At 61.8% G+C, this 211,486-nt stretch carries 197 protein-coding genes, 5 tRNA genes and 1 pseudogene (1 of these 203 cut by a window edge); 110 read left to right on the top strand and 93 right to left on the bottom strand.

The genetic code is table 11. The annotated features are described in order from the left end of the window. Both E8Q41_RS01310 and lexA read right to left on the bottom strand, forming a co-directional pair. The coding region (locus tag E8Q41_RS01310) for a GDP-mannose 4,6-dehydratase (RefSeq protein ID WP_137153700.1) at nt 1–151 on the bottom strand (151 nt) is incomplete at its 3' end. 242 nt (nt 152–393) lie between these two features. Further along, nucleotides 394–1,116, bottom strand: a complete 723-nt coding sequence (lexA, locus tag E8Q41_RS01305; protein WP_137153685.1) for a transcriptional repressor LexA — start codon at nt 1,114–1,116, stop codon at nt 394–396. A 309-nt stretch (nt 1,117–1,425) separates the two neighbouring features. Between lexA and E8Q41_RS01300 the strand changes: the two genes are divergently transcribed. Beyond that, on the top strand, nt 1,426–2,559 hold the full coding sequence (locus E8Q41_RS01300) for a VOC family protein (protein WP_137153684.1): 1,134 nt from the start codon (nt 1,426–1,428) through the stop codon (nt 2,557–2,559). 4 nt (nt 2,560–2,563) lie between these two features. Beyond that, nucleotides 2,564–3,406: a 3-deoxy-8-phosphooctulonate synthase gene (gene kdsA, locus E8Q41_RS01295; protein ID WP_137153683.1), complete on the top strand. Its 843-nt coding sequence runs from the start codon at nt 2,564–2,566 to the stop codon at nt 3,404–3,406. Nucleotides 3,407–3,508: 102 nt separating this feature from the next. Here kdsA and E8Q41_RS01290 read toward each other — a convergent pair whose 3' ends face one another. Beyond that, nucleotides 3,509–5,485, bottom strand: a complete 1,977-nt coding sequence (locus tag E8Q41_RS01290) for a methyl-accepting chemotaxis protein (RefSeq protein ID WP_137153682.1) — start codon at nt 5,483–5,485, stop codon at nt 3,509–3,511. Nucleotides 5,486–5,833: 348 nt separating this feature from the next. Between E8Q41_RS01290 and eno the strand changes: the two genes are divergently transcribed. From eno to E8Q41_RS01130, 32 genes are all read left to right on the top strand, one after another. Then, the gene (eno, locus tag E8Q41_RS01285; protein ID WP_137153681.1) at nt 5,834–7,108 is read left to right on the top strand and encodes a phosphopyruvate hydratase; all 1,275 of its coding nucleotides are present in this window, start codon (nt 5,834–5,836) and stop codon (nt 7,106–7,108) included. A 147-nt stretch (nt 7,109–7,255) separates the two neighbouring features. Further along, nucleotides 7,256–7,564 (top strand): septum formation initiator family protein, encoded by a 309-nt coding sequence (locus E8Q41_RS01280; RefSeq protein ID WP_137153680.1) that lies wholly within the window; start codon nt 7,256–7,258, stop codon nt 7,562–7,564. A gap of 207 nt (nt 7,565–7,771) precedes the next feature. Then, nucleotides 7,772–8,824, top strand: a complete 1,053-nt coding sequence (gene pdhA / locus E8Q41_RS01275) for a pyruvate dehydrogenase (acetyl-transferring) E1 component subunit alpha (RefSeq protein ID WP_137153679.1) — start codon at nt 7,772–7,774, stop codon at nt 8,822–8,824. Nucleotides 8,825–8,923: 99 nt separating this feature from the next. Further along, nucleotides 8,924–10,303: a pyruvate dehydrogenase complex E1 component subunit beta gene (locus E8Q41_RS01270; protein WP_137153678.1), complete on the top strand. Its 1,380-nt coding sequence runs from the start codon at nt 8,924–8,926 to the stop codon at nt 10,301–10,303. Nucleotides 10,304–10,318: 15 nt separating this feature from the next. Next, nucleotides 10,319–11,644 carry a pyruvate dehydrogenase complex dihydrolipoamide acetyltransferase gene (locus E8Q41_RS01265; RefSeq protein WP_137153677.1) on the top strand — a complete coding sequence of 442 codons (1,326 nt, stop codon included), beginning with the start codon at nt 10,319–10,321 and terminating at the stop codon, nt 11,642–11,644. Nucleotides 11,645–11,860: 216 nt separating this feature from the next. Continuing rightward, nucleotides 11,861–12,115, top strand: coding sequence for a hypothetical protein (locus tag E8Q41_RS01260; protein WP_137153676.1), 255 nt, complete (start codon nt 11,861–11,863; stop codon nt 12,113–12,115). Nucleotides 12,116–12,168: 53 nt separating this feature from the next. Continuing rightward, a complete protein-coding gene (locus E8Q41_RS01255; RefSeq protein ID WP_137153675.1) occupies nt 12,169–12,807 on the top strand; it encodes an SGNH/GDSL hydrolase family protein in 639 nt (212 codons plus the stop codon). Nucleotides 12,808–12,901: 94 nt separating this feature from the next. Beyond that, nucleotides 12,902–13,171 carry a YdcH family protein gene (locus tag E8Q41_RS01250; RefSeq protein ID WP_137153674.1) on the top strand — a complete coding sequence of 90 codons (270 nt, stop codon included), beginning with the start codon at nt 12,902–12,904 and terminating at the stop codon, nt 13,169–13,171. Nucleotides 13,172–13,245: 74 nt separating this feature from the next. Further along, entirely contained in the window at nt 13,246–14,691 is a 1,446-nt protein-coding gene (gene lpdA, locus E8Q41_RS01245) for a dihydrolipoyl dehydrogenase (RefSeq protein WP_137153673.1), read from the top strand. Nucleotides 14,692–14,767: 76 nt separating this feature from the next. Continuing rightward, on the top strand, nt 14,768–15,025 hold the full coding sequence (locus tag E8Q41_RS01240) for a GlsB/YeaQ/YmgE family stress response membrane protein (RefSeq protein WP_137153672.1): 258 nt from the start codon (nt 14,768–14,770) through the stop codon (nt 15,023–15,025). Nucleotides 15,026–15,134: 109 nt separating this feature from the next. Further along, on the top strand, nt 15,135–16,103 hold the full coding sequence (gene lipA / locus E8Q41_RS01235; RefSeq protein WP_137153671.1) for a lipoyl synthase: 969 nt from the start codon (nt 15,135–15,137) through the stop codon (nt 16,101–16,103). A gap of 24 nt (nt 16,104–16,127) precedes the next feature. Next, nucleotides 16,128–16,409 carry a type II toxin-antitoxin system RelE/ParE family toxin gene (locus E8Q41_RS01230; protein WP_137153670.1) on the top strand — a complete coding sequence of 94 codons (282 nt, stop codon included), beginning with the start codon at nt 16,128–16,130 and terminating at the stop codon, nt 16,407–16,409. Between the two features lie 7 nt (nt 16,410–16,416). Then, nucleotides 16,417–16,713 carry a HigA family addiction module antitoxin gene (locus E8Q41_RS01225; protein ID WP_137153669.1) on the top strand — a complete coding sequence of 99 codons (297 nt, stop codon included), beginning with the start codon at nt 16,417–16,419 and terminating at the stop codon, nt 16,711–16,713. A gap of 397 nt (nt 16,714–17,110) precedes the next feature. Next, entirely contained in the window at nt 17,111–17,476 is a 366-nt protein-coding gene (locus E8Q41_RS01220; protein WP_137153668.1) for an NADH-quinone oxidoreductase subunit A, read from the top strand. Then, nucleotides 17,467–18,051, top strand: coding sequence for an NADH-quinone oxidoreductase subunit B (locus E8Q41_RS01215; protein WP_137153667.1), 585 nt, complete (start codon nt 17,467–17,469; stop codon nt 18,049–18,051). The genes E8Q41_RS01220 and E8Q41_RS01215 overlap by 10 nt, the downstream gene beginning before the upstream one ends. Nucleotides 18,052–18,059: 8 nt before the next feature. Next, complete coding sequence (locus E8Q41_RS01210; protein WP_170976313.1) at nt 18,060–18,665, top strand: NADH-quinone oxidoreductase subunit C; 606 nt, start codon at nt 18,060–18,062, stop codon at nt 18,663–18,665. 66 nt (nt 18,666–18,731) lie between these two features. After that, the gene (locus E8Q41_RS01205) at nt 18,732–19,922 is read left to right on the top strand and encodes an NADH-quinone oxidoreductase subunit D (RefSeq protein ID WP_137153665.1); all 1,191 of its coding nucleotides are present in this window, start codon (nt 18,732–18,734) and stop codon (nt 19,920–19,922) included. After that, nucleotides 19,922–20,170, top strand: coding sequence for a hypothetical protein (locus E8Q41_RS01200; protein ID WP_137153664.1), 249 nt, complete (start codon nt 19,922–19,924; stop codon nt 20,168–20,170). Before E8Q41_RS01205 ends, E8Q41_RS01200 begins: the two co-directional genes overlap by 1 nt. Before the next feature lie 15 nt (nt 20,171–20,185). After that, a complete protein-coding gene (locus E8Q41_RS01195) occupies nt 20,186–21,277 on the top strand; it encodes an NADH-quinone oxidoreductase subunit E (protein WP_137153663.1) in 1,092 nt (363 codons plus the stop codon). A gap of 10 nt (nt 21,278–21,287) precedes the next feature. After that, nucleotides 21,288–22,592 carry an NADH-quinone oxidoreductase subunit NuoF gene (gene nuoF / locus E8Q41_RS01190; protein ID WP_137153662.1) on the top strand — a complete coding sequence of 435 codons (1,305 nt, stop codon included), beginning with the start codon at nt 21,288–21,290 and terminating at the stop codon, nt 22,590–22,592. Nucleotides 22,593–22,597: 5 nt separating this feature from the next. Beyond that, the gene (locus tag E8Q41_RS01185; RefSeq protein WP_137153661.1) at nt 22,598–23,134 is read left to right on the top strand and encodes a 5' DNA nuclease; all 537 of its coding nucleotides are present in this window, start codon (nt 22,598–22,600) and stop codon (nt 23,132–23,134) included. Between the two features lies 1 nt (nt 23,135). Continuing rightward, nucleotides 23,136–25,217 carry an NADH-quinone oxidoreductase subunit NuoG gene (gene nuoG, locus E8Q41_RS01180; RefSeq protein WP_137153660.1) on the top strand — a complete coding sequence of 694 codons (2,082 nt, stop codon included), beginning with the start codon at nt 23,136–23,138 and terminating at the stop codon, nt 25,215–25,217. A 22-nt stretch (nt 25,218–25,239) separates the two neighbouring features. After that, a complete protein-coding gene (gene nuoH / locus E8Q41_RS01175; RefSeq protein WP_137153659.1) occupies nt 25,240–26,283 on the top strand; it encodes an NADH-quinone oxidoreductase subunit NuoH in 1,044 nt (347 codons plus the stop codon). A gap of 38 nt (nt 26,284–26,321) precedes the next feature. After that, nucleotides 26,322–26,813 (top strand): NADH-quinone oxidoreductase subunit NuoI, encoded by a 492-nt coding sequence (nuoI, locus tag E8Q41_RS01170; protein ID WP_137153658.1) that lies wholly within the window; start codon nt 26,322–26,324, stop codon nt 26,811–26,813. A gap of 117 nt (nt 26,814–26,930) precedes the next feature. Continuing rightward, on the top strand, nt 26,931–27,545 hold the full coding sequence (locus E8Q41_RS01165; protein WP_137153657.1) for an NADH-quinone oxidoreductase subunit J: 615 nt from the start codon (nt 26,931–26,933) through the stop codon (nt 27,543–27,545). Nucleotides 27,546–27,566: 21 nt separating this feature from the next. After that, complete coding sequence (gene nuoK, locus E8Q41_RS01160; RefSeq protein ID WP_137153656.1) at nt 27,567–27,875, top strand: NADH-quinone oxidoreductase subunit NuoK; 309 nt, start codon at nt 27,567–27,569, stop codon at nt 27,873–27,875. 7 nt (nt 27,876–27,882) lie between these two features. After that, complete coding sequence (gene nuoL / locus E8Q41_RS01155; protein ID WP_137153655.1) at nt 27,883–29,916, top strand: NADH-quinone oxidoreductase subunit L; 2,034 nt, start codon at nt 27,883–27,885, stop codon at nt 29,914–29,916. Continuing rightward, nucleotides 29,916–31,427 carry an NADH-quinone oxidoreductase subunit M gene (locus E8Q41_RS01150; RefSeq protein ID WP_137153654.1) on the top strand — a complete coding sequence of 504 codons (1,512 nt, stop codon included), beginning with the start codon at nt 29,916–29,918 and terminating at the stop codon, nt 31,425–31,427. The genes nuoL and E8Q41_RS01150 overlap by 1 nt, the downstream gene beginning before the upstream one ends. 18 nt (nt 31,428–31,445) lie before the next feature. Then, complete coding sequence (nuoN, locus tag E8Q41_RS01145; protein WP_137153653.1) at nt 31,446–32,888, top strand: NADH-quinone oxidoreductase subunit NuoN; 1,443 nt, start codon at nt 31,446–31,448, stop codon at nt 32,886–32,888. Beyond that, the gene (locus tag E8Q41_RS01140; protein ID WP_137153652.1) at nt 32,888–33,646 is read left to right on the top strand and encodes a biotin--[acetyl-CoA-carboxylase] ligase; all 759 of its coding nucleotides are present in this window, start codon (nt 32,888–32,890) and stop codon (nt 33,644–33,646) included. The genes nuoN and E8Q41_RS01140 overlap by 1 nt, the downstream gene beginning before the upstream one ends. Nucleotides 33,647–33,665: 19 nt before the next feature. Then, nucleotides 33,666–35,333, top strand: coding sequence for a ribonuclease J (locus E8Q41_RS01135; RefSeq protein ID WP_137153651.1), 1,668 nt, complete (start codon nt 33,666–33,668; stop codon nt 35,331–35,333). A gap of 93 nt (nt 35,334–35,426) precedes the next feature. Then, nucleotides 35,427–35,696: a DUF1467 family protein gene (locus tag E8Q41_RS01130; protein ID WP_137153650.1), complete on the top strand. Its 270-nt coding sequence runs from the start codon at nt 35,427–35,429 to the stop codon at nt 35,694–35,696. A 152-nt stretch (nt 35,697–35,848) separates the two neighbouring features. Here E8Q41_RS01130 and E8Q41_RS01125 read toward each other — a convergent pair whose 3' ends face one another. Next, the gene (locus E8Q41_RS01125) at nt 35,849–36,415 is read right to left on the bottom strand and encodes a hypothetical protein (RefSeq protein ID WP_137153649.1); all 567 of its coding nucleotides are present in this window, start codon (nt 36,413–36,415) and stop codon (nt 35,849–35,851) included. Nucleotides 36,416–36,600: 185 nt separating this feature from the next. After that, nucleotides 36,601–36,720: pseudogene (locus E8Q41_RS01120) on the bottom strand (transposase domain-containing protein); the annotation flags it as partial. Nucleotides 36,721–37,605: 885 nt separating this feature from the next. Here E8Q41_RS01120 and proS point away from each other — a divergent pair. Genes proS through E8Q41_RS01105 form a run of 3 tightly spaced genes read left to right on the top strand, consistent with a single transcriptional unit; the run spans nt 37,606 to nt 40,933 of the window. After that, nucleotides 37,606–38,934 (top strand): proline--tRNA ligase, encoded by a 1,329-nt coding sequence (gene proS, locus E8Q41_RS01115; RefSeq protein WP_137153648.1) that lies wholly within the window; start codon nt 37,606–37,608, stop codon nt 38,932–38,934. Nucleotides 38,935–38,945: 11 nt separating this feature from the next. Then, nucleotides 38,946–40,247 carry a lipoprotein-releasing ABC transporter permease subunit gene (locus E8Q41_RS01110; RefSeq protein ID WP_137153647.1) on the top strand — a complete coding sequence of 434 codons (1,302 nt, stop codon included), beginning with the start codon at nt 38,946–38,948 and terminating at the stop codon, nt 40,245–40,247. Nucleotides 40,248–40,255: 8 nt separating this feature from the next. Beyond that, a complete protein-coding gene (locus E8Q41_RS01105) occupies nt 40,256–40,933 on the top strand; it encodes an ABC transporter ATP-binding protein (protein ID WP_137153646.1) in 678 nt (225 codons plus the stop codon). Here the strand turns inward: E8Q41_RS01105 and E8Q41_RS01100 are convergent, their stop codons facing one another. Further along, nucleotides 40,934–41,506, bottom strand: a complete 573-nt coding sequence (locus tag E8Q41_RS01100) for a hypothetical protein (protein ID WP_137153645.1) — start codon at nt 41,504–41,506, stop codon at nt 40,934–40,936. A 36-nt stretch (nt 41,507–41,542) separates the two neighbouring features. Continuing rightward, complete coding sequence (locus tag E8Q41_RS01095) at nt 41,543–42,550, bottom strand: alpha/beta hydrolase (RefSeq protein WP_246660036.1); 1,008 nt, start codon at nt 42,548–42,550, stop codon at nt 41,543–41,545. 77 nt (nt 42,551–42,627) lie between these two features. On the opposite strand from E8Q41_RS01095, the gene E8Q41_RS01090 reads away from it, so the two are divergent. After that, nucleotides 42,628–42,948: an HlyU family transcriptional regulator gene (locus E8Q41_RS01090; protein WP_137153644.1), complete on the top strand. Its 321-nt coding sequence runs from the start codon at nt 42,628–42,630 to the stop codon at nt 42,946–42,948. A 48-nt stretch (nt 42,949–42,996) separates the two neighbouring features. On the opposite strand, the gene E8Q41_RS01085 is transcribed toward E8Q41_RS01090, so the two are convergent. Both E8Q41_RS01085 and E8Q41_RS01080 read right to left on the bottom strand, forming a co-directional pair. After that, nucleotides 42,997–43,653 (bottom strand): DsbA family oxidoreductase, encoded by a 657-nt coding sequence (locus E8Q41_RS01085; protein WP_137153643.1) that lies wholly within the window; start codon nt 43,651–43,653, stop codon nt 42,997–42,999. Next, nucleotides 43,650–45,455: an extracellular solute-binding protein gene (locus E8Q41_RS01080; RefSeq protein WP_246660035.1), complete on the bottom strand. Its 1,806-nt coding sequence runs from the start codon at nt 45,453–45,455 to the stop codon at nt 43,650–43,652. The genes E8Q41_RS01085 and E8Q41_RS01080 overlap by 4 nt, the downstream gene beginning before the upstream one ends. A 266-nt stretch (nt 45,456–45,721) precedes the next feature. Between E8Q41_RS01080 and E8Q41_RS01075 the strand changes: the two genes are divergently transcribed. After that, nucleotides 45,722–46,342, top strand: coding sequence for an invasion associated locus B family protein (locus tag E8Q41_RS01075; protein ID WP_137153641.1), 621 nt, complete (start codon nt 45,722–45,724; stop codon nt 46,340–46,342). Between the two features lie 118 nt (nt 46,343–46,460). On the opposite strand, the gene E8Q41_RS01070 is transcribed toward E8Q41_RS01075, so the two are convergent. The 3 genes from E8Q41_RS01070 to E8Q41_RS01060 all read right to left on the bottom strand — a co-directional run bounded on the left by E8Q41_RS01070 (nt 46,461) and on the right by E8Q41_RS01060 (nt 49,088). Next, nucleotides 46,461–47,162, bottom strand: coding sequence for a glutathione binding-like protein (locus E8Q41_RS01070; RefSeq protein WP_137153640.1), 702 nt, complete (start codon nt 47,160–47,162; stop codon nt 46,461–46,463). A 356-nt stretch (nt 47,163–47,518) separates the two neighbouring features. After that, entirely contained in the window at nt 47,519–47,848 is a 330-nt protein-coding gene (locus E8Q41_RS01065) for a hypothetical protein (protein WP_137153639.1), read from the bottom strand. 334 nt (nt 47,849–48,182) lie between these two features. Beyond that, nucleotides 48,183–49,088 (bottom strand): LysR family transcriptional regulator, encoded by a 906-nt coding sequence (locus E8Q41_RS01060; RefSeq protein WP_137153638.1) that lies wholly within the window; start codon nt 49,086–49,088, stop codon nt 48,183–48,185. Between the two features lie 97 nt (nt 49,089–49,185). On the opposite strand from E8Q41_RS01060, the gene E8Q41_RS01055 reads away from it, so the two are divergent. Further along, the gene (locus tag E8Q41_RS01055; protein ID WP_137153637.1) at nt 49,186–50,016 is read left to right on the top strand and encodes an SDR family oxidoreductase; all 831 of its coding nucleotides are present in this window, start codon (nt 49,186–49,188) and stop codon (nt 50,014–50,016) included. 136 nt (nt 50,017–50,152) lie between these two features. Here E8Q41_RS01055 and E8Q41_RS01050 read toward each other — a convergent pair. After that, nucleotides 50,153–50,242, bottom strand: a tRNA-Ser gene (locus E8Q41_RS01050). 261 nt (nt 50,243–50,503) lie between these two features. On the opposite strand from E8Q41_RS01050, the gene E8Q41_RS01045 reads away from it, so the two are divergent. The 4 genes from E8Q41_RS01045 (at nt 50,504) to E8Q41_RS01030 (ending at nt 54,544) form a co-directional block, all read left to right on the top strand. Next, nucleotides 50,504–51,529: a septal ring lytic transglycosylase RlpA family protein gene (locus E8Q41_RS01045; RefSeq protein ID WP_137153636.1), complete on the top strand. Its 1,026-nt coding sequence runs from the start codon at nt 50,504–50,506 to the stop codon at nt 51,527–51,529. 102 nt (nt 51,530–51,631) lie between these two features. Then, nucleotides 51,632–52,777 (top strand): D-alanyl-D-alanine carboxypeptidase family protein, encoded by a 1,146-nt coding sequence (locus E8Q41_RS01040; RefSeq protein WP_137153635.1) that lies wholly within the window; start codon nt 51,632–51,634, stop codon nt 52,775–52,777. Nucleotides 52,778–52,829: 52 nt separating this feature from the next. Beyond that, nucleotides 52,830–53,516, top strand: a complete 687-nt coding sequence (gene tmk, locus E8Q41_RS01035; protein ID WP_137153634.1) for a dTMP kinase — start codon at nt 52,830–52,832, stop codon at nt 53,514–53,516. Then, a complete protein-coding gene (locus E8Q41_RS01030) occupies nt 53,513–54,544 on the top strand; it encodes a DNA polymerase III subunit delta' (protein WP_137153633.1) in 1,032 nt (343 codons plus the stop codon). Before tmk ends, E8Q41_RS01030 begins: the two co-directional genes overlap by 4 nt. A 33-nt stretch (nt 54,545–54,577) precedes the next feature. On the opposite strand, the gene E8Q41_RS01025 is transcribed toward E8Q41_RS01030, so the two are convergent. Further along, nucleotides 54,578–55,408 (bottom strand): sulfite exporter TauE/SafE family protein, encoded by an 831-nt coding sequence (locus tag E8Q41_RS01025; RefSeq protein WP_137153632.1) that lies wholly within the window; start codon nt 55,406–55,408, stop codon nt 54,578–54,580. 215 nt (nt 55,409–55,623) lie between these two features. On the opposite strand from E8Q41_RS01025, the gene metG reads away from it, so the two are divergent. From metG to E8Q41_RS01010, 3 genes are read left to right on the top strand one after another with little or no spacing between them, the layout of a single operon-like run. Beyond that, a complete protein-coding gene (gene metG / locus E8Q41_RS01020) occupies nt 55,624–57,171 on the top strand; it encodes a methionine--tRNA ligase (RefSeq protein WP_137153631.1) in 1,548 nt (515 codons plus the stop codon). Between the two features lie 7 nt (nt 57,172–57,178). Further along, entirely contained in the window at nt 57,179–57,964 is a 786-nt protein-coding gene (locus E8Q41_RS01015) for a TatD family hydrolase (RefSeq protein WP_137153630.1), read from the top strand. Between the two features lie 9 nt (nt 57,965–57,973). Then, on the top strand, nt 57,974–58,783 hold the full coding sequence (locus E8Q41_RS01010) for an MBL fold metallo-hydrolase (protein ID WP_246660034.1): 810 nt from the start codon (nt 57,974–57,976) through the stop codon (nt 58,781–58,783). A 176-nt stretch (nt 58,784–58,959) separates the two neighbouring features. On the opposite strand, the gene E8Q41_RS01005 is transcribed toward E8Q41_RS01010, so the two are convergent. Then, nucleotides 58,960–59,907, bottom strand: coding sequence for a phosphoribosylaminoimidazolesuccinocarboxamide synthase (locus tag E8Q41_RS01005; RefSeq protein WP_137153628.1), 948 nt, complete (start codon nt 59,905–59,907; stop codon nt 58,960–58,962). Nucleotides 59,908–60,017: 110 nt separating this feature from the next. After that, a complete protein-coding gene (gene hspQ / locus E8Q41_RS01000; RefSeq protein WP_137153627.1) occupies nt 60,018–60,347 on the bottom strand; it encodes a heat shock protein HspQ in 330 nt (109 codons plus the stop codon). A gap of 129 nt (nt 60,348–60,476) precedes the next feature. On the opposite strand from hspQ, the gene E8Q41_RS00995 reads away from it, so the two are divergent. The 3 genes from E8Q41_RS00995 to E8Q41_RS00985 are packed head-to-tail and all read left to right on the top strand — an operon-like array spanning nt 60,477 to nt 63,116. Next, nucleotides 60,477–61,535, top strand: a complete 1,059-nt coding sequence (locus E8Q41_RS00995) for a hypothetical protein (RefSeq protein WP_137153626.1) — start codon at nt 60,477–60,479, stop codon at nt 61,533–61,535. Nucleotides 61,536–61,548: 13 nt separating this feature from the next. Continuing rightward, entirely contained in the window at nt 61,549–62,583 is a 1,035-nt protein-coding gene (locus tag E8Q41_RS00990; protein WP_137153625.1) for a TAXI family TRAP transporter solute-binding subunit, read from the top strand. Continuing rightward, complete coding sequence (locus tag E8Q41_RS00985) at nt 62,580–63,116, top strand: GNAT family N-acetyltransferase (protein ID WP_170976311.1); 537 nt, start codon at nt 62,580–62,582, stop codon at nt 63,114–63,116. Before E8Q41_RS00990 ends, E8Q41_RS00985 begins: the two co-directional genes overlap by 4 nt. A gap of 72 nt (nt 63,117–63,188) precedes the next feature. On the opposite strand, the gene glnA is transcribed toward E8Q41_RS00985, so the two are convergent. Both glnA and E8Q41_RS00975 read right to left on the bottom strand, forming a co-directional pair. Further along, nucleotides 63,189–64,598 (bottom strand): type I glutamate--ammonia ligase, encoded by a 1,410-nt coding sequence (gene glnA, locus E8Q41_RS00980; protein ID WP_137153623.1) that lies wholly within the window; start codon nt 64,596–64,598, stop codon nt 63,189–63,191. 70 nt (nt 64,599–64,668) lie between these two features. Continuing rightward, nucleotides 64,669–65,007, bottom strand: a complete 339-nt coding sequence (locus E8Q41_RS00975) for a P-II family nitrogen regulator (protein WP_137153622.1) — start codon at nt 65,005–65,007, stop codon at nt 64,669–64,671. Between E8Q41_RS00975 and E8Q41_RS00970 the strand changes: the two genes are divergently transcribed. From E8Q41_RS00970 to E8Q41_RS00960, 3 genes are all read left to right on the top strand, one after another. Further along, entirely contained in the window at nt 64,985–65,356 is a 372-nt protein-coding gene (locus tag E8Q41_RS00970; RefSeq protein ID WP_137153621.1) for a hypothetical protein, read from the top strand. The genes E8Q41_RS00975 and E8Q41_RS00970 overlap by 23 nt on opposite strands. A 12-nt stretch (nt 65,357–65,368) precedes the next feature. Beyond that, the gene (locus tag E8Q41_RS00965; RefSeq protein ID WP_137153620.1) at nt 65,369–66,826 is read left to right on the top strand and encodes an NAD(P)H-hydrate dehydratase; all 1,458 of its coding nucleotides are present in this window, start codon (nt 65,369–65,371) and stop codon (nt 66,824–66,826) included. Between the two features lie 64 nt (nt 66,827–66,890). Next, nucleotides 66,891–67,772: an EamA family transporter gene (locus tag E8Q41_RS00960; protein ID WP_137153619.1), complete on the top strand. Its 882-nt coding sequence runs from the start codon at nt 66,891–66,893 to the stop codon at nt 67,770–67,772. Nucleotides 67,773–67,775: 3 nt separating this feature from the next. Here E8Q41_RS00960 and E8Q41_RS00955 read toward each other — a convergent pair whose 3' ends face one another. Together E8Q41_RS00955 and uvrA are read right to left on the bottom strand one after the other, a co-directional pair. After that, complete coding sequence (locus E8Q41_RS00955) at nt 67,776–69,422, bottom strand: Na/Pi cotransporter family protein (RefSeq protein WP_137153618.1); 1,647 nt, start codon at nt 69,420–69,422, stop codon at nt 67,776–67,778. 187 nt (nt 69,423–69,609) lie between these two features. After that, nucleotides 69,610–72,531, bottom strand: a complete 2,922-nt coding sequence (gene uvrA, locus E8Q41_RS00950) for an excinuclease ABC subunit UvrA (protein ID WP_137153617.1) — start codon at nt 72,529–72,531, stop codon at nt 69,610–69,612. Nucleotides 72,532–72,798: 267 nt separating this feature from the next. Between uvrA and E8Q41_RS00945 the strand changes: the two genes are divergently transcribed. Then, nucleotides 72,799–73,329, top strand: coding sequence for a single-stranded DNA-binding protein (locus E8Q41_RS00945; RefSeq protein WP_137153616.1), 531 nt, complete (start codon nt 72,799–72,801; stop codon nt 73,327–73,329). A gap of 69 nt (nt 73,330–73,398) precedes the next feature. On the opposite strand, the gene E8Q41_RS00940 is transcribed toward E8Q41_RS00945, so the two are convergent. After that, nucleotides 73,399–74,040 carry a MarC family protein gene (locus E8Q41_RS00940; protein ID WP_137153615.1) on the bottom strand — a complete coding sequence of 214 codons (642 nt, stop codon included), beginning with the start codon at nt 74,038–74,040 and terminating at the stop codon, nt 73,399–73,401. A 185-nt stretch (nt 74,041–74,225) separates the two neighbouring features. On the opposite strand from E8Q41_RS00940, the gene gyrA reads away from it, so the two are divergent. Next, the gene (gyrA, locus tag E8Q41_RS00935) at nt 74,226–77,006 is read left to right on the top strand and encodes a DNA gyrase subunit A (RefSeq protein ID WP_137153614.1); all 2,781 of its coding nucleotides are present in this window, start codon (nt 74,226–74,228) and stop codon (nt 77,004–77,006) included. Between the two features lie 87 nt (nt 77,007–77,093). Here the strand turns inward: gyrA and E8Q41_RS00930 are convergent, their stop codons facing one another. After that, on the bottom strand, nt 77,094–77,903 hold the full coding sequence (locus E8Q41_RS00930; protein WP_170976316.1) for a helix-turn-helix transcriptional regulator: 810 nt from the start codon (nt 77,901–77,903) through the stop codon (nt 77,094–77,096). Nucleotides 77,904–78,033: 130 nt separating this feature from the next. Here E8Q41_RS00930 and E8Q41_RS00925 point away from each other — a divergent pair, with 130 nt between their 5' ends. From E8Q41_RS00925 to E8Q41_RS00915, 3 genes are all read left to right on the top strand, one after another. Continuing rightward, nucleotides 78,034–78,432 (top strand): hypothetical protein, encoded by a 399-nt coding sequence (locus tag E8Q41_RS00925; RefSeq protein WP_137153613.1) that lies wholly within the window; start codon nt 78,034–78,036, stop codon nt 78,430–78,432. 13 nt (nt 78,433–78,445) lie between these two features. Next, nucleotides 78,446–78,781, top strand: a complete 336-nt coding sequence (locus E8Q41_RS00920) for a DUF1330 domain-containing protein (RefSeq protein WP_137153612.1) — start codon at nt 78,446–78,448, stop codon at nt 78,779–78,781. Between the two features lie 196 nt (nt 78,782–78,977). Continuing rightward, nucleotides 78,978–80,351, top strand: coding sequence for an ISNCY family transposase (locus E8Q41_RS00915; RefSeq protein WP_137153611.1), 1,374 nt, complete (start codon nt 78,978–78,980; stop codon nt 80,349–80,351). A 13-nt stretch (nt 80,352–80,364) separates the two neighbouring features. Here the strand turns inward: E8Q41_RS00915 and E8Q41_RS00910 are convergent, their stop codons facing one another. Both E8Q41_RS00910 and E8Q41_RS00905 read right to left on the bottom strand, forming a co-directional pair. After that, nucleotides 80,365–80,577, bottom strand: a complete 213-nt coding sequence (locus tag E8Q41_RS00910) for a hypothetical protein (RefSeq protein ID WP_137153610.1) — start codon at nt 80,575–80,577, stop codon at nt 80,365–80,367. Nucleotides 80,578–81,341: 764 nt separating this feature from the next. Beyond that, nucleotides 81,342–81,827 carry a cupin domain-containing protein gene (locus E8Q41_RS00905; protein WP_246660033.1) on the bottom strand — a complete coding sequence of 162 codons (486 nt, stop codon included), beginning with the start codon at nt 81,825–81,827 and terminating at the stop codon, nt 81,342–81,344. Between the two features lie 483 nt (nt 81,828–82,310). Here E8Q41_RS00905 and E8Q41_RS00900 point away from each other — a divergent pair, with 483 nt between their 5' ends. Together E8Q41_RS00900 and E8Q41_RS00895 are read left to right on the top strand one after the other, a co-directional pair. After that, entirely contained in the window at nt 82,311–84,122 is a 1,812-nt protein-coding gene (locus E8Q41_RS00900; protein WP_137153609.1) for an ABC transporter ATP-binding protein, read from the top strand. A 36-nt stretch (nt 84,123–84,158) separates the two neighbouring features. Beyond that, complete coding sequence (locus E8Q41_RS00895) at nt 84,159–84,548, top strand: acetylxylan esterase (RefSeq protein ID WP_137153608.1); 390 nt, start codon at nt 84,159–84,161, stop codon at nt 84,546–84,548. Nucleotides 84,549–84,562: 14 nt separating this feature from the next. Here the strand turns inward: E8Q41_RS00895 and ilvA are convergent, their stop codons facing one another. The 6 genes from ilvA to coaD all read right to left on the bottom strand — a co-directional run bounded on the left by ilvA (nt 84,563) and on the right by coaD (nt 89,840). Further along, complete coding sequence (gene ilvA, locus E8Q41_RS00890; protein ID WP_137153607.1) at nt 84,563–85,813, bottom strand: threonine ammonia-lyase; 1,251 nt, start codon at nt 85,811–85,813, stop codon at nt 84,563–84,565. A gap of 117 nt (nt 85,814–85,930) precedes the next feature. Beyond that, nucleotides 85,931–87,061, bottom strand: coding sequence for a tRNA guanosine(34) transglycosylase Tgt (gene tgt, locus E8Q41_RS00885; RefSeq protein ID WP_137153606.1), 1,131 nt, complete (start codon nt 87,059–87,061; stop codon nt 85,931–85,933). Continuing rightward, a complete protein-coding gene (gene queA, locus E8Q41_RS00880; RefSeq protein WP_137153605.1) occupies nt 87,061–88,137 on the bottom strand; it encodes a tRNA preQ1(34) S-adenosylmethionine ribosyltransferase-isomerase QueA in 1,077 nt (358 codons plus the stop codon). Before queA ends, tgt begins: the two co-directional genes overlap by 1 nt. A gap of 69 nt (nt 88,138–88,206) precedes the next feature. Then, on the bottom strand, nt 88,207–88,722 hold the full coding sequence (locus E8Q41_RS00875; RefSeq protein WP_137153604.1) for a peptidylprolyl isomerase: 516 nt from the start codon (nt 88,720–88,722) through the stop codon (nt 88,207–88,209). A gap of 22 nt (nt 88,723–88,744) precedes the next feature. Beyond that, the gene (locus E8Q41_RS00870; protein WP_137153603.1) at nt 88,745–89,311 is read right to left on the bottom strand and encodes a peptidylprolyl isomerase; all 567 of its coding nucleotides are present in this window, start codon (nt 89,309–89,311) and stop codon (nt 88,745–88,747) included. Between the two features lie 34 nt (nt 89,312–89,345). After that, nucleotides 89,346–89,840 carry a pantetheine-phosphate adenylyltransferase gene (coaD, locus tag E8Q41_RS00865; RefSeq protein WP_137153602.1) on the bottom strand — a complete coding sequence of 165 codons (495 nt, stop codon included), beginning with the start codon at nt 89,838–89,840 and terminating at the stop codon, nt 89,346–89,348. Nucleotides 89,841–90,095: 255 nt separating this feature from the next. On the opposite strand from coaD, the gene E8Q41_RS25435 reads away from it, so the two are divergent. After that, nucleotides 90,096–90,233, top strand: a complete 138-nt coding sequence (locus E8Q41_RS25435) for a hypothetical protein (RefSeq protein WP_170976310.1) — start codon at nt 90,096–90,098, stop codon at nt 90,231–90,233. A gap of 113 nt (nt 90,234–90,346) precedes the next feature. Here the strand turns inward: E8Q41_RS25435 and E8Q41_RS00860 are convergent, their stop codons facing one another. The 6 genes from E8Q41_RS00860 to E8Q41_RS00835 all read right to left on the bottom strand — a co-directional run bounded on the left by E8Q41_RS00860 (nt 90,347) and on the right by E8Q41_RS00835 (nt 94,860). After that, a complete protein-coding gene (locus E8Q41_RS00860) occupies nt 90,347–90,658 on the bottom strand; it encodes a hypothetical protein (RefSeq protein WP_137153601.1) in 312 nt (103 codons plus the stop codon). Continuing rightward, nucleotides 90,642–91,718 carry a hypothetical protein gene (locus tag E8Q41_RS00855; RefSeq protein ID WP_246660032.1) on the bottom strand — a complete coding sequence of 359 codons (1,077 nt, stop codon included), beginning with the start codon at nt 91,716–91,718 and terminating at the stop codon, nt 90,642–90,644. Before E8Q41_RS00855 ends, E8Q41_RS00860 begins: the two co-directional genes overlap by 17 nt. After that, on the bottom strand, nt 91,715–92,122 hold the full coding sequence (locus E8Q41_RS00850; RefSeq protein ID WP_137153600.1) for a hypothetical protein: 408 nt from the start codon (nt 92,120–92,122) through the stop codon (nt 91,715–91,717). Before E8Q41_RS00850 ends, E8Q41_RS00855 begins: the two co-directional genes overlap by 4 nt. 7 nt (nt 92,123–92,129) lie before the next feature. Next, nucleotides 92,130–93,629, bottom strand: a complete 1,500-nt coding sequence (locus tag E8Q41_RS00845) for an FAD-binding oxidoreductase (protein WP_137153599.1) — start codon at nt 93,627–93,629, stop codon at nt 92,130–92,132. Nucleotides 93,630–93,751: 122 nt separating this feature from the next. Next, nucleotides 93,752–94,108 carry a membrane protein insertion efficiency factor YidD gene (gene yidD, locus E8Q41_RS00840; protein ID WP_137153598.1) on the bottom strand — a complete coding sequence of 119 codons (357 nt, stop codon included), beginning with the start codon at nt 94,106–94,108 and terminating at the stop codon, nt 93,752–93,754. A 59-nt stretch (nt 94,109–94,167) separates the two neighbouring features. After that, nucleotides 94,168–94,860 carry a GntR family transcriptional regulator gene (locus E8Q41_RS00835; protein ID WP_246660031.1) on the bottom strand — a complete coding sequence of 231 codons (693 nt, stop codon included), beginning with the start codon at nt 94,858–94,860 and terminating at the stop codon, nt 94,168–94,170. Nucleotides 94,861–94,941: 81 nt separating this feature from the next. On the opposite strand from E8Q41_RS00835, the gene E8Q41_RS00830 reads away from it, so the two are divergent. The 14 genes from E8Q41_RS00830 to E8Q41_RS00765 all read left to right on the top strand — a co-directional run bounded on the left by E8Q41_RS00830 (nt 94,942) and on the right by E8Q41_RS00765 (nt 109,852). Then, on the top strand, nt 94,942–96,078 hold the full coding sequence (locus E8Q41_RS00830) for a mandelate racemase/muconate lactonizing enzyme family protein (RefSeq protein ID WP_137153596.1): 1,137 nt from the start codon (nt 94,942–94,944) through the stop codon (nt 96,076–96,078). A 57-nt stretch (nt 96,079–96,135) separates the two neighbouring features. Continuing rightward, on the top strand, nt 96,136–97,398 hold the full coding sequence (locus E8Q41_RS00825; RefSeq protein ID WP_137153595.1) for an extracellular solute-binding protein: 1,263 nt from the start codon (nt 96,136–96,138) through the stop codon (nt 97,396–97,398). A 47-nt stretch (nt 97,399–97,445) separates the two neighbouring features. Continuing rightward, nucleotides 97,446–98,321: a sugar ABC transporter permease gene (locus tag E8Q41_RS00820; protein WP_246660041.1), complete on the top strand. Its 876-nt coding sequence runs from the start codon at nt 97,446–97,448 to the stop codon at nt 98,319–98,321. An 8-nt stretch (nt 98,322–98,329) separates the two neighbouring features. Then, a complete protein-coding gene (locus tag E8Q41_RS00815; RefSeq protein WP_137153593.1) occupies nt 98,330–99,163 on the top strand; it encodes a carbohydrate ABC transporter permease in 834 nt (277 codons plus the stop codon). Nucleotides 99,164–99,166: 3 nt separating this feature from the next. Then, complete coding sequence (gene ugpC / locus E8Q41_RS00810) at nt 99,167–100,228, top strand: sn-glycerol-3-phosphate ABC transporter ATP-binding protein UgpC (RefSeq protein WP_137153592.1); 1,062 nt, start codon at nt 99,167–99,169, stop codon at nt 100,226–100,228. A 1-nt stretch (nt 100,229) separates the two neighbouring features. Further along, nucleotides 100,230–100,559 (top strand): L-rhamnose mutarotase, encoded by a 330-nt coding sequence (locus E8Q41_RS00805; protein ID WP_137153591.1) that lies wholly within the window; start codon nt 100,230–100,232, stop codon nt 100,557–100,559. An 11-nt stretch (nt 100,560–100,570) separates the two neighbouring features. Then, the gene (locus tag E8Q41_RS00800; protein WP_137153590.1) at nt 100,571–101,563 is read left to right on the top strand and encodes an aldo/keto reductase; all 993 of its coding nucleotides are present in this window, start codon (nt 100,571–100,573) and stop codon (nt 101,561–101,563) included. A gap of 260 nt (nt 101,564–101,823) precedes the next feature. Continuing rightward, nucleotides 101,824–103,254: a calcium-binding protein gene (locus E8Q41_RS26085; protein ID WP_137153589.1), complete on the top strand. Its 1,431-nt coding sequence runs from the start codon at nt 101,824–101,826 to the stop codon at nt 103,252–103,254. Nucleotides 103,255–103,438: 184 nt separating this feature from the next. Beyond that, nucleotides 103,439–104,599: an ABC transporter substrate-binding protein gene (locus tag E8Q41_RS00790; RefSeq protein WP_137153588.1), complete on the top strand. Its 1,161-nt coding sequence runs from the start codon at nt 103,439–103,441 to the stop codon at nt 104,597–104,599. Between the two features lie 119 nt (nt 104,600–104,718). Further along, the gene (locus E8Q41_RS00785) at nt 104,719–105,720 is read left to right on the top strand and encodes an ABC transporter ATP-binding protein (RefSeq protein ID WP_137153587.1); all 1,002 of its coding nucleotides are present in this window, start codon (nt 104,719–104,721) and stop codon (nt 105,718–105,720) included. Then, the gene (locus E8Q41_RS00780) at nt 105,717–106,658 is read left to right on the top strand and encodes an ABC transporter permease (RefSeq protein WP_137153586.1); all 942 of its coding nucleotides are present in this window, start codon (nt 105,717–105,719) and stop codon (nt 106,656–106,658) included. Before E8Q41_RS00785 ends, E8Q41_RS00780 begins: the two co-directional genes overlap by 4 nt. Next, complete coding sequence (locus E8Q41_RS00775) at nt 106,648–107,463, top strand: ABC transporter permease (protein ID WP_137153585.1); 816 nt, start codon at nt 106,648–106,650, stop codon at nt 107,461–107,463. The genes E8Q41_RS00780 and E8Q41_RS00775 overlap by 11 nt, the downstream gene beginning before the upstream one ends. Nucleotides 107,464–107,488: 25 nt before the next feature. Beyond that, nucleotides 107,489–108,913, top strand: coding sequence for a gamma-aminobutyraldehyde dehydrogenase (locus E8Q41_RS00770; RefSeq protein WP_137153584.1), 1,425 nt, complete (start codon nt 107,489–107,491; stop codon nt 108,911–108,913). Nucleotides 108,914–108,967: 54 nt separating this feature from the next. Next, complete coding sequence (locus E8Q41_RS00765) at nt 108,968–109,852, top strand: MBL fold metallo-hydrolase (RefSeq protein ID WP_137153583.1); 885 nt, start codon at nt 108,968–108,970, stop codon at nt 109,850–109,852. A 3-nt stretch (nt 109,853–109,855) separates the two neighbouring features. Here the strand turns inward: E8Q41_RS00765 and E8Q41_RS00760 are convergent, their stop codons facing one another. The 12 genes from E8Q41_RS00760 to E8Q41_RS00705 all read right to left on the bottom strand — a co-directional run bounded on the left by E8Q41_RS00760 (nt 109,856) and on the right by E8Q41_RS00705 (nt 122,617). After that, entirely contained in the window at nt 109,856–110,977 is a 1,122-nt protein-coding gene (locus tag E8Q41_RS00760) for a fumarylacetoacetate hydrolase family protein (protein WP_246660030.1), read from the bottom strand. Nucleotides 110,978–111,003: 26 nt separating this feature from the next. Further along, on the bottom strand, nt 111,004–111,774 hold the full coding sequence (locus E8Q41_RS00755; RefSeq protein WP_137153581.1) for an enoyl-CoA hydratase/isomerase family protein: 771 nt from the start codon (nt 111,772–111,774) through the stop codon (nt 111,004–111,006). Then, nucleotides 111,771–112,913, bottom strand: coding sequence for an extracellular solute-binding protein (locus E8Q41_RS00750; protein ID WP_137153580.1), 1,143 nt, complete (start codon nt 112,911–112,913; stop codon nt 111,771–111,773). The genes E8Q41_RS00755 and E8Q41_RS00750 overlap by 4 nt, the downstream gene beginning before the upstream one ends. Continuing rightward, entirely contained in the window at nt 112,913–113,668 is a 756-nt protein-coding gene (locus tag E8Q41_RS00745) for an SDR family oxidoreductase (RefSeq protein WP_205910347.1), read from the bottom strand. Before E8Q41_RS00745 ends, E8Q41_RS00750 begins: the two co-directional genes overlap by 1 nt. After that, nucleotides 113,665–114,846: an aldose 1-epimerase family protein gene (locus E8Q41_RS00740; protein ID WP_137153579.1), complete on the bottom strand. Its 1,182-nt coding sequence runs from the start codon at nt 114,844–114,846 to the stop codon at nt 113,665–113,667. The genes E8Q41_RS00745 and E8Q41_RS00740 overlap by 4 nt, the downstream gene beginning before the upstream one ends. 76 nt (nt 114,847–114,922) lie before the next feature. Next, the gene (locus E8Q41_RS00735; RefSeq protein WP_137153578.1) at nt 114,923–115,837 is read right to left on the bottom strand and encodes a sugar phosphate isomerase/epimerase; all 915 of its coding nucleotides are present in this window, start codon (nt 115,835–115,837) and stop codon (nt 114,923–114,925) included. A 26-nt stretch (nt 115,838–115,863) separates the two neighbouring features. After that, complete coding sequence (locus tag E8Q41_RS00730) at nt 115,864–116,955, bottom strand: Gfo/Idh/MocA family oxidoreductase (protein WP_137153577.1); 1,092 nt, start codon at nt 116,953–116,955, stop codon at nt 115,864–115,866. A gap of 12 nt (nt 116,956–116,967) precedes the next feature. Continuing rightward, a complete protein-coding gene (locus E8Q41_RS00725; RefSeq protein WP_137153576.1) occupies nt 116,968–118,023 on the bottom strand; it encodes an ABC transporter ATP-binding protein in 1,056 nt (351 codons plus the stop codon). 2 nt (nt 118,024–118,025) lie between these two features. Beyond that, nucleotides 118,026–119,114 (bottom strand): ABC transporter ATP-binding protein, encoded by a 1,089-nt coding sequence (locus E8Q41_RS00720; protein WP_137153575.1) that lies wholly within the window; start codon nt 119,112–119,114, stop codon nt 118,026–118,028. Then, nucleotides 119,111–120,037, bottom strand: a complete 927-nt coding sequence (locus E8Q41_RS00715) for a sugar ABC transporter permease (protein WP_246660040.1) — start codon at nt 120,035–120,037, stop codon at nt 119,111–119,113. The genes E8Q41_RS00720 and E8Q41_RS00715 overlap by 4 nt, the downstream gene beginning before the upstream one ends. Before the next feature lie 35 nt (nt 120,038–120,072). Next, entirely contained in the window at nt 120,073–120,933 is an 861-nt protein-coding gene (locus E8Q41_RS00710; RefSeq protein WP_137153573.1) for a carbohydrate ABC transporter permease, read from the bottom strand. Nucleotides 120,934–121,006: 73 nt separating this feature from the next. Beyond that, the gene (locus E8Q41_RS00705) at nt 121,007–122,617 is read right to left on the bottom strand and encodes an extracellular solute-binding protein (protein WP_137153572.1); all 1,611 of its coding nucleotides are present in this window, start codon (nt 122,615–122,617) and stop codon (nt 121,007–121,009) included. 285 nt (nt 122,618–122,902) lie between these two features. Here E8Q41_RS00705 and E8Q41_RS00700 point away from each other — a divergent pair, with 285 nt between their 5' ends. Then, nucleotides 122,903–123,910, top strand: coding sequence for a LacI family DNA-binding transcriptional regulator (locus tag E8Q41_RS00700; RefSeq protein WP_137153571.1), 1,008 nt, complete (start codon nt 122,903–122,905; stop codon nt 123,908–123,910). 77 nt (nt 123,911–123,987) lie between these two features. Next, nucleotides 123,988–124,233: a hypothetical protein gene (locus E8Q41_RS00695; RefSeq protein WP_137153570.1), complete on the top strand. Its 246-nt coding sequence runs from the start codon at nt 123,988–123,990 to the stop codon at nt 124,231–124,233. A gap of 53 nt (nt 124,234–124,286) precedes the next feature. Here E8Q41_RS00695 and E8Q41_RS00690 read toward each other — a convergent pair whose 3' ends face one another. The 6 genes from E8Q41_RS00690 to rpsL all read right to left on the bottom strand — a co-directional run bounded on the left by E8Q41_RS00690 (nt 124,287) and on the right by rpsL (nt 130,611). After that, a complete protein-coding gene (locus tag E8Q41_RS00690) occupies nt 124,287–125,180 on the bottom strand; it encodes an NAD(P)-dependent oxidoreductase (RefSeq protein ID WP_137153569.1) in 894 nt (297 codons plus the stop codon). A gap of 130 nt (nt 125,181–125,310) precedes the next feature. Next, the gene (pdxY, locus tag E8Q41_RS00685) at nt 125,311–126,159 is read right to left on the bottom strand and encodes a pyridoxal kinase PdxY (RefSeq protein ID WP_137153568.1); all 849 of its coding nucleotides are present in this window, start codon (nt 126,157–126,159) and stop codon (nt 125,311–125,313) included. A gap of 192 nt (nt 126,160–126,351) precedes the next feature. Further along, nucleotides 126,352–127,527, bottom strand: coding sequence for an elongation factor Tu (tuf, locus tag E8Q41_RS00680; protein WP_137153567.1), 1,176 nt, complete (start codon nt 127,525–127,527; stop codon nt 126,352–126,354). A 60-nt stretch (nt 127,528–127,587) separates the two neighbouring features. After that, the gene (gene fusA / locus E8Q41_RS00675; protein ID WP_137153566.1) at nt 127,588–129,687 is read right to left on the bottom strand and encodes an elongation factor G; all 2,100 of its coding nucleotides are present in this window, start codon (nt 129,685–129,687) and stop codon (nt 127,588–127,590) included. A gap of 24 nt (nt 129,688–129,711) precedes the next feature. Continuing rightward, nucleotides 129,712–130,182, bottom strand: a complete 471-nt coding sequence (rpsG, locus tag E8Q41_RS00670; protein ID WP_137153565.1) for a 30S ribosomal protein S7 — start codon at nt 130,180–130,182, stop codon at nt 129,712–129,714. Nucleotides 130,183–130,239: 57 nt separating this feature from the next. Next, the gene (gene rpsL / locus E8Q41_RS00665; protein WP_137153564.1) at nt 130,240–130,611 is read right to left on the bottom strand and encodes a 30S ribosomal protein S12; all 372 of its coding nucleotides are present in this window, start codon (nt 130,609–130,611) and stop codon (nt 130,240–130,242) included. Between the two features lie 574 nt (nt 130,612–131,185). On the opposite strand from rpsL, the gene E8Q41_RS00660 reads away from it, so the two are divergent. Further along, entirely contained in the window at nt 131,186–131,476 is a 291-nt protein-coding gene (locus E8Q41_RS00660; protein WP_137153563.1) for a transcriptional regulator, read from the top strand. A 60-nt stretch (nt 131,477–131,536) separates the two neighbouring features. On the opposite strand, the gene E8Q41_RS00655 is transcribed toward E8Q41_RS00660, so the two are convergent. The 13 genes from E8Q41_RS00655 to E8Q41_RS00595 form a co-directional block, all read right to left on the bottom strand. Continuing rightward, nucleotides 131,537–133,297, bottom strand: coding sequence for a calcium-binding protein (locus tag E8Q41_RS00655; RefSeq protein ID WP_137153562.1), 1,761 nt, complete (start codon nt 133,295–133,297; stop codon nt 131,537–131,539). 297 nt (nt 133,298–133,594) lie between these two features. Next, a complete protein-coding gene (gene rpoC / locus E8Q41_RS00650; RefSeq protein WP_137153561.1) occupies nt 133,595–137,803 on the bottom strand; it encodes a DNA-directed RNA polymerase subunit beta' in 4,209 nt (1,402 codons plus the stop codon). Between the two features lie 200 nt (nt 137,804–138,003). Continuing rightward, the gene (gene rpoB / locus E8Q41_RS00645; protein ID WP_137153560.1) at nt 138,004–142,140 is read right to left on the bottom strand and encodes a DNA-directed RNA polymerase subunit beta; all 4,137 of its coding nucleotides are present in this window, start codon (nt 142,138–142,140) and stop codon (nt 138,004–138,006) included. 193 nt (nt 142,141–142,333) lie between these two features. Further along, a complete protein-coding gene (gene rplL, locus E8Q41_RS00640; protein WP_137153559.1) occupies nt 142,334–142,705 on the bottom strand; it encodes a 50S ribosomal protein L7/L12 in 372 nt (123 codons plus the stop codon). A 59-nt stretch (nt 142,706–142,764) separates the two neighbouring features. Beyond that, nucleotides 142,765–143,283 carry a 50S ribosomal protein L10 gene (gene rplJ / locus E8Q41_RS00635; protein ID WP_137153694.1) on the bottom strand — a complete coding sequence of 173 codons (519 nt, stop codon included), beginning with the start codon at nt 143,281–143,283 and terminating at the stop codon, nt 142,765–142,767. Nucleotides 143,284–143,609: 326 nt separating this feature from the next. After that, nucleotides 143,610–144,305, bottom strand: coding sequence for a 50S ribosomal protein L1 (gene rplA / locus E8Q41_RS00630; RefSeq protein WP_137153558.1), 696 nt, complete (start codon nt 144,303–144,305; stop codon nt 143,610–143,612). A gap of 2 nt (nt 144,306–144,307) precedes the next feature. Continuing rightward, nucleotides 144,308–144,736, bottom strand: a complete 429-nt coding sequence (gene rplK, locus E8Q41_RS00625) for a 50S ribosomal protein L11 (RefSeq protein WP_137153557.1) — start codon at nt 144,734–144,736, stop codon at nt 144,308–144,310. A gap of 186 nt (nt 144,737–144,922) precedes the next feature. Then, nucleotides 144,923–145,453 carry a transcription termination/antitermination protein NusG gene (gene nusG / locus E8Q41_RS00620; RefSeq protein ID WP_137153556.1) on the bottom strand — a complete coding sequence of 177 codons (531 nt, stop codon included), beginning with the start codon at nt 145,451–145,453 and terminating at the stop codon, nt 144,923–144,925. An 18-nt stretch (nt 145,454–145,471) separates the two neighbouring features. Further along, nucleotides 145,472–145,663 carry a preprotein translocase subunit SecE gene (secE, locus tag E8Q41_RS00615; RefSeq protein WP_137153555.1) on the bottom strand — a complete coding sequence of 64 codons (192 nt, stop codon included), beginning with the start codon at nt 145,661–145,663 and terminating at the stop codon, nt 145,472–145,474. Between the two features lie 166 nt (nt 145,664–145,829). Then, nucleotides 145,830–145,905 (bottom strand) — tRNA-Trp (locus E8Q41_RS00610). Between the two features lie 218 nt (nt 145,906–146,123). Beyond that, a protein-coding gene (prfB, locus tag E8Q41_RS00605) for a peptide chain release factor 2 (RefSeq protein ID WP_137153554.1) occupies nt 146,124–147,255 on the bottom strand; the annotation gives its coding sequence in 2 pieces (ribosomal slippage) (nt 146,124–147,185 and nt 147,187–147,255; 1,131 coding nt in all). 99 nt (nt 147,256–147,354) lie between these two features. Continuing rightward, nucleotides 147,355–149,808: a penicillin-binding protein 1A gene (locus E8Q41_RS00600; protein ID WP_137153553.1), complete on the bottom strand. Its 2,454-nt coding sequence runs from the start codon at nt 149,806–149,808 to the stop codon at nt 147,355–147,357. 183 nt (nt 149,809–149,991) lie between these two features. Then, complete coding sequence (locus E8Q41_RS00595; RefSeq protein WP_137153552.1) at nt 149,992–151,221, bottom strand: N-acetylmuramoyl-L-alanine amidase; 1,230 nt, start codon at nt 151,219–151,221, stop codon at nt 149,992–149,994. A 665-nt stretch (nt 151,222–151,886) separates the two neighbouring features. On the opposite strand from E8Q41_RS00595, the gene E8Q41_RS00590 reads away from it, so the two are divergent. The 7 genes from E8Q41_RS00590 to E8Q41_RS00560 all read left to right on the top strand — a co-directional run bounded on the left by E8Q41_RS00590 (nt 151,887) and on the right by E8Q41_RS00560 (nt 159,944). Further along, on the top strand, nt 151,887–154,823 hold the full coding sequence (locus tag E8Q41_RS00590) for an Rne/Rng family ribonuclease (protein WP_137153551.1): 2,937 nt from the start codon (nt 151,887–151,889) through the stop codon (nt 154,821–154,823). A 198-nt stretch (nt 154,824–155,021) separates the two neighbouring features. Next, entirely contained in the window at nt 155,022–155,777 is a 756-nt protein-coding gene (locus E8Q41_RS00585) for a DsbA family protein (RefSeq protein WP_137153550.1), read from the top strand. Between the two features lie 141 nt (nt 155,778–155,918). Beyond that, entirely contained in the window at nt 155,919–156,356 is a 438-nt protein-coding gene (gene aroQ, locus E8Q41_RS00580; protein WP_137153549.1) for a type II 3-dehydroquinate dehydratase, read from the top strand. A 20-nt stretch (nt 156,357–156,376) separates the two neighbouring features. After that, a complete protein-coding gene (accB, locus tag E8Q41_RS00575; RefSeq protein ID WP_137153548.1) occupies nt 156,377–156,859 on the top strand; it encodes an acetyl-CoA carboxylase biotin carboxyl carrier protein in 483 nt (160 codons plus the stop codon). A gap of 10 nt (nt 156,860–156,869) precedes the next feature. Next, nucleotides 156,870–158,210: an acetyl-CoA carboxylase biotin carboxylase subunit gene (gene accC / locus E8Q41_RS00570; RefSeq protein ID WP_137153547.1), complete on the top strand. Its 1,341-nt coding sequence runs from the start codon at nt 156,870–156,872 to the stop codon at nt 158,208–158,210. 12 nt (nt 158,211–158,222) lie between these two features. Then, nucleotides 158,223–158,834, top strand: a complete 612-nt coding sequence (gene aat, locus E8Q41_RS00565; RefSeq protein WP_137153546.1) for a leucyl/phenylalanyl-tRNA--protein transferase — start codon at nt 158,223–158,225, stop codon at nt 158,832–158,834. A gap of 168 nt (nt 158,835–159,002) precedes the next feature. Next, nucleotides 159,003–159,944: a DUF2167 domain-containing protein gene (locus E8Q41_RS00560; RefSeq protein WP_246660029.1), complete on the top strand. Its 942-nt coding sequence runs from the start codon at nt 159,003–159,005 to the stop codon at nt 159,942–159,944. A gap of 75 nt (nt 159,945–160,019) precedes the next feature. On the opposite strand, the gene E8Q41_RS00555 is transcribed toward E8Q41_RS00560, so the two are convergent. After that, complete coding sequence (locus E8Q41_RS00555; RefSeq protein WP_137153545.1) at nt 160,020–160,646, bottom strand: DUF2155 domain-containing protein; 627 nt, start codon at nt 160,644–160,646, stop codon at nt 160,020–160,022. 73 nt (nt 160,647–160,719) lie between these two features. After that, complete coding sequence (locus E8Q41_RS00550; protein WP_137153544.1) at nt 160,720–161,115, bottom strand: NADH:ubiquinone oxidoreductase subunit NDUFA12; 396 nt, start codon at nt 161,113–161,115, stop codon at nt 160,720–160,722. Between the two features lie 191 nt (nt 161,116–161,306). Between E8Q41_RS00550 and E8Q41_RS00545 the strand changes: the two genes are divergently transcribed. Both E8Q41_RS00545 and hxlB read left to right on the top strand, forming a co-directional pair. Then, nucleotides 161,307–161,723: a hypothetical protein gene (locus E8Q41_RS00545; protein ID WP_137153543.1), complete on the top strand. Its 417-nt coding sequence runs from the start codon at nt 161,307–161,309 to the stop codon at nt 161,721–161,723. A 2-nt stretch (nt 161,724–161,725) separates the two neighbouring features. Continuing rightward, a complete protein-coding gene (hxlB, locus tag E8Q41_RS00540) occupies nt 161,726–162,286 on the top strand; it encodes a 6-phospho-3-hexuloisomerase (RefSeq protein WP_137153542.1) in 561 nt (186 codons plus the stop codon). Here the strand turns inward: hxlB and E8Q41_RS00535 are convergent, their stop codons facing one another. Continuing rightward, entirely contained in the window at nt 162,287–162,787 is a 501-nt protein-coding gene (locus tag E8Q41_RS00535) for a GNAT family N-acetyltransferase (protein WP_137153541.1), read from the bottom strand. A 6-nt stretch (nt 162,788–162,793) separates the two neighbouring features. Continuing rightward, nucleotides 162,794–164,296, bottom strand: coding sequence for an Asp-tRNA(Asn)/Glu-tRNA(Gln) amidotransferase subunit GatB (gene gatB / locus E8Q41_RS00530; protein ID WP_137153540.1), 1,503 nt, complete (start codon nt 164,294–164,296; stop codon nt 162,794–162,796). A 299-nt stretch (nt 164,297–164,595) separates the two neighbouring features. On the opposite strand from gatB, the gene E8Q41_RS00525 reads away from it, so the two are divergent. Then, on the top strand, nt 164,596–166,404 hold the full coding sequence (locus tag E8Q41_RS00525; RefSeq protein WP_246660039.1) for an autotransporter assembly complex family protein: 1,809 nt from the start codon (nt 164,596–164,598) through the stop codon (nt 166,402–166,404). 19 nt (nt 166,405–166,423) lie between these two features. Next, a complete protein-coding gene (locus E8Q41_RS00520; protein WP_246660038.1) occupies nt 166,424–172,123 on the top strand; it encodes a translocation/assembly module TamB domain-containing protein in 5,700 nt (1,899 codons plus the stop codon). Nucleotides 172,124–172,126: 3 nt separating this feature from the next. Here the strand turns inward: E8Q41_RS00520 and E8Q41_RS00515 are convergent, their stop codons facing one another. Continuing rightward, on the bottom strand, nt 172,127–172,636 hold the full coding sequence (locus E8Q41_RS00515) for a GNAT family N-acetyltransferase (protein ID WP_137153537.1): 510 nt from the start codon (nt 172,634–172,636) through the stop codon (nt 172,127–172,129). A 269-nt stretch (nt 172,637–172,905) separates the two neighbouring features. On the opposite strand from E8Q41_RS00515, the gene E8Q41_RS00510 reads away from it, so the two are divergent. Continuing rightward, nucleotides 172,906–173,160 carry a YjhX family toxin gene (locus E8Q41_RS00510; RefSeq protein ID WP_137153536.1) on the top strand — a complete coding sequence of 85 codons (255 nt, stop codon included), beginning with the start codon at nt 172,906–172,908 and terminating at the stop codon, nt 173,158–173,160. Between the two features lie 176 nt (nt 173,161–173,336). On the opposite strand, the gene E8Q41_RS00505 is transcribed toward E8Q41_RS00510, so the two are convergent. The 5 genes from E8Q41_RS00505 to E8Q41_RS00485 all read right to left on the bottom strand — a co-directional run bounded on the left by E8Q41_RS00505 (nt 173,337) and on the right by E8Q41_RS00485 (nt 177,080). Beyond that, nucleotides 173,337–173,915, bottom strand: coding sequence for a Fic family protein (locus E8Q41_RS00505; RefSeq protein WP_348640001.1), 579 nt, complete (start codon nt 173,913–173,915; stop codon nt 173,337–173,339). Then, on the bottom strand, nt 173,912–174,133 hold the full coding sequence (locus E8Q41_RS00500; protein ID WP_137153535.1) for a hypothetical protein: 222 nt from the start codon (nt 174,131–174,133) through the stop codon (nt 173,912–173,914). The genes E8Q41_RS00505 and E8Q41_RS00500 overlap by 4 nt, the downstream gene beginning before the upstream one ends. Nucleotides 174,134–174,429: 296 nt before the next feature. Next, nucleotides 174,430–175,911 (bottom strand): Asp-tRNA(Asn)/Glu-tRNA(Gln) amidotransferase subunit GatA, encoded by a 1,482-nt coding sequence (gatA, locus tag E8Q41_RS00495; protein WP_137153534.1) that lies wholly within the window; start codon nt 175,909–175,911, stop codon nt 174,430–174,432. Between the two features lie 82 nt (nt 175,912–175,993). Further along, a complete protein-coding gene (gene gatC / locus E8Q41_RS00490) occupies nt 175,994–176,281 on the bottom strand; it encodes an Asp-tRNA(Asn)/Glu-tRNA(Gln) amidotransferase subunit GatC (protein ID WP_137153533.1) in 288 nt (95 codons plus the stop codon). Between the two features lie 94 nt (nt 176,282–176,375). Next, nucleotides 176,376–177,080 (bottom strand): metal-dependent hydrolase, encoded by a 705-nt coding sequence (locus E8Q41_RS00485; RefSeq protein WP_137153532.1) that lies wholly within the window; start codon nt 177,078–177,080, stop codon nt 176,376–176,378. Between the two features lie 112 nt (nt 177,081–177,192). Between E8Q41_RS00485 and ruvX the strand changes: the two genes are divergently transcribed. Then, entirely contained in the window at nt 177,193–177,678 is a 486-nt protein-coding gene (gene ruvX / locus E8Q41_RS00480; RefSeq protein ID WP_137153531.1) for a Holliday junction resolvase RuvX, read from the top strand. On the opposite strand, the gene E8Q41_RS00475 is transcribed toward ruvX, so the two are convergent. From E8Q41_RS00475 to E8Q41_RS00460, 5 genes are all read right to left on the bottom strand, one after another. After that, nucleotides 177,624–177,959 (bottom strand): DUF6105 family protein, encoded by a 336-nt coding sequence (locus tag E8Q41_RS00475; RefSeq protein ID WP_137153530.1) that lies wholly within the window; start codon nt 177,957–177,959, stop codon nt 177,624–177,626. The genes ruvX and E8Q41_RS00475 overlap by 55 nt on opposite strands. Then, complete coding sequence (locus E8Q41_RS25430; RefSeq protein WP_170976308.1) at nt 177,956–178,129, bottom strand: hypothetical protein; 174 nt, start codon at nt 178,127–178,129, stop codon at nt 177,956–177,958. Before E8Q41_RS25430 ends, E8Q41_RS00475 begins: the two co-directional genes overlap by 4 nt. A 119-nt stretch (nt 178,130–178,248) precedes the next feature. Beyond that, nucleotides 178,249–178,887, bottom strand: a complete 639-nt coding sequence (locus tag E8Q41_RS00470) for a TetR/AcrR family transcriptional regulator (protein ID WP_137153529.1) — start codon at nt 178,885–178,887, stop codon at nt 178,249–178,251. Nucleotides 178,888–179,149: 262 nt separating this feature from the next. Continuing rightward, a complete protein-coding gene (locus tag E8Q41_RS00465; RefSeq protein ID WP_137153691.1) occupies nt 179,150–180,802 on the bottom strand; it encodes an acyl-CoA dehydrogenase family protein in 1,653 nt (550 codons plus the stop codon). Between the two features lie 137 nt (nt 180,803–180,939). Beyond that, nucleotides 180,940–181,383 (bottom strand): iron-sulfur cluster assembly scaffold protein, encoded by a 444-nt coding sequence (locus E8Q41_RS00460; protein ID WP_137153528.1) that lies wholly within the window; start codon nt 181,381–181,383, stop codon nt 180,940–180,942. A gap of 313 nt (nt 181,384–181,696) precedes the next feature. Between E8Q41_RS00460 and folE the strand changes: the two genes are divergently transcribed. The 3 genes from folE to E8Q41_RS00445 all read left to right on the top strand — a co-directional run bounded on the left by folE (nt 181,697) and on the right by E8Q41_RS00445 (nt 183,857). Further along, nucleotides 181,697–182,314 carry a GTP cyclohydrolase I FolE gene (folE, locus tag E8Q41_RS00455; protein WP_137153527.1) on the top strand — a complete coding sequence of 206 codons (618 nt, stop codon included), beginning with the start codon at nt 181,697–181,699 and terminating at the stop codon, nt 182,312–182,314. Between the two features lie 11 nt (nt 182,315–182,325). Continuing rightward, a complete protein-coding gene (gene hisI, locus E8Q41_RS00450; RefSeq protein ID WP_137153526.1) occupies nt 182,326–182,775 on the top strand; it encodes a phosphoribosyl-AMP cyclohydrolase in 450 nt (149 codons plus the stop codon). A 125-nt stretch (nt 182,776–182,900) separates the two neighbouring features. Further along, nucleotides 182,901–183,857 (top strand): patatin-like phospholipase family protein, encoded by a 957-nt coding sequence (locus tag E8Q41_RS00445; protein ID WP_137153525.1) that lies wholly within the window; start codon nt 182,901–182,903, stop codon nt 183,855–183,857. 45 nt (nt 183,858–183,902) lie between these two features. Here the strand turns inward: E8Q41_RS00445 and E8Q41_RS00440 are convergent, their stop codons facing one another. Further along, nucleotides 183,903–184,331 (bottom strand): CBS domain-containing protein, encoded by a 429-nt coding sequence (locus tag E8Q41_RS00440; protein ID WP_137153524.1) that lies wholly within the window; start codon nt 184,329–184,331, stop codon nt 183,903–183,905. Between the two features lie 118 nt (nt 184,332–184,449). Continuing rightward, the gene (locus tag E8Q41_RS00435; protein WP_137153523.1) at nt 184,450–185,169 is read right to left on the bottom strand and encodes a rhomboid family intramembrane serine protease; all 720 of its coding nucleotides are present in this window, start codon (nt 185,167–185,169) and stop codon (nt 184,450–184,452) included. A gap of 292 nt (nt 185,170–185,461) precedes the next feature. Here E8Q41_RS00435 and E8Q41_RS00430 point away from each other — a divergent pair, with 292 nt between their 5' ends. The 7 genes from E8Q41_RS00430 to E8Q41_RS00400 all read left to right on the top strand — a co-directional run bounded on the left by E8Q41_RS00430 (nt 185,462) and on the right by E8Q41_RS00400 (nt 195,052). After that, a complete protein-coding gene (locus tag E8Q41_RS00430; protein WP_137153522.1) occupies nt 185,462–186,040 on the top strand; it encodes a PAS domain-containing protein in 579 nt (192 codons plus the stop codon). Nucleotides 186,041–186,538: 498 nt separating this feature from the next. After that, complete coding sequence (locus tag E8Q41_RS00425) at nt 186,539–187,147, top strand: hypothetical protein (RefSeq protein ID WP_137153521.1); 609 nt, start codon at nt 186,539–186,541, stop codon at nt 187,145–187,147. A 102-nt stretch (nt 187,148–187,249) separates the two neighbouring features. Further along, a complete protein-coding gene (locus tag E8Q41_RS00420; RefSeq protein ID WP_137153520.1) occupies nt 187,250–190,927 on the top strand; it encodes a hypothetical protein in 3,678 nt (1,225 codons plus the stop codon). Nucleotides 190,928–191,037: 110 nt separating this feature from the next. Then, nucleotides 191,038–191,715 (top strand): hypothetical protein, encoded by a 678-nt coding sequence (locus E8Q41_RS00415; RefSeq protein ID WP_137153519.1) that lies wholly within the window; start codon nt 191,038–191,040, stop codon nt 191,713–191,715. 184 nt (nt 191,716–191,899) lie between these two features. Continuing rightward, nucleotides 191,900–192,499 (top strand): hypothetical protein, encoded by a 600-nt coding sequence (locus E8Q41_RS00410; RefSeq protein ID WP_137153518.1) that lies wholly within the window; start codon nt 191,900–191,902, stop codon nt 192,497–192,499. Continuing rightward, nucleotides 192,496–193,782 carry a hypothetical protein gene (locus E8Q41_RS00405; RefSeq protein WP_137153517.1) on the top strand — a complete coding sequence of 429 codons (1,287 nt, stop codon included), beginning with the start codon at nt 192,496–192,498 and terminating at the stop codon, nt 193,780–193,782. The genes E8Q41_RS00410 and E8Q41_RS00405 overlap by 4 nt, the downstream gene beginning before the upstream one ends. Nucleotides 193,783–194,656: 874 nt before the next feature. Further along, nucleotides 194,657–195,052, top strand: coding sequence for a hypothetical protein (locus E8Q41_RS00400; protein WP_137153516.1), 396 nt, complete (start codon nt 194,657–194,659; stop codon nt 195,050–195,052). 193 nt (nt 195,053–195,245) lie between these two features. Here the strand turns inward: E8Q41_RS00400 and E8Q41_RS26080 are convergent, their stop codons facing one another. After that, the gene (locus E8Q41_RS26080) at nt 195,246–195,380 is read right to left on the bottom strand and encodes a hypothetical protein (protein WP_281405288.1); all 135 of its coding nucleotides are present in this window, start codon (nt 195,378–195,380) and stop codon (nt 195,246–195,248) included. Between the two features lie 499 nt (nt 195,381–195,879). On the opposite strand from E8Q41_RS26080, the gene E8Q41_RS00395 reads away from it, so the two are divergent. Further along, entirely contained in the window at nt 195,880–196,527 is a 648-nt protein-coding gene (locus tag E8Q41_RS00395; RefSeq protein ID WP_137153515.1) for a recombinase family protein, read from the top strand. A 331-nt stretch (nt 196,528–196,858) separates the two neighbouring features. Next, complete coding sequence (locus tag E8Q41_RS00390; RefSeq protein WP_137153514.1) at nt 196,859–197,725, top strand: hypothetical protein; 867 nt, start codon at nt 196,859–196,861, stop codon at nt 197,723–197,725. Between the two features lie 83 nt (nt 197,726–197,808). Here E8Q41_RS00390 and E8Q41_RS00385 read toward each other — a convergent pair whose 3' ends face one another. The 5 genes from E8Q41_RS00385 to E8Q41_RS00365 form a co-directional block, all read right to left on the bottom strand. Next, entirely contained in the window at nt 197,809–199,044 is a 1,236-nt protein-coding gene (locus tag E8Q41_RS00385; protein WP_137153513.1) for a hypothetical protein, read from the bottom strand. A gap of 188 nt (nt 199,045–199,232) precedes the next feature. After that, nucleotides 199,233–199,946, bottom strand: a complete 714-nt coding sequence (locus E8Q41_RS00380; protein ID WP_137153512.1) for a hypothetical protein — start codon at nt 199,944–199,946, stop codon at nt 199,233–199,235. A gap of 75 nt (nt 199,947–200,021) precedes the next feature. Then, nucleotides 200,022–201,761: a DUF6538 domain-containing protein gene (locus tag E8Q41_RS00375; RefSeq protein WP_170976307.1), complete on the bottom strand. Its 1,740-nt coding sequence runs from the start codon at nt 201,759–201,761 to the stop codon at nt 200,022–200,024. A 105-nt stretch (nt 201,762–201,866) separates the two neighbouring features. Then, nucleotides 201,867–201,942 (bottom strand) — tRNA-Val (locus E8Q41_RS00370). A 20-nt stretch (nt 201,943–201,962) separates the two neighbouring features. Next, a tRNA-Lys gene (locus tag E8Q41_RS00365) sits at nt 201,963–202,038 on the bottom strand. A gap of 187 nt (nt 202,039–202,225) precedes the next feature. Between E8Q41_RS00365 and E8Q41_RS00360 the strand changes: the two genes are divergently transcribed. Both E8Q41_RS00360 and E8Q41_RS00355 read left to right on the top strand, forming a co-directional pair. After that, nucleotides 202,226–202,975: a cytochrome c biogenesis CcdA family protein gene (locus tag E8Q41_RS00360; RefSeq protein WP_137153510.1), complete on the top strand. Its 750-nt coding sequence runs from the start codon at nt 202,226–202,228 to the stop codon at nt 202,973–202,975. Between the two features lie 12 nt (nt 202,976–202,987). Continuing rightward, a complete protein-coding gene (locus E8Q41_RS00355; protein ID WP_137153509.1) occupies nt 202,988–203,950 on the top strand; it encodes an AEC family transporter in 963 nt (320 codons plus the stop codon). Here the strand turns inward: E8Q41_RS00355 and E8Q41_RS00350 are convergent. The 3 genes from E8Q41_RS00350 to gloA all read right to left on the bottom strand — a co-directional run bounded on the left by E8Q41_RS00350 (nt 203,918) and on the right by gloA (nt 207,196). Then, nucleotides 203,918–205,126, bottom strand: coding sequence for a UbiH/UbiF family hydroxylase (locus E8Q41_RS00350; RefSeq protein ID WP_137153508.1), 1,209 nt, complete (start codon nt 205,124–205,126; stop codon nt 203,918–203,920). The genes E8Q41_RS00355 and E8Q41_RS00350 overlap by 33 nt on opposite strands. Nucleotides 205,127–205,254: 128 nt before the next feature. Next, nucleotides 205,255–206,511 carry a D-Ala-D-Ala carboxypeptidase family metallohydrolase gene (locus E8Q41_RS00345; RefSeq protein WP_137153507.1) on the bottom strand — a complete coding sequence of 419 codons (1,257 nt, stop codon included), beginning with the start codon at nt 206,509–206,511 and terminating at the stop codon, nt 205,255–205,257. A 244-nt stretch (nt 206,512–206,755) separates the two neighbouring features. Further along, nucleotides 206,756–207,196 carry a lactoylglutathione lyase gene (gene gloA / locus E8Q41_RS00340; RefSeq protein WP_137153506.1) on the bottom strand — a complete coding sequence of 147 codons (441 nt, stop codon included), beginning with the start codon at nt 207,194–207,196 and terminating at the stop codon, nt 206,756–206,758. Between the two features lie 190 nt (nt 207,197–207,386). On the opposite strand from gloA, the gene E8Q41_RS00335 reads away from it, so the two are divergent. The 5 genes from E8Q41_RS00335 to E8Q41_RS00315 all read left to right on the top strand — a co-directional run. Further along, nucleotides 207,387–207,965 carry a cold-shock protein gene (locus tag E8Q41_RS00335; protein WP_137153505.1) on the top strand — a complete coding sequence of 193 codons (579 nt, stop codon included), beginning with the start codon at nt 207,387–207,389 and terminating at the stop codon, nt 207,963–207,965. A 1-nt stretch (nt 207,966) separates the two neighbouring features. Next, on the top strand, nt 207,967–208,443 hold the full coding sequence (locus tag E8Q41_RS00330; RefSeq protein ID WP_246660028.1) for a DUF192 domain-containing protein: 477 nt from the start codon (nt 207,967–207,969) through the stop codon (nt 208,441–208,443). 110 nt (nt 208,444–208,553) lie between these two features. Further along, a tRNA-Pro gene (locus E8Q41_RS00325) sits at nt 208,554–208,630 on the top strand. 96 nt (nt 208,631–208,726) lie between these two features. After that, nucleotides 208,727–210,307 carry a tyrosine-type recombinase/integrase gene (locus E8Q41_RS00320; RefSeq protein WP_137153503.1) on the top strand — a complete coding sequence of 527 codons (1,581 nt, stop codon included), beginning with the start codon at nt 208,727–208,729 and terminating at the stop codon, nt 210,305–210,307. A 97-nt stretch (nt 210,308–210,404) separates the two neighbouring features. Next, nucleotides 210,405–211,486 carry the 5' portion of a phage portal protein gene (locus E8Q41_RS00315; RefSeq protein WP_137153690.1) on the top strand. It continues 139 nt past the right edge of the window, so only the first 1,082 of its 1,221 coding nucleotides appear in the window; its start codon is at nt 210,405–210,407; the stop codon falls past the right edge of the window.

Genomic DNA, 211,486 nt, shown 5'->3' with positions numbered 1-211,486 from the left:
TGAAGGAGGAGGAGCGGCGCTTGATGCCATGGACGATATAGCCCTTGCTCAGCAAGAGTTCGGCGAGATAGGCTCCGTCCTGCCCGGTGATGCCGGTGATCAGCGCTACCTTCTTCTTGTTGTCGCTCAATGAAGTCTCCCCTGGAAACAGTGTGATGGCGCGATTGCGCCGCCAGAGCCGCTAAGCAGGGATTCTGGCGGTAAAATGTCCAAACCCGCGTCCTCAAAAATATGCGAGCCTGAAACGACGGTCACGCGGCTTCGCTGTCCTGGCGAAGGCCGCGCGACAGTTTGCATATTTAAATGCGCGACAAACTGCAACGGTTCCGAAAAACGCCGGCCCGATATGGCTAACGGCCGGAAAAATGAAAGCCGGGACCAAGCCCGGCTCCATCAATGATAACGGCGGATGAGACCCACCAGCTTGCCCTGGATCTTGACCCTGTCTGGTCCGAAGATGCGGGTCTCATAAGCGGGGTTGGCAGCCTCGAGCGCGATTGATGCGCCCTTGCGGCGGAAGCGCTTCAGCGTGGCTTCCTCATCGTCGACCAGCGCCACGACGATATCGCCCGGGCTGGCCGTCGAACCGTTGCGGATGATGACGGTGTCGCCGTCGAGAATGCCGGCCTCGATCATCGAGTCGCCCTTCACCTCCAGCGCGTAATGTTCCCCGGAGCCGAGCATGGTCATCGGCACGGCGATCTCGTGGGTGTTGTTCTGGATCGCCGAAATCGGCACGCCGGCCGCGATGCGGCCCATCACCGGAACATTGACGCTCGATCCCGCGTCGTCATTGGCGGCTGCCTTGGGCGCGGGCTGCGGCTGGGGCTTGCCGAGCGATCCCTCGATGACGCTGGGGGAAAAACCGCGGGTGACCGGCGGCTTGAGACTGGGAGAATAGGCCTCCGGCAGCTTGATCACTTCGAGCGCGCGCGCCCGGTTCGGCAGACGACGGATGAAGCCTCTCTCCTCGAGCGCGGTGATCAGGCGATGGATGCCGGATTTCGAGGCGAGGTCCAGCGCATCCTTCATTTCGTCGAAAGACGGCGGCACGCCTGACTCCTTCATTCGCTCGTGAATGAACAGCAGTAATTCCTGTTGTTTTCTGGTCAGCATCGGCGCCCCCCGGAGAATCGCGAATGAAACAAATCTGGAACAGACGGTATCTGTTCTTTTTATGTTCCGCAAGCGTTTTCAACGTTCGCTCGGGGGTGGGCGGGATGGCTTTTGACTTCCGGCTGCTATTGGAGTCGCGAACATTATGTTGGAATGGCTGCGATGCTCGCTGTGTCACCGCGGTGCCTGCCGCGAGCTTTCGATGCGTATCAGCCAATCGTTCGCGCGACATGCGAGAACTGCAAAACGTCCCCTCTGAGCGAAACCGTGGCTCGACGCCATGCATAGCCATGCATAACAGTGTCTGGAATGGTCTGGCTGCCGCGCAATCGCGATACAAGGGACATCTTGCTGGGCATCACATTGGCGCGGCCGGTCTCCAACTTGATATGGCGCGCCGGTCTAAAATGGAGATATTCCAACTGTCGGCTGCGCCCGCGGCGACCGGTTCCAGTCTCGCCGTTTCTTCACCGGCGGCTCGGCAGGTTTGATTCCAACATTGGAGCTGAGGAGCAAATCGGCTTGCCGGAAAAGGCGGAAACATGCGAAAGGCTCGTTAACGGAAAGGCCTTGCGCATGAGCCCTCTCGATCATCTCGTCTTGCCGGTCGCCGATCTATCAGTCGCGCGAGCTCGGTTGTCTACGCTCGGCTTCTCGGTCGCCGCCAATGGCCTGCATCCATTCGGTACGGAAAATTGCTGCGTCTATTTCGCCGATAACACATTCATAGAGCCTTTGATGATCGGAGACAGATGCGCCTATGACGCGGCTTCTCTAGCTGGCAATCGGTTCGTGCTCGGCGACCAGGGTTTCCGGGCAAATCATGGGGGTGAAGGGCTCTCGGCTGTTGTGTTCGGTTCTGACGACGCACAGGGCGACCACGCCCGGTTCGTTGCCGCCGGTTGCTCCGCCGGCGAGATGCTGGATTTCTCCCGGCTGTTGGTTTTTCCCGACGGTCAGCGCCTGAATGCGAGCTTTCGGCTGGCGTTCGGCGAAACGGGCAGCGCAAGCGATATCTTTGTCTTCACCTGTCAGCGGATCAACATTCTCCCCGCCGATCGCACTGCGCTGGTGGAGCATCCTAATGGCGTCGTCGGCATTCAGGCGGTCGTGCTCGTTGCTGATGAGCCGGGCCGCATCCACAGTCTTTTGACGGTTGCGGCAGATGGCGAAACGATGGCTATGGGGTCTGATGCCGGCGCCCGATCTGAACGAGATCGCATTCATGTCTTGACGCCAGCGGCGCTTGCCGACACCTATGGGCTCGAATTGCGGGAAGAGACCGGCGTAACCGGCCGTCTCATCGTTTTCGCAGTGACATCGATGGTCGGTCTCCGCGCCAAACTTGCTATGGCGGGGATCGATCATTTCATGAACGGAGCCATGCTGCTTGTTCCGCCGGTCGCGGGTCAGGGCGTGGCCTTCGCATTTTCGGAGGTATGAACCTGTGACCACAAACAACAGCACCGTGACGGTGGGCGAGGGCTCCCGCAAGGTTTCGTTTTCAAATTCCGGTCGCCTGTCGATCATTGCCGGCCCCTGCCAAATGGAGAGCCGCGACCACGCCTTCATGATCGCCGGAACCTTGGTCGAGCTCGCCGATCAACTGGGTTTCGACCTTGTCTACAAGTCGTCCTTCGATAAGGCCAACCGCACCTCACTCACCGGCAAGCGCGGCATCGGGCTGGAAAAGGCCATGGAGGTCTTCGCCGATCTCAAGGCCGAGTATGGCTTTCCCGTGCTGACCGACATCCATACCGAAGAGCAGTGCGCTCTGGTTGCGCCGACGGTCGATATTCTGCAGATCCCGGCCTTCCTGTGCCGTCAGACCGATCTGCTGGTCGCCGCCGCCAAGACCGGCCGCGCCATCAATGTCAAGAAAGGCCAGTTCCTGGCTCCCTGGGACATGAAGAATGTGCTGGCGAAGATCAATGGCAGCGGCAATCCGAATGCGCTGCTCTGCGAGCGCGGCGCATCCTTCGGATACAACACGCTGGTTTCGGACATGCGATCGCTGCCGATCATGGCGGCCATGGGCGCGCCGGTGATCTTCGACGCCACCCATTCGGTGCAGCAGCCGGGCGGTCAGGGCGCGTCAACGGGTGGTGACAGGGCGATGGTGCCGGTGCTCGCGCGCGCGGCCGTCGCGGTCGGCGTGGCCGGCGTATTCATGGAAACCCATCAGGATCCCGACAATGCGCCGTCGGACGGCCCGAACATGGTTTATCTGAAGGATATGCCGGCGCTGCTGGAAAAGCTGCTTGCGCTGGATGCGCTCGCCAAGAGCTGAGTTGCGCGGCACTTATGCCTAATGGTCAAAGCAGGAGGCCCGCGCAGCGATGCGCGGGCCTCCTGGCCAAGATACACTTCGCTCGGTAAGCCGGCGCAGCGGTCAGAACTCTTCCCAGGCGCCGCCGGCCGGTTGGGCGGCTGGCTTGGCGGTGAATGCGCTGGCGATCCTGGCGCCGAGAGCGCGAGCCGGCGAGGGGCGCGCAGCGCGCGTTGCGCTGGGGGCCGCTGTCGGCCGCATGGGCGTCTGGACCCCGATTGGTCGTACAGGCGCGCTCTGGGCGTTGTTCGCTGCGCTATTGCCCAGCCTGAACGCACCCACCACGCCGCCAAGGCTTTCGGTCTCCTTGTAGAGGGCGTGACAGGCGGCGCTTGTTTCTTCCACCATCGCCGCATTCTGCTGCGTCGTCTGGTCGAGCAGGCTCATCGATTGCTCGATTTCATTCACCGCATTGGCCTGTTCGCCAGAGGATACGCTGAGACCGTTGATGAGGGTCGACACGTTGCGCACGCGGCTGTCGATGTCGACGAGCACCTCTCCGGTCTTGTTGACCAGCGCCACCCCGTTGGAAACCTGTGCGGCGGATGTCGAGATCAGCGCCTTGATTTCCTTGGCCGCATTCGCCGAGCGCGAAGCGAGTTCGCGAACCTCCTGCGCGACCACGGCAAATCCCTTGCCCGCTTCGCCGGCGCGGGCGGCCTCGACGCCGGCGTTCAACGCCAGAAGATTTGTCTGGAAGGCAATTTCATCGATGACATTGATGATCTGGCCGATCTGGCGCGATGATCCCGCAATGCCCTCCATCGCCGTGATCGCTTCCTGTACGATTGCCGAGGAGCGTTCCGTCGACTGTGCTGTCTCGGTCATCAATACGCCCGCCTGTCGCGTTTGTTCCGACGCCGTGCGGACTGTGGTGGTGATCTGCGACAGGGCGGCGGCGGTCTCCTCGATCGTCGAAGCCTGCTGTTCGGTGCGCTTGGCCAATTGTTCGGTGGCCGAGGAAATTTCCCCGGTGCTGTCGCGGACGACGGACGTGATCGTCGAAATCCGCGTCATCGATTCCGACAAAGCGGCGCCGCTGGCGTTGAAGGCCTGGCGGAGATTTTCATAAGCCTCGGCAAAGGGTTCATCGATGCGGTAACCGAGATCGCCGCCTGAAAGCTTCTCCAGGCCCTCGGTCAATTTCGAGATGACATGCCGACGCTTGGCGTCTTCGATCTCCTTGGCGGCCACGTCCTGGCGATCACGCTCGAGCTCGGCGATTTTCGCCGCCTCATTGTATTTGCGCTGCTGCTGGCGCTCGATGGCATTCTGGCGGAAGATTGCGACCGATTGCGCCATGGCGCCGATCTCGTCGGCGCGGGATGCAAAGGGAACCTCCCTGCTGTAGTCGCCTGTGGCGAGCACGCCCATATAGCTTTTCATCGCATCGAGCGGCTTGATCGCCCGCGATCTCAGCACCCAGAGCCCGGCAAGAAACAACAGGATCGACCCGCCGGCGGAAGACAAGGCCAGGGTGGTCAGCTGGACGGAGCTCTTGTCGGCGTTGGCTTCTGACTTGGCGAGGAAGGCGTTTGAGGCGTCCACCACTTCCGCCACGGCAGCACGGTGAATGTAGAAAGCGTCCATCAGCGCATCGAGCGCCGCCATGCGAACATCCGGATCCGAAGATTTGAACGCGCTCTTGATGTTGTCATCGATGATGCGCCAGAACTTGTCGCCGGTCGCCATGACTTTGTTTTCCAGCTTCGTCTTGATCTCGGCCGGCAGGCCGGACTGCCGCCAGTAATCCCGCCGCGCGACGTAATCCTTCTGCAAAGCCATGATTTTTTCGAGATTTTGCGGCCCCCGCTCCGGATGGTACATGCCTTCGGTGGCGAGCATGTAGGACTCGACCACGAACAAGGGAGGCGGAAGAATATCCGCGATCAAATCCTTGCCGTAGACGATTTGCTCATATTCGGGCCCCCGAACCTTGAGATGTTCGAGCGCAAAATGCTGAATGCCTGTCGAAAAAATCAGTCCGGCCGTAACAAGCGCTCCGAAGAGCACCAAAAGCCTGGAAATTGTCATGCGCATGAAATCCCCCGGAAACCATGCGTCGGCTTTACTGCCGCGCATAAAACTTAAACTCAAGGCAAAATATTGATATGTGCGACTTACGGAATGGTTAATAAATCCCTCGCCTTGCGGTATTATTTTTGACAATATGCATATTACGCCCTCAATGGTTTTGTGAGAATTTTATAATGTGCTCTGGGGTCGAGATCGCGATACCGCACCCGCAGGAATCCATGCCTGCGCCGCTTTGATACGGCCTCGAATTAAATCGTTTCAGGTTGCGCCCGCCATTGTTTTTTTGCAGAAACGGGATAATGCAGGGAACCGGAAACACTCTCTCAACCTCATAAACGCAAGGAAGAGCATATGACCGCTATCGTTGACATTCTGGCTCGGGAAATTCTCGACAGCCGCGGCAATCCCACCGTGGAAGTCGATGTGCTCCTGGAGGACGGCAGCCTCGGTCGCGCCGCGGTTCCGTCGGGCGCCTCCACCGGCGCGCATGAAGCGGTCGAACTCCGCGACGGCGGCAAGCGCTATCTCGGCAAGGGCGTCGAAAAGGCCGTCGAAGCCGTCAACACCGAGATCTTCGACGCGATCAGCGGCATGGACGCCGAAGACCAGGTCGAAATCGACATGGCGATGATCGAACTCGACGGCACGCCCAACAAGGGCCGCCTCGGCGCCAACGCCATCCTCGGCGTCTCGCTCGCCGTCGCCAAGGCCGCGGCGCTCGCCTCCGGCCTGCCGCTCTATCGTTATGTCGGCGGCGTCAACGCCCGCGCGCTGCCCGTGCCGATGATGAACATCATCAATGGCGGCGCTCATGCCGACAATCCGATCGACTTCCAGGAATTCATGATCATGCCCGTCGGCGCCGAATCGCTGAAGGACGCCGTGCGCATGGGTTCGGAAGTGTTCCATACGCTCAAGAAGGAACTGTCGTCGCAGGGCCACAACACCAATGTCGGCGATGAAGGCGGCTTTGCCCCGAACCTCGCATCTGCTCCCGCCGCGCTCGACTTCGTGATGAAGTCGATTGAAAAGGCCGGCTACCGCCCGGGCGAAGACATGTTCCTGGCGCTCGACTGCGCCTCGACCGAATTCTTCAAGGACGGCAAATACGACATGCATGGCGAAGGCAAGGTGCGCGAGCCGGCTGAAATGGCCGCCTATCTGGCCGAACTCGTCAACAACTACCCGATCATCTCGGTGGAAGACGGCATGGCCGAAGACGATTGGGAAGGCTGGAAGATCCTGACCGACTTGGTCGGCTCCAAGTGCCAGCTGGTCGGCGACGACCTGTTCGTGACCAACTCGACCCGCCTGCGCACCGGCATCGAGAAGAAGGTGGCGAACTCCATCCTCGTCAAGGTCAATCAGATCGGCTCGCTCACCGAGACGCTCGACGCCGTCGAAACGGCCCACAAGGCCGGCTACACCGCCGTGATGTCGCACCGTTCGGGTGAAACCGAAGATTCGACCATCGCCGATCTCGCCGTCGCCACCAATTGCGGTCAGATCAAGACCGGTTCGCTGGCCCGTTCGGACCGCACCGCCAAGTACAACCAGCTGATCCGCATCGAGCAGGAACTCGGCTCGGCCGCGATCTTCGCCGGTCGTTCGATCCTCAAGCGCTGATCAGGCTGACGCCTTCGACGAAAAGGGCCGGCGCGGAGATTTCCGCGCCGGCCTTTGCATTTTCAGGCTTGCGGCGATTTATGCTAAACGCTCGGTTAAAGAATTTGCGTCACACTGCGCTTTGTCGTTTTGCGTCAAAGGCATGTCATGTGGACCAAACATCATAAGCGGCGGCATTGGGGCCGTCTCATCACGCCCATACTCACAATCGCTTTCTGCAGTTATTTCGGCTACCATTCCATTCATGGCGAACTCGGCCTCAACGCGACCAAGGAATTCGAGCGTCGCCGTATCGAGCGCGAGGCGGAGCTTGCCCAACTCGTGAAGACCCGCGAGGACCTTGAGAGACAGGTGTCACTGATGAGTGACGGCTCCCTCGAGAAGGACATGCTCGACGAAAAGGCGCGCTATTCGTTCAATGTCAGTCGCGCAGACGAGATCGTGATTTTCAAATGAGATTTTCCCGTTTTGGGAGAAATGCTGCATCGCAATAACCATGTTGCGATGCATGGTTGAATTAACCGAAATCTAGTTAATAATTACTTTTTTGTTGATTTTCATAGGCTTGCGCCGAATGTCCGCCATGCATTTATGGCATTGCTAGGGCGGTCAATATTTCTTATGCTCGCCCCAAAATCGAACGCCCATAGGGAGGCTTTCTGGATGGCAGCGCGTAAGGTCGCGTCTACTCCTGCTCGCAAACTCGCAAGCGGCAAATCTCAAAAATCAGAAGGAAAAGCGATGATCGCAGAATTCGATCGTGATCAGGAGCTCAAGGCGTATCGCGAGATGCTTCTCATCCGCCGCTTCGAAGAAAAGGCGGGCCAGCTCTACGGCATGGGCTTCATCGGCGGCTTCTGTCACCTTTACATCGGCCAGGAAGCTGTCGTCGTCGGCATGCAGATGTCGCTGGTCGAAGGCGACCAGATGATCACCGGTTACCGCGATCACGGCCATATGCTCGCCATGGGCCTGAGCGCCCGCGGCGTCATGGCCGAACTGACCGGCCGTCGCGGCGGTCTGTCCAAGGGCAAGGGCGGCTCGATGCACATGTTCTCGAAAGAGAAGCATTTCTACGGCGGCCACGGCATCGTCGGCGGTCAGGTGTCGCTGGGCACCGGTTTGGCCTTCGCCAACGCCTATCGCAACAACGGCAACATCTCCTGCGCCTTCTTCGGCGACGGCGCCGCCAACCAGGGCCAGGTTTATGAGAGCTTCAACATGGCTGCTCTCTGGAAGCTGCCGGTGGTTTATGTCGTTGAAAACAACCGCTACGCCATGGGGACCTCGGTCAATCGCGCCTCGGCCCAGACCGATTTTTCCCAGCGCGGCGCGTCCTTCGGCATTCCCGGCATACAGGTCGACGGCATGGATGTGCGCGCTGTGAAGGCCGCGACCGATGAAGCGGCCGAGCACGCCCGTTCCGGCAAGGGTCCGATGATCCTGGAAATGCTGACCTATCGATATCGCGGTCACTCCATGTCCGACCCGGCGAAGTACCGCTCCAAGGACGAAGTGCAGAAGATGCGCTCCGAGCACGATCCGATCGAACAGGTGCGCCTGCGCCTTCTGGAAAAGAACTGGGCGACGGAAGACGATCTCAAGGCGATCGACAAGGATGTCCGCGACATCGTTGCCGACTCGGCCGATTTCGCCCAGGCGGACAAGGAGCCGGATGCGTCCGAGCTCTACACCGACATCCTGCTCGACGCGTGAGGCGACTCTGGCCGGCGTCCGCCGGCCGCTTCGCTCCGCCAGCATCAATTTCGCGGCCGGCCGAGGTCGCCGCACACGATACACCAGGTGAGGAACACCATGCCGATTGAGATTCTCATGCCCGCGCTGTCGCCGACCATGGAGGAAGGCACGCTCTCCAAATGGGTGAAGAACGAAGGCGATGCCGTGAAGTCTGGCGATGTCATCGCCGAGATCGAAACGGACAAGGCCACGATGGAAGTGGAAGCTGTCGATGAAGGCGTGATCGGCAAGCTGCTGATCGCCGCCGGCACCGAAAACGTCAAGGTCAACACGCCGATCGCGGTTCTGCTTCAGGATGGCGAAAGCGCCGACGCTATCGGCCCCGCAGCGCCTGCCGCAGCCCCGGCTGCCGCAGTTGAAGCGCCTGCCGCCGCTGCACCGGCCGCCGCCGCCCCCGTTCCGGCTGCGCCGGCTGGCCAGACGCTGTCTGATCCGGCCATCCCGGCTGGCACTGAAATGGTGCCGACCACCGTGCGCGAAGCGCTGCGCGACGCCATGGCCGAGGAAATGCGCGCCAATCCCGACGTCTTCGTCATGGGCGAGGAAGTGGCGGAATATCAGGGCGCCTATAAGGTGACGCAGGGCCTCCTGCAGGAATTCGGCGCCAAGCGCGTCGTCGACACCCCGATCACCGAACACGGCTTTGCCGGCATGGCGGTGGGCGCGGCGATGACGGGCTTGCGTCCGATCGTCGAATTCATGACCTTCAACTTCGCCATGCAGGCGATCGACCAGATCATCAATTCCGCCGCCAAGACGCTCTATATGTCGGGCGGCCAGATGGGCGCTCCGATGGTGTTCCGCGGCCCGAACGGCGCAGCCGCCCGCGTCGGCGCGCAGCACTCGCAGTGCTACGCCGCCTGGTACAGCCATATTCCGGGCCTCAAGGTCGTCATGCCCTATACGGCCGCTGACGCCAAGGGACTGCTCAAGGCTGCGATCCGCGATCCCAACCCGGTGATCTTCCTCGAAAACGAAATCCTCTACGGCCAGACCTTCGACGTGCCGAAGCTCGACGATTTCGTGCTGCCGATCGGCAAGGCGCGCATCCACAAGGCCGGCAAGGACGTCACCATGGTGTCCTTCGGCATCGGCATGACCTACGCCATTAAGGCGGTCGCAGAACTCGAAAAGATCGGCATCGACGTCGAACTGATCGACCTGCGCACCATCCGTCCGATGGACCTGCCGACCGTTATCGAATCGGTGAAGAAGACCGGTCGCCTCGTCGTCGTCGAAGAAGGCTTCCCGCAGAATTCGGTCGGCGATTTCATCGCCAACCGCGTCAACCGCGAAGCCTTCGACTATCTCGATGCGCCCGTGATCACCATCGCCGGCAAGGACGTGCCGATGCCGTATGCGGCGAATCTCGAAAAGCTGGCTCTGCCGAATGTCGGCGAAGTCGTCGATGCGGTCAAAGCCGTCTGCTACAAGTAAGAGGGAGGCAAGGTCATGCCGATCAATATCACCATGCCGGCGCTCTCTCCGACGATGGAAGAGGGCAATCTGGCCAAGTGGCTGGTCAAGGAAGGCGATACGGTGAAGTCCGGCGACGTGATCGCCGAGATCGAAACCGACAAGGCGACCATGGAAGTGGAAGCCGTCGATGAAGGCGTCGTCGCCAAGCTCGTCGTTCCCGCCGGAACCGAAGCCGTCAAGGTCAACGCCGTGATCGCCATCCTCGCGGTCGATGGCGAGGACGTCGCCGCAGCCGCTTCGGGTGGCGGCGCCGTTGCCCCCAAGGCTGACGCTGCGCCTGCGCCCAAGGCTGAGGCAGCTCCGGCTGCCGCCCAGGCTCCGACCGCTGCTGCGCCTGCCGCCGCGCCCGTCGCCCACGGCGATCGCGTGTTCTCCTCGCCGCTGGCGCGTCGTCTGGCCAAGGAAGCTGGCCTCGACATCAAGCTGATTTCCGGCTCCGGCCCGCGCGGCCGCGTCGTGAAGTCCGACGTCGAAAAGGCTGTCTCCACCGGCGGCGCCAAGCCTGTAGCAGCTGCTCCGGCGGCAGCGCCGCAGGCCGCCGCCGCTCCGCTCGCCAAGGGCATGAGCGAGGACGCCGTGCTGAAGCTGTTCGATCCCGGCTCCTACGAACTCGTGCCGCATGACGGCATGCGCAAGACGATCGCCAAGCGCCTGCAGGAAAGCAAGCAGACCATCCCGCATTTCTACGTGTCGGTGGATTGCGAACTCGACGCGCTGCTCGCGCTCCGCGCCCAGCTCAACGACGCAGCTCCCGTCAAGGACGGCAAACCGGCCTACAAGCTGTCGGTCAACGATATGGTGATCAAGGCCATGGCGCTCGCGCTGCGCGACGTGCCGGACGCAAACGTCTCCTGGACCGACCAGAACATGGTCAAGCACAAGCACGCCGATGTCGGCGTCGCCGTGTCGATCCCGGGCGGACTGATCACGCCGATCATCCGCTCCGCCGAGCTCAAGAGCCTGTCGGCCATCTCCAACGAGATGAAGGATCTCGGCGCCCGCGCCAAGAGCCGCAAGCTGAAGCCGGAGGAATATCAGGGCGGCACTACCGCCGTGTCCAATATGGGCATGATGGGCGTCAAGAACTTCGCCGCCGTCGTCAACCCGCCGCACGCCACGATCCTTGCGGTCGGCGCGGGCGAGGAGCGGGTCGTCGTCAAGAACAAGCAGATGGTCATCGCCCAGGTGATGACGGTCACGCTCTCGACCGACCATCGCTGCGTCGACGGCGCGCTCGGCGCCGAACTCCTGGGCGCCTTCAAGCGCTACATCGAAAACCCGATGGGGATGTTGGTTTAAGACCCTTCGGCGGCGTCATCCTCGGGCTTGTCCCGAGGATCTGCCTTCGGAGTATTGCGGCGCTGACGCGTCGGTGGAGACGTGGTTAGATCCTCGGGACAAGCCCGAAGATGACGAATGGAGATTTTTCTGCCGGCATCGACCTGGAACGGTGAATTGTGGAATTGCAGACGCCATCTATAATGTTGGTTGAACCAAGCTCTAAGGAGACGCGCAATGGCCAAGGAACCCGATGACATGGTGATGCCGATGCTTCGCGAGATGCGGGCTGAAATGCGGGAGCAGTTCTCCGATATGAGAGAGCAGTTTTCCGTTGTGAATGCTCGCCTCGACAAACTGGAAGCAGGCCAGAAGAGCATTCGCCACGCGCTGACTGCCGACACCATGATGTCGAAATACATGATCGGCGATTTCGAGGAGCGGATCAGCGATCTCGAACGCAAGGTCGAAGACCTGATAAAAGCAAAATAGCAATAGCGCTTCGGGCGAAAGCACGAAGGCTCGAAGCGGATGGTTTGAGCAGCATGAAAACAGTTCTCGCCTATGGCGACAGTCTGACCTGGGGTGTGGATGCGGAAAACCGCACCCGTCACGCCTATGAGAATCGCTGGCCGTCCGTTCTGCAGAAGGCGCTGGGGCATGGAGTGAGGGTGATCGCCGAAGGGCTGAACGGCCGCACCACCGTCTATAGCGACTACACTGCCGATTGCGACCGCAATGGCGCCCGCGTGCTGCCGACTATTCTACACACGCATGCGCCGCTCGATCTCGTGATCATCATGCTCGGCACCAATGACCTGAAGCCGGTTTACGCCAACAACGCCGTCGTGGTCGGGCATGGAATCAAGCGACTGGTCAGCCTCGTGCGCAGTCACGTCTGGCCGGTGGAGATGGAGACGCCCGATATCCTGATCGTCTCGCCGCCGCCGCTGTGTGAGACCGACGATCCGCTTCTGGGGCCGATGTTCTCCGGTCGAATCGAGGAGAGCCATATGCTGGCCTCCGTCTATGCCGATCTCGCCGACGAACTCGAATGCGGCTTCTTCGACGCCGGATCGGTGGCCAAAACCACGCCCGTCGACGGCGTGCATCTGGACGCCGAGAATACCCGCGCGGTGGGCAAGGGCCTGGAGCCCGTTGTCCGCATGATGTTGGGGCTCTGACGCCTGATTGTGATCAACGAGGCTTGATCGTGATCAAGGAGGACTGACGCGGAGTGATTAACCTGATCCCGAACTCGCAAGAAGGAGAGGGACCATGTCGAACACACCGCATGAACTGGCCGCCGAATTTCCCGCCTATGTCGCGCAGATGCGGCATCTCAAGGAGACGGATGGTCATTTCGCCCGGCTGTATGACCGCTATCACGAGGTCAACAGGAAGGTTCACCGGGCGGAGACAAATATCGAGCCGCTCGATGACATGACCGTCATCGAACTCCGCAAGCAGCGGATGCAGCTCAAGGATGAAATTTACGGGATGCTGGCTCGTCACGAGCCGGAAGCCGAAGCGCTCGAAGCCAATTGAGCGACACACGGGCTTCCACATCCCCAAGGGCTTCCGGGTGACGGAGGCCCGTCACACGAGGAGTGGAAACGCCCATGTCGAATGCATATGACGTCATCATCATCGGTTCCGGCCCTGGAGGCTATGTGACCGCGATCCGTTCGGCCCAGCTGGGCCTGAAGACGGCCATCGTGGAGCGCGAGCATCTCGGCGGCATCTGCCTCAACTGGGGCTGCATCCCAACCAAGGCGCTCTTGCGTTCGGCCGAAATCCTGGATCACGCCAATCACGCAAAGAGCTTCGGCCTGACGCTGAACGGCACGATGACGGCTGACGTCAAGGACGTGGTCGCGCGCTCCCGCGGCGTCTCCGCCCGCCTGAATGGCGGCGTGGCTTTTCTCATGAAGAAGAACAAGGTCGACGTGATCTGGGGCGAGGCCAAGCTGACCAAGCCCAACGAAATCGTCGTGGGCAAGATGACCAAGCCGGTGGTCGAGCCGCAGAACCCGGTGCCGAAGGGCGTGCTGGGCGAGGGGACCTACACCGCCAAGCACATCATCGTCGCCACCGGCGCCCGTCCGCGCGCGCTGCCGGGCATCGAGCCGGATGGCAAGCTGATCTGGACCTATTTCGAAGCGATGAAGCCGGACTTCATGCCGAAGTCGCTGGTGGTGATGGGCTCGGGCGCAATCGGCATCGAATTCGCCTCCTTCTACCGCTCCATGGGTGTGGATGTGACCGTTGTCGAGCTGATGCCGAACATCATGCCGGTGGAAGACGTGGAAATCTCCACCTTCGCCCGCAAGCAACTGGAAAAGCGCGGGCTGAAGATCATCACCGAGGCCAAGGTGTCCAAGGTCGACAAGGGCGCCAGTTCCATCACCGCCCATGTCGAGACCAAGGACGGCAAGGTGCAGCAGATCACCGCTGACCGCCTGATCTCCGCCGTCGGCGTGCAGGGCAATATCGAAAATCTCGGTCTTGAAGCGCTCGGCGTGAAGACCGACCGCGGCTGCATCGTCATCGACGGCTATGGCAAGACCAATGTGCCGGGCCTCTACGCCATCGGCGACGTCGCGGGCCCTCCGATGCTGGCCCACAAGGCCGAGCATGAAGGCGTCATCTGCATTGAGAAGATCGCCGGCGTGCCGGGCGTGCATCCGATGGACAAGGCGAAGATCCCGGGCTGCACCTACTGCAATCCGCAGGTCGCCTCGGTCGGTCTCACCGAAGCCAAGGCGAAAGCCGAGGGCCGCGAGATCCGCGTCGGCCGCTACAATTTCAACGCCAACGGCAAGGCCATCGCGCTCGGCGAAGACCAGGGCATGATCAAGACCATCTTCGACAAAAAGACCGGCGAACTGATCGGCGCGCATATGGTCGGGGCCGAAGTGACCGAACTCATCCAGGGCTTCGTGGTGGCGATGAATCTCGAAACCACCGAGGAAGAACTGATGCACACGATCTTCCCGCATCCGACGCTCTCGGAAATGATGAAGGAAAGCGTGCTCGACGCCTATGGGCGTGTGCTGAACGCCTGATCGGGGCCGGATATGGAACTCTTGCGCCATTCACCCGTTTCGTCCGCGTCGAGTATTCGAAACGGGGACGTAAAACATGGATTTGAATGGCGTAGGATTTCTGGGCGCGGTCATTGTCGGCGGCGTTGCCGGCTGGCTTGCGGAAATGTTCATGAAGTCCAATATGGGACTGATCATGAACATCATTCTCGGGATCGTCGGCGCAGCGCTTCTGAACTTCGTGCTGGCCTTGCTCGGAATTTACACGGGCTCGGGTTGGCTGGTCTATCTTCTCGTGGGCTTCGTGGGAGCCTGCATTCTCATTGCGATCGGACGCGCGCTCAGGCGCGGTTGATTTCCCGATCCCTTGGACCTAAGTGTGCCGAGGCCGCCGCATTTTGCGGCGGCCTCTTTTTGTTTTCTGAAGCCATCCGGCCTCGGCCGGTAGCGAAACGGGGGCCCGAATGGTCACGATCCTCGACACGGTGAACACGGAAAAGCGCGTCCGGCATCCGGAGAAGGCGCATCGACCAGATACCGAGGTCATGCGCAAGCCGGAGTGGATCCGCGTCAAGGCCCCGGTGTCCAAGGGCTATCAGGAAACCCGCGAACTGGTGCGCGAGCACAAGCTGGTGACGGTCTGTGAAGAGGCGGGCTGCCCGAATATCGGCGAGTGCTGGGACAAGAAACACGCCACCTTCATGATCATGGGGGAGATCTGCACGCGCGCCTGCGCCTTCTGCAACGTCTCGACCGGCCGGCCGCTGCCGCTCGATCTCGAAGAGCCCGCCAATGTCGCCAAGGCGGTCAAGAAGATGGGGCTCAGCCATGTCGTCATCACCTCGGTCGATCGCGACGATCTGGCCGACGGCGGCGCCGAGCATTTCGAAAAAGTGATCTTCGCCATCCGTGAGGCTTCGCCGGACACCACGATCGAAATTCTCACACCCGACTTCTTGAAGAAGCCCGGCGCGCTGGAGCGCGTCGTCGCCGCCAAGCCCGATGTCTTCAACCACAATCTCGAGACCGTGCCCGGCAACTACCTGACAGTTCGTCCCGGCGCGCGCTATTTCCACTCCATCCGCCTCTTGCAGCGGGTGAAGGAGCTGGATCCGACCATGTTCACCAAGTCCGGCATCATGGTGGGCCTCGGCGAAGAGCGCAACGAAGTCCTGCAGCTGATGGACGACCTGCGCACCGCCGACGTGGACTTCCTGACCATCGGCCAGTATCTGCAGCCGACCCGCAAGCACCATCAGGTGATGGCTTTCGTGACGCCTGATGAGTTCAAATCCTATGAGACGGTCGCCTATGCCAAGGGCTTCCTGATGGTGTCGTCGAGCCCGCTCACCCGTTCCTCCCACCATGCCGGCGATGATTTCGCCCGGCTGAAGGCGGCGCGCGAGAAGCTGGTGCTGGCCAAGGCTGGTTAAGATTGTTTCGGGAGCCTTGCCGATATGATACAAGGCTTTCGAGACAAGCGGACAGAAGAACTCTTTCGAGGTAGAGTAGCAAAGGGCATCCCTTCCGACGTCGTGGCCAGAGCGCGCCGAAAGCTCATGAGCATAAACGCAGCACATGTGGTCGAGGACCTTCTGGCGCCGCCGGGAAACCGATTGGAAAAGCTTGCTGGAAACAGGTCTGGCCAGTTTTCTATCCGCGTAAACGACCAGTGGCGGATCTGCTTCCGGTGGAGCAATGGCGACGCATACGACGTCGAGTTCTGTGATTATCATTGAGGCGGCCATGAAGTTCATTCCCGACGAGCCGATTCATCCGGGTGAAATCCTCGAACAGGATTTCATGGCCGACTTCGATCTCTCTCCTGATCTCCTGGCTGCCGCACTCGGCGTCTCCCCGGATGCTTTGCGGCCGGTGCTGGTCGGCGCATCGCCGCTGACCGCCGAGCTTGCGCTTCGACTGGCGCGATATTTTGGAAATACCCCCGAGTTTTGGCTAAATCTGCAGCGGACATTCGATCTCGCGCTAGCATTGAAAAATGTCCGTGATCTCGACTCCATAAAGCCGGTTTCCGTCGCTTGACGGCTTCAAACTCTTGCAACGCAGCATGACGTTGCGGCAGCTCCATGACCTCACGCAACGTAAGTCTCGCCTGAACAATTTGCGCCGGATCCGGTGAGTCTCCGGAGACGTCCAACACCTTTTTGTAATCACCCAATTTTCGCCGAATTTCATCGGGATGGTAGGGTTCAGGAGTGAGCAAATTAAATCGTTTTTAACCTCTTGAAGCCCCTGAAACGGGGGCAATAAACGTGACCCTGCGCAAAATTTTCGCAGGGGGTGATTATTGTTAATCTGCGCTTGCTTCTCCCCCCTAGCTGCGCTAACCACGTCGCGTTGCAACAATTTTCGGCTATGCCGGAGCGGTGATGCGCACTCGCGCGCCTCCCATCGCGCGGCGCGGCGGGGTTGGATTGAAATGACTGCACTTCTTGGCTCTTACCTGCCAATCGCCATCTTCATCGGAATAGCTTTGGTCATCGGTTTGGCGCTCCTCGTGACGCCGTTCCTGGTCGCCTATCGCGCCCCCGATTCGGAAAAGCTTTCCGCTTATGAATGCGGCTTCAACGCGTTCGACGATGCGCGCATGAAATTCGACATCAGGTTCTATCTCGTGTCGATCCTCTTCATCATTTTCGACCTGGAAGTGGCCTTTCTCTTCCCTTGGGCCGTATCATTCGGCGCGATCGGCTGGTTCGGCTTCTGGTCCATGATGGTGTTCCTGGGCGTGCTGACCATCGGCTTTATCTATGAATGGAAGAAGGGAGCGCTCGAATGGGAGTGACATCCGCTAATTCGACCCTCGTCGCCCCGCAGCCTAAGGGCCTCGTCGATCCGTCGACGGGCCGGGCCCTGGGCGCCGACGACCAGTTTTTCGGCGAGATCAACAATGAGCTCGCCGACAAGGGCTTTCTGGTGACGTCCACCCAGGACCTGATCACCTGGGCTCGCACCGGTTCGCTGATGTGGATGCAGTTCGGCTTGGCCTGCTGCGCCGTCGAAGGCCTGATGCAGGCTTCCGGTCCCCGTTACGACATGGAGCGCTTCGGCGTAGCTCCGCGCGCCTCGCCGCGCCAGTCGGACGTGATGATCGTCGCCGGCACGCTGACCAACAAGATGGCGCCCGCGCTCCGCAAGGTTTACGACCAGATGCCCGAGCCGCGTTACGTGATCTCGATGGGCTCCTGCGCCAATGGCGGTGGCTACTATCACTATTCCTATTCGGTGGTGCGTGGTTGCGACCGCGTCGTTCCGGTAGACGTCTATGTGCCGGGCTGTCCCCCCACTGCCGAAGCGCTGCTTTATGGCGTGTTGCTTCTGCAGAAAAAGATCCGCCGCACTGGCACGATCGAGCGCTGAGGACCGGATTGATGACGACTGCTCTCGAAGATCTCTCCATCTACCTGCGCGAAACCCACGGCGACGCCATTCTCGGCGTCAGCACGGCGCTCGGTGAACTGACGATCGAAGTTGCCGCTGAAAGTTACGTGCCGGTGCTGAAGTTCCTGCGCGATGATCCGCGCTGTCGCTTCCTGAATTTCATCGACACCTGCGGTGTCGACTATCCGCAGCGCGAAAAGCGCTTCGATGTCGTGACGCATCTCCTCTCTGTCCACAAGAACCTCCGCATCCGTGTCAAGGTTCAGTTGGGTGAGGACGAGGTTCTCGAATCCGCCACGGGCCTGTTCCTGGGCGCTGACTGGTTTGAGCGCGAAGCCTACGACATGTACGGCATCCTGTTCTCCGGCCATCCGGATCTGCGCCGCATCCTCACGGACTATGGGTTCGAGGGTTTCCCGCTGCGCAAGGACTTCCCGATGACCGGTTTCGTCGAAGTCCGTTATGACGACATGGTCAAGCGGGTTGTCTATGAGCCCGTCCAGCTTCGCCAGGAAATGCGCAGCTTCGATTTCCTTTCGCCCTGGGAAGGCACGGACTACGTGCTGCCGGGCGACGAGAAGAAAAGTCAGTAAGGCAGGGGCAGGGCGGCCAGTGGGCCGCCGGCCTTTTTGCGATGATGCGATCTGGGGTGCATCCAAATGGCAGAACATAACGTCCGCAATTTCACCATCAACTTCGGGCCAGAGCATCCGTCCGCGCACGGCGTGCTTCGTCTGGTGCTCGAGCTCGATGGCGAAATCGTAGAGCGCGTCGACCCGCATATCGGACTGCTGCATCGCGGCACCGAGAAGCTGATCGAATCCAAAACCTATCTACAGGCTTTGCCCTATTTCGATCGTCTCGACTATGTCGCGCCGATGAACCAGGAACATGCCTATTCGCTGGCCGTCGAAAAGCTCCTCGGTCTCGAAATCCCGATGCGTGGTCAGCTGATCCGCGTGCTCTATTCTGAAATCGGCCGCATCCTGTCGCACATCATGAACGTGACGACGCAGGCCATGGACGTTGGCGCGATGACGCCGCCGGTCTGGGGTTTCGAAGAGCGCGAAAAGCTGATGGTGTTCTATGAGCGCGCTTCCGGCGCCCGCATGCACGCAGCCTATGTTCGCCCCGGCGGCGTCCATCAGGACATCCCGGAAAAGCTCGTCGAAGATATCGGCAACTGGTGCGATCCGTTCATCAAGACGCTCGACGACATCGAAGGCCTTCTGACCGACAACCGTATCTTCAAGCAGCGCAACGTCGACATCGGCGTGATCTCGCTCGAAGACGCGCTGTCCTGGTCGATGACCGGCGTCATGGTGCGCGGCTCCGGCGGCGCCTGGGACCTGCGTCGTTCGCAGCCCTATGAATGCTATTCCGATCTCGAATTCGATATCGCCGTCGGCAAGAACGGCGACTGCTATGACCGCTACCTGATCCGCATGTATGAAATGCGCCAGGCCGTGCGGATCATGAAACAGTGCGTCGAGCTCTTGAACGGCAAGCACAGGATCGGTCCGGTTTCGGCGATCGACGGCAAGGTCGTTCCGCCGAAGCGCGGCGAGATGAAGCGGTCGATGGAAGCGCTCATCCATCACTTCAAGCTCTACACCGAAGGCTACCACGTTCCGGCCGGTGAGGTTTATGCCGCCGTCGAAGCCCCCAAGGGCGAATTCGGCGTCTATCTCGTCTCCGACGGCACCAACAAGCCGTATCGTTGCAAGATCCGCGCGCCGGGTTTTGCGCATCTGCAGGCGATGGACTTCCTCTGCAAGGGCCATCAGCTTGCCGACGTGACCGCCGTTCTCGGCTCGCTCGACATCGTGTTCGGGGAGGTCGACCGCTGATGATCCGGCTTCTGGCCTCGCTTCTTCTCGTTTCCGCTGCAGCGTCCTCGCTTGCGGCGGAAGGCGGCATTGTCGCCGATAGTGAAGGCGCGAAGACAGAAATCGGCAAGCTGATCGCCGACGGATACGAGATCAAGGCGGCTGTGCCGAACGGCAAGCGCTTCGTCGTGTTCCTGCAGAAAGACTCAACAGCCTATGCCTGCGAAATGTCCTCCCTGGCACAATCGCAGTGCGGCCAGATAAATTGATAGGGCGTCTATAACATGTCCGTACGTCGCTTAGCCGAAGACAGCGTTCAGCCAGCCAGCTTCGCCTTCAACCCGGAAAATGCTGTCTGGGCGGAAGCCACCATCAAGAAATACCCTGAGGGTCGTGAGCAATCGGCGGTGATCCCGCTGTTGATGCGCGCCCAGGACCAGGACGGCTGGGTGACCAAGGCCGCGATCGAAAAGATCGCCGACATGCTGGGCATGGCCTATATCCGCGTCCTCGAAGTCGCGACCTTCTACACCCAGTTCCAGCTGCAGCCGGTCGGCACGCGCGCTCATATCCAGGTCTGCGGCACGACGCCCTGCATGCTGCGCGGCGCGGAAGACCTGATTTCGGTCTGCAAGTCGAAGATCCATCACGATCCGCATCATCTCAACGAAGACGGCACGCTGTCCTGGGAAGAAGTGGAATGTCTCGGGGCCTGTGTGAACGCGCCGATGATCGCGATCTTCAAGGACACCTATGAGGACCTGACCGCGACCCAGCTTGAGCACATCATCGATCGCTTCAAGGCCGGCAAGGGCTCCGACATCAAGCCGGGTCCGCAGGTCGACCGTATTTTCTCCGCGCCCGCAGGCGGCCTGTCGTCGCTGACCGAAGAAATTCCGCCGGCTCCGAAGTCGGAAGCGCTGACCGGCGTTCCGGCGGCCTCCGAGCAGCCGGCTCAGCCCGCCCAGACGCCGCCGTCGAATGCGGCCAAGCCCGACACCAGCGCGCCGGAGACCGATCCCAAGCTGAAGACGCCCGCCGACGGCAAGTCGGCAGAGCCTGACGCCGCCGTCAAGTCCGCCAAGCCGGCGCTCGACGATCCGAATCGTCCTGCCGGCGTCGACAAGCCGGAAAAGCCGGATGATCTCCAGCTGATCTCCGGCATCGGCCCCAAGATCGAGGCGACGCTGAACTCCATCGGCATTTACACCTATGCCCAGGTCGCCGCCTGGGGTCCTGCCGAGCGCGAATGGGTTGACGGTTACCTCAACTTCAAGGGCCGTATCGAGCGCGACGATTGGGCGCGCCAGGCCAAAGCGCTGGCCGATGGCGGCGAAGAAGAATATATCAGGGTCTTCGGTAAGAAGCCGCGGTAAGGAATGAGCCATGCTGACTGACAAGGATCGTATTTTTACCAATATCTACGGCCTCAAGGACAAGTCCCTGAAGGGCGCAATGGCGCGTGGCCATTGGGACGGCACCAAGCAATTGCTGGAAAAAGGCCGTGACTGGATCATCAACGAAGTGAAGGGGTCGGGTCTTCGCGGTCGCGGCGGCGCAGGCTTCCCGACCGGCCTGAAGTGGTCCTTCATGCCCAAGGAAAGCGACGGACGCCCGCATTACCTCGTGGTCAATGCCGACGAGTCCGAGCCCGGCACCTGCAAAGACCGCGAAATCATGCGTCACGATCCGCATACGCTGATCGAAGGCTGCGTTGTGGCGTCTTTCGCCATGGGCGCGCATACCGCCTATATCTATGTCCGCGGCGAGTTCATCCGCGAGCGCGAGGCCCTTCAGGCCGCGATCGACGAATGCTATGACGCCGGCCTGCTCGGCAAGAACAACAAGCTCGGCTACGATATCGACATCTTCGTGCATCACGGCGCCGGCGCTTACATCTGCGGCGAAGAAACCGCGCTGCTCGAAAGCCTCGAAGGCAAGAAGGGCCAGCCGCGCCTGAAGCCGCCGTTCCCGGCCAATATGGGTCTCTATGGCTGTCCGACGACGGTGAACAACGTCGAATCGATCGCCGTGACCCCGACCATTCTGCGGCGTGGCGCTGGTTGGTATTCGAGCTTCGGCCGCCCGAACAACGCCGGCACCAAGCTGTTCTCGGTCTCCGGCCATGTGAACAAACCCTGCACCGTCGAAGAAGCGATGTCGATCACCTTCGAAGAGCTGATCGAAAAGCATTGCGGCGGCATTCGTGGCGGCTGGGACAATCTGCTCGCCGTCATCCCCGGCGGCTCGTCGGTGCCTTGCGTGCCCGGCGCGCAGATGCGCTCGGCGATCATGGATTACGACGGCCTGCGCGAACTAGGCTCCGGCCTCGGCACCGCCGCCGTCATCGTCATGGACAAGTCCACCGACATCGTCAAAGCCATCTGGCGCCTCTCCGCTTTCTACAAGCATGAGAGCTGCGGCCAGTGCACGCCCTGCCGCGAAGGCACGGGCTGGATGATGCGCGTGATGGAGCGCATGGTGAAGGGCCAGGCGCAGAAGCGTGAAATCGACATGCTGTTCCAGGTGACCAAGCAGGTGGAAGGCCACACGATCTGCGCGCTCGGCGACGCAGCCGCATGGCCGATCCAGGGTCTGATCAAGCATTTCCGTCCGGTGATGGAAGAGCGGATCGACCAGTACACCCGCAACGCCATGGCGCATGGAGCGGTGCTCGAAGCGGCGGAGTAAGCGAGATGGACAGTGGCGGGACGGAGAAGCAAGGCAAGACCGACAACGGGTCGTCCGCCCGCTCTCCGGAGCTTGCTGCACTGTCCGCCCGCATGCTGGCCGAACAGGCTTCGATGCTGCAGGTGATGACGGCTTTCAGCATGCAGATGGCGGGGGCCTTCATGGGGGCCGTCGCCAATGCGCTGGAGAGGAAAGGGGAGGACAACGCCTCCGCCGATCCCGTCGCGCCGGAAGAGCCTGTGACGAAGGCGCCGGAGCCGCAGCAGGAGCCTGTCGCGGCGAAGCCCGAGGCCAAGGTCAAGGCGCCGGCCGCGAAGAAGGTTCGCAAGCCGGCGCCCAAGGGGCCGGATGATTTGAAGAAGATTTCGGGCCTTGGTCCGAGATTGGAAAAAGTGCTCAACGGCATGGGCGTCACGACTTACGCGCAGATTGCGACCTGGTCGGACGAGGATGTGCTGAGAATGGATGAGACGCTTGGCCTCGATAACCGGATTGTCCGGGATCAATGGGTCAAACAAGCGAAAGCGCTGTTGGAAGGCTGAAATGGCGAAGCTGAAAGTTGACGGAAAAGAGATCGAGGTCCCGGATCATTTCACGCTGTTGCAGGCGTGCGAAGAGGCTGGCGCCGAGGTTCCCCGGTTCTGTTTTCACGAGCGACTGTCGGTCGCCGGCAATTGCCGCATGTGTCTGGTCGAGGTGAAGGGCGGCCCGCCGAAACCGGCGGCCTCCTGCGCCATGGGCGTGCGCGACATTCGCGGCGGCCCGAACGGCGAATTGCCGGAAGTGTACACCAACACGCCGATGGTCAAGAAGGCGCGCGAAGGGGTGATGGAGTTCCTGCTCATCAACCATCCGCTCGATTGCCCGATCTGCGACCAGGGCGGCGAATGCGACCTGCAGGACCAGGCCATGGCCTTCGGCGTCGATTCGTCGCGCTACACCGAGAACAAGCGCGCGGTTGAAGACAAATATATCGGCCCGCTCGTAAAGACGGTGATGAACCGCTGCATTCACTGCACGCGCTGCGTCCGCTTCACCACCGAAGTCGCCGGCATCACCGAACTCGGCCTGATCGGCCGCGGCGAAGACGCCGAGATCACCACCTATCTCGAACAGGCTATGACGTCGGAGCTTCAGGGCAATGTCGTCGATCTCTGCCCGGTCGGCGCGCTGACCTCCAAGCCCTTCGCCTTTACGGCCCGCCCCTGGGAACTCGGCAAGACCGAATCGATCGACGTCATGGACGCGCTCGGTTCGGCGATACGCGTCGACACCCGGGGTCGCGAAGTGATGCGCATCATGCCGCGCGTCAACGAAGACATCAACGAAGAGTGGATCTCCGACAAGAGCCGCTTCATCTGGGACGGCCTGCGCACCCAGCGCCTCGACCGTCCTTACGTCCGCAAGGATGGCCGCCTCGTTCCGGCGTCCTGGGCGGAAGCCTTCGCGACCATCAAGGCCGCTGTCGCCAAGACCTCCGGCGACAAGATCGGCGCGATCGCCGGCGATCTGGCCACCGTCGAGGAAATGTTTGCGCTGAAGTCGCTGATGGCCTCGCTCGGGTCCGAGAATATCGATTGCCGTCAGGACGGCGCGCAGCTCGATCCGTCGCTGGGTCGCGCCAGCTACCTGTTCAACCCCACCATCGCCGGCATCGAAGACGCTGACGCGCTGCTCATCATCGGCTCCAACCCGCGCTTCGAAGCGGCCGTGCTGAACGCCCGCATCCGCAAGCGCTGGCGCCGTGGCGGCTTCCCGATCGGCGTGATCGGCGAAGGCGGCGAACTGCGCTACGACTATGACTATCTCGGCGCTGGCACGGACACGCTCAACGATCTCGTCGCCGGCAACGGCGCTTTCCTCGACAAGCTCAAGAACGCTCAGCGTCCGCTGATCATCCTCGGTCAGGGCGCGATTTCGGGCGCGGAAGGTCGCGCGGTTCTCGCCGCCGCCGCTGCGCTCGCCGAAAGCGTCGGCGCTGTGAAGGACGGCTGGAACGGTTTTGCCGTTCTGCACACCGCGGCCTCGCGCGTGGGCGGCCTCGACCTCGGCTTCGTGCCGGGCGAGAAGGGCGTCGATGCGCAAACCCAGGTCGCCACCATGGACGTGCTGTTCCTGCTCGGCGCCGATGAACTCGACTTTTCGAAGAAGAGCACGAATCTGCTCGTCTATATCGGCTCGCATGGCGACGCCGGCGCATCGCACGCCGACGTGATCCTGCCGGGCGCCGCCTACACCGAAAAGGCCGGCATCTTCGTCAACACCGAAGGCCGCGTGCAGTTCGCCAACCGCGCCAATTTCGCCCCCGGCGAGGCGCGCGAGGACTGGGCTGTGCTGCGCGCTCTGTCGGATGTTCTCGGCAAGAAGCTTCCCTTTGATTCGCTTCAGCAATTGCGGGCAAAGCTGTTTGCGGCGCATCCGCATTTCGCCGAAGAGGATACGATCGTGGCAGGCTTGGGCGACGAGGTTGTTGCGCTTGCGAAAAAACCGAGGGCAATGGCGAAATCTGCGTTTGCTTCTCCGGTCAAAGACTTCTATTTGACGAACCCGATAGCGCGTGCGTCGGCCGTCATGGCCGAATGCTCGGCCTTGGCTCGCAACAACTTCAAGGCGGCCGCCGAGTAAGGCGCGAAGGGGCTAAAGGATCATGGAACAATTTCTTTCGACCTATCTGTGGCCAGCATTGATCATGGTGGGGCAGTCGCTGCTCCTCCTGGTCTGCCTGCTCGTCTTCATCGCCTATATCCTGCTCTATGACCGCAAGATCTGGGCAGCCGTCCAGCTGCGCCGTGGTCCTAACGTGGTGGGTCCCTGGGGACTTTTCCAGTCCTTCGCCGACCTTTTGAAGTTCGTGTTCAAGGAGCCGGTCATCCCGGCCGGCGCCAACAAAGGCGTGTTCCTGCTGGCGCCGCTCGTGGCAGTGACGCTGGCGCTCGCCACCTGGGCGGTGATCCCGGTCAACAACAACTGGGTGATCGCCAACATCAATGTCGGCATCCTGTTCGTGTTCGCGATTTCCTCGCTCGAAGTCTATGGCATCATCATGGGCGGCTGGGCGTCGAACTCGAAATATCCGTTCCTCGGCGCGCTGCGCTCGGCGGCGCAGATGGTGTCCTACGAAGTCTCCATGGGCTTCATCATCGTCACCGTTCTGCTCTGCGTCGGTTCGCTGAACCTGACCGACATCGTCGTGGCGCAGCAGGACGGCCTCGGCACGCGTCTCGGCCTGCCCAGCTCCTTCCTGGACTGGCACTGGCTGGCGCTGTTCCCGATGTTCATCATCTTCTTCATTTCGGCGCTCGCTGAAACCAACCGCCCGCCCTTCGACCTTCCGGAAGCGGAATCGGAACTGGTTGCCGGCTTCATGGTCGAATACGGCTCCACGCCCTACATGATGTTCATGCTAGGCGAATACGCCGCCATCGTGCTGATGTGCGCGTTGACAACCATCCTGTTCCTCGGCGGCTGGCTGCCTCCGGTCGATTTCTGGCTGTTCAACTGGGTGCCCGGCATCGTCTGGTTCCTCCTGAAGGTCATCCTCTGCTTCACGATGTTCGGCATGGTGAAGGCGATCGTTCCGCGCTACCGCTATGACCAGCTGATGCGTCTGGGCTGGAAAGTGTTCCTGCCGCTGTCGCTCGCCATGGTGGTCATCACTGCCTTCGTTCTCAAGCTGACGGGTTGGGCATGATGTCGGGCGCAAAGTTTATTGGAAAAGGAGAATAGACGATGGCTGCTCTTTCCCAGGCTGTCCGTTCGCTGTTCCTGAAGGAATTCGTGAAGGCGCTCGGTCTCGCCTCGAGCTATTTCATCAAGCCCAAGGCGACGGTGAACTATCCGTTCGAAAAGGGGCCGGTGAGCCCGCGCTTCCGCGGCGAACATGCGCTGCGCCGTTATCCCAACGGCGAGGAACGTTGCATCGCCTGCAAGCTGTGCGAGGCGATCTGTCCCGCCCAGGCCATCACCATCGAAGCCGGCCCGCGCCGCAATGACGGCACGCGCCGCACGGTGCGCTACGACATCGACATGGTGAAGTGCATCTATTGCGGTTTCTGCCAGGAAGCCTGCCCCGTCGACGCCATCGTCGAGGGCCCGAACTTCGAATTCGCGACCGAGACGCGCGAAGAGCTTTATTACGACAAGGAAAAACTGCTCAACAACGGCGACCGGTGGGAGCGCGAAATCGCGGCGAACATCGCCATGGACGCGCCGTATCGCTGAGCGGGAACGACAAAACCCCCGGTTTCCGGGGGTTCATTCAATTGGGCCCGTGAAACGGGCGGTATTCGGGGCAGGGGCTGGCTCTAGTCAGGCCCCGGGGAAGAAAAAGGCGCCAAAATGGGTCTGCAGGCTCTGTTTTTCTATCTGTTCGCCTTCGTCGCTGTGGCGTCGGCATTCATGGTCATCTGGGCGAAGAACCCGGTGCATTCGGTTCTGTTTCTGATTTTGACATTCGTCAACGCGGCGGGCCTGTTCCTGCTGACCGGCGCCGAATATCTGGCCATGCTGCTTCTGGTCGTCTATGTCGGCGCGGTGGCGGTTCTCTTCCTCTTCGTGGTGATGATGCTCGACATCGACTTCACCAAGCTGAGGGCGAGCGCGCTCGAATATGCGCCGGTCGGCGTGTTGATCGGTCTCATCCTCGCGGCCGAACTGATCATCGTGATCGGCGGCAGCGTGTTCTCTCCGGAAGTCGCAAAGAGCGTGTCCATGCCGATCCCGGCTGTGACGGAACGCCAGAACACCGCGGCCATCGGCGATGTGCTCTACACCCATTACGTATTCTACTTCCAGCTTGCCGGTCTCGTGCTGCTGGTCGCCATGATCGGCGCGATCGTGCTGACCTTGAAGCATCGCACCGACATCAAGCGTCAGGACATTTCCCGTCAGGTCGCGCGCACGCCGGAAACCGCAATCTCCGTGGTCAGCCCGAAGCCGGGCCAGGGCATCTGAGGGTAGGGGAAGGAAAGAAAAATGGAAATCACCATCGGCCATTACCTCACCGTCAGCGCCATCCTGTTCATGCTCGGCGTGTTCGGCATCTTCCTGAACCGCAAGAACGTCATCATCATCCTGATGTCGGTCGAACTGATCCTGCTCGCGGTCAACATCAACATGGTGGCGTTCTCCACCTTCCTGAACGACATCACCGGTCAGGTATTCGCATTGTTCATTCTGACCGTCGCGGCCGCGGAAGCCGCCATCGGTCTCGCAATTCTCGTCGTCTTCTATCGTAACCGGGGCACGATCGCGGTTGAAGACGTCAACATGATGAAGGGCTGAGAAGGCTATGATCATCTACAAACTCATTGTCTTCCTTCCGCTGTTGGGATCGCTGATTGCGGGTCTGGGGGGACCTGTGATCGGCGCCAAGGCGTCGGAATATGTGACCACCGGCCTCATGATGATCGTGGCGGCCCTGTCCTGGATCGTTTTCTTCGACGTCGCGCTCGGCGAGACGCATACGATCGTTCCGGTGCTGCGCTGGATCCAGTCCGGCGGCGTCGATGTCGAATGGGCGTTCCGCATCGACACGCTGACTTCCGTCATGTTCGTGGTCGTGAACTCGGTGTCCTGCCTCGTTCATCTCTATTCGATCGGCTACATGCATCACGATCCGCATAGGCCGCGTTTCTTCGCCTATCTCTCGCTCTTCACCTTCGCCATGCTGATGCTGGTGACCTCGGACAACCTGCTGCAGATGTTCTTCGGCTGGGAAGGCGTGGGTCTGGCGTCCTATCTGCTGATCGGCTTCTGGTACAAGAAGCCTTCGGCCAGCGCTGCGGCGATGAAGGCCTTCATCGTCAACCGCGTCGGCGACTTCGGCTTCGCGCTCGGCATCTTCGGCGTCTTCGTCCTGTTCGGCTCGATCAATTTCGACTCGATCTTCGCCGCCGCCGCCACCTATCTGCCGGCTGCCGCCGAGCACGCTGCTGAAGGCGCCGCCGCCGCGACCGGCGAACACGCCGCCGTCGCCGGCGACACGGTGCTGAATTTCCTCGGCATGCATCTCGACAAGTCGAGCGCACTGACTGCTATCTGCCTGCTGCTGTTCATGGGCGCGATGGGCAAGTCGGCGCAGTTTCTGCTGCACACCTGGCTGCCGGACGCCATGGAAGGCCCGACGCCTGTGTCGGCCCTCATCCATGCCGCCACCATGGTCACCGCCGGCGTCTTCCTCGTCGCCCGCATGTCGCCGCTGTTCGAACTGTCGCACACCGCGTTGCTGGTGGTCACACTGGTCGGCTCGATCACCGCCTTCTTCGCGGCCTCGGTCGGTCTGGTGCAGAACGACATCAAGCGCGTCATAGCCTATTCGACCTGCTCGCAGCTGGGCTACATGTTCGTCGCGCTCGGCGTCGGCGCCTATGGCGCGGCCGTGTTCCACCTGTTCACGCACGCCTTCTTCAAGGCGCTCCTGTTCCTCTGCGCCGGCTCGGTCATCCACGCCGTGTCCGACGAGCAGGACATGCGCTACATGGGCGGTCTGCGCACGCATATCCCGCGCACCTTCTGGATGATGATGATCGGCACGCTCGCCATCACTGGCGTCGGCATTCCCGGCACACCGATCGGTTTTGCGGGCTTCTTCTCGAAGGACTCGATCATCGAAGCGACGTTTGCAGCGCATAGCCCGCTCTCCGGCTGGGCCTTCACGCTGCTGGTGATCGCCGCCTGCTTCACGAGCTTCTATTCGTGGCGCCTGATCTTCATGACCTTCTTCGGCAAGCCGCGCGCCTCGCACGACGTCATGCACCATGTGCATGAATCGCCGAACGTGATGCTGATCCCGCTCTATCTCCTCGCCATCGGCGCCGTTGTCGCGGGCTTCATCTTCCACGACTACTTCTTCGGCGAAGCCTATGCCGAATTCTGGAAGGGCGCGCTGTTCACGGCTCCCGGCAATGAAGTGCTCGAACACTTCCACCATGTGCCGCTGCTGGTGAAGTGGAGCTCCTTCATCGCCATGGCGCTCGGCTTCATCGTGGCCTGGATCATGTATATCCGCGCGCCCTGGATGCCGTCCTACCTCGCCAAGCAGCATGACGGCCTCTACAAGTTCCTGCTCAACAAGTGGTACTTCGACGAGCTCTACGACCTGCTGTTTGTGCGCTCGTCCAAGTGGCTCGGCCGCTTCCTGTGGAAGCAGGGCGACGGAACGGTCATCGACGGCTTCGGCCCGAACGGCATCGCCGCCCGCGTGGTGGATGTCACCGGCCGCGTCGTTCGCCTGCAGACCGGTTTCCTTTACCAATACGCCTTCGTGATGCTGATCGGCATTGCCGCTCTGATAACCTGGATGATGCTCGGGAGTTCGTTCTAATGTCCGGTTGGCCCATTCTCTCGCTGGTCACCTTCCTGCCTCTGGTCGGCGTCGGACTGTTGCTCCTGATGAAGGGCGACAGCGAGGCGGGGCGGCGCAACGTGCTGCTCATCTCGCTCGCCACCTCGGTCGTGACTTTCGTCGTCTCCCTGTTCATCTGGACGGGCTTCGACAACTCCAACCCCGGCTACCAGTTCGTCGAAAAGATGAACTGGTTGAACACCGGCATTTCCTACCATGTCGGCGTCGACGGCATCTCCATGCTGTTTGTCATCTTGTCGACCTTCCTCGTGCCCTTCTGCATCCTCGCCAGCTGGTATTCGGTCGAGAAGCGCATCAAGGAATACATGATCGCCTTCCTGCTTCTGGAAACCTTGATGATCGGCGTGTTCGTTGCGCTCGACATCGTGCTCTTCTATGTCTTCTTCGAAGGCGTGCTGATCCCGATGTTCATCATCATCGGCGTCTGGGGCGGCAAGGATCGCGTCTACGCTTCCTACAAGTTCTTCCTCTACACGCTGCTCGGCTCGGTGCTGATGCTGCTCGCGATCATGGCGATGTACTGGGAAGCCGGCACCACGGACATCACGCTGCTCGCCGGCCACAAGTTCCCGGCGCATATGCAGACCTGGCTGTGGCTCGCCTTCTTCGCCTCGTTCGCGGTCAAGATGCCGATGTGGCCTGTTCACACCTGGCTGCCCGACGCCCACGTTCAGGCGCCGACGGCAGGTTCGGTCATCCTGGCGGGCGTCATGCTGAAGCTCGGCGGTTACGGCTTCCTCCGTTTCTCGCTGCCGATGTTCCCGCTGGCGTCCGACTACTTCGCGCCTTTCGTCTTCGCGCTGTCGGTCATCGCCATCATCTACACCTCGCTGGTGGCGATGATGCAGGAAGACATCAAGAAGCTGATCGCCTATTCGTCGGTCGCCCATATGGGTTACGTGACCATGGGCATTTTCGCGGCCAATACCCAGGGCGTGCAGGGCGCGATCTTCCAGATGCTCAGCCACGGCATCGTCTCGGGCGCGCTCTTCCTCTGCGTCGGCGTGGTCTATGACCGCATGCACACCCGCGACATCGACGCCTATGGCGGCCTGGTCAACAACATGCCGAAATATGCGGTGGCCTTCATGGTGTTCACCATGGCCAATGTCGGCCTGCCCGGCACCTCCGGCTTCGTCGGCGAATTCCTGACCCTGCTCGGCGCCTTCCGCGCAAACACCTGGGTCGCGCTCTTCGCCACCACCGGCGTCATCCTGTCGGCGGCCTATGCTCTCTGGCTTTATCGCCGGGTGGTCTGGGGCGCGCTCGAGAAGGAAAGCCTCAAGAAGCTTCTCGATCTCTCGCCGCGCGAGCAGCTGATCCTCTATCCAATGATCGTGCTGACCATCTTCTTCGGCGTCTATCCCGCGCCGGTGTTCGACGCCACGGCCGCCTCGGTCGAGCTTCTCGTCAACAATTATTCTGCGGCTCTGGAGGCAGCGCATAGCGTTGCCGCCGTGGCCAACTGATCACAGGACCTTGCCACAATGACGGCTGAAACCCTTCTCGCAAGTCTGACCATCACGACGCCGGAGTTGATCCTGGCGATCGGCGCGCTGGTTCTCCTGATGGTCGGCGTTTTCGCGGGCGAAAAGTCCGCGAAGACCGTAACCTATCTGAGCGTGCTGCTGCTGCTCGGCGCAGCCGCGACCGTTGTGCTGCATCCGGTCGAGGGCGCTGCCTTCGGAGGCGTGTTCGTCGCCGACGGCTTCACCCGCTTCATGAAGACGCTGGCGCTCGTGGCGTCTGCCGTTGCCCTGTTCATGTCGACCGGTCAGGCGAAGCTCGAGAATATCGACAAGTTCGAATTCCCGATCCTGGTTGTGCTGGCGACGCTCGGCATGAGCATCATGATCTCGGCCAACGACCTGATCACGGTCTATATGGCGCTCGAACTGCAGTCGCTGGCGCTTTACGTGGTCGCTGCCCTCAACCGCGATTCCGCCCGTTCGACGGAAGCCGGCCTGAAATATTTCGTCCTCGGCGCTCTGTCGTCGGGCATGATGCTCTACGGCATGTCGCTGGTCTACGGTTTCACCGGCCATACCGGTTTCGTCGAGATCACCCAGGCGCTGACCGCCGAGACCCGGTCTACCGGCCTCGTCTTCGGTCTGGTCTTCGTGCTGGCCGGCGTCGCCTTCAAGATCTCGGCCGTGCCGTTCCACATGTGGACGCCTGACGTCTATGAAGGCGCTCCGACCCCGGTCACCGCCTTCTTTGCCGGCGCCCCGAAGGTCGCCGCCATGGCCGTGTTCATCCGCGTGGTCATGGACGCCTTCCAGCCGCTGATCGCCGACTGGCAGCAGATCATCGTCTTCATCTCGATCGCCTCGATGCTGCTCGGCTCCTTCGCCGCGATCGGCCAGAGCAACATCAAGCGCCTGATGGCCTATTCCTCGATCGGTCACATGGGTTATGCGCTCGTCGGCCTCGCGGCCGGCTCCCAGGAAGGCGTCACCGGCATCGTGCTCTATATGGCGATCTATGTCGTCATGACGCTCGGCGCCTTTGCGATCATCCTCGCCATGCGCTCCAAGGACGGCAAGGCGCTCGAAAACATCACCGATCTCTCGGGCCTGTCCAGCACCAGCCCCTTCATGGCCTTCGTGCTGACGGCGCTGATGTTCTCGCTCGCCGGCATTCCGCCGCTCGCCGGGTTCTTCGCCAAGTATTTCGTCTTCCTGGCTGCGATCAAGGCGGGCCTCTACTGGCTGTCGGTCATCGGCGTTCTGGCTTCGGTTGTTGGCGCCTATTACTATCTCCGCATCGTCAAGGTGATGTGGTTCGATGCGCCGGCCGCCGAAATGGCGCGCGCTCCGGGCGCTCTTAAGCTCGTCTACGGCCTTTCCGGCCTGATCGTGATCGGCTATCTCCTCGTGGGTGGCCCGATCGGAGCGGCCGCGGAAGCGGCGGCGGCCGCACTGTTTTGATGGCGGCCAGCAGCACATTCGCCATCGCCCAGTTTCGTCATGAAGCCCTGGGCGATGTCGGATCGACGAATACACTATGTCTGGAGCGGGCGCGGGCAGGAGATCCGGGCCCGCTTTGGCTTACGGCGCGCCGCCAGCTCAGCGGTCGCGGCCGTCGGGGCCGCGCGTGGATTTCCGAGCCGGGAAATCTCTACGCCTCGCTGTTGCTGACCGATCCCGCGCCCGTGGAGGCGCTCGGGTCTCTGCCGATCGCCGTCGCCCTGGCCCTGCATCGCGCTGTGGCCTCGGTCGGCCCCTGGCTGGGTGACCGGCTGCGGATCAAATGGCCGAACGACCTCCTGATCGACGGGGCCAAAATTTCCGGCATCCTCATCGAAGCCGAGCAACTCGCCGACGGTCGCCGCGCCGTGGTGATTGGTTGCGGCGTCAATGTGGCGCACAAGCCGGACAATCCGCTCTATCCCGCCCTGACATTGGCTGAAGCCGGCGTCTCGACATCCGCCGACGATCTCTTCGCCCACCTCTTCCAGGAAATGGCTGTGGTGCTGGCCAATTGGGACGCCGGACGCGGCGTGGGGCGCGTGGTGGAAGCCTGGAAGGAGCGGCTGGCGGGTCTGGGGGCGCCGATCACGGTGAACCTGCCCGACAGGTCGCTTTCAGGCGTTTTTTCCGCTATAGATCTCGACGGATACCTGCATCTCAAGACGGCGGATGGCGCCGTTCTTCGTATCGCCTCGGGCGATGTTTTCTTTTCATGATGAAAGACTGTGAGTGACGATGGCCGATAAGGATGAACTGGTGTTCCTGCCGCTGGGCGGCGTGGGCGAAATCGGGATGAACCTGGCGCTTTACGGTTATGGTCCGCGACACAAACGCCAATGGATCATGGTTGATTGCGGCGTGTCTTTCGCCGGTCTCGACCTGCCGGGCGCGGAGCTGATCCTGCCCGATATCCGCTTCATCGAGGAAGAGAAGCAAAATCTCAAGGCGATTTTCATAACACACGCCCATGAAGACCATTACGGCGCCGTGCGCGATCTCTGGCCGCGGCTGAAAGTTCCGCTCTACGCCTCGCCCTTCACCGAGGGGCTGCTGGAAGCCAAGGGCGATTACGACAGGGCTGATCCGATTCCCGTGCAGACGCTGCTGCCGGGCCGGCAGATCACGGTGGGGCCGTTCACCATCGAACCGGTCAACGTCGCCCACTCCATCCCTGAAGCCATGTCGCTGATCATCCGCACGCCGCTCGGCAATGTCGTGCATACCGGCGACTGGAAGATCGATCCCGAACCCTCGCTGGGCAAACCGACCGATGAGGCGCGTTTCCGGGAAATCGGCGAGGAGGGCGTGCTCGCGCTGATCTGCGATTCGACCAATGCGCAGCGCGAAGGCGTATCACCCTCCGAACTCGACGTGTCGCGCGGCCTTGAAGAAATTATCACCAAGGCCGAGGGCAGGGTGGCGATCACCACCTTCTCTTCGAATGTCGGCCGCATCAAGTCGATCGCCATGGCGGCTGAAAAGGCGGGCCGCGAGGTGCTGCTGCTCGGCTCTTCCATGCGCCGCGTCACCGATGTCGCCAAGCAGTTGCACATGCTCGACGACATCAAGCCCTTCGTGGCCGAGGACGAATTCGGCTATCTGCCGCGCCAGAACGCCGTCGTGATTCTCACCGGCAGCCAGGGCGAGGCGAGGGCGGCGCTGGCCAAGATCGCCCGCGACGAGATGCGCAATATCGGCTTCACCAAGGGCGACACCTTCGTCTTCTCCTCGCGCGCCATCCCCGGCAACGAGAAAGCCATCCTCGACATCAAGAATGCGCTCATCGACCAGGGCATGATCGTGCTCACCGACGCCGACGGTCTGGTGCATGTCTCCGGCCATCCGCGTCGGAGCGAACTCAAGCAGATGTATGATTGGGTGAAGCCGCAGATCCTGGTTCCGGTGCATGGCGAAGCGGCGCATCTGCATGCGCATGCCGATCTGGGGCGCCAGTCCGGCATCCCGGAAGTAGCCGAGGTCCGCAATGGCGGCATTCTCAGGCTGGCGCCGGGTCCCGCCGAGATCATCGACGAAGCGCCGTTCGGCCGCATCTTCAAGGATGGCAATCTGATCGGCGATTTCGACGAGATGGGCATCGGCGACCGCCGCAAGCTCTCCTATGTCGGCCATGTCGCCGTGAATGTGCTGCTCGACGCGCGCTATGACTTCATCGACGATCCCGACGTGTCCGCTTTCGGCCTCCCGGCCTTCGACGAGGCTGGCGACGAGATGGAGGATATCCTCTATGACGCCGTGCTCGGCGCGGTGGAGAGCATTCCGCGCGTCAAGCGCAAGGATCTCGACATGGTCAAGGAAGCGATCCGCCGTTCCGTCAGGGCTGCGGCAAATCAGGTCTGGGGCAAGAAACCTGTTGTGACCGTGTTCGTGACGCGGATACAATAGTGTTGCAGGGGCAGGCGTTCGCCGCCCCATTCATCAGATCTGTGACCTCGCTCGTCGCCCCGTGGGGCGGCGGTCGAACGCTGGGAGGCGGCCATGGGCATCGTTTCGGTAATCGCTGAATATTTCATCTGCTGGTGGATCACCCTGTTCATCGTGCTGCCGATCGGGCTCAGGACGCAGGCCGATGAGAAGACGGTGATCAACGGCACGATCTCCAGCGCGCCTGCAAAATTCCGGCCGATGCGGGTGTTCGTCGGCACCACGGCGCTGGCTGCCGTGCTCTATGCCTGCTGGTACATCGCCACCCGCGTCTATGGATTGAACGCGCTGTCGATTCCGCGCATCGTCCCTGACTTCCATTGAAGACTGCATTACGAGGCGTCGGTTTACCCAGAGTAAGACGATGGAGCCGGTGGCGCTCGCATATGAGCTGGCCGCCCGCTCGCCCCCATCTGCTTTGCGGGATGAACCATAAGTAGTGTTTTGAAACCACCTTCCGAAATAGCCTGGGCCGCCTAGTGCATTTGAGCGCCCTTAAATTCGCGAATTTGCATTTCCTCCCAACGGGACATTACCTTCTCGTTGAAACGATCCCTGTTGTATGTCACGCGAGAAAATGCGTCGATTTCAAAAATATCGTCCTTGGCGGCGACTGCATTGGGAAATCGAGGAGATGTGAATCTGAGCTGAGCATCATAATCCACATGCTGGTCGAGAGTGAACATCGCGCAGCAATAATTATCGAAGGTCTCAAAGGCCGAAAAATCGCTCGATTGACACGCTTCCAACGTCATGACGGGCGTGTAAAACGGGGTCTGAACGATCCCTCGTTGGGTATCAATCCCTTGTGCCGCCAAGTGAGGAGGCTCAACAGGAATTATCGCGCCGACCTTCTTCAGAATGTTGGCGCTCCATTCCCATTTACTCGTGAATCTGTGATCAAACACTCCGAGTGGTGTCGTGTCCTCGTTCGCAATCCAGCTTAAATACGATCGATCCTCCTCTATCATTACATAGACGTCGTGAAGGAACTCGTAGATCAGGGCAGCGACTGGAGCGTTTCGAATATTGGCTTTGGACATGGTTTGAATATACGGGCTCTGCCGCCCTGCGCAACTATATCGCGCACTCATGAGCTATCTGAAGTTAACGCTCTTTTTCGCGAGATTGCGATCAGGTGGCAGATGGCAAGTTAGCTTGCTTGCGACGAATGACGGCCATTGTTGCCCGCATCGGGCGAATAAAAATATCGCGCTGTGGGGTAGGTCTACGGCAGAAGACCATCAATCTGGCTCTGTTTGTGCCCGGCGACAATTGCGGTGAGCGTGGCTGTCAGATAGGACTGCGGATCGACAGCGTTGAGTTTGCAGGTCTCGATCAGCGAGGCGGTGGTCGGTCAGGAAGAGCCTCAGGCCATTCCTTCAATGTAGTGTCCATGAAGAAACTTCTTGTCGCTCGTCCTTGGAAGTCGATCACAGATAAGGCGACGGCGGATAACGTAGGGGTAGAACATCGGTTCCGATGAACCGTTGATTTTCCGGTTCCTGTGCCGATCTGGCGCAGGGCAAAATTCAGCGCTGGCTTTCATATCTGGGACTTTTGCAACGCGCGCCGTCGCCATGGCGCAAGTTGCGGGCAAGCGGCGTCGAAATGGCGGTTTCGCCGCAAAATTAATCATATTTATTTTTCCAGACTTGCGCCCGCAGCCGCAATCGCCGGAACCATGTGCATTAATGAGAATATGCCGTAGCGAAGGCAAAAAAAAACAAGGCTTAACGCCTTGTTTTTAGCTAGTTTCGCGTGATCTTCAACCCAATTAAGGGGGCAGCGGGTTAACGCGCCTCAGATCCCATCCTCCCAAGACTTAACCGCGAATTTTGGCAAGGATTTGATCCCCTTGCCTCTTTTATGACCGGAAACTAGCCCAAAGATTAATCGTTGTCATCACCTTTTTTGCAAAAATGCGACAAGCGTAGAAAAAAAATACGTTGACAGGAAAATAACGACTTCCGTAGCGTGAGGGTCATAATCTTGTCGCAATGAGTCGAATTTTTTCTGCTCCAATTTCAGACCTGTATTCGCTGCTCGGAAGACGGTCTTCTTCATTCCTGGCTCCGGGTTGCCTGGTTGCCGATTTTCATGAATGCGGCTTTCGGGGTGGAATTCTCCGGCTCCGGGTTTCCTTCTTGCTGTGAAGTGGCTAAAGAAACAGCGGAAAATTGCTGTCTTTGCCGCGATTCCGACCAGGGTCGCCGAACTTCCGGATCATCACATGCGTCTTAGCCGTTACTTCCTGCCCATCCTCAAGGAAAATCCCAAGGAAGCGGAAATCGTTTCCCACCGCCTGATGCTGCGGGCGGGGATGATCCGCCAGCAGAGCCAGGGCATTTATAGCTGGCTGCCGCTCGGCAAGCGCGTGCTGGACAAGGTCAACAACATCATTCGCGAGGAACAGAACCGGGCCGGCGCGATCGAGCTGCTGATGCCGACGCTGCAGAGCGCCGAACTCTGGCAGGAAAGCGGCCGCTACGACGCCTATGGCAAGGAGATGCTGCGCATCAAGGACCGCCAGGACCGCCAGATGCTCTATGGTCCGACCAATGAGGAAATGATCACCGAGATCTTCCGCTCCTATGTGAAGTCCTACAAGGATCTGCCGCTCAATCTCTATCACATCCAGCTGAAGTTCCGTGACGAGGTGCGTCCGCGCTTCGGCACCATGCGCTCGCGCGAATTCCTGATGAAGGACGCCTATTCCTTCGATCTCGATCGCGACGGGGCCATTCATTCCTACAACAAGATGTTCGCGGCCTATCTGCGCACCTTCGATCGCCTGGGGCTTCGCGCCATTCCGATGCGCGCCGACACCGGCCCGATCGGCGGCAATCACAGCCACGAATTCATCATTCTCGCCGATACCGGCGAGTCCGAAGTCTACTGCCACAAGGATTTCGTGAATTTCGACATCCCCGCCGAGGACACGGATTTCGACAGTGTCGACGGTCTCAAGGCCATCTTCGACAAGTGGACCTCGCGCTATGCAGCGACGTCCGAAATGCATGACGAAGGAGCCTTCGACGCCATTCCGGAAGGCGAACGCCTGTCCGCCCGCGGCATCGAAGTGGGTCACATCTTCTATTTCGGCACCAAATATTCCGACAGCATGAATGCGACGGTGCAGGGCCCCGACGGCAAGCAGCACAATGTCCATATGGGCTCCTACGGCATCGGCCCGACGCGCCTTGTTCCGGCCATCATCGAAGCCTCCCATGACGAGGCGGGAATCATCTGGCCGAAGTCGGTGGCGCCCTTCGACGTGGCGGTGATCAATATGAAAGCGGGCGACGCCGCCTGCGACGCCGCGTCCGAAGGCATCTACGCTGCTCTGACCAAGGCCGGCTTCGACATGCTCTATGACGACACCGACGATCGCGCCGGCGCGAAATTTGCGACCGCCGACCTGATCGGCGTGCCGACCCAGATCATCGCCGGACCGCGCGGCGTTGCCGCCGGCGAAGTCGAGATCAAGGATCGCAAGACCGGCGCGCGCGAAACCATGACCATCGAAGCAGCGATCAACAAGCTGACTTCGGGCAACTGAACGGGGACGACATGACCGACAGGACGGGCGCTCAGGATGGCGCGAGCTCGCGAGCGTCTTCGCGGCCTTTCTCAGCCTATGAGCGCCTGGTGGCGTGGCGCTATCTGCGCCCGCGTCGCAAGGAGGCGTTCATCTCGGTGATCGCCGGCTTTTCCTTTGTCGGAATCATGCTCGGCGTCGCCGCGCTCATCATCGTCATGGCGGTGATGAACGGTTTCCGCACCGAGCTGATCACCCGCATTCTCGGCATCAACGGCCATATGGTGATCGAAGCGGCCGACGGGCCGCTCGACAACTACGCCGAGATCACCAGCAAAGTATCCAAGATCCCCGGCGTCAAATTCGCCATCCCCTTCATCGACGGCCAGACATTGGCTTCGGGCAAGGGCGGGGCTGGTACGGGCACGATCGTGCGCGGCATCCGCGCTGACGACCTGACCAAACTGAAAATGGTGGCCGACAATATCAAGGGCGGCGATCTCGTCGGCTTCGCCGCAGGCCAAGGCGTCGTGATCGGCACACGGCTGGCGACGCAGCTCGGCCTGCAGGTGGGCGACCAGATCACGCTGATTTCGCCCGAAGGCGACGTGACGCCGCTCGGCGTCAGCCCACGCGTCAAAAGCTATCGGGTCGATGCGGTCTTCGAGATCGGCATGTCGGAATATGACGGATCGATCGTCTTCATGCCGTTCGACGAGGCGCAGCTCTATTTCAACGCCGACGGCATCGCGAAATCGATCGAAGTCTTCGTCGACCATCCCGACCAGATCGACGACCTCATTCCCAAGGTCGAGGACGCCGCCGGTCGACAGATTTTCCTCACCGACTGGCGCGACCGCAACCGCACCTTCTTCTCGGCGCTGAATGTCGAGCGGAACGTGATGTTCATGATCCTGACGCTGATCTTGCTGGTCGCTGCGCTCAACATCATTTCCGGCCTGATCATGCTGGTGAAGGACAAGGGCAGCGACATCGCCATCCTCCGCACCATGGGCGCGACGTCTGGCGCTGTCATGCGGATCTTCTTCATGACCGGGGCCGCGATCGGCGTGGCGGGTACGGTTGCGGGCTTCGTTCTGGGCAGCCTCTTCTGTCTCAACATCCAGCGGATCAAGGAATTTTTCTCCTGGATCGCCGGAACCGATGTCTTCAATCCGGAACTCTATTTCCTGAGCCAGCTGCCGGCGGAAATGAACGCCAGCGAAACGATTTCGGTCATGCTCATGGCGCTGACGCTGTCGTTCCTCGCCACCATCTTCCCGGCCTGGAGGGCGTCGAAGATCGATCCCGTTCAGGCGCTGCGTTACGAATAAGGCCAGACATGACCGAAATTCTCAAACTCGCCGCCGTTTCGCGCCATTACGGGGAAGGTGAAACGCGGCTCGACATTCTCAAGGGCGCCGATTTCGTCATGCGTCCGGGCGAGATGATCGGGCTTGTCGCTCCGTCCGGCACCGGCAAATCCACGCTTCTGCATCTTGCAGGCCTGTTGGAGCGGCCCGATGGCGGCGAGGTCATCGTCAATGGCCGTTCCTGCGGCAATCTCTCGGATGGCGAACGGACGGATATCCGGCGCTCCGACATCGGCTTCGTCTATCAGTTTCACCATCTCCTGCCGGAATTCTCCGCGCTCGAGAATGTGATGATGCCGCAGATGATCGGCGGGCTCGCGCCCAAGGAAGCGGCCGAACGGGCAGGGCAATTGCTCGACTATATGCGCATCGGCCATCGCGCGACGCATCGTCCGGCGGAACTGTCCGGCGGCGAACAACAGCGCGTGGCGATCGCCCGCGCGGTCGCCAATGCGCCGCTGGTGCTGCTCGCCGACGAACCAACCGGCAATCTCGACCCGCACACGGCGTCCTATGTCTTCGACGCGCTGGAGGCGCTGGTGCGGCAATCCGGCCTGTCGGCGCTGATCGCCACGCACAATCACGAACTGGCGTCGCGCATGGATCGCCGCGTCACCATCGAAGGCGGCAGGATCGTCGAACTATGATCACTTCAGGGTGAAGCGCTGCTCGACGTCGGTCTTGTTGCCGGATGCGAGGTCGGTGAAGGTGTATTTGAGCGCATAGGCGCCCGCCGGCGCTTGCGAGACATCCAAGGTGAGCGGCGTGAAGATCTCGAACAGCGGCTCGACCGCGATGATCGAGAAATTGCCGAACGCCTTCTGCTCGGCGAGCAACTCGCCTTCCGGGCTGCGCAGCTCGAAATCCACCGTGAAGCGCGCCTGCACCCTGCCGTCATCGGTGTTCTTCCAGGCGAGCCCGATCGGCTCGACATAGGAGATCAGGGCGGCGCCAACGGGAAACTCGTTGGCCTTGACGCGCTTGTAAGCCCCGAACATCAGCGGCTTCTCGGTGACGAAAAACGCCTTGCGGATGTCGAAGGGGATCTCGGCCTGAGCCGCAGCCATCGCCGCCCGCATCTTCTCGAAAGCGGCCGGGCCGCCCTCCGGCTTGGCGAGTTCGTCCTCCGCCTGCTTGGCGAGATCGGCCATCTGCCCCGCCGCTGCGATCGAGGGGATGGCCATCGCAAGGAGCGATGCCAGGAGAAGGGGTATCCGCATGCGGCGTCCTTTCGGCTGAAGGGCTTTAGCGTTCAATTATAAGTGATTCGCCTGTTTCGTCTGCGGGGAAGACGGAGCCAGGGTCTTTTCGATCCAGCCCGCAATCCTGTCCGTCACGGTTGCGTTGGTGGCGGGCGACAAAGCGTCTCCGGCAAGTACATGAAAATAGGGGTCCTGGACCTCCTCGACGGTGACCAGCGCGCTCGGCCCGCCCCAGTGCGCCTGCATGTCGCGGACGAGTTCAGGGCGAATGACGCGGTCCTGCGGCGAGATCAGAAAGAGCGCGGGGGTGGCGATCCCTGCCGGTTCGACCATTCGCGCCTGCTGCACGCTCTGCGCCATCGGCAGAAGCGCCCCCGTCGGATAATCATAGGTCCAGTTGGCGGCGTGTCCGGGCGTGGCGGGTTCGAAACCCCGCCGGGGACCGAGAACGAGATGAGCAAGCCGTCGCGCCCACGGCCCTTCGAGCAGGAACGCGCCCGCCGCCTGCACGCCGTAATTGGGCGAGACGAACACGACGGCGGCGATTCTCTCGCGAAATTCCGGTCGGGCGAGCAGGATGGTCACCAGCGACGCGCCGGTGGACGTCGCCATGATCACCACGTTCCGCCCGAGGCGCTCGCCGATCGCAAGAGCTTCCGCAGTGTCGTTCAGCCAATCCTGGAGGCTCGCTTCGGCCATGGCGTCCGGATCGGCGCGCCCATGGCCGGTCAGTCGCGTCAGAAACAGGTTCGCGCCGAGCCGTCCCGCAACCTGATCCGGCACGGGCCGCATCTCGCCGGGAGACGCGGAGAAGCCATGAATATACACGAGCGATAGCGGCGTCTCCGAGCCCTTCACGCCATCGAGCCAGACGATGCGTTTGTCGAGGCCCGCGCGGATATCGGTGTATCGCGCTTCTCGGTCAGACACCCAGGCGTCGAGATCCGGGCCGATTTCGTCCGCATTGAAGGTAACGGTGAGATCGACCGGTTCGCGCGGGCCCGTCGCATAGACAAGGCCAGCCAGAATGACGATGGCGGCCAGCGCCCATATCAGGAACATGACACGCCCTCCGCCCCCTCCCATTCGTCTCCGCATTTCGGCTTCCCCCTCGCCGGACGCTGTGCTACATCGCCATCATGACTGGATTTCTCGATAAAATCAAAAGCCTGTTCACCTCGTCCTCGACCGGCGAACCCGCCGGCCAGAAAGAGACCACGCAGACCATTCACGACTGCCGCGTCGTCGCCACGCCCCGCAAGGAAGGCGCGCAATATCGCCTGGCCGGCCGGATCGAAAAGGTGGTGAATGGGGAAACGCTGACCCGCACCTTCGTGCGCGCCGACCTGTTCAGCAGCGAGAGCGACGTGGTCGAGATCACCTTCCGCAAGGCGACGCAGATCATCGAGCAGAATGGCCCGTCGCTGTGGTCGGATGGCGCCAAGGATCGCCCTGCCTGAGCCTGAGATAGGAGAGGGCGCAGTCACAGGACCACGCCCTCGCCGCCCTTAGGCCTTCATGGCCGCCAATTGACGGAAAGCGTTTTCGAACACATCCATGCTTTGCGCGCCGGTCACCACATATTGGTCGTCGATGACGAAGCAGGGCACGCCCGAAACGCCCATGCGCTGGGCCGCGGCGATTTCATTCTTCACCGTATCCACGTCGACGTCCGAGGCGAGCTTTTCTGCAAGGACGGCGCGGTTCATCCCATTCTGTTCGGCGATGCCCAGCAGCACGGCGTGATCGCCGACATTGAGACCTTCGACGAAATTCGCCGAGAACAGCGCCTTCGACACCGCATTCTGCGTCTCGGCGCCCGACTCCGCCGCCCAGTGGATGAGCCGGTGCGCATCGAGCGTGTTCGGGAAGATCTTCGCCTTGTCGAGCGCGAAAGGCAGACCGATCTCGTCGCCGAGCTGCGTCAGCATCTGATGGCTGCGCTTGACGGCGTCGGCGCCGCCGATCTTGCGGGCGAGATAGTCGAACGTGTCGAGGCCCTCGGCAGGCGCATTCGGTTCGAGCTGATAGGGCTTCCAGGTGATTGATGCGGTGAGCGCATCCTTGACCCGGTCCAGCGCCAGCCCCAGCCGCGCCTGTCCGAGATAACACCAGGGGCAGACCACATCCGAGATGATGTCGATCTTAACAGTCGCTGTGTTCATTTCTTTGCTCTTTCGTCCCACCAGGTGGGAAACTGGACGCCGTAAAGGGATAGCGTCGCGGGATGGTTGATATGTTTCCAGCGCGCCACGCGCTGTTCGGGTGAATGAAACAGTGGGATCGCGTAATATTGCGACAGCAAAAGCCGGTCGAAAGCGCGGACGGCGGCCTTGAAATCCTCATCGGTGCGTGCAGCGAGGATGACGCCGATCATGCGGTCGATGTCGGGATCTGCGGCCCCCGCCGCATTGTCGGAGCCTTCGACGTCGCGTGAGGCCGACGCCCAGCGCGTTTCCTGCTCGAGGCCCGGCGACAGCGTGGCCGCATAGGTGCGGAAAATCATGTCGAAATCGAATTTCTGCGTGCGCTCCTGATACTGCGCGTCCTCGACGGTGCGGATGGAGACCGCGATGCCGAGCGCACTGAGCGTGCGCTGATAGGCGATGGCGATGCGCTCCTGGTCCAGGCTCTGCGACAGGATCTCGAAACGCAGCGGCTTACCGTCGGGACCCAGCATTCGCCCGGCCTCGATATGGTAGCCGGCTTCCTTCAACAGCGCGAAGGCCTCCTTCAGGATCTTGCGATCGCGCCCGGAGCCGTCCGAAACGGGAAGCTTGAAGGAGCCATCGAGAAGCGACGGCTCGACTTTGCCGCGTGCGTCGCCGAGCAATTCGAGTTCGCGCGGGCTTGCGGGAACGCCGAGGCTCGACAGGTCCGAATTCTGCCAAAAGCTCTCGGTGCGGCGATAGGCTTTCTCGAACAGGCTGCGATTGAGCCATTCGAAATCGAAGGCGAGGGTGAGCGCCTTGCGAACCCTGAGATCGGCGAAAACGGGTCGACGGGTGTTGAAGGTCATCGCCAGCGTATTGGCGGGCAGGCGGGGCTGAAAGACCTCCTTGATCACGTCGCCGCGCTGAACGGCGGGAAAATCATAGGCCAGATCCCAGTTCTTCGGCGACCCCTCGCTCAGGACGTCGATCAGGCCTTTCTTGAAGGCCTCGAACAGCGTGTTTTCCTGCAGATAATATTCGATGGAGATCTCGTCGAAATTGTCGAAGCCGATCTTGGACGGAATGTCCTTGCCCCAGTAATTCGGATCTCGCTGATAGACGATCTTCTCGCCGGGCCTGATGGTCTTGACGAGATAGGGCCCGGAGCCCAGGGGCGGCGTCAGCGTCGTCTGGTCGAAGCTTTCCACCTTGGTGGCGTGCTTGGGCAGCACGGGCGACAGCGCGAGCAGCAGCGGAAACTCCCGATCCGCCTCCGGCTTGAAGGTGAAGCGCACCGAGCGGTCGCCGATCTTTTCCATCTTCTGGACGAGTTTCAGGCGGTTGGAGAAAGGCGGGCGGCCCTTGTCGCGCATCAGCTCGAAAGTGAACATCACGTCTTCTGGCGTCACCGGCTTGCCGTCCGACCAATGCGCCTTCGGATTGAGATTGAACTGGATGAAGGTCCTGTTCTCGTCCATCTCCACCGTCTCGGCCAGCAGGCCATACATGGTGAAAGGCTCGTCGCGCGACCGCGCCATCAACGATTCGACCACGAGATTGCCGAGTTCCGGATCCCACATGCCGCGGGCGGTGGTGCGCTTGCCCTTGACAATGAAGGAATTGAGATTGTTGAACGTTCCGACCACGCCGAACGACAGTTTCCCGCCCTTCGGCGCATCCGGGTTGGCATAGGGAAAATGCGTGTAGTTCGCCGGCAGCGCCGGCGCGCCATGCATGGCGATGCCGTGCAGCGGCTGGGCCGCGACGGTGAGGGGCAGGATCGACAGGAGGGCGATGAGAAGCGTCTTGAACACGAATTGTCCCTTTGCATCGTCGGTCGGCGCCGGATGAATCATGCCGGACAGTACAAATTGTGGCGCGCGACTTCAACGAATGAGCCGCTTTGCGAAAATAATCGCCCGCCGCATAGCAAGAAATACTGGATATCTCCGACAGCCCGATGTAACAGGAGGCCATGCGGGGCGGGTCATGCATTCGCCTCATTTGGTCGGCAGGAGGGGCGCGGCTCAAGCGGCCCGCGTTGCCGCCGAGGAGATCTTCCAAGAGACGGGAAAACAAAATGACATCCAAGTTCAAATCCGTTGTCGGCGCGCTGGTCGCAGGCGCTACTTTCGCTACGACGCTGGTCGCCGCTCCGGTGACGGCGTCCGCGCAGCAGGCGACGCCGCAGGGCTGGTTCAAGGTGTGCGACAAGCAGGGCGACTCGGATATCTGCTCGGTGCGCAACATCATCGCCGCCAACACTGGACAGCTGATCACCGCCGTGGCGCTGGTGACCGTGTCGGGCAAGGTGAACCGCAAATTCATGCAGGTCTCGGTTCCGCCGGCGCGCCTCATTCCCCCGGGCGTTCTGATGCAGATCGACGGCGGCAAGGGCCAGAAGCTCGATTACGGCATTTGCATGCCCGATCTCTGCATCGCCGAAATGCCGCTGACCGACGCCGTGATCGCCAGCCTCAAGAAGGGCAATGAAGTGGTCTTCACCTCGGTGAACTTCCAGCGCGCTCCGAACCCGATCAAGATGACGCTGTCCGGCTTCACCGGCGTGTTCGACGGCCCGGCCATGGAACAGTCCAAGCTGCAGGAAACCCAGCGCAAGCTGCAGGAAGAAATGCAGAAGAAGGCTGAAGAGGCCCGCAAGAAGCTGGAAGACGCCCAGAAGGCCGCCACCCAGCAGTAAGCCTTCCGTCTCTCTGAATAAGAAAAACCCGGGATGCGCGGCGCGCAGCCCGGGTTTTTTCGTTTCTGCTTTATTCGATATTCGGCGGCCCAAAGCGGACCGCCGAGAATATCTTGCATCACGCCGGATTCTTGAGCCCCTTCTGGCTCGCGGGCCGCGCCATGCAGCGTTCGTACCAGGCCATCATCGCCGGGAACGTGTCCATTTCTAGCACATCCTTGCCGCCGTAATAGAAGTCGGCGCACCAGATCCAGGGGAAGGTGGTGATGTCGGCGATCGTATAGTCGTCGCCCATGATGAACTGGCGGTCCTGGAGCCGCGCGTCGAGCACGCTCATCAGCCGCTTGGCTTCGTCACGATAGCGCTCCATGGGATAGGAATTGTTGGCGACCTTGTCGGCGGCGAATTTGTAGAAATGCCCAAACTGGCCGAACATCGGTCCGACGCCGCCCATCTGGAACATCACCCAGCAGATCGTCTCATATCGCGCCGCGGCGTCTTTCGGCAGCAGCTTGCCGGTCTTCTCCGCCAGATAGATCAGGATCGCGCCGGATTCGAACAGGCCGATCGGCTTGCCGTCCGGACCGTCAGGATCGATCAGCGCGGGAATGCGGCCATTCGGATTGAGCGACACGAATTCCGCGCTCTTCTGAGCGTTGGAGGAAAACTCGACCTTGTGCGCCTCATAGGCGAGGCCCAGCTCTTCGAGCGCTATCGACACCTTCACGCCGTTCGGGGTTGGCAGGGAGTAGAGCTGGATGACGGAAGGATCGGCCGGCGGCCACTTCGCGGTGATCGGAAAAGAAGACAAGGAGGCCATGCAAAGGTCCTGACGGGTTGGCGCGCCGGAGGCGCAGGCGTTGCGGGAGCGGCGCGACTGCGCCAGCTCACCCTCCGATGTAGGCGTTCGGACCGAAATCTCAACGGCGACCAGTCAAAAGCAAGGGGATTTTGTGTGAAAACCGCAATAAGCCGGCGCAACGCCGTCTGGAGGCCGGCGGCGCCCTTCCCACAAATCCTCGTGGAAAGGACGCTGCCGGGTCGCCATGAGGGTTTGGCTGGCAAACAAAAGGGACAATGCCTGCGCCACCCCGCCTGCGAATAATGCCGACCAAATCCCGCGAATTACAATACCCGCGCGCTTGTCAAGTGAAAACATAGTAAATTTGCGCGTCGTCAACGTCCTAACAGGCCCAGCCGGGCGGCGAGCAGACGATGACGCTCGCAGCTGCCGCCATCCGGCTTTTGCTGAGCTGTGGTGACGCCGGCCAGCATCATGCGGAAGGTTCGCCGCGCCGTCACGGGCAGGGAGGCCAACCGCTCATCGATCGCCTGCCGCACCGCCTGCATGTCCAATCCATAACCGCAGTGGTAATCGCCGCCGATGGCGAGCGCGAGATCATAGGCGTAACGGATGTCATCCTGCCGTCTGTCGGCAGTCGCCTGGTTCACCGCCAGGAACACGGCGATCCCGGCGCCTGCGCCTGTGTAGAGGAGAGAGATCATCGGAAAAGCCTTGTTCGGAAGCGCAGCGGTCATGGACAAAAATGGGACGCGACCGGTGTCCGCCGCCCGGCCGCGTCCGACAGCCCCTCATTCGCCGCGGGAGGAGTACGGCGCATGCCCTGTCTGATTGCAATCTAGCTGATTTGCGGTGCGGGCTTTTGAGTTATGTTGATTTATGGGAATATAAAATAGAGGATAAACACATAGTGCTTAATTCAGAATGATCTCAAGATTTGAAAAATTGGCGGGCCACGCCCGATCAAGATGAGCACTACGTCTACGCTATAGCCCTCTAATGCCGCCCTCACGTATCCATCTGCAAACCGTTCGTAAATCAAAGTCCAATTTGGCGGTTGGCTTCCCTCAATATATCTATAAACGCGCGCAGTGCGGACGGAACGTGACGATGGCCCGGATAGTAGAGCATCAGACCGGGCAGTGGTGGACACCAGTCCTCCAATACGGTCACAAGCCGACCTGATGTCAGCAGGTCCCGTCCGAAAGTCTCGGGGACATAGGCGATGCCGAGTCCATCGGACGCGGCCTGAATCATCAGGTCGTTATCATCCAGCGTTAGTGGACCGGATACATCCACCGACAACTCCTCTCCATGTCGGCTGAATTCCCATCGGTAGCGTTTTCCGCTCGGCAACCGCTGACGTATACAGACATGCTGGCGGAGGTCGTCGGGCGTGATCAGGGCTGCCCGACCGGCCAAATAGGCTGGCGAAGCGAGCGCGAGGAAGCGGACACTGCCCCCGACTGGCACGGCTATCATGTCCTGCGGTACGGCTTCGGCAAGCCGGACCCCTGCATCGAAACCTGCTTCCACGATATCGATAAGGCGACCGTCGGAGACAAGATCGAGTTCCACCTTCGGATGCTGGGTCATAAAGCGCGGAACGACCTGGGACAGTAGAAACCGCGCGGCGCTCTTGCTGGCATTGATCCGCAATCGTCCAGCGGCCTCGCCGCGTTCATCGGCAAGGCCATCCAGCGCCATATCGAAATCCCGTAGAACCGGGATTATGCGTTCCAGCAGGCGCGTGCCGGCTTCGGTGGGCGAGACGCTTCGGGTCGTGCGGTTGAGCAGCCTGACACCCAGAGTCCGTTCCAGCCCGATCATGGCATGGCTGAGAGCCGATCGCGATACCCCGAGCGCATCAGCCGCTTTCCTGAAGCTGCGGTGATGGGCAATGGCGGCGAAGGTTTCGACGTCGCTGAGGGTCGGTTTTGACATTGGTGAACTTCCTGCACTAGATCATCCTGTATTGGCTTCCTTATATCACCAATCATCCTGCGTTACCTTACTGCTCTCGCAACGAAAGGTGATATTCATGAGCAAGACATGGTTCATTACCGGAGCATCCTCCGGACTCGGCTACCAAATGACCGAACAAGTGCTGGCGCGCGGTGACCGGGTCATCGGAGCGGTGCGTCGCCCGGATGCTTTGGTCGATCTGCAGCGCCAGTATGGCAACAGGCTCGCGGTGGCGACGCTGGACCTCATCGATACGAGCAGCATTCGGGCGGCTGTCGATTACGCCTTCCAGAGCGTGAGCAGGATCGACGTCATCGCAAGCAACGCTGGCTACGGCCTCGTCGGCGCCGCCGAGGAAGTGACCGACGACCAGGTCGTCCGGCAAATCGCGACCAATCTCACCGGCTCCATCCAACTCATTCGCGCAGTCTTACCGCATCTGCGCCGTCAGGGCGGCGGGCGGATCGTTCAGGTTTCGTCCGAGGGCGGCCAGATCGCTTACCCCAATTTCAGTCTGTACCATGCCACCAAATGGGGAATCGAGGGCTTCATAGAGGCGGTAGCTCAGGAGGTTGCGTCATTCGGGATCGATTTCATCATTGCCGAACCTGGACCGACCTCGACCAATTTCGGAGCCGGGTTGGTCCACGCCGATCCGATGACCGCGTACGACGACACGCCGGCCGGGGAAGTTCGACGCGCGATAAGCAGCGGAAGCTTCGTTCTCAAGGGGGATGCGGGACGAACAGCCACGGCGATGATCGCGGCGGTGGATGAAGCAAAACCTGCGCTGCGGCTCGCCCTGGGCAGCACGGCCTACAATTCGATTTCGCAAGCCCTGTCGCAACGCCTGGCCGCCATAGAAGGCCAGCGCGATGTAGCATTCTCCGCAGATCGGGATTTGTAGCCGAATTCTGTAAGAAACGAGTTCCGCCGCAATATGGTGCGGCGGGTCTCTGTTCATTTTCTCAAGTCGTATAATCGGCGGTGACTGGCTGCAGTTGGAGGTAAGGCGTTCGCATAGAACGCAAAATGAGCGGTAATGGCGGATGGGGTGGGATTCGAACCCACGGTACGGTTTCCCGCACGCCGGTTTTCAAGACCGGTTCCTTAAACCGCTCGGACACCCATCCGCTTCGCCTGCCCTTTTAACAGCTTCGCGGGCCGCGTCAACACGGAGGCGTTCGTCGTTTCGCGGTTGGGAGGCGGTGTTAACCATGCGTTTACCATGACGAGCAATTTTCCGGCCTGCACCGCAAATCCGTTCGCAATTCCGCCCGGATGTTGGCATGTTTTTACCAACCGTAGTTAACAGAAACGCATTCGACCGCCCGGGACGGCGGGGCGTGTTCTGAAACGAAAAGAAGCTGGCGGCGCGGGGCGCAGAAAAGCAAATGGCGGTAAAGACTGAGCGACGCGGAGCGTCATGGGCATGCGCGGGAAAATGGGTGGCTCTGGTGGCCGTTTCCCTCTGTGTGGCCTCCTGCGGCACGACGAAATACGCGGGCAAGAAGCGTCAGCACGGCAAGGAATATTTCGCCGAAAGCGAATATGGCGTCAAAGCCAGTCCCCGCGTTTACAAGGGCAAGCATCCGCCCAAGGGCGGCGGTCGCGAAATGATCGGCAAGCCTTACAAGGTCAAGGGCAAGTGGTATGCGCCCAAGGAAGACAAGGCCTATGACAAGACCGGGCTTGCCTCCTGGTACGGCTCGGCCTTCCACGGCCGTCTGACGGCGAACGGCGAAATCTACGACCAGTATTCGCTGTCGGCCGCCCATCCGACCTTTCCGCTGCCGAGCTATGCCCGGGTCACCAATCTGCAGACCGGCTCGTCGCTGATCGTGCGGGTCAACGACCGCGGTCCCTATCATCCCGGCCGAATCATCGACATTTCCGACAAGGCCGCCGACATGCTCGACATGCGCCATCACGGCACCGCCAAGGTGCGGGTGCAATATGTCGGCAAGGCCCGCATGGACGGACGCGACCAGGCCTTCCTGATGGCGTCCTATATTCCCAAGGGCGAGCGCATCCGACGCAATCCCGGCGGCCAGATCGCAACCGGCGTGATGGTGGCGTCCAACGACGCGACGTTCACGCCGCGCCAGATCGTGCGGTCCGCGCCGGTGGTTCCGAAGCCCGCAGTCACGCAGGTCGCTTCGGTGGCTTATGCCGAGCCGCAGCAGGCCCCGAGCTGGGCGGGCGACCTCTCCGATTTCGAGACGATGGTGCAGCTTCCGGAGTTCGGCCCCATCCCGGCTGAGCGGCCTCAATACAACGAACATATCCTCGGCACGCTTTCGGCCTATGCGGAAATGCGGGTGGAAGCGGCCCAAGCTGCGCCCTTCGACGCCGTGCTCGTCGAAAAGGGCGGACTGAACGCCGAGGCGATCCGCAAGTCCGTCGACCGCCAGAACTGATCGGCGGCCTCCGCAGGCCGAGGATTTCAATTACCGCTGGCGCGGCCCTTGGCGCCTGAGCCGTTTCGCGTAGGGTGAGGCGCCACACACACTCGGATCGTCATGCCTGTCTTGCTCTATCTGTTCGTCGCGATCGCACTGTCGATCATCCATCCCGGTCTCGCCGAAGCGGCGCCGCTGGACGCCAAGGCGAAGGAAATCCTGCTGGTCGAGGAAAGCACCGGCACCGTGCTGTTCGAGCGCAATGCCGACGCCGTCATCGCGCCGGCTTCCCTGGCCAAGCTGCTGACCGCCGAATATGTCTTTCGGGAACTGAAGGAAGGCCGCCTGAAGCCCGACGCCAAGTTCAAGGTCTCCGAATATGCCTGGCGCACCGGCGGCGCCCTGTCGCGCACCTCCACCATGTTCGCCGCGCTGAATTCCGAGATCAGCGTCATGGATCTCTTGCGCGGCGTGACCGTGCATTCCGCCAACGACGCCTGCATCATTCTCGGCGAGGGGCTTTACGGATCCGACGCCGCCTTTGCCGAAAAGCTCTCGGCGCGGGCCAAGGAATTGGGGCTGGTAAACACCGTGCTCGCCAATTCCAACGGTCTTCCCGATCCCGGCAACAAGACTTCCATCCGCGATCTCTCGAAGCTCGCCATCCATGCGCGGGCCGCCTATCCCGATTATGTCGGCCTGTTCGGTGAGGAAGATTTCGAATGGAACAAGATCCGGCAGCGGAATCGGGTGGTGAAGATGGGGCTTGGTCTCGACGGCATGGCGCTCGGTTTCGCCGAAGGCGCAGGCTACGGCATCGTGGCGACGACAGAGCGCAATGGCGTCAGGCTCTATCTGGCCATGAGTGGACTGGCGTCGGACAAGGAGAGGCTCGAGGAAACCCGTCGCGTGTTCGACTGGGGCTTTTCGAGCTTCACCCGCCGCACCGTGTTTCAACAGGACGAGACGGTGGCCGAAGCGCCGGTGTTCGGCGGCGACGCCGCGCGGGTGCCGCTGAAGGCGGCGAAGAATGTCGATATTTTCGTGCCGGTCGATACGGAAGACAAGGTCCGGGCGAAAATTCGCTATACATGGCCCCTCAAGGCGCCGGTGTCGGAAGGCCAGCAGATCGGCGCCATGGAACTGAGCCTCGGACAGCGCAAGCTTCTGGAGACGCCGGTCTACGCCTCGACGGCGGTGGGATCGGGATCGCTGACCTCCAAGGCCTGGGACGGTTTGAAGGAACTGATGTTCTTCTGGCTTTGACGGATGCCGCCGGCTTGGCTATGAGCATGCAAGGCAAGAATGGAGCCCGCGCGTGGCCGCAAGACAAGGTTTGTTCGTGACGTTCGAAGGCGGAGAGGGGGCCGGCAAGAGCACCCAGATCCGGCTTCTCGCCGATCGTCTGCGCCGCATGGGCCTGGATGTCCTGGTGACGCGCGAACCGGGCGGATCTCCCGGAGCCGAAGCCGTGCGCCATGTGCTGTTGTCCGGCGCCGCCGAGGCGCATGGGGCGCGCATGGAGGCGATCCTGTTCGCCGCCGCCCGGAACGACCATGTCGAGGAAGTGATCCGCCCCGCGCTCGCCACCGGCGCTGTGGTGCTGTGCGACCGCTTCATCGATTCGTCGCGGGTGTATCAGGGCGTCACCGGCAATCTCGAGGCCGAATTCATGGACAATCTCGAAAGGGTGGCGATCAACGGGGTGATGCCCGATTGCACGCTGATTCTCGATCTGCCGGCCTCGGAAGGCCTGCGCCGGGCGCGGGCGCGCGCCAGCGGCGAAAACGCGGACGCCCAGCCCGACCGTTTCGAGAAAGAGGAAGTCTCCACCCATGAGAAACGCCGCGAGGCCTTTCTCGACATTGCCGACCGCGAACCGCTGCGCTGCCGCGTCGTCGACGCCGCCTGGCCGCCGGATGCTGTGCACAACCGCATCTTCGAGATCGTCGAGGCGCTGTTGCCGATCCAGTCTCACCGGGTGCGGGAGACCGGCGAAGCGTGAGCGCGGCTCAGACCACTCTGCTCGACGGGGCGATCGCCCCCCAGGAGAACACGCGGCTGTTCGGCCATGCCGAAGCGCAGGCGTTCCTTGCGGAATCCTATGCGAGCGGCAAGGGCCATCACGCCCTGCTGCTCGAAGGACCCGAAGGCGTCGGCAAGGCGACGCTCGCCTTTCGCTTCGCCAACCATATTCTCGCCCATCCCGATCCGGCTGGCGCGCCGACCCATCTTTCAGATCCTGATCCGGAGCATCCGATGTTCCGGCAGATCGCCCAGGGCGCCTCGCACAATCTGCTGCATCTCGCCCGTCCGGTCGACGCCAAGACCGGCAAGACGAAAACCGCCATCACCGTCGACGAAGTGCGCCGTGCGGGCAAGTTTTTCTCCCAGACCTCCGGCACCGGCAACTGGCGCATCGTCGTGGTCGACCCCGCCGACGATCTCAACCGCAGCGCTGCGAACGCCATCCTGAAAATGCTGGAGGAGCCGCCGAAGCGGTCGATGTTCCTGGTGCTGTCGCATGCGCCGGGGAAGCTGCTGCCTACCATTCGCTCGCGCTGCCTCACCGTCAGCCTGAGGCCGCTCGCCGACGGCGATCTTCTCTCCGCGCTCGCCCATCTCGGCCTTTCCGCGCCGGAGGCGGTCCGGGACCGGCTGCTCGCAATGGCTGGCGGCTCGGTGTCGCAGGCGATCAAGCTCCTGAACTACGGCGGACTGGATGTGCTGGACGCGATGAGGGCGGCGCTGTCGCAGCAGGGACCGGCCCAGCGCCGCGCCATTCATAAGCTTGCCGATGTCGTGGCCCAGAAGGATGGCGACATCCTCTATGAATTCTTCATCGACCAACTCGGCATGGAAGTCTTCGGCCGGGCGCGCGCTGCGGCTCTGGAGGGAGACGTTGGGAGAGCGTTCGACCTGTCGCAACTGAAGGCGACGATGGACGAGCAGATCAATGCATCCGACGCCTATAATCTCGAACGCAAGCAGACCGTCATAACGTTGATGGGTGAAATCGCGGCGCGCTTGTGAAACGGTTTGCGGTTTTGACGACGCTCCGCAGCGTCAGGCGAGAACCAGCTTGAGCGCCACCAACGCCAGCGTCGCGGCCAGGAACGGCCGGATCAGCCGGTCCGGCATGCGCGGGGCGATATGGCTGCCGATGATGATGCCGGGGATCGAGCCAATCAGCAGCGAGATCAGCATCATCCAGTCGATCTCGCCGATCATCCAGTAGCCGATGCCGCCGACCAGCGTCAGCGGCACGGCATGCACGATGTCGGAACCGACGATGTCGCGGATCTGCAGACGGGGATAGAGCATCAGCAGCACGGTGACGCCGAGCGCGCCGGCGCCGACCGAGGTCAGGGTGACCAGAGTTCCGAGCACAATGCCGAGGGCGAATGTCAGCAGCGTCACGGTCGATGTAGAAACCGGCGGCTTATGTTGTCTCCATTCGGTGACGCGGTCGACGATGGTGTTGCGGAACAGCAGCAGGAAGGCCGTGAGGAACAGCATCCAGCCGAGCGAATAGGTGATGAGCGAGACCGCAGCGAGGCTTTTGCGGTCGATCCCGGAGAGCATATAGAGGGTCACGAGCGCGGCCGGGACGCTGCCGAGACCGAGGGTCCGAACGATCGCCCAATTGATCGTCTTGTTCGCGCCATGCACGGCCGTGCCGGCGCTCTTGGTGATGGCGGCGTAAAGAAGATCCGTACCGACGGCGGTGGCTGGGTGCACATTGAACAGCACCACCAGTAGCGGGGTCATCAGCGAGCCGCCGCCCACTCCGGTAATTCCCACTAGGATGCCGACGAAAAGTCCCGATATCGAGTAAAGCGGATCAATATTATGCAGGAAGTCCAACTCAATCCCTTTCGCGCGCGATGTTCGCATCGCACTTTCCGCCTCGCCGTCTCGCGACAGGGCGCCCCACGCCTAATCGACTAGTCGCCGGGGCCGGTCAAGTCAAGCAAGTGAGCCAGTCTATCCCACGAGCGCTGCGCGCGGATGTCTTTTGATCGCGAAACTCGATTCATGTTTGCAGCCGTTAAAAATAAGGCTTAGAAGCGCTGCAACAACCGCAAACGACAAGCAAGGCATTATCGCGAATGATCGACAATTCGCCCTTTTACATCACGACCGCGATCTCCTATCCCAACGGCAAGCCGCATATCGGCCATGCCTATGAGCTGATCGCCACGGACGCTCTCGCCCGCTTCCAGCGGCTCGACGGCCGCGAGGTCTTCTTCCTGACCGGCACCGACGAGCATGGCCAGAAGATGCAGCAGACGGCGCGGGCGCTGGGCATGACCGCGCGTGAACTGGCCGATCGCAATTCCGCCGAATTCCGCCGCATGGGCCCGATCTTCAACGCCTCCAACGACGATTTCATCCGCACCACGGAAGAGCGGCACTACAAATCCGTTCAGGCGATCTGGACCAAGATGGTCGAGGCCGGCGACATCTATAAGGACAGCTATTCCGGCTGGTATTCGGTGCGCGACGAGGCCTATTATCAGGAAGGCGAAACCGAGCTGCGCGCCGACGGCGTCCGCTATGGGCCGCAGGGCACGCCGGTGGAATGGGTGGAGGAGGAAAGCTACTTCTTCCGTCTGTCCAACTATCAGGACAAGCTGCTGGCGCTCTACGAAGCCCAGCCAGATTTCATCGGTCCCGACGAGCGCCGTAACGAGGTTGTCTCCTTCGTGAAATCCGGCTTGCGCGATCTCTCTATGTCGCGCACCACCTTCGATTGGGGCATCCCAGTTCCAGGCGATCCTAAGCATGTGATGTATGTCTGGGTCGACGCGCTGACCAACTACATCACCGCCGCCGGCTATCCCGACGCCAATGCCGAACGCTGGAAGTTCTGGCCGGCCATCCACATCATCGGCAAGGACATCATCCGTTTCCACGCCGTCTACTGGCCAGCCTTCCTGATGTCGGCGGGCGTGGCGCTGCCCAAGCGCGTCTATGCGCATGGATTTATGCTCAACAAGGGCGAGAAGATGTCGAAATCGGTCGGCAATGTCGTCGATCCCTTCGATCTCGTCGAACATTTCGGCTGCGACCAGGTGCGCCATTTCTTCCTGCGCGAAGTCTCCTTCGGCCAGGACGGCTCCTATAGCGAGGAGGCGATCGCCAACCGCATCAACGCCGATCTTGCCGACAATATCGGCAATCTCGCCCAGCGTTCGCTGTCGATGGTGTCTAAGAATCTCGAAGGCGTCATTCCGGAACCCGGTCCGCTGACGCCCGAAGACGAGGCGCTGATCGCGCTCGCCGACAAGGCGATCGAGACCTGCCGCGCCGAGATGGCGACCCAACAGATCCACAAGTCGATGTCGGCGGTCTTTGCCGTGTCGTCGGAAGCCAACAGCTACTTTGCTGCACAGGCGCCCTGGGCGCTGGCGAAATCCGGCGATGTCGCCCGCATGTCGACGGTCCTCTATGTGACGCTCGAAGTCGTCCGCCAGATCGCCGTGATGCTGCAGCCTTACGTTCCGGCCTCGGCCGAAAAACTGCTCGATCTCTTCGGGGACTCCGTCACGAGCCGCGACTTCGCCTCGCTCGGCGCGAACGGCCGCGTCAAGAGCGGCGTGACCATCGCGCCGCCGACCGGCGTGTTCCCGAAATATTTCCCGCCGAAGGCATGAGGCGGGAATGCTGATCGACACGCATTGCCATCTGGATTTTCCGGATTTCGACGCCGAGCGCGACGAGCTGATCGCGCGGGCTCGGGCGGCCGGCGTCGGCCAGATGATCACCATCTCCACGCTGGTGCATCGCTTCGAGCGTATCAAGGCGATCGCGGAGACCTATGAGCAGGTGTTCTGCTCGGTCGGCACGCATCCCAACCATGCGCATGAGGAGCCTGACATCCAGACCGATGAACTGGTCGCCCTGTCGGAGCACCCGAAATGCGTGGCGATCGGCGAGGCGGGTCTCGATTATTTCTACGACTATGCGACGCCCGAACAGCAGGCGACGGGTCTGCGCCGGCATATCGCCGCCGCCCGCATCACCGGCCTGCCGCTCGTCATCCATTCCCGCGCCGCCGATGACGACATGGCGGCGATCCTGAAGGACGAGACCGAGCGGGGCGGGGCCTTCCCCTTCCTCCTTCACTGCTTTTCCTCTGGGGCGGAACTGGCGCGGGTCGGGGTCGAGCTCGGGGGGTACGTGTCTTTCTCGGGCATCCTGACCTTCCCGAAGTCGCAGGACATCCGCGACATTGCGGCGTCCGTGCCGCGCGACCGGCTGCTGGTGGAGACGGACGCGCCCTATCTCGCGCCGAAAACCTGGCGCGGCAAGCGCAACGAGCCTTCCTATGTGGTCAACACCGCCGAGGTGCTGGCGCAGACGATCGGCGTCAGCGTCGAGGCTGTGTCCGAACTTACCACCGAAAACGCCTTCCGCTGCTTTTCCAAGATGACGCGTGTCGCCTGACGGAGAACCTTGCTCATGAAGCGACGCTTTACGATTCTCGGATGCTCTTCCTCGCCCGGCGTTCCGCGCATCACCGGCGACTGGGGGGCTTGCGATCCCAGCAATCCGAAAAATCGTCGCAGCCGCGCCGCCATGCTGGTCGAGCAATGGTCCGACGACGGCAAGCTGACATCGGTGGTGATCGACACCGGCCCCGATTTCCGCAGCCAGATGGTCGCAGTCGGCGCGGAGGATCTGCACGCCGTGGTGCTGACGCACGCCCATGCCGATCATCTGCATGGCATCGATGATATCAGGTCCTTCGTCTACAAGAACGAACACCGCATGCCGGTCTGGGCCGATCCGGCGACCATGGAACGGGTGATCGAAGGCTTCCGCTATGTGTTTGAAACGCCCGTCGGCAGTTCCTATCCGCCGATCGCCCGCAGCTATGAGATCAACATCGCCAGCAGTTTCGAGGTTCCCGGCCCTGGCGGGGCGATCCCCTTCCTGCCGTTGATCCAGCACCATGGCGACGCCCATTCGCTCGGCTTCCGCATCGGCGATGTCGCCTATTGCACCGATGTCAGCGATTTTCCGGAGGAGTCGCTGGAAAAGCTCGTCGGCCTCGACGTGCTGGTCATCGACTGCCTGCAATATCGCCGCCATCCGAGCCATCTGTCGCTCGAACAGGCGATGGAGTGGATCGAGCGCATCGCTCCCAAACGGGCCATCCTCACGCACATGCATATCCCGCTCGATTACGACACCGTGATGCGGGAAACGCCTGACCATGTCGAGCCGGCATATGATGGAATGCGGATTGAGGTGGAGGTTTAGGCCGTCAATCGGCCTGTGCGGCCCTTCCATCGTCATGCTCGCCCTTGTGGCGAGCATTTGCAGCGGCATTCGTCGAATGCAACGCGTCTGTCGGCACGCCCTCGGGACAAGCCCGAGGGTGACGAGGCGAGAGGTTGTCGGGCAAGAGCCGCAACCTTGTGGCCGCGGCGTAAACCTCAGAACAGGTGTTTCAGGCTCTCGCGAATATCCGCCAGCGTCACGCCGCCCGTTTCGCGGTCGAAGCTCTTGCCGGTGATCATCTCGAAGGCGTCGATATAGACCTTCGACGCCTGCTCGACCAGTTCGGCCGGAATGGCTGGGATCTCGTCCTTATAGGGGTCGCAGCGTTCCGCCACCCAGGCGCGGATGAAATCCTTGTCGAAGCTCGCCGGACGCTTGCCGCTTTCGAGCGCCGCCTGATAGGTCTCGGCGATCCAGTAGCGCGAGGAATCCGGCGTATGGATCTCGTCGGCGAGAATGATGGTGCCCTCGGCGTCGACGCCGAATTCGTATTTGGTGTCTGCGAGGATCAGGCCTTGCGCCGCGGCGCGCTCCTGGCCGCAGGCGAACAGCTTCAGCGCATAAGACGACACGGTGTTCCACTGCTCTTCCGTCAAAAGCTTCTGGGACAGGATCTCCGCTCCAGAGAGTGGTTCGTCATGGCCGCCGTCGAAAGCCTTGGTCGTGGGCGTGATGATGGCTTCCGGGAGCCTTTCGTTGTCGCGCATGCCGTCGGGCAGGGTGACGCCATACATGGTCCGTTCGCCGGCCTTGTATTTCGTCAGGATCGAGGTGGAGGTCGTGCCGGCGAGATAGCCGCGCACCACGATTTCCACCGGCAGGATCTCCAGCCGCTTGCCGATAACCACATTCGGATGCGGGTAGGAAATCACGTGATTGGGGCAGATGTCCGCGGTCAGTTCGAACCAATGACGCGCCGTCTGGGTCAGCACCCGGCCCTTGTAGGGAATGGCGGTCAGGATGCGGTCGAAAGCCGACAGCCGGTCGGTGGCGATGATCACCCTGCCGCCATCGGCCAGGTCATAATTGTCGCGCACTTTGCCTTTGTAATAATTCGGCAATTCAGGGATATACGCATCATCAAGCACGGGAAGCCCGGTCATCGCGCCATGAGCCTTTCAAACAGAGTTCGCTCGGCGCGGCGAGCCCGCGCCCATGGGCCGATTAATCAGCGCCAACGGCAAAGGTCAAGCCGAAACGGGGGGCCGACTCCTCAGTGAGTCTGGAGCGCCTTGGGCCGATACTGCGTGCGGCTTTCCGGCTCGAAATTCGCCAGCACCGCCGGATGCCGAAACGGATCGCCGCTTTCGTCCAGCACCAAATTCTGTTCGGAGACATAGGCCACATAGGCCGACTCCGCATTTTCAGCATAAAGATGATAGAAGGGTTGATCCTTCGACGGTCTGACCTCCGGGGGAATCGAATTCCACCATTCCTCGGTATTCGCAAATTCCGGATCGACGTCGAAAATGACGCCCCGGAACGGAAACACCCGATGCCGGACCACCTGGCCGATCTGGTATTTCGCCACTCTCTCACGCATATCCGCACCTCGATTGATAATCCGAAGATTTGGTGCGGGCGAGGCGGCTTTTCAAGTCGACGCTGGCGCGCCATAACAATCGCCAAATCATTGCCTTGCATTGGGCGATCGAAATTCAGAGGAGACATCATGGTCAATCAATGGGGTAGGGACGCTGGACCTTCCGGCGGCAATCCGGGGCGCTCGGCGGGCGCATTGATCGCGGCAGTTCTGGCTCTCGTGGTCGGAGCTGGAGGCGGGTACGGAGCCGCCCGCTTTGTTCAAGGCGATACGGGCGCCGTAGTGGCTGCGCGCGATCAGACGATCTCCGATTTGCAGGCGGATCTCGATGCGGCGAAACACGAAGCTGCAAAGGCCGGGTCCCGCGAAAAATCGCTCGAAGCCGAACTTGGCGACATGGACGCCGAGCTCAAGTCGCTGCAAAGTGAGAATGACAAATTGCGCGCAGGCTCCAGCGACGATGCGGCGCTTGCCAAGGAGATCAAGGATCTGCGGGCGCGTCTGAAGAACGCCGACAAAACCTCCCGTGATCTCGCCGCTGCGCAAACAGCCCTCGACCAGGCGGAGGCGGATCTCACCGTTGCACAGAAAGCGATTGCTGCGCGCGACGCCGCCATCAAGGATCTCCGCGCCGCACTCGCAGACGGAGGAGATATGCAGGCGGAATTGGATCGCATGACACGCGATCGTGAGGCCCTCATCGCCGAACTCAAGGAGGCGCGCGCCAATCTCGGCGACTCCGGACAATTGCAGCGCGATCTCAGAGCGTTGAGAGCCGAAGCGCAGGATCTGCAAGACCGGTTCGATAAGGAACGGGCAGCCCGGGTCAAGGCCGAAGATCAAGCATCTTCTTCAGAGGCAGATGTCGTCCGGTTGACGCGTCGGGTCTCCGAACTCGAGAAGCAGTTGGCGGAAGGAGGCCCGGTTCGGCCGCGTCCCGTCGAGCCGCAGCCTCAGCCGGTTGATCCTCAACCACAGCCGCCCAACGCGCCGCGCGACCCGGATGATGTTCAGAACGCGCTTGTCGACATGCCCGGCTATGACAATATGTCGCCGGCCAAGCAGAAGAAGCTTTTCGAGCTTCTCAGCGATGGACAATGCGTCACGGATGCGCTGAAATCTGTTTACGGGCGCGTGCCGGCTGCGGCGTTGCGCAACCTGCTGCGCGATCTCGGCGGGGCATGCTGACGAGGAGGAATGAATGGGTATCGCGACTTGGTTTTCCGCGGGGCTGGTGACGGTTTCGCTGCTGTTCGGCGCGTCTGCCGGAGCGGCGGAGCTCGAAAAGAACATCATGACCGGCGGGCCGAAGGGCACCTATATCAAGATCGGTCGCGATATCGCCGGGCTCGGCAAGGCCTGCGGACAGACGCTGAACGTGGTGGAGAGCGCCGGCTCGCTCGAAAACTTCTCGAGCGTGCGCAAGCGCAAGAACACCCAGTTCGGCATCGTCCAGAGCGACGTGCTCGATTATCTCAAGACCTTCGAGGCCAATGACCCCGAGATCCAGCAGGCGGTGAAGGGCGTCCGCATCATGTTCCCCCTCTATAACGAGGAGGTGCATGTGCTCGCCCGCAGCGACATCAAGACGATCGAGGGTCTCGCCGACAAGAAGGTCGCCGTCGGCGTGCGCGACAGCGGCACCTTCCTCACCGCGACCCTGATCCTGGATATTCTGGATGTCGACGCCCAGCAGGTGGAGATCAATCAGGACCAGGCATTGACAGATCTCAAGGCCGGCAAGATCGACGCTTTCTTCTATGTCGCCGGCGCGCCGGCGGCGCTGTTTGACAGCGACAAGATCGACGGCAAGAAATTCCACCTGCTGCCGATCACGCAGGCGCCGCTGCTCGCGACCTATATCCCGGCCAGGATCGAGGCCAATTCCTATCCGTTCCAGAAGGAGCCGGTGGATGTCGTCTCGGTCAAGGCGGTGCTGATGACCTTCGATTACGACAAGGCCCGCAACGCCTATCATCGCGAAAGCTGCAAGGCGGTGGCGGACTTCTCCAACCTGATCGTCAACAATCTCGCGCAACTCAAGGAAAGCGGCCATCCGAAATGGAAGTCGGTTGACCTGACCGCGATCCCTCCGGGCTGGAAGGTCGGCGTCTGCGTCAAGGAAGGCCTTGCGGCGGACTACAAGCCTGCTTGCGCCAAGGCGGAGCCGGCAAACGCCGAGGGCGGCGAGAACGACGATTACCTCAAGCTTCTGAAAGAGCGACTGAAACAGTGACGGTTTCCAGGTCTTCCGGCGCCAAGCGGCTCGAAGCGCCGCTCATCCGCACCGAGCGTCTGCTTCTGCGCCCCTATCGCATCGACGACTTCTCCCATCTCCTCGCCATCTACGCGGGCGATCGGTCGCAGTTCATCGGTGGACGGCTGACGCCCAGGCAGGTATGGGACGGGTTCATGAATATGACCGGCCACTGGCCCGTTCACGGCTTCGGCGGTTGGGCCGTGGAGCGTGTCGACACCGGTGAACTGGTCGGCGAAATCGCCGTGCATCATCCGGTCGACTATCCCGAAGTCGAACTTGGCTGGCTGCTGTTCGACGGTTTCGAGGGCAGGGGCTATGCGACGGAAGCGGCCTTGGCCGCGCGGGATTTCGCATTCCGCGAGGCGGGCGTGGGCAGCCTCGTCTCCTATATCGATCCGGACAACCATCCGTCGCGGCGCCTGGCCGAGCGCATCGGCGCAAAACGCGATCCTGAGGCGCCGACGCCGAACGGCGATCCCTGCCTGGTCTATCGACATCCGCAATCCTGAGATATCGAGCATCTCAAACGCAAATGGCGGGGCAAAGCCCCGCCATTCTCTTCTCCATTCTTTGCCGAGTAATCAGCAGGAATAGTACATGTCGAATTCGACCGGATGCGGCGTCATTTCGAAGCGCATCACTTCCTGCATCTTCAGCTCGATATAGCTGTCGATCTGGTCGTCGTCGAACACGCCGCCGACAGTCAGGAACTTGCGGTCCTTGTCGAGGCTTTCCAGCGCTTCGCGGAGCGAACCGCAGACGGTCGGGATCTTCTTGAGTTCCTTCGGCGGCAGGTCATAGAGATCCTTGTCCATGGCCTTGCCGGGATGGATCTTGTTCTTGATGCCGTCGAGGCCGGCCATCAGCATGGCGGCAAAGCCGAGATAGGGGTTCTGAGCCGGATCCGGGAAGCGGACTTCGACGCGCTTGGCCTTCGGCGAAGAGCCGAACGGAATGCGGCAGGAGGCCGAACGGTTGCGGGCGGAGTAGGCCAAGAGAACCGGCGCTTCATAACCCGGCACCAGACGCTTGTAGGAGTTGGTGGTCGGGTTGGTGAAGGCGTTGATCGCCTTGGCGTGCTTGATCACGCCGCCGATATAGTAGAGGCAGCTTTCCGACAGACCGGCATATTCGTCGCCGGCAAAGGTCGGCTTGCCGTCCTTCCAGATCGACTGGTGGACGTGCATGCCCGAGCCGTTGTCGCCGAAAACAGGCTTCGGCATGAAGGTGGCCGTCTTGCCGTAAGCGTTGGCGACCTGATGCACGACATATTTGTAGATCTGCATCTTGTCGGCGTTGCGCACCAGCGTGTCGAACTTGACGCCAAGCTCGTGCTGGGCGGCGGCGACTTCATGGTGCTGCTTTTCGACCACCACGCCCATTTCGGCGAGCACGGTCAGCATTTCGGAGCGCATGTCCTGCAGGCTGTCGATCGGCGGAACCGGGAAATAGCCGCCCTTGACGCGCGGGCGGTGGCCGAGATTGCCGGAGTCGTAATCGGTGTCGTCGTTGGACGGCAGTTCGGACGAGTCGAGCTTGAAGCCGGTGTTATAGGGATCGGCCTTGTACTTGACGTCGTCGAACACGAAGAATTCCGGTTCCGGACCCACGAACACGGTGTCGCCGATGCCCGAAGCCTTGAGATAGGCTTCGGCCTTCTTGGCGGTGCCGCGCGGGTCGCGGTTATACGCCTCGCCCGAGATCGGGTCGAGAATGTCGCAAAGGATGACCATGGTGGACTGGGCGAAGAACGGGTCCATATGCACGGTGGCCGGATCCGGCATCAGCACCATGTCGGACTCGTTGATGGCCTTCCAGCCGGCGATCGAGGAACCGTCGAACATGACGCCGTCGGCGAACATGTCCTCGTCCACGGCCGAGATGTCCATGGTCACATGCTGCAGCTTGCCCTTGGGATCTGTGAAGCGGAGGTCGACGAATTTCACGTCATTGTCCTTGATCTGCTTCATGATGTCTTTTGCAGTCGTCATCGAAGTTTTTCCTTTGCTATGACGATGTTTCCTCCCTGCCGTTCCCCGGCAGGCATTGTCTTGTTGGGCGTCAGATCGCGTCGACGCCTGTTTCGCCGGTGCGGATGCGCACGACTTCTTCGACATTCGAGACGAAGATCTTGCCATCGCCGATGCGGCCCGTCTGGGCGGCATTGCGGATCGCGTCGATCACACGTTCGACATTCTCATCCGCCAGCACGACTTCGACCTTCACCTTCGGAAGGAAGTCGACGACGTATTCCGCGCCCCGATAGAGCTCGGTATGGCCCTTTTGGCGGCCGAAACCCTTGGCTTCGGTCACCGTGATGCCTTGCAGTCCAACTTCCTGAAGGGCTTCCTTCACTTCATCAAGCTTGAACGGCTTGATGATCGCTTCGATCTTTTTCATGAGAAAATGTCTCTCCGCTTCTCCCGTTAAAAGCGAGTTGCTCCCGCTCGCCTCGATGAATGCACATCGCGTGCCAGATATACACAACAAGCGCGAATTCGGCTTGAAATTCTGCAAGGCAGCCGCGATCATGCGCAAAATCGGCCAAAAAAAAAGAGAAAAATACGGTCTTCGGCCATTTTCCTCCCGGAACGAGACGCTATGTCTCATAAGAGGTAAACCGGACCTTGCCACAGGGTTGAATGCGCGGTCAAAAACTATGCAAATGATTATTATTTCATCTTATTTTGCCGTTGATGAAAGAGCGGCGCTGAGAATCGCGACGCCGCTCCGCGCGCGATCTCGCTAGGTTGCTCAAACTATGAGCAATAACCAGTATTTGCTAATTGAACCACAGGCTGTAGCGGCGATTGACGCCGACTGCATCGCATCGGGCATGCCAGGCTTTGCGCTGATGCTTCGGGCGGGGCAGGCGGTTGCCGCCGCCGCGCTCGGGCGCTACCCCGGCGCGACGCGTTTCGTCGTCCTGTGTGGACCGGGAAACAATGGCGGCGATGGTTACGTGGCCGCGGCGGCGCTGCGGGAAGCGGGGGCCGATGTCGCCGTCTATTCGCTCGGCCCGCCGATAACCGATGACGCCCGGCGCGCCTTCGACGACGCGGCCTGCGCGGCTCCGCCCCTGGCGGATTACCAGCCGGCGAGGGGCGACGTGGTGATCGACGCGCTGTTCGGCGCGGGCCTGTCGCGCGACCTTGCGCCAGTCGTGATCGCGGTTGCGGAGACGGTGAAGGCGGCGCGCGCGCCGGTGATCGCCGTCGATATGCCCTCCGGCGTCTGCGGCCATTCCGGGCGTGTTCGCGGCGGCGCGTTCGAGGCCGCAGCGACGGTGACGTTCGTGGCCGCCAAGCCGGGACAGATGTTGTTGCCGGGACGGGCGCTGTGCGGCGAGATCGAGATTGTCGATATCGGCGCGCCGCGGCGTTTCGTCGAAAGACATGCGGGACCGGTGCGCATCAACGCGCCGGATCTCTGGCGCGATCTCCTCGGGGATAAGACAGCCAGCGGACATAAATTCAGCCATGGCTCACTCGCCGTGTTGTCCGGCGGGGCGTTGCAGACCGGGGCGGCCAGACTGTCCGCGTCCGCCGGCCTGCGCGGCGGCGCCGGGCTCGTGACGATGATCAGCCCTGCCGAGGCCGCATCCGTTCACGCCGCCCACCTGACAGCCGTGATGTTGAAAACCGCCGACAGCGTCGAAGATCTCGAAGCCATCCTCGAAGACGCAAGGCTCAACGCTTTCGTGCTCGGCCCGGGTTTTGGAATAGGCGAGAAGGCGAGGGGCTTTGCCCTGGCGTTGAAGAGCCGTCGCGTCGTGCTGGACGCCGATGCGATCACCAGTTTTCGCGAGGATCCGGATCTGCTGTTCACCGCATTCGCCGGCGAGCCGCGTCTGGTTCTGACGCCGCATGACGGCGAATTCGCTCGTCTTTTCCCCGATCTCGCCAAAGACGAGACGCTGTCCAAGGTCGATCGCGCTCTGGCCGCCGCCGCGCGCGCCAACGCCGCCGTGATCCTGAAAGGGGCCGACACCGTGATCGCCGCCGCCGATGGCCGCGCCGCGATCAACACGAACGCGCCGCCCTGGCTGGCGACCGCTGGCTCGGGCGATGTGCTGGCCGGTCTCTGTGGGGCGCTTCTGGCCCGGGGACTGCCGGTCTACGAGGCGGCCTGCGCCGCAGTCTGGCATCACGGCGAGGCGGGGCAGCGTGCGGGACGCGGGCTGACCGCCGAAACACTCATCAATTTCATTGATGTCTGATCCGACAAACTTGGCTTTGTCCTTGTCGCCGATCGGGAGTATGGCGGAGAAAAAGGAGCCCGCCATGAAGCCCGTTCACATTCTCCTGCTGATTCTGGTCGCCGCCGTCTGGGGCTTCAACTTCGTGGTGATCCGGCTGGGCATCGACAATTTCCCGCCGATCTTCTTTTCCGCCCTTCGCTTCCTGTTTGCAGCCATTCCGCTCGCGCTGATCCTGCCCAAGCCCGATGTCTCCTGGCGGATCATCATCGGCATCGGGCTGGTGCTGGGCGTGGTCAAATTCTCGCTGCTGTTCCTCGGCATGAGCGTCGGCATGCCAGCCGGGCTCGCCTCGCTGGTGCTGCAGAGCCAGGCTTTCTTCACGGTCATTCTCGCGGTGCTGGTCTATGGCGACCGGCCGCGCCCGACCCAGATCGCCGGCATGGTGGTTGCCTTCTCGGGCGTTGCGCTGATCGCGTCCACCGTCAATGGCGATCTCACCGCATCGGGACTGGCGCTGTCCATCGGCGCGGCTCTGGCCTGGGCCTGTTCAAACCTGTTGATGAAGAAGGCGGGCGCGGTGGATATGCTCAGGCTGATGGTCTGGGTGAGCCTCGTTGCGCCTCTCCCGCTTCTCGCGATCTCGCTCGCTTTCGAAGGCTGGGAGCGAGATTATCAGGCGCTGACGCATGTGACCTGGTCGGGGGCGGGGGCGGTGATCTATATCGCCTATCTCGCCACGATCTTCGGCTTCGCCGTCTGGGGCGCGATGATCCGCCGCTACGGCGTCGCCACGGTCGCTCCCTTCTCGCTGCTGGTGCCGGTGTTCGGCATGAGTTCTGCGGCGATCGTGCTCGGCGAGGCTTTCGGGCCGATCCGCATTATCGCCGCGCTGCTGATCGTCGCGGGACTGGCGCTGAATGTCTTCAACCCCGCCTGGCTGCGGCCGCGCGCGACGGCGGCCTGACGCTCAGAGCAGACGGCTGGTGCGCAATTGGCCGGCCTGGGCCAGAACGGGATAAGCGATCGACACCAAGAGCGAATTGATCTCCTTGAGATCGCGCATCGTGTCGATATGGATCGACGAGGAATCGATGCTGGCGCGGTTTTCGCCCAGCCGCTTGATGTGGTTTTCCTCGCTGACCCGCACCATGTCGCGCACCACTTCCTTCTCTTTCACCAACTGCCGCGCATGTTCGAGATCGCGGTTGACCAGCAGGTTGAAGGCGAGGCGGGCATTGCGCAGCACGCGCTGATGCATGGCGGTGAGTTCATGCAGGCCTTCCTCGGAAAAGCTCGCGCCGCGCGCATCCTTCTTTCGGGCCTTGGCCAGCATGTTCTGCGAAATGATGTCGCCGACCTGTTCGAGATTGATCGTCGCTTCCAGGAGATCCTGCTGCCGCCGCGCCGCGTCTTCGGCGAGTTCGTTGCCGGAAATCTTGGCGAGATAGAGTTTGATGTTGCGGTTGAAGCGGTCGACGCTGTCGTCCAGCCGCTCGATCTGCGTCATCTGCTGTTCGTCCGGCCGGAGAAAAGCGTCGAAGACGCGGGTCAGCATCACCTCGATGCGGTCGCACATGCCGACCACTTCACGCGTGGCGTTGTCGAGCGCGCGTGGCGGATTGGCGATATCGGAGGGGTCTAGCGCCGACAGCAGCGCCGCGTCGCTGTTGTCTTCGTCCTTGGCGTCCGAGGGCAGGGCGTTTTCCAGCATCTGCGCCAAGGAGCCTGCGAAAGGCAGGCCGATCAGCAGCACCACAGCATTGGCGATGACATGCATCCAGACCACGGCGTCAGCCGGCGTGTCGAAATAGATCTCGGGTTGAAGCTGAAAGCTCAGTTGCAGAATGAGTCCTGCGACCATGCCGAGCCCGCGAATGGCGACATTGCCCAAGGGCGCGATACGGGCTGCTTTCACCTCGCCGCGCGTCAGAACCGCGCCGATGACGGCGCCGCCGAAATTGACCCCGAGCACGAAGGGAATGATCAACTCGTTCGGCACCAGCCCATGGCTGGACAGCGAGGCGAACAGCAGGATCGAGGCGACGCTGGAGTGAAACAGCCAGGCCATCAGCGCCGCGAGCGCAAAGGCCGTGATCCAGTCCTGCTGCAGATAGCCCATGATGATCGGCAGGACATGGCTTTCCTTGAGCGGCGCGGACGCCTCGCCGATCAGCCGGAGCGACAGAAGCAGAAGACCGAGGCCGAACAGGATGCGGCCCATCTCCCGCCAGCGCCGCGATGTGGTGCGATAGGCGATGGTGCCGGCGATCATCAACAGCGGCACGAGCAGCGACAGGTCGCGCCGGAGGATGCGGGTGACGAAGGCGGAGCCGAGATCGGCGCCGAGCAGCGCCGAAATGCCGACAGTCGATGAGACGAAGCCGGAAGCGGAAAAGCCCGACACGATCAGCGCCACCGCCGTCGAGCTCTGTAGCGCGATGGCGAGAAAAAAGCCGGCCGCCGCCGCATTGACGCGGTTGCCGAGCGCATAGCGCATCTTTTCCTTGAGCATGTCGCCATAGGCGCGCTCGACGCCGGTGCGCACCATGCGCGTGGCCCAGAGCAGCAAAGCGACGGCGCCCGCCAGATTGATGAAGATCACCGAACCGCTCAAGGGCGAGGCCTCCGAAAAAAGAAAGGATCGATACGTGAACTTGAAAAATATCACGTCGACCTGTATCGGGCCTTTCTATCGTCCGTTCAATCCCAAACGCGGCGTCACTGTCCCGCCTGCGGCGTTTATGACAGTTTTATGACGAAGCCAGATCTTGAGCGCACAGCGGAAACCGTTGGTACGGCGGCTATTCCGCCGCCTGCCGCTTCTGCGGACGCCGCTCCAGCAATTCCTTGAGAAACTGACCGGTATAGGAGCGACCGACCTTGACGATATCCTCCGGCACGCCCTGGGCGATCACCTCGCCGCCGCCATCGCCGCCTTCGGGCCCGAAGTCGAGGATCCAGTCGGCGGTCTTGATCACTTCGAGATTGTGCTCGATGACCACGACGGAATTGCCCTGATTGACCAGTTCATGCAGCATTTCCAGGAGCTTGACGACATCGTGGAAATGCAGGCCGGTGGTCGGCTCGTCGAGGATGTAGAGCGTGCGGCCGGTCGAGCGCTTGGACAGTTCCTTGGCGAGCTTGACGCGCTGCGCCTCGCCGCCCGACAGCGTATTGGCCTGCTGGCCCACCTTGATATAGCCGAGGCCCACATCGCGCAGCGACGTCAGCTTGTCGCGCACCGCCGGCACGGCGGCGAAGAAATCACAGCCTTCCTCGACCGTCATGTCCAGCACGTCGGAGATCGACTTGCCCTTGAAGGTCACGTCCAGCGTCTCGCGATTGTAGCGCTTGCCGTGGCAGACGTCGCAGGTGACATAGACATCCGGCAGGAAATGCATCTCGATCTTGATGACGCCGTCACCCTGGCAGGCCTCGCAGCGGCCGCCCTTGACGTTGAAGGAGAAGCGGCCGGGCTGATAGCCGCGCGCCTTCGCCTCGGGAAGACCGGCGAACCAGTCGCGGATCGGCGTGAAAGCGCCGGTATAGGTGGCGGGATTGGAGCGCGGGGTGCGGCCGATCGGCGACTGGTCGATGTCGATCACCTTGTCGATATGCTCGAAACCGTCGATGCGCTCATGCTCGGCCGGGTTTTCGCGCGCGCCCATCACGCGCCGCGCCGCCGCCTTATAGAGCGTCTCGATGAGAAAAGTCGACTTGCCGCCGCCGGACACGCCGGTGACCGCGGTGAACACGCCGAGAGGGATCGCGGCCGTGACATTCTTGAGATTGTTGCCCTTGGCGCCGACGACCTTGATTTCCTTACCCTTCTTGGGCTTGCGCCGCTCGCGCGGCACATCGACCGAGAGCTCGCCGGAGAGATATTTGCCGGTCAGCGAATTGGGATTGGACATGATCTCGGCGGGCGTGCCTTGCGCCACCACGCGGCCGCCATGCACGCCGGCGGCAGGGCCGATATCGACGACATAATCGGCGGTGAGAATGGCGTCCTCGTCATGCTCGACCACGATCACCGTATTGCCGATGTCGCGCAGATGCTTGAGCGTGTCGAGCAGCCTTGCGTTGTCGCGCTGGTGAAGGCCGATTGACGGCTCGTCGAGCACATAGAGCACGCCCGTCAGGCCCGAGCCGATCTGCGACGCCAGCCGGATGCGCTGGCTTTCGCCGCCCGACAGCGTGCCGGAATTGCGCGCCAGCGTCAGGTAATCCAGGCCGACATCGTTGAGGAATTTCAGCCGGTCGCGGATTTCCTTGAGGATGCGGGTGGCGATCTCGTTCTGCTTGGCGTTGAGCTTGTCCGGCAGGCCGACGAACCAGTCATTCGCGGCCCGGATCGACATGTCGGACACGAGGCCGATATGCTTGCCGTCGAGCTTCACCGCCAGCGCTTCGGGCTTCAGGCGGAAGCCTTTGCAGGAAGGGCAGGGGGCCTGGCTCATATAGCGCTCGATTTCCTCGCGCGACCAGGCGGAATCGGTCTCCTTCCAGCGGCGTTCGAGATTGGGAATGATGCCTTCGAAGGTTTTCGTGGTCTGATAGCTGCGTGCGCCGTCGGCATAGTTGAAGGTCACTTCGCGATCGCCGGTGCCATTGAGAATGGCGGTCTGCGCCTCGGTGGACAACTCGCTCCAACGCGCCGAGAGCTTGAAGCCATAGGCCTTGCCCAAGCCTTCCAGCGTCTGATTGTAATAGGGGGAGGTCGACTTGGCCCAGGGGGCAACAGCTCCGTCGCGCAGCGTCCGCTCCGTTTCGGGCACGATCAGGTCCGGATCGATCTTCTGCTGGGTGCCGAGACCGTCGCAGGAGGGGCAGGCGCCGAAGGGATTGTTGAACGAAAACAGCCGCGGCTCGACTTCGGGAATGGTGAAGCCGGAGACCGGGCAGGCGAATTTTTCCGAGAACATCACCCGTTCATGGGTCTCGTTCAGCGATTTGTTGGCCGCGCCACCCTCGGCGGTGTCTTCCTTCGGCAAGGGCTTGTCGGCGAATTCGGCGATCGCCAATCCGTCTGCGAGCCTGAGGCAGGTTTCGAGACTGTCGGCGAGACGAGAAGCGATATCGGGCCGCACCACGATGCGATCGACCACCACGTCGATGTCATGCTTGTATTTCTTGTCGAGCGCCGGCGCCTCGGCGATCTCATAGAACTGGCCGTCGATCTTGACGCGCTGGAAGCCCTTCTTCATGAGCTCCGCCAGTTCCTTCTTGTATTCTCCCTTACGGCCGCGCACGAGCGGCGCGAGGATATAAAGCCGCGAGCCCTCGGGATAATCGAGGATCCGGTCGACCATCTGGCTGACCGTCTGGCTCTCGATCGGCAGGCCGGTGGCCGGCGAATAGGGCACGCCGACCCGGGCGAAGAGCAGGCGCATATAGTCGTAGATCTCGGTGACGGTACCGACTGTCGAGCGCGGATTGCGCGACGTCGTCTTTTGCTCGATCGAAATGGCCGGCGACAGGCCCTCGATGAGGTCGACATCGGGCTTCTGCATCATTTCCAGGAACTGCCGGGCATAGGCCGACAGGCTTTCGACATAGCGACGCTGCCCCTCGGCATAGATCGTGTCGAAGGCGAGAGAGGATTTGCCCGAGCCCGACAGGCCCGTCATGACGATCAGCGAATTGCGCGGCAGGTCGAGATCGACGCCCTTGAGATTGTGCTCGCGCGCGCCGCGGATGGAAATGGTCTTGAGTTCGCTCATGATGCCTGTGTCTCGCCTGTTCTTTCGCCCTTATACGCCCATGCTGCGCGCCGGGGTCGCCGCGGCCGGGTGAAAACCCGATTTTCCACAAGGTCGATTCCATTGACTGTCGCGATAAAAACGACTAGAACAAAATGCGAACGAATGGAAGCCCGGATTTTCTGTGGATTGGACTCATGTGGGGGCGCGCCGGCTCCCTTGAAGGGTTATTCTTCGCCCCTCAGTTGATGGACGGCGGTTTGCCGATTTTGTGGATAGGATTTAGCGATGGCGGGCAGTGTAAACAAGGTCATTCTGGTTGGCAATGTCGGCGCGGATCCCGAAATCCGCCGCACCCAGGACGGGCGTCCCATCGCCAATCTCCGGATCGCCACTTCGGAAACCTGGCGCGACCGCAATTCCGGCGAGCGCAAGGAAAAGACCGAATGGCACAATGTCGTGGTCTTCAATGAAGGCCTCTGCAAGGTGGTCGAGCAATATGTGAAAAAGGGCGCCAAGCTCTATATCGAAGGCGCGCTGCAGACCCGCAAATGGCAGGATCAGACCGGCAATGACCGCTACACGACGGAAGTCGTGCTGCAGGGCTTCAGTTCGACGCTGACCATGCTCGACGGTCGCGGCGAAGGCGGCGGGCGCGGCGCGGCGCAGGGCGGCGGCTATGACGACATGGATTCCGGCTTCGGCGGTGGCGGCGGCTATGGCGGCAACGACCGCGGCGCTCGCTCCTCGCAGCCCAGCCGCGCGCCGCAGAGCGCCCCGTCCTTCTCGCGGGACATGGACGACGATATCCCGTTCTGAGAACGAATGTCTTGACGATGACGCTATGCCTCCGGGAAACCGGGGGCATTTTTTATGCGTGGTTACTCGTCAGGGCCCGGTGTAGACCGTCAACGTGGCTCGCAGCCCGTCGATGACGAATTGCACCGCCAGCGCCGAGAGCAGCACGCCCAGGAGCCGGGTGAGGATCGCCCGGCCCGTCTGGCCCAAGTAACGATCCAGCCTGTCGGCGATGATCAGGGCTGCGAAAATGACCAGGAACACCGCCGCGATCACCAGGATCAGCTGCGCGCGCTCGAGCGGCGGTCTGAAATTGCCGGCGAGCAGGATCGTCGCCGAAATCGCGCCGGGGCCTGAGATCAGCGGGATCGCCAGCGGAAAGACGCTGAGGTTGTGAATGTGATCCCGCGTGATAGCGGTCTCCGTGGTCTTTTCCTTCCGCTCCTGCCGCTTCTCGAAAATCATCTCGAAGGCGATGAAGAACAGCAGCAGGCCGCCGGCAATACGGAAGGCTGGCAGCGAAATGCCGAGCACCGAGAGGATGCTGGCGCCGAAAATGGCGAAGACGGCGAGGATGCCGAAGGCGATCAGCGTGCCGCGCAGCGCCGTATGGCGTCGTTGCGCCTGGGTCATGCCTGCCGTCAGCCCGAGAAAGATCGGCGCCAGTCCCGGCGGATCGGTGGTCACCAGAAGCGTGGTGAAGGCGTTGATCATCGCTTCCAGATTGGCCATGTTTTTCCCCTGTTTTGCTCCATCTGTATCGAGCCGGCTGCATCAGCGCAAGCAAGGGCTAAAAAGCCGAAAATATCAGCGCTTGCCGGGAAAGAACTGTTCATAAAGCCGCCATGAAATTGGCCTTCAACCGGCTGTTCCGCTATAACGGCGGCATTGATTCCGTTTGAGAGATTGAGACCAGATTGACCGAGATTGTCCCCCCCGGCGGCCAAGGCCCCAGCGGCATCGAGCCCATCTCCATCGTCGAGGAAATGCAGCGATCCTATCTCGATTACGCCATGAGCGTGATCGTCTCGCGCGCGCTCCCTGATGTGCGCGACGGATTGAAGCCCGTGCATCGCCGCATTCTGTTCGGCATGAACGAACTGGGCATCGACTGGAACAAGAAATACGTCAAATGCGCCCGCGTGACCGGCGACGTGATGGGTAAGTTCCATCCGCACGGCAACGCCGCGATCTATGACGCGCTGGCCCGCATGGCGCAGGATTGGTCGCTCCGGCTGCCGCTGATCGATGGTCAGGGCAATTTCGGTTCCGTCGACGGCGATCCGCCGGCGGCCGAGCGCTATACCGAATGCCGCCTCGAAAAGGCCGCGCATTCGCTGCTTGACGACATCGACAAGGAAACGGTCGATTTCCGCGACAACTATGACGGAACGCTGAGCGAGCCCGTCGTCATCCCCGCGAAATTCCCGAACCTTCTGGTCAATGGCGCGGGTGGCATCGCGGTCGGCATGGCGACCAATATTCCGCCGCACAATCTCGGCGAAGTCATCAACGCCTGCATCGCGCTGATCGACAATCCCGGTTTGGACCTGTTGCAGATCATGGAGATCGTGCCCGGTCCCGATTTCCCGACCGGCGCCATGATCCTCGGCCGCGCCGGCGTGCGCCAGGCCTATGAGACGGGCAGGGGGTCGGTCATCATGCGCGGCCGCGCCCGCATCGAGCCGATGCGCAACGACCGCGAACAGATCATCATCACCGAGATCCCGTATCAGGTGAACAAGTCGACGATGATCGAGAAAATGGCCGAGCTGGTGCGCGACAAGCGCATCGAAGGCATTTCCGACCTGCGCGACGAATCCGACCGCGAAGGCTATCGCGTCGTCATCGAGCTCAAGAAGGACGCCAATGCCGAGGTGATCCTCAACCAGCTCTATCGCTACACGCCGCTGCAGACCTCTTTCGGCTGCAACATGGTGGCGCTGAACGGCGGCAAGCCGGAACAGCTGACGCTGATCGACATGCTCAAGGCCTTCATCGCCTTCCGCGAGGAAGTGGTGAGCCGGCGCACCAAGTTCCTGCTGCGCAAGGTCCGCGACCGCGCCCATGTCTTGGTCGGTCTCGCCATTGCGGTCGCCAATATCGACGAAGTCATCAACCTCATCCGCCGCGCGCCCGATCCGCAGACGGCCCGCGAGCAGTTGATGACCCGCCGTTGGCCGGCCCAGGACGTCGATTCGCTGATCCGCCTGATCGACGATCCGCGCCATCGGATCAATGACGACGGCACCTACAACCTCTCGGAAGAGCAGGCCCGCGCCATTCTCGATCTGCGCCTGCAGCGCCTGACCGCGCTGGGCCGCGACGAAATCGGCGACGAACTCAACAAGATCGGCGCCGAGATCAAGGACTACCTCGACATTCTCAGCTCGCGCCTGCGCATCATGACCATCGTCAAGGACGAGCTCGCCGCCGTGCGCGACGAATTCGGCACGCCGCGCCGCACCGAGATCGTCGAAGGCGGTCCTGACATGGACGACGAGGATCTCATCGCCCGCGAGGACATGGTGGTCACCGTCTCGCATGCCGGCTATGTGAAGCGCGTGCCGCTCGCGACCTATCGCGCCCAGCGCCGCGGCGGCAAGGGCCGCTCCGGCATGGCGACCCGCGACGAGGATTTCGTCACGCGGCTGTTTGTGGCCAACACCCATACGCCGGTGCTGTTCTTCTCTTCGCGCGGCATCGTCTACAAGGAAAAGGTCTGGCGTCTGCCGATCGGCACGCCGACCTCGCGCGGCAAGGCGCTGATCAACATGTTGCCTTTGGAGCGCGGCGAACGCATCACCACGATCATGCCGCTGCCGGAGGACGAGGACAGCTGGGCCAATCTCGACGTGATGTTCGCGACCACCCGCGGCACCGTCCGGCGCAACAAGCTCTCGGACTTCATCCAGGTCAACCGCAACGGCAAGATCGCGATGAAGCTCGAGGAAGAGGGCGACGAAATCCTCTCGGTGGAAACCTGCACCGAGCGCGACGACGTGCTGCTGACCACCGCGCTCGGCCAGGCGATCCGCTTCCAGGTCGATGAGGTCCGCGTCTTCGCCGGCCGCAATTCGATCGGGGTGCGCGGCATTTCGCTGGCCGACAGCGACCGGCTGATCTCGATGACCATCCTCGGCCATGTCGACGCCGACGCCTCCGAGCGCGCCGCCTATCTCAAGCGCTCGACGGCGGAACGCCGCGCCATGGGCGTGGAGGAAGACGATGTGGCGCTGGTGGGCGAGGAAGTCGGCGAAGTCGGCGATCTCAGCGAAGACCGCTACCAGGAGCTCAGGGCGCGCGAACAATTCGTGCTGACCGTGTCCGAGAAAGGCTATGGCAAGCGCTCGTCGTCCTACGACTTCCGCATCTCAGGCCGCGGCGGCAAGGGCATCCGCGCCACCGACACGTCGAAGACCAACGAGATCGGCGAACTCGTCGCCGCATTCCCGATCGAGGACGCCGACCAGATCATGCTGGTCTCCGATGGCGGCCAGCTGATCCGCGTGCCGGTCAACGGCATCCGCATCGCCAGCCGCGCCACCAAGGGCGTGACGATCTTCTCGACCGCCGCCGATGAAAAGGTTGTCTCGGTCGAGCGCATCAGCGAGCCGGAGGATGACGAGGCTGCGGGCGACGCCGCCGAGACATCCGCAGCCCCGGCTGAAACCGATGGGGGCTCCGACGCCGAATAAGCGGTGGACGGACATGACGTAATCGACGGCGGCCGGGCAACCGGTCGCCGTTTTTTGCGCCCAATCGAACCCGGGAATTCCCTTGGTTCAGCCGTTTTCCGCCATCATGTTCGCCATCGCCACAGCCGTCTCCGCATTGGCGGGGAAAAAGCTCTCGATGACGATATCGGCAAGCGTGACATCCACGGCTGTTCCGAACACCGTGGTCGTGCTCAGAAATTCGAGCCGTCCGATTCTGCTGTCGAGCACGAGCGGGATGGCGATGGCTTGAAGGCCGGCGCTGCTTTCGCGGTCTCCCAGCGCATGCGAGGGCGTGGGATAGGACCGCAATTCGTCGAGCAACACAGCCAAGGCCGGATCGGCTGATATCTCGATGTCATGGGCGAGCCGCGCGAGAATATGGCTGCGCCACTGTTTGAAATTCACGATGCGGGAGGCAAGGCCGTCCGGATGCAGGCTGAGGCGCAGCACATTGACCTCGCCGGTGAGAAGCTCTTCCGAAACGCCTCTGATCAGCGCGTCGACGGCTCGGTTGGCCGCAGTCAGCGTCCAGCGCCGATCGACCGCAAGGGCAGGGTGGGGCTCATGACCCAGCAACAGACGGTCGATCACGCCCCTGGCCGCCTCCAGTTCCGGCGCGGCGAGCGACCTCTCGCCATAAGCGGGCGCAAAGCCGGCGGCCAGCAGCAGGGCGTTTTGCGCGCGCAACGGCAATTTGAGGCAGTCTGAGAGGCGCAGAACCATATCGCGGCTGGGCATCGAACGGCCCGCTTCGAGGAAACTCAGATGCCGTTGCGAAATCTCGACTTCCAGAGCGAGTTCCAGCTGGCTGTAGCGCCGTCTTTGCCGCCATTCCCGCAACATCTGTCCTGCTGCACCGGTTTTCGATCGTGTCATGTCCCACCATAACGCCTCGATGTCATGCGAGCCTATTACCCCGGAGGTAATCGACGCCAGAACAAAATGCGCAAGAATGGCTGTCACCGATCGACCATCCCGGTCATCGACGACACGAAAGGCCATTGTCATGCACCTGCGACCACCTCATTGGACACTCGCCAATCTGCTCATACTGGACGCCTGCACCTGCGCCGGCATGGGCGCCGCGCTCGGCTTGTTTCACACGCCGGTCGGCGCCTGGACCGGAATTCCGGCGCCGCTGCTGTTCTGGGCCGGCGTCGCGCTGCTGCCGGTGGCGGCCTTCATGGCGATCACCGCACGGCTGCGGCCAATTCCAGCGCTGGCGGCCCATATGGTCGTTGCCGGCAATGCGGTTTGGATCCTCGCCAGCCTGGCGCTGCCTGTCACAGGCGTCATTTCGCCGAACGCGCTCGGCTGGGCGTTTCTGATCGTTCAGGCCGCCGCCGTCGCGTTTCTGACCATCGCTGAACACGCCGCGACCAAACCGGCGCTCGCCACCACCTGAGAGACTATACGCCATGACCGCTTACGCTGTCGCGCATCTGCGTAATATCACCATCAACCCTGGCATCATCGATTACCTCACAGGAATCGACGCCACGCTAGCGCCATACGATGGCCGCTTCATCATCCATGGCGGCCCCAAGGACGAGTTGGAGGGTCGTTTCGCCGACGACCTGATCGTGATTGCCTTTCCCGATCTGGCCGCCGCGCGCAGCTGGTATCGATCCGCAGCTTATCAGGCCTTGGCGTCGTTGCGGACGCAAGCCGCCGACGGCGATGTCTTCCTGATCGACGGCGTCGATCCGGACCACAAGGCGACGGATATCATCGCAGGCCTCATTGCGGTATGATCCGCATTGGCTCCGGTGGCGGCGCGCAGACTTGGCGCACGCCATCGTCGCCGATCGCCGGCAAAGGCCGGGCAATTATGTTCCATAATCTATCTTATCATGTTTAAGTATGTAGGCGCAAAGTTAGAATGTCCTAACTCAGCAAAGTAAGAATGTCATTCTCCCCCGGTTCTGAGTGCTGGCGGGAGGCTGCAGGATGGGACTGATTGTCATGAGCGAACGCGATTTGCAGCGTATCGAAGTGCTGTCGAAGATTGTTGAAGGTCGAATGACGATTGTTGCAGCGAGTTCGGTTCTGGCGATATCGACCCGACAGGTCCGACGGCTGCTTGATGTGTTTGAACGAGATGGAGCCGCGGCGATCCGGCACAAGGCTCGAGGTCGACCATCGAACAATTGGATTCGCGATGGCGTGCGTGACTATGTCATCGCGTTGGTTCGAGAGCGATACTTCGATTTCGGTCCCTCGTTGGCATCAGAGAAGCTGCAAGATCTGCACGGCGTGACAGTTTCCCGCGAGACGTTGCGCAAATGGATGAGCGAGGCCGGTATCTGGCTCTCGCGAAAGCAGCGCAAGACCTTCCATCAGCCGAGGTTGCGTCGCGAGGCCTTTGGCGAGCTGGTGCAGATCGACGGTTCCGAGCATCGCTGGTTCGAAGATCGTGGCCCGATGTGCACGCTACTGGTCTTCATCGACGATGCCACGGGCAAATTGTTGCAGTTGCGCTTTGTTCGGTCGGAGAGCGCATTCACCTATTTCGAAGCCGTTGAGGACTATCTCCAGGAGCATGGTTGCCCGGTCGCCTTCTATTCCGACAAGCATTCAGTGTTCCGTGTGGCGAAGAAGGATGCCGTCAATGGTCAGGGTATGACGCAGTTCGGTCGAGCGCTGTCGGAACTCAACATCGAGATTCTCTGCGCCAATTCCAGTCAGGCCAAAGGACGTGTCGAACGCGCGAACCGGACCTTGCAGGACCGCCTGGTCAAGGAACTGCGTCTCGCCGGCATTTCGGACATGGAGTCGGGAAACGCATTTCTTCCGAGCTTCATTACCCAGCATAATCAGAGATTTGCACGAACACCCTTCCGGCCCGACAATCTGCATCGTCCGCTGAACATGGCGCCGGACCGGCTTCGCGACATTCTCTGCAAGCGAGAGCAGTGTTATGTCGGCTCCCAACTCAGCTTCTCGTTCGAACGCAGGAAGGTCATGCTTGCCGAGACCGAGGTGTCGCGTGGCCTGGCTGGCAAATATGTCGAGACCTATGCCTATGCCGACGGACGCCTCGATGTCAGATGGAAAGGACACTCCCTGCCCTACGCGGTGTTTGACAAGGATCAGCGCGTCACTCATACGGCCGTCACTGATAATAAGCGGCTCGGGGACGTGCTGGAGTTCATCAGGGAGCGCCAGGATCAGATGCGTCCTCCGAAGGTGAAGACCAACAGCGAGAAGCTTGGCTATAAGCCACGCGGCACGAAGCCGGGTCGTCGAACGGATTTCATGAACGACCCGGAAGTGATCGCGAGACGGCAGAGGGCCTCGGCACGCATCGAAGCGGCAGAGTAATCACCGCTCTTTTCTAACTGAGAATTTGTAAGAGGAACTGGGGTGAACTGAGAAACACCCCAGCGACAAATCCGACAAAGCCCAGCGCAAAAGCACCGGCAATGCCGTGAGTATTCCATCCTATGGCGGCACCGACGATGGTCGCCAACATGATGATTGAGATGGTCCAGACGACCTTGACCACACTCCACATGCGACTGGCAATGCTGCGATCACTATGGGGCATGTGTGAACCTCGCTGTTCCACGTCTCTTTCATATAGGACAGAGCAGCCAGATATGGGAGGGGTGGTGAGCTGAGAAAGCTAAAGCCGAACGCTGCCCCTCACCCGCGCCCGATCAGGCTTGCAACCCTGACCAGCCGCATGATCGGGCGCTGATCGTCGTGCCACACCTTGCAAAGTGACATTTCTACTTTGCACAAAAGCGGACATTCGAAGTTTGTTGCAACAAAGTATGTAGCCGCAAAGTTAGAGTGTCACTCTCCCCGCGTTAGTGATCCGGAGGCTATGGCCAGACGCCAACAGGCCAAACCGAGGATACAGGCCAAACCGAGGATAGAAGCCGCAGAGTTTATGCGTTAGATAACGCGTATGCCTGAAGACAATGCGATGGAGTGTCTCGGGCCGTTGTTCCGCTACACACTGACGCTGGGGAACGAAACGAAGACCGTCGAGCTTCGGAAAAGCAACCCACAGGGTTGGTTGTTTGAAGCTGTACGGTCGTCATATCCGGACATTGAATCCAGGCGACCTGGTGACATCATGCGTCTTCGGCTAATGAAAGACCCCAGTGCCAAACAGACCTGGCACGCCATTTTTGCCGATAGCCCCCAGGATTTGCATATCCAAGTCATACAGTTGAAGCGCTAGCGAAACATATTTTGCCAGCGCGCCTCACCGGCTCCGCTCCTCTCTGTCAACCGAGAGCCGACGACATTGCGACGCCTGCACGCCGCGTCCCTGTTCCCAGGAACGCGGCGTTCATTGTCTCAGCCGAGCGGCGGGCCGATGATGTCGATATTGGCGCGGCGGCAGGCTTCCGTCAGCGCTTCGATCATCTCCGGCGTCGGCTGGCGCTGCGGCGGCAGGTCGGCGCTTTCGGCCGGGCGGCTCATTTCATCCAGCATGGCTTCGAAATCGCCGCCTTTGGTGATGGTCAGGCAGCGCGCGCCGAGCACGCTGTCGACCCGGAAGCGATGCGGTACGCCTTTCGGCGCCGTCAGCGTGTCGCCGGCCCGCGCGACGATGGTCTTGCCGCCGACTTCGAAGCGCATCACGCCTTCGAGCACGTGGAAATATTCGTCCTGGCTCTGATGGATATGCAGCGGCGGCGCTTCGCCATAGGGCATCCAATGATCGACGATCGAAAGGCCGTCCTCGGATTGATCGGCGCGGGCGCGGAAGGCGATCAGCGAGTTGCCAAACCAGTGGACATCGTTTTCGGCAGGATTTGCGGCGGCAGTCATTGCAGTCATGATGGGTCCTCTCTCCAGGATAGCCGGCCTCCTCGCGAGATCCGGCGGCTTCGTCGAGCGATCGGTCTGTTCGGTGTCGAAGCGTGAAAGAAGATGTATCGGCCCTGTGCAGTCGGCGCTGTCACGCGGGAAACAGGCATTGCAGGAGTGATCAGGGTTTCCGTGGAGATGCCCCTCTCGCGCGTCTGTTGCCGCTTTGCCGCACTCATTGGTTGATGCGATGAAAAGCCGTTTTGGGGGTTGGCCAGCCAACCTCCTTGTCCTATCCTGCCGCTCTCAAACACCACGCGGGAGGTTCGAAATGATGCATTTTACCCATTCCGCCGTCACGCCGGTCGTATCGGCCTGACGTCTCCCGGGCGCATTTTGCGCGCCCGACCAGCTTCCCGCTCGGTCTACCCCAATTTGCGATCTCTTTTCGCGCTCCGGCGCGAAGCAATCCATTCTTCTTGTTTCAGGAGCCGGCCTCGGCCGGATCATCTCATGGCATTCGGTCACACGGCCCGCACCGGCGGCGCTTTTCGCAGTGTTTTCAGCTTTTGTTTCGTTTATTGGCGCCAGCAGCCCGGCCGCGTCGGCTTCATGCTCACAACAGTGTTGCTGTCGACGCTCGCCGATGTGTTCACGCCGCTCTTCTCGGGTCGTCTGGTCGATGCGGTGGTCGCGGGCCGCGCCGATGATCCCCAGGCGTGGAACAGCGCCCTCGCCGCTCTGGGCTGGCTGATGGCGCTGTCGGTCGGCGCGCTTTTGCTTCGGCATGCGACGTTTACGGCGATCATCACGTTTACGTTGCGCTCGATGAGCGAGATCGGCCGCCAGTCCTTCCACCGCATCCAGCGTTTTTCCAGCGATTGGCATGCCGACAGTTTTGCCGGCTCCACCGTGCGCAAGGTGACGCGCGGCATGTGGGCGCTCGATCTGTTGAACGACACGGTTTTCGTGGCGCTGTTTCCCTCGGCCGTCATGCTGGTCGGCACGACGCTGCTGATGACCTGGCATTGGCCGCTGATGGGCGGTCTGGTCGGGTTGGGATCGGTGATCTTCGTCACCTTCACGTCGCTGATGGCGCTGCGCTATGTCGCGCCGATGGCGAGTCTCGCCAACCGTTGGGACACCAAGCTCGGCGGCTCGCTGGCCGACGCAGTGACCTGCAACGCCGTGGTCAAAGCCTATGGCGCGGAAGCCCGCGAAGACCGCCGCCTCGCCGGCGTGATCGACAAATGGCGCGACCGCACCGGCCGCACCTGGACGCGCGGCACGCTCAACGGCACGCTGCAGGCCGCCCTGCTCGCGGCTCTCCGCGCCGGCGTGCTCGGTTTGGCGCTGTGGCTCTGGGCCAGCGGCCAGGCCAATGCCGGCGACATCACCTTCGTCTTGACCTCGTTCTTCATCCTGCAGGGCTATCTGCGCGAAATCGGCATGCATATCCGCAATCTGCAACGCTCGGTGAACGACATGGAGGAACTGGTCGCCATTCACGCCCAGCCGCTCGGCGTCGTGGATATCGCCGGCGCCAAGCCTCTGGCGGTCAGCGCCGGCCGGATCGAGTTCGACCGCGTGAACTTTCACTATGGCAAGCATTCCGCGCCGCTCTATCGCGATTTCTCGGTGACGATCCGTCCGGGCGAACGCGTCGGTCTGGTCGGCCATTCCGGTTCCGGCAAGACCACCTTCGTCAAGCTGATCCAGCGGCTTCATGACGTGACCGGCGGCGAGATCCGCATCGACGGACAGGACATCTCCAAACTAGCCCAAGCGTCGCTCCGCCAGCAGATCGCCATCGTCCAGCAGGAGCCGATCCTGTTTCACCGCTCGCTGGCGGAGAACATCGCTTATGCACGGCCGGAAGCGACACAGGCCGAGATCGAGACCGCGGCGCGGCTCGCCAGCGCCCATGACTTCATCTCGGCGCTGTCGCACGGCTATGGCACGCTGGTCGGCGAACGCGGCGTGAAGCTGTCGGGCGGCGAGCGCCAGCGCGTGGCCATCGCCCGCGCCTTTCTCGCCAATGCGCCGATCCTGATCCTCGATGAAGCGACATCCAGCCTCGATTCCGAATCCGAAATGCTGATCCAGCAGGCCATGGAGCGGCTGATGCAGGGCCGCACGACGCTGGTCATCGCTCACCGACTGTCGACGGTGCGGGCGCTCGATCGGCTCCTGGTGTTCGATCACGGCCGGATTGTCGAGGAAGGCGATCACGCCAGCCTGGTGCATCGGAAGAACGGCATCTATCGCGGCCTGTTCGAACGCCAGGCGTTGGAACTGACCAAGGGACTGGTCGCGGAAATCTAGGCCAACAACGGACTCACAAAGAAGGGTGAAACGACCATGAAATGCTTGCGGATCTATGCCGATCAAGACGGAGAATCGCATTTCGACGAGGTGGACATGCCGGTGACGCAAGTGCGGGTGCATCCTGACGCTGCGCCTTTCGATGTGACGGCGAGCTATCCGGCGGAGCGCGTGCGCATCGCCCGCATTTCCGCAGGCATGCGCCCGGTCGAATGGCATACGGTCCCGGAGCCGGTGCTGACGGTCAGGCTGGATGGTTCGGTGGACTATGAGACGAGCGACGGCGACGTCCGCCATGTCTCCGCCGGCAGCTTCGTGCTGGTCGAGGATACGCATGGCAAAGGCCATCTGTCGCACCATTCGCAAGAGGCGCAGACGGTGATCTGGATATCCTTGCCAAACGGTCTGACCGCGCCGGGGGCGTAACGCCCCCGCCCCGCTCAAATAATCAGATTGGCCACCAGTTCATTGTCGGTGATGTCCTCGAAGCCGAGGCCGGCGGCGTCGAAACGCTGCATCAAGCCGACAAAATTGTCCTTGTGGCTGGTTTCGATGCCGATCAGGATCGAGCCGAAATTGCGGGCGGATTTCTTGAGATATTCGAACCGGGCGATGTCGTCGTCAGGGCCGAACAGATTGAGTAGATCCTTGAGCGCGCCCGGGCGCTGCGGCAGGCGCAGGATGAAGTATTTCTTCACGCCGGAATAACGCATCGCCCGTTCCTTGACGTCGGGCAGCCGTTCGAAATCGAAATTGCCGCCGGAGACGACGCAGACCACGGTCTTGCCGGCAAGCGCATCGGCGCCGATCTGTTCGAGTGCGGCGATCGACAGCGCGCCGGCGGGCTCCAGCACCACGCCTTCGACATTCAGCATCTCGATCATCGTGGCGCAGATTGCGTTTTCCGGCAGCAGCATCACCTGGCGCGGATCGAAGCGTTCGAGCGCCGCAAAATTAAGGTCGCCGATGCGGGCGACAGCGGCGCCGTCAACGAAATTGTCGACCTTGGGCAAAGTCAGGATGGCGTGCGCCTCGAGACTGCGCTTGAGGCTGGGGGCGCCCGAGGGTTCGGCAAACAGAAAGGCTTCGCGCGGCAAACGGTTACTGAGGAAACCGGTGACCCCGGCCGAGAGCCCTCCTCCGCCCACCGGCATGATCACCAGATCGGGAAGCAGACCTTCCGGCATCTGCTCAATGATTTCGGCCCCGACGGTCGCCTGCCCCTCGATGATGTCCTCATGGTCGAAGGGCGGCACCATATAGCCGTTCGTCTCTTCGGCATGGGTGCGGGCTGCCGCGTAGCACTGGTCGAAAAAGTCGCCGATCAGGCGGATCTTGATGAATTCGCCGCCGAACATCCGGGTTTTGTCGATCTTCTGCTGCGGCGTGGTCACCGGCATGAAAACGACGCCCTGCACGCCGAAATGCCGGCAGACAAAGGCGAAGCCCTGGGCGTGATTGCCAGCCGAGGCGCAGACGAATGTGGTGTTCCCCTCGCCGCGTGCGATGACCTTGCGGAAGAAATTGAACGCGCCGCGGATTTTGTAAGACCGGACCGGCGACAGATCCTCGCGCTTCAGCCAGATCTCGGCGCCGAAACGGCGCGACAGATGATCGTTGAGCTGCAAGGGCGTGGCGGGAAAGAGTTCGCGCATCGCCTCGTTGGCGTTCAATACATGCTCTGGGGTCACTGGCCTGGTCCGGTTGTCTCGCGTTCGGTGTCTATGTCACGCGAATGACGCCCTGAAAAGGCGAAAAACGGCGCATCCGTCCGGTTGCGCCGTTTTTACATGATAAGAATAGTCAACTTAAATCGGGTCGATATCGCCCTTGGCCCACATCTCCTGCGTCTCGGCCATGAAATCGGCGAAACGCCCTTCCTCGATCGATTTGCGGATGCCGCTCATCAGGTCCTGATAATAGCTGAGATTGTTCCAGGTCAGCAGCATGCCGCCCAGCGCCTCATTGGCGCGCACGAGATGATGCAGATAGGCGCGGGAATAATCGCGCGCCGCAGGACAAGAGGATTCCTCGTCCAAGGGACGCATGTCCTCGGCGTGCCGCGCATTGCGGATATTGATGCGGCCGCGGCGGGTGAAGGCGAGGCCATGGCGGCCAGACCGGGTCGGCATCACGCAGTCGAACATGTCGATGCCGCGCGCAACCGATTTCAGGATGTCGTCGGGCGTGCCGACGCCCATCAGATAACGCGGCTTTTCGGTCGGCAGATGCGGATTGACCGTGTCGATCATCTCCAGCATCACATGCTGCGGTTCGCCGACCGCCAGGCCGCCGATGGCGTAACCCTTGAGATCCAGCGCCTTCAGCGCTTCGGCGCTTTTCACGCGCAATGCAGGCTGATCGCCGCCCTGGACAATGCCGAACATCGCCTTGCCGGGCTGGTCGCCGAAGGCGACCTTGCAGCGCTCGGCCCAGCGCACCGACAATTCCATGGCGCGTTCGATTTCCTTGGGCTCGGCGGGAAGCGCGATACATTCGTCGAGCTGCATCTGGATGTCGGAATCGAGCAGGCCCTGGATTTCGATGGAGCGCTCCGGCGACATGTGATGCAGAGCGCCGTCGACATGGCTCTTGAAGGTCACGCCCTTCTCGTCGAGTTTGCGCAGGCCCGACAGCGACATCACCTGAAAACCGCCGGAGTCGGTCAGGATCGGATGCGGCCAGCGTATCAGCTCGTGCAGACCGCCGAGACGGCCGACGCGTTCCGGGCCGGGCCGCAGCATCAGGTGATAGGTGTTGCCGAGAATGACGTCGGCGCCGGTGTCGCGCACCTGGTCGAGATACATGGCCTTGACCGTGCCGACCGTGCCGACCGGCATGAAGGCGGGGGTGCGGATCGTGCCGCGCGGCATGGTGATTTCGCCGCGGCGCGCCTTGCCGTCCGTCTTGAGAAGCGTGAACTTGAATTCGCTGTGCATCAGTCTTTCCGTGTCAGAAGGCTGGTGTCGCCATAGGAATAGAAACGATAACCGCGGTCGATCGCATGCGCATAGGCCGCACGCATCGTCTCCAGGCCTGAAAAGGCGGAGACGAGCATGAACAGCGTCGAGCGCGGCAGATGGAAATTGGTCATCAGCCGGTCGACGATCTTAAAGCGATAACCGGGCGTGATGAAGATGTCGGTCGCGCCAGACCAGGCGGCGATCGAGCCGTCGTCTTTCGCCGCGCTTTCGAGCAGGCGCAGCGAGGTGGTGCCGACGGCGACGATACGGCCGCCTTTGGCGCGGGCGGCGTTCAGCCGGTCGGCGGTCGTCTGATCGATATGGCCGATCTCGTGATGCATCTTGTGCTCGGTCGTGTCGTCGGCTTTCACCGGCAGGAAGGTCCCTGCCCCAACGTGAAGCGTCACAAAGGCGCGGCCGACGCCTTTTTTATCAAGCGCATCAAACAGTTCGGGCGTGAAGTGCAGGCCCGCGGTCGGGGCCGCCACAGCGCCCTCTTCCCTTGCGTAAATCGTCTGGTAGTCCTTGCGATCCTGCGCGTCTTCGGGACGTTTGGAGGCGATATAGGGCGGCAGCGGAATATGGCCGACCGTCGCGATCGCCTCGTCCAGCGCCGGGCCCGAAAGGTCGAAGGACAGCGTCACCTCGCCCGCCTCGCCCTTTTCGGAGACGACAGCGCCGAGGCTGCCGTTTAGGCAGGTCTCGCCGCCATGGCCGAATTCGATCCGGTCGCCTTCCTTGATGCGCTTGCCCGGGCGGGCGAAGGCTTTCCAGCTCGACGGTCCCATGCGCATATGCAGCGTGGCCGACACCGGCGCGATGTTTTCCCCGCGGATCCGCCGTCCCTCGAGCTGCGCCGGGATCACCTTTGTGTCGTTGAACACCATCACATCGTTGGGTCCGAGCTGGTCGACGAGATCCTTCACGATCAGGTCCTGAAATCCCTCGCCGGAGGGATCGACGATCAGCAGGCGCGCGGCGTCGCGCGGCTCGGCCGGACGCAGGGCGATCCGCTCTTCGGGGAGCTCGAAATCAAACAGGTCTACGCGCATCTTTCTTCCAAACGAAAACCGCCCCCGCGCATAATCGCGGAGGCGGCGTATGTCCATTAAAAACGAGAATCAGGCGGCGATGTCGGCCGCGACCTTCATCGAAATGATTTCGTCGGGATCGACCACGGGCTCGCCGCGCTTGATCTTGTCGACATTGTCCATGCCTTCGATGACCTGGCCCCAGACGGAATACTGCTTGTTGAGCCAGGGGGCGTCGGTGAAGCAGATGAAGAACTGCGAATTGGCCGAGTTCGGGTTCTGCGAACGGGCCATCGAGCAGGTGCCGCGCACATGGCTGACGGCCGAGAATTCCGCCTTCAGATCAGGCTTGTCGGAGCCGCCCATGCCGGCGCGAGCCGGATTGAAGGACGCGCCGCCCTTCTTGCCGAACTTCACGTCGCCGGTCTGGGCCATGAAATCGGTGATGACGCGGTGGAAGACCACACCGTCATAGGCGCCTTCGCGGGCCAGTTCCTTGATGCGGGCGACATGGCCAGGGGCCACTTCCGGCAGAAGCTGGATGACGACCTTGCCCTTGGTGGTTTCCAGCACGATGGTGTTTTCCGGATCCTTGATCTCGGCCATGGGTTTTCTCCTTGTTGAAAGCTTACTTGCCGACCGTGACCTTGATCATCCGGTCGGGATCTGTGACCGAGCCGTTATTGGCTTCGTCGCCGCGCTTGATCTTGTCGACATTCTCCATGCCGCTGACCACCTTGCCGACCACGGTGTACTGGCCGTTCAGGAAGTCGCCGGGCGCGAACATGATGAAGAACTGCGAATTGGCGGAATTGGGGTCCTGCGAACGGGCCATGCCGACCGTGCCGCGCTCGAAGGGAACGCTCGAGAATTCGGCCGGGATATCCGGCAGCGACGAGCCACCCATGCCGGCGCGCTGCGCGTCGAAATTCTTGTTGAGATTGCCGAACTGGACATCGCCGGTCTGGGCCATGAAGCCTTCAATCACCCGGTGGAAGGCGACATTGTCATACTCGCCCTTGAGCGCCAGCGTCTTGATCTGCTCGACATGCTTCGGCGCGACATCCGGCATCAGCTGGATGACCACGGGGCCATCCTTGAGCTGGATGGTCAGTTCGTTCGGATTGGCGCTGGCCGCGCCGGCGAGGCCTAGAGCGACCACGAGGCCGGCGGCGAAAGTTTTGAAGAGGTTCATGGGGTCTCCCTATAGATGCTTGTGTTCGGATCGCTCAGGACGCGCGCAGGGCCTGTAGCGCCGCGAGGACTGGCCCGGGCACGAAGGCTGTGACGTCGCCGCCCATCGCCGCGATCTGCCGGACCAATGTGGCCGTAATCGGTCTGGTCGTCGCGCCTGCCGGAAGAAAGACGGTCTGGATATCCGGCGCCATCTGCCGGTTCATGCCCGCCATCTGCATTTCATAATCGAGATCGGTGCCGTCCCGCAAACCCCGTATCAGGATTTTGGTTCCATGCCGGCGCGCCGCGTCGACCACGAGATTGTCGAATGCGATGACCTCGATGTCGGCAAGGCGTTCCGGCAGGGTTTCGGTCAGCGACTGACGGATCAGTTCGGCCCGCTTCTCGAAAGAGAACATCGGGACCTTGCCCGGATGCACGCCGATGCCGATCACCACCCGCGGCGCAATCGCCAGCGCCTGGATCAGCACGTCCAGATGGCCGTTTGTCATCGGGTCGAAGGAACCGGGATAGAAGGCTGTTGTCATGTCGCCATCCAGGAGAATATGCGCCGCCTTTTGTCACGGAACTCCGGGTGGCGCAACCGGTTTCCGGCCAATTCACGAAAGTGAACGCTGGATGAACGGCCCATTCAGGGCGATTTCAGGGCCGGCATGGTTATCTAGCCTCAAGTTCGGAGCGACGCGAGAGATAACGACAAGCGCCCTCCCTGGAAACGGAAGCCGCGCCGACCCCGCAAGGATTGCGGATGCAGGCGGAACAGATACGAAAGGACGACGACGATGATGTACCTGACCCTGACGCTGATGGCCGCCGTGATCTCCGTCATGTTCCTGGCGACCGCCGTTTCCTCCGTCATCAACGCTGTGCGCGAGGAGCACGCCACCCGCGCCGCCCTCTCCCGCCGCGCCGTTTTCTGAGAATTTCTTTCGACCTCCTCCCCCCGGAAGCCGGTTTCCCCGCGCCGCGCTTCCATCCCCAGACGACCGGATGGCCCCCTGCCCATCCGGTCTTCTGCGTTTTGGGCTATCGGTCAGGATGACAGGGCGATGCAGCCGCCGGCGCGTTCGGGCAGGACAAGCAGCGCGCCGTTTGCGTAGAGCTGCCGCGCCGCAATTGCGTCGACGCCTTCGAGCCGCGCCTGCCCGTCGCTCCAGTCCAGCATCTCCACGCCCTCTGGCAAATCATCCGGTGTGAGCCCGCCCGTCAGCACCCGCACCGTCTGCGGCGATGCGAAGGCTGCGAGCGTCAGCGGCTGTATTGCGACGGCGGCAAGCGCGATTCCCATGATCCCCGCCGCATAGGTCAGCACAGGCGCGAATCGCCCCTTAGTAGTCGAAGACATGTTCGACCCCTCGCCCCGCCATGGCGGGATAAGCGGAATACAGCGTCCCGAGTTCGCTGGTTTTCAGCGTCGCCAGCACCCTGTCGCCCGCAAAACCGTCACGGCCGACGCGGGCGATCTCTGCGCCCGGCCCGGCATAGGTTTCGCCCGGCGCGACGAGCACGCTCGCCATGATGTCGTCATTCCCGGCGATCTCGACGAAGCGACCGCCCTTGGCGGTGACCGCCGCGATGATCTTGGTGAAGGCGTCGTAGCGCTCCGTTTCGATGATCGCGCCTGCCGGAGTTTCCTCGATCAGCGTCACGCCGGGAACCGTCGTGAGATCAGCCGACGGAATGTCTCCGACCAGTGACCGTATGGTGAGCTTGGCTTCGCCGGTTGCAGCAACGCCGGCGGCGATGGCCTGGGCATAGGCGATCTTGGCGCTCCATTCGCCGCCCAGCGCCAGCCGGCGCTCCCAGCCGCGAAGCGTATCGGTGATCGGCGCCGCGTCGAGCTTGTCGCGCCATTGGCCGAAATCGAACTTGTACCAGGGCGTCTGGCGAAGGAAGGCGGCATAGGTGATCGCCATGTCGCGGGCGACGAGATCCTGCGGCGTCTTCTCCTCGCCCCTGACAGCGGCGACGAGCCGTCCGAACGTTTCCTCATAGGCTGCCTTCATCACCATTTCGAGCGTGAAGCTCACGCCGATCGTATGCACCATCAGCCGTGTGGCGCCGTCCGCGCCGCCATGGGCGTCGGCGTAACGCATCATCTGGCAGGTGGAGGACCAGAACCCGCCGATCGATCGGAAATAGCCGAAGCCAAATTCGTCCGTCGTCTTCAGCGTCTCCGCCAGTCCGTCATAGGCATAGACGATGTGCCATTCGGGATAGGTGAGATAGGTGTTGGCCTCGGCGCGCCAGAAGGCGGGATCGCTCATCTTCGCCTCCTGCCGCGCCGCGCCGATCTTGCCCCGGCAGAAGGTCTCGACATAGGCGACCGGCGACAAAAGCCCGATCACCGCCAGCAACAGGAGGCCGAATAGAACGGCCAGTGCTTTCAGCGCCTTCCGCATCATCTGGCGTCCCTTGAAAAGGCGAGGCTTGCGGCGATCGCCGCGCCGCCCAGCGTCAGATGCGGCAGATTGGCGAGGATCTTGAAGGTGAGCGGCAGGTCCTGGATGCCGTAATGCACGATGCCGAGATCGAGATAACCGGACCCGGTGGCCAGCCCAAGCGCGCCATCGGCGAAATAGAGAATGCCGAAGCTGCGCAGGAAGAATTTCGAGGCGCGGGCGCCCGCCAGCGCCGAGCCCCCGGCCCAGAGCGCCGAGGCGAAATGCAGGGCGTCGTCATATATGTCGAGCGCGAAGATCCCGAACACCTTTCCATCCGGCGTCGGGATGAACGGCATGTAATTCAGGAGCGCCACCGCCAGCAGGATGAGGAAGTAGACAAACGACGTCAGTCTCAGGCGGTTCATGGCGTCCTCACACTTTGCTGAAATAGCGGTCCCACATCAGATTGCGGAAGATCAGCCGGGGATCGAGGCTGCGCTTGAAGGCGGCGAATTCGGCGGCGCGCGGATAGCTCCGTGTCAACTGGTCCAGAGACGCATGCGGTCGATAAGGCAGATAATAGGAGCCGCCGATCTCCAGCACGCGCTCGATCAGTTCATGCGTCATGCGTCGCATGTCTTCTTCGCCGCGGCGGCTCATTTCCTGCGAAAACAGCATGACCGAGGCAATGCGTGGCTCCGGCGCATAGGCGAGCACGCTTTCGGTGTCTGCCCCGACATAGCGGACCGTGACATTGAGAAGCTGCTGGTAGGAGGCGGGGATCACCGCTCTGCAGGCGTCGACGAAATCCGTGAAGCGATCGGGCGGCACGAAATACTCGTGCAGAATATCGGTGCGGGTGGGATCTTGATCGTCCAGCGTGACGACCGGCTCGTTCATGAGGTTGTTGCGCGTGGTCACCCCGGTGAAGCTTGGGCCGAGGGTCTTCTCCGTCCACCAGCGAAACTCCTTCGCTGTCTCCGAATCCGTCTGCATGCGGAAGATCTCGGCTGAGATCATGCTGACGATACCTGATCCCTCGGCGGCAGGCAGATCGCTTTGATCCTCTGTCGGCCGGAAAGTGATCAGCAGTCCATCATTGAAGAAATTGTCGACCGATACGTCGAGGCGTCCATAGGCCATTTCGATGGAACGGTCGGCAGAGAGCGCTTCGGCGAAGCGTTCCCCCAATTGCCGGCCGGCGACCGGTTCGAAACGCGGCTCTAGCCGCAGGTTCGGAACCATGTCCAATTCGAGTTCGAGAATGACGCCGAACAAGCCGTAGCCGCCCATGGCGTGGCGGAAAACGTCGGCATTCTCTGTCCGCGAGCAGGTGCGGATGACGCCATCTGGAAACATCATCTTCAGCGAGCGCACCGAAGAGCCGCAGCCAGGATACGCTACCGGCCAGCCATGGGCGTTGACAGAGAAGGTGCTGGCGACGCCGAAATCGTTGTTCGACTGCATGATTTTCGGTGAGAAGCCGATCTTGTCGAGTTCCCGGATCACCGTCTGCCAGCGTGTCCCGGCTCCGACGCGATAACTGCGCGTGCTGACATCAGGCTCGATCCAGCTTTGCACCAGTGACAGCGCAATGCCTTTGTCAGGAATGCTCTGGCCACCCATGGAATGCCGAGCCGTGCTGGCGATCATCGGATAGGTCTTCTCGCCGCCGCCACGGACCATGTCGCGCAGTTGGTGGATGAAGGCGCCGTCGATTCGGGAATTGAATTGCACGAACTTTTGGATTTCCGTCGGCTCGAGCAGGCTGGCGTCATTGAGGATGTTGCCTTTTGCGGAGAGGAAACTGTCGAACTGAGGATAGGCCGGCCCCCTGGCAACCGACGAACCGCTGGTCAGACGCCACAGGCCCATGCCGGCCAGCGCCGTGCCAGCGCCCAGCAGAAACGTCCTCTTTGTCGCTTTCGCCATGAATTGCCCACTCCATCCGATTCGGTCCGCGGATGATGATCATGGAACGGTTGACTTTGGGCAAATATTCGCGCGCCCGCCCGCAATAACTGCGGCGTCTATGGGAAGGGCATGCAAGAATGTCACCCTCTCCGCCAATAGGTCCAGGGCAAATACCATCGCATGGAGCGGGTTAATTCTTGCGGAACTGGATCAACACCCCAGGTTCCGCCAGGACCACAACGCGCCACACGAAACAATGTCATGAAACCGCCGGCCCAGAGGCCGTGCCTGGCGATGGCTTCATAACCGAATTCCGAGCAGGTCGGCATATGCCGGCAGGAGTTGCCGATCAGGCTCGACAGTGTGAGCTGGTAGAGACGGATAAAGCCCATTCCAAAAAGACGGCCAGGCGTCTTGCGGAACGGTCCGCGCCAGTTGCGACCGCGTCTGGGCCTCTCCTCTTCGTCGTCGTCGAGATGTTCACACTGTTGGCACATGATCCGTCCTTCTGGTCGCCATGTGGTGACGCGGCGCGCGCGAGGCAAGCCGCAGCGCGTCAGATCAGGCCGAGATTGCGGCTCATCGCCGCCTGGAAATGCGCGTCGAGCGCCAGCTCCGCCTTGTCAGCATTTCGCGCCCGGCAGGCTTCGATGATCTCCACATGCTCCTTCAGCGTCCTCAGCGCCACCGGCGCCGTCAGCTTGCGGTCGAGCCGCAGCAGCCGGAGGTAATTGTGCATGCGGCGATAGCTGCTGTCGATCAGCGGATTGCGAAACACGCCTATAACCGCATTATGCAGCATCTGCTCGAGCGCTTCCATTTCGACAAGTTCCGCAGCGCCGAGGCCTTCGGTCCCGATCGCCATCATCAGCTGCAGATGCCGCTCCAGCATGGCGATGACAAGTGTTTCGTCGCCCTGCTCAGCGAAGATGCGGATCGCCGCCTTCTCGATGATGGAGCGGAACTGGTAAGTCGAACGCGTCAGTTCCAGCCCCGGCCGCACGAATTGGATGCCCGATCGCGGGTGGATGGTGAGGATGCCTTCGGCCTCCAACACCCTCAGCGCATCGCGCAGCGGCGCCACCGGCACATCGACGAGCTCCGACAATTCCCCCTGCGACACGAAAGCGCCGGCCTGCACCTTTCGATCGAACAGCGCTTCGAGAATGCGGTCATAGGCGACGTCGCTCAGCCGCTGCGCGCTTGCATTGTCTTCCACCGGGTCTGCGGATTTTGTCTTTCGGGCCACTTGCACGCCATCCTGTTTTGCCATATCAGATACGGCAACTGATAGATCAGTTCAACGATTTAATCGATCAGAGACTAGTTCATGACGCTCGAGGCCTTTCGCATCACCCGTTTTCAATTCGCCCGCGACCGCGTCATCGGCGATAGCCAGGTGCGGGCGGATGATGTGAATGTAGCAGCCCTGGAACTGATCTCCAAAAGCGGCGCGGTCGGTCTCGGCTTTATCCAGACACTTTTTGCCGCTCTTCCGAATGAAGATGAGATCGCGAGGGTGTTCGCCGGAGAAATCTGGCCTGCAATCGAAGGGCAGCCGGCTATTGCGCTCGTTCATCGGCAGGGCCGGCCGCGCGGCGGGAATCAGCGCGCCTTCACACTGCCCTTTCATGAAGCGCTGCAGGTCGCGCTTTGGGATCTCGCCGCCAAGGAGGCGGGCCTGCCGCTCCATCGCCTGCTCGGTGGTCGCCGCGAGCGCGTGAAAGCCTATGCCAGCGGGCTGGATTTTCATCTTGCGGACGACCAGTTTCAGTCGCTCTTTGCTTATGCTTCCTCGATCGGCTACCGCGCCTTCAAGATCAAGGTCGGCCATGCCGATTTCGATCGCGACCTCCATCGCCTCAAACTTCTGAAGGAAGTCATTCCGGCCGGATCGGAGATCATGGTCGACGCCAACGAGGCCTGGAGCGCCAAGGAGGCGCTGATGAAGATCGAGCGCGTTCAGAAGGAAGGCCACGACCTGCTCTGGGTCGAAGATCCCATTCTGCGCAGCGATTTCGACGGTCTCCGGCTTTTGCGCCGGTCCGCCTCGCGCACCCAGATCAACACCGGCGAATATCTCGATCTCACCGGCAAGCGGCTGCTACTGGAAGCCGAGGCCGCCGATATGATCAATGTCCATGGTCAGGTCGGCGATGTGATGAAGATCGGCTGGTTGGCGGCGGAGAAGGCGGTGCCGGTCAGCCTCGGCAACACCTTCCTCGAGGTCGGCGTGCACATGGCCTGCGCCCTGCCCGAGGTCGAATGGCTCGAATATTCGTTCCAGAATTTCGATCATCTGGTCGACGAGCCCGTGCGGATCGAAAATGGCTGGGCCTATGCGCCCGAACGGCCGGGCCATGGGCTCGTGTTGTCGGAAACAACACGGCGCGAATGGGCGCGACCTTCGCTTCTGGCGCGGCAGGATCTCGGGCCAGCGCCCGCCAATCCCAGACTGCCGATTTGAATGAAACGACAAATGCCGGCGCGGGAGGCGCGGCATCACCTTTGGGAGGAACACGACATGCTGAAGACCATGAAGGCGCTTTTGATGGGCGCGTCGCTGGCGGTGATCGCCGGCCAGGCTCTATCCGCCGAACTGACCGTGTGGGATTGGAAATCGGGTGACCCAGCCACCGCGAGCTTTTACCAGAAAGCCAAGGAGCTGTTCGAAGCCAAGCATCCCGACGTGACGATCAATTACGTCATGCAGCCCAACGACCAGTATTATACGCTGCTCGGCACCGCGCTGTCGTCGAATTCCGGTCCCGACCTCTTCCTGATGAATGGCGGCGCCCAGGCCAAGGCGCGATTTCCGGCGCTGGTGAAGCTCGACGACAAAATCGATGACATCAGGGATGATCTCGTCGGCTGGGAAGAGTTTTCCGACAAGAGCGGAATCTACGCCATTCCGCTCTCCATTCAGGGCTTTGTCGTCTATTACAACAAGAAGCTCTATCAGGACGCCGGTCTCGATGCCGCCAAGCCGCCGAAGACCTGGGCTGAGCTGTCCCAGATGTGCGACGCCATCAAGACCAAGGGCGAGGTTCCCTGCTTCGCCATGGGCAACAAGGAAGGCTTCGGCATCGAATTCTGGTTCTCGGCGCTCGCCGCCACCCAGTGGACGTCAGATCAACAGGCGGACTTCGCCGCCGGCAAATTGAAATGGTCGAGCGAACCGGTAAAGTCCATCCTCGAGGCCTGGGTGGACGCCAACAAGGCCGGCTGGTTCCCGCAGGGTGCCAATTCCACCGCCAAATTCATGGACGAATATGAAGGTTTCATGCGCGGCGAAGCAGCCAACACCATCGGTCTGATTTCCGACGTCGCCCATTGGAAACAGTTCGACGAATTCCTCGGCGCGGAGAATGACGGCGTCTACGCCATGCCGTCGCCCAGTGTCGCCTCGGACAAGAAGGAAGGCGAACCCAAATTCCCGCTGGCCGGCGGCATCGGTTACGGCGTCAACAAGGCGTCGACCAATGTCGATCTCGCCGTGGAGTTCGCCAAGGTTCTGGCCTCGCCCGAACCCGCGCAGATCTTCTTCAACGACGCCGGCGCGATTTCCTCCAACACCAAGGTCGACACCGCCGTGATTCAGAGCCCGGCCGGCATCGCCATTCTCGGCATGATGGGGTCTTCGGGCGCGCCTATGGCGCACGCCAATGCAACCGCCAAGGAGCTCGAGGAAATCCATCGCGTCAGCCAGCTTCTGCTGAACGGCGAGACGACGGTGGATGAAGCCGTCGCCAAGATGGACGCCGTCCAGGCCGACGCGCACAAGTAATCACGACATTCGCGCCGGGGGCGACCCCGGCGCCCGCAATGCAAGGGATGACACGCGTGGGCAGCGCTACAGAAAGACGCATCGCTTACCTGTTCATCGCGCCGGCGATCCTGCTGGTCGCGCTGTTCAGGATTTTTCCGCTGATATGGGGCTTCGTCCTGTCGTTCTTCGACACGGACGGCATGTCGACCTTCACCTTTGTCGGATTCGACAATTACGTCGCCATCGCCTCCGACAGCGCCTTTCGCGACAGCGTCGAAAACACACTGATCCTGATCGCCACCCTCCCGGTCTGGGTGGCGCTGCCGATGGTGCTCGCCATCCTCATTCATCAGGGCGTGCCGGGCGGCCGCTTCTTTCGCGCCGTCTATTTCCTGCCCGCCGTGCTCTCCTCCGTCATCGTCGGCTCGATCTTCAACATGGTGCTGCGTTACGACGGCAGCCTGAACGCCATGCTGAAAGCGGTCGGCTTTATCCCGGTCGATTGGCTCGGCTCGGGCTGGACGGCGCTGTTCTGCCTGTTTGCGGTGCAGCTCTGGTCGACCTTCGGCATGAGCCTGCTAATCTTCATGGCGGGCCTCTCCACCGTGCCGAAGGAACTGGTCGAAGCTGCGCGGCTCGATGGCGCCAAGCCGCTGCAGGTCTGGATTCACGTCATCATCCCGGCGCTGAAGCCAATCATCGAATTCGTCGGCGTTGTCACCACCATCGGCGCGCTGACCTCGATGTTCGGCCTCATCTATGTTCTCACCGCCGGTGGCCCGGGCACATCGACCGCGCTGCCGGAATTCCTGATCTGGCTGGAACAGGGCAAGATGAACCGTCCGGGCTATGCGGCGGCGATCTCGATGCTGCTGTTCTCGCTGATGGCGGGGCTCGCTTACATCCAGATCAAGATCATGTCCAAGAACGCCAATCTCTGAGGATCGCCATGGCCATTTCCGGAAAACGCGAAAAGACGCTGCTCCGGCTCGCGTCGATCCCGATGTGGGCCCTGGCGCTGACCTGCCTCTACCCGATCTATTTCGCCGTCAACAATGCGCTGAAGACCGACAAGGGCTATATTCTCAACCGCTTTTCGCTGGTCAACGACCCGACCGTCATCAATTTCATCAATGCCTGGAACCGGTCGAAGCTGTCCGAATACTTCCTCAATTCCGTCGTCACCACATTCGGGGCGGTGGCGCTGCTGCTGCTCGTGTCGTCGTTGGCCGGTTTCGCCTTCGCCATGCTGCGCTTTCCCTATCGGAAACTGCTGTTCATGGTGGTGCTGGCCTCGCTGATGATCCCAGTGCAGGTGGTGCTGGTGCCGTTCTACCGCACCATCGTCACGCTCGATCTCGTCAACACGCGCATCGGCCTGATCATTTCCTACACGGCCTTCTTCCTGCCCTTCTGCGTCTATCTCATGACAGCCTTCTATTCCGGCCTGCCGCGCGAACTGGTCGAGGCGGCGCGGATGGACGGCGCGAAACTCCTGCAGATCTGGTGGCATGTGATGCTGCCGCTCGGCCGTCCCGCGCTGATCACGCTCGGCATTCTCAACACGCTCTATTGCTGGAACGACGTGCTGATCTCGCTGCTCGTGCTGCAGAAGGAGCGTACGCTGATGGTCGGCATCGCCGCGCTGAAGGGCGAATACACCACCAATGTGCCGCTGCTGATGGCCGGCATCGTCATCGCCGCGGCGCCCATCGTTCTCATCTACCTCGTTTTCCAGCGGCGCATCGTCAATGGCATCGCCACCGGCGCCGTGAAGGGTTGAACCATGCATCAGATCGAACTCGCCAACGTCACAAAGTCCTATGGCGCAGCTCACGTCATCCATGGCGTGTCCATGCAGATCGAACGGGGCGAATTCACCGTCTTCGTCGGCCCGTCCGGCTGCGGCAAATCCACTCTGCTGCGCATGATCGCAGGACTGGAAGAGATCACCGGCGGCGATTTGTTCATCGGCGGCGTCAGGATGAATGACACCGAGCCTTCCGAACGCGGCGTCGCCATGGTCTTCCAGTCCTATGCGCTCTATCCGCATATGACGGTGGCTGAAAACATGAGTTTCGGCCTGCGCATGGCGAAAGCGCCCAAGGCCGAGATCGAGGAGAAGGTGGCGCGCGCCGCCGGCATCCTGCAGCTCACGCCGCTGCTCGACCGCAAGCCCGCAGCGCTCTCCGGCGGCCAGCGCCAGCGCGTCGCCATCGGCCGGGCGATCGTGCGCAATCCTGATGTCTTCCTGTTCGACGAGCCGCTCTCCAATCTCGACGCCGAACTCAGGGTGCAGACACGGGTGGAGATCGCCAAGCTGCACCAGACGCTGAAGAACACCATCATCTACGTCACCCACGACCAGACCGAGGCGATGACGCTCGCCGACAAGATCGTCGTGCTGCGCGCCGGGCGCGTCGAGCAGATCGGCTCGCCGGTGACGCTTTATGAGGATCCCGACAATGCTTTCGTCGCCGGCTTCATCGGCTCGCCGCGGATGAATTTCCTGCAGGCCGCAGTTTCAGGAGATGGCGCGCGCATCGAATTCGCCGGGATCTCCATGCCCTGCCCGGCTCTGTCGGCGCCGCTTGCACCGTCGACGACACTGCTCATCGGCCTCAGGCCCGAACATCTCGACGAAGCCGATGGCGTCGCTTTCCCGGCACGGGCGGATGTGGTGGAGCATCTCGGGGCTACGGCCTATGTCCACGCCGCCCTGCCCGATGGCGCTGTCGTGGTGGCGGAAAAGCGCAAGACGACAGCGCGCGTCGGCGACATGATCGAGATGCGCTTCGACACCCTCAACGCCCGCTATTTCACCCTCGACGGCGACCGGATTCGCTGACATGGCCAAGATGGGCATGGCCATCAGGCTGAAGCCTGACATGGTGGATACCTATAAGCGGCTCCACGCCTCGCCCTGGCCGGAGATGGACGCGGCGCTGAAAGCGGCCCGTCTCCGCGATTATTCCATTTTTCTCAAGGAGCCGGAGAACCTTCTGTTCGGCGTCTGGGTTTATGACGGAGACGATTTCGAGGGCGATATGAAACGCCTGGGAGATCTCGATGTCGTCAGACGCTGGCTCGCTCTCACCGATGTGTGCCAGACGCCGTTCGACACGGCGGCGCCGGGGGAATGGTGGTCGTTCCTGCCCTGCGTCTATCATCTGGATTGAAAGGACACGCCATGAAGACCCGCCGCGTCGGCAAGACCTCGCTCAAGATTTCGGAAATCGGTTTCGGCTGCGCGCCGCTCGCGGGTCTTTACCGGCCCTGCTCGGAAGAACAGGCGCGCGAGGTGCTGCAGACCGCCTGGGACGCCGGCATCCGCTATTTCGACACCGCGCCGCATTATGGCGCGGGGCTATCGGAGGAGCGGTTGGGCAAATTCCTGGCCGACAAGGCGCGATCGGAGGTGGTGATCTCCACCAAGGTCGGCCGTCTCTTCACGCCCGTTCCCCGTGAAGACGCCCCCGACTACGGCTTCGTCGACGCCAACCCCGCCGTCATGCGCTATGATTACAGCCGCGACGGCATTCTCCGCAGCCTCGAGGAAAGCTGCAAACGCTTGGGCGTCGACCGGTTCGACATCGTCTTCGTCCATGACATCGGCCCCTACACCCATCAGGAGCCAGACAACTCCAGACATCTCGATGATTTCCGCCGCAGTGGCGGCGCGGCGCTCGAGGAGCTGAAGGCGCAGGGCGTCATCGGCGCCTGGGGTCTCGGCGTCAACGAGACCGCGGTCTGTTTGGACCTGATGGGCGATTTCGATATCGACGTGATTCTGCTCGCCGGTCGTTACACCCTGCTCGACCGAACGGCGGAGCGCGAGCTGCTGCCGCTGTGCCGAGCGCGCGGAACGGCGCTGGTGATCGGCGGCGTCTTCAATTCGGGCATTCTCGCCACTGGCCCCTCGCCCGAAGCAACCTTCGATTACGCGCCGGCGTCCGACGACATCCAGAATCGGGTTGGAAAAATGAAGGCGCTTGCCGAACAGAGAGGCGATGATCTGGCGACGTTGGCGCTGCAGTTCCCTCTATCGGAATCAAGCGTGGCGAGCGTGCTCATCGGCACAGCAAAAGCCTCCAGCCTGATCCGAAATTTGCAGAGTCTCGCTCATCGCTTCGGCGCCGAAATCTATGCGGACTTCGATCCTTTCAGCCTTCGGATCGGCTGAAATCGATATGATGATAAAAAATGTCATATTTTATGGCCTTGAAACCATCGTAGTTGTTGACTGAAATATTCATGTTTACTAGAAACCCCGCCGGAGCCGCCGAGGGGTTGCTCCCGCGGCCTTGCCAGAGCGCGACCACGCGCTGAGATCCGCGCCTCACCCAAAAAAAGATTCAGCGGCCCGGCTATGCCGGCGCGCCGCCCCGTCGCTCGCGCGCCGTCCGCGGCCGGGGCGCTCTGGGGACGTGCAAGGAGAGAAAAATGGCAGACATGATCACGGTAGACGCCAGCAATCTGGAGTCGTTCAACTACGCAACTTACATTACCGAATATTTCGCGAGTCTGGGCGCAACCGCAGGCGCCTCCACTTGGTATCCTGACTATACCAACGCAGAGCAAGTGGGTTTTCGCTATTCGGCTGACGAGACCAGCGCGCAGGTCGTGCTGGAAGGCGATCTTTCCTACAGCGCCGGGATCTATGGCACGCTGACTGGCTTCACGCTCGGCAATTACACGAGCGAGACGACGACGGATGAGAACGGCGCGTTGACGGGCGTCGTTGCCGGGCTTGTCGTGTCCGGCATGGATATCACCCAGGACACCGCCAGCACCGACGTGACCACGAACAAACTCTACGCGCTTTACCGCGCCCTGCAGCGCGGCAATGTCGTGGGTGACCGGGACCTCGACGGCGATGGCACGGTGAGCGAGACTGAGAATGTCGACTACATCTATTCCGTGCTCGCCTCCCAGGCGCAGAATTTCATCGGATCTGCCGGCGTCGACGTCTATACGGGCACCGCGTATGACGATGTGATCGCGGGCAATGACGGCGCCGACAGCCTGACAGGCGGCGACGGCGATGACTCGATCGACGGCGGCGCCGGCGCTGACGCCATGGCGGGCGGCCTCGGCGACGACAGCTATGTGGTGGACGACTCCAGCGATGTCGTGACCGAAGACGCTGATAGCGGCTCTGACACCACCACAACAACGATCAATCACTACCAGATCGCCGCCAATGTCGAGACGCTGGTTCTTTCCGGCGATGTCGCGGTTTATGGCTACGGCAATGACTCGGCCAATTCGATTGTGGGCAGCAGCATCGGCAACGTGATCTACGGCATGGCTGGCGCTGACACCCTGTCCGGCGGCGCAGGCGCCGATACGCTGGATGGCGGCGACGGCAAGGATACGATCGACGGCGGTGTGGGCGATGATACGCTTTCGGGCGGCGCTGCCGCCGACACGCTGACGGGCGGCAATGGCAAGGACACGCTGTCTGGCAACGCCGGCAATGATGTGCTCACCGGCGGCAACGGCGCAGACGTGCTGACCGGCGGCGCTGGCGTCGACACGCTGTCTGGCAACGCAGGCGCAGACACCTTCGTCTTCTCGCTCACCGATACCTCCGCCGGTCGGACGAACGCCGACACGATCAAGGACTTCAACGGCAAGCAGGGCGATATCATCGATCTCAGCGGCATCGACGCCAATGAGAATCAGGATGGCGATCAGGCTTTCTCCTTCATCGGCAGCGATTCCTTCTCCAAGCATGCCGGTGAACTGCGCACCTACACCTTCGGCGGCGAGCGTTATGTTGCTGGCGACAATGACGGCGATGGCAAGGCGGACTTCACCATCCACATCGACAGCGCCGTCAACTTCAAGGCCGATTTCTTCGACCTTTGAGCGGCTCAAAATCGCAAGACTATGGTGGGGATGGCTGGTTGCCATCCCCATTTTCGTTTTTGGAAGACTTGAGCTTCTGATTTCGGAAATTCCGATAGCGATATTCTTGATAATAAATTTGCGAATGCCGCAAAACTTTGGCTCAATAGCGACGGGAACATAAATCACAAACGGGAGAACGACCATGAAGACCTTCTTGAAGTCCACGACCGCTCTCATGCTGGGCCTGTCCGTCTCCGGACAGGCGATGGCCGCCGAAATGCTTAAGGAAATCGGACCCGGCGAGGGCCAGGTGTCGATCGTCGCCTGGGCCGGTTATGTCGAGCGCGGCGAAACCGACAAGAATTACGACTGGGTGACCGCTTTCGAAAAGGAAACCGGTTGCAAGGTCTCCGTCAAGACCGCCGCCACCTCCGACGAAATGGTGACGCTTATGAACCAGGGCGGTTTCGACCTCGTCACCGCCTCGGGCGACGCCTCGCTGCGTCTGATCGCCGGCGGCAAGGTGCAGCCGATCAATGTCGACCTGATCAAGAGCTGGTCGACCGTCGATGATCGCCTCAAGGATGCGCCTTGGCACACCGTGGACGGCAAGCACTACGGCACGCCCTATCAGTGGGGTCCGAACGTGCTGATGTACAACACCAAAGTGTTCGGCGATAAGGCTCCGAAGAGCTGGTCGGTGGTGTTCGAAGAGCAGAACCTGCCCGACGGAAAGACCAATAAGGGCCGCGTCCAGGCCTTTGACGGCCCGATCTATATCGCCGACGCCGCGCTCTATCTGAAGGCGCACAAGCCCGAGCTCGGCATCAAGGATCCCTATGAGCTCAACGAAGAGCAGTATGCCGCCGTCCTCGAACTGCTCAAGGGCCAGCGCAAGCTGATCGGCCGCTACTGGCACGACGCCATGGTGCAGATCGACGACTTCAAGAACGAAGGCGTCGTCGCTTCCGGCTCCTGGCCGTTCCAGGTCAACCTGCTGGCAGCGGAAAAGCAGCCCGTCGCCTCCGTTTTCCCCGAGGAAGGCGCGACCGGCTGGGCCGACACGACGATGCTGCATGCCGAAGCCGCGCACCCCAACTGCGCCTATATGTGGATGGAGCATTCGCTCTCGCCCAAGGTCCAGGGCGATCTCGCCGCCTGGTTCGGCTCCGTGCCGTCAGTTCCGGCCGCCTGCAAAGGCAATGCGCTCCTGACCGATCAGGGTTGCGCCACCAATGGCTTCGACAATTTCGAGAAGATCAGCTTCTGGAAGACGCCGACCGCCAAATGCGCGTCGCAGGACGCTTGCGTGCCGTATAGCCGTTGGACCTCGGACTACATCGAAGTGATGGGCGGCCAGTAAGCCGCCCTCTCCCGCCGCCTTGGCGGCGGATCGCCCCATTCCTCCGCCCCTTGCCGGGGCGGAGCAAGCGCAGGGCATGGCCTTGAGGCCGCAATTCTTTCTATGACGGAGACTTCATTATGGTAGCGGCTGTATCCTTCCGCGCCGTGTCGCGCCATTTCGGCAGCGTCAAGGCGGTCGACGGGGTCGATCTCGACATCGCCGAGGGCGAATTCTTCGCCATGCTCGGGCCCTCAGGGTCAGGCAAGACCACATGTCTCCGGCTGGTGGCCGGCTTCGAACAGCCGACCGGCGGCGAAATCTCCATTTTCGGCGAGAGCGCCAATGGCGTGCCGCCGTGGAAGCGCCAGGTCAACACCGTCTTCCAGGACTACGCGCTCTTCCCGCATATGACGATCCTCGACAATGTCGCCTATGGGCTGATGGTCAAGGGCGTCGACAAGACGACGCGGCTGCGCGAAGCCGAGAAGGCGCTGGAGCTCGTCAAGCTCGGCGGTTACGGCGGACGCAAGACGGGACAGCTGTCAGGCGGCCAGCGTCAGCGCGTGGCGCTCGCCCGCGCGCTGGTCAACAAGCCGAAAGTGCTGTTGCTCGACGAGCCGCTCGGCGCGCTCGACCTCAAACTGCGTGAAGCCATGCAGGAAGAATTGAAGGCGCTGCAGAAGAGCCTCGGCATCACCTTCATCTTTGTGACCCACGATCAGGGCGAAGCGCTGTCGATGGCCGACCGCGTCGCCGTGTTCAACAATGGCGGCATCGTCCAGGCCGGCACGCCCGAGGACATCTACCAGCGTCCCAAGGTGAAATTCGTCGCCGATTTCGTCGGCTCTTCCAACCTCCTTCCGCCGGCGACCACCGAGAAACTGATCGGCCAGCGCCGCTGGTCGAGCCTGAGGCCGGAGATGATCGGCCTCGGCGACGGCGGCGCGGACAATGCCGTCCTTTCCGGTCAGCTCGCCAACCGCGCTTTCCTCGGCTCGGTGACCCGCATCGCGGTGGATGCAGGCGATGTCAGGCTGCACGCCAATCTCGCCCCGGGCGCTCACGTGCCGGGCGAAGGCGAAGCGGTGACGCTCAGCTTCCCGAAATCCGCCCTTCACCTTCTGGATGACGCGGCATGACCAGCGCGGCGGTTTCTCCCTCCCAGGATGGCGTGATCAGCCGGGCTTCGGCGACGCTGTGGCGGCGGCCAAAATTACTGCTCGCGCTGATGCTCGCCCCGCCGCTGCTCTGGCTCGGCGTCATCTATATCGGTTCGCTTCTGACGCTGCTGCTGCAGAGCTTCTTCATGCTCGACGATTTCACCGGTCAGGTGAAATACGAGCTGACGCTGTCGACCTATGGCGAACTGTTGCGGCGGTCCAACATCGACATCATCCTCCGCACCGTCACCATGGCGGCGCTGGTGACCGTGGCCTCGGCCATCATTGCCTTCCCGATTGCCTATTTCGCGGCGCGTTACGCCAAGGGCAAATGGAAGGCGCTGTTCTATCTCGGCGTGATGCTGCCGCTCTGGTCGTCCTATCTCGTCAAGATCTACGCCTGGAAGATGATCCTCGCCAAGGAAGGCATCATCAGCTGGGCGTTCGAGAAGATCGGTCTGAGCTTTCTGCTCGACGCCTATCTCGCTCTGCCCATCGTCGGCGGCACGTCGCTGTCGATCAGCTTTACCGGCACGTTTCTCGTCTTTGTCTATATCTGGCTGCCCTATATGATCCTGCCGATCCAGGCGGCGCTCGAACGCGTGCCCGGCAATCTGATCGAGGCCTCCTATGATCTCGGCGCAGCGCCGGGGAAAACCTTCCGGCATGTGCTGTTGCCGCTCGCTTTGCCCGGCATTGTCGCAGGCTCGATCTTCACCTTTTCGCTCACGCTCGGCGACTACATCATCCCCGGCATTATCGGCTCGTCGAGGCTGTTCATCGGTCAGGCCGTCTATACCCAGCAGGGCACGGCCGGCAACATTCCGCTCGCCGCCGCCTTCTCCGTCGTGCCGATCGTGATCATGGGGATCTATCTCTGGGTCGCCAAGAAGAAGGGAGCCTTTGATGCGCTCTGATCGTCTCAACGCGGCCCCCACTGGCCTCAAGATCGCCGCCGGCGCCGGCCTGCTCTTCCTGCAGCTACCGATCCTGTTGATCTTCGTCTACGCCTTCACGACCGAAGAGAAGAGCTTCAAATGGCCGCCGCCGGGCTTCACCCTGCAATGGCTCGGCAAGGCCTGGGACCGGCCCGATGTCTGGGCGGCGCTGACGCTGTCGGTGCAGGTGGCCGCCATCGCCACGGCCATCGCGCTGGTGCTCGGCACGCTCTGCGCCGCAGCCGTGTCGCGGGCGAATTTCTTCGGCAAGGAGGCGATCTCGCTGCTCGTCATCCTGCCGATCGCGCTGCCCGGCATCGTCACCGGCATCGCGCTGCGCTCCGCCTTCGGCATCATGGAGATCCCCTTCTCCTTCTGGACCATCGTGCTGGGCCACGCCACCTTCTGCGTCGTGGTGGTCTACAACAATGCGGTGGCGCGCTTCCGCCGCCTGTCCGGCTCGCTGATCGAGGCGTCCTACGATCTCGGCGCCAATTCCTTCCAGACCTTCCGCTATGTCATCCTGCCGAATATCGGCACGGCGCTGATGGCGGGCGGAATGCTGGCCTTCGCTTTGTCCTTCGACGAGGTGATCGTCACCACCTTCACCGCCGGCCAGCAGGAGACGCTGCCGATCTGGATGCTCGAAGAACTCATTCGTCCGCGCGAGCGGCCGGTCACCAATGTCGTCGCCATGTTCGTCGTGCTGGTGACATTCCTGCCCATCCTGGGCGCCTATTACCTGACCCGCGACGGCGCCGAAACCGCCGGCGCCGGCAAATAACCCGGCAATCAAGAGGGAGAACATCATGGATACCGAATTGCTGATCGGCGGAAAGTTCGAAGCTGGCACGGAAACCGAGGAACAGATTCTCAACCCGCGCACCGGCGAAACCATCGCCGCCATTCCCGAGGCCTCGACCGCCCAGATCGACGCCGCCGTCGACGCCGCCGAGACCGCTTTCGTGCAGTGGTCGGAAACGACGCCCGCCCAGCGCGCCGGCTATCTCCTCAAGATCGCCGACGCCATCGAGGCCGACGCGCTCGGCTTTGCCACGCTCGAATCGCTGAATTGCGGCAAGCCGATCAATGCGGCGCTGAACGACGAAATCCCGGCCATCGCCGATTGCTTCCGCTTCTTCGCGGGCGCTGTCCGCAGCCAGCATGGCCCTGTCGCCGGCGAATATCTGCCGGGCTTCACCTCGATGATCCGCCGCGACCCGATCGGCGTCGTCGGCTCCATCGCGCCGTGGAACTATCCGCTGATGATGACCGCCTGGAAGCTCGCCCCCGCGCTCGCCGCCGGCAATACCGTGGTGTTCAAGCCGTCTGAGCAGACGCCGCTGACGGCCCTGAAGCTCGCCAAGGTTTTGGCCGATATCCTTCCGGAAGGCGTGGTCAATGTCGTGCTCGGCCGCGGCGAGACCACCGGCAATCACCTGATCAACCATCCGAAGATCAAGATGGTGTCGATCACCGGCGATGTCGCCACCGGCAAGAAGGTGCTGGTCGCCGCCTCCAAGACCGTCAAGCGCACGCATTTGGAACTGGGCGGCAAGGCCCCGGTGATCATCTATGACGACGCCGATATTCCGGCCGCCGTCGAGGCGCTGAAGATCTTCGGCTTCTACAATGCCGGACAGGACTGCACCGCCGCCTGCCGCATTTACGCGCATGAGAAGATCTATGACCGCTTCGTCGCAGATTTCGGCGCCGCCGTCTCCAGCATCCGCTTCAACCAGGCCGATGACGCCGAAAACGAAATGGGGCCGCTGATCTCCAAGCGTCAGCGCGATCGCGTCGCGAGCTTTGTCGAGCGCGCCGCAGAACTCGGCCATATGGATGTCGTCACCGGCGGCAAGCTCGGCTCGGATAAGGGCTTCTACTATCAGCCCACCGTGGTGGCCGGCGCGCTGCAGGATGACGAAATCGTCCGTCGCGAAGTGTTCGGCCCCGTTGTCTCCGTCACCCGCTTCAATGACGACACCGATGTGATCGGCTGGGCCAATGACAGCGATTACGGCCTCGCCTCCTCGGTCTGGACCAAGGATGTCTCCAAGGCGATGAAGGCGTCGGCCAAGCTGCAATATGGCTGCACCTGGGTGAACACCCATTTCATGCTGACCAACGAAATGCCGCATGGCGGCGTCAAGCAGTCCGGCTATGGCAAGGATATGTCGATGTATGCGCTTGAGGATTACACCGCCGTCCGCCATGTTATGATCGCTCACTGATCACAACAGCTCTCCCCGCGTCCACGCGGGGAGATCCCTTCCGCGGAGGCTCCCATGCCCGATCTTGCCGAGACCATGCGCGTGTTCGAGCCCTATCCGGGGCTTTTTGCATTTTATGACGGCCGCATCGCCGGCAAGCGGCTGCATTCGGAGGAGGAAAACTGGCTCGACGACGGCGCCTATGGCCTGGGTATCGCAGCCTATGCGCTGGTCGACGGGGCCGAGGCCATCGTCTATGACAGCCACACCAGTCTCGATCACGCCCGCTTCATGCGGCGGTATCTTGAAGAGGCGGGCGTGACGAGGATCCGCCTCGTGCTGAGCCACTGGCACACCGACCATGTCGCCGGCAACGAGGTCTTTTCAGATTGCGAGATCATCGCGCTCGGATTAACGGCGCAGGCCATGGAAGAGCATCGCGCGGAGTTGGAAGGCGGCTCGCCGCCGATCTCGCCGCTGGTGATGCCGACGCGCCTGTTCGATAAACGGCTCGATCTCACACTCGGCGATCGGCGCATCGAATTGCATCACTTCAACATTCACAGCGCCGATGGCTGCGTGCTGTGGCTGCCGGATGAAGGCCTGCTGCTCGCCGGCGACACGCTGGAAGATACGGTGACCTATGTGTCGGAACCCGAACATATCGACACGCATATCGCAGAACTGTCGCGCATGGCCTTGTGGCCGATCCGCCGCATTCTGCCCAATCACGGTGATCCCCGACGCATCGCCGAGGGCGGCTACAAGAAGGGCCTGATCGACGCCAACCGCGTCTATCTCGAAAGGCTGATCGATCCGCTCGACCGCCGCATCGCGGCGTCCTCTCCGCTGGTCGATTTCGTCGCCGAGGATTGCACCCGCGGCGCCATCCTCTATTTCGAGCCCTATGAGGCGGTCCACCGCCGCAATGTCGAGGCGGTTGAGAAGGTCCACGGCTGACGTTTAGAGCAGTCCGCGCTTGGCGAGATTGGCCATCAGGGCGCGGACGCCGAATGTCCAGGGCTTGCATTCCGTCGACAGCCGCACGGTGTTGGTCAGGCTGCCCAATTCGGGATTGGCGATGGTCACCACGTCGCCGAGCTTGTGGGTGAAGCCTTGGCCCTTGTGATCGCGATCCTCGACGGGCGCGAACAGCGTGCCCATGAACAGCATGAACCCATCCGGATATTGATGATGCCGGCCGATGGTCTGGCTGACGAGATCGAGCGGATCGCGACTGATTTCCTTCATCGAGCTCTTGCCGTCGAGCACATAGCCATCTTCGCCTTCCACCCGAAGCGTCAGGTCGGCGTTGCGGACATGATCGATGGAGTAAGTCGCGTCGAACAGACGGATGAACGGGCCGATCGAGCAGGAGGCGTTGTTGTCCTTGGCCTTGCCGAGCAGCAGCGCCGAGCGTCCTTCGACATCGCGCAGATTGACGTCGTTGCCGAGCGTCGCGCCCTGCACCACGCCCTTGGAATTGACCGCGAGCACCACTTCCGGCTCGGGATTGTTCCATTTGGAAATCGGATGCAGGCCGACCTCGGCGCCATAGCCGACGGATGCCATGGGCTGGGCCTTGCTGAACACTTCGGCATCAGGGCCGATGCCGACTTCGAGATATTGCGACCAGACGCCTTCCTCGATCAGCGCCGCCTTGACCTTCATCGCCGCGTCCGAGCCGGCCTTCAGGTTGCGCAGGCTGTCGCCGATGATCGACGTGACGCGTTCGCGGATCTTTTCGGCCAGCGCCGGATTGCCTGCCGCTTTCTCCTCGATCACGCGCTCGACCATGGAGCGGGCGAAGGTCACGCCGCAGGCCTTCACCGCCTGGAGATCGCAAGGCGCAAGAAGCAGGCCTTGGGCAGCAGCGTCTTCGAGCGACATGACCGGCGTTCCCGGATTGGCGGCGAGCCAGGCGACGGGATCGTCCATTTCCAGCAGATCGCGCATGGTCGGCGCCGCCTTCGAGGTCACGTCATGCAGCATGCCGTCGCGCAAGCTCACCAGCGCCGGGCCATCCGCGGCCTCCAGCCAGATCCGGCCGACAAATGTTCCGCTTGCAAACTGTTTCGCAGTCAAATTCACAATCCTCACTCCCTGCATTCTCAGCGCCGCCGGAACACCGGTGGCCGCTTTTCCTTGAAGGCCGCGCGGCCCTCGGTCGCGTCAGCCGTGGCGAAGCAGATGGTCTGCAAATCGCGCTCATATTCGATAGCCTTTTCGACCGGCATCGAAAAGGCGGCCTTGAGATTGAGCTTGGCCGTTTCCGCAGCGATCGGCGCCCGCGCGGCGATGGTTTTCGCCAGCGCCCTCGCCCGCGTCATCAGCTCCGCTTGGCTTACGACTTCGCTGACGAGGCCCCAGCCGAGCGCGCGCTCGGCGCTGATCGGATCGCCGGTCATGATCATCAGCGCGGCGTTCGACGGGCCGACGGCATGGGCGAGATGAACCGCCATGCCGCCGCCGCCGATCCAGCCGAGCTTGATCTCGGGCGCCGCGAACTGGGCGTTGTCCGAAGCCAGGCGGATATCGCAGGACATCGCCGTCTCCAGTCCGCCGCCGAAGGCGTAGCCGTTGACGGCGGCGATCGACGGCTTCAGCAGCGCCCGGATCGCATCGCAGTAATCCGGCCGGTTGCGGAACTGCCAGGGCGTCTCATACGCATCGAGCTCACGAATATCCGAGCCCGCGCAGAAAGCGCGCTCGCCGGCGCCGGTGACGATGACGCAGCGGATCGTGTCGCTGTCATTGCATTCGGTGACCGCCGCGACGATGGCGTCGGCCATCTCCGGCGTCACGGCGTTCAGCTTCTGCGGGCGGTTGAGGGTGATGATCGCGATATCGTCCTCGATCTCGAACCTGATATCTTCGGTCATGACGCGTAATCCTTCTCGGGCGCATGTTTTGCAAACAGCGCGTTCAGCGCTGCGATGGCGGCTTTTCCATTGGTTTTGTTGGCGAAACAGTCGCGCAACAGCGCCGAGGCTTCCGTCTGGAAGCGGATATAGCCGTTGAAACGCGGTCGGACATAGGCGCTTTCGAGCGTCGCGGCCGTGTTGCGATAGAACTGGCCCCAGCGCGCATTCACCGCCTCGTCGCTCCAGGCCGACCTGCGCGACGGCTGGCCTTCATGGCCAGGTATGAAGCGCGTTTGCGCCTCCTCACCCATCAGCCATCTCAGATGTTCGATCAGCTCCGGCGTCATGTCGCAACGGCGCGACACGGCGATGCCGGTGCCGCCCAGCGTCGAACCCGGCCGTCCACCAGCCCTGGTCACCGGCGCGTTATGGAAGCCGAGCGCGCGGCCAGCGCTCGGAGCGGAATAATTGACATAGCCATAGATCAGCGGACACAGCGCGACATCGTCGTGCGCCGCCATATGGCCGAGAATACCGATGGGATTGAGCGCGCGCACGGATGCGGGACTGCGGGACGCCAGAAGGTTCATGAGATCATAGACGATCAGGCCTATCTCTTCCGTCACCAGTTGGTGACCATTGTGGCCGGCCTCTTCGCCATAGGCTGCGGCAATCGACAGGAAACTGAGGACCGCATGTGGTCCCGCCAGCGACAGCGCCACCTTGCCGCCGGACCAGGAGAGGTCCACCACCTCTTTCCAGGTCCGCGGCGGCCGCTCCACGAGGTCGGGCCTGAGCGCCATCACCTGCGTTGCGGCATCGAGCGGCAGCGCCCAGGTCGCCCCCTCGTAATGGTAACTCTGAAGGCACGGACCGATGGTCGCCGCGACGATGTCCGCGAGGACGCCAGCGCTGAAAACCTCCTCCAGCGGTCTGAGGCAGGTCTCCGCCACCGCTTCGCCGACATGCGGATGATCGAGCACGACGAGGTCATAGCGCGCGCAGAGATCGGCGATCGGATGGGATTCGAAGCCTTCGAGCGGCTGCTTGTCCCAGACGATGTCGACCAGTCCCTCGGCGCGCGCCTTGTCCGCCGCTGCCGCCAGCGCATTGTAACCCCGGGGATGATCCCAGGTCAGGGCATGATAGCGCTTCATCAATGCATCACCCATCCGCCATCGACATTCAGCGTCTGGCCGGTGATGAAGCCGGCGCCGTCTGAGGCGAGGAACATCAGCGCATTGGCGATGTCGGCGGGCGAACCGCGCCGTTTCACGGCCTGGTGATCCAGCACATGGCGGGTATAGCCTTCCGGATCTGGATGGATCTTTTCCGCGTCGGTCGGAAAGGCGCCCGGCGAAATCGCGTTGACGGTGACGCCATATGAACCGAACTCCCGCGCCCAGGCGCGGGCGAGGCCCACCAGCGCGCCCTTGGACTGGACGTAAGGCGACAGCAGCGCCCAGCCGCCATACAGGGTGATCGAGGCGATATTGATGATCCGCCCCCATTGCCGCGCTTTCATATGCGGCAGCGCCGATTGCACGCAGACGATGGCCGCGTCGACATTGACGCGCTGCACCATCTGATGCTCCTCGATCGTGTAATTCTCGAAGGGCTTGGACGGATAGATCGCGGCATTGTTGATCACCACGTCGAAGCCGCCATGCTTGTCCTGCAGGAAATCGAGTTCCCGCTTCAGGCCCGCGAGATCGGCGAGATCGAAATCGCGCACCAGCAGCCGCTCGGCGTGATGCGCCTTCGCCGCCTCTTCCAGCGCCGCCATCTTTGCGGCGTCGCGATCGATCACCACCACGCGTGCGCCGGCGTCGAGGAAATGCATCGTCGTCTCAAGCCCCAGCCCGCCGGCGCCGCCGGTATAAAGAATGGTCTTTCCGGTCATATCGATCATGCGCGGCCTCCGATCGGCAGATGCTTGCCGGACGGCTGCGGATAGTCCTCATCGGGCTGCGCGGCGATGGCGCGGATGCGGCCTTCGGAACCGGCGATCTCATCAGTGCTGGTGAGGATGCGGAAGGTCGATTGATAGGCGCGCTCGTCGCCATGTTCGAGCCAGATCAGTTCACCCTTTTCCTTCGCATAGCCCTTGCCGAGCACATGGTTGGTAGAAGGCTCGATGCCCAGGGCATATTGGCCAGCCTGCAGATTCTGCCATTCATACTGGCAGGGAAACTGGTCCTTGCGCGTCGTCACTTCGAAGCCGAGGCCCAGCGCATCATTGACCAGCGCCACCGGGACTTCGCCTGCGGCGTCGGCGCCCAGTTCATGCTGCCAGACCTGCTCGTGGAAACCGAGCTGCGGCGCCGGCATCGTGCGATAGCCGACCTTCTGCTTGCGATAATCGTCGCCCGCATGCGCGGCCCAGACCACGTCCTTGATCGGCGCGATGTAACGCGATCCCTCGGACAGCACGGGATGGCCGACATTGATGTGATAGCAATACATATGCGGCGTTCGGTAAAAGCCGCGATTGATGACGCGGTCGGAAATTCGGATGTCGTTGGTCCCCGCAGTAATCTCGATGCGGCGGATGAGCTCCAGATGTTCGCCGAACACCGTGCCCTGGATGACCGAGCCTTCGCACCACAGCACCATCTCGTCGCCGTCCCAACGCTCGCCGTAACCGATGAGCTTACCGGGGATCGTGCCGATGCGGCCATGAATGGAGTGGCTGACCGTCTTGCGCGGCCCATAGACATAGTGATCCGCCGGCTCGTCATGCATGAACAGGATATGGTCGAGCCCGCAGGTCACTATCAGGCCGGAAAAGGAGCGCAGCCAGGCGAGCCCGCCCTCGCCTTCATACTCATGCAGGCCGGGATGGCGGAAACCGGCCGGCGAATGCCAGCCCACCGCCATGCCGCGATAGTCGCAATCGGCGATGTCGAAGGCGCGGTCGATGAGCACGGTGAAGCGCAGGCCCGTGCCGCTTCGAAATTCCAGCATGCGGATGCCGCGCTCAATGCCGTCACCCAACGTCATCAGCCTGACGCCGGCAAATTGTCCGAACGATCCCGCATGCGCCGCGAGGTCACGACGTGACCGCTGGCCGCCATAAAGTTCAACCATGTCTGCATTTCCTTCTTGTCTGTCGCCCTGGTCGGAGGCGACCGGCCGGATCGTCCCCGGCCGGCCTTGTCACTATTCAGAGACCTTGCGCTCTCAGCTTTCCGTCGAGGAATTTCTTGGCGCGCGGCACGTCGGACTCTTCCAGATGCTCGATGATCACCGGAATGTTCGGATGCTTGCGCGCAAGAAGCTTGAGGTAGAGATCGTAGTTCAGCGAGCCCAGGCCCGGAGCCGGCAGTTCGATTTCGCCGACGCCCCGGAAAGTGTGGCTTTCCAACGCGTCCTCATCGCCGATATCGGCATGCTTTTCCGACTTGTCGTCGCCCGAGCGCTTGACGTCCTTGGCATGGCCGATCTTGATCTTGTCCTGCAGCGTGTCGAACACCTGATTGAGGATTTCATCCATGCGATCGATATTGTGGGTCTCGAAATAGTTGGTCGGGTCCATCAACAGGCCGAGGCCGGGGTGATCGACCTGCGCAAACATCTTCACCGTCTCTTCGACCGAGCCAACGACATTGTTCACATAGGTTTCGAGCAGAAAGACCGCGCCGTGATCGTAAGCGAATTGCGACAGATCGGCGATGACCTTGCGGCACTCTTCGAAGCCCTCCTCCGTCTTGTTCTTGGGATGATGCACCCAATCGGAGTCGGTGTTGAAGGTTCCGGTCTCGGAGATCACATAGGGCGTGCCGAGATATTGCGCATGCGCGATGATCTCCTTGAGATAGCCCACCCGCCGCTCGCGCTCGGCCTTGTCGGGATGAATGATGTTGGTGTAGCCGGAAATGCAGCAGATCGGCAGATTGTGATCGCGGAACGTCTCGCGGATCGTTACGCATTTGTCCTTGGTGATCTGCCCGGCCGACAGGTCCAGATCCTTGAAATGCATGTCGAGCTGCACGGTGTTGAAGCCGATGTCGCGGATCTTCTTGGCGGTTTCCTCTAGGCTGTAGGGGAAATAGCCGGTGAAAATACCTGTTTGCATCATGATGGTGATCCTCCCTTTTATGATGGTCAGTCGATGGCGATTTCGGCGAGCTTGACGGCTCGGCCTTCGTCCATGGATCGATAGCCGGCTTCGACCAGCGCCATGGTTTTCACATTGTCGGCGACGTTCAACGCCGGCGTTTCTCCCGTTTTGACGGCATATTGCAGCTGCTCCATCACGCCGATGAAGGCGTGCGGGAACCACATCGTCTCCCAGGTCGGGGTCACCCATTGGCCGCCTGTGGTGGTTTTCGAGGCGTAAGTGAGTGTTGAGGCCGAACCGTCGGGCCAGCCGATCGTGCCCTGCGCCACGCCATCTGTGCCCTCGACCCGCCATTTGATGTAGAAATCGCTGTCGAAGCCCGCCTCGCGCGGCCCGGCCCAGACATCCTCCATCGACACCGCCAGCACATTACCGGGAAACTTGATGGTGGAGACGGTGATGCCGTCCTTATGGGCGAATTGCGTGCGCGGGTCGGATCGCGTCGCGGTGTAGATTTCCTCGGGATCGCCGAACAGGAAGCGCAGCACGTCGAGATGATGCACGCTCATATTGGCGAGCGTCAGCCGATCCAGACCTTCGAGGAATGTCTGCCAATGCGGAATGGCGCGCATGTCGATCGTCGCGATCACCACTTTGCCGAGTTCGCCCTTGTCGAGGATCTGCTTAAGCACCCGCATCGACTGGTCGTAACGCATGTTCTGGTTGACCGAGAGGATCTTGCCGGCGGCTTTCGCCTCGTCGCGCAGCTTGCGCGCCTCGTCGAGCGACAGCGCCAGGGGTTTCTGGGCTAGGATCGCCTTGATATGCGGTTCCTTCAGCGCCGCGCGGATCAGCGCCGGCTGCTGGTCGGGCGGATAGGCGATGTCGAGGATCTCGACGTCGGTATCCTTGATCAGCGCGTCCGGCGTGTCGTGCACCCTGGGAATGCCCCAACGGCTAGCCACGCTCTCGGCGCGGGATCTGGTGCGCGACGCGATGGCCGCCACCGTGAAACCCGCTTCCTTGTAGGCGGCCAGATGGCATTCGGCCATGATCATGCCGGCGCCGATCGCGCCGATCCTGTAGTCTTTGACCCGGACCTCCACATCCGGCTTGAAACCCTTGGCGTCAGCCATGTTCTCCTCCCATCATGCGCCGGCGGGAGCGAGCGCGCGCCCGTCCGGACCAAAAAAGTGAATGCGGCGCGGGTCGCAGCTGAGCGCGACGGCGCTGTCGATCTCGATGCGCGGCTGTCCGCGCAACAGCGCCCGCAAGCGGCCCTCCCCGACCGCAAACGTCACCACCGTGTAGCCGCCGAGCGGCTCGACCTCGAACACGCGGGCGGGCTGTCCCGTCCGGTCCGCGCTCCAGGGTTCCGGCCTGAGATCTTCGGGACGGATGCCGACGCTTGACGCTGCGGGCGGCGCGAGCCCCGCGAGATCGATCGCGCCGGAGGCCGCAGCGCCCGCCTCGATCGGCAGGATATTCATCGCCGGCGAGCCCAGCAGACGCGCGACATAATCGCTGGCTGGCCGGTCATAGATCTCCGAGGGCGCACCCATCTGGCGGATTGCGCCGTGTTCCATGATCGCCATGCGGTCGGCGATCGACATCGCCTCTTCCTGGTCATGGGTGACATAGACAAGCGTATGGCCGAGTTCGCGCTGGATGCGCTTGAGCTCGACGCGGGTTTCCTCGCGTAGCCGAGCATCAAGCGCCGAAATCGGGTCGTCCATCAGATAGGCGGCGGGATCGCGCACCAGAGCGCGGGCAATGGCGACGCGCTGGCGTTCACCGCCCGAAAGCTGCGCCGGCGGCTTGTGCAGGAGATGGCCGATATGCAGCTTGGCCGCCACCGCCGCCACGCGCGCCTTGATCTTGTCTTCCGGCACGCGCCGCTCGACCAGCGGAAAACGCACATTCTCTTCCGCCGACATATGCGGAAAGAGAGCCAGGTTCTGGAACACCATGGCGACATTGCGCTCGGCCGGTGACAGCGCATTGGCGAGCTTGCCGCCGATCAGGATTTCACCCGTATCCGGCGTCTCCAGTCCGAGAATGAGTTTCAGGATGGTCGACTTGCCCGACAGAGGCGGTCCGAAGAAGCAGAAGAACTCATTGTCGGCGATCTCGAAGGAGACATTGTCGACTGCGAGTGTGCTGCCGAACCGCTTGGTGACATTGCGAAATGCGATGCTGGCCATGATCACGCCTCCCTGATCGCAAGGCCGGTCTCGCCGTCGAACAGGCGAACCGAACCGGGATTGACCGTGAGCCGCGCCGTCTGGCCGACGTCGAAACCGGCGTCATTGCCGAGCACGAGCTTGATCACCGCGCCCTCGGTTCCCAGATGAACGATGGTGCGCGAGCCGATCCGCTCGACGAAAAACACCGGCAATCCCGAAGACGAGGGCTCGATCTGAGCCTGTTCCGGCCGGAAGCCGTAAGTGACGCTGCGGGTCCTGGCCGTTTTCGCCGCTCTTGCCAATGAAGGCTCCAACGCCTCCGACAGGCCGAAAACGCCGAGATCGACATGCAGCGCATCGGCGCGGTCGACGAGTTCGCCGCGGATGAGGTTCATGCCCGGCGATCCCAGAAAGCCGGCGACGAACGTGCTGCTCGGATTGTTGTAGACATCGACGGGCGAACCGCTCTGCAGCAAGACGCCGTGATCCATCACCGCGATCCGGTCGGCCATGGTCATGGCTTCCAGCTGGTCATGGGTGACATAGACCATGGTCTGGCGGAATTGCCGCTGCAGATGCTTCAGTTCGGTGCGCATCACAGCGCGGAAGGCGGCGTCGACATTCGACAGGGGTTCGTCGAGCAGGAAGATCGCCGGCTCGACGATCGCCGAACGGCCGATCGCCAGCCGCTGCAGGATGTTGACTGACAGTTTCGCCGAGAGTTGCGACAGCAGCGGGCCGAGTTGCAGGAACTCCGCCATCTGCTTCACACGACGGTCGATCTCCGCCGTCGGCAGCTTGCGCATGCGCAACCCGTAAGCCAGATTGTCGTAAACGCTCATATGGGTGAAGATCGCGTAGTTCTGGAACACGAAGCCCACGCCGCGCCGGCCCATCGCCACGCCGGTCATGTCGCGATCGTCAAACAGGATGGAGCCGCTGGTCGGGTCTTCCATGCCGGCGATCATGTTCATCGTCGTCGACTTGCCGCAGCCCGAAGGACCCAAAAGCGCCACGAACTCGCCGTCCTCGATTTTCAGGTCCATGGTCTTTAGCGCCTGGAATGCGCCGAAACTCTTGGTCAATTGCTTGAGGTGAATAGAGGTCATGCCGCGCTCCCCGCATTGCGCGCCCGGTTCATGCGCGAGATGGCGAAATTGGCCAGCACCGACAGGACGATCAGGATGGCGAGCGCGATGGCTGCGACATAGCCCCAGATCAGATCGTTCTGGGTGACCTTGTAGATGTAGACGGAGATGGTTTCGGTCGCGACGCCCGGGCCGCCGCCGGTCATGATGTAGAGCGTGTCGAAGATCTTGAAATTTTCGATCACCCGGATCGCCAGCGCGATGATGATGATCGTCTTCATCTTCGGCAGGATGATGGTGCGGAATTTCTGTGGCCAGGAGGCGCCGAGCAGCGTCGCGGCCTTCAGCTGGTCATCCGGCACGCCGGCGAGGCCCGCGAGCAGGATCAGGAACATCAGCGGCGTCCATTGCCAGACATCGGCGATCATCACCGCGATCAGCGCCCATTGCGGGCTCGACAACCAGGCGAGCGAAAATGGCTGGCCGATCAGGCTGGAAATGATGTCGTTCACCGGTCCGCCTGACTGGAACAGCATGAAGAACATGTAGCCGGCGACCGCAGGCACCACCATCATCGGCATCAGGAGGATCGAGTAGAACAGCCGCTTGCCGCGGAAGTCGTCCATGAACAGCAGCGCCAGCCCGAAGCCGAGCAGGAATTCGGCCGGCACGCAGACGGCCATGACCAGCAGCGTGCGGCCCATCGCATCCCAGAAGCGGGTGTCGACGGCGAGATCGGTGTAATTGGCGAACGTGTTCCAGCTTTCCCAGGCCATCCACCAGCCGACGCCATCGAGCGGCGACCAGTCGGTGAGGCTGATATAAAGCTGCATCAGCAGCGGAAAGACGGAAATGAACAGGACGAGGATCTGCGCGGGCAGCGTCAGCCGGAAGCCGAGCCGGCCGCTTTCGACGTCCTTGCTGGTGGTGTCGGTGGTCTGCATGGCGATGAGGTCCGTCGAGGAAGCGAGCGCGTCGGTCATTGCTTCAGCGCTCCGAAGGTCAGGCCGCGCACCAGATGTTTCTGGATGGCGATGCCCATGATCACGGGCGGCACGGCGGCGATCAGGCCGAGGGCGGCTTTCGCGCCATAGAGCTGGCCGGTCATCGACGACGACAGCGACGCCATATAGACCGGGATCGTCACCCATTCGCGCGTGGTCAGGAGCAGGCCGATCAGATAATCCGACCAGTTGAGAATGAAGACGAACAGAGCGGAGCTTGCGAGCGGCGCGCGCATCATCGGCAGCGTGATGCGGGTGAAGACGCGGAAGCGCGAGCAGCCCTCGACGCGGGCGGCGTCTTCGATTTCGCGCGGCATGTCGTCGAAAAACGTCTTCATCAGCCAGAAGGCGAAGGGCAGCGTGACGATGCCATAGATCAGCGCCAGGCCCCACCAGGTGTCGACCAGGCCGAGAAAGGCCCACATGATCATCACCGGGATCATCACCGCCATCGGCGGAAACAGCCGGAGCTGGATCAGCGCGAGCGGCAGGTTTTGCCCCGAGCCGAAGCGCGACAGGCCGTAAGCGGCGGATGTGCCGGCGATCATGGCGATCAGCGTGCCGAACACCGCCGACAGCAGCGAGGACAGGATGGGTTTGGCCGCCGTGCGGTCGAGCGCCACGATCAGGTCGCTCGAAGATGTGCCGAAGATGAAGCGGAAATTGTCGAGCGTCGGCTCTTTCGGCCACCAGGTGAGATTGGCGCCTGCGGCCGACCATTCGGCGATCGGCTTGAAGGCCATCGAGGCCATCCACAGAATGGGCACGAGCGTGATCGCCATCGCCAGAACAATGGCGCCATAGCGGATCAGCTCGAAAACGGGGGAACGGGACATGGATCTATCACAAAAAATGCGGGCGCGGTGAAGAGAGGCGCCTCAAGCGCCTCTCCCCGGCTCGTCGGACGCCTCAGGCGGCGTCGGTGATGGTCGGCCAGGCCGCCTTGTTGGCCTTGATCGCCTCGATCAGCTTGTCCTCGCCGGTGCGGCGGGCAATGCGCTTCCACTGCGTCTCGGTGTCGGCCATCGCCTGTTCCGGGGTCTTCGCCTTGGTCAGCGCCGCCATCAGATTCTCGTCCAGCGCATTGTGGAAGGCGGTCGCGCCGGGATAGTTGATCGTCGGCACGGTCCGCGCCACACTCTCCCTCACGATGTCCATATGGTAATCGTGATAGGTCTCGCGCACGAGCGGATCGGAGAAGTTGGCGAGCTGGAACGGATCGAAATAGCCGCCCGGATTGGCCGTCATCCAGGAATAGATGCGGCTGGAGCCGAGCCATTGTAGCAGCAGATAGCAGGCTTCCGGGTTCTTGCTCTGCGAGGACACCGAAGCTGAGAGATTGAGCCAGAGCACGGTGCGCTGGATCAGCTTGCCGTCGACTTCGCGGCCCGGCGGCAGCATCGAGCCGATCTTGCCGGTGACCTTCGAGCCGGTATTGCCGGCATTGTCGAGGAATTTCGGCAGGTTGGAGAAGGCGCAGGTCATGGCGGCGCCGGCATTGGCGAAATTGCCATACTGCTCCGGCCAGCCCCAGGAAATCGCATCCGGCGAATGATGCGACAGCGAGTCCACATATTCCAGCGTGGCGGCGACGCCGGCGTCGGAATTGATCAGCGGCGCGCCGCTGTCGTCGAACAGATACTGGTTGGGATTGCCCATCGACACATAGCGCTGATACCAGTTGGTGTAGCCCCAGCCCTGATTGCGCAGGTCGGTCGAGCCGAACAGGCCCTTGTCAGGACGATGGAAGAAAGCGGCGATGTCGGAATGCTGCTTCCAGGTTTTCGGCGGCGCGAGCTCATAGCCGTGCTTGTCGGAGAAGGCCTTTTTTTCCGCCTCGTCGTTGAACAGGTCGGTGCGGTAGTTCCAGGTCTGGAAGTCGCCATCCAGTGACACGCCATAGGTCTGGCCGCGATACTGGTTGAGCAGCGAAACGCCGGCCTGGCCGCCAACATAGCCACGCTCGGGATCGTCCCATTCCGGCTTATGGGCCGCGACATAGTCGTCGAGCGCGATGATGCCGCCGGTTTCGGCGAGATCGCCCAGACGGTTCCATTCCACCGCATAGATGTCGAAGGCTCCACCCTTGGTGGAGATGTCCTGCATCGTCTTGGTGAATTCCTGGCCGTTGGGAACGCCGACGATTTCCAGCGTGATGCCGGTCTCTTTTTCCCACAGCTCCTTGATCGACGGCGCGCCTTTGGGGAACGGTTGCGTCAACTGGCCGATCGAACCGTCGGACAGGCCGAGCACGATCTTGGCCGGCGCCTTGCCGGCGCCCTTCAGCGCCTTGGCCGCCTCGATCGCCCTGCCCTCGGGCGTATCGGGACCATATTGATAGCGCTCGGCGCCATCGAAGCCGGTCGGCCCGCCGATCATGCCGGGGGCCAGCGCATCGGCCGCAAATGCGCGGCCGGGTCGAATGAATTGCGGGGCGATGCCGATGGCGGCGGTGACGCCGGCCAGTCGTGAGGACGCGCTCAAGAAGCCGCGTCGCGACACGCGAAACGAAGTGGACATATTTTCCTCCCTTTGCAGCGGACCTCCCATCCTCTGCATGATGGATATTGATTTGCTGATGACTTGATGTCAACATCAATTAACATCATGAATCTTTCAGGAGGGATCATTTGTCATCAAACAGAGAACGGAATCGCGTCAACAGCAACCCAAAGCGTTGAAAAAATGAAGAAATATGAGGTGATGAATAACCGAAGAAAGTTCGATGCGCCGCAAAATCGCTTGCGCGAATGCAAGAAGAGATTACATCATTTTACATCATAAATGCTGACGGGAATCATGGGCTTGCGGTCGACACTCTTTGATATTGCGCGGGAATCCGGCGTCTCCACCGCCACCGTCGACCGCGTGCTCAACAATCGCTCCGGCGTGAGCGAACGCACCCGTTCGATCGTGATGGAAACTGCGAGGCGCCTCGGCTATTTCGGCGCCGGCGACGCTTCGTCGGAACGCATCAGGCTCGATTTCGTGCTGCCGCAGGGCACCAATTCCTTCATCAAGACGCTGAAGGCGCAGATCGAACGGCAATGCGCGGCCCAGGAAATCATCGATTGCCGCATCCATGAGGTGGAGGGCTTCAATCCCATCACGCTCGCCGAGACGCTGATGGGTTTGCGCGGCGAAAGCCAGGGCGTCGGCCTGATTGCGCTCGATCACCCCGCCGTGCGCGAGGCCATGCGCATGCTGGCGGATGCAGGTGTTGCCGTGGTCACGCTGGTGTCCGATATCCTGCATGTGCCGCGCACCGGCTATGTCGGCATCGACAATCGCGCCGCCGGTCGTTTAGCCGGCTATCTATTGGGTCGTTTCCTGCCTCCGGGCGAAAATCGTAAAGTGGCGCTGTTCGCCGGCTCCCTCTCCTATCGCGGCCATGAAGAGCGTGAGATGGGCTTCCGGCACATTCTGTCGGAGGAGTTTTCGCACCTCGAGGTGGTGGAACTCAGGGAAGTGCGCGACGACCGCCAGCGCGCCTATGAGGAAGCGGCCGCCCTTCTGGCGCGGCATCCGGATCTGGTCGGAATCTACAATATCGGCGCCGGCAATGCCGGCATCGGCCAGGCGATCTCCGAAGCCGGCCGATCGAAATCCATCATCTTCATCGGTCATGAACTGACAGAATCGTCCAAGCTTCTTCTCCTATCCGGGGCGATGGATGCGGTCATCGACCAGAATCCGCGCGTCGAGGCGCGCGAGGCCATCGCCATGCTCAGCCATGCGGTGCTCGGAAAGCGTTTCGACTATCACGCGCCGCGGCTGCAGGTGGTGTTTCGCGAAAACATCCCGGAACTCTGAAAGCTCGGAGACGGCGCGCGCGGTCTTGCCTCAATCTTTGAAAAGCATTACACACTCATTAACCATGGGGTGAAGTCATGCAGAATGAACGCGCAAACAGCGCCAGCGACGCAGTGGATGGCGATGTCGCCAACAACAACGACGCCGTAAACGCCAGGCTGGTCGAGATTCTCAAGGCCAACACCGTGCGCGCAACTGGCGCGGGTGATGCGGCGCTGCTGCCCAAGCGCGGCTTCTTTGGACAACTTTTCGCCATGGCCGGGCTCGTCGGCCTAATGGCTGTCGCCTATGTCTATGGTCTGGTGGTCGGTAAGGACGCCTGATCCGCCAAGCTTGATATGCTGAAAAGGGCTCCTCGCGGAGCCCTTTCGCATGTTCAGACCGTCACATAGTTCCGCCAGTCATGCTCTTCCTTGAAGCCGAGCACTTCGCGGATCTTGCGGTTGGAGAGCAGCCCTTCGAATTCGCCGATCTCCCGGGTGAACGGCACATTCGGATAGTAGCGCGCCGCAAGCTCGCGGCTCGGCGTGTTGGCCGACACCGTGTCGTTTGCCGCGTTGAACACCTGATAGCCCAATCCGTCCTTGCCAATGCAGAGATGGACGATCTGGCCGAGATCGCGGGCGTCGATATAGGACCAGGCGATGCGCTTGCGGATCTCAGGATCGGCGAAGTAACGCGGGAAATCCGCATATTCATGCGGTTCGATCACATTACCGATGCGGAGCGCATAGATGTCGGCGCCCGAGCGTTCGGCGAAAGCGCGCGCAGTCTTCTCGTTCAGAACCTTCGACAGGCCATAGGAGTCCATCGGATTGACGTCATAGTCTTCCTCCAGCGGAAACTGGTGGAAGTCGCGATGTCCCTCGGCGAAGCAGACGCCATAGGTGGTTTCCGACGACGCCACGATGATCTTGCGCACCCCGAGCTTCACCGCAGCCTCCACGACATTGTAGGTGCCCATCGTGTTGACGCGGAAGGTCTCGTTGTCTGGCTTGATGAGGATGCGGGGAATGGCCGCGAAATGCACCACGGCGTCATAGGGCTGCACGCCCCGGCCATGATCGAGATCCGGAAAATCACGATGCATTGTCAGGGCGTTGTAGACCTGACCGGAATCGGTGATGTCGACGATGAGATTGGTCACCCCGGGGCTGTCGAGCGGCGCGAGATCGAGATTGTGCACCTCATATCCGGCATTGATGAGCCAGGGCACGACGTGGCGACCGGCCTTGCCCGCGCCGCCGGTGAACAGAATACGCTTTTTCAAAAATCAATCCTCCCGTGATCCGCCTTCAACAGACGGACATGATATCAGGCAGGAGTGATACGCGCGAAAGCCGAATTCGTTCAAGCCCAAGCGGCAAAAGCCACGGTTTTAGCGTCGTGAACCTGTAGCTTCAGAGCAGAGTCACATCGAGCGCGGCCGGATTGGCGAAATCGTCCTGGGCGGCGATCAGGTGCAATTCGCGCCGGCCCGCTTTCATCGTCTTGTCGAACAGCGCGAAGATGCTGGATGCGGTGCGCGCCAGACTGTCGGCAAGCGAGGCGCTCGACAGACGATGCGCCAGAAACAGCGCCGAGGTGCAGTCGCCCGCGCCATTCGGGGCCGGATTAATCGCCAGTCGCGGCGTCGAGACCAAAGCCTGTTCGCCGAAGCGATGCGATGCGAGCATCTGGATCTCGTCGTCGCCGGTCTTGTCATGGATCAGCGAGGTCAACAGCACGATTTCGGGTCCCATCTCATGCGCCGAACGGCAGGCCGCCCGCGCCTCTTCGAGCGTCGTGATCGTGCGGCCGGTCAGGAATTCGAGTTCGAACTGGTTGGGCGTGATGATGCCGGCGCGCGGCAGCGCCCGGTCGCGGAAGAATTCGGGAATGCCGGGACGCACGAAGAAGCCGCGGCCGACATCGCCCATCACGGGGTCGCAGAGCCAGAGCGCATCCTTCGGCAGCCGGTCGAGAAGCGAAATGATGATGTCGCCGATGGCGGGATCGCCGAGATAGCCGGTCAGCAGCGCATCTGCCGACGCCAGCGCCCCGCGCTTGTCGAGCCCCTCGACGATCGCCTCGATATGGCCGGCTGACAACACCTCGCCGGTCCACTCGCCATAGCCGGTATGGTTGGAGAATTGCACCGTGTTCACAGCCGTCACTTCATGGCCGAGCCGCTGCAGCGGAAACACCGCCGCGCGGTTTCCGACATAGCCATAGGCGACATGCGACTGGATGGACAGGATCTGCTTCATGGGGGATTCCGGACAAAGGCGTAAGGGACAGCAAAAACGAAAAGCCCCGCTGTTTCCAGCGGGGCTTCCCAATCAGTCTCGTCGAGACATTACTCGACGATCGAGGTGACGATGCCGGCGCCGCGCAAATCGCGCTTGACGCGATTTGCAGACTTAGTTGCGTCGGCAGCTTTCGCTATCGTCGATCGATTGTTATTCAACAATCGAGGCGACGATGCCGGCGCCGACGGTGCGGCCGCCTTCGCGGATAGCGAAGCGGAGCTTTTCTTCCATCGCGATCGGAACGATCAGCTCGACGTCAACGGTGATGTTGTCGCCCGGCATGACCATTTCCGTGCCTTCCGGCAGCGTCACGATGCCCGTCACGTCCGTCGTGCGGAAGTAGAACTGCGGACGGTAGTTGGTGAAGAACGGCGTATGACGGCCGCCTTCTTCCTTGGTCAGGATGTAGGCTTCGGCCTTGAACTTGCGGTGCGGCTTCACAGAGCCGGGCTTGCAGAGGATCTGGCCGCGCTCGACGCCGTCACGGGTCACGCCGCGGAGCAGCGCGCCGATGTTGTCGCCGGCCTGGCCCTGGTCGAGCAGCTTGCGGAACATTTCGACGCCGGTGCAGGTCGTCTTGGCGGTGGCGCGGATGCCGACGATTTCGACTTCTTCGCCAACCTTGACGATGCCGCGCTCGACGCGGCCGGTCACGACGGTGCCGCGGCCGGAGATCGAGAACACGTCTTCGATCGGCATCAGGAAGGGCTGGTCGATCGGACGTTCCGGGGTCGGGATGTAGGCGTCGACAGCGGCCATCAGCTCGCGGATCGCGTCTTCACCGATCTTCTTGTCGGAATCTTCGAGGGCGGCCAGAGCCGAACCCTTGATGATCGGGATATCGTCGCCCGGGAAGTCGTAGGACGACAGAAGTTCGCGCACTTCGAGCTCGACGAGTTCGAGAAGCTCGGCGTCGTCGACCTGGTCGACCTTGTTCAGGAACACCACGATCGCGGGAACGCCGACCTGACGGGCGAGCAGGATGTGCTCGCGGGTCTGCGGCATCGGGCCGTCGGCCGCCGAGCAGACGAGGATCGCGCCGTCCATCTGGGCCGCGCCGGTGATCATGTTCTTGACGTAGTCGGCGTGGCCGGGGCAGTCGACGTGCGCATAGTGACGGGCAGGCGTCTCATATTCGACGTGCGCGGTCGAGATGGTGATGCCGCGGGCCTTTTCTTCCGGAGCGGCGTCGATCTGGTCATACGCCTTGAACTCGCCGAAATACTTGGTGATCGCAGCCGTCAGCGACGTCTTGCCGTGGTCGACGTGACCGATCGTGCCAATGTTCACGTGCGGCTTATTCCGCTCAAACTTACCTTTTGCCATAGTTGGCTCTCCATTCTCTCGCCCGAAGGCGTAACTTCAAAATCGGGTGGTGTATTCCGGTCAACGCTGACCGGAATACTTAGCCTGGATTTCCTGGGCGACGTTAGCCGGAACCGGCGCGTAGTGATCGAACACCATCGAGTACTGAGCGCGGCCCTGGGACATCGAGCGCAGCTTGTCGACGTATTTGAACATGTTGGCGAGCGGCACATGGGCGTTGATCACCACGGACACGCCGCGGCTTTCCTGACCCTGGATCTGACCGCGACGCGCGTTCAGGTCGCCGATGCAATCGCCCACATAGTCTTCGGGGGTGACGACTTCGACCTTCATCATCGGCTCAAGCAGCTGCGCGCCGGCCTTCTTGGCGGCTTCGCGGAAGCAGGCGCGCGAGGCGATTTCGAAGGCGAGAACCGACGAGTCGACGTCGTGGAAGGCGCCGTCGATCAGCGTCGCATGAACGCCGAGCATCGGGAAGCCAGCGAGCGGACCGGAGCTCATGACGCTCAGGATGCCCTTTTCAACGCCGGGGATGTATTCCTTCGGAACCGCGCCGCCGACGATCTTGGACTCGAACTTGAACTCTTCGCCATCGGGATTCGGCTTGAACACCAGCTTGACGCGGGCGAACTGACCGGTGCCGCCGGACTGCTTCTTGTGCGTGTAGTCTTCGGTGTGCTCGCGGGTGATGGTTTCGCGATAGGCAACCTGCGGCTCGCCGACGGTGGCTTCGACCTTGAACTCGCGACGCATGCGGTCAACAAGAATGTCGAGGTGCAGTTCGCCCATGCCGGCGATGATCGTCTGACCCGATTCTTCGTCGGTCTTCACGCGGAAGGACGGATCTTCGGCAGCGAGACGGTTGAGCGCGAGGCCCATCTTTTCCTGGTCGCCCTTGGACTTCGGCTCGATCGCGATCTGGATGACCGGCTCGGGGAATTCCATGCGTTCCAGGATAACCGGCTTCAGCGGGTCGCAGAGCGTGTCGCCCGTGGTCGCATCCTTCAGGCCGGCGAGAGCCACGATGTCGCCTGCAAAGGCTTCTTCGATGTCTTCACGGCTGTTGGAGTGCATCTGCAGCATGCGGCCGACGCGCTCGCGCTTGTCCTTGACCGTGTTCATCACGGACGCGCCCTTTTCGAGCTTGCCCGAGTAGATGCGGCAGAAGGTCAGCGAACCGACGAAGGGGTCGTTCATGATCTTGAAGGCCAGCATCGACAGCGGCTCGCTGTCGTCGGCGTGACGCTCGATTTCAGCTTCGGTCTTGGCGTCGATGCCCTTGATCGCCGGAATGTCGATCGGCGACGGCAGGAAGTCGACAACGGCGTCGAGCAGCGGCTGCACGCCCTTGTTCTTGAAGGCCGAACCGCAGAAGAACGGGAAGAACTTGACGTCGATCGTGCCGCGGCGGATCAGCGCGCGGATCTGGTCGTTGTCGGGCATGTTGCCTTCGAGATAGGCTTCCATCGCGGCTTCGTCGATTTCGACGACGGTCTCGATGAGCTTTTCGCGATATTCTTCAGCCTTGTCCTTCAGGTCGTCCGGGATCTCGACGACGTCCCACTGAGCGCCGAGCGATTCGTCGCGCCACACCAGAGCGTTCATTTCGATCAGGTCGACGACGCCCTTGAAGTCGCTTTCAGCGCCGATCGGCAGCTGGCAGACGACCGGGGTGGCGCCCAGACGGGTCTTGATCATTTCGACCGAGCGGTAGAAGTCCGCGCCGGTCTTGTCCATCTTGTTGCAGAAGATCATCCGCGGGACGTTGTACTTGTCGGCCTGACGCCAGACAGTTTCCGTCTGCGGCTCAACGCCGGCGTTGGCGTCGAGCAGAGCAACCGCGCCGTCGAGCACGCGCAGCGAACGCTCGACTTCGATGGTGAAGTCGACGTGGCCGGGGGTGTCGATGATGTTGAAACGGCGCTGCTTGCCGTCACGGCCCTTCCAGAAGGTCGTGGTGGCGGCGGACGTGATGGTGATGCCGCGTTCCTGCTCCTGCTCCATCCAGTCCATCGTGGCAGCGCCGTCATGGACTTCGCCGATCTTGTGGGACTTACCGGTGTAGTAGAGGATACGCTCGGTCGTGGTCGTCTTGCCGGCATCGATGTGAGCCATGATGCCGAAATTGCGGTAGTCTTCGATCTTGTATTCGCGAGCCATGATAGACTGCCTTTCTCTCGATGATTACCAGCGATAATGCGAGAACGCGCGGTTGGCTTCCGCCATCTTGTGCGTGTCTTCGCGCTTCTTGACGGCAGAACCGCGGTTGTTGGCGGCGTCGAGCAGCTCGCCGCACAGACGATCGACCATGGTCGTTTCGTTGCGCTTGCGGGCGGCCGTGATCAGCCAGCGGATGGCGAGAGCCTGACGGCGCTCGGGACGGACGTCGACCGGAACCTGGTAGGTCGCGCCGCCGACGCGGCGGGAGCGGACTTCCACATGCGGAGCGATGTTGTCGAGCGCCTGGTGGAACAGAGCGATCGGCTCGGCCTTCGCCTTGGCCTGAGCGGCGTCGAAGGCGCCGTAAACGATGCGCTCGGCGACGGACTTCTTGCCATCATACATGATGGCGTTCATGAACTTGGTCACAACCAGATCGCCGAACTTCGGATCCGGATTGATCTCGCGCTTTTCTGCACTATGACGACGGGACATATTTTTCGTCTCTCAACTTGATCAGGGAGCCGCCGCGAAACGCGGAGGCGGCCAATATTACTTCGGACGCTTCGCGCCGTACTTGGAGCGGCGCTGCTTGCGGTTCTTGACGCCCTGGGTGTCGAGCACGCCGCGGATGATGTGGTAGCGCACGCCCGGCAAGTCCTTGACGCGGCCGCCGCGGATCATCACCACGGAGTGCTCTTGAAGGTTGTGACCTTCGCCCGGGATGTAGCCGATGACTTCGAAGCCGTTCACCAGGCGGATCTTGGCAACCTTACGCAGAGCCGAGTTCGGCTTCTTCGGCGTGGTCGTGTACACGCGGGTGCAAACACCACGCTTCTGGGGGTTTTCCTGCAGAGCAGGAACCTTGTTGCGCTTGACCTGTGCCTGACGCGGCTTGCGGATCAGCTGGTTTACGGTAGGCATGTAACCATCCCTTTAGAAACTGTTTTCCTGGACCCTTGCGGGCACTCGTTACGCCGTCTCCGGCCTTCAAGCATATCGATGTTTCATGCGCAAAAATCGGATGCACCGCCATAGTGAGCGTGTGTATCCGATGAAACAGAGGATTCCTCCGCAAAAAGAGGAATCATGCGTGCAGCAATCGCAAATCAACGTGCTATGATGAACCTTGTTTGGGACGAACTCCAGGACGCGTCGTCCCGAACCAGCCAGCCCCACATCGGCTCTGATGGCCGGCGTACTAAATCCATTCCCCTTCACAGTCAAGAGGCGACGCCGCTTTTTTACGGCAACCGGGTGGAAACGGCGGGTTTCGGCCCGATATGACCCGAATCCGGACTGAGGCGCAAGATTTCAGCAACCTTAATCAAGGGTAAAAACCCGTCGCGCCGCCACATAATATTTGTGCGGGAGACGCCAAACCGATAGATTCGGCCCATCAGCGCCTCATCGGCGCATCGCAGCTTCTGGTGATTCCACCGGCACAGATTTCGCAATCGGGGCGGACCGCCCTCTCCCAAGCAAAGAAAGCGTTCATATGGAAGATCCCGTCAACGACAACGCGCCAAAGGACGGCTTCGTCTTCATCATCATCGGCAAGGCCTATCTGGAAGACGACGAGGACGGCATCGACGTGCATATCATGCTGCGCGCGCCCGACGACGACACCGCCGTGCGCGAGGCGCTGAACGCGCTGACCGAGGAGGGCTTCCACGAGGCGGACCTCGACCAGATCGGCACCATCATGGGCGAACCCGACGAAGAGCCGCACGCCTCGGCCTATCAGGGCGCGCTCGAAGGCGACGTGTCTATCATTCGCTTTTCATGACATGACATTACGGAGCGCGGCGGTTGTGCCGCTGCGCATTTCCCCTCACCAGCCTCCCGGTCAAAATGCGAAGCTGGCCGAACTCAGGTCGGCGAGAACGACATCCGCAAGCGTGATCGTGTCGCCGGCGCCGTTGCTGATCACCACATCGGATCCATCCTGGGTCATATGGCTGGCGGCGAGATCACTGAAACTCGTAATTTGAGTTACGCCGGAAAGATCGACGACGTCGCCTTGGGCGACCGAAAAATCGGTAACCAGATCCTCACCGTCGCCGGACGCGAAGACAAATTTGTCCGCCCCCTCGCCGCCCGTAAGCGCATCATCTCCGGTTCCGCCGGCGAGCGTATTGTTGACGGCGCTTCCGGTCAATATGTCGTCTCCCGAGCCGGTAACGAGGTTTTCGAAGCCGACGACTACGAATGCGGTGTCTCCGGCCTGATAAGGGCTGGGATCCGCCAGGGATATCACCACATCCAGCGAAAAGCGGGAAAAGTCGACCGTATCCGTTCCGCTGCCGCCATTGATGATCGAGGTGTCGCCCATATCCGTCTCGGTCAGGGCGACGGTGTCATCGCCTCCATAAGCGGCGACGAAACCAGCCCCGCCGGCGCCCACCAGGATCTTGTCCGCGCCGCCATAGGTGATGATCGAGCCAACCCAGCCGGCCCCCGTCTCGATCCGATTATCGCCGGAGCCCAGGAGCATCGCCTCGACGCCGGAGGTGACTTCGACGATATCCACACCGCCATTGGCGACGATGGAACTCACCCAGGAACCCGTTGCCGTGATGGTGTTGTTGCCGGAACCGGCTTGCACCGTCCCCGCGTCCCCGACAATTGAAATTGTATCATTGCCCGAGCCTGCCATGACCGCTCCCAGCCAACCGGCGCCGGAGTAAAGACTGTTGTCGCCGTCACCCAGCTGAACGCTGCCGGCTCCGCCTGCGCCCAACGTCACCTCGTCGACGCCGCCGTAAAACACCAGGGATCCGATATAACCGGCGCCGGCGTTCACCACATTGTGGCCGGAGCCCAGATTGACGTTCTCTATACCCCGCGAGGCGTCGAGGCTCAGCGTGTCATCACCCCCATAGGCCACGATCGAGCCGGACCAGCCATCAGCCGTGACCGTCACCGTATTATCGCCATCCGACAGCCGAATGAGATCGACCTCGCCACGGGCAATCTTGACCTTGTCGTCCCCTGACCCCAAAGAGAGAATGCCGACCCAGCCGTCGCCGCTGGTGAAGCTGTTGTTCCCGGCCGCCAGGCCGATCAGGCTGGCGTCCCCAGACCCGCCGACGACCGTATCGTTGCCATCCGCAGTCATGACGCCGTCGACATTCCCGGCGCCGAGCGTGACCTTGTCGTTGCCATTGCCGGTCTGGATGGAGCCCACGCTGCCGCTGCCCGTCGTCACCACGTCATTGCCATCGTAGAGATAGACCTGATCGACCCGCCCCGCGCCGAGCGTGACCTTGTCGACGCCGCCGGACCCCGCCAGATCATGGACGCTGGTCGATTTTAGGGTGATGACGCTGCCGGCGTTGCCAGCAAGAATGGACTCGAATTCACGCCCTGTCCTGGCGTCGCCATCCTTGAGGACGAGCTTCATGTCCGCCTGCCCAACGAAACGCAGCGAGGCCACGCCCCAGTCAGAGCCCGTTAGCGTGACGGTGCTCGTATAGACCTTGCCTTTGTCTCCAGACCAAATGTTGATCTGGTCGATCCACCGGCCGCTCCACGCGAAATCGTCGTCGCCGACTGAAAATTTCGTTTTCCCATCGAGCTTGAACGCAACGTTCTTATGAATGGTCATCAGATGGCCCCAAACTGAATCTTCAGGAAACGCGCCCGCGACGCCGCCAGTCACTCTCGAGTGACATCGCGCTGCCCCGCCCAGGACAGTATGGCGCGGCGGCGCAGCGGACAACTCCCAAATGGGGGATATCGCGCATGGATGAACCGATCGATCCCATCGCTACGCGTTGAGAACGAGACGCTGACCTCGGGGCCGAGATCGCAATCGCTCGACCGGTTGAAGTTTGGCAGGCGCGCCACAAAAAAACGCCGGAGGTTTCCCTCCGGCGTTACTTTTTTCAGTTTTCGCGTCCGATCACTCGGCGGCGGGAGCGGCCTCGCCGGCCAGATCCTGCAGCATCGGGGTCGCGGCGTCGGCGCCGGAACCACGCTTGCGCTCTTCGAGGATCATCTCGTCGCGGGCGCTGGCGATGCGGCGGATCTGGGTCATGGTGCCGCCGGTGCCGGCCGGGATGAGACGGCCGACGATGACGTTTTCCTTGAGACCCTGCAGCGTGTCGCGCTTGCCGGCGATCGCAGCTTCCGTGAGCACCTTGGTCGTTTCCTGGAAGGACGCGGCCGAGATGAAGGACGGGGTCTGCAGCGACGCCTTGGTGATGCCGAGCAGAACCGGCTCGCCGTAAGCAGGCTTCTTGCCTTCTTCGACCAGACGCTCGTTGACTTCGTCCAGCTCGATCCGGTCGACATTGTCGCCCGGGATATAGCCGGAGTCGCCCTGCTCGGTGATCTCGACCTTCTGCAGCATCTGACGCACGATGACTTCGATGTGCTTGTCGTTGATCAACACGCCCTGCAGACGGTAGACTTCCTGGATTTCGTTCACGAGGTAGGAAGCCAGAGCCTCCACGCCCTTGATCGCCAGAATGTCGTGCGGCGCCGGGTTGCCGTCGAGGATGTACTCGCCCTTCTCGATGAAGTCGCCTTCCTGAAGATGGAACGGCTTGCCCTTCGGGATCAGGTATTCGACCGGCTCGACGCCGTCTTCCGCCGGCTCGATGATGACGCGACGCTTGTTCTTGTAGTCGCGACCCAGACGGATCGTGCCATCGATCTCGGCGATGATGGCGTGATCCTTCGGACGACGGGCTTCGAACAGTTCGGCCACGCGCGGCAGACCGCCAGTGATGTCCTTGGTCTTGGCGCTTTCCATCGGCGAACGGGCGAGCACGTCGCCCTGGCTGATCTTCTGGCCGGGCTCGACCGACAGAATGGCCTCGACCGACAGGAAGTAACGGGCGTCGCCGCCACGCGCGAGCTTCATGATATTGCCGGCTTCGTCCTTGATGACGATCGCAGGCTTCAGATCCGAACCACGCGGGGTCGAACGCCAGTCGATAACCTGACGCTTGGTGATACCAGTGGATTCGTCGGTCGATTCCGTCACCGACAGACCGTCGACCACGTCTTCGAACTCGATCCGGCCGGCCAATTCCGTCAGCATCGGGCGGGTATAGGGGTCCCACTCGGCGAGACGCTGTCCGCGCTTCACCTTGTCGCCGTCGTCGACCAGGATCTTCGAACCATAGGCCACGCGCTGCGACGAACGCTCCACGCCGCGTTCATCGAGAATGATGACGGACATGTTGCGGCCCATGGCGACGAGGTTGCCATCGGAGTTGCGCAGCAGGTTGCGGTTCTTGATCTGGATCGTGCCTTCATAGGACGCTTCCAGGAACGAGCTGTCGACCACGGTGGCGGTGCCGCCAAGGTGGAAGGTGCGCATCGTCAGCTGCGTGCCCGGCTCGCCGATCGACTGAGCGGCGATGACGCCGACAGCTTCGCCGATATTGACGGGCGTGCCGCGCGCGAGGTCGCGGCCGTAGCAGACGCCGCAGACGCCGGTGCGGATTTCGCAGGTCAGCGCAGAGCGGATGCGAACCGACTGGATGCCGGCCTTTTCGATCGCCACGACATTGGCTTCGTCGATCAACTGGCCGGCCTTGACGATGTTCTCGCCGGTGACCGGGTTGTCGATGTCGTCCAGAGCCGTGCGGCCGAGGATACGCTGACCGATCGAGGCCACGACCTGACCGGCGTCGACGATGGCCGTCATGGTGAGGCCGGTGTCGGTGCCGCAGTCGACATGGGTGACGATGCAGTCCTGCGCCACGTCGACGAGACGGCGGGTCAGGTAACCGGAGTTAGCGGTCTTGAGCGCCGTGTCGGCCAGACCCTTGCGGGCGCCGTGGGTCGAGTTGAAGTACTCGTTGACGGTCAGGCCTTCCTTGAAGTTCGACGTGATCGGCGTTTCGATGATCGAACCGTCCGGACGGGCCATCAGGCCGCGCATGCCGCCGAGCTGCGACATCTGCTTCGGCGAACCGCGGGCCCCCGAATGGCTCATCATATAGATCGAGTTCATCTGCTTCTGGCGACCGTCTTCCTTGAACTCGACGGCCTTCAGGCGCTTCATCATCTCGTCGGCGACCTTTTCGGTGGCCTTGCCCCAGGCGTCGACGACCTTGTTGTACTTTTCGCCCTGAGTGATCAGGCCGTCATTGTACTGCTGCTCGTATTCCTTGACCAGATTTTCGGTCTCGTCGACGATCGTGTACTTCGACGCCGGGATGACCATGTCGTCCTTGCCGAACGAAATGCCGGCGCGGCAGGCATGGGCGAAGCCGAGCTGCATGATGCGGTCGCAGAAAATCACCGTGTCCTTCTGGCCGCAGTGACGGTAGACCGTGTCGATCATCTTGGAGATGTTCTTCTTGGTCAGTTCCTGGTTGCAGACGTCGAAGGGAACCAGCGGGTTCTTCGGCAGGAGTTCGCCGACGATCATGCGGCCGGGGGTCGTGTCGTAGATCTTCGAGGTCGGCTTGCCTTCGGCGTCGACGCTCTTGAAGCGGCCCTTGATCTTGGTGTGCAGGGTCACCGTCTTGGTTTCGAGCGCATGCTGCAGCTCGCCCATGTCGGAGAACACCATGCCCTGACCCGGCTCGTTTTCAGCCACGATCGAGAGATAGTAGAGACCGAGAACCATGTCCTGCGACGGAACGATGATCGGCGCGCCGTTGGCCGGATGCAGGATGTTGTTGGTCGACATCATCAGCACGCGGGCTTCGAGCTGGGCTTCGAGCGACAGCGGCACGTGAACGGCCATCTGGTCGCCGTCGAAGTCGGCGTTGAAGGCGGTGCAGACGAGCGGATGCAGCTGGATGGCCTTGCCTTCGACCAGAGTCGGTTCGAAGGCCTGGATACCCAGGCGGTGCAGCGTCGGCGCGCGGTTCAGGAGAACCGGATGCTCGCGGATGACCTCGTCAAGGATATCCCAGACTTCAGGCTTTTCCTTTTCGACCAGCTTCTTGGCCTGCTTGACGGTCGAGGAGAAACCCTTGGCGTCGAGGCGGGCGTAGATGAACGGCTTGAACAGTTCGAGCGCCATCTTTTTCGGCAGGCCGCATTGATGCAGCTTCAGTTCCGGACCGGTCACGATGACCGAACGGCCGGAATAGTCGACGCGCTTGCCGAGCAGGTTCTGGCGGAAGCGGCCCTGCTTGCCCTTGAGCATGTCGGACAGCGACTTCAGCGGACGCTTGTTGGCGCCGGTGATGACGCGGCCGCGACGGCCGTTGTCGAACAGCGCGTCCACAGCTTCCTGCAGCATGCGCTTTTCGTTGCGGATAATGATGCCCGGAGCGCGCAGTTCGATCAGGCGCTTCAGACGGTTGTTACGGTTGATGACGCGGCGATAGAGATCGTTCAGATCCGACGTCGCGAAACGGCCGCCGTCGAGCGGCACGAGCGGACGCAGATCCGGCGGGATCACCGGCACGACCTTCATGATCATCCATTCCGGACGGTTGCCGGACTCGATGAAGTTCTCGACGATCTTCAAGCGCTTCATCAGCTTCTTCTGCTTGAGATCCGAGGTGGTGTCGGCCAGTTCCGAACGCAGTTCGCCGGCGATACGCTCGAGCTCGAGGCTCGCGAGCATCTCATAGATGGCTTCGGCGCCGATCATGGCGGTGAACTGGTCTTCGCCATATTCGTCCACGGCGAGCATATACTCTTCTTCCGTCAGGAGCTGACGCTCCTTGAGCGCGGTGAGACCCGGCTCGGTGACGATGTAATGCTCGAAATAGAGAACGCGCTCGACATCCTTCAGCGTCATGTCGAGCAGCGTCGAGATGCGCGAGGGAAGCGACTTCAGGAACCAGATATGGGCGACGGGCGCGGCGAGCTCGATATGGCCCATGCGCTCGCGGCGAACGCGCGAAAGCGTCACTTCGACGCCGCACTTTTCGCAGATGATGCCCTTGTACTTCATGCGCTTGTACTTGCCGCACAAGCATTCGTAATCCTTGATCGGCCCGAAGATGCGCGCGCAGAACAGACCGTCGCGCTCCGGCTTGAAGGTGCGGTAGTTGATGGTCTCCGGCTTCTTGATTTCGCCGTAGGACCAGGAAAGAATCTTCTCGGGCGAGGCGATCGAAATCCTGATGGAATCGAAGACCTGTGCCGGTGCCTGCGGGTTGAAAAGATTCATGACCTCTTGGTTCATGCCTGTCTCCTTGGGGGCGCCAAACCCTGAAATGGAAGCGCTGACGATTCTTGTCGACGAAAATCGTCGCTTCCTAAAAATGGAAAACCGCGGCCTGCGCCGCGCTCCACACCCTCGTCCGACTCAACGCTATGACATGCGAAACGGACCAAAGCGTGACGCCGCGCGCGGGTTATGTCCCGCGCGCGGCCGATAGGATTTTACTCCGCAGCGTCCGGAAGCTCGCCGGCGGCGTCTTCGACCACCGAGTTTTCGAGCTCCACCGACAGGCCGAGCGAGCGCATTTCCTTGACGAGAACGTTGAAGCTCTCCGGAATGCCCGCTTCGAACGTGTCGTCTCCGCGCACGATCGCTTCATACACCTTGGTGCGGCCGGCCACATCGTCCGACTTCACCGTCAGCATTTCCTGCAGGGTGTAGGCGGCGCCGTAGGCTTCCAGAGCCCAGACTTCCATTTCCCCGAAGCGCTGACCGCCGAACTGCGCCTTGCCACCGAGCGGCTGCTGGGTGACGAGCGAGTAAGGACCGATCGAACGGGCGTGGATCTTGTCGTCCACAAGGTGGTTCAGCTTCAGCATGTAGATGTAGCCGACGGTGACCGGACGGTCGAAGGGTTCGCCCGTACGACCATCATAGAGCTGCGACTGGCCGGTCTCGGAAAGACCCGCTTCCTTCAGCATCACGTTGATGTCGGCCTCATGCGCGCCGTCGAACACCGGAGTGGCGATGGACACGCCCTTCTTGGACTGTTCGGCGAGACGCACCAGCGACTCGTCGTCGAGATCCTTGACGGGCTCCGCCTTCGGGCCCTGGCCCATCAGCTGGTCCATGGTGATCCGCAGCGGCTCGATATTGCCGCCTTCGCGATAGGCCTCGATCATCGCGCCGATCTTCTTGCCCATACCGGCGCAAGCCCAGCCGAGATGGGTTTCGAGGATCTGGCCGACATTCATGCGCGACGGCACGCCGAGCGGGTTCAGCACCACGTCGACGGACGTGCCGTCTTCGAGGAACGGCATGTCTTCGACCGGAACGATGCGGGACACGACGCCCTTGTTGCCGTGACGGCCGGCCATCTTGTCGCCCGGCTGGATCTTGCGCTTCACAGCGACGAAGACCTTGACCATCTTCATGACGCCCGGGGGCATTTCATCGCCGCGCTGGACCTTCTCGACCTTGTCCATGAAGCGCTGTTCGAGCAGCGACTTGGAATGGTCGTACTGGCCGCGGAGCGCTTCGAGCTCGCTCTGCACCTTTTCGTCTTCGACGGCGAACATCCACCACTGCGAACGCGGATATTCCGCGATAAGGGCGTGGGTAAGCTCGGTGCCCTTCTTGAAGCTCTTCGGGCCGGCGATCGCCACATGGCCCTTCAGCATCTCGATCAGGCGGCCATAGACGTTGCGGTCCAGAATGGCCTGCTCGTCGTCGCGGTCCTTGGCGAGGCGTTCGATTTCCTCACGCTCGATCGCCATGGCGCGTTCGTCCTTTTCGACGCCATGACGGTTGAACACACGCACTTCGACGACGGTGCCGTAGGTGCCCGGAGGCATGCGCATGGACGTGTCGCGAACGTCGGAGGCCTTTTCACCGAAGATGGCGCGCAGGAGCTTTTCTTCCGGCGTCATCGGGCTTTCGCCCTTCGGGGTGATCTTGCCGACCAGGATGTCGCCCGGCTGAACTTCGGCGCCGATATAGACGATGCCGGCTTCGTCGAGATTCTTCAGCGCTTCTTCCGACACGTTCGGAATGTCGCGGGTGATTTCTTCCGGACCAAGCTTCGTGTCGCGCGCCATCACTTCGAATTCCTCGATGTGGATGGAGGTGAACACGTCGTCCGACACGATGCGCTCGGAGAGCAGGATCGAGTCTTCGTAGTTGTAGCCGTTCCAGGGCATGAACGCGACGAGCGCGTTGCGGCCGAGCGCCAGATCGCCGAGATCCGTCGACGGGCCGTCGGCGATGATGTCGCCGCGGTTGACCACGTCACCCACGGTGACCAGCGGACGCTGGTTGACGCAGGTGTTCTGGTTCGAACGCTGGAACTTCTGCAGACGGTAGATATCGACGCCGGACTTGGAGGCGTCGAGGCCTTCCGTGGCGCGGATAACGATACGCGTCGCATCGACCTGGTCGACCACGCCGGCGCGGCGGGCGCCGATGGCGGCGCCGGAGTCGCGGGCGACGATCGGCTCCATGCCGGTGCCGACGAACGGCGCTTCGGCGCGCAGCAGCGGCACGGCCTGACGCTGCATGTTCGAGCCCATGAGAGCGCGGTTGGCGTCGTCGTTTTCAAGGAACGGAATGAGCGCGGCGGCGACCGAGACGACCTGCTTGGGCGAAACGTCCATCAGGTTCATCGTGTCGCGCGGCGCGAGCATCACGTCGCCGGCGTGGCGGCAGACGACGAATTCTTCCGAGAAGGACTGGTCGTCGTTCAGCACCGAGTTCGCCTGGGCGATGTAGTACTTCGCTTCTTCCATGGCCGAGAGATAGATCACGTCGCTGGTGACCTTGCCGTCGACGATCTTGCGGTACGGGCTTTCGATGAAGCCGTATTTGTTGACCCGGGCGAAGGTTGCGAGCGAGTTGATCAGACCGATGTTCGGGCCTTCCGGCGTTTCGATCGGGCAGATGCGGCCATAGTGCGTCGGATGCACGTCGCGGACTTCGAAGCCGGCGCGTTCGCGCGTCAGACCACCCGGGCCGAGCGCCGAAAGGCGACGCTTGTGGGTGATTTCCGACAGCGGATTCACCTGGTCCATGAACTGGCTGAGCTGCGAGGAGCCGAAGAATTCGCGGACGGCCGCGGCGGCCGGCTTGGCGTTGATCAGATCCTGCGGCATGACCGTGTCGATCTCGATCGAGGACATGCGTTCCTTGATCGCGCGCTCCATGCGGAGCAGGCCGAGACGGTACTGATTTTCCATCAGTTCGCCGACCGAACGGACGCGGCGGTTGCCGAGGTTGTCGATGTCGTCGATTTCGCCCTTGCCGTCGCGCAGGTCGACCAGCATCTTCACCACGGCGAGGATGTCGTCCTTGCGCAGAACGCGCACGGTGTCGGCCACGTCGAGGTCGAGACGCATGTTCATCTTCACGCGGCCAACGGCCGAGAGATCGTAACGCTCGGCGTCGAAGAACAGCGACTGGAACATGGCTTCGGCCGATTCCATGGTCGGCGGTTCACCCGGACGCATGACGCGGTAGATGTCGAACAGGGCGTCCTGGCGGTTCTGGTTCTTGTCGACATGCAGCGTGTTGCGGATATAGGCGCCCACGTTGATATGGTCGATGTCGAGAACCGGGATCTCGTCGAAGCCGGTGTCGAGCAGAACAGGCAGGGTCTTTTCGTCGATTTCGTCGCCGGCTTCGAGATAGATCTCGCCGGTGTTCGGATTGACGATGTCTTCCGCCAGATAGTTGCCGTACAGGTCGTCGTCGGAGGCGCGGAGGGCCTTGAGGCCCTTTTCCGTCAGCTGGCGGAGCAGACGCGGGGTCAGCTTCTTGCCGGCTTCAACCACCACTTCGCCGGTGTCGGCGTCGATGAGGTCGGACAACACCTTCTGGCCCTTCAGCGTATCGGGCTGGAACGGCACGCGCCATCCCTTGCCGTCGCGCTGGTAAAGCGACTGGGTGTAGAAGGTCGACAGGATGTCTTCGCCATCCATGCCGAGCGCCATGAGCAGCGACGACACGGGGATCTTGCGGCGGCGGTCGATGCGCGCATAGACGATGTCCTTGGCGTCGAACTCGATGTCGAGCCAGGAGCCGCGATAGGGGATCACGCGGGCGGCGAACAGGAGCTTGCCAGAAGAATGGCTCTTGCCCTTGTCATGATCGAAGAACACGCCCGGCGAACGGTGCATCTGGGAAACGATGACGCGCTCGGTGCCGTTGACGATGAAGGTGCCGTTGTTGGTCATGAGCGGCATGTCGCCCATGTAGACGGACTGTTCCTTGATGTCCTTGATCGACTTGGAGCCGGTGTCCTCGTCGATATCGAACACGATCAGGCGCAGCGTCACCTTGAGCGGCGCAGCATAGGTCAGATCGCGCTGACGGCATTCATCCACGTCAAACTTCGGCGGTTCGAATTCGTAGGACACGAATTCGAGCATAGCCGCGCCGGAAAAATCGGTGATCGGGAACACGGACTTGAAAACAGCGTTTAGTCCCTCGTCGGGACGTCCGCCTTCAGGTTCTTCCACCATCAGGAACTGGTCGTAGGACGCCTTCTGAACCTCGATGAGGTTCGGCATCTCCGCCACTTCCGGGATCTTTCCGAAAAACTTGCGTACGCGCCTACGACCATTGAAAGACAGGGTCTGAGCCATCGTCGCTCCTTATCGCTTATAGCATTCGGGCCTGCAACAGACGGAGGGCCGCTGGCCACACGGCTCCGTCATATATCGGGGAACTCTAATCTTTAGAACCCAATACCCAAAAGCCTGGTCCAGGCTTTTGGGTAACAGGTTCACAGCAACGGGAAAGAGAGCGGCTCGCAAAAGCCGCTCTCCACCGTCTGAATTACTTCAGCTCGATCTTGGCGCCAGCCGCTTCGAGCTTCTTCTTCAGGTCTTCGGCTTCAGCCTTGGACACGGCTTCCTTGACGGGCTTCGGAGCGCCGTCGACCAGGTCCTTGGCTTCCTTGAGGCCCAGGCCGGTGATGGCGCGGACTTCCTTGATGACGTTGATCTTGTTCGCGCCGGCGTCGGCGAGGATCACGTCGAACTCGGTCTTTTCTTCGACAGCAGCGGCCGGAGCAGCGGCAGCGGCGGCGACAGCCACCGGAGCAGCGGCGGAAACGCCCCACTTTTCTTCGAGAAGCTTGGAGAGTTCGGCGGCTTCCAGGACGGTCAGGGCCGAGAGGTCTTCAACGATCTTTGCGAGATCAGCCATTTTTGTATTCCTTATTTAGGTTCGATCTTGGTTGGTTCAAGTGACAGCGAAGTACCGCCTTATGCGGCTTCGCTCTTCTCGGCATATGCGTTGAAAACGCGGGCCAGCTGGCCGGCCGGGGCCTGAAGAACGCCAGCGATGCGGGTGGCCGGGGTCTGAATCATACCCACAAGCTTCGCACGCAGTTCATCAAGCGACGGCAGGGTCGCAAGCGCCTTGACGCCTTCAGCGTTCAGCGCAGTCGCGCCCATCGCACCGCCAATGATGACCAGCTTGTCGTTGGTCTTGGCGAATTCGGACGCGATCTTCGGAGCCACGATCGGATCTTCGCTGAAGCAAATCAGCGTTTGACCCTTGAACAGATCACCGATCTGTTCGGACTCAGTGCCTTGAAGAGCGATCTTGGCCAGGCGGTTCTTCGCGACCTTTACGGTGCCGCCGGCAGCGCGCATTTTCGAACGAAGATCGTTCATCTGCGCGACCGTGACGCCGGAATAGCTCGCCACGACGACTGAGCCCGAAGCCTTGAAGACTCCGTTCAGTTCGGAGACGAATTCGCGTTTTTCCGCTCTATCCACTGTCTCACTCCAGTAGGTGACGCCGCGAGAATGCAGAGTCACCGGGTTGCCTTTTGCCGCATGGGAGCGATCCCAAGCGACGCTTGAGGATCCTGTCCCCTCGCGCGCATCCCCTTGAGGATACAGCACAAGGCATCCAAGGTTCGAACCGTTCTTTGCGGACATTCATCCGCGGAAACCGGATCTTACCCGTCTCATGCAGGCCAATTGATTAAGGTAGGCCCACCTGCAATCTCGGACAGGAACTTTGCCGGCGAACCGGCAATTTCCAGCCCGAAGGCTGGAAACCATGCTCGGCGCCCGTTTGAGCGGGCGCCGGAATTCTATCAGGCGGTCAGCGACGACGGATCGACCTTGACGCCAGCGCCCTGGGTCGAGGAGATCGCAATCTTCTTGACATAGTTGCCCTTGGCGCCGGCCGGCTTGGCCTTGACCACGGCGTCAGCGAAGGCCTTGATGTTCTCTTCGAGCGCCTTGGCGTCGAAGGAAGCCTTGCCAACGCCGGCATGCACGATGCCAGCCTTTTCGACGCGGAACTCGACAGCGCCGCCCTTGGACGCCTTGACGGCGCCGGCGACGTCGACGGTCACGGTGCCGACCTTCGGGTTCGGCATCATGCCGCGCGGACCGAGAACCTTGCCGAGACGGCCGACGAGCGGCATCATGTCGGGGGTCGCGATGCAGCGATCGAAATCGATCTTGCCGCCCATGACGGTTTCGAGCAGGTCTTCCGCGCCGACGATGTCGGCACCGGCGGCCTTGGCTTCGTCAGCCTTGGCTCCGCGAGCGAAGACGGCGACGCGGACATTCTTGCCTGTGCCGTTCGGCAGGTTGACCACGCCGCGGACCATCTGGTCGGCATGGCGCGGGTCAACGCCGAGATTCATCGAAATTTCGATGGTTTCGTCGAACTTGGCGACGGCGCGTTCCTTGACCATGGAGATGGCTTCGGAAACGACATAGGCCTTGTTCGGGTCGATGCCTTCGGAAATCTTCTGCAGACGCTTTGCAAGCTTCGCCATCATCAGCCCTCCACTACCAGGCCCATGGCGCGGGCGGAGCCCTCGATCATGCGCATCGCGCCGTCGATATCGGCGGCGTTCAGATCCTTCATCTTGGCTTCGGCGATCTTGCGCACCTGCTCGGAGGTGATCGAACCGGCCTTGGCCTTACCCGGGGTCTTGGAGCCCGAGGTGATCTTGGCTTCCTTCTTGAGGAAGTAAGACACCGGCGGCTGCTTCATCGCGTAGGTGAAGGACTTGTCCTGGTAATAGGTGATGACGACCGGGATCGGCATACCCTTTTCCATTTCCTGCGTAGCCGCGTTGAACGACTTGCAGAATTCCATGATGTTAATGCCGCGCTGACCGAGCGCAGGACCAATCGGCGGCGACGGATTCGCCGAGCCGGCCTTGACCTGCAGCTTGAGCTGGCCTGCAACTTTCTTAGCCATTTCTCTGCCTTTTTCACACAAGGTTCAGATCGACATGCGATCATGAACCGACTGAAGCCGGTTGCCCGGCCTGTTTGCCGCGTCCCGAGGGATGCGGCGGCTGCGGTTGCGTGGTGCGGCGCTTGGATGGATCCGGCTAGAGATCCGCGCCTTCCACGCGAGACGCCGGGAGCCCGGCGTCGAAGATCAGACCTTTTCGACCTGACCGTATTCGAGCTCGACCGGAGTGGCGCGCCCGAAAATAGAGACTTCCACCTTGAGGCGGGAGCGTTCTTCGTCGACATCCTGAACGATGCCATTGAAGGAAGCGAAGGGACCGTCCGCAACCCGTACCTGCTCGCCGATCTCGAACGAGACGGTGGGCTTGGGATGCTCGACGCCGTCCTGCACCTGGCTGAGGATGCGGTCGGCTTCGGAGTCCGGGATCGGAACCGGCTTGGACTCGGAGCCCAGGAAGCCGGTGACCTTCGGCGTATTCTTGATGAGGTGGTAGGCTTCGTCGGTGAGGTTCGCGCGAACCATCACATAGCCCGGGAAGAACTTGCGCTCGGAATCGACCTTGCGGCCGCGGCGCACTTCAACCACCTTCTCGGTCGGAACCACGATCTTCTCGAACAGATGGCTCAAGCCCTTCTGGCGAGCCTTGTCCTCGATCGATTCAGCGACCTTCTTCTCGAAATTCGAATATGCGTGAACAATGTACCAGCGCGCAGCCATCAGTAATCTCCGAACCGATCAGCCGAGGATGAGGCTGATGGCGTAGCCCATCAGCCAGTCGGCGGCAAAGAAGAACACAGCGGCGACGCCGGCCATGATGAACACCATCATGGTCGAGATCAACGTTTCGCGCCGCGTGGGCCAAGTAACTTTCGACGTCTCGGAGCGGACCTGCTGCAGAAACGTGAATGGATTGGTTTTCGATGCCATTGACTGCTCACGCCATTTCGGCGCGTAAAGCCGGTTTTCCAGCCCCACGCGCCGCGTGTCTGTTTGAACCCTACATAACCGCCGATTCCCTTTTTCACAAGAGGGAAAATACGGTCGCTTCCGCATTCTTAAATTGCGTTAACGCTTTCATGAATACGGTGGAAACTGGCAGGGGCAGAGGGGCTCGAACCCCCGGCCTACGGTTTTGGAGACCGTCGCTCTACCAACTGAGCTATACCCCTATCGCCCGTAACGTCGTTCGCTCTACAAGCGCCCTTCGTTGCGGACAGCGGCTAGTTATTCAATCCGCTCTGAAAAGACAAGAGTTTTTTTGCAGATCAGGATCAGCAATTCACAGAGGCCTCTCGCATGCCCTGGTCTTTCAGCGCTTTGCGCCAAAGGAAAAGCCCGGGCGCATGTCTGCGGCCCGGGCCTTGTTCCTGATCTCCGATCGGATCGATCAGCCGATGTCGTCGACCACGGCGTTGCCCTTGCCGCTGATGCGATGGGCGAGCGCGGCTTCCATGAACGGGCTGATCGCCCCGTCGAGCACGTCCGACGGCGCCGAGCTTTCGACGCCGGTGCGCAGGTCCTTCACCATCTGGTAGGGCTGCAGCACATAAGAGCGAATCTGGTGGCCCCAGCCGATATCGGTCTTGGACGCCGCCTCGGCATTGGCCGCCGCTTCGCGCTTTTCGAGTTCGACTTCATAGAGTCGCGACCGCAGCATGTCCCAGGCCTTGGCCTTGTTCTTGTGCTGCGAGCGCTCCTGCTGGCAGGCCACCGCGATTCCCGAGGGAATATGGGTGATGCGCACAGCCGAATCGGTAGTGTTGATGTGCTGTCCGCCCGAGCCGGAGGCGCGGTAGGTGTCGATGCGGCAATCGCTCTCGTTGATCTCGATGTTGATCGAATCGTCGACCACCGGATAGACCCAGACCGACGAGAACGAGGTGTGGCGGCGCGCGTTCGAATCATAAGGAGAGATTCGCACGAGCCGGTGCACGCCCGATTCGGTCTTCAGCCAGCCATAGGCGTTGTGGCCCTTGACGAGAATCGTCGCGGACTTGATGCCGGCTTCTTCGCCGTCATGCATTTCCAGCACTTCGACCTTGAAGCCCTGGCGCTCCGCCCAGCGGGTATACATGCGCAACAGCATGTTGGCCCAGTCCTGGCTTTCGGTGCCGCCGGCGCCGGAATGGACTTCGAGATAGGTGTCGTTGCCGTCGGCTTCGCCCGAGAGCATCGCCTCGACCTGGCGCCGATTGGCTTCGGCGAGCATCTCCTTGAGAGACGCTTCCGCCACCAGCACGATTTCCTGATCGTCCTCCATCTCGCCGAGCTCGATGAGGTCGATATTCTCCTGCAGGTTCGCCTCGAATTTTCGAACGCTGCTGATGCTGTCGTCCAGCTGCTGGCGCTCGCGCATCAGCTTCTGGGCTTCCGAGGGGTCGTTCCAGAGATTGGGATCTTCGGCCTTGTTGTTCAGCCAATCCAGACGTCTTACAGCCTGATCCCAGTCAAAGATGCCTCCTCAGCAGGCTTATGGCCTGCTTGATTTCGTCGATGACATTGATTGTTTCATTGCGCATGTGCGGATGTCTTCCTTCCCACGAATTGAGCGGCTGTGCTTTAGAGCGCGCGGCGGGCCTTGTAAACCCGCCTCGCCCGTCGCCTGACGACGTCCCTGCTCAGAAAAGCCCGCCCGAACCGTTGACGATAGCGTCCTTGGCCTGCTGCGACGAATTGAGGATCTGCTCGGGCGAAGCGTAACCTTCGGCGCCGATGACGGAATAGACGTCGGCGGGGCCCGTGCCGGGCTTGAACGCCTCGACGATGCGGTCAGGATCGCCTTCCGCCGCCATCATGCCGGTCTTGCGGTTGACCGGGATCAGCTTCATGCCTTCGGGCATGATGAACTTTTCCGGCTTGTGGCCCTTCAGCGCCGCCTGCATGAATTCGTTGAACAAGGGCGCGGACAAAGAGCCGCCGGTGCCGCCGCGGCCCATCGGCTTGGGATCGTCGAAGCCCATATAGACGCCGGCGACGAGATTGGGCGTGTAGCCCACGAACCAGGCGTCCTTCTCGTCATTGGTCGTGCCGGTCTTGCCGGCGACGTCGCTCTCGAGCTTGATCTTGCCGGCGGCGGTGCCGCGCTGGACGACACCCTGCATGATCGAGGTGATCTGATAGGCGGTCATCGGGTCGAGCACCTGCTCGCGATTGTCCACCACTTCAGGCTCGTTCTGGCCGTCCCATTCCGGGGCGTTGCAGGTCATGCAGACCCGTTCCTCATGCTTGAAGATGGTCTTGCCGTAACGGTCCTGCACGCGGTCGATCAGCGTCGGCTTGATCTGCTTGCCGCCATTGGCGAGCACCGAATAGGCCGACACCATTCTCAGCACGGTCGTCTCGCCTGAGCCGAGCGACATCGATAGCACCGGGTTCATCTTGTCATAGATGCCGAAGCGCTCGGCATATTCGGCGACGAGATTCATGCCCATGTCGTTGGCGAGGCGCACCGTCATCAGGTTGCGCGACTTTTCGATGCCGAGGCGCAGCGTCGACGGACCGGCCGAGCCGCCGCCATAGTTCTGCGGCCGCCAGACCTGGCCGCCCGAAACGATCTCGATCGGCGCGTCGAGAATGACCGAAGCCGGCGTATAGCCGTTGTCGAGCGCCGCCGCGTAGACGAAGGGCTTGAAGGACGAGCCGGGCTGGCGCATCGCCTGGGTGGCGCGGTTGAACTCGGACTGGGCGAAGGAGAAACCGCCGGCCATGGCGAGCACGCGGCCGGTATTGGGGTCCATCGCCACGAAGCCGCCCTGCACCTTCGGCGTCTGGCGCAGACGATAGGCGCCGCCCTGGCTGTCGAGCGGTTCGACATAGACGACGTCGCCGGTGTTCAGCACGCCGGTGGGGTTTTTGGCGGCGGCGCGGTCGCCATTGGCGGAGCGATAGGCCCAGCGCATGTCTTCGGCGGCGATGCGGCCGGTCTTGCGCGCCTCCTCGATGCGTCCGGCGGCGTCGACCTCGGGACGGATGCCGATATCGACGCCCGATTTGTCGGCGGCGAGAACCACGGCCAGCTTCCATTCCGGCACGTCGCGCAGCGGGGTGATCTTCGACAGCGGCACGCCCCAGTCGGCGCCGATCTCGATCCTGTCGACAAGACCGTGGAAGCCGCGAACCTGGTCGTAGGCAATCAGACCGTCCTGCAGCGCCCTGCGGGCGAAGAGCTGCATGGCGGGATCGAGCGAGGTGCGCACCGACAGGCCGCCTTCATAGAGAGCGTCCTTGCCGTATTTCTCGATCAGCTGACGACGGACTTCGCTGGCGAAATAGTCGGAGGCGAACAGATAGCTGTTGGTCTTCTGCGCGCTGACGCCGAGATCCTCTTTCTTGGCCGCCTCGCCGTCTTCGCGCGAGACATAGCCGTTCTCGACCATACGATCGATCACCCAGTTGCGGCGCTCGATGGCGGCGTCGCGCTTGCGGAACGGATGATAGTTGGCCGGACCTTTCGGAAGGGCCGCGAGATAGGCGGCCTGCGCGATCGTCAGTTCGGTGACCGGCTTGTCGAAATAGGTCAGCGCCGCGCTCGCCAGACCATAGGAGTTCATCCCGAAGAAGATTTCGTTGAGATAGAGTTCAAGAATCTTGTCCTTGGAATAGGCCTGCTCGATGCGGAAGGCGAGAATCGCTTCCTTGACCTTGCGGTCGATCGTCTGGTCCGCGCTCAGGAGGAAATTCTTGGCGACCTGCTGGGTGATGGTCGAGGCGCCCATCGGACGGCGGCCGGAGCCGACATTCTGAATATTGACGGCGATGGCGCGCAACAGGCCTTGAAAATCGACCCCCGCATGCTGGTAGAAATTCTTGTCTTCGGCGGAGAGGAACGCGGCCTTGACGCGGTCGGGAATGGCCTGGATCGGCAGGAACAGCCGGCGTTCATGCGCGTATTCGGCGATCAGCGCGCCATTGTCCGCATGCACGCGGGTGGTCACCGGCGGCTGGTAATTGGCGAGCACTTCGTAGTCGGGCAGATCCCGGGTCACTTCGTCGAGATAGAGAGACACCACCATCGCCGCCGCGAGGAACAGCATCGTTCCCAAGCCGAAGAAATAGCCGATAAGTCTGATCATGGAATTCTTTCCGCGCATTGATCGACCGCCGACCGCGCGACGCGCCGGGACCTGTTTTACCCGATGCGCGCCATCGGCGCCAGCATCGGCTCTTACAGTCGTGAATGTGAGGAAAATAGGGCTCCGCCGCTATTCCGGGCCTCTGCGGCCGCCCACACACAGATTTTTGCGACGGACTGCGCCTTATCCGCCACGCAAAACGCCGTTCGCCTTGAAATAGGCGACGGCGCCGTCGGCGATGAGGCCCGCGACCTTGTCGCGCCAGGCCTTGCTGGTGAGCAGCTTTTCGTCGTCAGCATTGGAGAGAAAGCCGAGCTCCAGCAGAATCGACGGCACGTCCGGCGCCTGCAGCACGCGGAATCCCGCATGCCGGAGCGGATTGTTGATCAGCTCGATCTGGCCTTCGAAGGACTTCACCACATGTTCGGCGAGCTGGATCGAAAAGGCCTGCGTCTCCCGCCGCGTCAGATCGATCAGGATGTCGGCCACCTCTTCCGGCTCGTCCCTGACCTCGATGCCGGCAATGTCGTCGGAGAGGTTCTCGCGCTCGGCGAGGCTTTCGGCCAGCTTGTCGGAGGCGCGATCGGAGATGGTGTAGACGGTGGCGCCGCGAATGCCTTTCTGGCGAAGCGTGTCGGCATGCAGCGAGATGAACAGCCGCGCCTTGCCCTGGCGCGCGATCGTCACCCGCTCCGGCAGCGAGACGAACGTGTCGTCGCTGCGGGTGAGAAAGGCGCGAAAGCCGGGCTTGGCGTTAAGCTTGTCGGCGAGCGTCTTGGCGAAGGACAGCGTCACGTCCTTCTCGAACGTCTTGCCTGACGCGCCGAGCGCGCCGGTGTCGATGCCGCCATGACCGGCGTCGATGGCGATGATGATGTCCGAGGTCTCCGGCGCCGCCTGCGATTGATCGGGGGCGACGCGCGGGGTCTTGCCGCCGGCGACGCGCTCGCGGTCCCAACTCTGGTTCTTGACGAGGGCGGCAAACTCCTCGGCGCTGGTCATTTCGGTGTCCAGGACGAGGCGATAGCCCTTGCCGGGCTCGTTTTCCCGGGCTTCGGCCAGCACCGCCTTGAACGGTCGCTTGGCCGTCAGCACGAGACGCGAGGAGCCGAGCCCCATGCGGCCATAGCGGATATCGGTGAACAGGCCTTTCGGGGCGAGATCGCTGTCTCCGAAGCCGAACGCGGTCTCGTCGAGATCCACGATCATCCGCGCCGGCGAGGCGGTGTAATGCAGCCTGAACTCCGGCTTGCGGTCGAAATCGATGACGATGCGGGCGCGGGAATCGTCGCCGGCGATCCGGGCGGCGTAAGCGATCAGCGGTTGCGGCGCGGGATCGTCGGCGGCGCCAGCCGCCCCGCATCCGATCAAGAGGCCGATCGCCGCCAGCCATGCCATCAAAAGTCTATGCATGCTTTGTGCCGTCCTGCCTTCGGCGCCCTGCGCCACCTGTCGCAAAATAGGCCTGATTTCTTGACGAAACCCTGATTCGGCCGGCTGAAACATAGATTTTCGCGACCCCGGGCGCCAACACCCAGAAATTGGCTCGCAAGAAAATTCAATGATTTCCGCCAAAGAGTGAATTCGATGGGTCAATAATGTGACGGATTTGCGTCACCCCTTGATATTCGCATGGATAAACCATAGAAGGTATCCGAGTGAATAGTGAAGGCGGGATCGCATTGCCCGGGAGGCTGCCAGGAGGATGGCGCCAGGCCAGGGGCAATATCCGCCGCCGATGCGCATTCACCGAGGCTCTATCCGGTCATGCGACGTATTCGCATGGAATTTTAGGCGGTTGGCCGCCACACGCTCGTGAAGTTCGGGCACATTCATTGGACCGCAAGGTCTTGGGCATAGACATTCTCGCTCGGTAAGACATTGACGCAAGCGATTTCATTCTCGACGGCAACGACAGATCATGCGGCCCAGCCGCGTCTCCGCCGCGCCCTCGCGATCGCGTCACTCCCCACCCGGCGGGACACATTATCCGGCAATCGGCGCGTCTCGCGCCCGGTATCCCCCCGTACTGGCGGACCTTTGCGCCAAAGCCTCGATTGCCGAGGAGTTACAGATACATGGCAGACAAGATGCTTATCGACGCGTCTCACGCTGAGGAGACGCGCGTTGTAGTCGTTCGCGGCAACCGCATTGAAGAATTCGACTTCGAGTCGCAGCATAAGAAGCAGTTGCGGGGCAATATTTACCTCGCCAAGGTCACCCGGGTCGAACCCTCGCTTCAGGCCGCCTTCGTGGATTACGGCGGCAATCGACACGGCTTTCTCGCTTTTGCGGAAATCCACCCCGATTATTACCAAATCCCCCTCGCCGACCGTCAGGCTCTGCTGAGAGCCGAAGCCGAAGAACATCGTCGCGATGACGATTTCGAGCCGGTCGGCCGCGCAGAACCCGCCTCCGCCGATCACGAACCGGCCGCCGGCCTCGAGGAAGCGCCGCAGCCCGACATCGACTCCTGGCAGGGCCGCAGCTTCGAAGCGCAGGTGAAGCCGGACGCGGAAGTCGCGGCAGCCGAGCCTGTCGAAGCAAATGCGGTCGATGCAGCCGAAACCGTCGCTGAAGAAGCTCCGGTTGAAGCCGCAGTCGAAAAGCCCAAGCGCGTCCGCAAGCCCCGCGCCAAGAAGGTGAAGGCTGAGGAAGCGCCCGTCGAAGCCGCCGCCGAAGGCGAACAGGGTTCCTCCGAAGCCTCGGAACCTTCCGATGATGACAAGGGCTCGACGCCCCCGGCCATGGCGATGGTCGCAGATGTCGATTCGATCTCCGAAGACGCCCGCCGTCGTGGCAATGACGATGATGACGACGACGATGACGACATCGACGAAAAGGAAGTCATCGAATCCGTCGGCGCCGAAGACGCGATGGAGGAAGTTCCTGATCGCGTCGTGCGCAAGCCGCGCAAGCAGTACCGCATCCAGGAAGTCATCAAGCGCCGCCAGATCCTGCTCGTGCAGGTCGCCAAGGAAGAGCGCGGCAACAAGGGCGCGGCGCTGACCACCTATCTGTCGCTCGCCGGCCGCTATTCCGTGCTGATGCCGAACACCGCCCGCGGCGGCGGCATTTCCCGCAAGATCACCAGCCCGCAGGACCGCAAGCGCCTCAAGGAAATCGCCCGCGAGCTCGAAGTGCCGCAGGGCATGGGCGTCATCCTGCGCACCGCCGGCGCCAACCGCACCAAGGCCGAGGTCAAGCGCGACTTCGAATATCTGATGCGACTCTGGGAAAACGTCCGCACCAAGACGCTGCAGTCGACCGCGCCGTGCCTCGTCTATGAAGAAGGCTCGCTGATCAAGCGCTCGATCCGCGACCTCTACAACAAGGATATTTCCGAGGTCATCGTCTCGGGCGAAGAAGGCTATCGCGAAGCGAAAGACTTCATGAAGATGCTGATGCCGAGCCATGCCAAGGTGGTTCAGCCCTATCGCGACATTCATCCGATCTTCTCGCGCGCCGGCATCGAAGCCCAGCTCGACCGTATGCTGCAGCCGCAGGTGACGCTGAAGTCGGGCGGCTACATCATCATCAACCAGACCGAAGCGCTCGTCGCCATCGACGTCAACTCCGGCCGGTCGACTCGCGAACATTCGATCGAAGACACCGCGCTCCAGACCAATCTGGAAGCCGCCGAAGAAGTCGCCCGCCAGCTGCGCCTGCGCGACCTTGCCGGTCTCGTGGTGATCGACTTCATCGACATGGAAGAGAAGCGCAACAACCGTCTGGTCGAAAAGCGCCTCAAGGATCATCTGAAGAACGACCGCGCCCGCATCCAGGTCGGCCGCATCTCGCATTTCGGCCTGCTCGAAATGTCGCGCCAGCGCATCCGCGCCTCCGTGCTCGAAAGCACGATGCAGGTCTGCCCGCATTGCAACGGCGCCGGCCTCGTGCGCTCGCAGTCGTCGGTGGCGCTGCATGTGCTGCGCGGCATCGAGGAATTCCTGCTCAAGAGCACGACGCATGACATCATCGTCAAGACGCCGGCCGACACCGCTCTCTATCTGCTCAACCAGAAGCGCGGCACGATCGTCGACTACGAAAACCGCTTCGGCGTCTCGATCACGGTCATGGCCGGCGATGAAGGCGGCGCGCAGCACTTCCTGATCGAACGCGGCGAAGCCGTCGAAAATCCGGTCAAGATCGAACAGCTCATCCACTTCCCGGTCGAGGAAGAGGAAGACGAAGACATCGTCGAGATCGAAGAGGACGAAGCCGAGGTCGAAGAAAGCCCGGCGCAGCCCGCGCCGCAGCAGGCCCGTTCCGACGATCAGTCGAACAAGAAGAAGAAGCGTCGTCGTCGCCGTCGCGGCGGCAAGCGTGACGGCGTCGAAAACGGCGCCGGCGCAAACGGCTCCGACGACAATGGCGACGACGAGGACGACAACGGCGACGCCGATGAAGCGACCAGCGGCGCCGATGACGCCGAAGGCGCAGAGGTTTCGGCCGCTGACGCCGCTTCAGACAGCGACAATCGCAAGCGCCGCCGTCGCGGCAAGCGCGGCGGCCGCCGGATGCGTGAAGGCGAAGTGAACGGTTCCGCCGAGAATGGCGACGGCGAAGCGGGCGATGAGTCGGATGCCGAAGAGGCCTCGACCGACGACGCCACAGCCGTGCAGGAAGGGGCCGAGGCCCCTGCTCCGCGGCCGCGCCGGGCTCGCGCCAACAGGTCAGAAGCCGCAGCCGCTCCGGAAGCCGTGGAAGCGGCAGCCGTCGAAACGATCGCCGAAGCAGCGCCCGAGCCCGCAGCCGCCGAAGTCGCCGCCGCTGCCGAGCCGGTCCCGGCGCCGGCTGAAGAGGTGGTGACGGAAGTCGAAGCGCCGCCCGTCGCCGAAACCGCGGTCGAACAGGACGCGTCGTCCGACGAGAAGAAGGCCCGCGCCAATCGCGGCGAAGCGGCGCTGCAGGCGTCCCAGCCGGTTGTCGTCTCGTCGTCTGGCCAGGAAAAGCCCGAGGACGACGGCAAGCCGAAGAAGGCGGGCTGGTGGCAAAAAAGGGGGTTTCTTTGATGCCCTCATCCGCCTGATCAAAGGCTGATCCTTCAAGACCCGTCTCGGCAGCGAGGCGGGTCTTTGCTTTTGCGGTCCAATATTTTCACGATCCCGAGAGACCGGTCGCACAACCGCCTTTTTCTGTTTCCACGCCCGAATGCCCTGACTATAAACAGCCCACGCCGCCGTAGAGGGCGCTTGAGAGGATGACTGACGATGAAGAGATTGACCTGGGCCGCCGCGCTTCTTTCGCTGGCGACGGCGTTCCAACCCGCGACTGCCGCCGAGAGCTTTACGCCCCAGCAGAAAGACGAGATCGGCGCCATCGTGCGGGAATATCTCCTCGCCCATCCGGACATGCTGGTGGAAATACAGCAGGCGCTGGAAAAGAAGCAGAACGAGGCTCGCCAGGCGCAGGCCAAGGTCGCCGTCGACGCCAACAAGGACCTGATCTTCAACGCGCCCTATGACATCTCGGTCGGCAATCCCCAGGGCAAGGTCACCGTCGTCGAATTCTTCGACTATAATTGCGGCTATTGCCGCCGCGCCATGAAGGATATGGACGCCATCGTGAAGTCCAATCCTGATGTGCGCTTCGTGCTCAAGGAATTCCCAATTCTCGGCCCCGACTCGGTCGCCGCCCACAAGGTCTCCGACGCCTTCCGCATTCTGGCGCCGGAGAAGTATGGCGAATTCCACCGCGAACTCCTGGGCGGCGAGCATGCCGACGAAGCCCGCGCCATCGACGTCGCCAAGAAGCTGGGCGTGACCGAAGAGGCCCTGCGCGCCGAGATGGGCAAGCCCGGTTTCGACGCCCGCGTTCAAGACGCCTACAAGCTGGCGACCGACCTCGGCATCTCCGGCACGCCCTCTTACGTGATCGGCAACGAAGCGATTTTCGGCGCCGTGGGCGTGGACGCGCTTAACCAGAAAATCGCCAATGTCGGCCAGTGCGGCAAGACCGTCTGCTGATTTGTTGCAAAAGCCGGGAAAAGCGAATAAATGGCTTTCCCGGCCGTCCCGCCTGTGTACAAACAGTCTGGCGCCATGCGGCCCTTTCCATGTCACCCTCCCCGGTCTATAGGAGGGGATGCGTGCATGCAGGAAGAATGGATGACCCAGACTGTCTATATTTTGAACGGCCCCAATCTGAACATGCTTGGCAAGCGGGAGCCGGAAATTTATGGCGCCGCCACGCTCGACACCATCGCGGAGGATTGCCGCGAGACGGGCGTGGAACTGGGCTTTTCGGTGGATTTCCGCCAAACCAATCACGAAGGCGTGCTGATCGACTGGCTGCATGAAGCCAATGACAAGGCCGTGGCCGCGCTGATCAATCCCGGCGCCTATGGTCATACGTCGATCGCGCTGCATGACGCGATCCGCGCCATCTCCATCCCGGTGATCGAACTGCATCTGTCGAACATCCATGCGCGGGAGGAATTCCGCCACAAGACATGGACTGCGCCGGCGGTGAAGGGCGTGATCTGCGGCTTCGGGGCGCATTCATATATACTGGCCTTGCAGGCCGCCAGGACGATCGTCACATAACGATAATAGGACATTGAAAAATGGCTGAGAAGAAGACGGGCATTGATCAGGCGCTGATCCGCGATCTGGCCAACATCCTCAAGGATACGGATCTGACCGAGATCGAGGTCGAGCAGGCGGATACGCGCATCCGCGTTTCCCGCAACACCCAGCAGGTGTTCGCCCAGGCCTCCATGCCGGCTTACGCCATGCCCCAAGCCCCTATGGCGGCTCCGGCTGCAGCTGCCCCTGCCGCGGCTGCCGTCGAAGCGGCGCCTGCAGCGCCTTCCGGCTTCACGCTGAGCTCGCCGATGGTCGGCACCTGCTACCATGCGCCGGCGCCCGGCTCCGCGCCCTTCGTGACCGTGGGACAGCAGGTCAAGGAAGGCCAGACCGTGCTGATCATCGAAGCGATGAAGACCATGAACCAGATCCCGGCGCCCCGCTCCGGCAAGATCGCCGCGATCATGGTCGGCGATTCCGCGCCCGTCGAGTTCGGCGAGCCCCTCCTGGTGATCGAATAAGGCGGATCCCATGATCTCCAAGATCCTCATTGCCAATCGCGGCGAAATCGCCCTTCGCGTGCTGCGCGCCTGTAAGGAGCTCGGCATTGCGACGGTGGCGGTGCATTCGACCGCCGATTCGGACGCGATGCATGTGCGCCTCGCCGACGAAAGCGTCTGCATCGGCCCGCCGCCCTCGCGCGACAGCTATCTGAACATCCATCAGATCGTCGCCGCCTGCGAAATCACCGGCGCCGACGCCGTGCATCCGGGCTACGGCTTCCTGTCCGAAAACGCCAAGTTCGCCGATATCCTCGACGCCCATGGCATCACCTTCATCGGACCGACGGCGGATCACATCCGCATCATGGGCGACAAGATCACCGCCAAGCAGACGGCGCAGGATCTCGGCATTCCCGTGGTGCCTGGTTCGGCCGGGGAAGTTCTGAACGACGAGGATGCGCTGAAGACCGCGCGCCAGATCGGTTATCCCGTGCTGATCAAGGCCACCGCCGGCGGCGGCGGTCGCGGCATGAAGGTCGCCAAGACCGAAGCCGACCTGCTCGAAGCCTTCAACACCGCCCGTTCGGAAGCCGCCAACGCATTCGGCAACGACTCGGTCTATATGGAGAAGTATCTCGAAAAGCCCCGGCATATCGAGATCCAGGTGTTCGGCGACGGCGCCGGCAACGCCATCCATCTCGGCGAACGCGATTGCTCGCTGCAGCGCCGCCACCAGAAGATCTGGGAAGAAGCCAATTCGCCGGCGCTCAATGTCGAGCAGCGGATGAAGATCGGCCAGATCTGCGCCGACGCGATGAAGAAGCTGAAATATCGCGGCGCCGGCACGATCGAATTCCTCTACGAGAACGGCGAGTTCTATTTCATCGAAATGAACACCCGCCTGCAGGTGGAGCATCCGGTCACCGAAGCCATCACCGGCATCGACCTCGTGCATGAGCAGATCCGCGTCGCCTCCGGCAACGGCCTGTCCGTCACCCAGGACGGGATCGTCTTTTCGGGCCACGCGATCGAATGCCGCATCAATGCCGAAGATCCCCGGACCTTCGTCCCCTCGCCCGGCACGATCACGCATTTCCACGCTCCCGGCGGTCTCGGCGTTCGCGTCGATTCCGGCGCCTATGCCGGCTACAAGATCCCGCCCTATTACGACAGCCTGATCGGCAAGCTGATCGTGCATGGCCGCACCCGTGTGGAATGCATGATGCGCCTTCGCCGCGTGCTCGACGAATTCGTCATCGACGGCATCAAGACCACGCTGCCGCTGTTCCAGGATCTCGTGTCCAATCCGGATATCGCCAATGGGGATTACGACATCCATTGGCTCGAACATTACCTGGCCAATGACTGACGGGACTGCGTGATGGCGCGTTCTTCGCATACCGCCGCCATCACGCCCGAAATCCTGCTCCGCGCCTATGCCGCGGGGCTTTTTCCCATGGCGGAATCCGCCGACGACCCGGAAATCTTCTGGGTCCAGCCGGAAATGCGCGGCGTCATCCCGCTCGACGGTTTTCACGTTTCCAAAAGCCTCGCCAAAACCATGCGCAGGCGTCCCTTCGACATCCGCTTCAACACCGCCTTCGACCAGGTGATCGCCAAATGCGGCGAACCGGCGCCGGATCGTCCCTCGACCTGGATCAATCCGCTCATCCTGATGCTCTACAAGGAGCTGCACAGGCTCGGTTACGCCCATTCGGTGGAAGCCTGGGAAGGCGAGGAGTTGGTCGGCGGACTCTACGGCGTCTCGCTCGGCTCGGCCTTTTTCGGCGAGAGCATGTTCTCCCGCCGCACCGACGCCTCGAAAATCTGTCTCGTGCATCTCGTCGAACGCCTGCGTGAAAAGGGCTTCACATTGCTCGATACGCAATTCACCACCGACCACCTCAAGAGTTTCGGCGCGGTCGACGTGCCCAAGCGCGATTATGAGAAACTGCTGGATAGGGCCATGCAGTCGGCGGATCTGGATTTCTGAGCGCCGCAGCGACTCGAGACGGGGCGTGGGACATCGTCCTTCGTGGTGAGCAAGCCTGCGCCGGCGCTCGAAATCAAAATTCGGGATAACAGAGTGCCCCACTTGCGGTTGCGCCCGCCTCCATCGATGATGGAGAAATGGTCGTTCCTTACCGCTCGAGGACATATGATGAGGCGCATTGCTGCTCTGATTGTTGCGTTCAGTCTCCCCAACCTTGCCATTGCGGCAAGCTATGAACAGACGTTCGGCCATAAGCCGGAGCTGCAAGGCGATGTCGCAACGCTGCTCGAATCGCTCGACTACAAGCAAGGCGCCCTTCCCCTGGTGGGCGCGCCTGCGAGCCTGACGGCGCCGGACGGGTTCTACTATCTCGATGCGCGCGACTCGGCAAAGGTGCTGATCGATCTCTGGGGAAATCCGCCGGCCAGCGCAGAGGGCGTGATGGCGATGATTTTCCCAAAGGAAAAGCCGCCGGAGTCGGAGTCCTGGGGCGGCGTGATCTCCTATTCGGATGAAGGCTATGTCTCCGATGTCGATGCGCAGACGACGGACTACACGGCCCTGCTGACCGATCTGCAACAGCAGACCAGCGAAGCCAATCCCGAACGGGTCAAGGCAGGCTACGAACCGATCACGCTGGTCGGATGGGCGTCGGCGCCGCATTACGATCCGGCGACCCATGCGCTGCATTGGGCGCGTGAACTTCAGTTCGGCGCAGATCCGGCTTCGCCTCATACGCTGAATTATCAATTGCGCGTGCTTGGCCGTGAAGGCGTTCTCAACGTCAATTTCGTCGCGGGCATGCCGCAACTGGCTTCGGTGCAATCCGCGATTCCGGCGGTCATCAACCAGGTGAAATATGACGCCGACAGGGATTACGCCTCCCATCGGGACGGCGATCGCGTCGCGGCCTATGGGCTGGCGGGGCTGATCGCCACGGCGGCCGGAGCCAAGGTCGCGGCCAAAGCCGGCATTCTGGCCATGGCGGCGATTTTCCTCAAGAAGGGTTTCGTCTTCATCCTGATGGCGCTGGCCGCGGCCTGGCGCTGGCTGTCGGGGTTCTTCCGCAAGAAGAAATCCCCGGCCCCGCCGAGCGACGACAGCATGTGAAGGACGGCGATGATCCGGCCGTAAAGATTGCCGTCACGCCGAACCCGCTTGCCGAAGCGTCACGGCGCTCAAGCGTCAGTTGGGGTTCAGATCGTCGAAATTCTGCTCGGGATTGGTGAGATCGGGCAGATTTTGCATGTCGACCGGCGCATCGGGATTGAGCGTCTCGCCATCGGCGGGCGGCGCGGGCTCCATGGTCGGATCGGGAGCGCCAGACGCGCCATCGGCCGGCTTTTCCGTCTTCGGATCGGGAATAGGCGTGGTGTCGATCTTGAAGCCGTCGGGCCGCGGCACATCGGAGGTCTGTTTGCAGCCGGTCAGCCAGATGTCGTAGATCGGGTGATCGACCGCGTTGAGGCCCGGAGACGCGGCGAACATCCAGCCGCTGAAGATCCGGCGGATCTTGCGGTCGAGCGTGATCTCGTCGACCTCGACGAAAGTGGATTGCTTCTGCGCTTCGGTTTCATCGCGGCTGAAGCAGACGCGCGGCGTCACCTGCAGCGCGCCGAACTGCACCGTTTCGTCCATATAGACGTCGAATGTCGTGGTGCGGCCGGTGATCTTGTCGAGGCCCGCAAATTCCGCCACGGCGTTCTTGATCTTGGCCGCCTCGGCGGGCGACGAGAGCAGGCAGCCGCCAAAAACAAGGGCGGCGGACAGAACTGTCCGCAGCCCTGTGGATTGCGTCGATGTGGTCGTCATTCCGTTCACGTATCGCAGTCTCCGGCCATGCGGTGTGCGTTAGACGGCAATTATGGCCGGATGAAGGGAGGCCTCAGCCGCGCGGCGTCCAGGCGTCGTAATCGCCGGTCACGCGATCGCGTTCGCCGCCCGTGGCGAGCGAGCCCTTAGGGCGATAGGCGGCCGCAGAGCCGGTCGGGTTGGCGCGATGCGCCTTTTCCCAGTCGCGCGCCGCATAGTTCTGCTCGGTCGGCGGAACGTCGGTGCGGTAGTGCATCCAGCCATGCCAGCCCGGCGGAATGGCGCTGGCGTCGGCATAGCCGTTATAGACCACCCAGCGACGGGTGCGCCCTTCGCTGTCCTTGCCGCCGGTGTAATAGGTGTTGCCGAACTCGTCCTGACCCACCTTTTTGCCGAAGCGCCAGGTGTGAAACCGCGTGCCGATGGTCTGACCGTTCCACCAGGTGAAAATCTGCAGGAGAAGCTTCATGAGTCGGGAACCCTGAATATGCGGCGCGAGACTCCCCGCGCCCGGAAGAATGCTCTGCTTATGCCGCCGCGCAGCAAGAAAGTCCAGCACTCTATCATGCAAAATGGTCCGGCCTCACCTTGCCAAACAGCATGAGCGCGGCCATGGTCGGCGCGTCTGGGGATCAGGCGCGTAAAGCGCAGGGGGACATCATGCGGATCATGTTGCGGGCCGTTCTGGCGGTCATTCTGGCTCTCGGCGTCCAGGTCGCGGCGCGCGCCGACGGCATCGCCATCGTCCAGGCGGTCGAACAGGCGAGCGGCGTCTGCAACGGACCGACGGCGGCCGAAGCTTTCGAATGCGCCAAGGACAAATGCGTCGCCGCCGGCGCAGCCGCGCGCGAGGACTGCCTGGAAATGACCTGGTGCCAGAGCGGCTGGACGGTCGACGTGTTCATGCAATCCACCGAAGGCCCGCATTGGCACGAATATCACTGCGGCTGGTCGAGCCGCGCGGAAGCCGAAGCCGCGGGCGATCTCGCCTGCAACCCCGAACGCAAGAAGCAGTTGATGGAATGCGCCACCGTGCAGATCTACGATCCCGACGGCAAGGCGCTGATGGAGAATTGAGAATGACGGATCTCGGCGATCTCGCCGCGCGCGCCCTCGGGGAAATCAGCGCCTGCCTCTACAAGACCGACGAGGCGGATCTGGAGGCGCTCGTCAGTCTTCTGGCCATTCCTCGCCGCATCGCGATCTACGGCTGCGGCCGCGAGGGGCTGATGATGCGGGCGCTGTGCATGCGGCTCTACCATCTCGGTCTCGATGTCCACATGGTCGGCGATATGACGACGCCGCCGCTCGGCGACGGCGATCTGCTGCTGGTCAGCTGCGGACCGGGCTACTTGTCCACAGTCGATGCATTGGCGAAGACCGCGAAAGCCGCCGGCGCGGAGATCGCCGTCATTACCGCCGAGCCGGACGGCGCGATCACCAGGCTCAGCGACACTGTGCTGACCATTCCGGCCCAGACCATGGCCCGCGACGAGCACGCGCCGACATCTTTCCTGCCGATGGGCAGCCTGTTTGAAGGCGCACAATTCATGCTGTTTGAAATTCTGGTGATCCGGCTGCGTGACCGGATGGGCGAGACGGCGGACACCATGCGCGCCCGCCACACCAATCTGGAATGATCAGAAGCTGAGCGTCTTTTCGAGAATGAGCGCGGGGATGCCGGAGTTCTGCGCCCCGCAATTCTTGGTCCAGCCGACCTCGGCAAAGCCGAGTCCGGTGTAGAACGCCACGGCGCGCTCGTTCTTCGGCTCGACTTCGAGCCGCATGCGCCTGGCCGAGGGAAAACAGGTCTCGACTTCTGCAAACAGGTCGCGGCCGATGCCCTGTCCTGTCAGTCCGGGCTCGACATAAATCATGTGAAGAATGGCGACGTCGCTCTCGCCTTCGGCCATGGCCGCATAGGCCACGCCGCCGATCGTCTTGCCGTCGTCGGCCACCACGAATTCCGAATCAGGCCGCTTAAGCCGCGCCGTGAGCGCCGCCACGGAATGCCAGGATGCGGTGATCTCACTCACCTTGTCCGCGCCATAAAGCGCATCATAGGTCGCATGCCAGCTCCGCCCGAGAAGGGCGGAGACGGCTTTGAGATCGCCTTCCGAGGCTGTGCGGACGAAGAACATCCGCAATCAGTCTTCGAGACCGAGCTTGGCCTTGACCAGCGCCTGCACGGCCTGCGGATTGGCCTTGCCGCCGGTCGCCTTCATCACCTGACCGACGAACCAGCCGGCCAGCGTCGGCTTGGCCTTGACCTTCTCGACCTGATCGGGATTGGCGGCGATGATCTCGTCGACAGCCTTTTCGATTGCGCCGGTGTCGGTGACCTGCTTCATGCCGCGGGCCTCGACGATCTCGGCCGGATCGCCGCCTTCGGTGAAGACGATTTCGAACAGATCCTTGGCGAGCTTGCCGGAGATGACGCCGTCCTTGATGAGATCGAGGATGGAGCCGAGCTGCGTCGGGCTGACCGGGCTGTCTTCGATGCCCTTGCCCGCCTTGTTGAGCGCGCCGAGCAGATCGTTGATCACCCAGTTGGCGGCGATCTTGGCGTCGCGGCCCTCGGCGAGCTTTTCGTAAAAATCGGCGATCGCCTTTTCCGACACCAGCACCGAGGCGTCATAGACGGTCAGGCCGAGATCCCGAACGAAACGCTCCTTCTTGTCGTCGGGCAGTTCCGGCAGGTCGGCCAGCAGCGAGGCGACGAAAGCGTTGTCAAATTCGAGCGGCAGAAGATCCGGATCGGGGAAATAGCGATAGTCATGCGCGTCTTCCTTGGAGCGCATGGACCGCGTCTCGCCCTTGCCGGCGTCGAACAGGCGGGTTTCCTGATCGATCGTGCCGCCCTCTTCCAGAATGGCGATCTGGCGGCGCGCTTCATATTCGATGGCCTGGCCGACGAAGCGGATCGAGTTGACGTTCTTGATCTCGCAACGCGTGCCGAATGCGCCGCCGGGCTTGCGCACGGAGACGTTGACGTCAGCGCGCATGGAGCCCTCGTCCATATTGCCGTCGCAGGTGCCGAGATAGCGCAGGATGGTGCGCAGCTTGGTGAGATAGGCCTTGGCTTCGTCCGACGAGCGCAGGTCGGGCTTGGAGACGATTTCCATCAGCGCCACGCCGGAGCGGTTGAGGTCGACATAGGACATGGTCGGATGCTGGTCATGCAGCGACTTGCCGGCGTCCTGCTCGAGATGCAGGCGCTCGATGCCGATTTCGATATCCTCGAACTGGCCCTGACGATCCGGACCGAGCGAGATGACGATCTTGCCCTCACCGACGATCGGATCCTTGAACTGCGAGATCTGATAGCCCTGCGGCAGGTCGGGATAGAAATAGTTCTTGCGGTCGAACACCGAGCGATGATTGATCTCAGCCTTCAGGCCGAGACCCGTGCGCACGGCCTGCTTGACGCATTCCTCGTTGATGACGGGGAGCATGCCCGGCATGGCGGCGTCGACGAGCGACACATTGGCGTTCTGCGGCCGACCGAACTCGGTCGAAGCTCCCGAGAAGAGCTTGGACTGGCTGGTGACCTGGGCATGGACTTCCATCCCGATCACCACTTCCCAATCGCCGGTGGCGCCGGCGATGAAGCGTTTCGGATCGGGGGTGCGGACATCGACTATGCTCATTCTTGAAGCCTTCTTGCATGCATGACGCGTGGAACTTTCCGGTAGAGCAAATGCGTTTGGGAGGCAAGCGCCGAGTCCGGATGGGACTGACGCAGGCTTGCAACGGGCGGGGGAAAAATGCGGGTTATCACTGTGCGGCGCAAAAGCCGCAGGGGTGGCGAGGCTTCTATCAGAGTTTTCTTTCTGATACCGTTTTCGCGGGAAGCAGGTATATAGAGGCCATGTTGAGTTTTAAGGCGCATATACGGGCCTCGTCCTTGATCGCACTTCTGGCCCTGACGGTTTATGAGAAACCGGCCATGGCCTTCGAGATCTTCGGGATGAAGTTCTTCGAAGACGAAGACGATGCGGCGGCCGTATCCGACCCGGTGCGCTATGCGCTGACGTTCGATCCGGGCGACGCCGATCTGCGCAAGGATCTCGAAAGCGCGTCGCTGCTGTTTCAGGAGAAGGAAAAGCCCGTCTCCGGCGATCTCGGCGTCGTCATCAAGGCCCGCGACGACCGCGACCGCCTGCTCGCCGCCCTCTACGAACAGGCGCGCTATGGGGCCGTGATCGACATCACCGTCAATGGCCAGCCGGTCGACAGCCTGCCGCCCGTGCCGGATTTCCCGCGCGACAAGCCCGTGCCAGTGACCGTCACGGTACAGCCGGGACCTGTCTTCAAGCTTGCCGAGACGAAACTCGGCCAGGACGCCGCGAAATTCGATCCTCGCGACCTCGGCTTGAAGACCGGCGACGCCGTGGGCGCCGGCCAGGTGATCACCGCCGCCGGCCGCGTGGTGGAAAACCTCGAAAAAGAGGGACGACCGCTCGCCAAGCTGACCGGCCGCGAACTCGCCGCCGACCACAAGATCAATGAGACGACGGTGACCATCAATGCCGAAGGCGGCCCCGTGGCCGATTACGGCACTGTTTCGGTGAAAGGCTCCCGCACGGTGGACCCGGAATTCATCCGGCAATGGTCGCGCCTCAACAAGGGCGAGCGCTACGATCCGGAAAAGGTGAAGCAGGCCACCGAACGGCTGCGCAAGCTCGGCGTCTTCTCCTCGATCGCCATCACCAAATCGCACCGCCTCGACCAGAGCGGCCGCATTCCTATGGCGATCACGGTCGCCGACGGCAAGCAGCGCTATTTCGGCGCCGGCGCGGAATTCTCGACCATCGACGGCATCGGCCTCTCGGCCTATTGGGGCCACCGCAATCTTTTCGGCGGGGCGGAATCGCTGAAGATAAGCGGCGCGGTGTCGCGGCTCGGCAGCACGCTCGACTGGAAGGAGCTGGGCTACGATTTCTCGATCCTGTTTTCGAAACCCGCCGCCTTCAACCAGATCACCACCTTCAATGCAGGGCTGATCGCCAAGAACGAAAATCCCGACGCCTATCGCGCCTCCACCATCTCGCTCTTCGCCAACACCAGCTTCGACGTGACCGACAAGGATGTGGCGACCGCGGGCTTGGACCTGACCGCCAACCGCACCAAGGACGTGTTCGGAAAGAACGACTATCTGATCGCGTCTGTGCCGATGACCTGGACGCGAGACGCCACCGACAATCCACTGGACGCCACGGAAGGCTACAAGCTCAACCTCTCCGCCATTCCGAGCTACGAAGCGCTTGAAGGGACTCCCTTTTCCTCGTTCGAAGGCTCGGTATCCGGCTATTGGGGCATGGGCGAGGAAAACGGCGTGGTGCTGGCCGGCAAATTGTCGCTCGGCACGCTTGTCGGCGTCGACCAGCTGAAGGATGTGCCGGCGATCCGGCGCTTTTATGCGGGCGGCGGCGGCTCGGTGCGCGGCTACGCCTATCAAGAGATCAGCCCGCGCAATGGCGACGGCGACGCCACCGGCGGCCGATCCTACGCCATCACCTCGCTGGAAGCGCGGGTGAAGGTGACGGAAAAGATCTCGGTCGTTCCCTTCATCGACATCGCCTCGGTCAACAAGGCGCTCTATCCCGATTTCAGCGATTTCCGCGCCGGCTATGGCGTCGGCGTCCGCTACGCCACCGGCCTCGGCCCAATCCGCATCGATGTCGCCCTGCCCAGCAAGAAATATGACGGCGGATCGTCCTTCGGCATCTATGCCGGCATCGGCCAATCATTCTGAGGAGGCGCTCGTGGCCCGTATGAGTTTCACCGCCTTCCTGTTTCGCAGCCTGCGCTACGGACTGATCACGCTGCTCGGCCTGATTGCCCTGATCGGCGTCGTGATCGGCGCGCTCGGCTTCACCACGCGCGGCAACCAGTTTCTCGCCGATCAGGTCGCGGCCTTCCTCGAAAGCCCGGATCTGAAGCTCGACATCAACGGGCTGAGCGGACTGCTCGACGGCTCCGTGCATCTCGACGAGCTGACCGTGGCCGACAGCCGGGGCGTCTATGCCCGCGCCACAGATGTGGATCTCGCCTGGCGTCCGCTGGACCTTTTGAAGGGAAGGCTGCAGGTCGACTCGCTCAGCGCAAAAGCGGTGGCTGTCTCCCGCATGCCGGTGACGACGGTGGAGAGCGTCGACGACGGCTCTTCCTCGGGCCTGCCAGTAGAGATCGCGCTCGACCGGCTGACGCTGCCGCAGATCGGTCTCGGCGCGGCGCTGATCGGCCGTGACGCCTCGCTGTCGGCGGAAGGCTCGGCGAAACTTTTGGCCAACGCCGTCTCCGCCGACCTGACCGCGTCCGAACGCGCCCGTCCCGAAGCCCGCGCCCGCGCCGTGGTCGATTACCGGTTGGACAGCGGCGCGCTGAAGGCGAATGTCGACGTCGTCGAACCGGCCGGCGGCGTGATCGCCAATCTCCTGCAACTGCCCGGCCGGCCCGACGTGGCGCTGTCACTGAAGGGTGACGGCACGCTCGCCAACTGGCGCGGCGCGGCCACCAGCATGGTCGGCGGCCAGACCGTGCTGCGCATCGAAGGCGGAGCCGGCCGCGGGCCCGATGGCGCCGTGACGCTGTCCGTGACCGGCGGCGGCCAGTTCGCCGAACTCCTGCCGCCCGAAATCCGCCCCTTCCTGACCGGCGACACCCGCCTCGATCTCGACGCCAGCAGGTCGACCGACGGCGCCATCACGATCTCCAAGGGCGCGATCGCCAATGACCGTTTCCGCATCGACGCGCAGGGCAAGCTCGATCCCAAGGGCCAGGCGGATCTGGCGCTGACGCTCGTCCCCACGGGCGGCGCCCTGGCGCTCGCCCTTCCCGGCAACGACGCTATCTCCGCAACCCTGCGCGGCGCAAAGCTAGCGCTCTCAGGCCCCTATGGCGCGGCGACGCTTTCGGCCGAACTGGACGCGGCCGAGATCAATACGCCGCAGGCTGTGTTGGCGGACGCAAAGGTCACGGCTCGCAGCGACAACCTCGATCTCGCCACCGCGTCGGGACGAATTGAATTTGCAGGCGACATCGGCGCGCTGACCATGGCTGACGCCACGGCGGCCAAAGTGCTGAATGGTCCGGCGCGGCTCTCCGGCGCAGCGGTGATCGACGCTGGCGCAATCACCTTCGACAAGATCAAGCTCGAAGCGGCAAAGGCCAGCGCTGACGTCGCCGGCCGTTTCGATCGCGCCAATGGTTCGCTTCAGGCGGATATCGCTGTTGACGCCGATCTCGCCGCCGTCGCCCCGCCTGAGATGGCCGCGGCGCTGGCGGGACAGACCAGACTCACCGGCTCCCTCGCCTATTCGGCTGAGACCGGAACCACGCTGGACGCCGTCACGCTGAAGGCCAAGGGGCTTGATGCAAGCGGTAAGGCGTCGCTCGGCGCAGACCAGAGCCTGTCGGGCGCGTTCGACGTGACGCTGGCCGACGCCAGCCTTTTCGATCCCAAGGCGTCAGGAGCCGCCAAGGCGACGGTAACGCTTTCCGGCTCCCTCAGCGCACCGAAAGCCGACATTGCGCTCTCGTCCGATCAGTTGTCCTATGCGGGACAGACGCTTGTGAAGCCGGCTGCGACGATATCGGCGGCCTTGAACAATGGCGATTTCGGCGCAAGCCTCAATCTCACCGCCGCCTATCGCGATCTGCCGCTGGCCCTTGGCGGGCGCGTGGACGCCGCCAAGGGCGCGGTCGCCGTGACCGATATCACAGGATCCATCGGCAAGACGTCACTGGGTGGCGACATTACTCTCTCACCTGCCGGCCTGCCCGAGGGTGAACTGGCCTTCAAGCTCGACGATCTCGGCCAGTTGGCGGGCCTTGCCGGGCAGAAGGCCGAGGGCGCGCTGAGCGGAACCGCTAAGTTCTCCGACAGTAATGGCAAGATCGGCCTCGATCTACAGGCCTCCGGAGACAAGATCGCCGCCCAGGGCGCGGTGCTCTCGGCGCTCAGCCTGACGCTGCGTTCGGACGATCTGCTGTCAAAGGCCGTGACGGGAGAACTCGCCGCCAACAGCCTGAATGCGCAGGGAAACACGGTCGTCTCGCCAACGCTCGATCTCGCGCTTGTGGACAACAGACTGCGTTTCGATCTCAAAGCCGACCTTTATAAGGCTCCACTCGTTGCGGCCGGCTCTGTCGATCTAGCCGGCCCCCAGCCCAGCGTGACGCTGGACCGGCTGGAAGCCGCCCCGCGCGGCGTTCCCTTGAAGCTCGACACCGGCAAAACGCTGGCGCTTAACGAGACTGGCGGCGTCAGGCTCGACCAGCTGGTCATCGCGCTCGGCGCCGGGCATGTGACGGTGGACGGCGCGGCGGGCAGCCAGCTCGATCTCACTTTGACCATCAAAGACCTGCCGCTCGATCGCGCCAACCAGTTTGTCGAGGGCCAGGCGATCGGCGGCTTCCTGTCCGGCACGGCGAAGATTTCTGGTGCGGCGGCCGATCCCACGGTGGATTTCGACCTGACCGCCACGGCGCTGACCGCGCATCCGATGGCCGCCAATGGACTGCCGCCGCTCGATGTCGCGACATCAGGCCGCTATGCAGGCAAGGTCGTGACGGCAAAGGCCGCAACGACCATCCGCAACGAGCCCGTCAACCTGACGGCGCGGGTGGATATCTCCAAGCCCGGCATCCGCATCGACGGCGTCGACATCAAGGCGGCGGGCGCAGCCATCACCGGTTCCGTGACGCTGGATGCGGCCAACCAGCCAACCGGCGATTTCCAGTTCACGATCCCCGACGCCGGCCGGCTGGCGGCGCTGGCCGGGCGCAAGGCGGAAGGCGCCTATGACGGCTCTGTCCGTATCGCGCCGATCGAGAACGGTCTATCCATCAAGCTCGCGGCAAAGGGCGAGGTGCGCAAGCAACCGCTCTCGCTGTCGCTCGATCTCACCCGCCAATCCGGCGCGATCGCGCTGCCCGACTTCGATCTATCGCTCGGGCCGAACAAGGCTCAGGGCGCGCTGGCGCTGAACCCGGAATTGCTGCCGACCGGCAAGATCAGTTTCGACCTGCCCGATCTCTCGCTGCTCGCGGCCATGGCCGGCCAGACGGCGGAAGGCGCGGTGAAAGGCCAAGCCGACATCCGCGCCGCAAACGGCCTCATCGCCGCCGACATTACCGCCAAGGGTTCGCTGCGCGGCCAGGAGATCGACATCGATCTCAAGGGCGCCCAGACCAAAGCCGGCGGCGTCTCGATCCCGTCGCTCAACGCCATGATCGGACCCAACAAAATCGCGGGCGCAATCGAGTTCGACCCACAATACAGGCCGGAGGGACAGATCCGCTTCACTCTGCCCGATCTCGCCTTGATCGGCGCATTGGCCGGACAGAAGGTGACGGGCGCGCTCGATGGCGAAAGTCGTTTCGCCAGCAAGAGCGATGCGATCCAGGCCACCGTCAAGGCGCGCGGCGAGCGGATTTCCGGCTTCGGCGCGGAGATCAGGGGCTTGAACGCCGACATTTCCTCCTCGGATCTGTTGCGCGGCGTCGTCACCGGCTCTGTGAAGGCCGACCGGATCGCGCAAGGGGCGAACGCCATCGACGCGCTATCGCTCGATTTCGACCGTCAGGGCGCAGCCACACGCTTCACCTTCGCCGCGAAACTCGATGGCGCGCCAGCCTCGGCGAAGGGCAAACTGACGCCGGAGGGAGAAGGCCTTCGGCTCGATCTCGATTCGCTGTCTGCTGCGCCACGCGGCGTGCCGGTGAAACTCTCCGCTCCCGCCTCGCTCGGCATCGCCAACGGCAATATCGATCTCGGCGACATCAAGCTGGCGTTGGGCGGCGGCAGCGCCTCAATCAAGGGCTTCGCCAGCGGTGAGAAGCTGGCGCTCGAGGCGCGCATTTCCGCTTTGCCCGCAGCGCTCGCCAACACCTTCTCGCCGGGGCTCGGCGCGAGCGGCGCGATCAGCGGAACGGCGACTGTGGCGGGTTCTCCGGCCCAGCCAAAGATCGGCTTCGATCTCGCCTGGAAGGGCGCTGAAACCGCCCAGACCCGCGCCGCCAGCCTCGGCGCCTTCACGATCGCCGCCAAGGGCAGCACGAAGGGCGACACTCTCAGCGTCGACGTGACGGCCACGGGTGGCGGCGGCTTGAACGGCCGCGTCTCCGGCGCCGTCGGCCTGACGGGCGCGCGCAGCCTGGCGCTGAAGGCGGAGGGCAAGCTGCCCTTCGCCGCACTCGGCAGCCTGACCGCCCCGCAAGGCTTGGCGCTGAAGGGGGCGGCGGATTTCCAGCTGTCGATCTCAGGCCCCGCGACGAACCCGTCGATCACCGGACGGATTTCCACCAGCGGCGCGGAAGTCACCGTCATCCGCCAAAACCTCGTGATCAACAAGATCGCCGCGACCGTCGATCTCGACGGCAAGCAGGCGCGCATATCCAAGCTCACCGGCAATTTCGCCTCGGGCGGCACGCTCGCCGTCGCCGGAACTATCGGCATTGCGCCGGGCTCCAACTATCGCGCCAACCTCACCATCGATCTCAATCGCGCCGTCTACACCGATGGCCGCATCGTCGCCGCCAAGCTCGGCGGCAAGCTGACGCTAACCGGCCCGCTCATCGCCGGTCCGCAATTGGGCGGCGAAATCCGCATCAATCGCGCCGACATCACCGTGCCGCAGAGCCTGCCCGGCTCGCTCGGCAAACTGAACATCCGCCATGTCGATCCGCCCGCTGACGTCGCCATGCAGGCCAAGGCGATCGGCGACAAGAAAGCCTCCGCCGAGCAGGATGACGCCGTGGACAACGACAGCGGATTGCGGTTGAACCTGACCATCTCCGCCCCGCGCCAGATCTTCGTCCGCGGCCGCGGCCTCGACGCCGAACTCGGCGGCCGCGTGCGCGTGGCGGGCACGGCGGCCAATCCCCGCGTCATCGGCGCCTTCACCATGCGCCGCGGGCGCTTGTCGATCGTCGGCCGCAGGCTCGATTTCACGTCCGGATCCATTTCCTTCACCGGCGGCATGATGCCGGCGCTCGATCTCGTCGCCACCTCGACCTTGAGTTCCACCACCGCGACCGTGACCGTCAGCGGCCCGGCCGCCGATCCCAAGGTGACCTTCTCGTCCTCGCCATCCCTGCCGCAGGACGAAATCCTGGCGCAGTTGATCTTCGGCCGCTCCGCCTCGAGCCTCTCGGCGGTGCAGATCGCGCAGCTGGCGGATGCGGTGGCGTCGCTGGCCGGCGGCCAGTCCTCCTCGCTGTTCGACAAATTGCGCCAGGGGCTGGGGGTCGACGACCTCGATCTCGGCACTGACGAGAACGGCAACACCGCGCTGTCGGTGGGCAAATACATCAACAAGCGCACCTATCTGCAATTCCAGCAGGGATCGGATTCGTCGTCGACGCGGGCGATCATCAATCTCGATGTCGGCAAGGGCGTCAAGCTCAAGGGCTCGGCCGGCGCGGATGGCTCCACCGGCGCAGGCGTGTTCTACGAGAAGGAATACTGAGGCTCAGAATTCGCTGTAGACGCGCTGCGTCTCGACCGGCTGCAGCCGCTTGACCAGGCCGACCGTGTCGACGTCGCGGTCGAGCTGCGGCGACCAGGAGGCGGTCATCCAGCTGATCTCGTAGCCGTGATGGCGCAGGAACTCGATCGCCTTCTCGTTCTGCGAATGGGTCTCGATCGTCGCGACCTCATAGCCCTGCCCCTCGATCTCGCTTTCCAGACGGGCGAGCAGCAGCTTGCCGAACCCCTGGGATTGCCAGATCGGATCGACCCAGAGATCGCTGATGTGATTGTCGAGCCGCTCCCGCGCCGCCCAGGCGGCCACCTGCCCGCCTTGTTCGGCGACGTCGATGGTCAGGAAATTGTGGACGGTGAAAGCGAGAAAGGCGCGTTCGGCATTGCGGCGCAGAAGCCCGATATCGATCCAGCCGGCAACCGCGCTTTCCCAGGCGCGCATGCCGATTGCGGCCAATTCCATCGCTTCGTCTTCCCGCGCATTCCGGATGCTGGCCATCCGCCCTCCTGTACTACTCGAATACAATCGAAATACGGATTCGGACTTTGGTCAAGCAAGCGTTTGAGCAAGCGCGCTCATTGACGCTATTTTAAGCATGTTTTATGGAGAAGAGGTCATAGGAGACTGGATGTCGAACTCGTCGGAGCTTGTCTGAAGCGTCCTGCCCGGATTTTTTCCGCGCAGGAGTGAAATCATCGCCCGCCTCCCCCCGAGGCCCGGGCGGTTGTTTCTCGCTCGTCTCTCGAGCCTTCAGGGTTCCGACCATCATGGACATCACCCGCGCCGAACAGCGCATCCTCCACCTGCTTGCCCAGGGCGGCTTCATCGAACGCGACCGCCGCGCCAGCAAGATCACCACCGTCCGATGCTTCACCCGCGACGGCTGGCTCTATCCCGGCCTCGACATCGACCTCTTCCGCAAATTGAAGCGGCTGAGGGCGATCTCGTCGAAAGCCGGCCAGCCCTACCGCATCACCGAACGCGGCCTGGCGCTGGTGCGGGCGCAGCTGGACAATCAGTAGGAATGGGTTGTCGCACCCTGCACAACCTCTCCTCCGTCATGCTCGCCCTTGTGGCGGGCATCTGCGCTCTCCGCAACACACGCATCCTAACCGGACCCGCAGCAGATCCTTGGGACAAGCCCAAGGATGACGACGGCGGCGGTGACAGCCTTGGTAGAGAGAAAGAAGAACGGTGTTTATCCGCTCACAATTTCAAGAATCAGTTCCGCAAGCGGTTCTTCTTTGCCGCCAAAACTGTCAATCATCGATTGGATCACACGTTTCGGGGACAATAAGTCATCGTTGAAAGGCAGGCCCGCATTCTGCGCCAACAATGCTAGGAATGCCAGTTGCGTACGGCCGTTGCCCTCCCGAAAGGGATGAACGGCATTGATGTCCGCAAGCGTTCGCGCCGCCCTCACGGCGAATTCGGCAGGCGCAAGGCGACTGAAATGTCCTGATGCGGCAAGATCCGAAAATATTCGGCTCATTTCGCGATCAATATATTCGGGATAGCAAAACCAGTTCCCACCCTTGCCGATCCGTATCGTCCTGGGTTTTCCCGCCCATCGGTAGACGTCCTGAAAGAGATGGCGATGAAGGGCTTTGTAATGCTCGTAATCGAGTTTCCCTTGCGGCCAATCTTCGTCCGCGCGCGTCAGGAACATCGCCAGTTCGAATTCATCGAGATCGTTTTGCGCGCGCAATCCCATCTTGTTTTTGAGAACGGTCGTTCCCGCGTAGCAAAGAGGATCGGATTCGGCGGTGTAGATCACAAGGCAGCGGTTTTCCTGCAGAATTGGGCCTTTATGGCAGCACGACGCTCATCCCCCGAACGGCCTTTGGTGTCGCGCAGAATTGCTTCTATGCGTGGCGAGAGCTTGAGCCCCTCCACCGCACTGATTTTCTCCCCACGCTCACTGGTCAGCTTGCTGCCGGTGACGAGAAATTGACCGGTTTCGGCATTGTGCGAAATGTGTTTCTTCATGGCCATGAGGCTAGCACGGACTCGAAACGTCAGCAAAAATTTTTTTGTGTCCACGGCCGACGATGATGAGATGGCCCGGGGAACCATGCAAGGCGGCGATCAACATCACCGACCGATGCGGTTCGTTCCTTCGCCATGCTCGCCCTTGTGGCGAGCATCCGCCGTCGCCGCGACACCCGCATCCTCGCCGGACCAACAGCAGATCCTTGGGACAAGCCCAAGGAAGACGACGGCGATCTATAAGCAAAAAAACCCGCCGGAGCAGCGCTCGGCGGGCTTTTCTCAAAACTTATTTCGTCGGCTTACCACCACTTGGGGGCTTCGAATTTTCCGGCCGCCTGTTCGATCGCATGGGCGGTCTTGAACAGGGTTTCCTCGTCGAACGGCTTGCCGATCAGCTGCAGGCCGAGCGGCAGGCCCTTCTGGTCGAGGCCGGCGGGGACGGCGATGCCGGGGAGACCGGCCATGTTCACCGTCACCGTGAAGATGTCGTTGAGATACATCTTGACCGGATCATTGGCGAGCTCCTCGTCGGCAATTCCGAAGGCGGAGGACGGGGTGGCAGGCGTGAGAATCGCGTCGACGCCGGCGTTGAAGGCCAGCTCGAAATCGCGCTTGATCAGCGTCCGAACCTTCTGGGCGCGGATGTAATAGGCGTCGTAATAGCCGGCCGACAGCACATAGGTGCCGATCAGGATGCGGCGCTTGACTTCCTTGCCGAAGCCCGCGGCGCGGGTCTTCTCATACATGTCGAGAATGTCCTTGCCCTCGACGCGCAAGCCGTAGCGCACGCCGTCGTAACGGGCGAGGTTCGACGAGGCTTCCGCCGGGGCTACGATGTAGTAAGCCGGCAAAGCATATTTGGTGTGCGGAAGCGAGATGTCGACGATCTCGGCGCCGGCGTCCTTCAGCCAGGCGATGCCCTGCTGCCAGGCGGCGTCGATTTCCTCCGGCATGCCCTCGACGCGATATTCGCGGGGAATGCCGATCTTGACGCCCTTCATCGACTGGCCGAGCGCGGCTTCGTAATCCGGGACCGGCAGATCGACGGAGGTCGTGTCCTTGGGGTCGACGCTGGCCATGGATTTCAACAGGATCGCGGCGTCGCGCACATCGCGGGCAATCGGGCCGGCCTGATCGAGCGACGAGGCGAAGGCGACGATGCCCCAGCGCGAGCAGCGGCCATAGGTCGGCTTGATGCCGACGGTGCCGGTGAAGGCGGCCGGCTGACGGATCGAGCCGCCGGTATCGGTGGCGGTGGCGCCGGCGCAGAGCTGCGCCGCGACAGCGGCGGCCGAGCCGCCCGACGAGCCGCCCGGCACCAGTTCGGCATTCGAGCCCTTGGCCTTCCAGGGGTTCTTGACCGGACCGTAATAGGAGCTTTCATTGGACGAGCCCATGGCGAATTCGTCCATGTTGAGCTTGCCCAGCATCACCGCGCCGTCGTTGAACAGGTTCTGCGTGACGGTCGATTCATATTCCGGCTTGAAGCCGTCGAGGATATGGCTGCAGGCCTGGGTATGCACGCCCTTGGTGGCGAACAGATCCTTGATGCCCAGCGGAATGCCTTCGAGCGCGCCGGCATTGCCGGCGGCGATGCGGGCGTCCGACGCCTTGGCCTGCTCGCGCGCGATGTCCGGCGTCACCGTCACATAGGCGTTGATGGCGGGATTGGCCGCTTCGATCGCGCCGAGATAGGCGTCGGTCAGTTCGACGGCGGAAATTTCCTTGGCCGCGAGTTTTCCGCGGGCTTCGGCAATGGTGAGGCGTGTCAAGTCGCTCATCGGTCGGTCACTTCATGTCTGGCGGGTCACCGCGCGTCAAAAGGGGAATGTCGAAAGCGGGAGGCGGCGGACCGCCTCGACCTTATTCGACCACTTTCGGAACCTGGAAGAAATTGCTGTCGGTCAGAGGCGCATTGGCGACGACACGCTCGGGAATATTGCCGTCGGTCACCACATCGGCGCGCTTCTTCATCGCCATCGGCGTCACGGAGGTCATCGGCTCGACGCCGTCGACATCGACTTCCGACAGCTGTTCGACGAAGCCCAGAATGGCGTTGAGTTCGCCGGTGGTCTTCTCGGCTTCTTCCTCGGTCACGGCCAGACGCGCAAGCCGCGCCACACGCTTCACCGTCGCCACATCAACAGACATGTCCTACTCCAAATATCATTCGCCTCGCCCGCTATAAAGCCGCCCGCCACGGCGTGCAACGGCTTTTTCCCCGACGGACGAGGCGATCGACAGATCAGAAGCTCAGGACTTCCCCGACCTTGGGCGCGGCGACTTTCGTCTTGTGGCCCTCCATGCCGGCCACGAATTTTTCCGCCGTCGGATCGAGCAAGCCGAAGGTGGCGTAGTGGCAGGGAATGGCGGTTTCAAACGAGAAGAAGCGCTGGCAAGCGAGTGCGGCCACCGCCCCGCCCATGGTGAAGCGGTCGCCGATCGGCACGAGGCCGATCTGCGGCTGATGCAACTCATTGATCAGCGCCATGTCGGAGAAGATGTCGGTGTCGCCCATGGCGAGAACGGAAGGCGCATCGTCGAAATGCAGCATCAGCCCATTGGCGTTGCCGAGCGCATGCGACACCCCGTCTTCGGTGACATGGGCCGAGGAATGCAGCGCATTGGTGAAGGTGGCGGAGAAACCGTTGAAGGCGATGGTGCCGCCGGTATTGCCCTGCTCGATCTTCTTGACGCCGCGATGGCCGAGCCAGGCGGCGAGATCGGCATTGGCCAGCACCGTCGCGTCGAGTTCGCCGGCCAGCGCGATCGTGTCGCCGACATGGTCCATATGGCCATGGGTGAGCAGGATATGGGTGACGCCCTTGGCGACATCCTTGAGATCCTGTCCGGAAAAGGCCGGGTTGTGGGTGAGGAACGGGTCGATCAGGATCGTGGCGGACGCGGTTTCGAGGCGGAAGGCGGCATGGCCAAGCCAGGTGAGTTTCATATGTCGACCTTTCTGAAAAATGACTCGGAAACTGTTACGCGACACAAGCGCAAAGGTTCGTCAGCCGTGTGAAGCTCTGGCTTTTTTATGTGGATGGCGCTAGTCCGACAAGATGAGCATCCTGACCATCGAAGATCTTTCCACGTTCCTCGCGCCCGGCGACATCGTCGCGGGGCTCGATCTCGGCACGACCACCATCGGGCTTTCGGTGTCCGACAAGGGCCGCAGCTTCGCCAATCCGCGACCGGTGATCAATCGCAAGAAGTTCACCCTCGACGCGCAGGTGCTCCTGGCCTTCGCCGAGAAGGAACAGGTGAAGGCCTTCGTGATCGGCCTGCCGATCAATATGGACGGTAGTTCCGGCCCCCGCGCCCAGGCGACGCGCGCTTTCGTTCGGACCATGGGCGAGAAGACCGACATCCCCTTCACCTTCTGGGACGAACGCCTGTCGACCGTGGCCGCCGAACGGGCTTTGCTGGAGATGGACGTGTCGCGCAAGAAGCGGGCGGAGCGGATCGATTCCGCCGCCGCGACCTTCATTCTTCAGGGCGCTCTCGACAGATTGTCGTCGATCAAAAGATCCGCCTCAGGCGACTGATCCCAGCCCTTCCAGCGCCGGTAGGCGGCGGCGATCTTCTTGCGGCGGCGGAAGGCGAGGATGGAGAACAGCGCCAGGCTGTCGATGATCACGGCCTTCAGCACGAGCGGCGGAATATCCTGTGGCGGAATGCCGAGCACCTGCCCGTAGATCTCGAAAACGAGATCATGCAGCTGCCGCGTCAGGATCAGATAGCCGAAATTGATGTCGTAATAGGACAGCCAGTACCAGGAGCCGAGCAGCGTCAGCGGCAGGGCCCAGAGGATCAGGATCCATTTCATCGCGCCGCCTCCAGCTTGGGAAAGCGCGCCGACAGCACGGCGCCGAACAGCCGGTCGAACAGTCCCATCACACAGATGCCGATCAACGGCGCGGTCAGATCCTGCGCGATCAAGCACAGGACGCCGCTGATGGCGATGGCCGTTCCGATGTTCCGAGCGCGTCTACGCATGACACTCACGCCTGTTAACCCTGACCCGACTGTCACAGGTTAACATTTGAGGCGCAACGTAAACCATTTGTTAAGGTTAATTTTGACGGGTCGACCTGTGGATGACGCGCCGCCCGCCCTCAGGGATAGACGCCGCGGACCAGCTTCTGCACCGCCTGTTCGACCTTCTTCCAATCCTTCTCGGTCTTGAGCACGGTCGAGCCGAGACGCCCGGCCGCTTCCGCCGACAGCACGATCTGCTGCACGGCGCCGAGAAGAATCGCGTTCATCAAGCCGGTGTCGACGCCCTTGGGCGGCGCCATGCCCGCCCTCACCCGGGCAATCCAGTCGCCGAGCGCGCGGGCCCGGGCGTCGGCCAGCTTGCGCACCTGCGGGCTGTTCTCCGACATTTCCCAGGCGATGATTCTCTTCATCAGCGGATCGCTGCGCAGCGCTTCCATGAACAGCAGCAACAGGCGCTCGACGAGATCGCCATAGGTCAGGAGAAAGCCGCCGCCGCCATTGTCGGGCATCTTCTCCTCGACCCAGCCGGCGAGCTCGCGGCCGATCGCTTCGACCAGTCCGTCCATGCCGCCGTAATAGCGATAGATCAGCTGCTTGTCGCAGCCGGCGCGGCGGGCCACCGCATTGACGCCGAATTTCTGGAAACCGCCCTCGGCCAGGAGTTCCGACGCTGCCTTCAGGATGCGGGCGGTGGTCGCCGCCCTGTCGCGCACGGGCGCGTCACCGCCGCCCATCATGTCCGTCGTATTCAGCATGCCCGCTCTCGCGCTCCGCAAAACAATCCGTTTTAACGACTTAATCCGGAAGATGCGGCCCAGGCAAATTGGTTAACGAAAGTTTTAGGGGATAAGTCACTCAGCAGTGACGATACCGCTTGCCGTCACCCTCGGGCTTGTCCCGAGGGCCTGCTGCGGGGCCCTAGCGCTCAACGGAAGCCGATGCAGATGCTCGCCACAAGGGCGAGCATGACGACGGAGAGGGTGACGGAGTTGTTCACCCCTCGCCTGCCTCAAATCCTCAGTGTCCCGAGGCGGGGTACAAGAGATCGACGATAAACCGTGCGTCGAAGCGCGATTCCAGCATGCCGTAGGTCGAGCGCCATCCGCCGGTCAGGCGGCTTTCGAGAAAGGCGTCGGCGATGCGGCCGGCGCCGAGGCGCACCAGTTCGGCCGAGCCGGCGGCAAGCGCCAGTTGTTCGACCAGGAAGCGCGCCGAACCTTCGTCGCGTTCCGTCAGGGCGAGTGCGGCGCGGAGCACGTCGACGGTCTTGGCGCCAGCGGAGCCCAGGTCGCGGGCGAGTCCGGCGAACAGGAGCTCGAACTGGTCGCGTTGCTTGGAGGCGACGCGGATGACGTCGAGCGCCATGACATTGCCGGACCCTTCCCAGATCGCATTGACCGGCGCCTCGCGATAATGCCGGGCGATGGGGCGCTCCTCGACATAGCCGCTGCCGCCCAGACATTCCATGGCTTCATAGACGAGCGCCGGCGCGATCTTGCAGACCCAGTATTTGATGATGGGCGTCATGATCCGCTGATAGGCCTGTTCCTCGGCGCTCTCGGCGGCGCGGTCGAAGGCCTGGGCGAGACGGAACACAAGCGCGGTGGCGGCGGCGACATCGAGCGCCATGTCCGCGACCACCCGCGTCATGATCGGCTGGTCGATGAGGTTCTTGCCGAACACCGAACGGCCGCGGATGTGATGGACGACTTCGGCGAGCGAAGCGCGCATCAGCCCGGCCGACGCCACGGCGCAATCGAGCCGGGTCAGCGTGACCATATCGAGAATGGTGCGGATGCCCTGATCGGGCGCGCCGAGCAGGAAGCCATAGGTGTTCGAGAACTCGACTTCGCTGGAGGCGTTGGAGCGGTTGCCGACCTTGTCCTTCAGCCGCTGGAAACGCAGCCCGTTGCGGGCGCCGTCCTCGAGCAGGCGGGGAACCAGGAAACAGCCCATGCCTTCGCGCGTCTGCGCCAGCATCACGAAGGCGTCGCTCATCGGCGCCGACATGAACCATTTATGGCCGGACAGGCGGTAGACATTGTCGCCCACGGGCTCGGCGACGCTGCGATTGGCGCGCACATCCGTGCCGCCCTGCTTTTCGGTCATGCCCATGCCGATGGTGAGGCCGGCTTTTTCATGCGCGGGCTTGTTGGCGGAATCGTAGCGCCGCGAGGCGATCTTGCCGAACCAGTTGCGCAGCGCCGTATCATTGGCCTTGATGGCGGCGACGGAGGCGGAGGTCATGGTGAGCGGGCAGAGATGGCCGCATTCGAGCTGGGCGGTCAGGAAGAAGCGCACGGCGCGGGCGCGGTGGGCGGCGCCCTCTTCATCCGGCTTGTTTTCCCAGATCGACGAGGTCAGCCCGTTCGACACCGAACGGCGCATCAGCGCATGCCAGGCGGGATGGAAATCGACGACGTCGAGACGTTCGCCGCGCGGGCCATGCGTCCGGAGTTGAGGCGCGCCTTCATTGGCCATGCGCGCCAGTTCCTGCGCCTCATGCGAGGTGACGTAGCGGCCGATCAGATCGAATTCGTCGCGCACCATCCGCGGCAACTGCGAGGAAATATCCACCAGAAGCGGATCGGAGCGATAGGCGTTGACGCCGCTCCAGGGCTGCGGCTGGTTGAGTTCTTCGGGCGTCAGGTCGAGATCGGGGGTGCTCATAAGGGCCATTTACGCGGATTCGCCCGCATTGCCATGGGCATGAGCCCCGCACATGGTGAATCCCTGTTGAAAACGGGAATAGACCCCAACCTTACGGAGATAAACCGGGCTTTTCAAGCATCGGATGAAAGGAGATCTCAGGCGGCGGGCGCGGCAGTCTTCGCCTCGATCTGGTCGAGACAATCGACCACGGCGTCGAAAGTGAGCATGGTCGAGGCGTGACGGGCCTTGTAATCCTTGACCGGCTTCAGATAGCGCATGTCCTCGAAACGGCCTGCAGGTCCCTCGCCGCCCTCTTTCAGCATCGCCAGCATGTCGCGGCGGGCGGCGCGGATTTCCTCGGCGCTCGCGCCCACCACATGCCGCGCCATGATCGACGACGACGCCTGGCCGAGCGCGCAGGCTTTGACGATATGCGAGAAGTCGCTCACATGGCCGCCGTCCATCTTGACGAACACCTTGACCTTCGAGCCGCACAGCTTGGAATGCGCCTGCGCCGACGCGTCTGCGTCGGCGATCTCGCCGGTCGCAGGAATGTTGCCGGCAAATTCGAGAATTTTCGCGTTGTAGATGTCGTCCATCGCTCTATCGCAACATTTTCGCTTGCTGACCTGAACCGGGCAGGATTTTCCACCGTATCACCGAAAAAGACAACAGTCCCCTTTGCGGCATTGGTTCGCTTACTATATGTTATGTCGCGATGGGGTGACAGAGTTTCAAGGAAACCTGTTACCTGTTGTCTGGGAAACCGTGCGGAGGATTTTATTGCCTGGCAATGAAATGCGATGCCCCGGAGCCCGCCAACGGTGCCCATGCCTGAAGATCAGGAATATGGCCAGAGGCGAGTAGTCCGTTCCGATTACCGAGGTTCCAACAGGGATCAAGAGGCCATACATGGACGCGATCGTGAAGAAATTTTCGCGCGACGAGGAATTTTCGCGCAAACCCACCCAGCAGGAAGCCGAGGACGCCGTGCGCACGTTGCTGCGCTTCATCGGCGAGGATCCCGAACGCGAAGGCTTGCTCGACACGCCGTCGCGCGTAGTCAAGGCCTATGGCGAACTGTTCGGCGGCTACAAGGCCGATGCCGACGAAGTGCTCGGCCGCACCTTCGAGGAAGTGGCGGGCTATGACGATATGGTCATGGTGCGCGACATTCCGTTCTTCTCGCATTGCGAGCACCACATGGTGCCGATCATCGGCAAGGCGCATGTCGCCTATCTGCCGGATGGCCGCGTTCTCGGCCTGTCGAAGATCGCCCGCGTGGTCGATATCTTCGCCAAGCGCCTGCAGACGCAGGAATCGATGACGGCGCAGGTCGCCCATTCGATCAACGACACGCTGCGCCCGCGCGGCGTGGCGGTGCTGATCGAGGCCGATCACATGTGCATGGCCATGCGCGGGGTGAACAAGCTCGGCGCGTCGACCATGACGACCACCTTCACCGGCGAATTCAAGACTGATCCGCGCGAACAGGCCCGGTTCATGTCCATGGTTCGCGGCTTCAAATAAGCAGGACAAGCATGACGATCGCATTCGATCCGCCGCCGGCCGACAAGGCCGCGCTCGAAGAAGGCGTGAGCTTCACGCCGAAATTCGACCAGCATGGGCTGATCACGGCGATCGTCACCGATCATCGCGACGATGCCTTGCTCATGGTCGGGCATATGAACGCCGAGGCGCTGACACTGACGCTCGAAACCGGCGTCGTGCATTATTTCAGCCGCTCGCGCGGCAAGCTGTGGAAAAAGGGCGAGACCTCCGGCAATCTTCAGTATGTGGTGGAGATCCTGACCGATTGCGATCAGGACGCGCTGCAGGTTAAGGTCAAGGTGGCGGGCCATGACGCGACCTGCCATACGGGCCGCCGTTCCTGCTTCTATCGCGCCGTGACCCTGAAGGACGGCGCACCGACCCTCTCGGTCATCGACGATCACAAGCATTTCGAGCCAGACTCCGTCTATCAGCGCTGAATCTCCGGTTGATACCCAGGCGTTTGCCCGCTTGTTGGGCAGATCGAGTTGCGCTTCGCCATTTATTAACCGGGCCGCGCAACACTGTCTCGCATGAACAGGGTACAGCGCCGGAGGGGCGCCGCATGATGAATTGGAGTTTCTTCCGCCCGGCCGATGCGGCCACGACGCTCGAACCCGCCGGCGGCGGGTCGACCCCAGCCCCCATCCCAAAGAAGCCCAAGATAGCGCTCGCGCTCGGCGGCGGCGCCGCCCGCGGCTGGGCCCATATCGGCGTTTTGCGGGCGCTCGACGAAGCCAAGGTCGAGGTCGGCATGATCGCCGGCACCTCGATCGGGGCGCTGGTCGGCGGCTGCTATCTGGCCGGCAAGCTCGATGAACTCGAAACCTTCGCCCGCTCGCTGACCATGCGGCGCATGGCGGCGCTGCTCGATCTCACCATCGGCGGCGGCGGACTGTTCGCCGGCATGCGGCTGACCAAGCGCATGCAGGAGCATCTCGAAGGCATGGCGATCGAGGATCTCGGCCGTCCCTTCGTGGCGGTCGCCACCGAAATCCGCACCGGCCACGAGGTCTGGATCGATTCCGGCTCGCTGATCACCGCGATCCGCGCCTCCTACGCCCTGCCCGGCATTTTCGAGCCGATCAAATGCAACAATCGCGTCCTCGTCGACGGCGCGCTGGTCAATCCGGTGCCGGTCACCGTCTGCCGCGCTTACGAGCAGCCGCTGGTCGTGGCGGTGAACCTGCATTACGATCTCTATGGCCGCTCGGCGGTGGTGAAGCACTCGGCCAGCCGCCAGTCGCTCGAGACCCAGTTCGAACGCGACGGCGACCGCGACCGCCGCGCCAATCTCGGCCTGACCGGGGTCATGGTCGAAGCCTTCAACATCATTCAGGACAGAATTTCCCGCGCCCGCCTGGCCGGCGATCCGCCCGATCTCGCGCTGCAGCCGCGTCTTTCGGATATCGGCCTGTCGGAGTTTCACCGCGCCTCGGAACTGATCGACCGCGGCTACAAAGAAGGCATGGCCCGCATCGCCGAAATCCAGCGCATGCAGGAAGCGATCAAGATCTACTGAGGGAAGGGCCGACGCGCCGCCGCAGGACGGCGCGCCGCGCTGTGATCAGCTGGCGATATAGGCTTTCATTTCCTCCGCCTCGCGTTCGATCTGGCGGATATGCGCCTTCACCACGTCGCCAATGGAGATGATGCCGGCCAGCCGGCCGTGATGTTCGACGGGAATGTGGCGGGCGCGCTTGGCGCTCATCATCGCCATCAGTTCGCCGACGGACGTGTCCTCCGAACAGCGATGGACATTCTTCCACATGATCAGGAGAACCGGCTTATCGAGCGCCTCGGCGCCGTATTTCGCAATGGCCGAAACGATGTCGCGTTCGGCGACGATGCCGACGATATGCTCATGCTGATCGACGATGATGGCGGCGCCGACATGGTGCTCGCTCAACAGCCGGGCGGCCTCACGGACCGTGGCTTGCGGGCTGGTGGTCAGGACGGCGCGTCCCTTCTGTTCGAGTATGGCCTTCACGCGCATGCTGTTCTCCTCCTTGCATGGCTTGATGCAGGGGATGGCGCCGGGCCGCACGGAGGCAGCCTACACGCCATCCGCTAACGAGGAGAGTGTGCGCTCCTTCCATTAGAAATGCAAGCGATCAGGCGACATCGCTCCGGCGCGCCCCATAATCGAACAGGCCGAAGGCGAGATAGCCGAACAGGAGGCCGCCGACATGCGCCTGCCAGGCAATGTTGTAAGCCTCGCCTTCCGGCATGCCGACGCCGAACACCACAAGCGCATTGGAGAACGCCCAGGCCCCGATGAACACCGCCACCGACGGCTGTCTCAGCGCCTCGATCATGCCGAGACGCGGCGCATGCCGGAAATAGCTCGGGTCGCGACCGCGCCGGATCGGCAACGCGAAACGACAGGCGGCGCCGGTGACGGCCGAGACCACGCCCGATGCGCCGATGAGATAGGAGTCCGTGAAGCTGATCGCCGCCGCATAGACAAAAGCGGACGCCACGGCGGCGGCGATCCAGAAACCGGCAAAGCGGATCGCGCCCCACCGCTCGGCGAGCGGCGTCGCAAAGGCCGCCAGCCAGAAACTGTTGAACGCGAAATGCAGCCAGTCGGCATGCAGCAGCGAAGAGGTGACCGGGCCCGCCAACCAGCCGAAATCCTGTTCCGAAATGGGAAAGACGTAGCGGACGGGAATGAAGGCGAAATGGTAAAGAAGCCAGTCGTCGGACGCCTCGTCGAGCAGATAGACGCGGACCGCATGAATGATCCCCATCAAGACGATGGCGCCCCAGACCACGGGCGGCATTCTCACCGCGGGCTCGCGGGCGGGAGGAGAGTTTTCAAATTCGGTCACAGAGGCTCACTTTCCCACAACATCCTGTTTTCAGACAAAAAAAAGCCGTCCGACGTGTGACGTGGACGGCGCGATCATGATTGGAGGTCTGATCGAGTGGTGTGCCGAAGGACATTCCTTCCTGTTGACCAAGAAATCTCACGGGACTTGCGATTTTGCAACCTAAACCGGGGATTAACGTTAACAGGAGGCAATTCCGGGCGGCGTTGGTCTTGGCACGGAAATCGCTGCGATACCTCTGTCGGGGTGAAAAACGCTCCGATTTTGCCGAAATGAACCATGGAATGCCCCAATGCGGCACAACGCCACCAGATCGCTACTAGACTATTTTAACCGCATCCGGGGAAAGGACGACGCGCCCTTGCGGCGCGACGTCAATCCGTCCGACATTCCGCGCCTGCTTCCGGATATTTTCATGCTCGAAGCGGTCGACAACCGCTGGTTCCGCTTCCGCCTCGCCGGCACGAGGCTCTGCGCCGCATTGGGACAGGAAGCGCGCGGACAGGAATTCGGTCTGGTCTGGACGATCGACGACCGCCGGCGCATGACGCTGGCCGCGCAATCCGTGCTGGCCAACAAACTGCCGTTCATCATCGAAGCGCATGACGCCAATACCGGCGAAGAGGTGGAACTGTTGCTGCTGCCGATGCGCTCCAGCGAAACCGAATGCGACCGCCTGATCGGCGTCTTCTCGCGCGCCGACCCGGACCGCCCCTTGCGCATGGGCATGGAGCTCATGGTCGAAAAGATGCGGTTCCTGACACCCGACCGACCCGACCCGACGGAACCCGAAGAGCGCCCTGCCCCCGAAGCCGTGATCCGCGCCCGCGGCGTGGCGCTGCGCGTCTACGACGGCGGCAAGACCAACTGATCGCGCCGCGCGGCTACTGCGCCACCGCCAGAAAATCCGCCGCCACGATGGAGACGGCGGTCAGTCCCAGCAGGATATAAGTGGTCCAGCGAATGAAGGGGGATTTCATGGGCTCTCCTGTGGCGTTTGGATCGACGGATAAGGTCGAGATTGGAGAGCGGGATTTCAAGGGGGAGACCAAAACGGAACCTGTCTGGGCGAAAATCTTACGGCTTCGTCCGAGCGTGACCCTTCGGCTTTCTATGGAGCCCGAGCGTTCGAGATGCGCCTGAAAATACGGTCTGCGAACCGATCTGCCGACAATGCATCTTGTAAAGTTATGGTGGGCGATGAGAGACTCGAAGTCGCCTCCAAGAACTTCCAGAAGACAAGGGTGACTGCCTCAAGCCGTTGGCAATAAAGCGCTTTCACCTCTGACCATGAACAAGTGGTCGGCTGTCGAACCGGTACCTTCCTGTAGCACCTAGTCGTGAAACGGTTCAAGAAGGTATTCGCAGAATGACATCAACGGTCCCAATCGATCTCATCACCCCTGCCCTCGCAAAGACAGACCCCGAGGCGGCATTTCGCTACCTGCCACCCTGGGCGACCACATGGACGCTCGTGGACGCGGAAGAAGCGGCTCAGGACCCCCGCCTGTCCCCGACTATTGCCGTCGTACTCGGCAAGAAGATGCGGGTGTCCATTACAATGACATCCCTCCAACTCGCGCTCCTGATCCACTGTACGGCACTGGGTCACTCAGTGGCGACAAACTCCAACCACGCGAAGTTCAACCCGCGCATCTACGCCAAGTTCATCTTCCGCGACGCCGCCAAGGACAATACGCCCATCGGGAGGCTCTTCGCGGCGGCCGAGGAGCGCGAGGCCGTGAATACGCTGGATAACTGCTCTGATCTCCGGCCCGTGAACCTTGCGAAATCATTCGAGGTTCGGCCGAAGAAGGACGCAATAGAGCTTCTCCGACACCACGTCATCCGCTTGGTTCGCGAGCGCGGGCTCGGTGGGACCCTGCCTGACGGCTTCTCCGCGCAGGCATACCTAGCGAACTTGGAGGACCTACTCCAAGCCCTTGAGGAAGAGCGGGAAGCTTATCTCGCTCCATAGGGCGAACCATCACCCTCTTCACCATCCCCACGAGAACTCTCTCGGCGTCCGCGCCGAGGGAGAACGCAGAGTCACGCCTAGATTCAACAAAGGACCAACACCATGCCAGACAACAAACAACCCTCCACCCTTGACCCCGAGTTCCTACAGGCCGTCGAAGAGGTGACCAGAGAGCGCCAGCTCGCAGGTGCCATGCAGGACGGCGTTAAGGCCATGCCGCCTGTTAAACCGCAGGGCTCCGACCCGCAGTCCCCGGAGCAGCCGGGTTTCTTCCAGAGGCTCTACAACGAGGTCACCGCCCCGAAACCTGCTCCGGTTGCCGGGGTGGACTATGGCACGGCACCTGATGCAGGCACCATGTCCGCTGCCACGCGGGTCCTCGGCTCCGGCGTCGAGAGCCAGTCGGAGATGCCGAGGGCGGTGATGGGTGGGGCGGCACGGGCCGTCTTCCAGACCCGAGACTTCATGGCTGGCCTTACAGGGGAGACTACCGATCCAGCCGACAGGACCGCCCTGCGTCAGGCCGTGGAGGCCGACTACAAGGACGTGACATCGCGCTCCATCCCCAACGCATTGGCTGGCGGCATCTCGCAGTTTGTCACCGGGCTCATCGGTGCGGGCAAGCTCATGGCCCCGCTCAAGGCCACCCAGACGTTCGCCGCTGGGGGCAAGGCCGCTCAGGTTGGCTATGAGATCGCCAGAGGCGCTGCGGCCGGTGCGGTCGTGATGGACCCCCATGAGGCCCGCCTCTCGAACATGATCCAGGAGTTCCCCGCCCTGGAGAACCCGGTGTCCGAATACCTCGCGGCCAATCCCGATGACAGCGCCGCAGAGGGCCGCCTCAAGAACGCTCTCGAAGGCGCTGGGGTGGACCTCGCGTTCGCCGGGGCGTTTGCCATGGGGCTCAAGGCCATCAAGTTCGCTCGCCGTGGGAACCCCGATGCCGCCAAGAAGGTGGTCGAAGAGATTGCCCAGCCTCAGGTGGCGGAGGAGATGAAGGCGGTGGCCGAGCGTCCGGTGGAGGTTCCTCCAGTGGCTCCCGTCGAGAAGCCCCGTGTCCGCGTCAAGGCGGGCTCCCAGGCGGCCAGTGATGGCATCCAGCCTCCAGACCAGATCAGCGAGCCAGCCTCCACCACGGTGGACCAGAGCACCCCGCTCCCAAGCAACGCTCCGACAGCCGCCAAAACGCTCCCCACGGAGGCCGTCAGCGATGAGCAGATGAAGGCGATCCTGGACGGCACGGACTGGGACCTCAGGGCCATCGACCAGGCGGGCTCCCGCGAAGAGGCCATCAGCCAAGGCTACAAGCCCGCCCCTCAGGCTGGCGTCCCCTGGCAGAAGCTCCAGACCCCCGAGGATGTGTCCACCCTCATCGCCAATGCCCAGAAGGTCCTGAGGCCAGAACTCGATGCCGTCAAAGGCGGTGCCGTGCTGTCTGACGCCAAGGTCGAACGCCAGGTCCGAGCCGCAGCCCGCTACTTCAACGAAGACCCTACGGCAGTCGTGGGGGAGATCGCCCAGGCCGGGGACGCGGCGGCAGGCATGGTGCGGAACATGGAGGCTGGCTATCTGGTCTCCAATCGCTTGTTCATTGATGCGTTCGATCCCATCCGTAAGGTTCGCTGGGGTAACCTAGAGGAGTTCGGTGGTGACAGCGCCAAGGCCCTTGCCGAGTCTCGCCGCAGATTGTCCGTCGCTATGGAGACCTACGCTGCGGCTCAGAGCATGAAGTCTGCAGCCGGTCGTTCCCTCAGGCGTATGCGCAGTGAGTTCCGAGTGAACCCAGAGCAGCTCAAGGCCCTGACCTCTCTGGACGACCAGAAGTTCATGGACATCATGCAGTCCACTGGCGGCGACCCCAAGAAACTCAAGGACCTCGCCAAGCCAACGGTGATGAAGCGGGTGATGGACGAGCTGCAATTCTCGCAACGCAATGGCCTCCTCTGGCTCTACCCCACCCACGTCGTCAACCTGACCTCCAACGTTTACATGCAGATTGCGCGGCCGCTGGAGAAGGGTCTGGGGTCTCTCGTGCTGAGCGGCGGAAAGGCGGTTCGGCAGCAGGCGGCCAAGGAGTTCTATTACACGGCGGCGGCCATCACGGACGGCTGGAAGGCTGGCGTCGAGGCGTTCATGAAGGGCGACTCCAAGCTGGCTCCGCACATGACGGACTGGCTCGATGCTCCGTCCGCGAGCACCGCCCACCAGCCACTCGGGGTTCCGAACTTCAAGCCCTTCGATAGCTGGGAGAACTTGTGGCATAACCTCCACCTCTCCTCCCTCTACCGCAATGTCACGGGCTTTCCCACGCGGTTCCTCGGGGCACAGGACGAGTTCTTCAAGACGCTCCGCTACAGGTCGGTTGTGCAGTCCCGCGCTGCGGTCGCTGGCGAGCAGATGGGCCTGAAGGGTCAGGACCTCAAGGACTTCATGGAAAGCCGCCTCCATCAGGCCTTCGATGATGAGGGGCGAGCAGTCGATCCCGAGGCGCTACTTGAGGCTCAGACCTCAACGTTTAACCAGGAGCTTCTTCCTGGGACGTTGGGCGCGGGGATCAGAAACCTGCGGACCTACTATCCGCCTATCGGCTTCGTCCTGCCGTTCGTGAAGACACCGATCAACGTGCTGCGATATTCCCACAAATATACGCCAGGGCTCAACCTCATCCAGGGCGAATATCGGGCGATGCTTCTGGGGAAGATGGGGACGGAGCGGCAGGCTCAGGCTATCGGGCAGATGGCGCTGGGTAGCCTCTTCATGGCGTCCACGGGGCTCCTGGTCGCAAACGGCCGGGTGACAGGCGGTGGCCCATCGGATGATCAACTCCGTAAGCAGCTCATCGAGCAGGGCTGGAAGCCATACTCGGTGGTCGTGATGAATGCTGACGGCTCCAAGACATATGTGCCGTATGGCCGGTTCGATCCGGTTGGCCTGCCGATGGGGATCATGGCGGACCTCCACGAGCTTTACACCATGGACCCAGAGCACCGGGATATTTCCAACGTCGCGACCGCCACAGGGATCGCCCTCGCCAGGAACTTCTCGGATCGCACCTTCCTCCTCAACATGAACCAGCTAGTTGACGCCCTCAGCGACCCTGAGAACAAGATGGAGAAGTTCGTGGGGAACATGGGTAGCTCGATGATCCCGATGTCCTCAGCCTTGCGGGGCTACGGCAACCAGGACCCCTACCTCCGGGAAGCTCGGGGACTGCTCGACCGGGTGCTCAAAGACATCCCCGGCTACTCCAAGGGCCTCCCGCCTCGGCGTGATGTCTTCGGGGAGCCTGTGGCGCGGCGTATTGGTGTGACGACCACCATGAGCGAGGACCCGGTGGAAGCCGAAGTCAACCGCATCATGCTGGAGACCAACGAGGGCCTCTCGATGCCCCAGCCGACGCATAACGGCATGGATTTGCGTGATGTAACCCTGAAGTCCGGCCAGAACGCCTACGACAGGTACCAGGAGCTTTCAGCCAAACCTGAGGAGGGTGCACCGAGTCTGAAGGAGTCCCTGGAGAAGCTCATCAGGTCCAAAGACTACGAGGACATGCCAGACGGTGAGACGGGGCAACCTGGAAGCAGGCTCAACGCCATCCAGGGCATCGTCCAGAAGTACCGCACGGCGGGCTTCAAGAAGCTCCAGGAGGAGAACCCTGAGCTTCGGACCCAGATGCTCCAGCACAAGTACAAGGCTGCGGCGGGATATCTGGACAATACGGGCCAGAAGTCGGCAGGCGATCAGCTCCGAAAGGCGCTCGGTCTCGGCTCCAGCCAGTAATTCCCAAGTTGCGGGCCACAAGGCCTGCTCGACGGCGCAGCTTACATCTGGTCCTTCTCGGGCTGCGCCGTCAACCCTCACCCTCCATCCTATAACCAGGGCAGACATCAATGAGACGGCGCGTCATCACCTTCCGCCAATCCCCGCTCATCACCCCCGAGGCAGTTGCATCCGGGACCTTTCCCAGCCGAGACATCATCAGCCCAAGGTGGCTGCGGCGTTGGGTGACCCTCGAAGAGAAGAACGGCCTGCCACACTTCGGGATCGTGGTCGGCATGGCGAACCATGACACCGATCACACCGAGCGGCGCACCAATTGCAGACTTAGCGCCATCGAGTTTGCGGTGCTTCTGGAGGCCGCCAGATGTGCGACCGCCGTGGTAGCCGATCCGTTTCAGGACCTGAATGGATATGTCTTCGTGAAGTCGCATAACGATGCGATCCCCGCGTCCCCAGCCATGAAGAAGGCATCCCGCGCCTCGGGAAAGTCGGTCTACCAGATGGGACCCTACTTCAGGTCCCAGGGCTCATACCTCCTCGTGAAATACGGCGCGTATGACAATCGCATGATCCCGCTGCATGGGGACTTTGGGGCTTTCCGGCCGACGAAGAACCGGGAGCGGCTCATCGCGAATGCAGAGTTTTTCGCGCATGGGTCAAAGCAGGGCCTACCTGACAAAAAGCGCCTCGGGGAATACGTCGAGAACCTCCATAGGTTGTTTGCTGCGTTGGACGCCAGCCGTGAACGGGGCGGTGATGAGGATGTCCAGGACCATGCTGAGCAATAGCCTTGGTTTAGAACAACCCGCCAAAACAATTCCCACGGTAGGTGAACAAGCAGTCCACTTTTCGTTGCTAAAGCGCGTCTCTCAGTATGCGTAATTCACATGTCAACTGCGAAAGAATTGCACTCTCGTCATATCCGATCAGTAACGACGTTCAATCATCCTCACAACCAGGAGTCTCCACCCCATGTCTTCGAACATTCGACGCATCAACATTCAGACGCTCACAGCGCCGAGCACCTTCATGTCTGCTCCCCTCGCCAAGAACCATAAGCTCGTCGCGGCGGGTGTGTCGATCCGAGACGACCACGAGAACCTCCCCACCAGTGTCTTCTGCATGTGGGGCATCATGGGCGCGGAAGATTACATCCGCATGGCCGCCATCGCCGCCGTGCTGGGCGAATACGACAGGTCCGGCCTTCGGGTCATCGTCCACACCAAGGGTCTGAAAGGAAATGCTGACCTCCGCACCATCGTCGCGAATAACGGAGTCATGAACAAGAAGGGCGACCTGTACAAGGGCAGCGAGTTTGTCCCCACGCTCCGCGCTGCCGTCTCCGAGTTACGGCTACAGGTGACCGCTCCCGACTGGGATGGAAAGCCCGATCACGACGCGGCACGGGCAAAGGAAGCCGCCAAGTTGGGGCTGGTGATAGCGCAGCGGGCGGACACTCCGGTTCCGCTTGAACTAGCCCCGCCGTTGATCCTCGGGCAGCAGAGGATGCCAGAGCTTGAAGGCACCAATTGGTGGAAGCACGCCGAGACCGCTTGGTGTCCCAACCGATGAAGGAGGATGAGGCAACCGGTTCCAGGTGGTCGCCGGATACCACCCCCGCCCTCTTCTTCGATCCCTACCTTGAGCCTCTTGACGGTAAACCCTTGGCAGACGTGGCGCTTCAGATCGGTGGCCGCCTAGAGTCTGGCCTTGGGCTTCAGTGGTCCAAGACGGACGCAGTGCAGCGGCGACAGGCGGCAGTCTCCACCGTCCTGGCTAACCTCGCGCTGATGGCTAGGGTGCCGCTCAAGAACGCGGACACGAGGCTGGCGGTGCCCACGGCAATCAGGAGGGGGAAGACGCGATATGACCGAAGCGACTTCCCTAAGCGCCTACTCTCGGAAACGCTCCAGCAGATGGAGAGGAGCGGCTTGGTCCAGCGATTTGAGTACGCCTATCGGCGGAGGACAACCACCGTCCTGCCAACCAGCGAACTGCTGACGCTGCTCGATGCGGCGGGTGTGGAACTCACAGACTTGGGCCGCGCAGAGGGCGATGAGTCAATCTGGCTGTACGCCCGTCGGGAGAACGCCAAGCCTCTGGGAGGCAAGCCGCCTCCGAAAGACCTCATAGATTATCAGGACACCGACATCACCATATCGATGCGGAGGGAAATGGCGGCGATCAACGAGGGCCTTAATGCGGCGGACATCAGGATGCGTGGTAAGAACCTCCCTCCCATTCACCTGAAGCGCAACTTTATCCTGCGGCATGGTGCCGATCCCAAGAGCTTCACGCTCGGCGGGCGGCTATTCGGCGGAGGGCCGTGGCTGTGGTGTTCGAAGGCGGACAGGCAGGACATAACAATCGGCGGGGAAGAGATCGCGGAGGTGGACTACAAGTCTGCCTATCCGAACCTTGCTTACTGCTTCCTCGGCCTGCCCCTCCCTGAAGTGGACCCCTACGAGATTGACGGCATGAGCCGAGACGCCGCCAAGCTTGCTCTCCTCTCCCTCCTCTCACGGGCGACACCTCTCAAGGCCCTGAATGCCGACCTCAGGGAACTGCTCGGTGCATCGTGGAGTGCTGAGCTTCTGGTCAGGGCCATGGAGGACAAGCACCCACGGCTGCGAGATGCCTTCGGGAAGGACTTGGGGTTGGAACTCATGTTCCTGGAGTCCACATTGCTGGTCTCCGTCTTGATGCGCCTCGGCGAGCGAGGACTGGTCGGCTTGCCACTCCATGATGCTGTCCTCTCGCCCCGCAGCCAGGCGGAGGACGTGGCGGCAATCATGCGGGAGAACTCAAAGATGCTACTCGGGGTGGAACTTCCCGTCAGTATCAAGAGCCAATAAGTTGTAGTTCCTAAGGCCCCCTGGTTCCCCCTTTAGGTAGATAGGTCTCTCATCATCTCCTTTCACCTGGTGGGGAACACGGGGTTGCCTTCGGCGGAGACACTGAGCTTTAGTGCTCCGAATGATTGACTTGATGTGCCGGACTAATTGGTCGAGATGGGGGGGAGGCTGAGCCGACTGGAGCTAGTCAACCATCCTCACCACAGGACCTCAAGTCCCCACCCCCACGTCCACCCCAACGTCCCCTCCTATCGCCTCCCCCTTGGCCCGGCGCTGCGATCCACCCCACGTCCCTTCCATTGACCAGCTTTGTGTCTCTGCCCCGCTTAGAGCGGCTGCGTGGCGTTGGGCGCTATGTGTGGACATGGGGTTAGGCGCGGCGGGGAGGCTTTGTGGGGAGCATGGCGGGGGAGCAGGATGTGGGAGCTTGGTGTCGGACATTGCGGAGGGACGCGAGGTGGGGACTTCATGATCACCTCCAGCACTTACGGTAGGCGGCCGACCTGCGAAGACCGTAAGGGGTTGCATGAGGCTCTTACGGTCTGCGGTGGTGAAGATGATTGGTGTCTCATCCGAAGGCGGAGCCGACCCCGGACCGTCACTAGGGGTCGATCACGCGACATCTGGGATACGTGGCAACGCGACGGCGCATTCCCCCCTCCAGGGGTACCCTCATATTCCACACAATGTCCTTTCTGGCAGGACCGCACATGTTGCCACATTCCACAAGTTGCGCTTTGCGGCAGGAACGTATGCCCTTCCCGGATTATTGCCACTTGCCGCACCTTCCTCTAACACACTGTGAATATTTCTGAATTGACCTTGCGTCCGTCCAGTCGGATCATGTGGCGGCAATAACTCTAGGTTTAAGCACATGATGCAAACCATAACGGCTCAAATGGTCCTTGCCCAAAAGCTGCCGCGCTATGTCGATGAGGCTTATGAGGCGGATGAGGGAGAAATCGCGTTACGGATCGGCGTGGATTGGATCACGCTAACCGCGCCGCAAGTCGCCATCATCTCCGAACTGTGGCCGCTCCAGGTCAACCTCCAATCGGGGACGAGCGGTTGGACCTTGCGCCATGGCGTTGGGGCCTCCAAGCGCTCCCTGCCAATCGACGCCATAGCGCGGCCTGGTGAAGCCCGTGAGGATTTGCTCTTCATCCTGATTGGCCGTGCGGTAAGGCGGTTTAAGGGGGCCTGTGCCCTGGCGGACTTCCATTCGCGCCTGGCTGATCTCTTCCATATGGCGGACGCGGCGTTAGCCTAAAGTTAGAGACAGTCGAGAAGTCTCAAACCTTGCGGATGGCCGCAATGAAATCAGCCGTTTAGCGTAAGCGGTCGTGGCCCGGTGTGGTGCGGTTTGTAGTGCATCGAGGCCTTATCGCCGCTTCAAGCCTTAGACATAGCGAAAAGGCCGCCTTGCGGGCGGCCTCTTGGCGTTGGGATCGTAAGGAAATGCTTTAGGCCTGATAGACCAGATGAATGGGGCCAAAGTCCAGAAAGTGGCATCCGCCCTCTTCCCAGCGATCACGCCGCCATTCTGAAGGCTTGCTCCAGTTGGTTTCGACATAGGCGTCCTTGAACCCTAGAGCCATCAAAAGCCGTTCCCGCCAAGTAAACATTGAGTTCTTCCTTCAAACCGTTGTGAACCTATCGCCAACCTGCGATGCACCTAATGTAAGACATCGGGCGAAATCGTCAATTCAATAATACTCATCCATGGTCACCACGTAAAATCTCCCACTTTCACGATGATGATGAATGTGATAGTAATATATTATTGCCACATTATCACTATTGCGCAATGTTGTATCACCGTTTAATTCCGAATATTTACTATTGCGCACTGTAGCAGGATCATTTCCTCCGATTATTACTTTTTGGCAGTTGCCGAGGTGCCCAACAGGCAGGAAGACACCGGACCAACAGGCCGCGAGTCCGTTTCAAAGTCCCGCCCTCATGCGCTTCGATAAGGTATGCTTGAAGAGAAGCGCGGCGGAGCTATGTCGAAGGGTGCTTCGAAAATTTCCTTGACCACTCATAACGAAGCATGACATAACGAAGCACCTAAAGCGAAGCAAGGGAGCTTTGAGCATGACTCTAGTGCGAGCATACCTCCGCGCCAGCACCAAAGAGCAGGACGCCAGCCGAGCGAGGGCCGACCTCGCCAGGTTTGCCCAAGAGCGGGGCCTAAGGGTCGCGGGCTATTACGCAGAGAACGAGAGCGGCGCTTCTCTCAAGAGGCCAGAGTTATTCCGCCTCCTCACCGACTCCGAACCTGGAGACATCCTCCTGGTCGAACAGGTAGACCGCCTAAGTCGCCTAAATGCCGCCGACTGGCAGCGTCTCAAAGACGAGATCACGGGGCGGCAGGTTCGGGTGGTTGCTCTGGATCTCCCAACCTCTTGGATGCTCGCAACGGCAGAGCGGGATGATGTGCAGTCGCGCATCTTGGAGGCCATCAACGGCATGATGTTGGACATGCTGGCCGCCATTGCGCGGAAGGACTACGATGATCGACGGCGGCGGCAGGCTCAAGGTATCGAGAAGGCCAAGGCGCGTGGAGACTACAAGGGGCGGCCAGAAGACGAAGAGCGCAACGCGGCCATAATGAAGTTGCTGGCGGCCGGGCAGAGTTGGCGAAGCATTGCGGCGGCAACAGGATGCTCGATGTCTACCCTTGGGCGGTTAGCAAAGCGTCTACGCGGAGACCAGGAGGCAGACCATGTGGTCCCGGCTTAAGCGATTAGTCGTGGGATTTTTCGACGCTATCGACGGCCCTCCGCCTCCCTATCCGCCCACGGGCCTCTCCACGTTGGAACAGTGGGCCAGACTGCCGGTGCTCAAGCGGGGCATGGAGTGGGACGCCGAGGGGCGGCTCTTTGTCCACGAGATCAAGCGGGACCCGGCGACGGGGCTGAGGGTCAAGATCAAGCGGGAGATCGTGGGATAGAGAGATGTCGGTGGATGAGCGCTGATCCAATTGGTTGGATGATTGCGAAAGCCATAGTCACGCCCTATCGTCATAAAATGTGCATTTCAATGTCTGAACTCAACCAAAAGAGGAGCTCCATTGACAACCGGACCGATAGACGGGGAGCTATTTAGGCTGAACTATCTTAGATCAGCGATAAAGTTGCCTGACAGCCAGCGAGCGCGGCTTAGAGTATACCAACTCTGTAACGAGGCACTTCCAAGGGACGAGCGAGAGAAGTTCGGCGATGATGTCCTAAGGCGCTTAGGCGTCGAGGTGCCGTATGGGGGCTATGGAAGCGACTATCGTAAATTCTGGCTACAAATATCTGTCGGCGACTTCTTAAGCGCATTGACGCTTTTGGAGCGGGCTTACAAGGCTATGTTTCCGACACTGAACAATCCTCCCTCCCTGCTCAATCAAATCCGAGAAATCATTGCTGAGGAAGATCTGCACTATAGGGTGGATGAGCTAGGTGGCGTCCATTTTCTCGTGGATGAGGAGTTTACGTATCTGGCCGAGAGCACCATAGCGGCCCTTTCAAGCCCACGGCTTACAGCAGCGCGGGCAGCCCTTGAAGATGGCCTGAGGTGCCTCGGTGTTACGGCGAGAAGTGGCAAAGGGCTAATCAGAGGTGTTTTTGAGGCAGTGGAGGCCGCCAGCCTCGTGGCCGCTGGGGCCACTAACGCGAACCGCCTTAATGCCCAGATGATCGACAAACACATAAAGCCCCTCCTCCTCCAGCGCTATAGCAGCTTCCCGGACGCCGTGGACAAGGTAACTAGAATGCTGGCAGCCTTTGAGGCGTGGGTCAAAGAAGCCCATCCCTATCGACATGGAGCACCTTTCGATCAGATCCATGAGGCCCCACTTGAACTGGCGCTTGTGTCCGCGACAACGGGCATGGGCTATTTGAGGCTGATGGCTGCCCTGGTGGAGAACCCAACGGGCACGGGGGCTCTCTAGGTGGAGTAGACTGATCTTGCAGTGACGCAACCTCCCTGCTCAAGACATGCCAGCCAAATGAGCGAGACAAACGTCCGCTGCCTTCAATCGGGGGCGTCCGGTTTGTTGATAGTCTTTCTTGCCGAGATCCGGTCTCTTATGCCTGCCAGTACAGATTTCACCGCCTCATTGCCAGCGGCCTCATGTAGAGGGCTGCCATGAATAGCGCCCTCCATAAGGCGCAAGGGGGCCTCATCAAGCCTAACCAAAGCGGACGCGAAAAGGACTTTCTCAAACTCTGGATCAATGCGGACGGCTTGTCGCCTAAATCCCTCATAGGCCTTTGCGATCGACGCCTTATAGGCATAATCTTCTGAAAGCTTAAATCTCTGACTCACCTGTTTGGTAGCCATCCACGCAAACCATACCGGAGCACCTATGCTCAGCGCGGAAAGTATAAACTGCACCCATACTTTTGTCGGGCTTAGCGGCGTTTCTGCCAGTACCTCACGCATAATCGACAAACGAAAATAGCCGACAATCATTGCGACGACCAGCGCTAATGCTAATCCACCCACCCATATATATAGAGAAAAATTCAGCCTTCTCGCCCGATCATCAAATGCAGCGGCCAGGCCTATGCTTGTCGTTATGCGATGCGCCTCGTTCACCTGAGCTAGAAGCTTGTTTGAAGAGTCATTTACCTCTTCAATGTGACTTAAATTAGCAAAAGCCTTTTCTTCAATTGTTGATATCCTGCCGAGGGCATTCGATGCGGAGGCTGCCGCGTTGCGCAACTCAGCCTGAGCAGACCGCAGCTCTTGCAGAGTGCCGGGCAGTTCCACAGCCGCCTCATGAGCAGCTAAGATTTGCGCCAGCTTCGCTTTCAGCTCGTCCGTCGTCGGAGCAATCCCGGTGATATCGCGATCGATTTTATTCAGCCTCCTCAAAAGCTGATTTGGCAGCATATTTGGGTCCGGCGGCCCCCAGGAGCTAATCGATCGGATGATAAATTCGCAATAACTCATCGTCCCGACATACGCTCCAACCGCGTGCGTCGCATTCCCATTCGCCAGACCAGGGATGATGTTCGCGTATAGGGCCTGAAGTGAACCAACGACTGGTGCGAGATATTCCAGCATTTCCTCGGTGGGCTCATCAATATCAGACTCTTTGAGCGAGTCCGCCAGCATGAGTGGAAGGTCTGCTAGTTGGTCTGTACTCAGCGTCGGTATATGCCACACAAACGCTTCTGAAAGGCGACGTTTTTCCGGAAGGGATCGTACCGCCTGCTCCACGCGATATAGCTCTTCCATGATTTGCTTGACTGCCTGATGCATTTGTTACTCCCCCTACGCAACCAGAAGACGCTTTGCGGCCCAAAAATCAAGGACAGAAGGAAACGATTAACATCCATCAAGCCCATTTTTCTTTGGATATTCACTTGGGTCACAATATTTCCCGAGCTTTAATAGGGTTGGCGCGAACAGTCGCCGCCAAAAGCCGAGAGGTCAATGTGCGAACGCCACTATGGATCAACCCGCGTTGCAATCCGTATTTCTTTCCTGGCTGCGGCGTCAGGGACGCGAACCCTGATGGCAACAGCCGCGTATTCATCGAGCAAACCATTTCCACCAACATCTGGCACCCTCTCCAAGAACACCGTGACGCGGCAGGTACTCTCCACCCTCTCAAGCAGGAGGTAGTCACAGGCCCATAACCGCCGCAGATAGCTCGAAGGAATGCCATCAAGCTCGACATCAACATATGGCGAGCGGGTGTCCGCCGAGTTCTTCCCGCTCACCGTCCAAACCGCCAGATCTTCGGCGGGATCTGGGGCAGAGAAATACGCCGCGTCGAGGCTGTAGATGATGCGGCTGGGGCGGCTGGCTGCGGGAAGCACAGCGTCAGCACTAGGTGATGGAGCCACTCCCTGGAAGCGGTAGAGGGTTAGGGCATCCGAAGCACTGTTGATCGCCTCCGCGCTCTTGCTGAGCATCTCAAGCGAGCGGCTAAGATATTCCCGATTTGCGGCGTCTTGTAGGGTGTTGCGATAGTTGCCGTCACGAGAGCACAAATCGTAGTCCGCAGCCTCCTTCCCCAGGCGCTCCACCAGCCCCGAGCACTTGGCCTGGACCTTCGCGTCCCAACGACTACCGGGCAGCACAAGAAACGCCGCCACAGTAGGCAGGGCCAACAGAACGGCGGCGGAAGCGGCAGGCAAAAAGCGCATGCGGCTCATCTCCAGCTCCCCTAAAGCGAGCAATGAAATCAAGGCGGCAACCAAACCCTATCCAGCAGCCTACGGGGTGTGGCGTCAAGAGCGAGAGGGGATGATGGGGGCGATTTTTTCCACCTCCTCCGCATACCCCTTCAGCATCACGTCTGATCCGCCGTAGCCCCGCGCCGAACTTGCCGCCAGCTCTGCCTGCTCTTTGCCAAATGCCCGCCCTGCGATGTAATGCGAGGCTTCAGGATCGACCCGGTGACGGCGGCACAGGTCCTCAAACAGGTGCCGGAACGCATGGCTTGCGGGAGGCACGTGATCCACGTCCGCTAGGACTGTCTCTGTGATCCACTCATAGAGGTTGGCCTGGGTACGCTTTGGGAACAGCGGACCTGGCGCAGCCGCTTGAACAAAGACAATCAGCCCCTCTTTCACGACGGCGGAATGGATGGGGACCTTGCGGGACTTGTGCGTCTTCGTAGTGCGCTCACCCTCGGAGCGAACATGGGCGAACCAGTGGCCCTCGACCTCCACGAAGTCTTCTTTCGTCAGTTGGGCCGCCTCCCCCACCCTCATCCCTGAGTACGCCATGAGCCATGGAACCCAGCGTCTCTCAGGAAGGGTCTCTCCACGGGCTGCTTTGAGAATAGTCGCCGCCTGGTCAAGACTGTATGTCCGAGACCGACTATCGACGGCATCACGGTCTGGGACGGCTAGGTCCTCTAGCGGGAAGCCATCAGGGTAGAGCTGGCCGCTAGTCTGGCGCTGCCCCCATTGCGTCACGGCTCGTATTGTGTTGGCCTTGTCTCTAATGGTGGTTCTCGAAGCACCAGCCTTGTGGAGCGCCTCCATCCACCGCATTACTTCAGAGACGGCCACCGTTGCAGCGAGTTCGCTCTTCCTGAAGGTGGAGAACTCCTGGACGATCCGGCGGTATTTCTTGATGGTGGCGATGGCCTTGCCTCGCCGAGAGGCCATAAGGGCGGTCTTGTCTTGGCCCCGTCGCTCCTCCTCGTCCACAATCGCCTCAAGGGTAAGCTTCAGGGGCGCGGCGGACGTAGTGCTACGGGCAGGCTTGGGTCCCTCGTAGGCGGGAATGCGCTGAGCCCATGCGGGTTCGCTATAATCGCCCTCCTCCCAGCGAACCCGGAGACTTGCTAGAGCATCCAAAAGACGCTCGCCGCATCGGGCTCGAAGAGAAGCCATCGTATCTGCGTCCAGCTTGACGCCCATCTTACGGACAAGAGCGTTAGCCCTCGCCACGCCCCAGACCCTTAGTATCTCCTCAGTCTGCCACCTAAGGCTCTCAAGAACCCGGTGAGTCGGAGACCCCTTTGTTTCCTGCCCCAGCATGGCCTGTATCTTATCGAGAGCGTCGAACCTGTGGAGCGCTTGCAGCCGTTGGCCCATCTCGAAAAGTCTCTGCCTATCGAGGCCGGGTCCTGGCTTACAGTTCCCCAACTCTTGGTCCACCTCGCGTTGGACAAGTTGCTGCCAGATGCGGAGTTCACCGGGGTCAGCCTCCTTTGCTCGAAGGAACTCAAGGGCGTCCTCACCAGCCAAGGCGTGGATGTCCTTATGGGTCAGCCGAAGGGGGCTGTCGCTCAGCATAGAACGCCACCTCGCCCACATCTCCTCAAACTCGATGCTGACCTTCTTGTACGCCAACGCGGCGGCCTTGGGGTCCCTCGTGTTGAGAGAACGCTGGACCTCGCGACTCACCTTCAGCTTGAGAGCCTTAAGTTTGTCACGCTGGTTCCACAGGTCGGTGGGTGTCGCCTTCCTGAAGTAGAGTATCCCGGAGTGAGGATGAGGCCACGGGCCAGTCATGACCCATCTCCTTCGCTTGATCGCCATACGTGAACCTTTTTTGTAGCAGCCCGTCTTGCGGAAAGCCAGCAAATCCAGTATGTTCATGAAGCTACAGGAAGAATTTGGTGGGCGATGAGAGACTCGAACTCCCGACATCTTCGGTGTAAACGAAGCGCTCTACCAACTGAGCTAATCGCCCCCGCAAGGTGATCACGAAGGTGGTGAGAGCGATGGGATTCGAACCCATGACCTACTGATTAAAAGTCAGTTGCTCTACCGGCTGAGCTACGCTCTCCCAATTTCGAAACCGGCGAAGCGCCGTCCCTTGGAAGTGGGCGTGTCATAAGTAAAGCCGCCGGGCCGGTCAACCCGTTCGGCGAAGATTTTTTGGGCCGGCGTACCGTCGTCAACAAATGGTGACTGGCGCAGCCCGGCGGGCTCGGATAAACAGCGCCCGAGATCCCTACGGCAAGGAGGCCGCCTTGGCTGGCGCCGATATTTCCTATCTGAGCGCGCTGATCGCCGGCGCCCTGTCCTTCCTGTCTCCCTGCGTGCTGCCGCTGGTTCCGCCCTATCTCTGTTATATGGCGGGCGTATCGATCGATGAATTCGCCAATCCCGACCAGACGACGGGGAATCGCCGGCCGCGCCGCTCGGTGATGATCGCCTCGGTCTTCTTCACGCTCGGCTTTTCCACCGTCTTCATCGCGCTCGGCGCAAGCGCGAGCTCCATCGGCATGGCGCTGCGCCAGCATATCGACATTCTCGCCCAGATCGGCGGTCTGCTGATCATCCTGATGGGGCTGAATTTCCTCGGCCTCGTGCGCATCCCGTTCTTCTCGCGCGAGGCGCGCTTCCAGTCGGGCGGCAGGCCGGCCACCTGGACCGGGGCCTATGTGATGGGCCTCGCTTTCGCCTTCGGCTGGACGCCTTGCATCGGCCCGATTCTCGGGGCCATTCTCGGCGTCGCGGCGGCGAGCGACACGGTGGGCCAGGGTGCAGCGCTGCTGTCGGTCTATTCGCTGGGGCTGGCTTTGCCCTTCTGGCTGGCGGCCGGCTTCTCCGGGGCGTTCCTCGCCTTCCTCACCCGCTTCCGCCGTCATCTCGGGCTGGTGGAAAAGGCGCTCGGGGCGCTTCTCGTGCTGACTGGCCTCGCCTTCATCTTCGGCTATATCGGCGACGTCGCCATCTGGTTCCAGCAAACCTTCCCGATCCTGTCGCGGATCGGCTGAGAAAGCGGGAGCATGGCCGAGATCTCCGCCCTCGTCATTCCGTTCTTCGGCCTGATTCTGCTCGGCTATATCTCGGGTCGGCTGAGGAAGCTCGATGCGGCGGCGCTGGGCTGGCTGAATTTCTTCATCGTCTACATCGCCCTGCCGGCGCTGTTCTTCAAGATCATCGGCCGCACGCCGATCGCCGATCTCACCCGCTTCGACTTCATCCTCACGAGCCTCGCCGCCACCTATACGGTGTTCGCGATCGCCTTCCTGTTCGCGCGCCTCATAAGCCGCAGCCCGGTTGGCGAATCGACCATACAGGCGCTCGCCGCCTGCTATGGCAATATCGGCTATCTCGGCCCGGGACTGGCGCTCGCCGCCTTCGGCGAACAGGCGGCGCTGCCGCTGGCGCTGATCTTCGCCTTCGAGAACATGGCGCATTTCATCGCGGCGCCGGCGCTGATGGCCTTTGACGGGCAGGAAAAGCGCCCGCCGCTGACGCTGGCCAAAGATGTCGGACGTAAAATCGTCACCCATCCCTTCATCATCGCCACCGCCGCGGGCTTTGCCGCCGCCGCGACCGGTTTTTCCGCGCCGCGCGTGCTTGAGACCATGATCGACAATCTGGCGCTGGCCGCCGCCCCCTGCGCGCTGTTTGCCATGGGCGTGACGCTGGCGCTGCGGCCGCTCAAACGCGTGCCGCAGGAGATCTATGCTCTGGCGCCCTTGAAGCTCGCCGTGCTGCCGGCGCTGATGTATCTAGCGATGAGCGCCACAGGCGATTACCCGGCGATCTGGGTGGAAACGGCGGTGCTGCTCGCCGCGCTGCCGACAGCGACCAATGTTTTCGTCATCGCCCAGCAATATGGCGTCTGGCAGGAGCGCGCCTCGGCGGCGGTGCTGATCACCACGGTGATCTCAGTCGCCAGCGTGTCCGGCGCGCTCTATCTGTTCAAGTCAGGCGCGCTGCCGCCCGACCTTTTCCCGTAAGAGTTCCGGCAGCCGCTTGAAGGCCCGGCCCGGCGAGACGCCTTCGTTCATCATGAAATGCCGGAGCGGCGGCAGGCTGGTGAGAAGATGGATGCCGGCCGCGCGCAGCATCTGCACCGGCAGAAAATTCGACAAGAGCGAGCGGTTGAGCAGATCGACGCCCGCCGTGCGGCTGACCACGTCGAAACGCCGCGCCCGGTCATAGGCCTCGCCGATCGCAAGCGACCGGCCGGCGTCGCGCGCCTTGACCGCGAGATCGACGGCGTCGCGGATATCGCGCAGCGACAGATTGAGCCCCTGCGCGCCGATCGGCGGGAAAGCGTGCCCGGCCTCGCCCGCGAGAACCACGGCGCCCTTTCCGAAACGCTCGGCGGTCATTGCCGACAGCGGCCAGGCCTGCGGCTTGGCCTCGATGCGGATCTTGCCGAGCAACGATTGCATCTTCTCCTCGATGCGGCGGTTGAGCGCCTCCTCCGTCATATCGAGCAGATCCGTCGCCTGTTCGGGCCTGACAACCCAGACCAGGCTCGATCTCAGATCGCCGAGCGGCACGGCGGTGAAGGGGCCGGTCTCGGTGTGGAATTCGGTGGAGATGTTCTGATGCGGCAGGTCGTGGGAAAAATTCACCACCAGCGCCGTTTGCGGATAGGCGATGGTTTTGACGCCGATGCCGGCGGCTTTGCGCGTCGGCGACTGTTTGCCGTCAGCGCCGACGGCGAGCTTCGCTTCGATGATCTCGCCATTCGCCAGCGTCAGCCTGAGGATCTCACCCTCGAAATCGAAGGCCTCGACCACCGTGTCCTTTCGGGTGATTTCCGGCGTCGCGGCGATGCGCTCGGCGAGCACGTCGAGAAAGGGCGCGTTGGGAATATTGTAGCCAAAGGCGTCCAGCCCGATCTCGCTCGAGCGGAAGGAGGCGACGGGCGCGCGCAACAGCCGGTCGGTGCCGTCGATGATGCGCATGGTGCTGAGCGCCGCCGCATGCGGCCGGACGCTGTCCCACAGGCCGAGCGAATCGATGAAACGGATGGAATCGTCCATCAGCGCCGTGGTTCGCTGGTCGCCGCCGCCCCCCGGCGCGATCAGCGCCACGCTGAAGCCCTGCCCTGCAAAGGCGATCGCTGCGATCGATCCCGCGAGACCCCCGCCGATGACGGCGATGTCGAATTGGGCCATGACGCTGCTCCTTCTCAAATCCGCGCGAACGGCTGTGCGCCGCTTCAGAGGACATAAGGTCTCGCGGGCTCAAAATCCATGGGCCGAATTGGCGCATGCGGGCGGGAGATCAGATTTTCAAAGCAGAATCAGCTGCGACGCGAGCTGCGGCGACAGCGCCAGTTCCAGTCGCGCTGGCTGCCGATATCCACATGCACGGACTGCGTATGGCAATAGGTGCCGACGCCGCCGCGGCCGGGGATCGAGCGGAGGAAATCCGCGAGCTCCCATTTGGAGACGCCTTCCACCTGAATGTCGGCGGCGGCGCAGAGCGTGTGCAGCGAATGCCGCGCGCCGCCGGCGACGCGATTGTGCCGGGGATCGCGGAAACCGGAGGTCACGACCACGGGACGGTTATAGCGTTGCTCGACCATCTTCAGCATGCTGACCAGCTGCGGACGAAGACAGGAAACCTGCACTTCGTCGGTCTGGGTCCACAGCCCGTTCGGCCCCAGCCGCGCCATGCCAGAAAGCGAGGCGAGCTTCATCAGGCCGGCCGGCCGGTCGTCTTCGTCGATGCCCTCAGGAGCGCGGGCGGTCGGCATCATGGCGTTGACGCCGGGCAGATCCTCGCCGCCGAGGCCGGCGGTGCGCATATTGGGAATGGAGGATGTGCTCAGCTTGCGTGACGACTCGCCGAAGCGTGAACGGTTGAACGAGGCCGTCTTGGTGTTTTCCGTCTCGTCCTCGTCGATCGAAGAGCGGAAGAAATCGGCGAGCGACTTCACCCGGCGGCTGCGCGGGGCGGGCTTGGGCTTTTCTTCGGCTTCGGTGTCGGCAAGCGCCGTCTGATAGGATGGCATCGCCGCGGCCTGCTGGCCCTGGGCCTGGGCCGGATCGGCGCTGGCGAGTTCTTCGGGAATGGGCAGACCGGCGAGCGCGAGATCCTGCGCCTCGCTGGCGATGTCGGCGTTCGGCAGCGGGATCGCGCCCATGTCGCGCGACTGTGCAACCGCGCCGGCATAGATGCTGTTCTGCGCGGCGTTGACGCCGGCGGGCTGGCCGTTCTGGGGCTGGGCCGAGCGGGTCGAGAAAATGCTGTTCTGCGCGGCGGCCACATTGGGCTGCAGCGGCTCGCCGTTGCTTTCTTCCTCGCTCCAGGATTGCGGCACCACGGAGGCGTCCCGCGCGCTCATCGACTGGATGTCGGCGTAAGCCTGGCTGGCGATCTTGGAGGCGTCGGAGGGCGTGGAAGCGGCGCTCTTCTGTGCGGCGGCGGCGCGGGGCGCGTCATTGGTCTGGATGGAGGCGAGCTCCATGCCGGGCGAGGACATGCAGGAGCTGACGCAGGCGACGGAGGCGAGCAGAATAGCGAGCCGGATTGCTGGCTTCGATACGAACGACATGATCCGGTTCAATCCCAACTATCCATCCCCGCCAGGCCTGTTCTCGTTCTTGCGTAAGTGTTAAAGCACTCATCGCGCATTGTAAACTGACGTCACATATGCGTGATCGCACGACAAAGCCCACCGTAAGGCGTCGCACCGACCCCGTTATGCCCCGTGAAACTTGCGCCAGAACAGTGTTCCGGCGCTTTGCCTCGGCGAACGACAGCCACCCCGTGGATAGGCGGGCTTGGTGAAGAAAAGGTTACCAGACGCCGGTATTGGGCATGGAGAGCCAGGGTTCGGCCGGCGCGAGCGCCCCGCCCTTCTGCAGGATCTCGATGGAGATGCCGTCGGGCGAGCGGACGAAGGCCATGCGGCCGTCGCGCGGCGGACGGTTGATCACCACGCCCTTCTCCTGCAGCGAGGCGCAGAGCGCGTAGATGTCGTCGACTTCATAAGCGAGGTGACCGAAATTGCGGCCGCCGGTGTAATCTTCCGTATCCCAGTTATAGGTGAGTTCGAGCAGCGGCGCGGAATGCGCCTTGCCGGCCTCGACATCCTCGGACGCCGCCAGGAAAACCAGCGTGAAGCGACCCGCTTCATTGTCCATGCGGCGGACCTCCTGAAGGCCGAACTTGCCGCAATAGAAATCGAGCGAAGCGTCGAGATCTTTGACGCGAACCATGGTGTGGAGATAACGCATTGGATTTCCTCATCAGCGAACAATTGGCGCCAGTTCTGGCCAAAAGACCAGCTTGAGGCAAGGCATTTCTGGCAGGAAAACGTCCGGGAATGCAACACCCAGGACTTGCATATGTATCATTTCGGGATGTTAATCTTTGAAATGAAGAATCAGTTAACCGAGCATGTGACGCGTAGAGGGGCAAGGCAGGATGGCGGATAGGATTTCTTCCAAGAATATCTCCATATTTGAGGAGATGGCCTCGGATCCCGTCGATCTCATCGAGATCACGGGCGTGATCAAATGGTTCGACGTCGCCAAGGGTTTCGGCTTCATCGTGCCGGACAACGGCTCTGGCGACGTGCTCTTGCATGTGACCTGCCTGAGGCGCGACGGTTACCAGACAATCCTCGAAGGCACCCGCGTGGTGGCGCTGATCCAGCGACGCGACCGCGGCTTCCAGGCCTTCCGGATCCTGTCGATGGACACCTCCACCGCCGTGCATCCGTCGCAGCTGCCGCCGGTGCGCACCCATGTGCAGGTGACGCCGTCGAGCGGGCTCGAGCGTGTCATCGTCAAGTGGTTCAACCGCACCAAGGGTTTCGGCTTCCTGACCCGCGGTGAAGGCACCGAAGACATTTTCGTGCATATGGAAACGCTGCGCCGCTACGGCATCACCGAGCTTCGCCCGGGCCAGACCGTCTTGGTGCGCTTCGGCGACGGCGACAAGGGCCTGATGGCCGCCGAGATCCATCCCGACGTCGCGACCCCGATCAACCGGGCGCATTGACGTGATCCTCCGCAGAACTCTCCTGAAAAGCGCCGTCCTGGCGCTTTTTTTGTGTCCCCTCGCCGCACTGGCGACCGAACTGCCGAATCGCGAGACGCTGACGATCGCCAGGGCTTCGGGCGGCTCCGCGACCTTCACGGTCGAAGTGGCCGCCACCGAGGAGGAACGCCGCATCGGCCTGATGGACCGCAAGAGCATGGCGCAGGATCGCGGCATGCTGTTCGATTTCGGCGAAACGCGCCCCGTCTATATGTGGATGCGCAACACCTATATCCCGCTCGACATGCTGTTCATCGACGGGTCGGGCCTGATCCGCCATATCCGCGCCGAGACGACGCCGCTCTCCGACGACATCATCGATTCGCATGCGCCGGTGAGATTCGTGCTCGAAATCAACGGCGGGCTGGCGGCCAAGCTCGGGATAGCCGTGGGCGACACGGTGGCGAGCCCTGCAATCGCCAAAGCCGCCGCGCCCTGACCGCCGCAAACAAGGGCTTCGCCGCAGCCCTTGTTCATCCACGCGGATTTCCGACATTTTGCTGTTGCGGCGACCCCGCCAAGCGTGTAATCGGAGCGCGTTCAGACGATCGGAGTGTAGCGCAGCCTGGTAGCGCATCTGGTTTGGGACCAGAGGGTCGGGAGTTCGAATCTCTCCACTCCGACCATTTGAACAGCCTGAGGATCTCGGGAAGCCTTGCAAATCTCGACGTTTCGCTTCAAAACCTGCTACAAAGATTGCCACAAAACAGGCGTTGCAGGACATGAAACCGGATCGACAGAAGTTAGGCAGGCACATCGATTTCAATCGAGGCCAATACCGCGCACGAATCATCGTCCCGGTAGAACTTCGCCCCTTCGTCTTGAAAAAGGATGGAACGCCGCCCTGCAGCGCGCTCGAAGAATATCTCGGCGCTGATCCGCGTGAAGCCTTGAAGCGGTCCCGGCCCATCCTCGCCGATTTTGATCGCCAGCTATCGCTTGCCCGCAAACACTATGAAGCATCACGGCCGACCGTATCGAGCGCAGCCAAAGCGACTTTTGCGACCGAACTGGAATTCGATCTCATGGAGCGCGCCATTGGGCCGCGCCAGACGCTCCGCAATCAAGATCGCATCTACAGCGACAAGCTCCGGCTAGTCGCGGCCGGCATCGTCACAGACGAAGAGGCCGAAGCCCTCATCGGCTATGCAGCCGAAGACCTCATCGCGCGCGGCTTGGCGGACGCCTCGACGCCGACGAAGCGCGCCGAACTTCTCAAGGTGCTGGCGAACGTCCGCCTCGACGCCTTGGCCGTCTCACAGAGCCGCGACAAGGGCGAAGTCTATCCGCCCGACGCCAGAACCCCGGAGCTACTTCAGCCCGCCCCGGAGCCGTTGCCGCCGATCGTCGCGCCATCATCTACGAAGCGCCCGGCCCTGACCTTCGAAGGCGTGATCAAGGAACAGGAACGCATCACCGCGCTCGGCTTACGCAGCCGCGAAAAGGCACCGGCAACCCTGACCAAATACCGCAAGGCCATCGAAGAGTTTGAGATACACAGGGGCAGCAAGGAAGTTGCGACAGTGACGCTCGCACAGGGCGAGGCATGGCGCGACGACATGCTCACGGCCGGCAAGCTATCCCGTAAGACCATCCACGACAAAATCACCGCTATCCGCACAGTGCTTTCATGGGCGCACAAACAGCACAAGGGCGAGCTATTCCCGGCCGGCCTTCCGCTGCAATTCCTCGACTTGCCCGTCGTCGAGAGACAGGACAGCGCCGACCGGACATACAGCCTCAAGGAAGCGCGGCACCTACTCGAATTCGCGCGAACCGCGACCCGGTCAAGCTTCCGCTGGATACCGTGGATTATCGCGCACACTGGCGCGCGCGTGAACGAGATCACGCCGCTTGAGAAGGCCGATATCATCGAAGTTGAGGGCCATTGGTTCATTCACATTCGCGTCGGCGACGGTCGCACCACGAAGACGCACAAGGCGCGCAAGGTTCCGGTTCATAACGGCCTGATCAAGGAAGGCTTTATCGAGTGGGTGAAGGCTCAACCCGCCGGCCGGCTCTTCCCCGGCGGCAAGAATGAAGATCAGCGCATCCGCGAATGGATTCATGAGAAGGTCTTCCCGAACCGCGATGACATGCCACCGCCGAACCATGGCTTTCGACACCTGTTCGAAGACGCCCTCTTCTCCGGCGTAAGTCACAAGGCGGCGCTCTACATCACCGGCCGCTCTTCAGGATCTTCGGCCGACGACTACGGCGGCAGCGACTTGAAGCTCTTGGGCCTTGCCGAAGAAATGGACAAGGTGCGCGACATCATCACCGCGAACGCCGCACCTGAATAAATTCCTCTCAATATAGGAATTATTTCATTTTCGGTCTTGACCGCCTCGAATCACCCATGGGACAATATTGCCAATTTGTTAAACAGGCTTGGCAAATATGGCGTCTTCATTCCTCAATATCGGAAACCTCTTCGGCCGAAACGCCGAAGTGAAAAAGGCCGTCACCCTGACGGACCCCGAAGCATTCGATATTTTCAACGTCATTCCGACCGTCTCTAATGTTCGCGTCACCGTCGCGAGCGCCATGAAAGTTCCGGCCGTTGCTCACGCCGTCAAATTGATCTCTGGAAAGATCGGCGATCTTCCTGCCAAACTCTACAAGACCGGCACGAAAGAGACCGAACGCCAGCACCCGGCCTTCAAGCTCATTCACGGCGAGGCGAACGGCTGGACAAGCGCCGCTCAGCTTCGCGTCGATCTCACAATCGACGCCCTGCTTCATGGCAACGGTTACGCCGTGGTCAACCGCGCCAGCGACGACCGGCCGCTCGAACTGCTTCGCGTCGACCCGGCCAAGGTCCAATTTAAACAGGAAGACGACGGAACGCCTTTCTACATCGTCTCGGAAGAGCGCGGCCAAGTCCGTTTCGAGTATCCCGACATTCTGCATATTCAGCCGATCGGCGGCGTGTCGCCGATCAAGCTTCGCCGTGAAGCGATCGCCCTGGCTATCTCAGCCGAGAAGCACCTCGCCACTTATTACGCCAACGGCGGCCGGCCGTCCGTCGTGGTCATGACCGACAAGTTCATGACACCGGAAGGCAAGCGCAACTTCATGAGCGCATGGCACGAACAGCACTCCGGCGATAACGCGAACGGCGTCGCCATCCTCGACGAGAAGATGACGGCGCAACAGTTGGCGAACACCTTCGCCGATGCGCAGTTCGCCGAGAACCGCCTTGAGCAGATCCGCGAAGTTGCCCGCGCCTTCGGTATCCCGCCAACCATGCTTTTTGAACTCACGCGCGGGACATGGTCGAATACCGAAGAAATGGCGCGCCAGTTCTACACCATGACCCTTGAGCCGTGGCTTACGGCATGGGCTTGGGCCTATGCGCGTTGCCTTCTCACGCCCGAAGAGCGCGAACGCCTCTATATCGAATTCATCCCCGACGACCTTCTCACCGCCGACTTCGCCACGAAGGCCACGGCGCTCGGACAGTATCGCAGCATGGGCGC

Origin of the sequence: Rhizobium sp. FKL33 (genome assembly GCF_005222915.1) — a bacterium.
In the GTDB taxonomy this organism is placed as follows: Bacteria; Pseudomonadota; Alphaproteobacteria; order Rhizobiales; family Rhizobiaceae; genus Rhizobium_E.
The sequence above is the reverse complement of the archived record's forward strand: the minus strand, read 5'-3'. Positions and strand labels throughout refer to the sequence as shown.

Coding starts and splice junctions, on each gene's coding strand:
- lexA (WP_137153685.1), bottom strand. CDS start 1,116: ATGCTGACCAGAAAACAACAGGAATTACTGCTGTTCATTCACGAGCGA.
- E8Q41_RS01300 (WP_137153684.1), top strand. CDS start 1,426: ATGGTCTGGCTGCCGCGCAATCGCGATACAAGGGACATCTTGCTGGGC.
- E8Q41_RS01290 (WP_137153682.1), bottom strand. CDS start 5,485: ATGCGCATGACAATTTCCAGGCTTTTGGTGCTCTTCGGAGCGCTTGTT.
- eno (WP_137153681.1), top strand. CDS start 5,834: ATGACCGCTATCGTTGACATTCTGGCTCGGGAAATTCTCGACAGCCGC.
- E8Q41_RS01280 (WP_137153680.1), top strand. CDS start 7,256: ATGTGGACCAAACATCATAAGCGGCGGCATTGGGGCCGTCTCATCACG.
- pdhA (WP_137153679.1), top strand. CDS start 7,772: ATGGCAGCGCGTAAGGTCGCGTCTACTCCTGCTCGCAAACTCGCAAGC.
- E8Q41_RS01270 (WP_137153678.1), top strand. CDS start 8,924: ATGCCGATTGAGATTCTCATGCCCGCGCTGTCGCCGACCATGGAGGAA.
- E8Q41_RS01265 (WP_137153677.1), top strand. CDS start 10,319: ATGCCGATCAATATCACCATGCCGGCGCTCTCTCCGACGATGGAAGAG.
- E8Q41_RS01260 (WP_137153676.1), top strand. CDS start 11,861: ATGGCCAAGGAACCCGATGACATGGTGATGCCGATGCTTCGCGAGATG.
- E8Q41_RS01255 (WP_137153675.1), top strand. CDS start 12,169: ATGAAAACAGTTCTCGCCTATGGCGACAGTCTGACCTGGGGTGTGGAT.
- E8Q41_RS01250 (WP_137153674.1), top strand. CDS start 12,902: ATGTCGAACACACCGCATGAACTGGCCGCCGAATTTCCCGCCTATGTC.
- lpdA (WP_137153673.1), top strand. CDS start 13,246: ATGTCGAATGCATATGACGTCATCATCATCGGTTCCGGCCCTGGAGGC.
- E8Q41_RS01240 (WP_137153672.1), top strand. CDS start 14,768: ATGGATTTGAATGGCGTAGGATTTCTGGGCGCGGTCATTGTCGGCGGC.
- lipA (WP_137153671.1), top strand. CDS start 15,135: ATGGTCACGATCCTCGACACGGTGAACACGGAAAAGCGCGTCCGGCAT.
- E8Q41_RS01230 (WP_137153670.1), top strand. CDS start 16,128: ATGATACAAGGCTTTCGAGACAAGCGGACAGAAGAACTCTTTCGAGGT.
- E8Q41_RS01225 (WP_137153669.1), top strand. CDS start 16,417: ATGAAGTTCATTCCCGACGAGCCGATTCATCCGGGTGAAATCCTCGAA.
- E8Q41_RS01220 (WP_137153668.1), top strand. CDS start 17,111: ATGACTGCACTTCTTGGCTCTTACCTGCCAATCGCCATCTTCATCGGA.
- E8Q41_RS01215 (WP_137153667.1), top strand. CDS start 17,467: ATGGGAGTGACATCCGCTAATTCGACCCTCGTCGCCCCGCAGCCTAAG.
- E8Q41_RS01205 (WP_137153665.1), top strand. CDS start 18,732: ATGGCAGAACATAACGTCCGCAATTTCACCATCAACTTCGGGCCAGAG.
- E8Q41_RS01200 (WP_137153664.1), top strand. CDS start 19,922: ATGATCCGGCTTCTGGCCTCGCTTCTTCTCGTTTCCGCTGCAGCGTCC.
- E8Q41_RS01195 (WP_137153663.1), top strand. CDS start 20,186: ATGTCCGTACGTCGCTTAGCCGAAGACAGCGTTCAGCCAGCCAGCTTC.
- nuoF (WP_137153662.1), top strand. CDS start 21,288: ATGCTGACTGACAAGGATCGTATTTTTACCAATATCTACGGCCTCAAG.
- E8Q41_RS01185 (WP_137153661.1), top strand. CDS start 22,598: ATGGACAGTGGCGGGACGGAGAAGCAAGGCAAGACCGACAACGGGTCG.
- nuoG (WP_137153660.1), top strand. CDS start 23,136: ATGGCGAAGCTGAAAGTTGACGGAAAAGAGATCGAGGTCCCGGATCAT.
- nuoH (WP_137153659.1), top strand. CDS start 25,240: ATGGAACAATTTCTTTCGACCTATCTGTGGCCAGCATTGATCATGGTG.
- nuoI (WP_137153658.1), top strand. CDS start 26,322: ATGGCTGCTCTTTCCCAGGCTGTCCGTTCGCTGTTCCTGAAGGAATTC.
- E8Q41_RS01165 (WP_137153657.1), top strand. CDS start 26,931: ATGGGTCTGCAGGCTCTGTTTTTCTATCTGTTCGCCTTCGTCGCTGTG.
- nuoK (WP_137153656.1), top strand. CDS start 27,567: ATGGAAATCACCATCGGCCATTACCTCACCGTCAGCGCCATCCTGTTC.
- nuoL (WP_137153655.1), top strand. CDS start 27,883: ATGATCATCTACAAACTCATTGTCTTCCTTCCGCTGTTGGGATCGCTG.
- E8Q41_RS01150 (WP_137153654.1), top strand. CDS start 29,916: ATGTCCGGTTGGCCCATTCTCTCGCTGGTCACCTTCCTGCCTCTGGTC.
- nuoN (WP_137153653.1), top strand. CDS start 31,446: ATGACGGCTGAAACCCTTCTCGCAAGTCTGACCATCACGACGCCGGAG.
- E8Q41_RS01140 (WP_137153652.1), top strand. CDS start 32,888: ATGGCGGCCAGCAGCACATTCGCCATCGCCCAGTTTCGTCATGAAGCC.
- E8Q41_RS01135 (WP_137153651.1), top strand. CDS start 33,666: ATGGCCGATAAGGATGAACTGGTGTTCCTGCCGCTGGGCGGCGTGGGC.
- E8Q41_RS01130 (WP_137153650.1), top strand. CDS start 35,427: ATGGGCATCGTTTCGGTAATCGCTGAATATTTCATCTGCTGGTGGATC.
- E8Q41_RS01125 (WP_137153649.1), bottom strand. CDS start 36,415: ATGTCCAAAGCCAATATTCGAAACGCTCCAGTCGCTGCCCTGATCTAC.
- proS (WP_137153648.1), top strand. CDS start 37,606: ATGCGTCTTAGCCGTTACTTCCTGCCCATCCTCAAGGAAAATCCCAAG.
- E8Q41_RS01110 (WP_137153647.1), top strand. CDS start 38,946: ATGACCGACAGGACGGGCGCTCAGGATGGCGCGAGCTCGCGAGCGTCT.
- E8Q41_RS01105 (WP_137153646.1), top strand. CDS start 40,256: ATGACCGAAATTCTCAAACTCGCCGCCGTTTCGCGCCATTACGGGGAA.
- E8Q41_RS01100 (WP_137153645.1), bottom strand. CDS start 41,506: ATGCGGATACCCCTTCTCCTGGCATCGCTCCTTGCGATGGCCATCCCC.
- E8Q41_RS01095 (WP_246660036.1), bottom strand. CDS start 42,550: ATGTTCCTGATATGGGCGCTGGCCGCCATCGTCATTCTGGCTGGCCTT.
- E8Q41_RS01090 (WP_137153644.1), top strand. CDS start 42,628: ATGACTGGATTTCTCGATAAAATCAAAAGCCTGTTCACCTCGTCCTCG.
- E8Q41_RS01085 (WP_137153643.1), bottom strand. CDS start 43,653: ATGAACACAGCGACTGTTAAGATCGACATCATCTCGGATGTGGTCTGC.
- E8Q41_RS01075 (WP_137153641.1), top strand. CDS start 45,722: ATGACATCCAAGTTCAAATCCGTTGTCGGCGCGCTGGTCGCAGGCGCT.
- E8Q41_RS01070 (WP_137153640.1), bottom strand. CDS start 47,162: ATGGCCTCCTTGTCTTCTTTTCCGATCACCGCGAAGTGGCCGCCGGCC.
- E8Q41_RS01065 (WP_137153639.1), bottom strand. CDS start 47,848: ATGATCTCTCTCCTCTACACAGGCGCAGGCGCCGGGATCGCCGTGTTC.
- E8Q41_RS01060 (WP_137153638.1), bottom strand. CDS start 49,088: ATGTCAAAACCGACCCTCAGCGACGTCGAAACCTTCGCCGCCATTGCC.
- E8Q41_RS01055 (WP_137153637.1), top strand. CDS start 49,186: ATGAGCAAGACATGGTTCATTACCGGAGCATCCTCCGGACTCGGCTAC.
- E8Q41_RS01045 (WP_137153636.1), top strand. CDS start 50,504: ATGGCGGTAAAGACTGAGCGACGCGGAGCGTCATGGGCATGCGCGGGA.
- E8Q41_RS01040 (WP_137153635.1), top strand. CDS start 51,632: ATGCCTGTCTTGCTCTATCTGTTCGTCGCGATCGCACTGTCGATCATC.
- E8Q41_RS01025 (WP_137153632.1), bottom strand. CDS start 55,408: ATGCGAACATCGCGCGCGAAAGGGATTGAGTTGGACTTCCTGCATAAT.
- metG (WP_137153631.1), top strand. CDS start 55,624: ATGATCGACAATTCGCCCTTTTACATCACGACCGCGATCTCCTATCCC.
- E8Q41_RS01015 (WP_137153630.1), top strand. CDS start 57,179: ATGCTGATCGACACGCATTGCCATCTGGATTTTCCGGATTTCGACGCC.
- E8Q41_RS01005 (WP_137153628.1), bottom strand. CDS start 59,907: ATGACCGGGCTTCCCGTGCTTGATGATGCGTATATCCCTGAATTGCCG.
- hspQ (WP_137153627.1), bottom strand. CDS start 60,347: ATGCGTGAGAGAGTGGCGAAATACCAGATCGGCCAGGTGGTCCGGCAT.
- E8Q41_RS00995 (WP_137153626.1), top strand. CDS start 60,477: ATGGTCAATCAATGGGGTAGGGACGCTGGACCTTCCGGCGGCAATCCG.
- E8Q41_RS00990 (WP_137153625.1), top strand. CDS start 61,549: ATGGGTATCGCGACTTGGTTTTCCGCGGGGCTGGTGACGGTTTCGCTG.
- glnA (WP_137153623.1), bottom strand. CDS start 64,598: ATGACGACTGCAAAAGACATCATGAAGCAGATCAAGGACAATGACGTG.
- E8Q41_RS00970 (WP_137153621.1), top strand. CDS start 64,985: ATGATCGCTTCGATCTTTTTCATGAGAAAATGTCTCTCCGCTTCTCCC.
- E8Q41_RS00975 (WP_137153622.1), bottom strand. CDS start 65,007: ATGAAAAAGATCGAAGCGATCATCAAGCCGTTCAAGCTTGATGAAGTG.
- E8Q41_RS00965 (WP_137153620.1), top strand. CDS start 65,369: ATGAGCAATAACCAGTATTTGCTAATTGAACCACAGGCTGTAGCGGCG.
- E8Q41_RS00960 (WP_137153619.1), top strand. CDS start 66,891: ATGAAGCCCGTTCACATTCTCCTGCTGATTCTGGTCGCCGCCGTCTGG.
- uvrA (WP_137153617.1), bottom strand. CDS start 72,531: ATGAGCGAACTCAAGACCATTTCCATCCGCGGCGCGCGCGAGCACAAT.
- E8Q41_RS00945 (WP_137153616.1), top strand. CDS start 72,799: ATGGCGGGCAGTGTAAACAAGGTCATTCTGGTTGGCAATGTCGGCGCG.
- E8Q41_RS00940 (WP_137153615.1), bottom strand. CDS start 74,040: ATGGCCAATCTGGAAGCGATGATCAACGCCTTCACCACGCTTCTGGTG.
- E8Q41_RS00930 (WP_170976316.1), bottom strand. CDS start 77,903: ATGACACGATCGAAAACCGGTGCAGCAGGACAGATGTTGCGGGAATGG.
- E8Q41_RS00925 (WP_137153613.1), top strand. CDS start 78,034: ATGCACCTGCGACCACCTCATTGGACACTCGCCAATCTGCTCATACTG.
- E8Q41_RS00920 (WP_137153612.1), top strand. CDS start 78,446: ATGACCGCTTACGCTGTCGCGCATCTGCGTAATATCACCATCAACCCT.
- E8Q41_RS00915 (WP_137153611.1), top strand. CDS start 78,978: ATGGGACTGATTGTCATGAGCGAACGCGATTTGCAGCGTATCGAAGTG.
- E8Q41_RS00910 (WP_137153610.1), bottom strand. CDS start 80,577: ATGCCCCATAGTGATCGCAGCATTGCCAGTCGCATGTGGAGTGTGGTC.
- E8Q41_RS00905 (WP_246660033.1), bottom strand. CDS start 81,827: ATGACTGCAATGACTGCCGCCGCAAATCCTGCCGAAAACGATGTCCAC.
- E8Q41_RS00900 (WP_137153609.1), top strand. CDS start 82,311: ATGGCATTCGGTCACACGGCCCGCACCGGCGGCGCTTTTCGCAGTGTT.
- E8Q41_RS00895 (WP_137153608.1), top strand. CDS start 84,159: ATGAAATGCTTGCGGATCTATGCCGATCAAGACGGAGAATCGCATTTC.
- tgt (WP_137153606.1), bottom strand. CDS start 87,061: ATGCACAGCGAATTCAAGTTCACGCTTCTCAAGACGGACGGCAAGGCG.
- queA (WP_137153605.1), bottom strand. CDS start 88,137: ATGCGCGTAGACCTGTTTGATTTCGAGCTCCCCGAAGAGCGGATCGCC.
- E8Q41_RS00875 (WP_137153604.1), bottom strand. CDS start 88,722: ATGGCCGAGATCAAGGATCCGGAAAACACCATCGTGCTGGAAACCACC.
- E8Q41_RS00870 (WP_137153603.1), bottom strand. CDS start 89,311: ATGAACCTCTTCAAAACTTTCGCCGCCGGCCTCGTGGTCGCTCTAGGC.
- coaD (WP_137153602.1), bottom strand. CDS start 89,840: ATGACAACAGCCTTCTATCCCGGTTCCTTCGACCCGATGACAAACGGC.
- E8Q41_RS25435 (WP_170976310.1), top strand. CDS start 90,096: ATGATGTACCTGACCCTGACGCTGATGGCCGCCGTGATCTCCGTCATG.
- E8Q41_RS00860 (WP_137153601.1), bottom strand. CDS start 90,658: ATGTCTTCGACTACTAAGGGGCGATTCGCGCCTGTGCTGACCTATGCG.
- E8Q41_RS00855 (WP_246660032.1), bottom strand. CDS start 91,718: ATGATGCGGAAGGCGCTGAAAGCACTGGCCGTTCTATTCGGCCTCCTG.
- E8Q41_RS00850 (WP_137153600.1), bottom strand. CDS start 92,122: ATGAACCGCCTGAGACTGACGTCGTTTGTCTACTTCCTCATCCTGCTG.
- E8Q41_RS00845 (WP_137153599.1), bottom strand. CDS start 93,629: ATGGCGAAAGCGACAAAGAGGACGTTTCTGCTGGGCGCTGGCACGGCG.
- yidD (WP_137153598.1), bottom strand. CDS start 94,108: ATGTGCCAACAGTGTGAACATCTCGACGACGACGAAGAGGAGAGGCCC.
- E8Q41_RS00830 (WP_137153596.1), top strand. CDS start 94,942: ATGACGCTCGAGGCCTTTCGCATCACCCGTTTTCAATTCGCCCGCGAC.
- E8Q41_RS00825 (WP_137153595.1), top strand. CDS start 96,136: ATGCTGAAGACCATGAAGGCGCTTTTGATGGGCGCGTCGCTGGCGGTG.
- E8Q41_RS00820 (WP_246660041.1), top strand. CDS start 97,446: ATGACACGCGTGGGCAGCGCTACAGAAAGACGCATCGCTTACCTGTTC.
- E8Q41_RS00815 (WP_137153593.1), top strand. CDS start 98,330: ATGGCCATTTCCGGAAAACGCGAAAAGACGCTGCTCCGGCTCGCGTCG.
- ugpC (WP_137153592.1), top strand. CDS start 99,167: ATGCATCAGATCGAACTCGCCAACGTCACAAAGTCCTATGGCGCAGCT.
- E8Q41_RS00805 (WP_137153591.1), top strand. CDS start 100,230: ATGGCCAAGATGGGCATGGCCATCAGGCTGAAGCCTGACATGGTGGAT.
- E8Q41_RS00800 (WP_137153590.1), top strand. CDS start 100,571: ATGAAGACCCGCCGCGTCGGCAAGACCTCGCTCAAGATTTCGGAAATC.
- E8Q41_RS26085 (WP_137153589.1), top strand. CDS start 101,824: ATGGCAGACATGATCACGGTAGACGCCAGCAATCTGGAGTCGTTCAAC.
- E8Q41_RS00790 (WP_137153588.1), top strand. CDS start 103,439: ATGAAGACCTTCTTGAAGTCCACGACCGCTCTCATGCTGGGCCTGTCC.
- E8Q41_RS00785 (WP_137153587.1), top strand. CDS start 104,719: ATGGTAGCGGCTGTATCCTTCCGCGCCGTGTCGCGCCATTTCGGCAGC.
- E8Q41_RS00780 (WP_137153586.1), top strand. CDS start 105,717: ATGACCAGCGCGGCGGTTTCTCCCTCCCAGGATGGCGTGATCAGCCGG.
- E8Q41_RS00775 (WP_137153585.1), top strand. CDS start 106,648: ATGCGCTCTGATCGTCTCAACGCGGCCCCCACTGGCCTCAAGATCGCC.
- E8Q41_RS00770 (WP_137153584.1), top strand. CDS start 107,489: ATGGATACCGAATTGCTGATCGGCGGAAAGTTCGAAGCTGGCACGGAA.
- E8Q41_RS00765 (WP_137153583.1), top strand. CDS start 108,968: ATGCCCGATCTTGCCGAGACCATGCGCGTGTTCGAGCCCTATCCGGGG.
- E8Q41_RS00755 (WP_137153581.1), bottom strand. CDS start 111,774: ATGACCGAAGATATCAGGTTCGAGATCGAGGACGATATCGCGATCATC.
- E8Q41_RS00750 (WP_137153580.1), bottom strand. CDS start 112,913: ATGAAGCGCTATCATGCCCTGACCTGGGATCATCCCCGGGGTTACAAT.
- E8Q41_RS00745 (WP_205910347.1), bottom strand. CDS start 113,668: ATGATCGATATGACCGGAAAGACCATTCTTTATACCGGCGGCGCCGGC.
- E8Q41_RS00740 (WP_137153579.1), bottom strand. CDS start 114,846: ATGGTTGAACTTTATGGCGGCCAGCGGTCACGTCGTGACCTCGCGGCG.
- E8Q41_RS00735 (WP_137153578.1), bottom strand. CDS start 115,837: ATGATGCAAACAGGTATTTTCACCGGCTATTTCCCCTACAGCCTAGAG.
- E8Q41_RS00730 (WP_137153577.1), bottom strand. CDS start 116,955: ATGGCTGACGCCAAGGGTTTCAAGCCGGATGTGGAGGTCCGGGTCAAA.
- E8Q41_RS00725 (WP_137153576.1), bottom strand. CDS start 118,023: ATGGCCAGCATCGCATTTCGCAATGTCACCAAGCGGTTCGGCAGCACA.
- E8Q41_RS00720 (WP_137153575.1), bottom strand. CDS start 119,114: ATGACCTCTATTCACCTCAAGCAATTGACCAAGAGTTTCGGCGCATTC.
- E8Q41_RS00715 (WP_246660040.1), bottom strand. CDS start 120,037: ATGCAGACCACCGACACCACCAGCAAGGACGTCGAAAGCGGCCGGCTC.
- E8Q41_RS00710 (WP_137153573.1), bottom strand. CDS start 120,933: ATGTCCCGTTCCCCCGTTTTCGAGCTGATCCGCTATGGCGCCATTGTT.
- E8Q41_RS00705 (WP_137153572.1), bottom strand. CDS start 122,617: ATGTCCACTTCGTTTCGCGTGTCGCGACGCGGCTTCTTGAGCGCGTCC.
- E8Q41_RS00695 (WP_137153570.1), top strand. CDS start 123,988: ATGCAGAATGAACGCGCAAACAGCGCCAGCGACGCAGTGGATGGCGAT.
- pdxY (WP_137153568.1), bottom strand. CDS start 126,159: ATGAAGCAGATCCTGTCCATCCAGTCGCATGTCGCCTATGGCTATGTC.
- tuf (WP_137153567.1), bottom strand. CDS start 127,527: ATGGCAAAAGGTAAGTTTGAGCGGAATAAGCCGCACGTGAACATTGGC.
- fusA (WP_137153566.1), bottom strand. CDS start 129,687: ATGGCTCGCGAATACAAGATCGAAGACTACCGCAATTTCGGCATCATG.
- rpsG (WP_137153565.1), bottom strand. CDS start 130,182: ATGTCCCGTCGTCATAGTGCAGAAAAGCGCGAGATCAATCCGGATCCG.
- rpsL (WP_137153564.1), bottom strand. CDS start 130,611: ATGCCTACCGTAAACCAGCTGATCCGCAAGCCGCGTCAGGCACAGGTC.
- E8Q41_RS00660 (WP_137153563.1), top strand. CDS start 131,186: ATGGAAGATCCCGTCAACGACAACGCGCCAAAGGACGGCTTCGTCTTC.
- E8Q41_RS00655 (WP_137153562.1), bottom strand. CDS start 133,297: ATGACCATTCATAAGAACGTTGCGTTCAAGCTCGATGGGAAAACGAAA.
- rpoC (WP_137153561.1), bottom strand. CDS start 137,803: ATGAACCAAGAGGTCATGAATCTTTTCAACCCGCAGGCACCGGCACAG.
- rpoB (WP_137153560.1), bottom strand. CDS start 142,140: ATGGCTCAGACCCTGTCTTTCAATGGTCGTAGGCGCGTACGCAAGTTT.
- rplL (WP_137153559.1), bottom strand. CDS start 142,705: ATGGCTGATCTCGCAAAGATCGTTGAAGACCTCTCGGCCCTGACCGTC.
- rplA (WP_137153558.1), bottom strand. CDS start 144,305: ATGGCGAAGCTTGCAAAGCGTCTGCAGAAGATTTCCGAAGGCATCGAC.
- rplK (WP_137153557.1), bottom strand. CDS start 144,736: ATGGCTAAGAAAGTTGCAGGCCAGCTCAAGCTGCAGGTCAAGGCCGGC.
- nusG (WP_137153556.1), bottom strand. CDS start 145,453: ATGGCTGCGCGCTGGTACATTGTTCACGCATATTCGAATTTCGAGAAG.
- secE (WP_137153555.1), bottom strand. CDS start 145,663: ATGGCATCGAAAACCAATCCATTCACGTTTCTGCAGCAGGTCCGCTCC.
- E8Q41_RS00600 (WP_137153553.1), bottom strand. CDS start 149,808: ATGATCAGACTTATCGGCTATTTCTTCGGCTTGGGAACGATGCTGTTC.
- E8Q41_RS00595 (WP_137153552.1), bottom strand. CDS start 151,221: ATGCATAGACTTTTGATGGCATGGCTGGCGGCGATCGGCCTCTTGATC.
- E8Q41_RS00590 (WP_137153551.1), top strand. CDS start 151,887: ATGGCAGACAAGATGCTTATCGACGCGTCTCACGCTGAGGAGACGCGC.
- E8Q41_RS00585 (WP_137153550.1), top strand. CDS start 155,022: ATGAAGAGATTGACCTGGGCCGCCGCGCTTCTTTCGCTGGCGACGGCG.
- aroQ (WP_137153549.1), top strand. CDS start 155,919: ATGACCCAGACTGTCTATATTTTGAACGGCCCCAATCTGAACATGCTT.
- accB (WP_137153548.1), top strand. CDS start 156,377: ATGGCTGAGAAGAAGACGGGCATTGATCAGGCGCTGATCCGCGATCTG.
- accC (WP_137153547.1), top strand. CDS start 156,870: ATGATCTCCAAGATCCTCATTGCCAATCGCGGCGAAATCGCCCTTCGC.
- aat (WP_137153546.1), top strand. CDS start 158,223: ATGGCGCGTTCTTCGCATACCGCCGCCATCACGCCCGAAATCCTGCTC.
- E8Q41_RS00560 (WP_246660029.1), top strand. CDS start 159,003: ATGAGGCGCATTGCTGCTCTGATTGTTGCGTTCAGTCTCCCCAACCTT.
- E8Q41_RS00555 (WP_137153545.1), bottom strand. CDS start 160,646: ATGACGACCACATCGACGCAATCCACAGGGCTGCGGACAGTTCTGTCC.
- E8Q41_RS00550 (WP_137153544.1), bottom strand. CDS start 161,115: ATGAAGCTTCTCCTGCAGATTTTCACCTGGTGGAACGGTCAGACCATC.
- E8Q41_RS00545 (WP_137153543.1), top strand. CDS start 161,307: ATGCGGATCATGTTGCGGGCCGTTCTGGCGGTCATTCTGGCTCTCGGC.
- hxlB (WP_137153542.1), top strand. CDS start 161,726: ATGACGGATCTCGGCGATCTCGCCGCGCGCGCCCTCGGGGAAATCAGC.
- E8Q41_RS00535 (WP_137153541.1), bottom strand. CDS start 162,787: ATGTTCTTCGTCCGCACAGCCTCGGAAGGCGATCTCAAAGCCGTCTCC.
- gatB (WP_137153540.1), bottom strand. CDS start 164,296: ATGAGCATAGTCGATGTCCGCACCCCCGATCCGAAACGCTTCATCGCC.
- E8Q41_RS00525 (WP_246660039.1), top strand. CDS start 164,596: ATGGCCTTCGAGATCTTCGGGATGAAGTTCTTCGAAGACGAAGACGAT.
- E8Q41_RS00520 (WP_246660038.1), top strand. CDS start 166,424: ATGAGTTTCACCGCCTTCCTGTTTCGCAGCCTGCGCTACGGACTGATC.
- E8Q41_RS00515 (WP_137153537.1), bottom strand. CDS start 172,636: ATGGCCAGCATCCGGAATGCGCGGGAAGACGAAGCGATGGAATTGGCC.
- E8Q41_RS00510 (WP_137153536.1), top strand. CDS start 172,906: ATGGACATCACCCGCGCCGAACAGCGCATCCTCCACCTGCTTGCCCAG.
- E8Q41_RS00500 (WP_137153535.1), bottom strand. CDS start 174,133: ATGGCCATGAAGAAACACATTTCGCACAATGCCGAAACCGGTCAATTT.
- gatA (WP_137153534.1), bottom strand. CDS start 175,911: ATGAGCGACTTGACACGCCTCACCATTGCCGAAGCCCGCGGAAAACTC.
- gatC (WP_137153533.1), bottom strand. CDS start 176,281: ATGTCTGTTGATGTGGCGACGGTGAAGCGTGTGGCGCGGCTTGCGCGT.
- E8Q41_RS00485 (WP_137153532.1), bottom strand. CDS start 177,080: ATGAAACTCACCTGGCTTGGCCATGCCGCCTTCCGCCTCGAAACCGCG.
- ruvX (WP_137153531.1), top strand. CDS start 177,193: ATGAGCATCCTGACCATCGAAGATCTTTCCACGTTCCTCGCGCCCGGC.
- E8Q41_RS00475 (WP_137153530.1), bottom strand. CDS start 177,959: ATGAAATGGATCCTGATCCTCTGGGCCCTGCCGCTGACGCTGCTCGGC.
- E8Q41_RS25430 (WP_170976308.1), bottom strand. CDS start 178,129: ATGCGTAGACGCGCTCGGAACATCGGAACGGCCATCGCCATCAGCGGC.
- E8Q41_RS00470 (WP_137153529.1), bottom strand. CDS start 178,887: ATGCTGAATACGACGGACATGATGGGCGGCGGTGACGCGCCCGTGCGC.
- E8Q41_RS00465 (WP_137153691.1), bottom strand. CDS start 180,802: ATGAGCACCCCCGATCTCGACCTGACGCCCGAAGAACTCAACCAGCCG.
- E8Q41_RS00460 (WP_137153528.1), bottom strand. CDS start 181,383: ATGGACGACATCTACAACGCGAAAATTCTCGAATTTGCCGGCAACATT.
- folE (WP_137153527.1), top strand. CDS start 181,697: ATGGACGCGATCGTGAAGAAATTTTCGCGCGACGAGGAATTTTCGCGC.
- hisI (WP_137153526.1), top strand. CDS start 182,326: ATGACGATCGCATTCGATCCGCCGCCGGCCGACAAGGCCGCGCTCGAA.
- E8Q41_RS00445 (WP_137153525.1), top strand. CDS start 182,901: ATGATGAATTGGAGTTTCTTCCGCCCGGCCGATGCGGCCACGACGCTC.
- E8Q41_RS00440 (WP_137153524.1), bottom strand. CDS start 184,331: ATGCGCGTGAAGGCCATACTCGAACAGAAGGGACGCGCCGTCCTGACC.
- E8Q41_RS00430 (WP_137153522.1), top strand. CDS start 185,462: ATGCGGCACAACGCCACCAGATCGCTACTAGACTATTTTAACCGCATC.
- E8Q41_RS00425 (WP_137153521.1), top strand. CDS start 186,539: ATGACATCAACGGTCCCAATCGATCTCATCACCCCTGCCCTCGCAAAG.
- E8Q41_RS00420 (WP_137153520.1), top strand. CDS start 187,250: ATGCCAGACAACAAACAACCCTCCACCCTTGACCCCGAGTTCCTACAG.
- E8Q41_RS00415 (WP_137153519.1), top strand. CDS start 191,038: ATGAGACGGCGCGTCATCACCTTCCGCCAATCCCCGCTCATCACCCCC.
- E8Q41_RS00410 (WP_137153518.1), top strand. CDS start 191,900: ATGTCTTCGAACATTCGACGCATCAACATTCAGACGCTCACAGCGCCG.
- E8Q41_RS00405 (WP_137153517.1), top strand. CDS start 192,496: ATGAAGGAGGATGAGGCAACCGGTTCCAGGTGGTCGCCGGATACCACC.
- E8Q41_RS00400 (WP_137153516.1), top strand. CDS start 194,657: ATGATGCAAACCATAACGGCTCAAATGGTCCTTGCCCAAAAGCTGCCG.
- E8Q41_RS26080 (WP_281405288.1), bottom strand. CDS start 195,380: ATGGCTCTAGGGTTCAAGGACGCCTATGTCGAAACCAACTGGAGCAAG.
- E8Q41_RS00395 (WP_137153515.1), top strand. CDS start 195,880: ATGACTCTAGTGCGAGCATACCTCCGCGCCAGCACCAAAGAGCAGGAC.
- E8Q41_RS00385 (WP_137153513.1), bottom strand. CDS start 199,044: ATGCATCAGGCAGTCAAGCAAATCATGGAAGAGCTATATCGCGTGGAG.
- E8Q41_RS00380 (WP_137153512.1), bottom strand. CDS start 199,946: ATGAGCCGCATGCGCTTTTTGCCTGCCGCTTCCGCCGCCGTTCTGTTG.
- E8Q41_RS00375 (WP_170976307.1), bottom strand. CDS start 201,761: ATGACTGGCCCGTGGCCTCATCCTCACTCCGGGATACTCTACTTCAGG.
- E8Q41_RS00355 (WP_137153509.1), top strand. CDS start 202,988: ATGGCCGAGATCTCCGCCCTCGTCATTCCGTTCTTCGGCCTGATTCTG.
- E8Q41_RS00350 (WP_137153508.1), bottom strand. CDS start 205,126: ATGGCCCAATTCGACATCGCCGTCATCGGCGGGGGTCTCGCGGGATCG.
- E8Q41_RS00345 (WP_137153507.1), bottom strand. CDS start 206,511: ATGTCGTTCGTATCGAAGCCAGCAATCCGGCTCGCTATTCTGCTCGCC.
- gloA (WP_137153506.1), bottom strand. CDS start 207,196: ATGCGTTATCTCCACACCATGGTTCGCGTCAAAGATCTCGACGCTTCG.
- E8Q41_RS00335 (WP_137153505.1), top strand. CDS start 207,387: ATGGCGGATAGGATTTCTTCCAAGAATATCTCCATATTTGAGGAGATG.
- E8Q41_RS00320 (WP_137153503.1), top strand. CDS start 208,727: ATGAAACCGGATCGACAGAAGTTAGGCAGGCACATCGATTTCAATCGA.